Raw genomic sequence first — 190,988 nt, 5'->3', positions numbered from 1 at the left:
TTTGCATAGATTTTCTTTTGAATCTTTGTCTAACTTTTTGGGGTCAGTTCAAAGGGAAAACTTGCTCCGCCTTTTTAATTTGCGTATATCTAAGGAAATACGCTCATTTCTATCCACGTATCCGTGTGTTTCATTTTAAATATAATTTTTAAATCAAAGCAGCATAGAAACAGTATGCGTTTATGCAAATAAGTTATCCTTTAAAAAGTTATACAAGGTGACAGTTTATTTTGAAATATTATATCATGCAAAAGAATAAAAAGCAAATGCCCTGATTTCTTTTTCATTATTCAAAACACACAAAATCAAATAGAATTTCTGGAAAAATATATTGACATTGCACTTGAAGTGTGGTATGATATAAACAACGAAAGGGAACAGCGACAAGGAGCTGGCGAAAAGATCTAAGTTGAATGGTTCCCGAGCGATAAGTTTCCCAAGGTTTAAGGTTCATTCCTTTTGCGGAAACGATTTTACATCAAAAGGGAGGGCGAGATCCGATGGCAAGTGAAGAATCACAGTTGGATATGCTGTCAATGTCGGGTGAATCGCCGGTGATGCAGGATTAAGAACGTAGCGAGAAGTCAACTTCGATTGGCTGTGGGCACGTAAGAAATGATAAAAAAATCTGTAAGCTGGCTGCACCTGATGCATGACATTCGCAACTGTCTGCATGAAAAATCTGTTATTTGAATTGGCAGCATATATTTAATTTCGTGCGATGACGGCATGAAATCTCCGGCACATAGTTGCCTTTACATAGTATGCTGATCTCCCAAGTAACAATCTCAGGTGATTCCCATGAAGTAAAATGTTTTGATTTATCAGTCACTTCGAATGAAAAAGGTGATTCCCATGGAAAGAAAAGCTTTTCTTTGAAATAAAACAGAAAAGGTGAGTCCCATGGCTTGATATTGTACTTGCAAAGATCATAGGAAACGTGTTCTATCGGAAAGGACGTGTTTAATGTGTGGCTTTTAAAAAGACGATTTGTATGGTACGAAACAACGTGAGGAGTGAGTCCAATCGAAACTGATGCGAAAGAATGAAAGTTCTTTCATAAAATGAACCGAATAAAAATGTCCGGAATGGAGGTCTACCGTTCCGGATTTTTTGTACCCGCAAAAAGCCGGACGAAGATGCACATTCGTCCGGCTTTCTATGTTTGATAGTATTTTCCCTGCCAGTTATCTGTCTGCTTCAGATGACGAGCAATCGCGTTTCGCACTGCAAGTTTATCCCTGCTCCACAGCGGAGCCATCAATCTGTCAGAAGCACCGTCACCGGTCAGCCGTTCCACTACAGTTTCCGGCGGCAGCAGGCTTAACTGTGCCGCAGTAATCTGCACGTATTCCTGCATGGAAAGCGGCTGTAATTTTCCAGCTTTCCACAGTTGCTCCAAAGGTGTATCCCGAAGAATATGCAGCAAATGGATTTTAACAGCATCAGGGTGTAATCTGCCAATCCCACGGGCTGTTTCCAACATATCTGCATCTATTTCTAACGGCAGCCCGTTGATTAAATGCACACAGATTCGAATCTTTCTCTCCCGCAGTGCGGCAAACGCCTTTTGAAAAACCGCAAAAGAATACCCTCTGTGAAAAAAACGTGCCGTTTTTTCGTGAATAGTCTGCAATCCCAATTCAACAGTCAGATGCGTTTTGGCAGAAATATTTTCCAAAACAGAAAGGATCTCCTTAGATAGACAGTCCGGACGGGTACCAATTGCAATTCCGACTACATCAGACTGCTGCAATGCCTCTAAATAACAGCTTTCCAAGTAATGCAGATCCCCATATGTATTGGTGTGTGCCTGAAAATAAGCAATGATGCCTGCTTCAGGAATATGCTGCTGGATTCGCTGTCGTTCTTGTGCAAGTTGCTGTGTAACGGTGCCGCTATGGGTAAAATGCCCGCTGCCGCCGTCACAAAAGATACAGCCGCCGGTTCCGATAGTTCCGTCAATATTAGGGCAAGTGCAGCCAATGTCCAATACTGCTTTCTGTACTGGTCTGCCAAATGTCTGCTGATAATACGCCGATGCAGAAAAGTAGCGTTCTGCCATAAAATATACCTCCAAACAGAAGAAACCGGCAGGGAAAAGGAGAGGAGACCTGCCAGTTTCAGTTCAATTTATAGGAACGTACAGGAACGAAAATTTGTTTTGCAGGTGTATGCGTGCATCTGCTGCAAAACCAAACTTTGAAAATGAAGATGATGAAAAAGAGGTTACCCGTTTGAAACGGTGGAAAGGAGTGATAGATTCCTGTACGAGTATGGTTGGTCCGCTTCTTGCAAGAAACGGTAAGAATATCAGCGGAACTCTTGCACCGCACTTATGTACATGTGAAACAATTGCTTCAAATGACGATGGTAACAGTATACCAGTGGTTTGTGATTGCCTTGTGAAAAGTGGCTGGAAATTATCTGAAAATCCCCTTCTGCGATTTTCCTGAAATTTCGGAATGGAATTCCGAAGGGCAAATTCAGAAAAAGCCTTGCTTTTTGCAGAAAATTCGAAAAAAATTCTTGCAAAGAAAAGTGAGTTATGCTATAATAAAGTGTAATGACCTTTTTCAATGGAATACAGAAACGGAGATAGAGAATTATGGAATGTCGGGACAATCAGACAATGACAGCAGTGACAGAAGTCATGCGGCATCAGTTACAACCCTATCTATTTCAAGATCGGGACGTTGTGCGTGCACATGTGCATAGTTTTGGCTGTCAGCTGAATGTTTCAGACGGCGAACGAATTCGCGGCATGCTGATCGAACTGGGCTATACAATGACCGATTCCTATGAAGATGCAGATCTGATTCTGTTCAATACTTGTGCCGTGCGGGAGAGTGCGGAAGATCGGGTATACGGCATTCTCGGCAATGTAAAAAAGTACAAAAAGGCAAACCCGAATCTGATTCTGGTGCTTTGCGGCTGTATGGCATCGGAAGAACATACAGCAGAATTTGTCCGGACACATTACCCCTTTGTAGATATTGTTTTTGGCACTGCTTCTCTCAGCCGTTTTCCACAGTTGCTTCTGGAACATTTTCAGGGGAAAAAGTTTGCCTGTGATACCGGCGAATACGATGCCATGTATGAGGGAATCGTACCGTCACGGGAGCACCCGTTCAAAGCTTCTGTCCCCATTATGTTCGGCTGCAATAATTTTTGCACATACTGTATTGTACCGTATGTTCGCGGACGGGAACGCAGCCGTGATCCGGAACAGATTTTGAATGAAGTCAAACAACTGGTAGCAGACGGCTATAAAGAAATCATGCTGTTGGGACAGAATGTAAACTCCTACGGAAAAGATTTGGAGCAGCCGCTGACCTTTGCACAGCTACTTCGAAAAGTCAATGCAATTCCGGGAGAATTTGTAGTTCGGTTTATGTCGTCACACCCGAAAGATGCTACGCCGGAACTGCTGGACACAATTCTGGAATGTCCGAAGATCGGGCACCATTTGCATTTGCCGGTACAAAGCGGCAGCGATGATGTGCTCCGCCGCATGAATCGCCGCTACACCGTAGAAAAATATATGGAGAGTGTCAACTATCTTCGGCAAAGAGATCCGGATTTTTCCTTGACAACCGATTTGATCGTTGGATTTCCGGATGAATCCGAAGCAGACTTTCAAGGCACACTGGATTTGATCCGAAGTGTGCAGTATGATAACATCTATACATTTATTTATTCCAAACGCCGCGGCACCAAGGCTGCGGAAATGGAAGATCACACCACAGATGCTGAAAAGAAAAATCGTATGGAGCGTTTGCTTGCCTTGCAGCGGGACATCGCTTCTGAACACAACAAACGCTTCATTGGCAGAACACTGCGAGTACTGGTAGACGGGGAAAGCAAGCGGAAAGGCAGACTGGTCGGAAAGGACAGTGCGTTCATTATTGTGGAATTTTCCGGTGACCCCTCCCTGATCGGCACATTTCAGAATGTCAGAATTACAGAGGCCAGAAACTGGGCAGTACTTGGCGAACTGGTAGAGGAGGAACAGGCATGACAGAAGTAGAAGCTGCGGTAAGGCAATTGGGCAAAGCAATTCAGGCAGACCCGCGTTATCAGGCGTATTGGAAAGCCAAAACCGATAATGATGCAGATACAGAACTGCAGGAAAATATACAGGCATTTAATCTGAAAAAAATGTCCTATCAGCATGAAACTGAAAAGCTGGAGGAAAACCGGAATCCGGAAAAATTGGAAAAACTGGAACAGGAGATACAGGCACTTTATTTGCAGATCATGGAAAACCCGAACATGCAGGCTTTTGATACTGCCAAGCAGGCAATGAATATGATGATGCAGGAAGTGGATACCATTTTGTCCCTGTGTGCAAACGGAGAAGATCCGGATCGGTGTCACCCGGATCTGACCAATTGCACTGGCAACTGTTCTTCCTGCGGCGGCTGTCACTGAACACCTGTCGCGAAACAAGTTCTGAAATGATTATCGGAGGTGAATCCCATGAACTTAGCAGATGTCCCCAGAGAAAAACTTTCTCCTATGATGCAGCAGTATGCAGCGACCAAAGAAAAATACAGTGACTGTATCGTGTTTTTCCGATTGGGCGACTTTTATGAAATGTTTTTCGAAGATGCTATTCTGGTTTCCAGAGAGTTGGAACTGACACTGACCGGAAAAGAGTGCGGTCTGGAAGAACGGGCTCCCATGTGCGGCGTACCGTATCACAGTGTAGAACTCTATTTGAAACGTCTGGTGGATAAGGGATACAAGATCGCAATTTGCGAGCAGATGACAGATCCGGCATTGAGCAAAGGCTTGGTAGAACGTGATGTCATTCGTATTGTTACGCCGGGTACGTTGATCGAGAGCAGCATGCTGGAAGATGATTCCAATAACTATATCTGTACCCTGTATTACGGAAATGACGGTTCCTGTGCACTTTGCTTCGCAGACCTTTCCACCGGAGAAATGTCCCTGACAGTACCACAGGAAGCATTTGACCTCTCTGTCCGCATTATGGACGTGCTGTCCCGCTACATGCCGGCAGAACTGGTAATGAACAGTCAGGCACTCTCTTTGAAGTCCGTTATGGATTTTATCAAAGTTCGGCTGCAGTGTGCAGTTTCTCTGCGAGATGACATCTGCTTCAATCCGGTACAAAATCGGGAATTGGTATGCCAGCAATTCGGTGTTCCTTCCTTGGATTTGTTGGGCATGACAGAAGGCGGTGCTGATGTCAGTGCTGTCTGTGGTATGCTGGATTATATTCGGGAAACTCAGAAGCGAAACATCGCACGTTTTGTTTCCATTGAAGTTGCAGACAGTGCTTCAACAATGGGGCTGGACTTGAACGCCCGCCGCAATCTGGAGCTGACAGAAACCATTCGCAACAAGGAGCGAAAAGGTTCGCTGTTATGGCTGTTGGACGATGCCAGAACCGCTATGGGCAAACGGCTGTTGAAAACATGGTTGGAACAGCCGCTGGTTCAGCCCGTCAAGATCATGGCAAGACTGGACGCAGTAGATGCATTTGTCAAGAAAAGCCTTGTGCTAATGGAAGTCCGAGATCTGCTGGACAACGTCTATGATCTGGAACGTCTGATGACAAGAGTCATTTACCAGAAAGCCACTCCTCGGGATTTGAAGTCACTCTCCATGACTGCCCAGCAGCTGCCGGAACTGAAAGCACAGCTACGACAGCTGGCAGGGGATTCCCGCTTGCTGGCAACGCTGGAGCAACAAATTTCGCCGCTGGAACGAGTGTGTACATTAGTAGAAAATGCAATCGTAGATGATCCGCCAATCACTTTGAAAGACGGCGGCGTGATTCGGGACGGCTTCCATGAAGAACTGGATCGGCAACGCCACATTATGAACGGCGGCACACAGATTATCGATGAAATTCTTCAGCGGGAAAAAGAACGTACAGGCATCAAGGGTTTGAAAATTGGCTATAACCGTGTCTTTGGCTATTATCTGGAAGTTACTCGTTCTTATTATGATTTGATTCCCTCGGACTATATCCGAAAGCAAACACTGGCAAACAGCGAACGTTTCATCACAGAAGAACTGAAAAATGTAGAGAATGAAATTCTCGGAGCCAAAGACCGCGTACTGCGTCTGGAAGAAGGCATTTTCTCCGAAGTGCGGGATTGCCTGGCTGCCATGCTGAAAAAAGTTCAGGAAACAGCAGCGGCAGTTGCACAAGTTGACGTGCTGGCTTCATTTGCCAATGTGGCAATTGAGAACGACTACACAAAACCGGAAATCGCAGTAGACGGCAGCATTCAGATTACCGGCGGCAGACACCCTGTTGTGGAACGCATGCTGACAGAGGAAATGTTTGTGCCGAATGACACCTATCTGGATACCAAAGCACAGCGTATGCTGATGATCACCGGACCAAATATGGCAGGTAAATCTACATACATGCGTCAGGTGGCGTTGATTACGCTAATGGCTCAAATCGGTTCTTTCGTGCCGGCAGAGTATGCCAAAATTTCTGTCGTGGATAAGATCTTCACACGTATCGGAGCATCAGATGATCTGACAGCCGGACAGAGTACCTTTATGGTGGAAATGAAAGAGGTTTCAGACATTTTGAATTATGCCACCAAGAACAGTCTGGTAATTCTGGATGAAGTAGGCAGAGGCACTTCCACGTTGGACGGTGTCAGCATCGCACGTGCTGTAGCAGAGTACATCAGCAGCCGGAAAATCGGCTGTAAAACTTTGTTTGCCACCCATTACCATGAACTACTGGATTTGGAACAAGAAATCGACGGGGTAAAAAATTACAGCGTTGCTGTCAAGAAGCACGGCGATACCATTCGGTTTCTGCGAAAAATCGTTCCCGGCGGCGTTGATGACAGCTACGGCATTGCTGTTGCAAAACTCGCAGGGCTGCCGGATCAGGTCGTCAAACGTGCCAAGGAACTGCTGGCAGAAATGGAAGCACAGACAGCAATATCCGCCCCGAAGCAAACCGCACAGACTGGACAGATCAGTTTTGCAGCAATGCAGCAGGAACGGGCAATTGCCACCTTGCAAAAAACACATCTGGCAGAATTAAGCGATGCAGAATGCAGGGAACTACTGGCTGATCTCACATCGATGCTGTCCTAGTGTGTAAACACGCTTTAATAAAAGTGTTCACATGTCCGCGGTAAAATACCGCTTAGAAAGAAGGTGTTTGTCATGCCGCATATTACAGTTTTGCGGAAAGAAATTTCTGAATTGATTGCCGCCGGAGAAGTCATTGAGCGTCCGTCTTCTGTTATCAAAGAAGTGGTGGAAAATGCAATCGATGCCGGAGCAAAACACATCACAGTGGAAATTCAGCATGGCGGTACCACTTACATGCGAATCGTAGATGACGGCTGCGGCATGGCACCGGAGGAAGTACCTACTGCTTTTCTCCGTCACGCCACCAGTAAAATTGCAGAAAAAACCGATCTGGATCACATTTTCACATTAGGCTTTCGCGGTGAGGCTCTGGCTTCCATTGCAGCAGTGGCAAAAGTCACAGTATTGACGAAGCGAAAAGAGGATGATTTCGGCACCAGTTACAGCATTTCCGGCAGTACAGCAGGAGAATTGGAACAGACCGGTTGTCCGGACGGGACAACACTTTTGATCCGCGACCTGTTTTACAATGTTCCGGTTCGGAAAAAATTCATGAAACGAGATGTGACCGAAGCAAACGCAGTCAGCCAGATCGTTCAGAAAATCGCATTGTCACACCCAGAAATCGCATTTCGCATGATACGGGATAACCGAACGGAATTCCGTACCGACGGCAGCGGTGACTTGTACACTGCAATTTATGCCATTCTGGGAAAAGAGTTCGCTCATGACTTGATACCGGTTTCTTATGAGGACGGCATGAATCAGGTGACTGGTTTTGTGGGAAAGCCTTTGTACTCCCGTTCCAACCGAACGTTTCAGAATTTCTTTATCAACGGCAGATATGTTCGATCCAGACAGTGCAGCGTAGCTTTGGAAAACGCCTATCAGAATTTGATCATGGTCGGAAAGTTTCCCACCTGCGTGTTGATGCTGCAAGTTCCGCCGGAACAGGTAGATGTAAACATTCACCCTGCAAAAGCAGAAGTTCGTTTTTCCAATGAAAAAGCAGTCATGGACAGTTTATTCTTCGCAGTGAAAAATGCCCTGATGAAAAACGGCTTGATTTATGAGTTTCAAATGGATCATGTTCCACAGCGGGATTGGACTGCACAGCCAGAACCTCAACAGGAATTTGTGCAACCAGCATTGCCGCAGATCTCAGAGCCAGAACCAGAAGTGCTCCTTCCGCCGACAGAAAAGCCAGCAGCAGAACCGGCACCGAAAGAAACGACAAGGGAAACTGTTGCCCCACTGGTCAGCACCGCTTCAGCAACCATTGCAGTTCCGCCAATCGTTCTTCCGGAAACAAAATTTCATGATGAAGAACCGGAAGAAACAGCATATACAGAACAAACCGAAAGATCTCGACCTGTGGAGCCGGTTTCCATTCCAGAGTTGTCTGAAGGAAAGTATGAGTTTCTCAACAGTCGTTCCTTTGCAGAAAATCCTGTATCAGCAGCAAAAGAAACACTCCCAGCAGTGCCAGAACCCAAGGCTCAAGAGCATGTACAGATTCACGTGCTGGGAGAAATTTTTGAGAATTATATCATTGCAGAAGCTGCAGAAGAAGACAAACTGCTGATTTTTGATAAACATGCCGCACATGAGCGAGTGCTCTTTGAACAGCTTCGCTCCGGAGCATCAAAGCTGACCAGCCAGATGTTGCTTCGCCCCAGCGAAACTTTGCTTTCCATGGAAGAGTTTTCAGCGGTACAGGAAAATCTTCCAAAGTTAGCAGAAATGGGATTTGCCTTTGATTGCAGCAGTCCGCCGCAATTGCGGGCAACTGCCGTGCCGTCTTTCGTACTGCCACTGAATATTGATGAGGTCGTCACAGAGATCGCACATAACCTAGTACTAGGAAAACGCGATCCGCAGGTACACACTTTCAACGATACTCTGCACACCATTGCCTGCAAATCTGCCATTCGTTCCGGCGATCATTCCACCATACAAGAATTGCAGAAGCTGGCACAGCAAGTATGGGACGATGAAAATGTCCGGCACTGTCCGCACGGCAGACCGGTAATGTTTGTGATTCGAAAATACGATCTGGAAAAACAATTCCGGCGGAGGGTATAGGTCATGACAGATTCAGAAAAAATACCAGTACTTGCAGTGGTTGGTCCCACAGCGTCCGGAAAAACTTCACTTGGCGTGATGCTGGCAAAAGCGTATCATGGAGAAGTTGTTTCCGCAGATTCCATGCAGATCTATCAGGGACTGGATATTGCAACGGCAAAGCCCACACCGGAAGAGCAAGAGGGTGTGCCCCATCATCTGATCGGCTGTGTCCCTGTGAATGCCGCATTCAGCGTTGCAGACTATCTGGCGTTAGCAAAACCGACAATTGCAGAAATCTATCACCGAAAGCACCTGCCCGTCCTTGTCGGCGGAACTGGCCTTTACGTTTCATCATTGCTTTCCAACGTGCAGCTGGCTCCAACTACGCAGGACGCTGCACTGCGGCAAAAATTTCTGAAATACGCCAAAGAGCACGGCAACATTGCACTGCATGACCAGCTAAAAGCATTGGATCCGGAAGCCGCAGCAGAAATCCACCCTAATAATCTGGTGCGTGTGATACGTGCACTGGAGGTTTGTACGCTGACAGGAAAAACATTCACTGCGTGCAAAGCCGAAAGTCACCAGATCCCAAGTCCTTATCAATCCCTGATCATCGGCCTGACTTATGAACGGTCGGTGCTTTACGAACGAATCAATACACGGGTGGATCAAATGATAGAACAAGGCATGATCGAAGAAGCTTATCATGTGTATCAAAACGAAGCACTTCGGACTGCTTATCACGCAATTGGCTATAAGGAACTGATCCCATATTTTGAAAAAAAGATGCCATTGCAGGCGTGTATCGACAAAATCAAACAGGAAACTCGCAGATATGCCAAAAGGCAGTTGACATGGTTCCGCAAAAATGATCGAATTCAGTGGATTATTTTAGACAAATCTGACAAGAAACCAGAAATTATGGAAAAGTGTCAAAAAATTATAGCCAAGTCCGGAGAAATGTGCTATAATATAAATTGAGCATTTATATACAAAGAGAAAATGAATGCAAAACGCATTCGGTATTTTTCGCTCAAAGAAAAGGAGTCTAACAATGAACAACAAAAACATGAACCTTCAGGACGTATTCCTGAATCAAGCCCGAAAGGATCACATCGGCGTTACAATTTTTCTGACAAACGGTTTTCAATTTAAGGGCATTGTGAAAGGGTTTGACAGCTATATTGTCATTCTGGAATGTGACGGAAAACAAAACTTGGTATACAAACACGCCATTTCCACCATCATTCCCATACGTCCTGTTTCCATTTTAGAAAGTGATTCTGTAGAATGATGCAAAAGCATCTGGAAATCCGTTGGTTTTGTGAGGTGATCTGCATATGAATTCCAGCAATAAAATGAATAATGTGCTGTTAGTGCTTCTGTCGGCTTCTGTCATTGCTACATTTGGCACGATCATCTTTCACCTTGTGGACACTAGCTATGAAACAGAAACAGCCATGCGTGCCAAAGCAGATGAATCCAAATTCTTCGAGGGCGTCTATGTACGGGACGAAACAGTACTGACTTACAGCGACACTGGTGCAATCAGTTATCAAGTACCGGACGGAGGAAAAATTGCAGTCAATGATGTGATTGCCGAAATTTATCCGGACGAGAGCACCATTGAAAAAAAACAACAGGCAGAGGCATTACAGGAAAAGCTGAATGTTTTGGAACGTATCTCCAATCCCGGAACGCTGGAACAGGCACAGCCTGCGGATTTATCCCGCCAGATTTCTCAGTACTACGAAGAGATGATTCAGAATCGAAACGCTGGAAATCTCTCCGGCATGGCAGCCGCAGAACAACAGTTTATGGAATCCTGCAGCACATATCAGATCGTTGTCAGCAAGGGAACCGTTTCTTTTGCACAGCAAATTTCTGATTTGACTGCACAGATACAGACTTTGCAAAGCGAGGAAGCAACACCCATAGACACTATTACATCAGATAGTTCTGCCTATTTTGTTAGCCATGTGGATGGGTTGGAGTCTGTACTGACTGCGGAAAATCTGGCAAATATCACGCCGGAACAGATTCAGGATATTACTAAAAAAAGTAGCGAAAATAATCTCCAAACGAATCAAGATCAAAACACAGTGGGAAAATCCATTGCACAGTACGGCTGGTACATGCTTGGAATTATTGATAATCAGGATCAGAAATATCAGGTCGGTGATTCTGTCAAGATTCGTCTGATGACATCTTCCGCAACAGCAGATGCCACCATTCAGGAACTCCGAAATACCGGAGAAGACGGCAAGGTCATGGTGGTTTTATACAGCGATATGCTGACATCGGACTTTGTACAGAATCGAACTGAAAATGTCGAAATGATTCTTGGAGAATATGAGGGCATCAAGGTGCCGCGGAGTGCGATCCGTTTCAAAGACGTAGAAGAAACCGTCACCGATGAAGAAACCGGCGAAGAAAAAACACAGACCGTGAACAGCCGGGGCGTTTATGTGCAGGACGGTGAAAAAGTGGAATTCCGACGTCTGGATGTAGTTTACGAAGGCAAAGACTATGTGCTTTCTAAACTGAATGCAGGCGATGGTTATTTAATGCTTTATGATTCCATAATTGTAGAAGGGATTGATGCAAATGGAAACTAATTTTGCTTATATCGACGAAAACTACAAACGAATCGTCGATGCGATGGAGGAAGCAAAGGCAAAGTACCGTAAGCCGACAGACGAAATTACATTGATGGCGGTCACCAAAACGGTTGCCCCGGAAGCGGTAAATCATGCGATCAGCTGTGGTATCCACACCTTGGGTGAAAACCGCGTGCAGGAATATCTTTCTAAAAAAGATTTTTATGCAAAAGATGCAAAAGTTCATTTTATTGGACATTTACAAACCAATAAGGTAAAGTATATCATTGAGGACATGGAACTGATTCATTCGGTAGACAGCATCAAGCTGGCATCTGAAATTGACCGGCATGCAGCACGTGTCAATAAAGTGCAGGACATCTTGATTGAAGTTAATGTCGGCGGGGAGGAATCCAAAAGCGGCATTGCACCGGATCAATTAGAAGAATTGTTGTGGCAGGCAGGACAACTGTCCCACGTACATGTACGCGGGCTGATGACAATCCCGCCAGTAGAGGGTGATGAGAAATTTCTTTACAAAATGCAACAACTTTATCTTGACATTTCCTCCAAAAAAATGGATAATATAGATATGGAGATTTTGTCGATGGGAATGTCGGGGGATTTTGCCACCGCAATTCGCTATGGTTCGACACTTGTCCGGATCGGGACAGCCTTGTTCGGTGCAAGAAATTATCAGAAATAAAATGAAATCCGCTGATGCGGAGAATGGAGAGTATCATGAATTTTATAGACAATCTGAAAGACTTCTTTATGCCGGCTGATGATAATGAGCCGGAAACCCCGAGCATGACTCCGCCGGAACCAGAACAGGCTCCGCCGCAGAGCCACGCTGCACAGCCCTCTGGTTACAGCAATTCTAGTTACAGCAGAGGTGCGTCTTCTTACGAAGAACGAAAGGGCGGCAATGAACGCTATGCAACGATCAAGGCAACTGCACAGTTTCAGGTAGTGCTGGTACAGGCAACTTCCTATACTTCAGACTCCAAGAAGGTTGCAGATTATTTGATGCAGAATAAGACTGTTGTTCTGAATCTGGAAAAGATTGACGATGATGAAAAGCGTCGGATCATTGACTTTGTAGTTGGTGCAGCATATGCAACCCATGGTCGGATCAAGCCGGTAGCCAACCAGACTTTCCTGATTATTCCGCAGAATGTCGGTTTTGACGGCGACAGCCTCGTTGGCGAACTGCAGAGCAACGGTCTGGTAGGTTAACAAACAAAAATGGCAAGCCGAAACATGAAAATGACAGATGCGGTACAGCAACTAAAAGCACATTGGAACGATCTGGCAAACCGATGCGTGCGGGACAACCGTCCGTACTTTACGGATTTTTTACCGGCAGAAGATACCGCAATGGCAGAAGCGATTGCAAATACGGCAGGAGCAGTCTGTACAGCTTGGGGCGGAACAGAAAACACCACTCGTGTAATACTTTGTTTTGCTCCGGATTTCATTCCGGTTACACCGGAACAGTTCCCGATCCAGTGTCTGACGTTTTCTTATCGTGTTCCTAAGCCGCCAACGCATCGGGATTTTCTCGGAGCATGTATGGCATGCAATCTGGAACGAGATACGATCGGCGACATTTTGATCGATACGAAGATGGCACAAATGTTCGTCTGTGCCCATGTGGCTCCTGTGCTTTTACAGGAAGTTCATCAGATTGGACGAGTTGGTGTCAGCGTGACGGGAGATGATCCGGTCTGCCTGTCGGTGCAAATAGATTTCCTGCTGATACAAGGCACAATTGCATCTCTGCGGGCAGATGCAGTTGCCGCACTGGCAACGCGTCTAAGTCGAGAAAAGGCAGTGCAGTTGATTCGGCAAGGCCGGCTGACCTATCGTCATGCAACGATCGATACGCCTTCTGCTGCAATGCAGGTGGGTGATGTGTTTTCAATTCGTGGCTACGGAAAATTTCGTATTGCCGCGGTCGATGGCATCAGCCGAAAAGGAAGATACCATATCACAATTCAAAAATATCAGGGCTAATGTAGGATAGGCTGCATAGGCTCTTATGAGAGGAGATACCATAATGATTAGTGCAAGCGAAATCCATGAATTACGGTTTGAAAAAGCTGCTTTCGGCTATAAACAGGAAGACATTGATGAATTCCTGAATAAGCTGGAAGAAGAAGCTGCAATCGCCCAGCGAGAACTGGATGACAGCAACAACAAAATTCAGGTTCTGGCAGACAAGGTACGGGAATACATGCGTGATGAAGATGCATTGAAGGACGCACTCCTCGGTGCACAAAAGGAGGGTCACCGCATCATTTCCGAAGCCAACGCCAAGGCAGAAGAGATCATTGCACAGGCAAAAGAAAAAGCAGATGCAATGATGGACGAGGTAACTGTACAGCACGATGCCCTCATTGAAAAGAATGAGGCAGAGATCGAGGAGGAGCACAAGAAACTGGCAGCTGCAAAAAAGCAGGTCGCTGATTTCAAAAAAGCTCTCTTTGATATGTACAAGGAGCATCTGAACATGCTCTCTGCTATGCCGGAAGAAGATGACACTACCTTTGGTATGACAGAAGAAAATGCGACAGAACCGGCACAGCCGAAGCCGGCAGCAGCCGCTGCACCAGCTGCAAGCGATCCGTTTGATGCGGAACCGTTTTCTGCAAAAGCAATTCAGGGAGCATATGACTCCAGATTCGGCGACTTGCAGGATAAAGACTAATTTCAGGGAAAGGAGCGGCTTTTGCCACAGCAATACGCTGAAAAGGAGAAAAAGCCGGATCAAGCTATGTCACAGGATTACAATAAGACCTTAAATTTGCCTAAAACAGATTTTCCGATGCGTGGAAACCTGCCGAAGCGGGAACCTGACACTTTACAAAAGTGGGAAGACGAGGATCTGTATGAACAGATGATCGCCAAAAATGAAGGGAAGCCGAAGTACATTCTTCACGACGGCCCTCCGTATGCCAATGGTGAAATTCATCTGGGTACTGCTTTGAATAAGACACTGAAAGATTTCATTGTCAAGTATAAAAATATGAGTGGCTTCTGTGCACCGTATGTGCCGGGCTGGGATACACATGGTCTGCCGATCGAACTGAAAGCAATGAAGTCTATCGGCGTAGAAAATGGTGCCATTCCGCCGGTAGAACTGCGAAAGCACTGCAAAGACTTCGCCATGATGCATGTCAAGAATCAGATGGCACAGTTCAAGCGTCTGGGCAGTCTGGGACATTACTGTGATCCGTACCTGACACTGAAGCCGGAATATGAAGCACGTCAGGTCGAAGTATTCGGTGAAATGGCAAAACGCGGTTACATGTACAAGGGATTGAAGCCGGTTTACTGGTGCCCTGACTGCAACACTGCACTGGCAGAAGCTGAAATCGAATACGAAAACGATCCTTGTTATTCTATCTATGTGAAATTTCAGGTGACTGACGACAAGGGTCTGTTTACAAAGCTGGGAATTGCTAAGGAACAGGTTTACTTTGTTATCTGGACAACCACAACATGGACCATTCCGGGCAACCTTGCAATTTGTGTGGGACCGTCTTATGACTACACACTGGTCAAGGTTGGCGAGGAATACTACTGCATGGCTGCGGAACTGGTTTCTGCAACAATGAAAGCAGCTGGTATTACCGAATACGAAATGGTCGGCAGCTTCACTGGTGCAGAACTGGAACATATCAAAACTAAGCACCCGTTGTATGACCGTCTTTCTCCGGTAATTGTCGGTGATCATGTAACATTGGAAAGCGGTACTGGCTGTGTTCATACTGCACCGGGCTATGGTGTAGAAGACTTTGAAGTCTGCAAGAACTATGACGACATTGGTATTCTGGTCTGCGTAGACGACAAGGGACGCCAGACCAAGGAAGCCGGCGAGTTTGAAGGCATGGACACCGATGCGGCAAACCGTGCAATTGCTGCGAAGCTGACAGAAGTTGGTGCAATGCTGGCAACAGAAAAAATTGTCCACCAGTATCCGCACTGCTGGAGATGCCACAAGCCGATCATTTACCGTGCAACAGAACAGTGGTTCTGCTCTGTTAACGGCTTTAAGGACGAAGCAATCAAAGCAATTGAAAATGTCAAGTGGATTCCTGCATGGGGAGAAGAACGCATCAAAGGCATGGTTCGTGACCGCAGCGACTGGTGTATCTCCCGTCAGCGTACTTGGGGCGTGCCGATTCCGATCATCTATTGCAAGGACTGCAAAAAGCCGATTGTCAATGATACCACTATTCGCGACATTGCAGAATTGTTCCGCAAAGAGGGAGCAGATGCATGGTGGACAAAGGATCTTTCAGAGTTTCTTTCTCCGGAAGTACAGTGCGAATGCGGCTGTAAGGAATTCACCAAGGAATATGACATCATGGATGTATGGTTCGACAGTGGTGTTTCTCACAGTGCTGTCATGGAACAGTATGACTGCTTGCAGTGGCCGGCTGATCTGTATCTGGAAGGTGCAGACCAGTACCGTGGTTGGTTCCAGTCTTCTCTGCTGACTTCTGTCGTTTATAAGGGCAGTGCACCGTATAAGGCTGTCTGCACACACGGCTGGGTCGTTGACGGCGAAGGCAGAAAGATGTCGAAATCTTTGGGCAACGGCATTATGCCGGAAGAAATTGTCAAGAAATACGGTGCAGACATTCTTCGTCTGTGGGTAGCTTCTTCCGATTATCACTCTGACATTCGTATTTCAGAGGGCATTCTGGGACAGTTGTCCGATGCCTATAAGAAGATCCGGAACACTGCCCGTTACATTCTGGGTAACTTGGGCAATGGTGACGGATTCCATCCGGATCGCGACAGCGTATCCGACGATCAGTTGCTGGAACTGGATCGCTGGGCACTGATGCGTCTGGATAACGTAATCCAAAAAGCACATGAGGGCTATGAAGCATTTGATTTCCACATCGTATTCCACGCAATCCATAACTACTGCACCACTGATTTGTCCAATTTCTATCTGGACATCATCAAGGATCGTCTGTACTGCGAACCGGAAAATTCCGTGGCTCGTCGTGCAGCACAGACCACGATTTATCGGATTTTGAGTGCACTGACTCGTCTGATCGCACCAATTCTCTCCTTTACCGCAGAAGAAATCTGGTCTTATCTGCCGCATGCTGCAAGCGATGATGCCAAGAGTGTATTCCTGAACGAAATGCCCAAGGCAAGCGGATTGACAGAAGATGCAGACTTTATGGCAAAGTGGGATCTGATCTATCAGACTCGTATGGAAGCTAATAAGGTTCTGGAAGAAAAGAGAAATGAAAAGCTGATCGGTAAATCACTGGAAGCCAAGGTGACAATCGCTGTTGCAGATGATGCTCAGTATACAGTATTGTCAAAAGCTGCTGACATTCTGGCAAAGGTGCTGATCGTATCTGTTGTTTCTGTTGTAAAGGCAGAATCCGGAGAAACCATCTATACAGTAGAACGTGCCGCCGGTGAAAAGTGCGAACGCTGCTGGATGTATCTGGACAGTGTTGGCAAGAATGCTGCACACCCGACACTCTGTGCACGTTGTGCTTCTGTTGTAGATCAGCTGTAATCGGGAAAGGATATATTTGTGCTGATTGCAGCCTTAATCGGAATTATCTTGCTGACCGCAGCAGATCAACTGATCAAGTACTGGGTCGTTCAGGATTTGAAACCAGTCGGAAGTGTACCGTTTCTGCACATTGGCGATCATAAAATTCTAGATTTGACTTATCTGGAAAATAACGGAGCTGTTTTCAGTAGTTTTGCCGGCATGCGTTGGCTGCTAGTGGGAACAACGGTGATTCTGATGGCGTTTTGTGCTTACTGGCTGGTACGTCATGGAAAAAAATCCAAGCTGCTGACAGTCAGCTTGACCTTGATTCTAAGCGGCGGTCTGGGCAATTTAATTGACCGACTGTTTCGCGGTGGTCTGGTGGTAGACTATCTGGAAGTGAAGCTGTTTCACTTTGCCGTGTTTAATTTTGCAGATTGCTGCGTGGTAATTGGTGTTGTTTTGTTTGCAATTTACTTTTTGTTTGTGGAACCAAAACTCAATTCCAAAGCCAAGGCAACAGCTGAGGGAGAACAGAAAAATGCCTGAAACTTTGTCTTTTTGTGTGCCTGCGGAAGCGGACGGAGAACGTCTGGACAAATGGCTTTCCGGACAGGAGAGTCTTGCGATGACGCGTTCCGCCCTGCAAGTCCGTATGGAACACGGTGATGTGACAGTAAATGGCAAAAAAGTTCCGAAAAATTATCGGCAAAAAGCAGGGGATCAAGTTTTGGTGCAGCTTCCGGAACCAGAGCCGCTGGAATTGCAGCCGGAGAATATCCCGCTGGATATTGTCTATGAAGATGATGACTTACTTGTGGTGAACAAACCCAAGGGCATGGTTGTACATCCGGCTCCCGGACACGCGACAGGAACGCTGGTACATGCACTATTGTATCATTGCGGAGATCGGCTTTCCAGCATCAATGGTATAATTCGCCCCGGAATCGTGCACCGTATCGATCGTTTTACAAGCGGCTTGCTAATGGTGGCAAAAAATGATATGGCACATCAGTCGTTATCGGCACAAATTGCTGCCCATTCATTTACAAGAGAATATCAGGCGGTGGCAATGGGACATTTTCGCGAAGCAGAAGGGACGATTTCTGCTCCGATCGGACGACATCCGGTAGACCGCAAAAAAATGTGTGTCACAGAAAAAAATTCCAAACCTGCTACAACGCACTATACTGTGATTGCAGAATATCCCCGTGCCACGCATTTACGGTTGCGATTGGAAACCGGACGCACACACCAGATTCGAGTACATTTAGCGTATCTGGGTCACCCGATTCTGGGTGATGATGTCTATGGAAAAGCATTTCCCGGAATCGAAGGGCAGTGTCTTCATGCTGCCAAAATCGGATTTATTCATCCGTCTACAGGGCAGTATCTGGAGTTTGAAAGTCCTTTGCCGGAATATTTTGAAAAGGTACTTCGAAAACTGAAATCCTGAAAGGGTGATTTTGATGCAGTCTTTGGAAAATACCATGCTTATTACGGATCTGGACGGTACATTGCTGCCAGCCAGCAAAGAGATTTCTGTGGCAGATGCAGCAGCAATTTCCCAGTTCCGTGCAAAAGGCGGCAAATTCGCAATTGCAACTGGAAGAACGCTGCAGGCGGCTCAACGATATTTGAAAAAGCTGCAGCCCAATATTCCTGTGATATTGTTCAACGGAGCAGCCATTTATGATCCAGTAGCAGAAAAGTGGCTTTACACAGAAGAATTGCCGCCAGAAGCCGCAGCGATCACCCGACAAGTGTTAGAAGCATTTCCGGACGTTTCGGCGGAGATTCTCCGCACAGACGGCACCTATGTTTCCAGAATGACACCTTATGAAAAGGAGCATCTGGAGATCTGTCAGGTGGAACCCATTCTGGCAATGCCGGAGGAAATTCCGCATGGTTGGCTGAAAGTGCTGTTTGCAATTGCACCCGAACGAATGCCTGATTTGATTGCCTATTTTCAAGAACAAAACTGGACGTGTGCAGATTTTGTACAGTCTGAAGCACGTTTTTATGAAATGCTGCCGAAAGGCGTTACCAAAGGAAGTGCCCTTCGGCGGTATCGCACCATATGCGGTGCGGAAAGCTGGCATATTGTGGCGGCAGGGGATTTTGACAACGATCTGGATATGCTTCGCGTAGCAGACACCAGTGCCTGTCCGTCTAATGCACAGCCCTGCATTAAAGAAATTACCAATATACAGTTGATGCATTCCTGTGAAGAAAACGCGATTGCAGAATTGATTTATCGTCTTTCAAAATCATTGGAGGTTCATAACATGGATGAAATGACCAAGAAAAAATTGCAGGCAACTGCCTGCCGTATTCGTATGGGTGTTATTGAAGGCACCTATCACGCAAAGTCCGGTCACCCGGGCGGCTCTCTCTCGATTTGTGATACACTGACTTATCTGTACTTTGCAAAGATGCACGTTGACCCGAAGAATCCGGAAATGGCAGACCGTGATCGTCTGGTGCTTTCCAAAGGACACTGTGCACCGGCTTTATATTCTACACTGGCAGAGCGTGGATTTTTCCCGAAAGAAGAACTGCAATCTCTGCGTCATATCGGTGCACTTTTGCAGGGGCACCCGTGTATTCATATTCCGGGCGTAGATATGTCCAGCGGTTCTCTGGGACAGGGCATTTCCGCAGCCTGCGGCATGGCACTGGCAGGAAAAATGGACAATGCTGCCTATAAGGTTTACACCATTCTGGGTGATGGCGAAATCGAAGAAGGGCAGGTTTGGGAAGCTGCAATGTTCGCAAACCAATATCATCTGGACAATCTGGTAGCAATTGTAGACAACAACGGTTTGCAAATCGACGGCAAGCTTTCCGAAGTTTGCTCGCCGGAGCCGATTCCGGAAAAGTTTGAAGCGTTCGGCTGGCATGTCATTCGTATGGACGCACACAATTTCGATGCAATTGATGCTGCAATGCAGGAAGCTGAAACAATCGTAGGCAAGCCGGTTGCGATCATTCAGAAAAGTGTCAAGGGCAAGGGCGTGTCCTTTATGGAAAATCAAGTTGGCTGGCACGGCAAAGCACCGAATCAGGCAGAGTATGAACAGGCAATGGCTGAACTGACAGCCCAGCTGAAGGAACTGGAGGGTTAAACGATGGCAGAATTGCAAAAAAAAGCAACAAGAGAAAGCTATGGTGAGGCACTTCGTGATCTCGCTGACAAATATCCGGAACTGGTCGTACTGGACGCCGATCTGGCTGCTGCCACAAAAACAGGCATTTTTAAGAAAGCTTATCCGGAGCGTTTCTTCGACTGCGGTATTGCAGAAGCAAACATGATGGGCGTTGCTGCCGGACTTTCCACAGCAGGAAAGATCCCGTTTGCCAGCACATTTGCCATGTTTGCTGCCGGCAGAGCATTCGAAATCGTGCGGAACTCTATCGGTTATCCGCATCTGAACGTAAAAATCGGTGCAACTCATGCTGGTATTTCCGTTGGTGAAGACGGTGCCACACATCAGTGCAACGAAGATATTGCACTGATGCGAACCATTCCGGGTATGACAATTTTGAATCCGGCAGACGATGTAGAAGCAAAAGCTGCTGTAGAAGCTGCCATTCAGTATGATGGTCCGGTTTACTTGCGATTTGGCAGACTGGCAACTCCGATCTTCAACGATGCTGCAACTTATAAATTCAAAATTGGTAAAGGCATTACACTGCGGGAAGGCACAGATGTAACTTTGGTTGCTACCGGTCTGATGGTATGGGAATCCATGAAGGCAGCAGAACTGCTGGAAGCCGAAGGAATCCACGCTCGTGTACTGAATATTCACACCATTAAGCCGCTGGACACTGAACTGATCTGTAAGGCTGCTTCAGAAACTGGTCTGCTGGTAACTGTAGAGGAACACAGTATTATCGGTGGTCTGGGCGGTGCTGTTGCAGAAGCAGTTACTGCATGCTGTCCGGTTCCGGTTGTTCGCATTGGCGTGAACGATGAGTTCGGTCATTCTGGTCCGGCTGTAGAGCTGCTGAAGGAATTTGGTCTGTGTGCAGAAAACATTGCCGCAGTTGCCAAAAAGGCAGTTACCGAAAAGAAGTAGTTTTTTCATAAGTACACATAGGATACAAAAGCAGGCGTTTCTATTTTTGTGAAAACACCTGCTTTTTTATTAGACAGATGATGATTGAAGGGAGGACAGAAATGCAAAGTAAACTGCAGACAATTGAAAAATTGTTCCTCTATTTTCTCATGGCAGCAATTATTGGCTGGTGCTATGAAGTGTTTTTAGAAGTTGTTGTCTATCGTTGGGGATTTCAAAACCGAGGCGTACTGTTTGGTCCGTATTGTCCGGTATATGGAGTCGGCATGCTGGCATTTTTGCTCTGCTTTGGAAAATTTGCAAAAATGCAACTATCATGGCGTGTACGTTGGGCAAGACCGATTCTGATTTTTCTGGGTTGTGGGGCAGTTGCCACATTGATCGAATTGGCGGTCAGCTATCTGTTGGAATGGACAACTGGAAGCTGGCCATGGCAAACCTATGCAGACTATGCAATCAATTTTCAGGCAAGAGTTGCTCTTTCCCCGTCTGTTCGTTTTGGCATCGGCGGCGTTCTGTTTTTGTATTTGCTTCGCCCGCTGTTTGCCAAAATTACCGGACTGATGTCGGAAAAGGTATTGCACGTAGTGAGCATCACAGCAGCAGTTATAATGGGACTGGATTTGATTTGTACCGTCCTTTTCAAATTGTTTTTGTGAAAGAATTCGCAGAATCTTGCATATCCTGTTGCAGAGGTGATGCACTGTGGTGTGTACGCTGGAAGAACTGCGTTGCAAAGATGTCATTAATATTGTAAATGGTGAAAACCTTGGCCGTGTCGATGATCTCCAAATGGACGCGAATTCTGCAACTGTCACAGCATTGATTTTGTATGGCAGACCACGCTTTTTCGGAATTCTGGGGCCGCGTGACAATTGCATCATCGATTTTCGGCAAATCCGATTGGTTGGAAAAGATGCTATTTTGGTGGAGTTAGGGAATCCCAGCAATTGTACAACTTGTATAAATGCAGACTTAAATCAACAAAAATATTCTACATAGAAATACTTGACCAATTGGCTCGGTTTTTGGTATAATAATAAGGCAGTTCACACGTCTGCTTTGGTTTTCACGGGTGCTTTGCAGAAATGCAGAGTTGTGCAGCCGAAAAAGCAGGCGGAGGAAGCAAAACCATTTTATTTAGGAGGACTACACAATGGGCGTAGTATCTATGAAGCAGCTCTTGGAAGCTGGCGTACACTTTGGTCATCAGACCAGAAGATGGAACCCGAAAATGGCTCCGTACATTTTCACTGAACGTAACGGCATCTACATCATCGATTTGCAGAAGACCGTAAGAAAGCTGGATGAAGCTTACATGTTCATCCGCGATCTGTCTGCACAGGGCGAGTCTGTACTGTTCGTTGGTACCAAGAAGCAGGCTGGCGATTCCATTAAGGAAGAAGCTACCCGTGCTGGTGCTTACTATGTAAATGCACGTTGGCTGGGCGGTATGATGACAAACTTCTCTACCATTCAGAGAAGAATCAAGCGTCTGGAACAGCTTCACGAAATGGAAACAGACGGTACATTTGATCTGTTGCCGAAGAAGGAAGTTGGTAAGCTGCAGCTGGAAATTGAAAAGCTGGAGAAATTCCTGGGCGGTATCAAGGAAATGAAGAAGCTGCCGGGTGCACTGTTTATCGTTGACCCGCGTAAGGAACGCATTGCAGTTGCAGAAGCTAAGAAGCTGAACATTCCGATCGTAGCTATCGTTGATACCAACTGTGATCCGGACGAAATCGATTATGTTATCCCGGGTAACGACGATGCAATCCGTGCTGTAAAGCTGATTGCCGGCGTTATGGCTGATGCAATTATCGAAGGTCGTCAGGGTGCTGATGCTGCCGCTGCGGAAGCTGCTGAAGCAAAGGCTGCTGAAGAAGACGCTGAATAAGCAGAAGCGAAACTGAAATATCTGTTAGATCAAAAACCCGAATATGCTTGACATGAGCAGTCTATTCGGGTTTTTTGAGGAAATCGTTTGAAATAAGAATTAGGAGGAAGATCCAATGGCTAATTTTACTGCAAAAGATGTCAACGAACTGCGGAAGTCTACCGGTGTTGGTATGATGGACTGCAAGAAGGCTTTGACAGAAGCTGACGGTGATGTAGAAAAGGCAATTGAACTGCTGCGTGAAAAGGGACTGGCTACACAGGCAAAGAAGGCTGGTCGTGTTGCTGCAGAAGGTATGGTAGTTGCAAAGGTAAATGCAGACAATTCTGTAGGCTGTGTTGTTGAAGTAAACTCTGAAACTGACTTTGTTGCAAATACCGATGAATTCAAGGCATTTGTAAATCAGGTTGCTGATACCATTATTGAAAAGAATCCGGCTGACGTAGAAGCTCTGAAGGCAACTACTGTTTCCGGCGGCACAATGACTGTTGATGAAGCACTGCAGGAACTGTTCCTGAAGATTCGTGAAAATCTGCAGATTCGCCGCTTCGTTCGCATGGAAGGTATTCTGGTACCGTATATCCACGGCGGCGGCAAGATTGGCGTTATGGTTCGTGCAGAATCTCCGGCTGGTGCAATTCCGGAAATTCTGGCAGCTGCAAAGGACTGTGCACTGCAGGTTGCAGCAATGAATCCGCCGTATCTGAAGCGTGAAGATGTTCCGGCAGCTGTTCTGGACGAAGAAAAGAAGATCATTTTGGCTCAGATGGCAGAAGATCCGAAGATGGCAAATAAGCCGGAACAGGTAAAGGAAAAGATTGCAGCTGGTAAGGTTGGCAAGTACTACGGTGAAAACTGCCTGCTGGAACAGGCCTTCGTAAAGGAAAACAAGGAAACTGTTCAGAGCTATGTAGATGGCGTTGCAAAGGCTGCAGGCACTACAATCGCAATCACCGATTTCGTTCGTTTTGAACGCGGCGAGGGCATCGAAAAGAAGGCTGACAACTTTGCAGAAGAAATTGCCAGCATGATCAAGTAAGAATATTTTTTCACAAGGCGATTATGCCGAAAAAAGGGAGCATGGCAATTGTCATGCTCTTTTTTTATTTTTTTGCAGAAATCACTTTACTTTTCCCGAAAAATAGTGTAAAATAAACATATAGATTGTCCTCCAGAATGGAAGGCATTTTGTCGGATTCCAAATAAGGTCTGAAAATCGAGAAACAAACGAAAGGAATTTAGAAACATGGAACCTAAGTATCATCGAGTTCTTCTGAAATTAAGCGGTGAAGCTCTTGCTGGTCCGAAAAAAACCGGATTGGACACTGCAACGATGCTCCCAATTTGTAAGAGCATTCAAAAGTGCGTGAATGCTGGCGTGCAAATGGGGATCGTAGTCGGCGGCGGCAACTTCTGGCGTGGACGTTCCAGTGAAAATATGGATCGTACCAGAGCAGACCACATTGGTATGCTGGCAACTACTATGAATGCATTGGCAGTTGCAGATATGCTGGAATCGCTGGGATTGGAAGTTCGCGTGCAGACTGCAATCAGCATGCAGCAGATCGCAGAACCATATATTCGCAATCGTGCTATTTCGCACCTGAAAAAGGGCAGAGTTGTAATTTTCGGCTGCGGTACTGGAAGCCCGTTCTTCTCCACAGATACTGCTGCAACTCTGCGTGCGGTGGAAATTGAAGCAGATATTCTGCTGAAAGCAACAATGGTAGACGGCGTTTATGACAAGGATCCGCACAAGTACGATGATGCGGTACGCTACTCCCGTCTGACATTCAGCGATGTCCTTGGCAGTGCACTGCAGGTTATGGACAGCACCGCTGCATCTATGTGCCGTGATAACAAAATGCCGATGCTGGTATTTGATCTGAATCGACCGGAAAATATCTACGATGCAGTGATGGGCGAAGATATAGGTACCGTTGTGTCCGAAGTAGACCCGATTGCCACAGAAGTATAAAAACAATTTTGTTTGCATAAAATGAATTGAAAGGAGCCCCGTTAATCGGGGAAGTACTATGAAAGAATTGATGAAAGAAACCGAAGAAAAAATGAAAAAGTCTAATGCCAGACTGGCACATGAATTTACAACCATTCGTGCTGGTCGTGCAAATCCGGCTGTTCTGGATAAGGTACAGGTAGACTATTATGGTGTGCCGACTCCGATTCAGCAAATGGCTGCCGTATCTGTTTCCGAGGCTCGAATTCTGGTAATTCAGCCGTGGGACGTCACTTCTCTGAAGGCAATTGAAAAGGCTATTCTGTCTTCTGATGTAGGAATCACACCGACCAACGACGGCAAAGTTCTGCGTCTGGTATTTCCGCAGCTGACAGAAGACCGCCGTAAGGAACTGTGCAAAGACATTAAGAAATTGGGCGAAGAAACCAAGGTTGCTGTCCGGAATGTTCGTCGTGAAGCAATTGAAAAGCTGAAAGCAAAGAAAAAGGCTTCTGAACTGACAGAGGACGAGGTCAAGGACGGCGAAAAGCAGGTTCAGGATCTGACAGATAAGTATGTTGCAGAAATCGACAAAATGGTAACTGCAAAGGATCAGGAGATCATGAGCATCTGATTGCATTGACTCGAAAACCTGCAGCAGAATAGGAGATGAACGATATGGCTCTGCCATTTTTCAACAAAAAAAATGCACCAAAAGACGAAACAGGAACAATTGTTCTTCCGGAACAGCTGCCGCAGCATGTCGGCTTCATCATGGACGGAAACGGACGGTGGGCAACTAAACGTGGTATGCCACGAAAGTTTGGACATCGGGAAGGAGCAAAAAATTTCAAAGACCTGTCCCTGTATTGTCGGGATATTGGTCTGCGAAATGCATCTTTTTATGTTTTCTCAACAGAAAACTGGAAACGTCCACAAGATGAAGTAAATGCAATTATGGATTTGTTCTGGGATTATCTCTGTGAAGCAGATCAGTATCTGGAAAGACGCGTTCGTATGATTTTTGTCGGTGACCGAAGCCGTTTGCAGGATCGATTGCAAAAGCGTATGGAAGAACTGGAACATGATTCCAGAGATTTCGAAAAGATGAATCTGATTCTTGCAATCAATTACGGCGGACGAGATGAAATCAAACATGCTGCACAGGAGATTGCCAAAGAAGTACAGGCAGGAAAACTTGCACCGGAAGCAATCACAGAACAAACCATTTCTGAGCATCTGTATACCGCGGGGCTTCCGGATGTGGATCTGTTGATTCGCCCCAGCGGAGAACTGCGGTTGTCCAACTATCTCATCTGGCAATGTGCATATGCAGAATATTACTTTACAAATGTTTTGTGGCCGGACTTCAACCGCAACGAATTGAATAAGGCTTTAGCAGACTATGCACAGCGTGGCAGACGATTTGGAGGAATTTGACGATGAAAGTTCGGATTATCTCTGGCGTAGTTGGCGGCATTCTGGCAATCCTGATTTTGATTCTGCATAAGACGTTCGTATTTCCATTGGCAATTGCGGCTTTGATTTGCATTGCACTATTTGAACTGTTTCGTGCAGGGAAGTGCCTGCATTGCCGGATTTCTATCGGTGCCGGGTTTCTGTATGGTGCTGCACTGCCGTTCTTACAGTATTACGGAAACACTTCTGCGACAATCGCATTGACATTCCTTTGTATCGTTGCGATGTTTGCAGAAATGGTTTTGCTGCATAAGCATATCACATATCAGAATACCCTGTTTATTGTCGCAATTACACTTCTGGTTTCCCATTCTTTGAGCATGCTGAACACTTTGCTGCATATCAGCCAATTTGGTCTGGCAAGCGTTATTCTGGCACTGTCTTCTGCATGGATTGCCGATACTGGTGCCTATTTTGCCGGAACATTTTTAGGAAAGCATAAGCTTTGTCCGGAAATCAGCCCGAAGAAAACTGTAGAAGGCTTTTTCGGTGGGATTGTGACGGATGTCGTGGTAATGGTGATTTTTTCCTTGATTTACAGCTTGATCGCACACGCACATGTACACTATCTCTGGCTGATTTTTATTGGCATTGTTTGTGCTGTAATCAGCGTACTGGGAGATTTGAGTGCATCTGTACTGAAGCGTCAGCAGGGAATCAAAGACTTCGGAAATATCATGCCCGGACACGGCGGTGTCATGGATCGTTTTGACAGCGTTTTGTTTACAGTTCCGGCATTTTATGCACTGGAAATGATGTATCCGGTGTTCTTTGGATAATTGCATGGGTTCATGCACAAACCACACGATGTGAGGCCCTTTGCTTTGCATCGTGTTGTGTTTATGGGCACATGGATCAAAAAGGAGAATGATAAAATGAAAAAGGCAATCTCGATTCTCGGATCGACAGGTTCTATCGGAACACAGTCCTTGGAAGTTGCCAGATCCCACGGAATGCAGATTTATGCATTGGCTGCCAATCGAAATGTTGATGCATTGGAGCAGCAGGCACGAGAGTTTCTCCCGAAAAAGGTCTGCATCTTCGAAACTGAAAAATACGCAGAACTGAAACAGCGTCTGGAAGATTTGCCAGTACAGGTGCTCTGCGGTATGGAGGGGCTATGTGACATTGCGTCAGATAAAAATGCAGATATTCTCATCAATTCTGTGGTAGGCATGGTTGGGCTGCTGCCAACACTGACCGCGATTTCTGCCGGTTTGGACATTGCGTTGGCAAATAAGGAAACGCTGGTTGCCGGCGGCTCTCTGGTTATGGAACAGGCAGCAAAAAAAGGCGTTCGAATTTATCCGGTAGACAGCGAACATTCTGCCATTTTCCAATGTTTACAGGGCAATCGGCGGGAACAGCTGCACAAAATCATTCTGACGGCTTCCGGCGGACCGTTCTTCGGAAAAACTCGTCAGGAACTGGAGCATGTCACTGTAGCAGATGCCCTAAATCACCCGAACTGGAGCATGGGCAATAAAATTACCATTGACTCTGCAACACTGATGAACAAGGGATTAGAATTCATTGAAGCTAAGTGGCTCTTTGACCTGACACCGGAACAGATTGAAATTGTCGTACACCGGCAGAGTGTGGTGCATTCCGCAGTTGAATATCAGGATTGTTCAGTCATTGCACAAATGGGCGTGCCGGATATGAAAATTCCAATTCAGTATGCACTATTGTATCCGGAACGGCTGCCTTGTCCGACAAAACATCTGTCACTGACTGATTACGGAATATTGACTTTTGAAAAACCGGATATGGAAACATTCTCCTGTCTGAAAACGGCAATTGCAGCAATTACAACCGGTGGCACAGCACCTTGTATTGTAAACGGGGCAAATGAGGTAGCAGTTGCTGCATTCCTGTCCGGAAAGATTCGTTTTCTGGACATCGGTGCATTGGCACAAAAGGCAATGGAAATGATTCCGGCAACCAAGATAGAAACCTATGAGGATGTTATGCGGGCTGACACAAAGGCTCGGGAATTTGTACGAAATACTATCGCATAACGATTTACAATTATAGAACCGCTGCATAAAATTCAACTGTCGATTTTACACAAAATCTGTTGCAGTGGTTCCTTAGAAAGGACCTGCATATGCAGCATATTATCACGATCCTCATTGCAATTCTCATTTTCGGTTTAATCATCGGCATTCACGAATTTGGACATTTTATCGTTGCAAAGCTGAACCACATTCAAGTCAATCAATTTGCAATTGGCATGGGACCCAAACTGATTCATTTTCAAAAAGGCGAAACAGAATATTCTCTCCGGTTGTTTCCAATCGGTGGATTCTGTGCCATGGAAGGCGAGGATCAGTCCAGTGACAATCCTAACGCTTTTGAAAAAAAAGCAGTCTGGCGTAGAATGACGGTAGTACTTGCCGGTGCATTTATGAATCTGGTTCTGGGATTTCTGCTGATTGCAATTCTGCTGTGCACAGCACAGAAAGTGCCGTCTTTGACGATTGCAAAATTTGCGGAAACGACCAATTCTGCCGGAAATACTGTAACTGCATCGGAAAGTGAACGATCCGGCCTGCAAATCGGCGATAAAATTGTTGCAATCGACGGCAGCCATATTTTTTCCACAACCGATCTGATTTACAAACTGCAAACAACAGATACAGACACCTATGACATTACTGTAAAGCGTGACGGTTCCCGTGTTACCATTGAAAATGTAACGTTCCATAATGATAATACAGGTGGTCTGCTGGATTTCTCTGTCGAGGGAAAATCTAAAAATCCGGTAAACGTCATCACCTATGCCGCCAAAGACACAGTGGCAACTGCCAAGCTGATTTGGATGTCATTGATTGAACTGGTCAGCGGAAAATATAGTCTGCAAGACCTTTCTGGTCCTGTCGGAACTGTCAGTGTCATTGAACAGGCAGCATCTACCGGAGAAAATCTGCTGGAACGGGTGCAGTCTGTCATGAATTTGACAATTTTCATTACAGTAAATGTAGGTGCATTCAACCTTTTGCCGATTCCGGGACTGGATGGCAGCCGGTTTGTGTTTCTGTTGATTGAAGCGATTCGACGAAAACCAATTTCAAAAAATCGGGAAGCTATGGTACATTTTATCGGTATGGCAGCACTGTTTCTGCTGATGATTCTGGTAACAGTACAGGATATAGGGCGATTCTTCAAAAATTAGGGAGTGACAATCATGAGAGAAATAAAGCCGGTAAAAGTCGGCAATTGTATACTGGACGGAAAACACATCTACATTCAATCCATGCTGAACACTCGTTCCGATGATATTGCAGGCAGTGTTGCACAGGCAGTGGCATTGGAACAGGTAGGCTGTGAAATTGTACGGGCAGCGATTCCAAATCATGAAGCCATTGCATTGATTCCGGCAATCAAGGAAAAAATCTCGATTCCGTTGGTGGCGGATATTCATTTCGATTACCGACTGGCATTGGAAGCTGCTGAAGCAGGAATCGACAAGATTCGCATCAACCCCGGCAATATCGGCGGCATGAGCCGTGTTCAGGAAGTCGTCCACGCCTGTCAGGAACGACAGATCCCTATTCGCATTGGTGTAAACTCTGGCTCATTGGAAAAGGAAATCCTTGCAAAGTACGGTGCTCCGACAGCGGAAGCGTTGGTAGAAAGTGCAATGGGGCATGTACATATGCTAGAAGAATGTGGGTTTGATGATATTGTCATTTCCATGAAATCTTCCGATGTTAATACCATGATCGATGCTTATCGTCTATGTGCACAGCAGTGCAATTACCCGCTGCATCTGGGCGTTACAGAAGCTGGAACAGAGCGTATGGGCATGCTGAAATCTGCAATTGGCATTGGCTCGTTGATTCACGACGGCATTGGCGAAACCATTCGGGTATCCCTGACAGAAGACCCTGTTAAGGAAATTCGTGCGGCAAGAGATATTTTGAAATGTATTGGGAAGCGTGGCGGACCGCAAATCGTATCCTGTCCTACCTGTGGCCGGACACGAATTGATTTGGTAAAAACAGCAAAAGAAGTAGAAGCGGCTCTGGAATATGTAGAAAAAGACATTAAGGTAGCTGTCATGGGCTGCGTTGTAAATGGTCCCGGAGAAGCCAAAGAAGCAGACATCGGAATTGCCGGTGGTGACGGCTGTGCAATGCTGTTCCGCAAGGGAACAGTTTTACGAAAGGTCGCGGAACAGGACATTGTTCCGGAACTGATGGCTGAAATTGAGAAACTGTAGGAGTGGAACATATGGATTTGAATTTCGCAGAGTTTCTGGAAGAATATGTCCCGATTATGCCGGAATCCATCAAAGACGGTATTTTGAATCGGCTGACATATTCCGAAAACCTGACGAAAATTTCGTTTTATATCACATTTCCCCATCTGGTACCGGCACAGGATCTGGTCGCACTGGAACACGAACTGGAGATCCGCCTGGAAATCCATGCCGTCCGTCTGCATCCGCGGTATGCCCCAGAATTGTTTTCTATGGCATATTTTCCGGATCTGGTCATGTTTCTGAAACGGGAAATGACCGTTGTCAACGGTTTTGTTGACGGAGCAGACATTACACGGGAAGATAATACCATTCGAATCCAACTGCACAACGGCGGCTATGATATTTTAAAAAAGTATCACGTAGCAGATTTCTTTTCCGGTTTGCTGGAAAAAATGTTCTCTACGCCGTTTCATGTGGTATTTGAAGGGGAAACCAGTGTCAGTGAAGCTGCTTTCCATGAAATGATCTCCAAGGCAGAACAGGAATTACCCAAACATGAAGCTCAACTGCAAACTTCTACAGCACCTGCTCCGGCAGCAACTCACAGCGATAAGGAAAAGCCAATTGCACAAAGCGTTACTATGAACGAGGATATTCCGGGCATCGTTCCTGGAAGTGCTGTCCTGATCAAAGGCAGACCGATTCGGGATATTCCTATGCCGATTCGGGAAGCTGTAGAAGTACAGAATCAACGTGTGGTAATCATGGGTGATGTCTTTGCAATGGATTCCCGCGAAGTACGGGGAGAGCGAACCATTTTGACCTATCAGATCACAGACGGCACTTACTCGGTATTGGTCAAGATTTTCGATTCCACAGAAAAAATTGAGAAGCTGCCGTTTCATGAAATCAAAAAGGGAAGTACATTATTGATGATCGGACGGATCGGCTATGATGAATTTGCAAGAGAAGATGTCATGAAACCGGAATCTATTGTTGTGGTAAAACGACAGCGGAAAATGGACAATGCCCCCAAGAAACGTGTAGAATTGCATTGCCATACCAACATGTCCCAAATGGATGCAGTTACGCCCTGCGGCAAACTGGTAGAACGTGCCCATGAATGGGGACATCCTGCAATTGCAATCACAGACCATGGTATTGCACAGGCATTTCCGGATGCCATGAATGCGTGGCGTGGCTTTAAGGACAAGAATTTCAAAGTGATTTTCGGCTGCGAAGCCTATGTAGTCAATGACTTGAATCGTCTACTGGTAGTTGATAATCCAGAAGGCCGAACACTGCAGGACGAAATCATTGTTTTTGATGTGGAAACAACCGGCTTGAGTCCAGCCAATGACCGCCTGACAGAAATTGGTGCAGTTCGTATGCGTGGCATGCAGGTGGTGGAAACATTCAACACCATGGTAAATCCGGAACGACCGATTCCGGCAAAGATCGTGGAACTGACAGGTATTACGGATTCCATGGTAGAAGATGCTCCCAAAGAAGCAGAAGCAATGCGGAAGTTTATCGAATTCTGCGGTGAAAATCCGGTTTTGGCAGCACACAACGCCAATTTCGATACTTCTTTTGTCCGCAATGTCTGCAAGAGAAATCATATCACATTTGAGTTCGCAACACTGGATACACTGGTACTCTGCAAGAGCATGCTGCCTACTATGGCACGCCACAAGCTGGACGGTGTTGCAAAGGCTCTGAAATTGGGAAAGTTCGATCATCATCGGGCATCAGATGATGCACAGATGCTGGCAAAAATTTACAAAGAATTGGTCAGCCGTCTGATGCAGACAAAGGGTGCCACAATGCTTTCTGATCTGAACACCAAAACACAGGAAATCGATGTAAAAAAACTGAAATCGTTTCACCAGATCATTCTGGTACGAAATAATATCGGCTTAAAAAATTTGTACAAGTTGATTTCCTATGGGCATATCGAATGTTTTTACCGAAAGCCATTGATCCCCAAATCAGTGTTGATGCAGTATCGGGAGGGCTTGATTTTCGGCAGTGCCTGCGAAGCCGGCGAACTCTTCCGAGCATTCGTGGAAGAGAAACCGCATGAGGAAATTGTGAAACTGGCAAAGTTCTATGACTATCTGGAAATCCAGCCGGCAGGAAATAATGCTTTCATGATTCGAAACGGTACTGCTGCCAATATGGAACAATTGCAGGAATACAACCGCAAAATTGTTGCACTGGGTGATGAACTGGGAATTCCGGTTTGTGCAACCTGTGACGTGCACTTCATGGACAAGGAAGATGCCATTTACCGCGAGATCCTGCAAGCCGGACAAGGCTATGACGATGCAAAATTTCAGCCGCCGCTGTATCTGCGTACCACGGAAGAAATGCTGGAAGAATTCTCCTATCTTGGTGAAGAAAAGGCATACGAAATTGTTGTTACCAACACCAATGCCATTGCAGATCAAATTGAACACATTCAGCCGTTCCCGAACGGTACCTTTACGCCGACCATTGACGGTGCCGAGGAAGATTTGGTGCGAATCACCAATACTAAGGCAAAGGAAATCTATGGTGACCCATTGCCGGAACTGGTAGAAAAGCGACTGAACCGCGAACTCTCCTCTATCATCAAACATGGTTTTTCTGTGCTGTATATCATTGCACAGAAATTGGTTTGGGATAGCGTAGACCATGGGTATCAAGTTGGTTCCCGTGGTTCTGTTGGCTCCTCTTTTGTGGCATCTATGGCAGGAATTTCCGAAGTCAACCCGTTGGCACCACACTACGTCTGCCCCAAGTGTAAGCATAGCGAGTTTATCACAGACGGCAGCATTGGTTCCGGCTTTGATCTCCCTCCAAAAAACTGTCCGGAATGCGGTACGGAAATGAATCGGGACGGACATGATATTCCTTTCGAAACATTCTTGGGATTCGACGGCGACAAGGCTCCGGATATTGACTTGAACTTCTCCAGTGAATACCAATCATCCGCTCACCGCTACACGGAAGAACTTTTCGGACGAGATAACGTGTTCAAAGCAGGAACCATTTCCGCTGTTGCCGACAAAACAGCCTATGGTTACGTGAAAAAATATCTGGAAGAAAAGGGCTTGCAGTATAGTCCTACTGAGATCAACCGACTGTCGATCGGCTGTACGGGTATCAAACGAACAACTGGTCAGCACCCCGGCGGCATGGTTGTTGTCCCCAGCGATTATGATGTATATGACTTCACGCCGGTACAGCACCCTGCGGACGATGCCGAATCTGAAATTCTGACAACACACTTCGACTTCCATTCGCTCCACGATACCATTTTGAAACTGGACGAACTGGGGCATGTCGTACCGACCATGTATAAGCACTTGGAAGATGCCACTGGTATCTTGATTCACAATGTTCCCACAACAGATCCCAAGGTCATTCAAATGTGTACCGATGCTTCTGTTCTGGGCGTTACACCAGAAGAAATCTACTGCCAGACGGGAAGCCTTGGCATTCCGGAAATGGGAACCGGCTTCACCATTCAGATGTTGCTGGACTCCAAACCGAAAAAATTCAGCGACTTCCTGCAAGTCAGTGGACTTTCCCACGGTACTGACGTATGGCTTGGAAATGCCAAAGACTTGATCGATAACGGCACCTGTACCATTTCTGACGTAATCGGTACCCGTGACAGCATTATGACCTATCTGCTGCACAAAGGCGTTGAGCCGAAACAGGCATTCCAGATCATGGAGGACACCCGAAAGGGAAAAGCCCCCAAGACTTTTACACCGGAACGTGTACAAATGCTGAAAGATCACAATGTGCCGCAATGGTATATTGACAGCTGTCTGAAAATCAAGTACATGTTCCCGAAAGCCCATGCAGCAGCGTATGTTACTGCTGCCATTAAACTGGGTTGGTTCAAGCTGTATCACCCATTGGCGTATTATGCGGTGTATTTCAGTACTCGCGGTGATGATTTCGATGCAATTCTGGCGTTGCAGGGCAAGGAAGCTGTTCGGGCAAAAATCGAAGAACTCAAGGAAAAGGGAAATGACCGTTCCAAAAAAGAATCTGATTTGCTGGATACGCTGCTGATTGTCAATGAGATGCTTAGCCGCGGCTGCGAATTCCTGCCTATTGATCTCTACAAGTCTCATGCTACAAAGTATCTGGTAGAAGATCATAAAATCCGGATTCCGTTCAGTGCGATTCCGGGTATTGGTATTTCAGCTGCACAAAACTTGTATGAAACAGCACAAAAGCGGGATTTCATTTCTATTGAAGAGTTTCAGACACAAAGTGGTGCATCAAAAACAATAATTGAAACGTTGGAACGGTTGAATGCTATGGGCGATTTACCGAAATCCAGTCAGATGTCACTGTTTTAAGAAATTTGTCTTGACTTTATTCGTTTTATGTGATATTATGCTATTATAGTAGCATACTAAAGCATTAGGAGAGCTGTATGAGAAAATATGATTTGATTACCCCTGAGGGGACAAAAGATTTTTTATTTGAAGAATGTTATGTGCGTCGTGAAATCGAGCAGAATTTACATGACTTGTTTCACAGCAAAGGCTATTCGGAACTTACTACACCGGGATTGGAATTTTTCGATGTGTTCCAGTCAGAATCCGGTCACTATCCGCAGGAACGACTGTATAAGCTGACCGACAGCAAGGGACGCTTGCTGGTACTCCGTCCGGAATCTACCATGCCGATTGCACGCGTCACAGCAACCCGTCTGCGAGATGCATTATTACCGCTGCGACTGTGCTATACTCAGTCAGTGTATCGCTTTGAACCTGCACTCAAAGGCAGAAGCGATGAAATCACACAGGCAGGTATTGAACTGCTGGGTTCATCTTCCTATCTGGCAGATGTGGAAATGATTACCACAGCCATTGAGGCACTGGATTCGTTCAGCAGTGACCATGTGAGCTTCTCTTTGGAACTGGGTGATGCCGGTGTATTTAAGGAACTGATGCGGGAACTGCATGCCACACCGGAAGAACGGGAAAATATCCGTTATTTGATTGAAACAAAAAACTATCCGGCATTGAACGACGTGCTGGACACCATGGATGATGTGAAAGTTGCTGCTGCACTGAAGAAACTGCCGGCACTGTTTGGCGGTGAAGAAGTGTTTGAAAAGGCTTCACAGCTTTATTCCAATCAGCGAATCGATGAAATCCTTATGGATCTGAAGAAACTGTATAATGACATTTCCACCGCAATCGGAAAAGGTCGTCTGACTGTCGATCTGGGTATGGTCAATAATGCTGACTACTATACCGGTGTCATCATCAAGGGCTATCTGGAAGGCTACGGAGAAGAAGTACTCTCCGGCGGACGGTACAATAAACTGCTGTCTGATTTTGGTTATGACATTCCGGCAACCGGCTTTGCAGTCAATGTCGATGCTGTGGCAAATGTCCGCATGAAGGACCGCCCTGTTGTCCTGAAGCCGGCAGATGCTGTCATTTTTGCAGCAACTGGCTATGAAATGAAAGCCGCAAAGGTTTCACAGGAATTACGCAGCCGCGGACAGGTTGTTGAATTTGCATTCTTTGACAGTCTGGAACTGGTGCGGGAATATGCACGGGAAAATAAAATCGGAAAAGTCGTTGTTGTAGATGAAGAAATTACGGAGGTAGAATAAATGGCAAAGCCGCTTAGAATTGCATTGACAAAAGGCAGACTGGAAAAAGATACTGTCGGACTGCTGGAACGGTTGGGCTATGATTGTACCGCTGTACGAGAAAAAGGTCGCCGCCTGATCCTGCCGATTCCGGACGGCAACATGGAAGTCGTTCTGGCAAAGGCAAATGACGTCATCACCTATGTAGAACATGGCGTTTGCGATATGGGCGTTGTGGGAAAAGACACCATTATTGAAATGCAGGGCAAATTTTTCGAACTGGTTGATTTGGGATTTGGCAGATGTAAATTTGCTCTGGCATGCAAAAAAGGAACAGATTTTTACAGCGGCTTCGGCGTAAAGTGCATTGCGACCAAGTATCCAAATGTTGCACGCCGCTTTTTTGAAAGCAAAGGCATGGACGTTGATATTGTAAAAATTGAAGGTTCCGTGGAACTGGCACCGCTGCTGGGACTGGCAGACGGCATTGTAGACATTGTAGAAACCGGCGTTACCCTTCGAGAAAACGGCTTGGAAGTGGTAGAAGATGTCGTTCCGATCTCTGCACGTCTGATTGCCAATACCGTTAGTCTAAAGCTGCGGCAGACAGAAATTGAAGCTTTGATTCAGAAAATTGAGGAGGCTTTATCAAAATGATTACCATGAAAACCATTAACGCCAGCGATCTGGCACAGCGTGATGCATTTTTCACCAGCTTGGACAAGCGTACCGGTGAAACCAACCAGCGTGTTACGGAAACTGTCAGCGAAATTATCCGCACAGTCAAAGAGGGCGGCGATCAGGCAGTCAAAAATTACACCTTGAAATTCGACGGCAGTTTGCCGGAATATTACGAAGTGCCCCGCGATGTCATCAATGACGCAATGACAGAAGCTGATCCGGCATTTGTAGATGCCATGCTGAACGCTATTGAAAATGTTCGCGATTTCCACCAGCGTCAGGTACAGGAAGGCTTTATCCACGCACTGCCGAATGGTGTGATTCTGGGACAGCGTGTCCGCGGTCTGGAACGTGTTGGTCTGTACGTGCCGGGCGGTACGGCTGCTTATCCCTCCAGCGTTATCATGAACGCAGTGCCGGCAAAAATTGCTGGCGTTAAGGAAATCATCATGGTAACACCGCCCTGCAAAGACGGCACACCGAATCCGGATATTCTGGTAGCAGCCGGACTTTGTGGGGTGGATCGTGTATTCCTCTCCGGCGGTGCACAGGCAATTGCAGCACTGGCTTATGGTACAGAAGAAATCCCGAAGGTGGATAAAATTGTCGGACCAGGCAACATCTTTGTGGCAACTGCCAAGAAGCTGCTGTACGGTGTTGTAGATATTGATATGATCGCAGGTCCCAGTGAAGTTCTGGTTATGGCAGATGAAACCGCAGATCCGAAATTTGTTGCCGCAGACCTGATGTCACAGGCAGAGCACGACGTACTGGCCTCTGCAATTCTGGTGACTACCAGTGCAGAACTAGCAGAAAAGGTACAAGCAGAAATCAATCGTCAGGTACAGTATCTTTCCCGCAAGGAAATCATTGAGAAATCGATGAATGAATATGGTGCAGTTCTACTGTGCAATACCCGTGAAGAAGCCACTGTTCTGGCAAATATGGTTGCACCGGAACACTTGGAAGTACTTATGGAAAACCCCATGGAACTGCTGGGAGCACTGGACAATGCCGGTTCGGTATTTCTGGGAGCATATGCATCGGAACCGCTGGGCGATTACTACGCTGGTCCGAACCACGTTCTGCCCACCAGCGGAACGGCACGGTTCTTCTCTCCGCTGGGCGTACAGAGCTTTACCAAGCGTTCCAGCTACACCTACTATACCAAGGACGCTCTGCATGCAGCTAAGGACGATATTGTGCTGATTGCCAACAAGGAAGGTCTGACCGCACACGCCAATGCGATTACCGTTCGGTTTGAGGACGAAGAAAAGTAATGGCAATCCCAAAATACTATGAGTTTTTTCCTCCTATTATGGAAGTACTATCTGATGGAAAAATTCATCATTTTAAAGAAGTTCGAGATTACTGCGTAAAGTATTATTCATTGACAGACGAAGAACAACAAGAAATGCTTCCAAGCGGGAAAAAAAGTTATGTAAACGATAGAGTAAGTTGGGCAAAAACTTATTTGAAGAAAGCAGGGTTACTTAGCAGTCCAACTCGCTCCAATTATCAGATTACTGAATTAGGAAAAGATGCAGTGAAAAAAGGCGTGAAATCTATTACTGTTGATTTTCTAAAACAATTTAAGTCATTTCAACAATTTTATGGAAGAAAAGAAACGATGCCATTGTCAGAAAAATTAAATGATGATTCTGCTTCTCTGGAACAAAACCCACAAGAACAAATGGAATACTCCATGAGACAAATAAACGAGGCTCTTGCAGATGACTTGATGTTAGAGATTCTGAAAATGTCCCCATATGATTTTGAAAAACTGGTTGTTCAGCTGTTAAAAAATATGGGATATGGAGAACCCATTGCCACTAAAAAATCTGGTGATGAGGGCATTGACGGATTGGTGAAAGCAGATAAGTTTGGCTTCGACACCATTTATGTACAAGCAAAACAATGGAATCCGGATTCGACTGTAAGCAGACCAGAAATTCAAAAGTTTTTAGGTGCATTAGCCGGACAGGGTGCGTCCAAGGGATTGTTTATTACAACTGCAAAATATTCCAGTGAGGCAGTTCAATTTGCACAACGGCACTTGCAGCAAAAAATTATTCTCGTAGACGGGAAAATGCTGACACGATTAATGATTGAATACAACTTAGGCGTTTCAGTCGAAATGACTTATGAAGTAAAACGAATTGATTATGATTTCTTCAATGAAGAAGTTTAATCACCACAAGGAGGAATCCATATGCGGCAAGCACAACTTGCACGAAAGACCAAAGAAACAGACATACAGGTAGCCGTAAAACTAGACAACATAGGAACTGCCAATATCGATACCGGCATCGGCTTTTTTGACCATATGCTAACAGCACTGTCTGTTCACAGCGGCATCAGCATGGACATTGCCGTAAAGGGTGACCTCTATGTGGACGGACACCATACTGTAGAGGACACCGGTATTGTTCTGGGAAAAGCACTGGGCGAGGCACTGGGCGATAAGTCTGGTATTACTCGTTACGGCAGTGCATTTATTCCCATGGACGAAGCTCTGGCATTTTGCAGTCTGGACATCAGCAACCGTCCGTTTTTGGTATTTCAGGGGACATTCACCAATGCCATGATCGGACAGTATGATGCCTGCCTGACGGAAGAATTTTTCCGTGCCTTTGCATTCAACGCCGGCATTACGCTTCATGTGAATATGATGTATGGCTCTAACGATCACCACAAGTGTGAGGCAGCATTCAAAGCCGTTGCCCATGCCTTAAAAACCGCGGTAACCCCGCTGGAAGCAGGAAAAACCTTGTCCACGAAAGGAGTGCTGTAAACATGATTGCCATTATCGACTACGGTGCCGGCAATATTTTCAGTGTAAAAAATGCACTGGACTATCTGGGATTAACTGGCGAACTGACTTCTGATCCGGAAGCAATTCGCAAAGCAGATGCATTGATTTTGCCCGGCGTAGGGGCATTCCCCAGTGCCATGCAGATGCTGCACGACAGCGGATTGACCAACATCATTCAGGAAGAAGCTCACAAGAAACCTTTTCTGGGAATTTGTCTGGGTATGCAGCTGATTTTTGAAAAAGGATACGAATTTGAAGAATGCAACGGTTTGGGGCTGATCCCCGGCAAAGTAGAAAAAATCGTTGCTCCGGATATGGTGATCCCACATATGGGCTGGAACAAGCTGGAAATACAGCATGACTGTCCGATTCTCCGAAATATGCCGGAAGAATCCTATGTGTACTTTGTTCACTCCTATCAGGCGGTAGTGCCGGACGAATATCTGGCAGCCTATGTGGAATACGGACCGGCAAAAATTCCGGCAATGGTCTATGACGGAAAAACGGTTTACGGAGCCCAGTTCCATCCGGAAAAAAGCGGAGAGATCGGGCTGCAAATTCTGCGGAACTTTGGAGGGCTGATTCAATGATTATTTTACCAGCAATCGATATTAAAGACGGCAATTGTGTTCGCCTGTTCAAAGGTGATTTTTCCACAGTAGAAAAAGTAGCAGCGGATTACATGGAAACTGCCAAAGGATTTGAAGCGGCAGGAGCATCATGGATTCACATGGTAGATCTGGACGGTGCCAAAGAGGGCAGACCGGTAAACCAGCATATTTATGAAGATGTTGCAGCAAAGACCGGATTGAAAGTAGAAGTCGGCGGCGGTATCCGAAATCTGGAAACCATTGACACTTACCTAAAAAGCGGTGTAGAGCGTGTCATTCTGGGCTCCGCAGCATTGAAAAATCCAAAGCTGGTAAAAAATGCAGTACAGAAATTCGGCAGCCAACACATTGCAGTGGGAATCGATGCCAAGAATGGTATGGTTGCCACAGAGGGCTGGCTGGAAGAATCTGACACAGATTATATTACGCTGGCGAAAGAAATGATTGCAGTAGGCGTACAATATTTTATCGTAACCGATATTGCGAAAGACGGCACGCTTTCCGGTGTCAATCTGAAACAGCTGAAAGACTTGCGAGATGCAACCAACAGCAATTGCAACATCATTGCCAGCGGCGGTGTGCATACAATTGAAGACATTCGCGGTTGTAAGAAACTTGGACTGTATGGCACGATCTGCGGCAAGTCGATCTATAAAGGCACACTGGATCTGAAAGAAGCCATTGCTTTGGCGGAAGGGGTGTAACATATGCTGGCAAAACGAATTATTCCTTGTCTGGACGTGCGAAACGGAAAAGTGGTCAAAGGTGTAAACTTTGAGGGAATCAAAGATGTTGGCGATCCGGTAGAATGTGCCTACGCCTATAACCAACAGGGTGCAGATGAAATTGTCTTTTACGATATTACTGCGTCTTACGAGGGCAGAGGCGTGATGCTGGACGTGGTACGGGAAACAGCAAAAAAAGTTTTCGTTCCGCTAACCGTCGGCGGCGGCATTAAAACCGTCGATGACATTCGTGAAACGCTCCGTGCCGGTGCAGATAAAGTTTCTGTCAATTCACAGGCAGTGCAAAATCCTCAGCTTATCAAAGAAGGAGCAGATATTTTCGGCTGCCAGTGCATCTGCGTAGGAATTGATGCCAAGAAAGTCGGCGAAAATCAATGGACAGTTTTCATTAACGGTGGCCGTGTAGACATGCACTTGGATTTGATCGACTGGGTAAAACAGTGCGAACAGCTGGGTGCCGGAGAAATCTGCCTGAACTCCATTGACACAGACGGTGTTCGCGGCGGATTTGATTTACCAATGCTGAAGGCGGTTTGTGACGCTGTACAAATTCCAGTTATTGCCAGCGGCGGTGCCGGAAAGTTGTCCGACTTTGCAGAAGCATTTCTGAAAACTGGTTGTTCCGCAGCACTGGCAGCATCGTTGTTCCATTTCCGCGAACTGACTGTACAGGAAGTTAAGGCAGACTGCCGCGCAAAGGGAATTCCTATGCGATAACGATTTGAGGAGAACATTGCACTATGATTTTTCTCATTTTCTGCGTACTTTGTATTCCTATTATTCAACTGATAGGTGGCTGGTGCATGCGATACCACACACCAAAGAAAATCAATAGCTGGATTGGCTATCGCACCACAAATGCAATGAAAAATGCAGATACATGGAAACTTGCCAATCAGTATTGCGGCAAGCTTTGGCTGATGATCGGAACAGTTTCGCTGATTCTTTCTGCGATTATTGGTTTTAGCTGTCTGTTCTTTTCCAAAAAAATTGCCGCCATTTTGATACTGGGAATGATTAGCGTGCAGACACTTGTACTTCTGCTGACAATTCCTTTTGTAGAAGCCAAATTAAAAAGGGAGAACACTTCACATGATAAAAATTGACATCAACGATCTAGACAAATATTTCCAGAAAGGTGAACTGATTCCGGCAATCGCATTTGATGTGGATACTAAAACCGTGCTGATGCTGGCATACATGAATCGGGAAAGCTTACGGAAAACACTGGAAACCGGATACACATGGTACTGGAGCCGTTCCAGACAGGAACTTTGGAACAAGGGTGCCACCAGCGGGCACTTGCAGAAAGTCATTTCTATTTACAGCGACTGCGACAATGATACACTTTTACTGAATGTCAAGCAGACCGGTGTGGCATGCCATACCGGCTCATACAGCTGCTTTTTCAATGAAATGTACCAAAGCGAAGAAGACTGACATTTTAGAAAACGCTGCATATATAAGGGCAATACCGCACAAAGAGCGTCTGGCGACTTTACACACCATCTGCTTGCAAATCTGTCAGAACAGACTCTTTCTTAAGCCAAGTCGAAAAATGCCGTGCAGGACAAATCCTGTGCGGTTATTTTTTGGACGGATAGTCACAAATGAGAGAACTCCTGAATACACTGTAGAGAAGCATTTATCATGCTTGACAGTGATAAAAGGAGGTTTCGCTATGAACCAGCATCATTCTTTGCCGGAATCGTGTGCAAATACAGTTCCGATCAAAGTCAACCGCGTGTTTGACAGCTGCAGCGACAGAGATTGTTTCTCAAATATCCAGATTCTCATGGACGGGGGAGCACTGCCGGAGAATATTACAATGGTCAAAAGCCGGTGCGTTCGTGTGTCCGACATCTGCATGAATATTGAACCGGTACCGTTCAACCGCGGGTTCTATTCTATTGACTTGACCTATACGTTTCGGGTAGAATTCATGGCATATGAACGGGCATGCAGCAGTCCTGTGCTCCTGACCGGAACAGCCTATGCCAGCAAAAATGTGATCCTCTACGGCGGTGAAAGCAACACTCAGACATTTTTCAGCAGCGGAGAACAGCTGGGAGATACCAATGCCTGCTGTGAAACTGTAAATCTGCCCACAGCAGCTGTACAGGTCGTTGCTCCTATCGCATTGGAAGCCAGAATTGGTTCTGTTTGCGGCTCTGACGGCACAACACCAGTTCGCACAGTTATTATGACGCTGGGACTTTTCTCGGTTGTAGAAGTTTTTCGTCCCGTAACCATTCTGGTGCCCACGTATGAGTACACCATTCCCGCAAAGGAATGTCATACCGACACCGAATCTCCCTGTGCTGTTTTTGACAAGATTCGGTTTCCGGCAGAAGAATTTTCACCGTCGGCACTGGACACCATTCCCAAAGAGAAGTGCTGCGGCTGCAATGAACTAACAGAAAACGACGAAAATTCTACATTGGAATAAACAGACAACACCGCCCAGAGCTCGCCTAAGGGCTTTGCACAATTTTTATGTGGTGTTGCCTTTGATCTTATCCAACGCGTACAGGCAAACGGGCGGCAGTTTTGTCGCCCGTTCCTTATTTCAAAGGGGTTTCTCACATGCGAAAACAAGTTTACCGGAAACGCCGTACTCATATCCGTTCCCTGCTCCTTTTTGGAACGGCTATATGCTTACTGCTGGCATTTCTGCTTCGCATAGACCATGCGATCCGTCCCAATCTCTGTGCAGTTTGTGAAAGCGAAACCAAACAGTTTACCGCCGGACTAATGGCAGACAGCATTGCAGAAGTGTTGCAAGATCAACAGATGAAAAATGTCAGCTTTGCTGAACTGACATACGATGCCGCCGGCAATGTCACTACAATGGAAACCCGAACAGACCAGATCAATCGGCTGCAATCTGCAATCTACCGCAACGTACAGCAGCATTTGGAACAGTGCCGTGATGCAGAACTAGAGGTTTCTCTGGGAACTGCATCTGGAGTCTGGCTTTTTGCCGGACGGGGTCCGCATGTTTCTGTGCGGCTTCTGCCGGTAGGGCATGCTTCCGTGAAACTCATCAGTACAATAGAATCTGCCGGCATCAACCAAACTTGCCACACCATACGAGCAGAGGTAACTGCGGAAGTACAGACAGCCATTCCTTTCGCACAGACCACAACAAAAACCACCTATGCATGTCTTCTCTCGGAAACTTTAATTGTCGGAACCGTGCCGGATTCCTACATGGAATTTGAAAGCACGTCGGATTCTGGCGAAAAACAGGATTTCAGAGAATAAAACATGAAATATTTGTAAAAGGTCTAGCATATGACGCGTTTTTGTGGTATAATAAATTGTGTGCCAAAAAAAATGCAGAGCCGCTTTCTGTGGCTCTGCCACACAAGGAGTGTGACCGAATGGACGAAGCAACAGCAAAACAGCGTATGGCGGAATTACAGCAGCAACTGGAACGCTATAACGAAGAATATTATGTACAGGATGCCCCTTCTGTAACAGACTATGAATACGATATGCTTCTACGGGAACTGGAAACATTGGAGCAGCAGTATCCTCAGTTTGCCGCAGCTGATTCGCCAACCAAACACGTTGGCGGAGCAGCGTCCCGCACATTTGAAAAGGTGCCGCACACCGTACAGATGATGAGCTTGCAGGACGTATTTTCCTATGAAGAAATGAACGCTTTTGTACAAAAGTGTCAGGAGGAACTGGAGAATCCAGAGTTCAGCGTAGAGCCGAAAATCGACGGATTATCCGTATCGCTGGAATATACCAACGGCGTATTCACTCGTGGTTCCACCCGCGGGGACGGCTTCGTAGGGGAAGATGTAACAGCAAATCTCATGACGATTGCCAACATTCCCAAGAAGCTGGAACACGCTCCGGCATTTCTGGAAGTCCGCGGCGAAGTATATATGCCGCGAAAAAGTTTTGCTGCATTAGTGGAGCAACAGGAACTGAACGGAGAAACACCGGCAAAAAATCCCCGCAACGCAGCCGCTGGTTCACTGCGGCAGAAAAACGCCGTAGTCACTGCACAACGCAGTCTGGACATCTGGATTTTCAATATCCAGCAGATCGACGGAGAAATTCTTTCAGAACACATTGAATCGTTAGAGTATCTCCGGAAGTTAGGCTTCCCTACAGTTATTCCACACAGCAAACCTTTACGAACCGCAGAGGAAATTCGTGCGGAAATTGCTGCAATCGGTGAAGCCAAGCTGCATTACGCCTATGACACAGACGGCGTAGTTGTCAAAGTGAATTCCTTTGCACAGCGAGAAGAAATGGGAGCGACTTCAAAAGTCCCGAAGTGGGCAGCCGCTTTCAAGTTCCCGCCAGAAGAAAAAGAAACCACACTGCGGGAAATACAGTTGAGTGTAGGGAGAACCGGTGTGATTACACCAGTGGCAATTTTCGATCCGGTACAACTTGCCGGAACCGAAGTAGCACGTGCCACTCTGCACAATCAGGATTTTATCACCGAACGAGATATTCGTCTGGGTGATACCATTGTGGTTCGTAAGGCAGGGGAGATCATTCCGGAAGTACTTCGTGTCAAGTGTCATGCAGAAGGAGCTTTACCGTATCAGTTGCCCAATGCCTGTCCGGTATGTCATACGCCGGCAGTACGCGATCCGGAAGAAGCTGCCATTCGCTGCCCGAATCCAGATTGTCCGGCACAGTTGATGAAACGCATGATCCATTTCGTTTCCAAAGATGCCATGAACATCGACGGACTGGGACCGCAGAATCTGGCTGCCTTACAGGAAAATGGTCTGGTGCATTCTGTGGCAGACTTGTATTCACTAACAAAAAAGGAACTGACCGAACTGGAACGCTTTGCAGAAAAATCTGCGGAAAATCTGGTTCGTGCCATTGCCGCTTCTAAAGAAAATTCTTTGGATCGTCTGGTATTTGCACTGGGTATTCGCGGCATTGGTTCCCGTGCGGCAAAATTGCTCTGTGAACGATTCCCGACTATGGACGCTCTGCTGCACGCAACGGCAAAGGAAATACAGGAAATTGACGGTTTCGGAGAAACCATGGCAGAAAGTGTCGTAAAAGCACTGTCAGAGTCGCATATGCTTCAACTGATTACACACCTGCGGGAAGCAGGCTGTAATATGACCTACCACGGAACGGTGGTAGAAGATCATCGCTTTGCCGGTATGACCTTTGTACTGACCGGAACGCTTTCTACTATGAAACGCAGTGAAGCCAAAGAATTGGTGCTGCGTTACGGCGGAAAAGTCAGCGGCAGTGTTTCGAAAAAAACAACTTTTGTGGTGGCAGGAGAAGCCGCCGGCAGCAAGTTGGACAAGGCAAACGAACTGGGTATTCCGGTTCTTAGCGAAGAAGAATTTCGTCAGAAAATTTTGGAGAACGCAGAAACAAAATAGATTTTTGCGTACTCTGTGAAAGGAACGATAACCATGAAAATTGATATTGCACATATTGCAAAACTTTCCCGACTGCATATCGAGCCGGAGAAAATGGACAAGTTTGAAAAAGATATGGCTGCCATTGTAGATATGGTAGACCGTCTGCCGGACGTGGAAGACGAACTGACACTGGACGCAGAACACCCCATGAAATTGCGGGAAGATGTTGCAGTGGAACATAAATTCCGCCGTGAAGAAATGCTGGCAAATGCACCAGTGGTACAGTCTGGCTGTCTGGTTGTTCCGAAAACGGTAGAATAAGGAGGAGATACACGTGAAGCTATATGAGAAAAATGCCGCAGAACTGTCTGCAATGCTGCAAAAAAAAGAATGCAGTGCAGTTGAACTGACGCAGGACGTTCTGGAACGTATCGAAGAAAAAGAATCTGCTGTCGGCGCCTATGTAACACGTTGCGAAGATTGTCTGGATCAGGCAAAGGCAGTAGACGATGCACGTGCTGCCGGAAAAGAACTGCACCCGCTGGCTGGTATTCCAATTGGCATCAAAGACAACATTTCCACTAAGGGAATTCGTACTACCTGTTCTTCCAAAATGCTTGGAAACTATGTGCCGCCTTTTGATGCAACAGTAATGCAGCCGGTTCGTGAAGCTGGAATGGTGATCACCGGTAAGATGAACATGGACGAGTTCGCCATGGGTTCTTCCACGGAAACTTCCTATTTCCACACTACACACAATCCGCACAATCTGGAGTGCGTACCGGGCGGTTCGTCCGGCGGCAGTGCCGCAGCAGTAGCTGCCGGTGAAGCAATCCTCACACTGGGTTCAGATACCGGCGGATCGATTCGTCAGCCTGCTTCCCTCTGCGGTGTTGTAGGACTGAAGCCGACCTACGGCAGCGTTTCTCGTTATGGTCTGGTGGCATTTGCTTCCTCTCTGGATCAGATCGGTCCGTTTGGAAAGTCGGTCAAAGATGTTGCCCTGCTGCAAAGCCTGATTCAGGGACACGACAACATGGATGCCACTTCTGCATATCGGACATACACTAATCTGTATGACAATCTGAACGGCAACGTACAGGGTCTGCGTATCGGTGTTCCGAAAGAATATTTCGGTGAGGGTATCGATGCAGAAGTCAAGACTGCTGTGCATGCTGCGATCCAGCTGCTGGAGCAGAACGGTGCTACTGTAAAGGAAATTTCTCTCCCCAGCACAGAATATGCGATCAATACTTACTACATCATTGCTTCTGCTGAAGCTTCTTCCAATCTGGCAAGATTTGACGGTGTAAAGTATGGCTTCCGTGCAGAAAATTATGATGGTCTGACAGACATGTATGAAAAGACCAGAAGTGAAGGTTTTGGGGATGAAGTAAAGCGTCGGATTATGCTGGGCACATTCGTGTTAAGTTCCGGTTTCTATGATGCGTACTATAAAAAAGCAAAACTGGTACAGCGTCGCATCGGTCAGGAATTTGCAGTAGCATTTCAGGATTGTGATGTAATTCTGACACCAACTGCACCTTCTGCCGCATTCAAGATCGGTGAAAATATTGGTGATCCGTTGAAAATGTACTACAGCGATGTCTGCACAGTCACTGTCAACATTGCAGGTCTGCCGGCTGTCAGTGTTCCCTGCGGAAAGTCTGCTTCCGGTCTGCCGCTGGGTATGCAGCTGATCGGTAACAAGTTTGCAGAACAGACCATTCTGAACGCAGCATATGGCTATGAACAGCTGGTCGGCGGATTTCACGCCATTGCAGAAACCCTTTGAGCAGGAGGAAGAAATCAATGAAAGATTATGAAATTGTCGTTGGACTGGAAGTCCACGCAGAACTGAATACCAAATCTAAAATTTACTGCAACTGCCGTAACGCATTTGGTCTGGAAGTCAACACACAGGTTTGCCCTGTCTGCATGGGCATGCCGGGTACATTGCCGACACTGAATGAAAAAGTAGTAGAATATGCAATCAAAATGGGACATGCTATGCACTGCCAGATCAACGGTGTTTGCAAACAGGACAGAAAGAATTACTTCTATCCGGATCTGCCGAAGGCATACCAGATTTCTCAAGCAGAAGTACCGCTTTGCGGAAAGGGTTATCTGGACGTTATGGTAGACGGACAGATGAAGAGAATTGGCGTAACCCGTATCCATATCGAAGAAGATGCCGGAAAGCTGCTGCATGACGAGTCTTTCTCTGGTTCCCTGGTCGACCTGAACCGCTGCGGCGTGCCGCTGATCGAAATCGTATCCGAACCGGATATTCGCAGCAGTGCCGAAGCCAAGGCATATCTGGAAACCATCAAATCAATTTTGCAGTATCTGAACATTTCAGACTGCAAGATGCAGGAGGGTTCCATTCGCTGCGATGTCAATGTTTCTGTTCGTGAAAAAGGTGCAACCGAATTTGGTACCCGCTGTGAAATGAAAAATGTCAACAGTTTCAGTGCAGCTGTTCGCGGCATCGAATATGAGGCAAAACGCCAGATAGAAATTCTGGAAGCCGGCGGTGCCATTGCACAGGAAACCCGTCGTTGGGACGATGTCAAGGGTATGAGCATTGTTATGCGTTCAAAGGAAGATGCTCAGGATTACCGGTATTTCCCGGAGCCGGATCTGCTGACCATTGTAGTGCCGGAAGAAAAGATTCAGGCACTGAAGGAAAGTATTCCGGAATTGCCGAATGTAAAGCTACAGCGGTATGTTTTCGATTTCGGTCTTTCCCAGACAGATGCCACACTGATTGCAGAAGACATTTCTCGTTCTAAGATGTTCGATGCCTGCGTTGCACTGGGCACCTGTAAGCCCAAGAGCATCAGCAACTGGATTCTGGCAGATATTGCAAAGTATACCAACGAAACCGGAAAGTCTATTGAAGAAACAGCTCTGACACCAGAACATCTGACTTCTTTGATTGAGCAGGTGGAAAAAGGCGTTATCTCCAACGCTTCTGCAAAGAAAGTATTTGCTGTAATTGTAGAAGAAGACAAGGATCCGCTTGCCATTATCGAAGAAAAGGGCATGAAGCAGAATTCAGACACCGGCTTCTTGGAACAGCTGGCAAAGGACGTACTGGCTCAAAACGAAAAGTCTGTAACCGATTACAAAAACGGAAAAACCAATGCACTGGGCTATCTGGTCGGTCAGTGTATGAAGGCATCTAAGGGCAAGGCAAATCCGGGTATTGTCAAGGAAATTGTCACCAAAATGCTAAATGCATAATCACACATTCGAAAGCACATGATAGAATGCATTTTCTATTTCATGAGAATACATTCTAAAAAATCAAGGCAACAGCATACGATTTGTATACTGTTGCCTTGATTTGCAACTGGATTCAGTTTAAAGCTGTACTTTGGGAAATTCTTTTGTCATGAACGGCGGTGGCGGTGTCTGCACTGTCAATCCATTCAAATCGGCAAGGCAAGAATCCGCATCTGTTTCCAACTGTAATTGATATGCCCACAGCAACTGATGCTTACAGCGGCAGGCACGGTTTTCCCGCATGTTGCCATACTTGGTATCTCCCAGAATCGGCGTGTGAATATGTGCCAGATGTGCACGAATCTGATGCGTTCTGCCGGTAATCAAATCCACTGAAAGTAATGCATGACGTTCATTGGAAGCAAGTACCTCATAACCAGTGATGATTTCTTGAAATCCTTCTTCCGGTGTGTCACGAACCGTGACTGTATTATGGCTGGCTGACTTCTTATGCCATCCGTAAAGCGTCGCTTTCCGCTCCTTTGGTGTACCGACAGTGACACAGAGATATTTTTTGTGTACCTTGTTTTCACGAATCAAACGGTTCACTTCCCGCAGTGCCGCAGCAGTTTTGGCAGCAATGACAATGCCACCAGTATTTCGGTCTAAACGATTGCAGAGTGCCGGTGTAAAACTTTGTTCCTGCTCCGGCTGATATGCACCGTTTTCGTACAGATAGTGCAGTACGCGATTGATAAGAGTATCCGGAATCTGTCGGCTGTCACAATGCACCACCAGACCAACTGGCTTATTTACCAGCAAAATTTGCTCATCTTCGTAGAGGATTTCCAGTTGGTTCGGTGCCTGCAAAAACTCCGGAACACCACTGCGTTCTTCTTCTGTTTTGATAGCAAAATAAGAATCGCTGACAAACAGTGTCACCACATCGCCGGTCACCAACCGCTGATCTGGTGTACAGCGTTTTCGATTCACTTTAATGTGCTTGGTACGAATCCACTTGTAGCAAAGACTTTTTGGCAGTTCCGGCAACGTTTTTTGTAAAAAGCGATCCAAACGCTGGTCGCTGTCGTTTTCCTGTATGCAAAATTCTCTCATGGTTGTAAATTGCTGCGAAAGCAGCACTCCTTTTTCTGTTATTGATTCTATTATAGCATATTTCTGCTTAAAAGAAAAGGGCTATGAGCGTGCACACATGAATTTTTATGGCAACACCGTACAAAGCTTGTGTGTAAGATGCGTAGTCAGATTTTTCGGCAATATGACAGCTTTGTGTAGTGTTGCCTTATATTTTACCTGATGATAGGAGGCTTTATCATGGAACAGTCTAAAAAAGAAATCCAGAATCTGAAACAACCTGCGGACAAGCGGAACGTTTCGAATTCGGATACTGCTGTTTCCAAGAAAAAACACAGCCATGCCGGTCATCGGGAACGCATGCGGCTTCGTTTTCAAAAAAGCGGGTTAGAAAGTTTTCAGCCACACGAGATTCTGGAATTGTTGCTATTCTATGCTTTGCCGCGAGTAGACACAAATCCCATTGCACATGATTTGATTGCAGAGTTTCATTCACTTTCCGGTGTGCTGGACGCGGACATACAGGATTTAAAACGTATCAAAGGCATCAGCGAAAACGCAGCCATATTTCTGAAGTTGCTTCCGCAGCTTTGCCAGCAGTACCAGTTGGATAAACTGCGGGAACATGTTGCGTTAGACAGCACACAAAAATTGTGTGCCTATGTGCAAGCAAAACTTTCCGCGACAGTGGAAGAAAAGGTGCTTCTGCTCTGTCTGGACGAGCACTTGCATTTGCTGCACTGCGAAACAATCTCCACCGGCACTGCACAAAGAGCCGCACTGGATATACATCGCATTGTGGAATGTGCAATACGCATGCGGAGCAGCCGTGTAGTGCTGGCACATAATCACCCGCAGGGACAGGCAGCCTTTTCTGATGCTGATCTGTTTGCCACCCAACAGCTGCGGCGGATACTGGACAGTATGCAAATACAACTGTTGGATCATATTGTATTGGGAAAACAGGGAGATACAATTTCCATGCGGCAAGTCATGGGCTGGAGCGATTCATAAAATGCTTTGAAGGAGGGAACCAAATGGATCATTTTGATTTGCATGCACCATTTTCGCCTACCGGTGACCAACCGGAAGCGATTGCCAAACTGGTGCAGGGAATTCGGGACGGTGACCACGAGCAGACTTTACTGGGCGTTACCGGTTCCGGTAAAACGTACACCATTGCCAATGTCATCGCACAGGTGAACAAACCGACTCTGGTGTTGGCTCACAATAAAATTCTGGCAGCACAGCTTTGTTCAGAGTTTCGGGAATTTTTCCCGAATAATGCCGTAGAATATTTTGTGTCCTATTACGATTACTATCAACCGGAAGCCTATATTCCCAGCACGGACAGCTATATCGAAAAAGACTCCTCGATCAATGACGAGATCGACAAAATGCGGCACAGTGCCACAGCGGCACTGGCAGAGCGAAAAGATGTCATCATTGTCGCCAGCGTTTCCTGTATCTATTCCCTGGGCAGTCCGGAAGAATATCGTTCCATGATGGTTTCTATTCGTGTGGGAATGGAAAAGTCCAGAGATCAACTGATTGACCAACTAGTTGCAATTCAATATGAACGAAATGACATCAATTTTGTCCGCAATAAATTCCGCGTTCGCGGCGACGTAGTAGAAATCTTCCCGGCATCTTCCACTGACAAGGCAATTCGCGTAGAATATTTCGGAGATGAAATTGACCGCATCTGCGAGATCAATGTGGTTTCCGGAGAAGTTACAGCAACCATGCAGTATGCGGCAATTCTGCCGGCATCGCATTATGTTGTGGGAAGCGAAAAAGTGACCAAAGCTGTCAAAGAAATACGTCAGGAGATGCTGCAACGGGTGGCGTGGTTCTCCGCCAATCACAAACTGATCGAAGCACAGCGAATCCAACAGCGTACACAGTACGACATGGAAATGCTGGAGGAAATCGGTTTTTGCAGCGGCATCGAAAACTATTCTCGTGTATTAGCCGGCAGACCGGCAGGCAGTGTACCCTATACGTTGTTAGATCACTTTCCGGAAGATTTTCTATTGGTGGTCGATGAAAGTCATGTGACACTGCCGCAGGTTCGTGCCATGTACGCCGGCGACAGAGCCAGAAAGCAAACGCTGGTGGACTATGGATTCCGGCTGCCCAGTGCGTTCGACAACCGCCCGCTGAATTTCGAGGAATTCTACAGCCATGTGCATCAGGCAATCTATGTCAGTGCAACCCCCGGACCATTTGAAAAAGAGCATTCTGTACAGACCGTAGAACAGGTGATTCGCCCCACCGGTTTGCTGGATCCGGAAATCACTGTGCGTCCGGTAGACGGACAGATTGAAGATCTGTTTTCAGAAATCAATCTCCGTGCAGAAAAAAATGAGCGTGTACTTGTTACAACACTGACTAAAAAAATGGCAGAAGACCTGACGGCTTATTTGGAACGTATGGGCGTTCGGGTTCGGTATCTGCACCATGATATAGATACTGTAGAACGTATGGAAATTATCCGCGATCTGCGGCTGGGAGAATTTGATGTGCTGGTTGGCATCAACCTGCTCCGTGAAGGACTGGACATTCCGGAAGTTTCTCTGGTAGCCATTCTGGATGCGGATAAGGAGGGGTTCCTGCGAAGTGAAACCTCTATGATCCAGACAATCGGACGTGCCGCACGAAATGCACACGGACAAGTTATCATGTACGCCGACGAGATAACCGGTTCTATGGAACGGGCAATCACAGAAACAGAACGCCGTCGTGCCAAGCAACAAGCCTATAATGAAGCACACGGCATCATTCCGAAAACCATTCAAAAAGATGTGCGTGATGTCATTGAAATTACCACAAAAACAGAAGTGGAAAAGAAAACAACTGGCAAGAAGTTACGCGGCAAAGAAAAACGTGCATTGATCGAACAGCTGACTGTCCAGATGAAAGAAGCTGCAAAATTGTTGGAATTCGAACACGCCGCATATCTGCGGGATAAAATCAAAAAGCTGGAGGAGGAACAATAATTCATGTTGGATAAAATTGTTGTACGCGGTGCAAGAGCGAACAATCTGAAAAATATTGATGTGGAGATCCCACGAGATAAACTGGTAGTCATGACCGGACTTTCCGGCTCCGGAAAATCTTCTCTGGCATTTGACACCATCTTCGCAGATGGACAGCGTCGCTATATGGAAAGTCTCTCGTCTTATGCACGGCAGTTTCTGGGGCAAATGGAAAAACCTGATGTGGACAGCATCGAAGGCTTATCGCCGGCAATTTCCATCGATCAGAAAACCACTTCCAAAAACCCGCGTTCCACAGTGGGAACCGTAACTGAAATCTATGATTATCTCCGTCTGCTCTATGCCCGTATCGGCATTCCTCATTGTCCTGTCTGTGGCAGAGAAATTAAACAGCAGTCTGTTGATGAAATTGTAGACCGCATTCTGGCACTGGAGGCGGGAACACGAATTCAACTTCTGGCACCCATTGTCCGCGGGAAGAAGGGGCAGCATCTAAAAGCATTAGAAACGGCAAAGAAGTCTGGTTATGTTCGCGTTCGCATAGATGGAAATCAATACGATTTGTCTGAGCAAATCACGCTGGAAAAAAATAAAAAGCATACCATTGAAATCATTGTAGACCGACTTGTAGTAAAGCCGACAATCCGTCCGCGACTGACTGACAGTCTGGAAACAGTGCTCGCTTTGACAGGGGGATTAGCAGTTGTAGACGTGATTGGCGGAGAAGAAATGCTGTTCTCACAAAGTTATGCTTGTCCGGAACATGGCGTTTCCGTCGAAGAACTGACTCCTCGTATGTTCTCTTTCAACAATCCATTCGGAGCGTGTCCGCACTGTACCGGTTTGGGCGTATTTCAGGAAATTGATCCGAAGCTGGTGGTTCCGAATCGTGACTTGAGTATTCGTCAGGGTGCTATTAAGGCAGTGGGGTGGAATAGTCTGGACGACAATTCCATTGCTATGATGTATTATCAGGCAATCTCCGAAAAATACGGCATTTCTTTAGATGTTCCTGTAAAGGAACTCTCCAAGGAACAGCTGAACTTATTTTTGTACGGCACAAAAGAAGATCCACTGTTTCTGCATCGCACCACAGCCGGCGGCAGAACTGAGGGATTCCGTGCTCCGTTTGAAGGTGTAATTCCCAATCTGAAACGACGATTCGCAGACGGCGGGGAATGGGCAAAGGAAGAAATCAGCAGTGTGATGAGTGATGTAGCTTGTCCGGTGTGCCACGGCAAACGTTTGAAGCCGGAAGTACTGGCGGTTACAGTTGGTGACAAAAACATTATCGATCTGACTGAACTTTCCGTTACAAAAGCACTGGACTTCTTTGCTCAGCTGCAATTAACAGAACGGGAGCAATTTATTGCCGCACGAATCGTAAAGGAGATTCGGGAACGACTGGGATTCCTGAATAATGTGGGACTGGAATATCTGACACTTTCCCGCAATGCCGGTACGCTTTCCGGTGGCGAAAGCCAACGTATCCGCTTGGCAACACAAATCGGCTCCTATCTAATGGGCGTACTGTATATTCTGGACGAACCCAGTATTGGATTGCATCAACGGGATAACGATAAATTGATCGATACGCTGAAACGTCTGCGGGATTTGGGCAATACGCTGATCGTGGTAGAACATGACGATGACACCATTCTGGCAGCAGACTATGTGGTAGACATCGGTCCCGGTGCAGGAATTCACGGAGGAAATGTTGTCTATTCCGGTGATGTTCAGGGATTGCTTGCCTGCGAAAAATCGATTACCGGTCAATATCTCAGCGGGCAGCGAAAAATCCCGCTTCCCAAGGAACGCCGTACCGGAAACGGAAATATGCTAACCATTCATGGTGCAAGAGAGCATAACTTGAAAAACATTGATGTTTCCATTCCTCTTGGTGTATTTACCTGTGTAACTGGTGTTTCCGGCTCTGGAAAGTCCTCGCTGGTCAACGAGATTTTGTATAAATATCTGGCGGCAAGGCTGAACCGTGCAAGAACCCGCCACGGAGATTTTGACAGCATGGAGGGAACGGAGTTTCTGGACAAGGTCATTGACATTGACCAGTCGCCGATTGGACGGACACCTCGTTCCAATCCAGCAACCTATACCGGTGTATTTACCGACATTCGGGAACTGTTTGCCAAAACCAATGATGCCAAAGCCAAGGGCTATACCGCAGGACGTTTCTCTTTCAATGTCAAAGGAGGCAGATGCGAAGCATGTCAGGGCGACGGTATCCTGCGAATTGAAATGCACTTTCTGCCAGATGTTTACGTTCCCTGCGAAGTCTGCAAAGGAAAACGCTACAATCGAGAAACGCTGGCGGTAGAGTACAAGGGAAAGTCTATCTATGATGTACTGGAAATGACAGTAGATGAAGGCGTGGTATTCTTTGAAAATCACCCGAAAATTGCCCGAAAGTTGAAAACGCTGCAGGAAGTAGGACTGGGCTATCTGAAAATCGGTCAGCCGGCAACCACGCTCTCCGGCGGGGAAGCACAGCGTGTCAAACTTGCAACAGAACTTTCCAAACGTCCCACTGGAAGAACCATTTATATTCTGGACGAACCGACTACAGGCTTGCATACTGCCGATGTACACCGTCTGATCGAAGTACTTCAGCGTCTGACTGATACTGGGAATACTGTTGTAGTAATTGAACACAATCTAAATGTTATCAAGGTGGCAGACTGGATCGTAGATCTCGGACCAGAGGGTGGCGACCGCGGCGGCACCGTTGTTGTCAGCGGTACACCGGAACAGGTAGCAGCCTGTGCAGATTCTTACACAGGCAAGTACCTCAAGCCGTATCTGGAAAACTAAGGGAAACGTTGGAGAAAGTCAATCCACCTGCAAATTTTCCCGCAAAACTGGCGGATTTCCAAAAAAATCAGATTTTCCCACAATAGATTTTGGGCTTTTTAGAAAATCTCACGGAAAAGCTTGCAAATTTTTGTGAAATGGTGTATAATAAAACTGTATGAAATGCACCAACCGCATTTCAGAAAAATCGTTAAATTTCAGGCTGTATCGGATAATATATGAATTTCCCTTTCACGATGCAGTCTATCGCAGAAAGGATGTCAAACAAATGGCAGAGTTAAACAAGGTATCTGTAGACGATCTGAAAGTGACCGGCAAACGTGTTCTGGTTCGCGTGGACTTCAATGTTCCGATGAAGGACGGCGTTATCACAAATGATAACCGTATTCAGGCAGCACTGCCGACCATCAACAAGCTGGTTTCTGAAGGTGCAAAGGTAATTCTGTGCTCTCATCTGGGCAAGCCGAAGAATGGTCCGGAGGAAAAGTTCTCTCTGAAGGCTGCTGCTGCTCGTCTGGCTGAACTGGTTTCCGCAAAGGTTACTTTTGTTCCGTCTGATGTTGTTGTAGATGATACTGTAAGAACTGCTGTAGACAAAATGCAGAACGGTGAGATCGTTGTTCTGGAAAACACCCGTTTCCGCAAGGAAGAAACCAAGAACATCGAATCCTTCAGCAAGGATCTGGCTTCTATCGCTGATGCATTTGTTATGGACGCATTCGGCAGTGCACACAGAGCACACTGCTCCACTGTCGGCGTAACAGAATTCGTAAAGGAAACTGCTGTCGGCTATCTGATGCAGAAGGAGATCAAGTTCCTCGGCAATGCTGTTGAAAATCCGGTTCGCCCGTTCGTTGCAATTCTGGGCGGTGCAAAGGTTGCAGATAAGCTGAACGTTATCTCCAACCTGCTGGAAAAGTGCGACACCCTGATTATCGGCGGCGGTATGGCTTATACCTTCCTGAAGGCACAGGGCTATGAAGTTGGTACTTCTCTGGTAGATGACACCAAGATCGACTATTGCAAGGAAATGCTGGAAAAGGCAAAGGCAAACGGCAAGGCTCTGCTGCTGCCGGTAGACACCGTAACTGCTTCTGAATTCCCGAACCCGATCGATGCTGCAATCGAAGTTGTTACCTATGATTCCAACAAGATTCCGGCAGACAGAATGGGTCTGGATATTGGCGAAAAGACACAGGCTCTGTTTGCAGATGCAGTTAAGACTGCAAAGACTGTTGTATGGAACGGACCGATGGGCGTATTCGAAAACCCGATTTTGAACAAGGGTACTGTTGCTGTTGCACAGGCTCTGGCAGATACTGATGCTACCACCATCATCGGCGGCGGCGACTCCGCAGCAGCAGTAATGCAGCTGGGCTTCGCAGACAAGATGAGCCACATTTCCACTGGCGGCGGTGCATCTCTGGAATATCTGGAAGGCAAGGTTCTGCCGGGCGTTGCAGCAATCGCTGACAAGGACTAATCAAAATAAGAACGCAGCTGTTTTGTGCTGCTACAAACAGGAGGATTCTGTGAAAATGGAAACCTCCGTTTGTGCTGTCTTGGGAAAGGAATGATACCATGAAAAAATGGGAAGTGCAGGATTCTGTCAAAAATGCGTTTTTGAATCCGGCTGCTGCATTTGCACTGGGTGCATTTTGCGGTCTGGCAATCGGAATGCTCTGTATGCCTTTTTCCAAAGGCATCGTCATCGGCAGCTATAATGGAAGCAACAACAAGGAATCCCACGAAGAAGGGGATTATATTACAGATGCAGAAGCATCAGAATCATCAGAAAAGAGGAATTTGTCATGAACAAGGCACTGAGAAAGGCAATTATTGCCGGCAACTGGAAGATGAACAAGAACCGCAAGGAAGCAGCAGAACTGATCAACGCTCTGAAGCCGATCGCAGCTGACAAGACCTGTGGTGTTATCATTTGTGTACCGTTTACCAATCTGGAAACCGCACTGTCCCTGACTGAGGGCACAAATATCGAAGTTGGTGCAGAGAACGTACATTTCGAAAAGAGTGGTGCATTCACCGGCGAAATTTCCGCTGATATGCTGACCGAAATGGGCGTAAAGTATGTCATCGTTGGTCACTCTGAACGCAGACAGTACTTCGGCGAAACCGATGAAACTGTAAATAAGCGTACTACTGCTGCAATTGAAGCTGGCATGACTGTTATCCTGTGCGTTGGTGAAACACTGGCAGAACGGGAACTGGGCATCACAGAAGAAGTTGTTGCAAAGCAGGTAAAGGTTGCTCTGCACGGTCTGACTGCAGATCAGGTAAAGAATATCGTTATCGCTTATGAGCCGGTATGGGCAATTGGCACTGGTAAGACTGCTACTGCAGAACAGGCTGAAGAAGTTTGTGCATTTATCCGTGCAACTGTTGCTTCTCTGTACGATCAGGCAATTGCAAACGGTATGACTATTCAGTACGGCGGTTCTATGAACGAAAAGAACTGTGCAGAACTGCTGGCAAAGGAAAACATCGACGGTGGTCTGATCGGCGGTGCTTCTCTGGTTGCTGAAAAGTTCGGCGTACTGCTGGCAGAAGCTTCTAAGTAATCTAAAATTTTAGGCAATACCATATAATAAAACGGGTGTTACCTTTATCCAATACGCAATCAGGCAGTGCCGTACAGAGCCGTAAGGTGACTGCACGGTGCTGCCTTTTTGGAAGAAAAGGAGAAATACAACATGAGCAAAAAACCTGTTGCATTGATTATCATGGACGGCTTTGGTCATAATCCCAGTGATTACGGCAATGCAATCCACGCAGCAAAGAAGCCAAATCTGGACAAATATATGCAGGGCCCGAATACCCTGATCGGTGCCAGCGGGCTGGACGTTGGTCTTCCGGACGGTCAAATGGGCAACTCGGAAGTTGGTCACACTAACATCGGTGCCGGCAGAATCGTTTATCAGATGCTGGTAAAGATTACAAAGGATATTGAGGACGGCAAGTTCTTCGAAAATCCTGCAATTTCCGCAGCAATGGACGCTTGCAAAGAAAAGGGAACTGCTCTGCACCTGATGGGTCTGCTCTCTCCGGGCGGCGTGCACAGCCACATTTCTCACCTGTACGGACTACTGGAAATGGCAAAGCAAAAGGGTCTGTCCAAGGTATATGTACATGCATTTCTGGACGGCCGTGACGAACCGCCGGCATCTGCCGCTGGTTTCATGAAGGAAGCAGTTGCCAAGCTGAATGAAATCGGCGTTGGTAAAATTGCCACCATTTCTGGTCGTTATTATGCAATGGATCGTGACAATGCATGGGATCGTGTAGAAAAGGCATATGATGCAATGGTTCTGGGCGAGGGTGTACAGACCACTGCTGATCCGGTAAAGGCAATCGAGGACAGCTATGCTAACGATGTTACCGACGAATTTATGCTGCCGACCGTTTTGGAAAAGGACGGCACTGTTAAGGCAGGGGACAGCATGGTATTCTTCAACTTCCGTCCGGACCGTGCAAGACAGCTGACACGTTGCTTCGTAGATCCAGATTTCAACGGCTTCGAGAGAAAGAATGGTTATTTCCCGGTACAGTTCGTTTGCATGGCTCAGTATGATGCATCCATGCCGAACGTTTCCGTTGCATATCCGCCGGAAGATCTGCACATGACACTGGGTGAATACCTGAGTAAGTGCGGCAAGACACAGCTTCGTATTGCAGAAACACAGAAGTATGCACACGTTACATTCTTCTTCAACGGCGGCAGAGAACAGACCTTTGACGGAGAAGACCGCATTCTGGTCAAGAGCCCTGACGTTCCGACTTTCGATCTGAAACCGGAAATGAGTGCATACGAAGTAACAGATAAGGTTGTTGAAGCAATCGACAGCGATAAGTATGATGTCATCATTCTGAACTATGCAAACTGCGATATGGTTGGGCATACCGGTGTCTTTGATGCCGCAGTCAAGGCTGTAGAAGCAGTAGACACTTGTGTTGGTCGCATGGTTGATGCAATCATGAAAAAGGACGGTATCGCATTCATCACCGCTGATCACGGCAATGCTGACAAGATGCTGGAAGCAGACGGCACACCGTTCACTGCACACACTACCAATCCGGTACCGTTTATCGTAGTTGGCAAGGATTGCAAGCTTCGCGAAGGCGGCGTTTTGGCAGATATTGCTCCGACAATGCTGGAGGCAATGGAACTGCCGCAGCCGGAAGAAATGACTGGCAAGAGCCTGTTCGCGTAAATCATAACTTTAGTAAATTTCGCATAAAAAAGCACTTGTACAATATTCTGTACAAGTGCTTTTTGCATTTCATATAGATATATATCAATTAGAAATCAATTTCCGTGTCGTAGTAGCAAGCTTTCAGCAGCTTTTCCATTTCTTCTTGAGAGGGTTGACGCGGATTGGAACCAGTGCAGGCATCGGCGATAGCATTCTTTGCCACTTCCGGCAGCTTTTCCAAAAATTCCTTTTCATCAATGATAGAAGTATCTGCCTTTACGCCGCTCTTACCGTAATTCTTAATGCCCTGCGGAATATCCAACTGGTCATTCATGGAACGGAGTTCTGCAATCAACGAATCAACTTTTTCCTCTGTTGTTGCACCAGACAAACCAATAAAGGATGCGATTTCTGCGTACCGATTTGCAGCTTCTTCATTTTTCGAATTATACTTGATGACCTTTGGCAGATACATTGCATTGGCACAACCGTGAATGATGTGGTCGCCGGTATAAGCCGCACCAGTCTTGTGTGCCATAGAGTGTACGATACCCAACAGTGCATTTGAGAATGCCATACCAGCCAAGCACTGTGCATCATGCATTGCCGCACGAGCTTCCATATCTCCGTCGTAAGACTTCTTCAAGTTGTTATGAATCATCTTGATTGCATGCAGTGCCAACGGGTCAGTATAATTGCAGTGCAGGGTGGATACATATGCCTCGATCGCATGTGTCATAGCGTCCATACCAGTATGTGCAACCAGCTTTTTCGGCATAGTTTCTGCCAGTTCCGGATCTACAATGGCAACGTCCGGCGTGATATTAAAGTCAGCCAACGGATACTTAATGCCTTTGTGATAGTCCGTAATTACAGAAAATGCAGTTACTTCTGTCGCAGTACCCGATGTAGACGGAATTGCACAAAATTTTGCTTTTGTTCGCAATGTCGGAAAGCTAAACGGTGTAATGATTTCTTCAAATGTAGTATCCGGATACTCATAGAATACCCACATCGCCTTTGCAGCATCAATCGGAGAGCCACCACCCATGGCAACGATCCAATCCGGCTGGAATTTCCGCATTACTTCTGCACCCTTCATTACGGTTTCTACAGAAGGATCCGGTTCAACACCTTCAAACAACTCCACTTCCATGCCGGCTTCTTTCAAATAAGCCACCGCCTTGTCCAAAAAGCCAAACCGCTTCATGGAACCGCCGCCAACAACTACAATTGCTTTTTTGCCAGTCAGCGTTTTTAATGTTTCCAAAGAACCTGTGCCATGATACAAATCTCTTGGCAATGTAAATCTACCCATGATACAAATACCTCCAGTGTACACGAGTTTCCGGAGCATTTCCCAGCAAACTCTTTTGACAATATTCTTTCTGGAAATACATGTTGCTGCAATCGTGCACCGCTACATGATTTCCAATTTCAAACAGCACTGCACAAAGCTTGTACGTAAGATGCATTTGGTAAATTGCGTGCAAAATCGACAAATAAACCTTGTGCTGTACTGCCTTTATTATAATCCTTTTGGGTAAGAATGTAAATAGGTAGTATTGTAAACTATTTATGAATCCGTCAAGATACCGCTATCGAGCGATACTGCAATGGGGAATACCCTGTCTGCCTGCGAAACACCCGATTGAAATAGCTAACATTTTCATACCCACAAGAAAAAGCAATTTCTAAAACAGTTTCATCAGTTTCCAGTAACAATGCCTGTGCCTTTTCAATTCGGACAGCGTTTAAATATGCCGTAAAGTTTTGACCTGTAGCAATGCGAAAATAGCGGGAAAAATATTTTTCAGACATATGAAACTGCTCTGCCATAACTGTAATGGTCAAAGGAGCAGCATAATGCCTCTGAATAAAATGCAACATTTCTTTCAAGCGTTTGCTTTTTTCACTGGGGGAATGCTGCACCGAAACAATCTGATGTTGGCAGAGCATTTGTGCAATTATTTGCAAAAGCTGTGCCTTTACCATAAGTTCATACCCAACACTTTTTTGCTCCGCGGCAATTTGAATCTGATACAAGGTTTCACGCAGAAAATATTTTTCAGTTTCATTGGTAACTTGTACCGGAAACCGCAGTACCCCTTGTACAATTTGTTCCAAGTAAGTCTGAGCAGCATCGCTTTCTGAAAAAGTCAATGCCTGTAACGGAAAAATAACTGTACGATATACTAACTGATTATCCTCTGAAACAATTCGGTGCAGTTCCTCCTGATTGATACAGAAAATATCGCCCTCTACTGCGGAAAACGTTTCATTTCCAATTGTAATTACCGCTGTACCATGCAGCATTTGCATAATTTCTATATTTCTGTGCCAATGCAGCGGTACCAGAAAATGCTGATTTCCATCTGCACGTGTCACAAAACATTCCATAGGGAATCGTGGGGTACCATGTTTTCGCTTCTCATAAAATTTCTGTTTTTCCAATTCCGACACCTCTGTTTCTTTTTTTCTCTGCATTTTGACAATCAGAGAAAATTAGTGGAAAAAGTACAAGAATCCGAGGATATAGTACTAGATTTTACGGATTATTACAGATATAATATAACACAGAACAGGCAATCTGTCAACCATTGATCTATCAACTTTAGGAGGTTTATATATGAAATTTCAGGACAATTTTTTATGGGGAACTGCTTCCGCCGCATATCAGGTAGAAGGTGCATATCAAGACGATGGCAAAGGCTTAAACGTCTGGGATGCTTACACACAGGAAGACGGTCATGTGGCACACAGCGAAAACGGAAATATTGCATGCGACCACTATCATCACTTCAAAGATGATGTGAAAATGATGAAAAAAATGGGCATTCGCAATTACCGGTTTTCAATCAGCTGGACAAGAGTTTTGCCGGACGGTACTGGAAAAGTAAATCAGAAGGGATTGCAGTTCTATTCTGATTTGGTAGACGAACTGCTGGCAAACGGCATTGAGCCGTTAGTAACGCTGTTTCACTGGGACTATCCTCTGGCACTGCATCAAAAGGGTGGCTGGCTGAATCGTGATTCCTCAGACTGGTTTGCTGAATATGCCAAAGTCGTAGTCGATGCTCTGTCCGACCGTGTAAAGTATTGGATGACCATTAACGAACCGCAGGTATTCATCGGCTGCGGCTATGCCATTGGAAAATTTGCTCCTTTCGAGGTGCATCAGGCACACGACTTGACTCGCATGACACACAACGTTTTGCTGGCTCACGGAAAAGCAGTACAGGTGATCCGGAAGTATGCAAAGCAGAAGCCAACTGTTGGATTTGCCTTTGCAACACCCTGCTGCACACCGGAAAGCAATACACCGGAAGCCATTGCAGAAGCAAAACGTAAGAGTTTCGCTTTTACTAAGAATCGCTTCCCATTTGAACTTGCTTGGTGGGCAGATCCGATCTTCTTTGGCAAGTATCCGGAAGAAGCTTATCGGATTCTTGGAAACGACATGCCGGAAATTCTGGAAGGGGATATGGAAATCATCTCTCAGCCGGTCGATTTTTACGGTGTCAATATTTATGAGAGCAAGGCTACGGAAACAGAATTTGGCTATGCAGAAAACGCTTATATCGGCTGTGCAAGAACACAAATGGGTTGGCCGGTAACACCTGAGGTACTGTACTGGAGTCCGTTGTTCCTATATGAACGCTATCAGAAACCGATTCTGCTTAGTGAAAACGGTATGGCAAGCCATGACTGGGTACAGCTGGACGGTAAAGTTCATGATCCGCAGCGAATTGATTTCATGAAACGGTATCTGCGGGAACTGTATCGTTCGATGCAGGACGGAGCAAAGGTAATGGGTTACATGTACTGGTCTGTCATGGACAATTTCGAATGGGCTGACGGTTATGATAAGCGTTTCGGTTTGGTACACGTGGATTATCAGACACAAAAGCGTACCATAAAGGATTCTGGTTATTTCTACCGCGATGTAATTAACACTAACGGAGAAGCCATTTTCAGTGATACTTGGACGGAACAGTAATTCTGATTGTTCAGTAAATACATTCCATAACAAAAAATAGAAACGCTCTGGAAAGCTTTGTTTAATCCGCTTTCCAGAGCGTTTTTCACGTAAAAATAGAAATTACAATTTCAGGAACAGAGCAGAGAATAAAATCAACAGCATGCAAATCGGGCAGATAAATTTGATCATAACACGATACAAACCTTTCACACGAAAGCGTGCATTCTTCTCGATTTCATCTTCTACAAAAGTTGTTTTTACAACAAATCCAACCAACACACAAGTCATCAATGCGACAATCGGCATCATAATGTTATTGCTAATATAGTCGAAGAAGTCCAGGAACTGCATGTGGAAAATAGTGAAATCAGACCAAATGCTATATCCAAAGACAGAAAGTAAACCGATCAGAAACGATATGCCGGTAACAATCAGGCAACTGGGAATCCGTTTCCAGTGGAATCGTTCTTCCACAATGGAAACAACTGTTTCCATCAAAGAAATGGAAGATGTCATTGCAGCCAGTACCACCAACAAGAAAAATACTGCACCAACGATCTGTCCGCCCAACATTTCCTTGAAAACATTCGGGAGTGTGATAAACATCAGACTTGGACCAGCATTCAAAGCATTTTCATCACCACCGGAAAAGACAAAAACTGCCGGAACGATAATCAGTCCAGACAGAAAAGCTACCAAAGTGTCGAACACTTCAATCTGGCGAACAGAACTTTCAATGTTATCTTCTTTCCGCATGTAAGAACCATATGTAATCATAATACCCATTGCCAATGACATAGAATAGAACAACTGTCCTACTGCGGCAATTACTGTTTTTATAGAAAACTGGTTGAAATCCGGCTTGACATAGTAGATCAATCCATCAATTGCTCCCGGCAAAGTCAACGTATAGATACTAATTCCTACAATCAGAATCAACAATACCGGCATCATTAGCTTGCTGACTTTCTCTACCCCTTTTTGCACACCTAGCATAACAACTACTGTGGTAAGGAGAATGAAAATTGCAAAAAACAACATCGGTGATCCGGCATGACCGATAAAGTTAGAGAAATAAGAACCGTCACCGGCCGCACTTGCTCCAGAACCAGTTGTAAATATCACCAGATATTTCAGCACCCAACCTCCGATCACACAGTAGTAGGGAAGGATAATTACCGGAATCGCTCCTGCTAGCCAACCAAGCGGTTTGAAATGACAGTTCATATCTGAATATGCCTGTATGACACTTTTTCCGGTACGCCGTCCAATGGCAATCTCTGTGACCATCAGGGCAAAACCAAACGTAACCGCAAAGATCAAATAGACCAGAAGGAACATACCGCCGCCGTATTTCGCAGCAAGATAAGGGAAACGCCAAATATTTCCCAATCCAACAGCAGAGCCCGCAGCTGCTAAAATAAATCCCAGCTTGGATCCAAATCCGCTTTTGACTTGTGTAGTTTTTGATTGCATATGATAAAATACTCCTCTCTTTTCACTTGAAGCATGCTAATATGAAAATATCAACAAGTTCAATTTTCTGTACACCAGCACAAAAGTGCGTTCACAAAGATTTCTTTTATCACACCTGTGAGCACACTCTATTTAGTATACACGATTTCTGTAGAATTGTCAATGAATATTATGAAAAATCACAATGAAATCCTATGGATATATCATAAAACGCCGCCCTGTTTTGCAGAGCGACGCTGTACGAAAAAGATTGATTTTATTCTGTCATTTTGCTTAAGGCAATACCGCACAAAGAGCGTCTGGCGACTTTGCGCGCCATCTGCTTGCAAATTTCCCGTCATATTTCACAAAAATGCTCGTGAATACATCAAGTATTCACTCCGCTTTTTGTTTCATCTGACGAAAAATTTGACGACGCATCTGTCGCACAATCTTTGTGCGGTATTGCCTTAAACGATTTCAGCAAGAGGAATTGTCACAGTTTTTCTGTCACCGGTTTTATTGTAAGGATAAGAAACTTCCAATTCTTTTTCCCGAACGGTAATCTGCAAATTGCCAAAGGAGCACACATTATTTCCGGAATCGTCTTTTGTCCAGACTGCCTGAGAATCCGAGAACACGGAAAACGCTTCGTCCAGCGGCAGGGAAGCCAACCGATTAAAGTTGTGATATAGAACTATGCCAGACGGCGAGGTACTGTACAAAATCACTTCGCTGTAATTTCCAAAGCTATACTGATTGACAGCAAACCCTTCTCCCATGGTATCCGGAATTGTCGTAAATGCCCATGCTCCATTATTCAGCAAAAACTCATCATTATAATCCGCATAAGTAACTTCTGCATTTTCTGCAATATTCTTGGAAACTGCAAGCATACTGATCTGCATAACTCCGTCGCAGGATACAGGCTGTTTTTTTCGACAGGATACTGTGATTTTACGAGTGTTTTCATTTTGGGTAACCCGGAACACAGTTCGACTGGTGCCTGCAATATCATCATCCACAGATAAATAAAGTGCTTTTTTCTCAAAAAAGCTTTCCGGATATAATTGCAGCAATGTATCGGCTGTGATGTATTCATCTGTGATATTTGCACTTTGAAGCACCGTCCGCAATTCTTCCCTTGAAGAAATCCACTGTTTTTTCATGGAAGAAATGTTCAATACATCATAATATCGCAAGCTTGCAGAAATCTCGGTTTCTCCGACTTCTTTCCATGCTGGTTTTTTTCCGTTCCACTGCTCTATAGGAACTGCAACCCAAAGCAAGTCGATTCCAGTACCGGAGGTGCCGTCAATTTCTGTTCCACTGTAAAAAATCTCAATGTAGCCATTGTCCTGCTGCACAACTTTTTCGGGTGCATAGACTACAGAATTGCATTTTACAGTCGGACGTGCAAACAGCACATAGTCTGCAAAGAACGCATCGTTAAAATAGTCACGCAATTGCTGGGTAACTGCATTTTCATACAAAGGAGCGAGGCTATCCTCAAAGTCCTGTTCCGATGTCAGCACCATTTCCGGACGGCTGTTCAATGCACGATTCCAGCCGCTTTTGGTAACTGCTTGAATATTTTGTTCCACTGAAAGTTGACAGCTGCTTGTGTCCAATGTTTTAGAATTCCACACCGGTGCTTTTCCATTCCATTGGGACTTGGGCAAAGCAACCAAAAGCAGATCAATAGATTTTGAATGAAAACCGTTGCAAAGTTCCTGTTGATAAGTGATCTGCAGCGTTCCGGTTTTATCCTGTGAAACTTCACAAATTATATTTTCATAGTCGTTTCCGTCTGGTTTTGCAACGAGATCAACAAACAGCACATGGGAAGCAAAAAACTCCGAATCATAGTATTTTTTCAGATTTTCTGTTGCTTTTTCTCCCAACAGCGATGTAATTTGTTCCTCCAATTCTTCCGCAGTAGAAAAAACCAATGCAGAATCGGAACTCTTCGCTTTGTCCCAACCCTGTTCTGTTGCTGTGGTAATATTGAACAGCATATCATACGACGGGAAAATCCAATTGGTATCCCATACAACTTCTTCACCGTGATACTGTGTTTTCGGAATCGTCACCTGAAGCAGCATTCTGCTGTCGATACCAACACAATCCATGAGCATGCCAGAACGATTCGATGCCTTTATGTGCATTTTTCCGTCGGTACCATGAAAAACATCATCAATAGAAAAGAACTCCTGTGTTCCGGCAGGAACTACCGGTGAGATATTGACCAGCAACACATGACTTTGGAAAAATTCTTCTGTATATTGATTGCAGAACGGTTCGGTATTAAGCAGACTATTTTGGGAACCTAGTTCCACGGCAAACTGTTCCCCATATGCATTCCATTCGTCCATTGTGGAAATCACTGCCGGCATAGAGTCTATTTCAGATTCATTTTTGAAATAGACATTGTGAATTGCTGTGGTAGGCGTAAGTGTTCCCTTCTGCGATGTATCCTGTTCCGGCAGGGTAGTGGTGATATGCACCAAAAATCGCAGTAGGGAAGTGGTGTCCTGCATATCGATCGTTCCAGAGGAAGAATCCTGATAGCAATCCCCATTCCGCATCTGCTGTGTATTCAGTATAACGACACCAGCCACATATTTGTTCAGGAGGACAGCATCGTTAATGGCAATTCTTCCGTCCAAATCAATATCCCCATAGAGAGCATCAGCAGGAACTTCTTGTTTGGTGGAAGAACTGGTACTGGTTTCTGTAGAAGCAGAGGCAGTTGAGGTAGTGGTTATTGTGGTTGCGGTTTCGCTTTCCGTAGAAGTCCGCTGCTCCTGCGTTGTAGTTGCAGTAGAAACTGGTATAGATGTAGTGATTTCTGAAGTCGTTTGACTTGTGCCTTCAGTAGATTCTGTGGTTGTCTGGATTGTTGTAATTGCAGCAGTAGTTTCTGTGGAAATATTTGCTCGCAGATAGTGCATCTCCGCATAGAATTCCCGAAACGGCTGTTCCACATTTCCACCAGTAGGCACCTTTTTTGCAATCGCATTCCAGTCTGCCTGTGTTCCGTCATAATATATATCCCGCAATGCAGTATCAGAGAAAGCATCAGCTTCCAGAACCTGAATCGAATGCGGCAAGGTCAGATTAGTCAAGGATTGGTTGTAGAAAAATACACCCTGTGCAATCGTTTCCACGCCGTCCGGCACAGAATACGAACTTTTCAGTGTGTTTTCATTTTCTGCAAGAGCATTCGGATAAGCATACAGTATTTTTTCTTCCTTGTCATAGAGCACGCCGTCTACACTGGTATACGCCGGATTATGCTCATCAACTTCGATTCTCTGCAAATCTGTACACGCCTGAAAGGCAATTCCGCCGATCTGGGTGACACTCTCCGGAATATAAATAGAAGTTAACTGACTCGAAAAGAAGGCCCCTTCTTGAATCGTCGTTACCGGCAGACCGTCAATGGTATCCGGCAGCACAATGTCTGTTTCATCTGCACGAAATCCTGTAATTTCCACATAAGTATCATGTTTGTTGTATTTCAGTAACGCGGCATCTGTTGCTGTTACATCAGAAATAGCCGTTGTTTCTAATGCAGCGGCAGTCATGCTGCTGATGGGAGCAACCTGTACAAGCATTGCACCAAAAACCGCAAGTGCAATCCATTTTTGTTTCATCTTGCTTTCCTCCATTTCATGTAATTTTTCAGTTGAATTTGTGAATGGCATCTACCAGTTCGCTGCCCGTAAAAGTAAGCGGGTTATTGGCATCCGAATTAAAGTATACGCCGTTTTTCCAATAGAATTCCGAGTATCGAACATATGCTCCGTCAGGCACCGCATCTCCGCCATCATTCAAGAAATATAGGAGCGTTTCTCCGACTTTAGGAAGTGATATATCTCCATTGTTCTCAAACAGACTGGTTTCTGCTGCCTGCTCTGCCGTCATATTCCATTGTTCCGGTGTTTCTCCTATATAGGAAAGATATTCCGTCATTGGCATATAACCGCCCTTTATATAAATTGAAATGCAATCTCCGTAATGCAACTCTTTTGCCGAATCAAAAACCATTTCCAGTTTGACATCAACTTGAATCCACGGCTGTCCCTGAATACTGGTATAAGTTACAGCATTTGTTGTGCCGAGTACAATCGTATCCGATTTTGCAATCAGATCTGAAAGTGTGTCAAATGTTATACCTACTGAGGCAACTTCCCAAACGTGTTTTGCAACTGTATAACTGCATGGCGGCTGTACCGTATAATCTTTTGTTTGCATGGGTTCACAGGAATCAGCACGCGTTGTGACGGTCTGTATATCATTTTTGCCGTCCATATAGCGTGTTGTTGTCTGTGCAGCAGTCGTATGCTCTGATGCAACTGCTGTTGATGCAAGGGGAGTGGTCATATGCTTTGTGCCAGTCGTTGTTCTTTTCCGTGTGGTAGAATATGCAACAGAAGTCACAACTGCTTTTGCTGTTGTCGTATCAAATCTTCTTACAGTTGAAACCGCCATTGTAGTTTGCTTGGAATCCGAAGTCGATTTTTCCGGTACTTGGTGAGAGGTGGTATGTTTGGATACTGTACTGGTTGAACTTGACAGAGTATTTTCTGCGGTTGCTAAAACTGTTTCAGCAGAATTTTTTTCACCGGTAGTAACTGTTGTTCGTGTTGTTTCTGCCGTAGTCGTTGTTGCCGGCTCTGTCCAGGCTGTTGTTGTGGTTTCCTGCGGCGGAACAACCTCGAGTTGATCTCTGGAATCGAAAAACGCTTGATACGCACCATACCCGATGCCCAGTACCGCAGCTGCACAGAACACCATTGCAGACTGTCGAATCCACTTCGGATACCGCTGAAAAAAGAGGGGAGTGGCGGTATCTTGTGATTGTTCAGCCTGTATTTGCTGTAGAAACTGTGCTTTTCTTTGAGGAGCAGGCGGTTCAAAACAGTCTTGCAGTGCCTTTTTATATTTCCGTTTCATACCCGTCTGCCTCCTTTCCAAAATGTTTTCGCAGTTTTGCCAGTATAGCTTTCAATTTTCGATGCAGTGCAAAGCGGGATATTCCGTACAGCTGGCTCATCACCGCGACAGGCACTTCATTGACATAACGGAGCAGGATCAGTTCCCGTTCTTCCGCTGTCAATTCTGAAAGAGCATTTCGCAGTGCTACATGTGTGATAAAATCATCATCTTGTACAGAAACAACCGGCATATTTTCCTCACTGAGGGGTTCGGCAGAGGGCTTGCGGTATGTATCAATACAAAGATTTCTTGCAATTACATACAAATACTGCAATTCTTTTCCGGTACTTTGATACTGCGGATGCTGATAGTATCTCAAAAATGTTTCCTGCGTCAAATCTTCTGCAAGTTCCTGACATCTGGTATGAAAAAAACAATATCGATAGATCTTGTCATATTGCTGCGACAGATTCATAGGCACTGCATCTCACCCCTCTCATTGGCATTAACGTTTAAACTGGAAAAATGTGCGTTTAAATTTGTAAATATTTTTTGAACTATAAAATTCTATGACATATCAGAATGTATTTCAACGGTGCTATTCATTTTTATGTGAATATGCTCTATATCATAATCCCCAGTATACCATAATTTTAACAAGTTTGCAAATTTGCTGTTTTTCTGAAAATGTATTTTGAACAGCTGGACAATCCCCCAAAATTGTGCTATAATAAAAAAGGCGGGATTTGTCCTGCCGGATTTTATCGAAAAGGGAGTCTTACAAATGAGAAAAAATTTTGGAGCACAGACATGGATGTATCCGATGCCGGTTCTCATCGTCGGCACCTATGATGAAAACGGAAGGCCCGATGCCATGAATGCGGCTTGGGGCGGCATTTATGAAACCAATCAGATCATGCTTTGCTTGAGTGAAAGCCACAAGACGACAAAGAATATTCGAGCAAAGGGTTCTTTCACAGTCAGCTTTGCAACTGCGGATACGGCTGTTCCAGCTGATTATGTGGGTTTGGTTTCCGGAAATAACACACCGGATAAAATGGAAAAGTCCGGTCTGCACGCAGAAAAGAGTGCTACAGTTGATGCTCCGCTGTTTCAGGAATTCCCGATGGCATTGGAGTGCAAGCTGGTAAAGTTCAATGAAGACGGCATTGTTGTCGGCGAAATTGTCAATGTTTGTGCTGATGAGCGTGTGCTGGACGAAAATGGAAAGATTGATACTGACAAGGTAAATCCGATTGTTTTCGACAGCGTTGCTCACACCTATCGCAAACTGGGTGAAAAAGTTGGCACCGCATTTTCTGACGGCAACCAGCTGAAATAAAAACATATTCTAAGTCAAATCTAAAAAGCAAAAATCACGCAGTTTCAAAAAGCTGCGTGATTTCTATGCGATAGCGATACTATTGAATTTACCACATCAGAGAAGTGAGATCGTCCAGAATACAACCAGCAGCTTTGACTGCCTTACCGGCATTTTTTCGAATGTCATGCTTCTGCTTAGAGGTTGCCTTGGACATCATATAACAAACTGTTCCTACAGTTGCACCAACTGTAACCCCGCGAACTACAGATTTTACGGTCATTTTTGCATACTCCTTTCCGCATTTTCATTTTTCAGCGATTTCTGCTGCATGCTTATTATGCGAAAAGAAGACTGCATTTATCCCTGTATATCCATTCCACAACTGGAAAAGAGAGGGCTTTTATGAAATTATCACAATTGAACATCGTTTTAGTCGAACCGCAAATTCCGCAGAATACCGGAAATATTTCCAGAACCTGTGCCGTTACTGGAGCAAGGCTGCATTTAGTGGAACCTCTTGGATTTACGGTGACAGACAAGCACCTCAAGCGTGCGGGGTTGGACTATTGGGACAAGCTGGACTTGACATATTACACGAACTGGGAGGACTTTTGCGACAAAAATCCGGAAGGGGAGAGGTATTTCTTCACAACAAAGGGCAGACATATTCACAGTGATGTTTCTTATCCAACAGATAAACCTGTGTATCTGGTATTCGGCAGAGAAGACAAAGGACTGAACGAATCTCTGCTAGTACAACATCCGGACACCTGTGTTCGCATTCCTATGCGAAATACCCTTCGCAGTCTGAACCTTTCCAATTCTGTGGCAATTGCAGCATATGAAGTATTACGGCAATGGGAATATCCAGAGTTATCTGTAGAAGGCGAACTGACACAGTTTACATGGGAATAAAATACTTTGAAATTGATATAAAAACAACGGGCAAGTTACATGATTATTGTAACTTGCCCGTTGTTTTAGCAATACATATCAATGTTATGTATTAGTGATTCACTCTGGATTTGTAATATCTGTATTCTCTGATTTCGATTCATGATCTTCATTGTTTTCCTGCTCAGCTTGACTTTGACTGTTTCTTTCAAAGTGTGCCAGAGGCGAACTGTCTGTCGCATGTTTCAAAATCTGATTGGACAAATGGGTGTAGATCTCTGTTGTAGAGGTGCTTGCATGTCCCAATACTTCTTTTAGCGTCAATGCATCAACATTTCCGTACTGATACATCAGCGTTGCCGCAGTATGCCGCAGCTTGTGGGTAGAAAAGCCTTGTCCGCCAAGATCTGCCTGTGCCAACGCAGTTTCTACTACTTGCTGCACACGCCGTTTGCTGATCCGTGTATGCCGCTTGCTCAGGAAAACAGCAGTTTCCGCAGAGCCCTCAGGCAACTCACGAACTTGTAAGTACGCGTGAAGTGCGTCCATACAGGCTTCATTTAAGTACACCATGCGTTCCTTATTGCCTTTGCCCAGCACACGCATTTTGGCTTCCTTGAAGTTGATGTCTGAAAGATTCAAACCCACCAGTTCGCTAAGCCGTATTCCGCAATTCAAGAACAATGTCAATATGCAATAATCCCGTTCTGGATATGCAGAATTCAAAGATTGCAGCAATTGCTGGCTTTGTTCCAATGTCAAATATCGCGGCAAAGCTTTTTTCGGCGATGGCAGTTCCAATTGCTCAGTCGGGTCTTGCGAAATCAATTTCTGATGTTGGCAGAGATAGCGGAAAAAGCTACGCAGTGCAGAAACTTTTCGGCCGCGGGCACGATCATGATTTTCACGTTCTTCTGTAACATAATACAGATAGTTATATAAGTCCTGCAATGTCACAGATTGCAAAGCAGATATGGACATATCTTTGATCGGAATCTGCTGCAAGTCGTTGATGTCCTGAAACTGCGGCTCACGCATCATGCGAAGATACTTCAGAAACAAACGAATGTCCAGGTAGTATTCCTGTACCGTACGGCTAGACAATGATTTCGTTACAGTGATATATAAAATATAATCCAGAAAAAAATCAGGGCACTGTTTGCGATCAATTTCCAAAATAATTGCCCTCCCCTCGTAATTGGGCCCTCTTAATTGCACCAAATTTGTATTTGGTGCAATTGCATATTAGCATTTCCCTGTCATATTTCGGCTCATTGCAAATATGCCTGCAGCACCTGTTCTGCACAACGAATTCCGTCTACTGCCGCAGATGTGATTCCACCTGCGTATCCGGCTCCTTCGCCGCATGGATACAAACCAGCCAGCGACACTGACTCACAGTTTTCGTTCCGAACAATGCGTACAGGCGACGAACTGCGGCTTTCTACGCCAGTCAATACTGCATCTGTTGCTGCAAATCCATGAATCTTACGATCCATGGCTGGAATTCCAAGTCGCAAAGTTTCTGCAACAAATGCCGGTAAATATTCATCTGGTGAAATCCAATTGACACCCGGCTGATACGTTGGTTCAATTTTTCCGCAACCAGTCGCAGCGTGTTTTTGCAAAAAATCGCCAACACAGCAAACTGGTGCATAATAATTGCCGCCGCCAGCTTGAAATGCAGCTTCTTCCAGTTTCTGTTGAAACCGCATTCCGGCTAACGGATGTGAATCCTGCAACTCTACCGCGGAAACACCGACCAGTAATGCACTATTGGCATTTCTGCCATTTCTGGCATAATTACTCATACCGTTGACAACCAGTCGATGTTGTTCTGAAGATGCTGCAACGACTTCCCCACCCGGACACATGCAAAATGTGTACAAACTATGTTTATTTGGCAAGTGCACAGCCAGCTTATAATCTGCAACCGGCAGTTCCGGCGGAGAGGCTTCCCTGCCGTACATGGCATGATTTAACCAATCCTGCGAATGCTCGATTCGCATACCGACTGCGAAGTTTTTTTGCGTCATAGAAATGTTCGCATTGTACAGCATTTCAAACACATCTCGAGCACTATGCCCCACAGCAAGAATACAGTGAGAGGTAAGAATTTCTGTCGTTTTTCCGTCCTTTTGGTACTGTACAGCTGTCAGCTTGCCATTTTTCTGTACCAGCTTTTCCATGTGAGCCTGAAAGAGGATCTCTCCGCCGTATCGTTGAATTGTTTTCCGCATTTCTCGCACGACATGTACCAGCTTATCCGTTCCGATATGCGGTTTTGCCAGATAGAGAATTTCTTCCGGTGCACCGCACTCTACAAAGCTTTGCAGCACAAAACGAATTCGCGGATCCTTAATGCCAGTTGTCAGTTTGCCATCTGAAAATGTTCCTGCACCGCCTTCGCCAAACTGCACATTGCTGTCTGTACAGAGTACGCCGGTTTTTCGGAAATTTGTCACATCTTCTTGTCGCTGCTCCACGCATTTTCCACGTTCCAGTACAATTGGACGCAATCCCGCCTTTGCCAGAACTAATGCCGCAAACATGCCCGCCGGACCAAATCCCACAATTACAGGACGATTTGCTTGGCTTACGGGAACTGTACATTTTGGGATACGATAATAATAAGGTACATACGACTGAATGTCAGCATCTTTTACAGCACGCCGCAGAATTTTTTCCTCATTTAAAACGGCAACTGCAACGGTCAAAATCACAGTGATTTTCGGTTTTTTCCGTGCATCAACAGAGCGTTTCAAATATAACACTGACTGAATTTCTTGTGCTGAAATATGCAGCCGTTGTGCAATCTTCTGCCGCAAAATATCTTCCGTGAACCGCAAAGGCATAGAGAGATTCGTTAATTTAAGCATACAGTGTCACCTCTTTTCTGCAAAATTCTGCAAAATTTGTTTCGCCGCATTTTCTCCGGAAAATTGTCCGGATTGCCATGCCCAATTCAGGTTATAACCGCCGCAGTTTCCATGAAAATCCAAGATCTCACCTGCAAAAAACAAGCCATTTACCAAACGAGATTGCAAATCCGCATCAATTTCCTCTGCTGGAATGCCACCGGAAGTCACTTGAGCCTCTTGCCAACTACCCCTGGAGAAAACCGGAAATTTCCAAGTAAGAATAGTTTTCACAACTTGCTCCAATTGCTGCGGCGTAATTTCATAAACAGGCGTATCCATTGACATGGCAATACCGGCACTTCGCAAAAGCTGTATGCCTGCCTTTTTAGGCAGCAAGCCAGTCAACCAGTCCTCCAGTTTCCAATTTGTCCGAACGCCATATAATTGCCACAACAAAGGAAGTAGCCGTTGTTCTGGAATTTCTGGCAAAAGCCTTAGACAAATTGCAGCCGGTTCCTGTCCCACACAAGCAGCAGACAGATTCATCACGCATATTCCGGAGATAGTCCGTTCTGTAAATTGCACTTCTCCTGTATCTACCGCAAGAACAGTGCCATTTTCAGAAATTGCAGTCACTTCTGCCGAAAGACGGATACCTTTCAATAATCGCAGTAAGACTGGTTTTGTTAAAAAATGCACCAATGCCGGCTTTGGTGCATTGCAATGATGCCCCAAATTCAAAAGCCATGAGAATGCTGACCCGTCAGAGCCGGTTTTAGGAGCAGCAAATCCACCTGTTGTTACAATTGCCGCACTTGCAAGGAAATCTCCTTGTGTGGTCTTTGCCAAAATTCCCGATTCCGTCTGCTGTATATCGGAAACCAAACAATCGCAAACGTCAGAAATCCCCTCTTGTTCTATTGTCAAACGAAGTGCATCTAATACGCTCGCCGCCTGATTCGAACAGGGATACAGCCTGCCATCAGATTCACGACGGCAGTACAGTCCCATGCTTTGAAAAAATGCTTCTGCTGGCTGCGTCTGTTCTATAATTGTATTCCAGTACTTTTTACAGGAGCCGTAATAATATCGGGAATCTGTTGAAATGTTCCCAAGGTTGCAGCGACCGTTTCCGGTAGCCAGTATCTTTTTTCCAACTCTGGAATTACGCTCCAGAATTGTAACAGATAACTCCGGACAAAAACGTTTTGCTGCAACAGCGGCGGCGAGGCCTGAGGCTCCGCCGCCGATAATCATTATATCTGTTGTATACTGCTGCATGGTTCTCCCATTAGTTCTTGATGCTGTGCATCGGTGCTGGAATGCGACCGCCGCGTGCAATGAACTTTGCAGCGGACTTCCGCTTTACAGGCATAACCGGTGCACTGCCGAACAAACCGCCGAATTCCAACATATCGCCTTCCTTCAGACCAATTGCAGGAATCAAACGAACTGCGGTTGTTTTGTTGTTGACCATACCGATTGCCATTTCATCTGCAATAATTGCGGAAATGGTAGACGCTTCAATATCGCCGGGAACTGCGATCATATCCAGACCAACGGAGCAAACAGAAGTCATTGCTTCCAGCTTTGTCAGTGTCAATGTGCCGTCTACTGCTGCATCGATCATGCCGGCATCTTCCGAAACCGGAATAAACGCACCAGACAGACCACCAACATTGGAAGAAGCCATAACGCCGCCCTTCTTTACCGCATCATTCAGCAGAGCCAGAGCAGCTGTAGTACCATGTGTACCGCAGGTTTCCAGACCCATTGCTTCCAGAATATGTGCAACGCTGTCACCAACAGCCGGTGTGGGTGCCAGAGAAAGGTCTACAATGCCGAACGGAACGCCCAGCATCTGCGATGCCTTTGCACCTACCAGCTGACCCATTCTGGTGATCTTGAATGCGGTCTTTTTGATGATGTCTGCAATCTGATCGATCGAAGCGTCCGGATACTTGGATACGGTAGAACGTACAACGCCCGGTCCGGAAACACCAACATTGATAACGCAATCCGGCTCACCGACACCGTGGAACGCACCAGCCATAAACGGATTATCTTCCGGTGCATTACAGAAAATGACCAGCTTGGACGGTCCAACACACTGACGATCTGCTGTCAGCTTTGCAGATTCCAGAACAATGTCACCCATGATACGAACTGCATCCATGTTGATACCGCTTCTGGTGGAACCTACGTTGACAGAAGAACACAGACGAGTAGTTACATCCAGTGCTTCCGGAATGGAACGAATCAGTTCCAGATCTCCTGCACTGAATCCCTTGTGAACCAGTGCGGAATAACCGCCGACAAAGTTGACACCACAGGTTTCAGCTGCACGCTGCAAAGCCTTGGCGAACTTTACCGGATTTTCCTTCGGGCATGCAGCTGCCAGCATAGCAACCGGTGTTACGGCAATTCGCTTGTTGATGATCGGGATACCGTATTCCTTTTCAATCTTTTCACCGGTTTCTACCAGCTTTTCTGCCTTTCTTGTGATCTTGTCATAGACCTTATCACAAGCCTTATTGATGTCGGGGTCAATACAGTCCAGCAGAGAAATACCCATCGTGGTAGTACGAATGTCCAGACACTCATCCTGAATCATTCGGATCGTTTCCAGAATATCTCCTGCATTAAACATAGTGCTATTCATAATATAATCTTCTCCTGCGTTTTCTTAGATACGGTGCATTGCATTGAAAATATCTTCATGCATAGCGTGAATGGACAAGCCCAGTGTTTCACCCAAGCTGTTCAGTTCGTCACTCAGCTGTGTGAAATCTGTTGTCATTGCCGTGATGTCCACCATCATGATCATGGCGAACATATCCTGCAAAACGCTCTGAGTCACTTCCAGCACATTCGCCTGATACTTTGCACAAACGCCGCTTACCTGATGCAGAATACCTACATTGTCCTTACCAATTACTGTGATTACAGCACGCATAATAAATAATCCTCCGTTGTCATTTCTATCATAGCCGAAAACGGCTTTGACTTTTTTATATTATTTCAGGCAGCCAATTTTTTCAAGAAAGCAGCTTCTTCATGCGTTCCATTGCTTCCTTGGTTTTTTCTCTGTCGCCAAATGCAGTCAGACGGAACCAGCCCTCGCCGTTCTTGCCGAAGCCTTCGCCTGGTGTGCCGACAACTGCTGCTTCGTGGAGCAGGTAATCGAAAAATTCCCAGCTGTTCATACCCTTAGGGCACTTCAACCAAATATATGGAGAATTCTTCCCGCCGGTATATTCAATCCCCAGTTCTTCCATAGTCTTTGCAATAATTGCAGCATTTTCCTGATAGTATGCAATGTTCTTGCGAATCTGTTTCTGTCCTTCTTCCGTGAAAACAGCTGCTGCTGCACACTGTACCGGATAGGAAACGCCGTTGAACTTACTGCCCTGCCGTCTGCCCCAAATCTGTGCAATGCTGACATCGGTGCCGTCAGAAGCGATTACATGCAGTGCGGTCGGAATAACAGTATAGCCGCAACGCATACCAGTAAAGCCTGCTGTCTTGGAGAGAGAACACATTTCAATGGCACATTCCTTAGCACCGTCTACTTCGTAAATGCTGTGCGGAACGTCCGGATCCGTGATGAACGCTTCATACGCAGCATCAAAGATAATGATTGCTTTATTTGCCTTAGCGTAAGCAATCCATTCTTTCAGCTGTTCTCTGGTATATGCGGAACCGGTCGGGTTGTTTGGAGAGCAGAGGTAAATCAAATCTGCATGAACAGACGAATCTGGCATAGCTGCAAAACCGTTGGATTCATCAGAATCTGCATAAATTACCGTTCTGCCGTTCATTTTATTAGAATCTACATAAACCGGATATGCCGGATCCGTAATCAGTACAATATTGTCATCGCCAAAAATGTCTACAATATTGCCGCAGTCACTCTTGGCACCGTCATTGACACGAATTTCATCCAGTTCCAGAGAAACGCCAAACTTCTTGTAATATCCTGCAATTGCTTCTTTCAGGAAATCATAGCCGGAGCCGCTGTCCTCATAGCCACGGAAGGTTTCTTTTACGCCCATTTCATCGGCACCTTTTTTCATTGCCTCTACGCAAACCGGTGCAATCGGCAGTGTAACATCGCCGATGCCCATACGAATCAGCGGTGCGTCTGGATTTTCAGCCATGAACGCATTGACTTTTTTTGCAATATTGATGAACAAATAATTCTTTTCCAGCTTCAAAAAATTCTCATTGATCGTTGGCATTTGAAATACTCCTTTATGAAATTAAAATTATGATTTAGAGGGTGTTGACATTATCATTATAATGATATGTGAATTTTATGAGGTGATTTTTCTCCGTTCTAGGCAAAAATTCGCAGGTGTGCTTTCGCATGGCAAGGATTTTTAACGACGAACGGGGAAAATCAACCCAAAAGACATGTGTCAGGCTTCGTATCAACACACCCTACATTTGCTTTAGAGATTCGGATACTCCATCTTTCCTTCAAAAACATAGGTTGCAGGTCCGATCATAGTGACTGTATCATCTTCGTGATAAATAATACGCAGATCTCCACCGCGGAGATGTACCAGAATTTCTTCTTCCTTTTTGCAGAATCCATTGAGAACTGCTGCCACTACAGTGGCACAAGTGCCGGTACCGCAGGCAAAGGTTTCACCGCTTCCCCGTTCCCATACACGCATTTGCAGCGTATGGTCATCGATCACGCGGACAAATTCCGTATTCACCCGATCCGGAAACAGCTCATGATGTTCAAAAGACGGACCGATTTTCTCCAGATCCAGAGAATCCACTTCCGGCAAAAACACAACTGCATGCGGATTTCCCATAGAAACGCAGGTCATTGCGTATTCCTTACCGTCCACTGTTACTGGCTGTGCAATAAACCGTTCCAGATCCGAATTGACCGGAATTTCTCTCGGAACGAGGATTGCCTTTCCCATATCCACTTTGACGCTTTCAATCTTGTTGTTGGCATCAGGATACAGTGTCAGATACTTGATGCCGGAGTTTGTTTCCAGCGAAATTTCTGTTTTGTCAGTCATGCCCATGTCGTAAACATACTTGCCGATGCATCTGGTGGCATTGCCGCACATCATTGCTTCAGAGCCGTCTGCATTAAAAATCCGCATTCGGAAATCTGCAACTTCTGACGGAAGAATCAAAACCAGACCGTCAGAACCTACGCCAAACCGAACATCACTTAAAAAAACAGAAAGCTTTTCCGGATCCGTTACGGTTTCCTTGAAACAGTTGATGTAGATGTAGTCATTGCCAATGCCGTGCATTTTTGAAAAAGTCAGCATTATGAATCCTCCCTACCTTGGAAATCCCAAACTCTATGTTTTGACAGACACAAGGGTTTCCAAACAATATCACATTCTATTATACTGAAAAACCGGAAAAAAATCAAGCATATCCGGAAAAAATTTTCAAATTCTGTTTTTTTGTGCTTTCCCGTAAGAAAAGCCTTGCAAAATTCAAGGGATTATGTTATAATAAAACCTGTGTAAATTTGAGCAGATGTCTGCGGCTTTGCCGCGGAATAAATTTCTGCAATTTCAGAAATAGAAATGAGGGTCAAGATTGGATTTACAGATGATTGCCTATCTGGCAGAATTGGGAAAGCTTCATTTTACAAAAGAAGAAATGGAGCAAATGGCATCTGAAATGACAAGCATCATTGAAATTATGGATACCGTAAAGGAAATCGACATTCAGTATGATGCATATGCCGACAATAAAAATGTTTATCTGAACGACTTGCGGGAAGACATCAAGGAAGACAGTTTCCCTACAGAAAAGATTCTGCAAAACGCTGTAAACGACGAAAACTGTTTCGTTGTGCCAAAGGTTGTAGAATAATCGCGATAAGCCACACCCGTTGTGTACGTGCTTTTCGCCGGATAACAATCAGAAAAGGAGGCATTCGTCTGCGGACGAATGAGGAAAACATATGGATCTTACGCAACAAACCATTGGAAAACTGCGTCAGATGCTGGACAGCAAAGAAATTTCTGCACCGGAACTGACACAGGGCTATCTGGATCGCATTGCAAAATATGATGATACCATTCAGAGTTATATTACAGTAACAGCAGAGCGTGCTCTGGCAGATGCCGCTGCTGCACAGAAAAAAATTGATGTGGGAAATGCAGGCGTGCTTTGCGGCATTCCCATGGCAATCAAGGACAATATTTGCACAGATGGCATCAAGACCACTTGTGCTTCAAAAATGCTGGAAGATTTCATTCCGCCGTATAATGCAACTGTAATGGAAAAACTGGCTGCACAGGACATTGTTATGCTGGGAAAAGCAAGCATGGACGAATTTGCAATGGGTGGTTCCACACAGACTTCTGCTTTTGCAAAAACCCGCAATCCGTTTAACACTGAATGTGTGCCGGGTGGTTCTTCCGGCGGTTCCGCAGCAAGCGTATCTGCTTCTCTGGCTGCGGCTGCACTGGGTTCGGACACCGGCGGCTCCATTCGTCAGCCAGCAGCGTTCTGCGGCGTTACCGGACTGAAGCCGACCTACGGCAGAGTTTCCCGTTATGGTCTGGTGGCATTCGCTTCCTCTCTGGATCAGATCGGACCGATTGCCAAAAACGCACAGGACTGTGCATGGATTTTAAATGCCATTGCAGGATTTGACCCGCACGATGGTACATCTTCCAAACGCAATCCGGAAGACTATACCGCAAAACTGGGAAAAGACATCAAGGGACTGAAAATTGCAATCCCGAAGGAATTCTATGCAGATGGTATTGACGATGAAGTTCGAAATGCAGTGATGCAGGCTGCAAGAACTTATGAAAAAATGGGAGCAGAACTGGTGGAATGCAGCATGCCCAGTCTGAAATACGCTGTTGCAGCATATTATCTGATTGCTTCCGCAGAGGCTTCTTCCAACCTGTCCCGCTACGACGGCATCAAATATGGTCACCGCAGCAAGGTCGGCGACACATTCCAAGAACTGATCTGCAACTCCAGAAGCGAAGGCTTCGGCAGCGAAGTAAAACGCCGTATTTTGCTCGGAAACTATGCTCTGTCCAGCGGTTACTATGATGCATATTACGGAAAGGCTATGGCACTCAAGCAGCGAATCTCCGCAGAATATGCACACATTTTCGAAACCTGTGATGTAATTCTGACACCGACAACCCCGTCTGTTGCCTATGGCGTACATGAAAACATTTCTGATCCGGTAAAGATGTATCAGGCGGATATTTGTACGGTAACCGTAAATATTGCTTCCCTGCCGGCAATTTCTACCCCCTGCGGCTATAATGCAGCAGGCATGCCGATCGGTATGTCCATTGTGGGCAAGCAGTTCGATGAAGCAACCATTCTACAGGTTGCAGATGCCTTTGAACAGCAGTTTGAAACCGCTGTTCCGGTATTGAAGTAAGGAGGAGCAGTTTTATCATGTCATCATATATTCCTGTTATTGGTCTGGAAATCCATGCGGAGCTCCTGACCAAATCCAAAGTTTTTTGTACCTGTAGTGCAGAATTCGGTGGAAGCCAAAACTCCCGCTGCTGTCCGGTCTGCACCGGTATGCCGGGCACACTGCCGGTCATCAACCAGACTGCTGTAGAATATGCGGTAAAGGCTGGTATGGCACTGGGCTGCGACATCAGCAAGTTTTCTGTTTTTGACCGAAAGAACTACTTCTATCCGGACTTGCCGAAGGCATATCAGATTTCCCAGTTGTATTATCCGCTTTGTCTGGAAGGCAAAGTTGCTATTGACACCCCGAACGGACAGAAGTATATCCGAATCAACCATATCCACCTGGAAGAAGATGCCGGAAAACTGGTGCACGATGACTTCAACGCCGTTTCTCTGGCAGACTACAACCGTTGTGGTATTCCGCTGGTAGAAATCGTTACAGAGCCGGATATTTCTTCCGCAGAAGAAGCGAAGGCTTTCATTGAAAAGGTTATGCTCCTGTTGCAGTACGCTGGTGTCAGTGACTGTAAAATGGAAGAAGGTTCTCTCCGCTGCGACGTCAATGTTTCTATTATGCGTCCGGAGGATAAGGAACTGGGTACTCGTGCAGAGATCAAAAACATGAACTCTCTGAAATCGATTACCCGTGCCATCAATTATGAGATCAAGCGGCAGTCCAGACTGCTGGACGCCGGCAAAAAAGTTGTGCAGGAAACCCGTCGTTTCAACGAAAACAAGGGCGAAACTTCTTCCATGAGAAGCAAGGAAAACGCACATGACTATCGGTATTTCCCGGAACCAGATATTTTGCAGGTCAACTTTACAGATGAAATGCTGGATTCCATTCGAGATATGCTGCCGGAACTGCCGTATAAGCGTATGGAACGCTACATGAAAGACTATGGCCTGTCCAAGACAGATGCTCAAATTCTGATCAACCAAAAGAGCGTTTCCGATTTCTACGACAATGCCGTTGCAGTTTATAACGCACCTAAGAGCATTGCGAACTTTATCATTGTAGAACTGCTTCGCCGTGTAAATCTGGGCGAAGTTTCTATGGAAGCACTGCCCTTCCTCCCTGCTGAATTTGCAGAACTGGTAAAAATGGCAGATACCGAACAGGTATCCAAGAACGATGCCAAGAAGATTCTCCGTCAGATGATCGAAACCGGAAAAATGGCAAAGGTCATTGCAGAAGAATCCGGCATGCTGATTGTCAACGATACCAAAAAGGCAGAAGAGGTTATCAGCAAAATTCTGTCAGAGAATGCAGAAGCTGTTTCACAGTATCAGTCTGGTGAAAAGAAAGTATTCGGCTTCCTGATGGGACAATGCACCAAATCCCTTCGCGGTGTTTGCACCCCCAGTACAATCAAGGAACTACTGGAAACCAAACTGGCAGAAGCAAAACCGGCAGTCACTGCGGAAGAATCTGCTGACAAGGCAAATGCGGCAGAAGAAGTTAAATCAGTAGAATGCACTAAGTTCACTAATCCGAATCAGTATATTCCGGAGAAGAAAGACGGCATCACACAGATCAATACTGATCATCTGCTGCACGAATTTGATTTCTCTGATGCAGCAGATCATATAGGAGAAGAAATCTCTCTGCGTGCCTGCGTACATAAGATCCGCCAGATGAGTGGTTTTGCATTCCTGATTTTGCGTACCGGTCGTTACCTGATTCAGTCGCTGTACGTACCGGAACAGTGCAAGGATTCTATCACCGGACTTCGGGAAGGCAACTTTGTCTGGGTTCGCGGTAAGGTTACAAAGAATGAAAAGGCTGTCGGCGGCGTAGAGTTGCAGCTGTCTGCACTGGAAGTCATTGCAAACTGCAACGAGGAATACCCGTTGAAAGTTTCCAACAAAAAACTGGGCTGTGCACTGGACATCAATCTGGACAACCGTTCTGTTGCCCTGCGTAACATTTATGAACGTGCCATTTTCAAGATTCAGGAAGGCGTTGTCGGTGGATTCCGCGAATTCCTCATTGGACAGGGCTTCACAGAGATCCATACCCCGAAGATCGTTGCACAAGGTGCCGAGGGTGGTGCGAATATCTTCCATCTGGAATACTTTGACAAACCGGCATTCCTGAACCAGTCCCCGCAGTTCTACAAGCAGACTGCTGTGGCATTCTTTGACCGCGTATTTGAAATTGCACCGGTATACCGTGCAGAAAAGCACGCAACATCTCGTCATATCAACGAATACATTGGTCTGGACTTTGAAATGGGTTACATTGACAGCATGTATGACGTTATGGCAATGGAAACAGCATGCCTGCGATATGTCATGGAATATCTGAAAAAGCATTATGCATTTGAACTGGAACTGCTGGAAGCAGATGTACCGGTAATTCGGGATATTCCCAGCGTTACCCTGCTGGAAGCAAAGGAAATTCTGGGCAACAAGGGTTCTAAAAACAAGCTGGATCTGGAACCGGAAGACGAAGTGGCAATCTGCGAATACGCAAAGAAAACATTCGACAGCGACTTTATCTTTGTTACGCATTTCCCGTCCTCTAAGCCGCCGTTCTATGCAATGAACTCCAGAGAAGATCCGCGTCTGGCATACAAGTTCGACTTGTTGTTCCGCGGTCTGGAAATTACCAGCGGCGGTCAGCGTATCCACGATTATCAGGAACAGCTGGACAAGATGCACGCACAAGGTCTGGATCCGGAGGACTTCAAATACTATCTGGAAGCTCACAAGTATGGTTTGCCTCCGCACGGCGGTCTGGGTATTGGTCTGGAACGTCTGGTTATGAAGCTGCTGGGTCTGTCAAATGTTCGTCAGGCAAGCATGTTCCCGCGTGACATCAACCGTCTGCTCCCGTAATAGGCATTATCATTTGCAAATCGTATAGAGTAGCATTGTATGTACTCTGATTTTTCGTAAAACGCACACAAATGCACGGTCTTTGTGTGCGTTTTCTGTATAGGAGGGATCATCTATATGGACGACAAGGAATTTTATCTGGATGCCATTCGCGATGTGGTTCCGGAACACAAGGAAGAACAGATTCAAGATGTGTTTTATTCGTTTTTGGAATTGGAACATCTTTACGATTCTGCAATTGAACTGGTAAAGACACAGCTGAATATTTTTGACAACGAATTCAGTATGCGGTTTCAGCGAAATCCAATTCACAATATCGAAAGCCGTATTAAGACACCGCAGAGCATTGTGGGAAAGTTGCAGCGGAAAGGCATGCCGGTTACACCGGAAAGTGCCCGCAACAATTTAACAGATATTGCAGGGGTTCGGGTAATCTGCTGCTATATTGATGACATTTATGCAATTGCAGACCTCCTGACAGACCACAGTGCTTTTCAGCTGCGAAAAATCAAGGACTATATCAAAAATCCAAAACCGAATGGTTACCGGAGTTTTCACATGATTCTGGATGTACCGGTCTACATGTCCAACGGCAAAGAAATTGCTCCTGTAGAGATTCAGATTCGTACCATTGCCATGGACTTCTGGGCAAGTCTGGAGCATCAGCTGCATTACAAGTCTACTGGCGATCCTAAAATTGCCGCTTCCCTGACTGGCGAACTGAAAGAGTGTTCCGAAACTATTTCAGGAATCGATCAGAAGATGCAGGACATGTTCAAAAAAATCAATTTGCTTTAAGGCATTTTATGCATAACAAAAAAGCGTTTTGCAAGGCAGATTATATTCTGCCTGCAAAACGCTTTTTTGTTTATTGTGCTGATGCGAATTAGTTTTGATTCAGTGCATTCAGCATTGTTGAAACAATATCCGAAGTAGAGATTTCACCAGAAACACGGTCTTCAATTACTACGCAAAATGCAATCGGTAAATTGGGATCATCATTGAATCCAACCAACAAAGAATTTTCCGATGCCCCGTTCTGTACCTGTGCTGTACCGCTTTTTACACCAACGGGATAGCCAATAGAACTGTAGCGTTCCTGTCCATTTTGTCGCATGATCTGTTTTATCTGACTGGCTACTTCTGCGGAAAAGATGTTGTTCTCTCCATAGGTGGTTTTTGCTTCATATTTTGTGCTCCCAGTCACGTTAGTAGTATGGTCAATGAGATATGGCTCTGTTACTTTTCCGCTGGCATTGGCAATGGCACTCTCCCACAGCATCATTTGCAGTGGGCTTGCAAGTGCTTCGCTCTGTCCCATGCAACTCCACATGGTGTCGAAGTCGCTGGTATCTGTCAGCTTTGTAGAAGCACTGAAAGAAGACAATCCGTCAAATTGGATTTTCTGCATTTTTGTATCGTTTACTGCAATGCCCATACGTGTGTATGTTTGAATAATGTTATCCAACGGCATATCCTGTACCAGCTGTGCAAAAAACGGATTACAGCTGTTCTCAAACCCCTGCACAATGTTCTGTGTGCCATGTCCGTTAAGGTCATGACATTTGATCTGCTGATTGTATTTTGTGGTATAGATGCCGTTGCAAGTATATGTTTTGGACATCAGTCCATCATAACCGAATGTTTCCAGAGCCGCAGCAGTGGTTGCAATTTTTTGTGTGGAGCCGGGAGTGGTTTCATAAAACGCTTTGCAAATCAAACTGCCGTCCGGCAATTCGCTGATATTGCTGTAATTATCCAGAATATTGACACTGGGTTTGCTGACGCACACCAGAATCTCTCCTGTCTGATAGTTGTAAGCGATTGCCGTTCCGTTTTTGCTGCCAAAAGCATTGTATACCGTTTGGTTGGCTTTATGATCCAATGTGGAGTAAATTGCCGTTTTTCCGTGAGGCGTTGCACCAAAAATCAAACTATAGTTTTGCAGTTTTTCAATGTTTTCGGAAACCAGCGTATTTGTCATCTGACCGCTGTCATCGCCAATCACATTTCCCACATCTAAGAAGTAATTTTCGTCATAGGTTTCTGTAGAAGCATTTGGATCAAATAAAATCTGATTATTTCGGTCATAGACCATTCCCAGCGTCACATCATCAGAATGGGACATATAAAAGGAAGATTCTTTTACTACTTTCCAAACCAAAACACCCATGCCTAGGAAAAACACAATCAAAATCAGAATGGTCAGCCGTTCTCCGCGTCGGATACTTTGAATGCTTTTCATGCCGCAGCCACCGCCTTTCTTGCTCTGGCTTTTTTCTTTTTCGGTTCCGGTTTCTTAAATACCGGTGACTGTCCCGCTTTCAGCATACCGGCTAAGAATCCACTGGTAATCATGGAGCTACCACCCTGCGAAATAAACGGAATTGTAACACCAGTAAACGGGATCAGATTGCAGGAGCCGAAGATGTTCAAGCCCATTTGCACAATCAACACTGCCACGCAGCCAAGAATCATAGTTGTATGGAAATAGCTACGAGGTTTATTGATCATCGGAAGCAGCATCATTGCCATTAAGATCAATATCGACAGCAATGCCACCAAAAAGCCCCATTCTTCACAAATGGTAGAAAAAACAATATCGGTGTCCGAGGCAAACACTTTATACAAAGAGCCGCAGCCCGGTCCCTTTCCGAACAAACCGCCCTCTGCAATCGCAATCAAAGCTTTACACTGCTGGTATCCATCTCCCTCCATTTGATTCCAGATGTCAACCGAAAGACGGTTTTGTACATAACCCGGTGCAAATCGCAATGCCAATGCTACAAGAATCGCAGCAATAGCACTGATTCCGATAATTGTTTTCTTGGAAAATTTTGCTTTTGGATAACACAAGCGACATGCCAACGCACAACCGTACGCAGCGGCAAAAGTAGGCAGCGAACCTAAATCACGACACCACCACTGCAAACCTACAATGACAATAAATGCTCCTGTCAGGATCATCATTTCCTTGGAAACGTAGAAAAACAGAATCTTTTTCTTCTCATGCTGTTCCCGAATAGAGGTCGCACAAATCAAAACAAAGACTGGCTTCATAAATTCTGACGGCTGAATACTGATTGGTCCGATGTTGATCCACATGCTTCGACTGCCAGTCAGCAGCAAAATACTCAAAATCAGCACACCCAACAGAATATACAGCACAATTTTTTTAGATTGAATCCAAACATGATTTCGTGTCAAAAGGAAACCAACTTGACAAACTGCCAGTGCTACAATACAAGTAACATAGTGCTTTGCCGCAAATCCAACACCGCCAAAACAGGATTGAAACATGACACTGATGTTGATAAGCAGCAGCAATACAAAATCCAGCGTATAAGTCATTTGGCGGTACAGGAATCGCAGCACTATACTATACGTGAGATCTAACCCGATCACAGCAACTGCCAACGGCAAAATGTCTTGCGGCGTATCATATTTGCCGCGGAGCAGAATCGCAAGCAGCATAATAATGTGTGTCAGCAAGACAATTGTGGTGCATTTTCCATAAGTGAGTCCGTTTTTATACATTCTGTTTCCTCCTTCGCTGCCGGATTATCACCGATTTTGTTCCAAAGCGAATCTCGTCCATGTCTTTGAGTTTGACCTGCGAACGAATCCGCCTGCCGTTGACAAATGTTCCGGATTTGGAATCCAGATCCATGATGCTCCACACCCCGTTAGACACATAAAGCACTGCATGATAACGGGAAACACTCATGTCCGTAAAACGAATATCTGCGGCTCCGTGTCTGCCGATCAGGATTTCATCCGCTTCCAACGGAATGACAACACGGCGTGAAGTGTCGTACAATGCCATGTGAGCACTGACCTTTTCCCAACGAAGCTGTTCGATTTCTTTTTCCTGCCGTGCAGTTCCAAACATCACCAGAACACTAACAGCAATAAAAATGACAACAACAGCACTAATTAAAATAGAATATGCCGGTATCCCCTGCAATGAAGATAAAAGCTTGTCAAGCATGTTCCAAACCTCCTATCCAGATAATTTTTATAGATGAAACACTCTATGACTATGATAATCGATTTTTTGAAAAGTTGCAAGTCCAATCTCCTTGTTTTGTATAAATTGCCAATCACGAAGTGCTGTTTTGTCGAAATAATCAGCTATTTTCACGAAACCAGAGAATTGTTTTTGTATGTATTCCACAAAAAATAAAAAAGTACTTGCCACCAAACTAGAAATATGTTATAATATGAGAAACAAACAGTTCGAACGTAAAATGCTTCGGTATCTTGCAGCGAACTGTAGAAGGAGGAATTCATCATGAAAATTACAATCACAGCGAAAAAAATGCAGATCCCGCAAAACTTTACAGAGTATGCTGAAAAGCGTCTGAGTACAAAACTGGACAAATTTTTCGGCAGTGAAGCAGAAGCAAAAATCACAATGGCAACACACAAAAATCTGATCGTCATCGAATTGACGGTTACTTATAACAACCTGATTTATCGTGCAGAACAGTCTGCTGTAGATAAGGAAGATGCTTTGGATGCTTCCATCGATAAGATTATTCGCCAGATTCGCAAGAACAAAACTCGTGTCGAAAAGAAATTGAAAGAAGCTGCATTTACAGGCATGCTGGAAGAACCGGTTGTCGAAGCAGATCACGAAGTCATTCGCCACAAGAAGTTTGTAATGCACCCCATGGATCTGGACGAAGCAATTCTGCAAATGGATTTGCTGGGACACTCGTTCTTCATGTTCACCAATGCCAATACCGGTGAAGTCAATGTTGTCTACAAGCGTGCAGACGGCAAATATGCGGTTCTGGAGCCGATTTACGAATAAAGCTTTCTTCCCTGCTCCTTTGTTTTTTACAACTTGTTTCTGAACATACAGCGGATACTGTGTCATGCAGTATCCGCTTTCTTTTTATACAATGTTTCCTTAGATTCTCTGAGCCAGCCGTTCGCTGTATTCCTTGCGGAACTGTGCAAACTCCCCTGCGTCCAGTGCATCACGAATCCGTTCCAGCAGCGTATTATAGAAATAGAGATTGTGCATTACTGCCAGACGGCCAGCCAGCTGTTCCTTTGCCTTAAACAAATGCCGCACATAAGCACGTGTATGATTTCGGCATACCGGACAGTCACATTTCGGATCTAATGGCTGGGAATCCGTTTCATAAGCAGCATTGGTGATATGCAGAATACCGTCCCATGTAAAGATCGTTCCATGCCGTGCGTTTCGGCTGGGCATTACACAATCAAACATGTCTACGCCGCGTGCAACGCCCTCAATGATGTTTGAAGGCGTTCCTACACCCATAAGGTAACGCGGCTTATCAACAGGCATGTGTGGCTCCACCTGCTCAATGATGTGATACATGATCTCTGTAGGTTCTCCTACCGCCAGACCGCCAATGGCATAACCATCCAGCCCAAGCTGTGCAATTTCCTGCATATGCGATACACGAATCGCATCGTAAGTACCGCCCTGATTGATGCCAAACAGCATCTGATGCGGATTGATAGTCCCCTCCAGACTATTCAACCGCTGCATTTCCTTTTGGCAGCGAATCAGCCAACGGGTCGTTCTGGCACAGGAATTCTTCACGTAATCCAACGGTGCCGGATTCTCTACACACTCGTCAAATGCCATTGCAATGGTAGAGCCAAGATTCGACTGAATTTGCATGCTTTCTTCCGGACCCATGAAAATCGCCTTACCGTCGATATGGGACTGGAAGTAAACGCCTTCCTCTCGGATACGGCGAAGCTTTGCCAAAGAGAACACTTGAAATCCGCCGCTGTCTGTGAGAATTGGCTTGTGCCAGTTCATAAACTGGTGCAGTCCGCCCATTTGACGGACGATTTTATCTCCCGGACGCAAATGCAAGTGATAGGTATTACAAAGTTCTACCTGACATTTTAATTCATTCGCCAAGTCAATGGACGATATGCCGCCTTTGATGGCCGCAGCAGTTCCTACATTCATAAAGAAGGGTGTCTGAATGGTGCCATGTACGGTTTCAAAGATGCCTCTTCGGGCATGTCCTTCGGTTTTTAAAAGTGTAAACATTCGTGTAAATTCCTTTCTGCTTTATCATTGTCTTTATCATTGTATTGTTAGATGCATTCCGCATTCCGCATGCCGTATCGTACTGATACCAAAGAAGCACATCAGTTTGATTTCATTCGCTTTTCTCTGGCAAGATACACATGGCATCTCCAAAGCTAAAGAAACGATATTTTTCCTGTACAGCGATTTCGTAGGCATGCATAGTCTTTTCATATCCCAGAAATGCGGAAATCAGCATAATCAAAGTGCTTTCCGGCAAGTGGAAGTTTGTAATCAAACCGTCCAGTACCTTAAATGAATAACCGGGGTAAATAAAAATATCCGTATAGCCGTCTTCTGCCACCAGTTCCCCGTTGTGTGCCGTAGCAACTGCTTCCAGCGTCCGACAGGAAGTTGTGCCCACTGCAATGACACGACCGCCGTTTGCCTTGGTTTCCCGTATCATATCTACCGTTTCCTGAGGAAGATGATAGTGCTCACTGTGCATCTGATGCTGCAATACGTCATCTTCCTTTACCGGACGGAACGTTCCCAATCCTACATGCAGTGTCACATAGGCTTCATTTACGCCTTTCTCTTTCAGCTTTTTCAGCATGTCTTTTGTAAAGTGCAGTCCGGCTGTAGGAGCCGCCGCAGAGCCGAGTTCCTTGGAGTAAACTGTCTGATAGCGTTCTTTGTCTTTCAGCTTTTCGTGAATATACGGCGGAAGCGGCATCTGTCCCACTTCTTCCAGTGCAGTATAAAAGTTACCCTCACAGGTAAACTGCACAATTCGATTGCCGTCCGGTTTCACTTCAACGACTTCACCAATCAATCTGCCACCGCCAAATGAGAACTTTACACCGACTTTTGCTTTTTTTCCGGGACGGCAGATGATTTCCCAAAGCTTATCCCCTTTCTGTTCCAACAGCAGGAATTCAATAAAGGTGCCATTATCTACTTTCTCTCCGTACAGACGTGCCGGAAGAACGCGGGAATCATTCATTACCAGCAGATCACCCGGTTGCAGAATCTCTAACAGATCATAAAAATGCTTGTGTTGAATCTCACCGGTATTCCGGTCAATTTGCATCAATCTGGAGTGATCTCTTGGCTCAACAGGGGTCTGTGCAATCAATTCATCCGGCAAATCATAGTAAAAATCTGATTTTTTCATGAGCTTTTCCTCTTTTTCGCAAAAATGTTATTGACAAATTCCCATAGAAATGATATGATAGGAATAGGTAGAGGCGCACTTGCGATGAGTATGTTCCGACAGGTTACCATTCCGCGATGATCGGAGCAGAAAGGCGTTCGTGCCGAAGAAGCTGTACCGGTGACACAGCTTCTGGGCATATTTCCAAACAGGGATATGACTGTCATCGTTATGATGGAGTGCTATCGGCGATATACCATTCGGTGTACGTCATTCTATTCTATTATATCGCATGAGCCGCCGGTTTTCAACCGGTTTTTTCATATTTTTAAGATTTTTTTGGAGGAATGACAAAAATGAAACAGTACAAGGTCGGTATTATCGGTGCAACAGGTATGGTTGGACAGCGTTTTGCGACACTTTTGGAAAACCACCCGTGGTTCCATGTGGCCGCACTGGCGGCTTCTCCCCGTTCTGCCGGAAAGACTTATGAAGAAGCTGTCGGCAACCGCTGGGCAATGCAGAAGCCGATGCCGGAATCTATGAAGCAGATGATTCTGTTTGATGCAACTGCTGATGTTGACAAGATCGCAGGCATGGTAGACTTCGTATTTTGTGCCGTAGACATGAAGAAAGACGAGATCCGTGCACTGGAAGAACGCTACGCAAAGGCAGAATGCCCTGTCGTATCCAACAACTCTGCACACCGTTTCACACCGGATGTGCCGATGGTTGTACCGGAAGTGAATCCGGAACACATCGAGGTCATCGAGAGCCAGAGAAAACGTCTGGGCACGAAGCGTGGTTTTATCGCTGTAAAGTCGAACTGCTCGATTCAGAGCTACGTGCCGGCACTGTCCCCGCTGCGGAAGTATGGCATTCAGAATGTTCTGGCTTGCACCTATCAGGCAATTTCCGGTGCCGGAAAGACTTTTGAACGCTGGCCGGAAATTCTTGACAACATCGTTCCGTATATCGGCGGTGAAGAAGAAAAGTCCGAAAAGGAGCCGCTGAAGGTCTGGGGCAAAATCGAAAACGGACAGATCGTCAGTGCAGACAGCCCGCTGATCACCACACAGTGCCTGCGTGTGCCGGTTTCTGATGGTCATACTGCCGCTGTATTCGTATCCTTTGAGCAGAAGCCGTCCAAGGAAGAGATCCTGAAGATCTGGGAAGACTTCAAGGGCGTACCGCAGGAACTGGAACTGCCGTCTGCTCCGAAGCAGTTCATTCACTATTTCCAGGAAGATGACCGTCCGCAGGCAAAGCTGGATCGTAACATTGAAGGCGGTATGGCAGTGTCTGTAGGTCGTCTGCGAGAAGATACTATGTTTGATTATAAGTTCGTCTGCCTTTCTCACAACACTCTCCGCGGTGCAGCAGGCGGCGGCGTTCTGCTGGCAGAACTGCTGGCAGCAAAGGGCTATATGGACTAATGCATTTCTGTAAAGCACACATCTTATTGAGATTTTGATTACCATCAGGAGGTAATTTTTATGAAAAACACCATTTTTACCGGTGCTGGCGTAGCCATTATTACACCGATGCTGGAAGACGGTTCTGTAGATTATGCCGGTCTGGCAAAAAATATTGATTTTCAGATTGAAAACGGCACAGATGCCATTATCATCTGTGGTACAACCGGTGAATCCTCTACGCTGGACGATAAGGAGCATCGGGAATGCATCCGTTTTGCAGTAGAGCATACCCACAACCGGATTCCGGTCATTGCCGGAACCGGAAGCAATGACACCAAGTATGCCATTGAGCTCTCTCAAGAGGCTCAGGAACTGGGTGCAAACGGTCTGCTGATCGTTACCCCGTATTACAACAAGACCACACAGAGAGGTCTTGTGGCTCATTACAATGCCATTGCAGACAGCGTAGACCTGCCGATCATTCTTTACAATGTTCCCAGCCGTACCGGCGTAGGTTTTGATGTCAGCACCGTTGCAGCACTGGCAGAGCACAAGAACATTGCAGCAATCAAGGAAGCCAGCGGAAACATTGGCTATACCGCAAAGGTTGCTGCAAAGTGCGGCGATAAGATCGACATCTACAGCGGCAACGATGATATGATCGTTCCGATCATGTCCTTGGGCGGCAAGGGTGTTATTTCTGTACTGTCTAATGTACTGCCGAAGGAAACACATCAGATGACTCAGTATTGTCTGGAAAACAACTTCGCAGCTGCTTCCGAATTGCAGCTGAAGTATCTCCGTCTGATCAATGATCTGTTTATGGAAGTTAATCCGATTCCGGTCAAGGAAGCTATGAACCAGCTTGGCATGCCCTCTGGTCCCTGCAGAATGCCGCTGTTGGATATGAGCGATGAGCACAAGGCTGCAATGCAGGCAACTCTGCGTGCATACGGTATGCTCTCCTAAGGAAAGATATTCGGACGAGAAAAGAGGCAAGGATTATGACAAAGATTGTAATTTGCGGTGCAAACGGCAAAATGGGACACACCGTAGCTTCCTGTATTGACGGACGGGACGATTGCACAGTAATTGGCGGTGTGGATTCGTACACTGCAAAGTATGCGGATTTCCCCATTGTTGCAACTCCGGCAGAACTTCCGGAAGTACCGGACGTGATTATTGATTTCTCCAATCCGTCCACACTGGACGAATTGCTGGAATACGCACTGGTCAACAATGTTGCACTGGTGCTGGCAACCACTGGCTATGACGATGCACAGATCCAGAAAATCCAGAGTGCATCTCAACAGATTCCGGTATTCTTTACGTTCAACATGTCATTAGGCATTAACCTGCTGGTGGAACTAGCAAAGAAAGCTGCCACTGTTCTGGGCGGACAGTTTGACATTGAGATTGTAGAGAAGCATCACAATCAGAAGATCGATGCTCCCAGCGGCACAGCAATTATGATTGCCAATGCCATTAACGACACCCTGAACAATGAGTATCATTATGTATACGATCGTCACGCACGCCGCATGAAGCGTGACAGCAAAGAAATCGGTATGCATTCCATTCGTGGCGGCACAATTGTCGGCGAACATGACGTGATCTTTGCAGGACAGGACGAAGTGATTACCCTTTCCCACAGTGCAGCTTCAAAAACAGTCTTCGCTGTAGGTGCAGTAAACGCTGCGGTCTATCTCTGCGGCAAGCCGGCTGGCATGTACGACATGAAGCAACTGGTACAAGAATAAGTTTACAAATTTGAATTAAAAGAGCAGACACAATACGACGAGTACTCTCTCCTATTGTGCCTGCTTTTTCTGCTCTGGTTTATATCACATACAAAAAGGGAGAGTTGCAAAATACAACTCCCCCTTTTGTATTAGATTTTACTTTTCAAAGAAAAGATAGGATTACTTTACAGTTACCGGGAACGGATCAACGGTAATGCCAGCACCACTCTGTGCAATATGCAGCAGCAGATAGTAAATATCCATTGAATCCAAAGTATCATTTCCATCCAGATCTGCCAGCTTGGTCTTACGCTCATCGAAAGAAGAACCCATACCAGCACCCTTCTGTGCCACGTCCAATGCGAGTTCCAGCAAGTCGATAGTATCTACAATACCGTCTTCGTTAAGGTCACCATACGGCAGAGCAGCGTATACATTGGCAACGCTGAAAGTAACTTCAACGCTCTGAGCCACAGCAGTTTCCGCAGAAATATCGGTTACTTTTCGACCAGATGCATTCCACGTATTCAGGAGATATGCACGTGTTGTACCGGTATCATTAGCATAATATTTGTAGTCTACTGCATTATCAGACATCTTGTAATCGATCTCGTTGCCGTCTACCTTTACAGAGTCAATTGTGATTGCCAAATCCGGATAAGTATCCTTTGTAATGAAATGGTCATCGTTCGTATCAAACTCCAGCATCAGGAATTCAATAGATCCAGTGCCATCACCGGTGATCTCCCAAGATGCAGTATACTGCTTGTCTTCGTTTGTGATCTGCACCGGCTTATTTGTAAGATCTTCCGAATTTCCAGTATTGCCTTCGCCCCAGTAGCCATATGTTCCCATCTGGCCCTTCAGGGATGCAGTACCGATTACGGTAACGTCTTCTTCAGCAGATGCAGAAAATGCACCAGTAAATGCAACTGCGTTCAAAGCCATCGATGCAGCCAGAACAGCTGCGACTTTCTTCAAAGTCTTCATAAATCAAAACTCCTTTATTTGTAACATTGCACAATTTGTGATGCATGCCACAGTGTATTGTAGTTTTATTATAGCACACATTCTGCAAAAAGTCAACACTGATTTGAAAAATTGCAAAAAATACACAAAAAGCTGTGTTCCACAAAAAACGTGTCAGTATTCTTTCCGAAAGTTCTTGTTTCTGAAATTTCGTGTGACAAAAAGTTGTTCTTTTCAGTTTTTATGGAAATCACTTGCCTTTTCAATTTCTCTTTGGTATAATACAAGTAACTCATTTTTTGCAGTCAGTCAACAATCAAAACGATATTTTTCCGCATAGCATTTCCGAAAAATTTGAACCTTTTGAACTTTATATGTTACATGTAAGCGGCTTATTCCTTCCGGAAAATTCCAGCACGAAAAGCATGTGAACACGGCGGTCAAGATGTATGCTGCTATTTCGAAAGTGTTTCTTGAAAAATACTATATCTTGTGGTACACAAGCCGCGTCACCACAATTTGTTGTGTTTCGAGTGGAAAATACATAAAAAATTTTCTTGACAGATCGGAAGAATCGCGATATAATAATAGCTGTTCAACATCGTATTTTGAAACGGATTTTTATCAATGATTGGGAAGAAAGGCTGCTGTAACATGCAGCTTTCTGTTTGCCATGAAAAAGAAAATTGCAATAAAAGCAACACCGCACAAAATCAACAAACATGCTCTGTGCAATACTGCTCAAAGCATTTCCAAAAGAACTTACCTTTTTGAAGTACCTTTCTGTGTTCATAAAGCTGAGTTCTTTGATTATTATCTGGAATTGGAGGAATAATTGTGAAAATCATCAAACGAAGCGGCAAGGAAGATGTCTTCGACCGTGCGAAGATCATCGCAGCTGTTGGGAAAGCAAATATCACTGTCATTGAAGCGGAGCAGCTTTCCTCGGAAACCATTGCCAAAATTGCCAGTGACATTGAAACACGATGTGCCGGCATGAACCGTGCAGTGGACGTTGAAACCATTCAGGACTGGGTGGAAATTGAGATCATGAAGTACGGTGCATTCACCGTTGCAAAAAATTATATCACCTACCGCTATGAACGGGGACTGCTGCGGCAGTCCAACACAACTGACCAAAAGATTCTAAGTCTGCTGAATTTCGAAAATGAAGAAGTCAAGCAGGAAAATTCCAATAAGAATCCGATTGTCAACAGTGTACAGCGTGATTACATGGCGGGCGAAGTCAGCAAGGACATTACGACCCGCTTTTTGCTGCCCCATGATATTACAGATGCTCATCGGGAAGGTATTATTCATTTCCATGATGCAGACTATTTCGCACAGCACATGCACAATTGCTGTCTGGTCAATCTGGAGGATATGCTGCAGAACGGAACTGTTATCAGCGAAACCATGATCGAAAAGCCGCACAGTTTTTCTACCGCATGTAACATCTCCACACAGATCATTGCACAAATTGCAAGTTCTCAATACGGTGGTCAGAGTATTACCCTGTCCCATTTGGCACCATTTGTGCAGACCAGCCGTGAGAAGTTCCGCCGTGATGTTCGCCGCGAATTTGAACGTCTGGGAAAAGATACCGATGATGAAACGATCAACCAGATCGCTGAAATGCGTGTCCGGAACGAGATCATTCAGGGTGTACAGATGATTCAGTATCAGGTTATCACTTTGATGACGACCAACGGGCAGGCTCCGTTTGTCACGGTATTCATGTACCTGAATGAAGTACCGGAGGGACAGACCAGAGATGATCTGGCATTGATTATCGAGGAAATGCTCCGGCAGCGAATTCAAGGAGTGAAAAATGAAAAGGGTGTCTACATTACGCCGGCATTCCCGAAGCTGATCTACGTACTGGAAGAAAATAATATTCGCGAGGATTCCAAGTATTTTTATCTCACAAAGCTGGCTGCGGAGTGCACAGCGAAACGCATGGTTCCGGATTATATTTCCGAAAAAATTATGAAGTCCCTGAAAGAGGGTAACTGCTATACCTGCATGGGCTGCCGTTCTTTCCTGACCGTTTACAAAGACGAAGCCGGCAAGTACAAGTTCTATGGCCGCTTTAATCAGGGCGTTGTCACGCTGAATCTGGTGGACATCGCATGCTCCTCCGGCGGCGATGAAAAGCGTTTCTGGGAAATCTTCGACGAACGGTTACAGCTGTGCTATCGTGCCCTGATGTGCCGTCATGAACGCCTGAAAGGCACACCGTCTGATGTGGCCCCGATTCTGTGGCAGTATGGTGCGTTGGCTCGTCTGAAAAAAGGCGAAACCATTGACAAGCTTTTGTACGGCGGGTATTCTACCCTGTCGCTGGGCTATGCCGGACTGTGTGAATGCACACGGTATATGACCGGGAAATCACACACAGACCCCTCTGCAACGCCATTTGCACTAAAGGTCATGCGGCATCTGAACGATACCTGCAAGAAATGGGCAAAGGAAACCAATATCGATTTCAGTCTGTACGGCACGCCTTTGGAATCTACCACGTATAAGTTTGCCCGTTGCCTGCAGGAACGCTTTGGCGTGATTGAGGGCGTCACAGACAAAAACTACATCACCAACAGCTATCATGTGCATGTTACCGAACCGATCAATGCTTTTGACAAACTGTCTTTTGAAGCACAGTTCCAGGAACTCTCCCCCGGCGGTGCGATCAGCTATGTAGAAGTACCCAACATGCAAAACAACATTCCGGCTGTGATTGCGGTAATGCAGCATATTTACGAAAATATCATGTATGCAGAACTGAACACCAAGAGCGATTATTGTCAGGTTTGCGGCTATGACGGCGAAATCCAGATCGTAGAAGATGACGGCAAGCTGGTGTGGGAATGCCCCAACTGCGGCAACCGCGATCAGGATAAACTGAACGTTGCCCGCCGCACCTGCGGATACATCGGTACCCAGTTCTGGAATCAGGGTCGCACGCAGGAAATCCGCGACCGTGTAATGCACCTGTAAAAGAGGCGAATGCATATGTATTATGGTGCAATCAAGTCTTGCGACATTGCCAATGGCGAGGGCGTGCGGGTATCCTTATTCGTTTCCGGCTGTCGGCATGCCTGCAAGAACTGCTTCAATCCGGAAACGTGGTGCTTCGATTATGGCACACCGTACACTGAAGCAACGACAGAACAGCTTCTGCGGCTGCTGGAACCCAGTTATATCCGAGGGCTGACACTGATTGGCGGGGAGCCAATGGAGCCGGAGAACCAGCCTGTACTGCTGGAATTGGTACAGGCAGTGCGAAAAGCTTACGGTGCAGAAAAAGACATCTGGTGCTATACCGGCTGTGTTCTGGAAACAGACCTGCTGGCAGACAGCCCCTATCGGTGCGATGCCACTGATGCGTTGCTGCGGGAAATCGATGTGCTGGTAGACGGACCTTTTGTGGAGGGACAGAAGTCCTTGCAGCTGGCATTTCGCGGTTCTGCAAATCAACGGATTCTTCGCAAGAAAAACGGAGTATTTACCGAAGCAAATCAATAGCTAAGAAAACGGGATACGACTGGATTTACCGGTCGTATCCCGTTTTGTAATTTTTTTAGGGCAATACCGCACAAAGATTGTACGACAGATGCGTCGTCAAATTTTTCGTCAGATGAAACAAAAAGCGGAGTGAATACTGGATGTATTCACGAGCATTTTTGTGAAAGCAGTATTGCCTTAGCCTTTTTGCAAAGCCTGTCGCAGTGCTGTCAAGTCAGTTCCGTTTGTCAATGCATCTTTCGCATAGTCAGCCGCCTTTGCCTGCTGCTCTGTCAATGTCGTTTTTCCCAGCAGGTACTTTTGCAGCAAGATGATGTCTGCCAGATTTACTGCATTGTCCAGATTGACATCTCCCGCCAGTACAGCATCAGAATCGGCATCACTGCCGTCCAGCGGATATTTTTTCAGATCCGGCAGTTCGTCCAACGTGATACAGTACTCGCTGTTATAGATCTCTTTCAGATTCTCTGCGGGGTTGTTCTGCTCACTGGTAAGGTAGTTCATATACCACGGGCAGAAGTACAGCCACGAAGCCTTGTCTTTCAGCAGGTTTTCCAAAGAAGGAATGGTGTCGTTTTCTGCCATTGCTACCATTTTCTGTCCGTCTGTACTCTGCACCAGACTATAGAATGTGGAAGAAATCGAACTTAGGTTCGGCTTGCCGTCTACGGCATTATACTTATCGTATCCTACAATATCTACCACATCATCGCCCGGATACCAGTCCGGAGATGTGGAATAGGTGTAGCTGTTCCAGACCCAAATCAGATTGTCCAATCCATAAACGTTAGTCAGCTGGTCGTAGAGAAGGCGGTACAGCTTTTTGCAGGGCTCCGGTCCTTCGGCTCCCCACCAGAACCACGCTCCTTCAGCTTCATGCAGCGGTCGCCACAAAACCGGCACATCGGCATCTTTCAGCTTTTTCAGCTGCTTTGCAATTTCCGCAATGTCCGCCATCAGCACCTTATTTTCCCATGTGCCTTCTTCCAGTGCTCTGGAAATACTGAATGTGGTGTAGTTGGCACTGGCAGATTCCACATAGAAATTGCAGTCTGTACTCCCCTCCTCTGATGGCACGCTCCAGTGCCACACAAGGGCAGCAATGCCTTTGTATTCATTCACCCACTGAATGGTACGTTCGGCTGCGTTATCGTCCCATGTGGCATTGGAACGATAGTTCAAGAAGTCGATTCCGCGAATCGCACACATTTTGCCGGTCGTCTTTTCCAGATACTCGAATTCCTGTTCGTTATCCTTGATGAAATTGGTCGGATCTGCGTACAGGTTGTAGTTATGCGAGCCGCAGTACTCCTGCTGTCCGGAAATGATATGCTTTCCGTATTGGTCGCAGAGATACTGATACAGCCGCTTAGTGGAATCTGACGCATTGGGATTGGAAAGCGTTCTTGTTGGTGAAAGATTTGTCAGGCTTTTGTCTGCCGGCTGAATCGTCAGGTAATCAAAGAATGTATAGCCCCAATAGGCACTCAATTCAATGGTGTTCTCGCCGGCATTGAGCATCACTACACCACCAGAAGTTTCCTCGAATTTCAGATTGTGAGAAAAGCTGACTTCTCCCTGATTTACGCCATTGACATTCAGGTATTGCACCTTTTTGTTTTTGTCATAGGGTTCACAGTAGGAAATCTTCATCTCGTAAAGACCGGCTTCTTCGACGGTAACCTTTAGGCTGACAGTTGTCCCCTTTTGATCCAGATAGGAAAATCCGCCGGACGCATTGGTCAAGTCAAAGTCCTCGCCGCTGCCGTCCTCCTCGGTATTGCCTTTCCAACCCTCGTTGTAAATTTTTCCGCCGCTGGTGCTTCCGTTTTCAAATTCGTACTTCTGGACAGTGTCACTGCTCTTTGCAGCTGCCAGAACCGGCATTGCAGAAGATGCACCCATGGAAATTGTACATGCCGCCGCAACGCATACCGCGGCGACTGAATATCGTTTTCTTGTTTTCAACGTAGATCCTCCTTTTTTGTAGTTTCTGCCGAAACTGTAGATATTGTTATTATACCACAAGTTAGCCGAAGATGCAACAGATAATTTAGGAAACACTGAATAAAGCTTGTGCGTAAGATGCGTAGTCAGATTTTTCGGCAGATTGCACAGAAATTCCGCAGGCATACTTGATGTATGGCAAGGGATTTCTGGGCAATCTGACGGAAAATCTGCAAGCAGATTGTGTGCAAAGCCGTCAGGCGGGCTTTATGCAGTGTTTCCTTTATCATTTCACAAAAAAAGCGGACACATCGAAAATGCACCCGCTTCTTGGATAGATTTCAATAACTCTACTCAGTCGCCGAAAGAAATTCCCAGATTTCTTGCAGTCTGTACCAGCTGATCGTCCGGCGAAACAAACTTTGTCTTACCGGCAATGTCGTCCAGCTTATTGGCAGTGATCGTGCCACCAACCTTTGCTACAGACATACCGTAATGTTCCTCCCGAATCAGTTCTGCTGCGTATACGCCGAACTGTGTTGCCAGAACGCGGTCATACGCACTGGGGCTTCCGCCACGGAGCATGTGCCCCGGCACGCAAACACGGGCTTCCAGTCCGGTCTTTTGCTGAATCTGTGCTGCGATCCGGTTGGTCGCAGTGGTGATGCCAGCTTCCTGACGCAGTCTGGTGCGTTCTTTCTTCTTCATCTTGGCTTCTTCTTTGTCGAAACAGCCCTCTGCCACAGCGACGATAGAGAAGTTTTTGCCGCTTTCGCTACGCTTCTGCACGGACTTGCAAACCTTGTCAATGTCATACGGAATTTCCGGAATCAGAATGATGTCCGCACCGCCGGCAATGCCTGCACTCAAAGTCAGCCAGCCAGCCTTGTTGCCCATGATCTCGCAGAGCAGGATACGGGAATGGCTGTTTGCAGTGGTGTGCAGTCGATCCAGTGCATCTGTGGCAATGTCTACCGCAGTATGGAATCCGAAAGTCACATCTGTACCGAAGATGTCATTATCAATGGTTTTCGGCAGACCAATGACATTCAGTCCTTCGTCCGCCAGCAGCTTGGAGGTCTTATGTGTGCCGTTGCCGCCCAGTGTCAAAAGACAATCCAGCTTCTGATCCTGATAAGTCTTTTTCATGTTCTTGACCTTGTCCACATTGTCATCGCCGATGACTTTCATCATCTTGAACGGCTGACGTTTGGTACCCAGAATCGTACCGCCGCGTGTGAGAATGCCGGAGAAATCGTCCGGTGACATCTCCTTGCAGATGTTGTGGATCAAGCCATAATAGCCGTCTGAAATTCCAACGATCTCTACATTTTCCGTCCCCAGCATTTCGTAACATGCCTTTGCAACGCCGCGAATTGTGGCATTCAGTCCCGGGCAGTCGCCGCCGCTGGTTAAAATTCCGATTCTGCGTTTCATAAGTGATTCCTCCTATTTTTGATACTTCTTTCAGAAATGTCCTGATAAGATTCGTGCAATCTGCTATATATTATAGCGTTTTTCTGGCAAAACATCTACAATATTTTATGAACAAACAAGAGTAACTCTAATTCCACCATTGAAATATCACAATTTTTCCTGTAAAATCCTTTGCATAAAACTTTTTTTGAAATCGGTTGCTGGACATGTATGATTGTTTATTCATGAAGGAAAGTAAATTCCTGCTCCATAATTCCCTTCATATTCGTCTTTTTCAGAATCTTTAGACAGCCAAATCAAATATAGACCATTTTCATTCTCATCTTCTGAATTATACTTTTCAATAAAATATAAATTATAAGTTTCTAAATCAGTCAATATCGTATAATCTGCCCTGATTTTAAATGTTTTCTTTTTTCCATTCTGACTTTCATCGGTTGCAATCGTTCCATTAGATGATACCAAATTACCTTTATAATATTCTATTGCAGATAAAATAGCATCGTCTAATTCTTCAGCTTCGTTCCATGCCTGATTAGAAAACATGGATCTAATTGCAGCTTGATCTCCATTTTCTAATGCTGTAACAATTTCTGAAGCCCTATCATCTGCGATTTTATCGAAGCTTCTATCTTCCAGCCAGCTTTGATGGGGATAGGAAGAACAGCCCGTAAAAAACAAGAACACAACTGCGGATATTACAGCGTTCAATCGCTTCATCGTTTCATTCCTCTACAATGCTTACCATTTTACAAAAAACACCGTTCTGCTCACGGCAAAACGGTGCAATATATTGTCTGGATATTCTTTTTACAGTTCTGACTGCAAACCACCTTCAGAGAAGTAGTCAATTCGCATGGCATGGCGAACACCTTCCAGAGTCTTTTCCGCAGTTGCTCTCGCTGTAGCACTTCCCTGCTGCAAGATCTCGTAAACTTCCGGCAAACGCTGCTCCCACTGCTTGCGACGTTCCCGAATGGGACGGAGTTCTTCCTGCATTACATTGTTCAGGAACTTCTTGACCTTTACATCACCCAAACCGCCACGCTGATAGTGTGCCTTCACTTCGTCCAGGCAGCTGTAATCTTTCCAGAATTCCTCGAAATATTCCGGCTTGCAGAATGCATCCAGATAGATAAATACCGGATTACCCTCTACCTTACCGGGATCTTCTACCCGCAGGTGATTCGGATCGGTGAACATGGACATGATCTTTTTCTTGATCTCCTCCGGCTCATCAGACAGGTAGATACAGTTGCCCAGAGATTTACTCATCTTTGCCTTACCGTCAATACCCGGCAAACGTAAACATGCCTGATTGCTGGGGAGAATGATCTCCGGTTCGGTCAGAGTTTCGCCATATACCGAATTGAATTTGTGTACGATTTCCTTGCACTGTTCCAGCATCGGCAGCTGATCTTCTCCGACCGGAACGGCAGTTGCATGGAATGCGGTGATGTCTGCTGCCTGACTGATCGGGTAGCAGAAAAAGCCTACTGGGATACTTGCCTCAAAGTTCCGCTGCTGAATCTCTGCCTTAACGGTAGGGTTCCGCTGTACGCGGGAAACGGTAACCAGATTCATGTAATAGAACGTCAGTTCTGTCAGCTGCGGTACCATGGACTGAATGAAAATGGTGCTTTTTTCCGGATCCAGACCACATGCCAGATAGTCCAGAGCCACCTGTGTAATGTTCTGTCGTACTTTTTCCGGATGCTCTGCATTATCTGTCAGTGCCTGTGCATCGGCGATCATAATATAAATCTCGTCGAATTTTCCGGAGTTTTGCAGTTTTACCCGTTCTTTCAGGGAACCTACGTAATGTCCTACATGCAGCCGTCCGGTGGGACGATCTCCGGTCAAAATAATCTGTTTCATGTTTTTGCTCCTTATGATTCATGGACGCTGCGGCAATGCTGTATGCCATGTCCATGTAAATTTCTTTTTTTATTATAACACATTGAGGGTGTGGTGTCAATGTTTTCTGTCTAAATTCCGTAATAACCAAGCGGAAAAGTAAAAATGATACTGTAGGCAATACCGCACAAAGAGCGTCTGGCGACTTTGCACGCCATCTGCTTGCAAATTTCCCGTCATATTTCACAAAAATGCTCGTGAATACATCCAGTATTCACTCCGCTTTTTGTTTCATCTGACGAAAAATTTGACGACGCATCTGTCGCACAATCTTTGTGCGGTATTGCCTGTAAAAAAGCATATAAAAGCTTTTAGAAAAATGGGTTTGTATTCCGTTTACACCTTGCAATCTCCTATAAAATATGCTATAATAAAAGCACCCGAAAATTTCACGGGCAATATATCAGAAACAGAATTTCAAGGAGGAACATACCATGCCCCATATTACGATCAAAATGCTCAAAGGCAGAACAGACGATCAGAAAAAGCTTGCTGCAGACAAGGTTGCCGCTGCACTGGTAGATGCGATCGGCTGCAATCCGGAACACATTTCTGTTGCAGTAGAAGATTTCACACCGGTAGAATGGCAGGACGAATTCCGCAAGGAAGTCACCGAGAGTGAACACATCTACAAAGAACCGCATTACGACCCGAAGGACGTGCTGTAATGGGGCTGATTCTAGCTTCTGCATCACCGCGGCGGCAGGAACTCCTGCGGCTGATCACGGAAGACTTTACGGTTTTTCCGGCAGCCGTAGACGAGTCCCTGCCGCCCGTGTTGTCTGTACAGAAAGCGGCACAGTATCTGGCACGAAAAAAGGCTCTTGCCGTCGCCAACGAATATCCGAATGACATTGTTCTTGGTTCTGATACCACGGTGGTGCTGGAAAATGCCATTTTCGGCAAACCGAAAACGCCGGAACATGCGGCAGAGATGCTTCGTCAACTCTCCGGAAAGACACATACTGTCATCACTGGTGTAGCTTTGGCACAAGGAGAACGCGTATCCTCATTCCAGACAGAAACAGCGGTAACATTTTATCCGCTGACTGAAGAACAGATACAGGCGTATCTTGCGACCGGCGAACCTATGGACAAAGCCGGCAGTTACGGCATTCAGGGATACGGTGCACTGCTGGTGCAGAACATCAACGGCGATTTTTACAGCGTAATGGGCTTGCCGGTGGCAGAAACTGCACGGGCATTGCAACGCTTTTGCAAAGGAAACGATGTGCTGTAAAATCGTACAGGCAGATTGCACGCTAAACAGCGAAACAATTTTTACGCAGCGTTTCCATAGATAACAGAAAGGGATTTCCATGAATAAAAAAGAACTCTCCGAAATTCGAAAAAATTTTTCAGATACCAGTGATTTATTTGTACTGAATCAGGTGGCAACCGCTTTTGTGGACAGCGAAAAAAATATCCGCTGTCAGACCAGCCGTGCCTATCACAACATTGCTTCCGAAGAAAGCGACTGCCTTATGGCAACGCTGAAACGTGTTCTTGCGGGCACACTGGGAAAAGGACTGCTGGAATACGAATTTCCCAAAGAAGCCTATGAAGAAGGCGGCAGTCAGGCGATTCTCTACGAGGCGTTACAGTCCAAACTGGAAGATGAAACTGCCGTTACAACGCTGATGGAACAGATCGTCCGCAACATGGACTATGTTTCCACCTATGCGATTTTGGTCGGACATTGTACTTATACCGTTTTTCAAAAGTCCAAGAGTGACGAATTAGACCCGTATCAGAGCCACGATTACCGTTTTCTGGTGGCAGCAATTTGTCCGGTAGAAATTCGCGTAGACGGGCTGATCTACAACGAAGATGACAACGCCATTGAAAAGAAAAATGTTTATGACAGAATCGTGGCAGAGATCCCCACAGACGGGTTTGTCTATCCAACTTTCACGGGGAGAGGTCCGGACGTAAACCATGTGCTGTACTCCGCCCACAAGCCCAAAGATGTCAATATCAGCATCATAGAAAATGTACTGGGCTGCCCGTTTAACCGGACGGCTCAGGAGCAGAAGGAAACATTCCAGAGCATGATGCAGGAAATCGTTTCCGATGAACTGAGTTACTCTGTCATCACCGGCGTAAATGAAAAGCTGCGGGATATTGCAGCAGAATACGCCAATGAACCGGATCTGCCCATTGTGGACGATATTCACGTGCGGGACATTTTGCTGGACTCCGGCGTTAGTCAGGAACGTGCAGAAGAAATGCAGATGGCATATCGGAAGGCAACACAGGACAAGCCGATTACTGTCAACAACCTGATCGACAACAAAACAACGATCAGCGTAGACGGCATCACTGTTTCGATTGGGAAAGATGCCACAGACAAGGTGCGGACACAGTGCGTAGACGGCAGACGGTATCTGCTGATCGATCTGGACGATCCGGCTGTGGAAATCAACGGGTTGACGGCTCGCATTGCAGAATTACAGCCGGAGCCGACAGAACCGGAATCGGATCTCACAGACTTGCCGGAAGCAGAGCCGGAAAGCGATGAAACAGCCGTATGACATTACAGCAATTGAAATATGCCGTTGTCACTGCGGAAAAAGGAACAGTCAGTGAAGCAGCTGCTTCACTGTATATTGCCCAGCCCAGCCTGACAAAAGCACTCAAGGAACTGGAAAAGGAAATGGGCATCTCCATTTTCAACCGCACCAATAAAGGCGTTTTTGTTTCCAAAGAGGGGGAAGTGTTTCTGGGCTATGCCAGACAAGTTCTGGAGCAGGCTGCTCTGATCACGGAAAAGTATACCCACCAGTCCGGTGGAAAACAGGAATTCTGCGTTTCGACACAGCATTATTCCTTTGCGGTAAATGCATTTGTAGACTTGATTCAGGTGTATGGCAGTGACAATTATGATTTCAGTCTGCGGGAAACCCAGACCTATGAGATCATTGATGACGTTTCCCGTCTGAAAAGTGAAATCGGAATTCTCTATCTCAACGAGTTCAACGAAACCGTTTTGCGAAAGATTTTGAAATCCAACGATTTGCAGTTTACGGAATTGTTTGAAGCGAAGCCGCATATTTTTATCAGCGACAAAAATCCTCTTGCACAAAAAGCAGAAGTCACCATGGCAGACTTGCAGCCCTATCCGTACCTGTCTTTTGAACAGGGCGAACACAACTCGTTTTACTACTCTGAAGAAATTTTCAGCACAGAAATTCGCTCGAAAAATATTCGGGTACGGGATAGGGCAACGCTGTTCAATCTGCTGATCGGACTAAATGGGTATACCATTTGCAGCGGTGTCATTGACGAAGAACTAAACGGAGAAAACATTGTGGCAATTCCTCTTGCGGAAAACGGAAGCATGCATATCGGTTACATTACCAAAAAGCATGCAGTGCCCAGCCGATTGGGCAGCATTTATTTAGATGCATTAAAGCGTTATGCGAAAAACTCCTAAGGCAACACCGCACAAAGCCGTCAGGCGGGCTTTGTGCGGTGTTGTCCTAAAATACTGAATAGGCTCTGATGCAGCACAGACCTCAAATACCGGTTTGCTATATAATAAAGCTATAGCAAACCGGTATTTTTATATATTTTACATATCCGGTGGAATCCTGTATAATGGAATTACAATCAGAAACAAAAAGGAATACGCTGGGCAACATTGTTTCAGGGCAATACCGCACAAAGATTGTGCGACAGATGCGTCGTCAAATTTTTCGTCAGATGCTCTTTGTGCGGTATTGCCTCAGTTTACATGGTTGCCCAAGCATGTGTTTCCCCAGAAACGGAGTTATCTTATGAAAACAACTATTATCGGATTCCCCAGAGTGGGCAGTCTGCGGGAACTGAAATTTGCCAGCGAAAAGTATTTTCGCGGAGAGATTTCCGCAGAAGAATTGCAGAACACCGCAAAAAAACTGCGGAGCACCCATTGGCAGCTACAACAGGAAAATGGAATCTCTCTGATTCCTGTCAACGACTTTTCTTTCTATGACAACATTCTGGACACCGCCGTTCTGCTGAATGCGGTTCCGAAACGCTATCGTGCTCTTTCTCTGTCGCCGCTGGATACCTATTTTGCAATGGCACGTGGCTATCAGGGTGAACACGGTGACGTAAAAGCATTCGCAATGAAAAAGTGGTTCAACACCAACTACCACTATATGGTGCCGGAAATTGAGGACACCACAGAAATTCGCCTTGCCGGCGAAAAGCCTTTTGCAGAATATGCAGAAGCAAAGGCACTGGGCGTTCCGGCAAAGCTGGTGCTGATCGGACCGTTTACATTCCTGAAGCTGGCACGATTCACCGGTGAAAAAACACTCTCTGACTTTGTAGAAGATACAGTCAAGGCATACTGTAATTATCTGGAAAAGCTGAATGAACTGGGTGCTGCATGGGCTGAACTGGACGAACCGTATCTGGTAAAAGATCTGTCCGCAGAGGATATTGCTCTGTTTACCCAGATTTACAAGACTGTCTTGGCTGCAAAGGGCAATGTCAAGGTGTTGCTGCAAACATACTTCGGCGATGTGCGGGACTGCTATTCTGAGATCACAGCACTGGACTTTGACGGCATCGGTCTGGACTTCACAGAGGGAAAACAGACGATGGCACTGGTACAGAAAAATGGATTCCCCAAGGAAAAAATTCTGTTTGCCGGTGTAGTAAACGGAAAAAATATCTGGCGGAATTCCTATGAGAAAACTCTGAAAATTCTGGAACAGCTGCGTCCGGTTTGCGGTGATATCGTACTGAACACCTCTTGCTCTCTGCTGCACGTTCCGTACACGCTGCGAAACGAAACCAAGCTGGCGGAGAGCTATCAGAAGCACTTCGCTTTTGCAGAAGAAAAGCTGGAAGAACTGGCAGAACTGTCACAGATCTGTGCTTCTGCACAGCCGCAGGCGACAGAGGCATATCAGAAAAATCAGCAGTTGTTCTGCGAGGACAGACATTGCAGCAATGCAGAAGTACAACGAAAAGTTGCAGCCTTGACAGAAGCTGATTTCGTTCGAAAGCCGGCTTTTGCAGAACGGGAAAAGATTCAGCAGGAAACATTCCAGCTGCCGCTGCTGCCTACCACAACTATCGGTTCATTCCCGCAGACAAAGGAAGTCCGTGCCAATCGTGCTGCATTCCGAAAGGGCGAGATCTCCGAGGAACAATATGTAGATTTCAACAAGAAGCAGATCGCAGACTGCGTGGCATTGCAGGAAAAAATCGGTCTGGACGTGCTGGTACACGGGGAATTCGAACGAAACGACATGGTAGAATATTTCGGAGAGTGTCTGGAAGGCTACCTGTTCACTGAAAAGGCTTGGGTACAGTCCTACGGCACACGCTGTGTAAAGCCGCCGATCGTCTGGGGTGATGTCAGCCGTGCAAAGCCGATGACTGTAAAATGGTCTGTCTATGCCCAGAGCCTGACAAAAAAGCCGATGAAGGGCATGCTAACCGGACCGGTCACTATTCTGAACTGGTCATTCCCGCGGGAGGACATTTCCTTGCAGGATTGTGCGTATCAGATTGGACTTGCCATTCGGGAAGAAGTACTGGATCTGGAGAAAAACGGTATCCGCATTATTCAGGTAGACGAAGCTGCTCTGCGGGAAAAGCTGCCTTTGCGGAAGTCTGACTGGAAAACAGAATACCTGAACTGGGCAATTCCGGCATTCCGACTGGTGCACAGCGGTGTAAAACCGGAAACACAGGTGCATACCCATATGTGCTACAGCGAATTCGCTGACATCATTCAGGACATCGATGATATGGACGCAGATGTCATCACGTTCGAAGCCAGCCGTTCTGACCTGACGATTCTGGACGTATTACAGGAGAACCACTTCCGCACCGAAGTTGGCCCCGGCGTGTATGACATTCACTCCCCCAGAATCCCTACCACTGCGGAAATCAAAACGGCAATTTCCAAAATGCTCTCCCGTATTCCGAAAGAAAAGCTTTGGGTCAATCCGGACTGCGGTCTAAAAACCAGAGGTATTGCTGAAACAGTACCCAGCTTGGAAAACATGGTAGAAGCTGCAAAAGCTTGCCGATAAGCTATTTCCCATTCTGAAAAGTGCTCTTTATAGTGTAACCAAATTGCAAAACAGCGGCAATCCGTTTTCTTCGGATCGCCGCTGTTTTGTTTGCTGTTATTTTATGGCAATACCGTGCAAAGTCGCCAGAAGCTCTTTGTGCGGTATTGCCTTATGTTAACGTTTGATTGTCTTAGATGTCGTTCCGCAGAACGTCGTCCAGAGATTCCCGCTTCACTGCCAGTCTGTCTTCGCCGCCCTTTACAAAAACGACTGCCGGCTTCTGGAGTCGGTTATAGTTCGATGCCATGGAATAATTATAGGCACCAGTTGCACAAACCGCAATAATATCGCCTACTTCGCAAGGCTGAATCTCCATATTTTCGCCGATCAGGTCGCCGCTTTCGCAGCACTTTCCGGCAATAGTTACCTTTTCAGTTTTCGGCTGTCCTGCCTTATTGGCAACCAGTGCATCATATGCAGATTGATACAGAATATAACGCGGGTTGTCGCACATGCCGCCATCGACAGAAACATAGGTACGGATATTCGGAATCTCTTTGATGCCGCCTACGGTGTACAGGGTAATGCCTGCCGGAGCTGCAATGGAACGGCCGGGTTCGATCAGGATAAACGGACGCTTTACATCGTGCGATGCACAGAAACCGTTGATGACCTTTGCTACCGCTTCCATATATGCATCATACGGCAGCGGGTCGTCTGCTTCAGTATAGCGGATACCGAAACCGCCGCCCAGATTCAGATCTTCTGCTTCGTAGCCCAGTTCTTTCTTCAGCTTTTCAATGAATTCCATCATGACTTCTGCTGCTGCCGTAAAGCCCTGTGTATCCAGAATCTGCGAGCCGATATGACAGTGCAGACCGCGAAGCTTCAGATTCGGGTAAGAAATCGCTTTCTTGACTGCTTCGTATGCTTCGCCGGTTTCCAGTGCAAAGCCGAACTTGCTGTCAATCTGTCCGGTACGGATAAAGTTATGGGTGTGTGCATCTACGCCCGGCTTGATGCGGAGCAGGATCGGGGCAGTCAGATGCTTTTCCGCTGCCAGCTGGTTCAGGTGCTCCATTTCATAGATGTTGTCCACAACAATTCTGCCAACGCCGTAATCCAGTGCCATGTTCAGTTCTTCTGTGGTCTTGTTGTTTCCGTGGAAGCAAGCCTTTGTCACGTCGAAGCCTGCCTGCACTGCGGTGTACAGTTCTCCGCCGGAAACCACATCGATGCCCATATTTTCGGACTGCATCACGCGATAGATCTCCTTGCAGGAAAATGCCTTGCTGGCATAGCAGACCAGACCCTGTCCGTCATAGTATGTGTCGATGCTTTTCTGGAATGTTTTGCAGTCCCGACGAATCATGTCCTCGTCCATGACATACAGCGGTGTACCATACTTCTTTGCCAGTGCAACGGTGTCTACGCCGCCAATGGTCAGATTTCCGGACGCATTTACCCCCAGATTATCAGATACAAACATGTTTATACTTCCTTTCTGCATTGCTTTTATGAACGCGGTATCGCGGTGAAAATACTCCCGTTCACCCCGCAGATCATTCTTCGGTTTCGGAGGCGATTTCTTCCAGAACGCCCTGTACTTCTGCAACGCCTTCCCGCGTCACTGCGGAAAAAGGGATCACATGAATCTGTGAGAAGTACGGAATTTCTGTTTCAAATGCCTGCATGCGTTTGGTACGTTCTGTCTTGTTCAGTTTGTCTGCTTTGGTCAGCACAATCAAAAACGGCAGTTCCGATTCTACCAAGAAATCGATCATCTGCAAATCGTCTTTAGAGGGTGCGTGACGCATATCGATCAGTAACAGGATCAGACGCAAGTCCCGATCTGCACCGAGATAGCCCGAGATCAGTCCGGACCACCGTTCCTTTTCCGACTTGGCAACCTTAGCATAGCCATAGCCGGGAAGGTCAACGATCGTCAAAGGATCCAGACGGTAAAAGTTGATTGTCGCTGTTTTCCCCGGAACAGCACTGACTCTCGCCAGCGATTTCCGCTGAAAAATTTTATTGATCAACGTAGATTTTCCCACGTTCGACCGTCCTGCAAAGGCAATCTCCATGGAATTGCAGGGCGGTATCTGTGAGAATGTCCCGTAGGACGCTACGAATTCTGCTTTTTGAAACTGCATGGATTCTTCTCCTTTTTATACATGGCACAGTTCCACAGCGGCTGTCTGTGCTTCTGCGGCTGGTTCTGCCGGTACCAGTGCCGTATTCAGCACAGTGTCCAGCGTTTTTGCCGGCACAAATGTGACATGTTCCCGCACGGTTTCGTCTACTTCCTCCAGATCCGGCAAGTTTTCTTCCGGAATAATCACCGTGTGAATGCCGGCTTTATAAGCTGCCATGGATTTTTCCCGCAGTCCGCCGATGGGCAGCACCTTGCCGTGCAGGGTAATCTCCCCCGTCATTGCGATGTCCCCCCGCACCGGTCTGCCGGAAAGAGCGGAAATGATCGCGGTTGCCATGGTAACGCCTGCCGAGGGACCGTCCTTGGGAACAGCTCCCTCCGGTGCATGAATATGCAGGTCACACTTGGTGTGGAAATCTTCCGGAATGCCGTACTGCTTTGCCACGCTGCGTGCATAGCTGACCGCAATTTTGGCACTTTCCTGCATTACGTTGCCCAGTGAACCAGTGTACTCAACTGTTCCCTTGCCGGACATCACCAGCACTTCCATGGGCATCAGCACGCCGCCGACAGAAGTCCATGCCAGACCGTTGACTACACCGACAGTATCTTCATGGCTCTGTTTGTCCGGTCGGAATTTCGGGATTCCCAGATATTCTTTCAGGTTGACTTCTGTAAAGGAAACCTTTTTGCAGATGCCCTCCACAATTTCTTTGGCAGCCTTTCGGCAAAGCGTACCGATCGTGCGTTCCAGTTCCCGCACGCCGGCTTCTCTGGTATAGCCATCAATGATCGCATACAGCACCTCGTCCGGAATCCGGCACTGGGTGCCTTTCAGTCCGTGTTTTTTCAGCTGCTTTTTCAGCAGATGCTCTTTGGCAATGTGGAATTTTTCCTCACGGGTATAGCTGCCCAGTTCGATAATTTCCATACGATCCAGCAGCGGTGCCGGAATCGGATCCAGAGAGTTTGCTGTTGCCACAAAAAGCACCTTGCTCAAGTCAAAAGGCACTTCAATATAGTGGTCACGGAACGCCTTGTTCTGTTCGCTGTCCAGTACTTCCAGCAGTGCCGCAGAGGGATCGCCCCGAAAGTCGTTGCTCATCTTGTCCACTTCGTCCAGCAGGATCATGGGGTTGTTGGTGCCGGCACGGGTCATGGCATCCATGATGCGTCCGGGCATTGCCCCTACGTAAGTTTTCCGGTGTCCGCGAATGTCCGATTCGTCCCGCACACCGCCGAGAGAAACACGTTCATAGTGCCGTCCCAGTGCCTTGGCAATCGATCTGCCGATAGAAGTTTTGCCCACGCCGGGAGGTCCGACAAAACACAGAATTTGTCCGGAGGCTTCCGGCAGCAGTGTCCGAACGGCAATGCTTTCCAGAATTCGTTCTTTCACCTTTTTCAAACCATAATGATCTTTTTCCAGTACAGACTGTGCCCGCTTCAGATTGGGCTTGGTATGGCTGGATTTATTCCACGGCAGTGCCAGAACTGTGTCCAGATAGCTGCGAATGACAAAGGCTTCCTGTGAAGCTGCCGGCAGACGGGACAGACGTTCTGCTTCCTTTTCCAGCTTTTTGCGGCTGGCTTCGTCCAGCGGAAGCGTGTCGATGATGTCGGTATACTGTTCCATTTCCGCAGCCGGATCTTCGGATTCTCCCAGCTGTTCGGCAATCAGGTGCATCTGTTCCCGCAGGTAGTATTCCCGCTGCGAGCGATCCAGATTTTCTTGTGTTTCCTCCTGTAGCTTTCGCTCCAGCCGGAGAATGTCCATTTCGTCCTCCAGAATCCGGTACAGCTTTTCCAGCCGCTGCAGCAGGCTGCTTTCCTCCAGAAGCATCTGCTTTGCATCATAGTCCAGCGAAATGTTGAACACGATCTCGTTAAACATCTTGGCAGCGTCCTGTTCGCAGATCACAGTTGCCATCAATTCTTTCGGCATGCGAGGCATCAGTTCTGCATATTCCTGAAAAATGTCCTTTATGCAGCGGACAGAAGCGGTCAGTTCCTTTTCACGGTCTTCCTCTGCCGAAACTTCCGGCAGCAGTTCCACTTCTGCCTGCGGGTAAAAGTTCTTTTCTTTTTCTGTGTTTTCCAGAAAAGCTGCGGTAATGGCTGCCCGTTCTTTTCCCTCGACCAGTACCCGTGTCACGCCGTCCGGCGAACGGAGCACCTGCCGCACTTCTGCGATCACACCCACTGTATACAGATCGTCTTGTTTGGGTTCTTCCACCAAGGGGTCTTTCTGAGTCACCAGAAACACGCGGCGATCCGATTTGGCACCGGCTCTCAATGCCTTGACAAACGGTTCCCGAGCCAGATCGAAGTGCATGATCATGTTCGGAAACAATACAATTCCACGCATTGCAAGCAGCGGCAGTTTTTGTACGGTTGGTGCGGTGATTTCTTCCATATAGTTTTCTGTATTTTCAATGGTTTCAGTCATGATTTCTGTCTTCCTTTCTGCATCAGCATTTCGTGCAGCGGCAAGTTCTCCCCATGCCTCTGCGAATCCGGAAATCTCACAATCCATTGGCTTGGCTGTGCGTTTTCCATGCGGCAGTACTGCACAAGCTTGTACAGAATTGCCTTGAAACGTATCGCAGTAACTCCTATTTTCTGCTCCCCCTGCCATGCGGCATTTCGTCACTGTTTCATTCGATTTGTTCTATTATACTATACTTCGTGATATTTTGCAAGTGGTAAGTCCTGAAAATTCAAAAATTGGAAAAAGAGAAACTATAATTGGAATCTTCTCCGGCGGGGAAATGTTGTTTCTCCCCGTCGTTTTCGAAAAAAGTTTTGTAAATCCCATTGCATTTTTTTGCAAACTGTGGTACAATGGTTTTTGATTGTAAGAACGTGAACTGCGGTGTTGCAATCTTTTACCGCAGACAGGAGCAGGACTGCTGCTCCCATACTTCTACTTTTCGATTTTTAGAGGGCATCTGTCTGCGGGCAGATGCTTTCAGAAAGGCTGTGATGGTAGGGTTGGAGAAAAAGCTGACCTTATATGGATTTAACAATCTCACTAAGACGTTGAGCTTTAATATTTTTGATGTATGTTATGCAAAGTCCGAACGGGAAAAACAGGACTATATCCGCTACATCGACGAACAGTATAATTCCGAACGTCTGACGAATATTCTCTGTGATGTCACCGAAATGATCGGTGCGGCGGTGCTGAATATTTCCAGACAGGATTACGAACCGCAGGGAGCTTCGGTCAACGTACTGATCGCTGAAGGCAGTGTAGCACCGGAAAGCATCGATCCGTCCTGCAATCAGGGGGACGGATTTCTCCAACGTCGGGATATTCACGCACATCTGGACAAGAGCCATGTCACAGTGCACACCTTTCCGGAAAGTCATCCGGACAATGAAGTCACCACATTTCGGGTCGATATTGATGTTTCCACCTGTGGGGAAATCTCTCCGCTGAACACGCTGGACTATCTGATCCGGAGTTTCGATTCGGATATTATCACCATTGATTATCGTGTCCGCGGCTTTACCAGAGATGTTTCCGGCAAAAAGTGCTTTATGGATCAGGAAATGGCTTCGATCCAGGATTTTATCAGCGAAGAAATTCTCCTGCGGTATGATGCACAGGATGTAAACGTATATCAATCCAATATTTTTCACACCCGCATGCTGATCAAGGAACTGGAACTGCAAAATTATCTGTTCAAAACCGATGCATATGAACTGGACCCGCGGGTGCGGCTGGATATTACCAATCGTCTGCGGCGGGAAATGATCGAAATTTTCAGCGGCAGAAACATCTATTGAGGAGGCAGAGCGATATGAACTGGACACAGCAGGACGCTCCTCTGATGGACGCTCTGAAAGAGCATCTGATGAACCGTGTGGTACGGTTTGACGTTCCCGGACACAAGGGCGGACGGGGCAACCATGAACTGGCGGATTTTCTCGGACAGCGGTGCGTACAGATCGACGTGAATTCTATGAAAAATCTGGACAATCTCTGTCATCCGGTTTCAGTGCTCCGCGATGCACAGCAGCTTGCCGCGGAAGCGTTCGGGGCTGCCAATGCCTTTTTTATCATCAACGGTGCTACCGGTGCTTCGCAGGCTATGATTATGTCGGTCTGCAAAGCCGGTGAAAAGCTGATCATGCCCCGCAATGTGCACCGCAGTGCGATCAATGCACTGGTTGTCAACGGGGCTATTCCCGTTTATGTGGATCCGGACGAAAACAAGGATCTGGGAATTCCGCTGGGCATGTCAGTAGAAGCGGTGGAACGTGCCATTCTTGCCAATCCGGACGCAAAAGCTGTATTGGTAAACAATCCGACTTACTACGGTGTCTGTCCGGATATTCGCCGTATCGCCAAGCTTGCCCATGAACACGGCATGCTGCTGCTGGCAGACGAAGCACATGGCACACATTTCTATTTCGGGGAGAATCTCCCCTGTTCCGCTATGGCTGCCGGTGCAGATATGGCATCGGTCAGCATTCACAAGACCGGCGGCAGTCTGACACAGAGTGCCATGTTGCTCTGTGCGGAGGGCATCAATGCGGACTATGTACGGCAGGTCATCAACCTGACACAGACCACGAGTGCGTCTTATCTGCTCATGGTATCGCTGGATATTGCTCGGCGAAATCTGGCGATGAACGGACGGGAAATGTACCGGAAAGCAGTGGAGTATGTGGACTATGCACGGGAGGAAATCAACCGCATCGGCGGGTATTATGTCTACGGGGACGAACTTTGCAACGGCGATTCGTTCTATGCGTTTGACCGGACAAAATTGTCCATTCACACCCGAAACACCGGTCTGGCAGGCATTGAGGTGTACGACTTGCTCCGGGACGAATACGGGATTCAGATTGAATTCGGTGACATCGGCAATATCCTTGCCATTGTCACTGCCGGAGATCGGGCGTTGGAGATCGAACGGCTGATCTCGGCGTTATCGGAGATCAAGCGGCTGTACGGCGGCGACCCTACGGGCATGCTGCAAAGCGAGTATCTGGCTCCGGACGTGGCACTCCCCCCACAGCAGGCGTTTTATGCGGACAAAAAAGCTGTGCCGCTGGAACAGAGCGTGGGTGAAATTTGCAGTGAGTTTGTCATGTGTTATCCGCCGGGAATCCCGATTCTCGCCCCCGGCGAACGCATTACAGCAGATATTGTGAATTATATCCAGTACGCCAAGGAAAAGGGTTGTTCTCTGACCGGGCCGCAGGATATGGAGATTGCAAGATTGAATGTGGTGAAGAAGTAGGGGTTACTGTTTGCTTGGCAAATCGGAAGTTGTGAACTTAGAATTAGAGATGTTGAAAATGAAAATAATAATTATATTTATTGATTTACTGATGGCAACTGTTCTCTTTTTTGTTGGAAGATTTTTTATCAAATCAAGGAATACAGAAAGAAGTGTGCTGTTTTTATCAGGAGATTATACTGGATTAAATACAGAGAAAATATGCAGAGTTACTGGAAAACGGATTAAGACATGGGCAATGCTCTTTTGTCTTGGCGGTATAATTGATTTTATCAAGCTGGGCGCAGGAATAATAATAGCCTCCGTTTTTTTTATTATCTTACTTGTATTTCATTTGGTTGATATGACTATAAATCGAGACAAGTACCGGGTATAAATTCAAGTTTATAAAGGAGAATCAACATGACAAAAGAACAGGCACTGCCGGGAATCCCGATTCTCGCCCCCGGCGAACGCATTACGGCGGATATTGTGAATTATATCCAGTACGCCAAGGAAAAGGGCTGTTCTCTGACCGGACCGCAGGATATGGAGATCGCGAGATTGAATGTGGTGAAGAAGTAGGGGTTACTGTTTGCTTGGCAAATCGGAATTTGTAAATCTGATTGATTTTATAATACAAAACATTGGAGGGAAATAATATATGTTAGATTTAAAAATCAAATACAACGAACTAACGGCAGAGCAATTTATTGAATTATGGGAAACAGTATGGGGAGATGGACCATCTCTTGAGCAAACAAGATTAGCAATGAAACATACCCTATTTAGAGTTTCTATATGGGACGGAGATTGCATTGTTGCTATGGCAAGAATGAATGGTGATATGGGACTTAATTATTATATTAAAGATGTTGTTGTCAGACCTGAATATCAGGGAAAAGGTATTGGAAGAATGTTAATAGATGAATTAAGAAGGTTTATAAGTAACAATGGAGTAAAAGGAACAGATATTTTTGTGGAGCTATGTGCGGTTCCGGATAAGATACCTTTTTATGAAAAATTTGGATTCGAAGCAAATGAGGCACAAAGATTAAAAAAATTTCATCATGTCGAGTAATATTAAATTCCAGTTTATAAAGGAGAATCAACATGACAAAAGAACAGGCACTGCAATACACGAAGTATGCTGCGAAAAAAGCACTTGACGAATTGGAAAAGCAACGTTCTGTCCGCTTCACATTAAAAGACGACATTCCGTCTGTGTTTGAAAGTAAAATTGGCGGTGTACCCTATTTCCCGTCCGATGCTGAAATACCCGTTGACAGTAATGGGAATCCACTAAGATTTTTAATGCAGATCAAGTGCAGTGATATTCAAGGGTTAGACTGTTTTCCCAAACAGGGAATGATTCAATTTTGGATTTGTGCTGATGATTGCTGGGGAATGTGCGATAAAAAAAGGATTCAGAGTCATCTATTATGATGCGATTTCTGACAGCACAACTACTCCACAAATGTCTGCTTTTAATGACATGGAAAAAGAGTTTTTCCCCTTAAAGGGCGAATATGGCGTTGCATTTCTTCCCACAGTAGAAGATGCACCTAAAAACTCAACGGAATATGAAGAAGCTTTCTGCAAATATTTCAACGAAATTTCTGGTGAAGCCATAAAAAGCCCTTATGACTTAAAATTCAAATTAAATTTACCTTTTGATATATTAGATGAGGCAGTTTATAACGACAATTCAGCCCATGGTCATAAGGTCGGCGGTTCTTCAGATTTTTGCCAGTATGATCCCCGTGAAACAATAGAACAACAGAAAAAATATGATTTTCAGTTACTACAGATGTGCAGTGACTTTAGAAGCGATTCCACAAAGATCATGTGGGGCGATGCAGGAATTTGCCACTTCTTTATCAACAGCGAAAAATTGAAGAACTGCGATTTTCGTGATGTTTTATATTATTGTGATTGTTGTTAAGGCAATCTAGAAACAGCGAAATTTCAATTCCACGAACTGTAAGGAGAGAAATATGTATAAAGCTTTTGAAAAATGGCTGAACGGCGTATTAGATGAAAATGTGCCGCTATCAGGAGTGGCTATAAATTTTAATCTTTACGAAGAAACAGATTCACATTGGTCTATACAGCTGATTTGTGCTTCATATTTTGATGAAGAAGACGAAGATTGGTGTTGTGAAGAAGAATTTAGTTCCGGAGAAAATGTATTCTCTTGGGAAGAAGATGCAGAATGGGAAGAAATCCTTGATATTTCTTGTCAAATGATAAAGCAGTACATTTCAGGTGGAAAATACGCAGAAGAATTCAGAAAATATGAGGCAATCGCAGCTGGATTTGTAGATGGAGATTTGGAAATTCTTTATAGAAGGTAACAGGTTTGGGCTTCATCTTATTTAAAGAGAAAATTCGAATTGTTCAGCAACAGCAAATCAGAAATTACGGAGATCAGAAATGGATAAAAAGGTCATATTTTTCCTTAACTATATTTGGACAGCCGTTATCGCATTTTCCTTTCCGATTTGTTTCGAGCTGATTTTCCTGCATATTACTGGAAACACTAAAGGATATGGTTATGCCTTAGGTTCTGAAAAAATGGTATCCGTAATATTGGGGTGTATCCAGTTCCGGATATGGCTGGCATTATCTTTTCCTTCATACTTCTATGTTTTTCGAAAAACGGCTAAAAAGAAGATTTACTTGCTGATTTCCATTGCCTTATACATTGTACTTATTGGAATCGGTATCAGCAGGATTGGCGGTTTGTCAGTTTACTTGAAAGACGTTTTCAATGTGCGTATATAGATTTCCATTTTTCAAAAAAATGATTTGTAAAAAAGGAGGCATAAAAATGTTTCGACCAATGCGAAGATGGAAACAGCAGCTTTCTGACGAGGACTGCATTGCAATTCTGAAAAGCGAGCTGAGAGGCATCTTATCTGTACTGGGCGACGACGGATATCCTTACGGCATTCCCATGAACCACTGGTACTGCGAAGCAGACGGCAAGCTGTATTTCCACGGAGCGAAAACAGGTCACAAGATCGATGCCATTTCCCAATGTGACAAGGTTTCCTACTGTGTCCATGACGAGGGCTATCGGGAGGACGGACAGTGGCCGCTGCATATCAAAAGTGTTGTGGTATTTGGCAGGATTCAGCCGGTGACAGATGCAGAAAAGGAATTGGAGATCTGCACGCACCTCTGCCAGAAATTTACTGATGATAAGGCGTATCTGGAACGTGAATTGCAGCATTCCCGTCCGAATGTGCTATGCCTTGCACTGACACCGGAGCATATGACAGGAAAACTGGTCAAGGAATCCTAATGGAAAAGGCAAAGTGAAAGGAGTTTTGATATGGACATCTGGTATACCGAAAATCACACGGATAACGTCCGGCTCTCCATTCGCATTGACAGGCAGCTTGCCAGTGTGCAGAGTGAATTCCAACGAATCGACGTGTTTGATTCCGTGGAGTTCGGACGCATTATGACGCTGGACGGTCTGCTGATGGTGACCGAAAAAGATGAGTATATCTACCACGAAATGATTACCCATATTCCCATGGCGACCAACCCGAACATCAAAAAGGTTCTGGTGATCGGTGCCGGCGACGGCGGTACGGTACGGGAACTCTGCCGCTACCCCTCCATTGAACAGATCGACATGGTGGAGATCGATGAACTGGTAGTGCATCTGGCAAAGGAGTATCTGCCGTTTACAGCATGCAGTCTGGACGATCCGCGGGTACATATTTACTATCAGGACGGCCTGCGGTTTGTCCGCAAGGTGGAAAATGAATACGACCTGATTATTGTGGATTCTACTGATCCGTTCGGCGTGGGTGAAGGTCTGTTTACCAAGGAATTCTATGGCAACTGCTATAAGGCGTTGACCGAGGACGGCATACTGGTCAACCAACACGAGAGCACATTCTACACGTCCTATTCCAATGCCATGAAACGGGCACACAGCCGCATCAAAGGGTTCTTCCCTATCGCACTGGTGTATCAGGCTCATATCCCCACTTATCCCTCTGGACATTGGCTCTTTGGATTTGCTTCGAAAAAGTATGACCCTGTACGGGATTTGCAGGCGGACTGGTGGAATGGGCTGGGTATCAAAACCAGATATTACAATACGATTCTGCATCGGGGCTGTTTCGCCATTCCGAACAACGTTCGCGATGCTCTGCGGGAATCTGAGCGTGACAGAAGATAAGGAGCAAAGATGGGACTATTGGATATATTTAAACAAAAAAACAGTGTACCGGAGAAAGTCAAAACATGTGAAAAAACGGATTCTGGTGCGAATATGGTGAAAGAAATCCGTGAGGAGATTTTGAAAAAAACTGCTATCCCCTATATGAAATTGCAGCTGACAGATACCAAGCCCAGTCTGTTTGACAGCAAGGTTGGCGGTATTGGATATGTTCCCCGTGATGCGAAAATTCCGGAGGACAGTGAGGGCACACAACTGCGGCTGCTGGCACAGATCGACTGTGCAGAGATCACGCTGGAAGATTTCCCCCATCAGGGACTGCTGCAATTCTGGATTCTGAACGACGATGTCAGCGGACTGAATTTCGATGACAACACCTTGCAGGACACATTTCGTGTGCTATATTTCAAAGAGCCGGATCAGACGGTCACAGAGAAAGAAGTCTGCGAAAAAATGGCGGCATCTTCTGACGAAGAGGATCTCTTTCCGGTGAGAGGCTGTTATGGACTGGCATTCTCGGAAGATGTGGACACAATTTCTTACAGTGATTATCGGTTTGAAAGCTGTATTCGAAAACTGGTACAACAGGATTATCCAGAGGAGGCTGAAAACCTGCTAGAAAATATGGATGACTTTTTCGACGGGGGCAGCGGTCATAAGATCGGCGGTTACCCCGGCTTTGCACAATGGGACCCCAGAAGCAGTGAAGACACGCATGATGTATTGCTGTTTCAGTTGGACAGTGACATGGGAACCGACTGGAAAATTTTATGGGGTGATTGCGGCATCGGCAACTTCTTCATCAATTGGGAAAAGTTAAAAAACTGCGATTTCAGTGATGTGCTTTATACCTGGGATTGCTGCTAATCAATATTGTTATTTTTGAATTTTTGGAGGTATATGAACATGGGAAAAGCGTTAATTATCGGAGCCGGCGGCGTGGCAGGCGTTGTCATTCACAAGTGCTGCCAGAACAGTGAAGTGTTTACAGAGATCTGCATTGCCAGCCGTACCAAGTCCAAGTGTGACAAGTTCAAGGAAGAATTGCAGGACAAGACGGCTACCAAGATCACCACTGCACAGGTGGATGCCAATGATGTAGACCAGCTGATCGCTCTGATCGAGCAGGAGAAGCCGGACATTGTCATCAATGTGGCACTTCCCTATCAGGATCTGACCATTATGGACGCTTGCCTTGCAACCAAGACGGACTATGTGGACACCGCAAACTATGAACCGGAAGATACGGCAAAGTTTGAGTACAAGTGGCAGTGGGCTTATCGGGAACGCTTCGAAAAAGCTGGCATCACAGCTCTGCTGGGCAGCGGCTTTGACCCCGGCGTAACTGGCGTATTTTGTGCTTATGCCCAGAAGCACTACTTTGACGAAATCAATTATATCGACATTCTGGACTGCAACGGCGGTGACCACGGCTATCCTTTCGCTACCAACTTCAATCCGGAAATCAATATTCGGGAAGTTTCTGCAAAGGGCAGCTACATCGAAAACGGCGAATGGGTGGAAACCGAACCTATGGAAATCAAGCGAGAATACAACTTCGATCAGGTTGGCGAAAAGGATATGTACCTGCTGCACCACGAAGAACTGGAATCTCTGGCACTGAATATCAAGGGTATCAAGAGAATCCGCTTTTTTATGACATTCGGTCAGAGTTATCTGACGCATCTGAAGTGTCTGGAAAATGTGGGTATGACTTCCATTGAACCAATCATGTTCGAGGGCAAGGAAATCGTTCCCCTGCAGTTCCTCAAGGCAGTTCTGCCGGATCCGGCTTCTCTCGGTCCCCGCACCGTGGGCAAGACCAACATCGGCTGCATTTGTCAGGGTGTCAAGGACGGTAAGCCGGTGAACTACTACGTCTACAATGTCTGCGATCATCAGGAATGCTACAAGGAAGTTGGCTCTCAGGCAGTTTCTTACACCACAGGTGTTCCGGCAATGATCGGTGCAATGCTGGTAATGACCGGCAAGTGGAAAAAACCGGGCGTTTATAATGTAGAAGAATTCGATCCGGATCCGTTTATGGACGCACTGAACAAGTGGGGGCTGCCGTGGACTGAGAATTTTGATCCGGTGCTGGTAGATTAAGGAGATACAACAATGTACCATGTAAAACTACTTCTGAAATACACTGTAAAGGAACAGATTTTCTACGAGGAATCTATCTTGCAAGTAGATGCCGGCTCTTTTGATGAAGCTTATCAAAAGGCGGAAATCTATGTAAAGCAAACAATGGACAACAAGCGTAGAAATATGTACGGCGACACTGTACATTGCACTGTTGTAGACTATCTGGACTGTTTTCAGTCTGATGACGTGGAAAGTGATGTACAGGAAGTGTATTCCAGAATCTTTCAGAATCATTCGGAGTTTTCCGAAACGAAATTGGTAGAACTTCTTAGCAATTCCTGTACACGGGAAGAAATGCTGCCTCTGCGGTATTTCCCCGATCCAAAATAAAGGAAACACTGAATAAAGCCTAATTTAAGACGTGTATTTCATTTTTATGTGAACATACTCTGACATGAATCCCTCGAATTAGAAGAAGCGTTCCGCATCAAGCAGAACGCTTCTTTTTCAAGAAAGGAATTTTGAAAATGGACTTTGAATCTTTATTTGACATTCCCATTGATGAGCTGCATACGCCTTGCTATCTCACTGATGCACGGCTGCTGCAAAAGAACACCGCGTTGCTGAAACAAATCCAGCAGCGAACCGGCTGTAAGATCCTGCTGGCACAAAAGGCGTTCTCAATGTTCTCCGCCTACCCGCTGATTCGGGACGATCTCGCCGGAACGACTGCCAGCGGATTATTCGAGGCAAAACTGGGACGAGAGCACTTCGGGAAAGAAGTGCATGTGTTCTCCCCTGCCTACACGCAGGAAGATTTCACACAGCTGCTGGAACTCTGCGACCATATTGTATTCAACTCGTTTGGACAATGGAAAAAATACCGGCAGCAGGTGCAAGATGCAACTCGGAATATTTCCTGCGGCATTCGCATCAATCCCGGCTATGCAGAAGTTGAAACTGATCTATACAACCCCTGCATTTCCGGTTCCCGCATGGGTGTACCGCTGGAACAAATGGAAGACGACGACTTTGCAGGCTTGGACGGGATTCACTTTCACACCATGTGCGAGCAGAACTCTGACGTTCTGGAGCGTACCCTCGACCACATGCTGCCGCAGTTTGACAAGTGGCTGAAACGATGCAAGTGGGTAAACTTCGGCGGCGGACACCACATCACCCGTCCGGACTATGACGTGGAACGGCTGGTATGCTGCATTGAACGGGTACGGGACACCTACGGCGTACAAGTATATCTGGAGCCGGGAGAAGCAGTTGCTCTGAATGCCGGTTATCTGGTGGCAACTGTGCTGGACGTGGTACACAACGGCATGGACATTGCCATTCTGGACGCTTCTGCCGCCTGCCATATGCCGGACGTTCTGGAAATGCCCTATCGCCCGCACATTCTGTACAGCGGGACAGCCGGCGAAAAAACTTATACCTACCGACTTGCCGGAAACACCTGCCTTGCCGGTGATGTGATCGGAGATTACTCTTTCGACCATCAGCTGCAAGCAGGCGAAAAGCTGGTATTCTGCGACATGGCAATTTACTCCATGGTGAAAAACAACACATTCAATGGCGTTCCCTTGCCGGATATTGCCCTCTATCAGAATGGACATATCGATTTGGTAAAGCGGTTTGGCTATGCCGATTTTGAGGGACGGCTGTCATGAGTTTTGACGCGGCACACTGCACCCTCTGCCCCAGACGATGCGGTGCTGATCGGGAAAAAGGCGTGGGGCTTTGTCACTGCGGCACGGAAATTCGAATCGCCAGAGCAGCCCTGCACCCATGGGAGGAGCCTTGCATTTCCGGCAGACATGGTTCCGGAACTGTGTTCTTTTCCGGCTGTGCTCTGGGCTGTGTATTTTGCCAGAACCGGAAAATCAGCCGGCAGGCTGTTGGAAAAGCAGTCACAGTGACACAGCTTGCAGAGATTTTTCTGAAATTGCAGGATCATCGGGCACACAATATCAATCTGGTCACAGGAAGCCATTATACACCATGGATCGTGCAGGCTCTGGAACTGGCAAAACCCAAGCTGCACATTCCGGTGGTGTGGAACTGCGGCGGCTATGAATCGCCGGAAATCCTGCACATGCTGGAGGGACTGGTGGACATCTACCTCCCTGATTTAAAATTTTACACGCCGGAAACCGCAGGAGCATATGCCAACTGTCCGGACTATTTTTCAGTTGCAGCAAAGGCGATTCCGGAAATGTTCCGACAGGTGGGAAAGCCGGTATGGAACGGCGATTTGCTGGAACGCGGTCTGGTGGTACGGCATCTGGTTCTGCCGGCACATCGAAAAGAATCGATGCAGCTGCTGGACTGGCTGGCGGCGGCTCTGCCTACAGATGCGTTTTTGCTAAGTCTGATGGGACAGTACACCCCGCCGGAAATGCCGCTGTCGGACAAGCACCTGAACCGGCGAATTGCCACGTTTGAATATGAGTCCGTTCGGAAACATGCTGTGCAGCTGGGACTGAACGGTTATGGACAGGAACGCTCGTCTGCTTCGGCAGGGTATACGCCGGATTTTCAGACGGAATCCTTATAAAGGCAATGCCGTTTTAAAGCCTTCCCAATTTGGCGGAAGATGATAAGGGCAACACCGCACAAAACTTGTGCGGTGTTGCCCTTAATCGTATCCCCCAGCAAAGCTAGGAGATGCTTGTTCTTCTCTATTGGTTATATCGCCCGTTTATTCCGGCTGAATCGCATCATAGCCGGTTTCCTTGGTGCGGATTCGCATTGCCTCCCGCACATCATAGCTAAAGATCTTGCCGTCGCCGATATTACCGGTATAGGCTGCCTTCTGAATGGCATCAATGGTTTTCTTCTCCCATTCTTCTGACGAAACCAGTACTTCGATCTTGATCTTCGGGAGCATCTGAATCTCTACCTGCTGGTGTCCGCGGACGTAGGCATACTCCTTAAAGCCACGCTGGGTACCGCAGCCCATGACCTGATAACAAGTCATGCCGTGCACGTCCAATGCTGCCAGAGCGTCCAGAACGTCCTCCAGCTTTTCTTCCCGAATCATTGCTTCTACTTTAATAATCATTGCTGTCACTCCTTTGTTTAGTCTAAGCCGTTAAACGACGGATATGCAGATTCGCCGTGCTGCGAGCGATCCAGACCGACACGCTCTTCCCGTTCGGTAACGCGAATCTTTCCGGTTACCAGACGTGTGATACCATAGCAAATCAGTGTGCCGGCTACAGACACTACAATGGTAATACCGATACTTGCCAGCTGTACCAAGAACAGATGAATGTCCCCGAAAAACAGACCATTGCCCTGCCCGATATCGTTGATAGACACCTTGCAGAACAGACCGGTACAGATACCGCCCCAGATTCCGCCGACACCATGGCAGCCAAATGCGTCCAGTGCATCGTCATAGCCGAACTTTTCCTTGACCCAAGAGATCATGAAGAAGCAGATCGGCGAAGTGGTCAGACCAATAATCAAGGCCGCCCAGACCGGTACAAAACCGGCTCCCGGTGTAATGCCTACCAGACCGGCAACCATACCAGTGCAGGCTCCGACAAATGTCGGCTTTTTATTGACAACGACATCACAGAACATCCACGACAGCATTGCGGCTGCGGAAGAAACTGCGGTGGTTACAAATGCATGTGCAGCCAGACCATCTGCTGCCAGTGCAGAACCGGCATTGAATCCGAACCAGCCGAACAGCAGGATAAATGCTCCCAGTGCCACCATCGGGGTGTTGTGAATCTTATAGTTTGCACGTTTATAGTCATACCGTTTTCCAAGGAGAATGCAGAGTGTCAGTGCCGTGATACCGGAACTGATGTGTACTACGTTGCCGCCGGCAAAGTCTACAGAACCGATCTTTGCCAAGAAACCGCCGTCGCCCCAGACCATATGTGCCATGGGATAATATACCACGAAACTCCACAGCACCAAAAACGTAAACAGCGACTTGAATTTCATTCTGCCCGCTACAGAACCGGTAATCAGTGCCGGTGTGATGACTGCAAACATCATCTGAAACAGGCAGAATACCATGTTCGGAATGCCCTGTCCCTCTATGTATGGCTCTGTCAGGGAAACACCCTCCAGACCAAACCAGCTGAAATCACCGATCACACCGCCGTGATCCGGTCCGAACGAAAGCGAGTAGCCGAACAGCATCCACATCACGATTCCCGTTGCAATCGTGACAACCGCTGTGAACATCGTGTTCACAGCGTTTTTCCGCCGCACCAGACCGCCGTAAAAACACGACAAACCAGGAGTCATAAAAAATACAAGTGCAGCACAAATCATAACAAAGCCGATATTCCCAGAATCCATAATTCAAATGTCCTCCATATCCAATCAATTCGTAGATGTTACATCACCAAGGGAAAAAACCGATGCCAATTCTGGCGGCAACCCCATTGTTCCACCTTCAAAGCGATTGCAGAGGGTATAAAAAACGCCCTCGCACAGCAACCGACTGTACGGGACGCCATTGTCCGTATTCGAAGTGAATCATTTCATCGGAACGATTCCTCATGTGTTTAGTATACAGGAAACTTTGTTTAATTGCAATAGATATTTTATGAACGATATATAAAATATGAAACATCATTTCTTTTGGTAATATTGCACAAATGCCTGACGAAAGCTGATTTTCTGCCGGCAACTATTTTTTTAATGCAGAAAATTGCAAAAAGCAGAAAACGACACGCAGATACAAGCTTTTTCTCTGCTGAAGCAAAAAAACAGCGTTTCAATTCCATTTCCGATTTTTTACCGAGATTTTATGTGGTTTTCCATAAAAAACGTGCGAAAAAAGGGCGAAATTCCGTGCAAATGTCATTTTTCCGTGATGTTCTTGACAAATGAAAAAAAATAGTATATAATTCGTAGTAGATTATGATTTTGGAGGAACATTTGACATGACAAAAACTGATTTGATTGAAAAGCTGTACGAGGAAAACTACTGCACCAAGAAAGATGCCGAGGCTCTGGTGAACGCTGTATTTGATGCAATCCGCGACGCAATGGTTGCAGGCGATAAGGTTACCATTTCTAAGTTTGGTACCTTCGAAGTGCGGGAACGCAGTGCAAAGGAATGCAAGAATCCCCGTACCGGTGAACCGGTTCAGGTTCCGGCTTCCAAGGCTCCGGTCTTCAAGGCAAGCAAGAACCTGAAGGAATCTGTAAACGCATAAGAAGACATCAGGAGGAATGAGCAATGGCTAGATCGAAAAAAACTGATACCGCCAAGACAACGGCTGCTGCAGCAACAGCAGAAGCAAAAACAACCAAGACTGCTTCTGCTGCTCCGAAGACCACACGTGTCCGCAAAACTGTCAGCATCAGCTTGCAGTACGGCGGCATGGAATGGACAACAGATGTTCTGACAGAACGTGCAGTTGTGGCGTGGGCCGCAGAGCACGGACAGAAAAAGACTGCCGCAAAGGATATTAAACTGTATGTAAAGCCGGAAGAAAACATGGTGTATTATGTAATCAACGGAGATTCCGGCTCATTCACACTCTAATTTGAAATAGCAAGTTTCCCTGCGGGTTTCGCAAATCAAAACAAATGCAGGAAATTTTTCTATTCGGATTCACACAAACAAAGAAAAAGCAGAAACGCCAAAAACGTTTCTGCTTTTTTTGTACAGATAATAGATACAGCGTTCGTTAAATTACGACACTGCCATTTTGATGTAGTCCTTGCAGTCACTGCCTACAGAAGCATTGACAACCTCCAGTGCATTCGCATCATATTTGAAGCGGAAGATCAGTGCAACGATACCCGGGTTGTCGGACATATCAAAGCGAACTGTTACTTCGTCGCCCGGATTGCCCTTTGCAGTTCCGGCTGCAATGGTAAATGTACCGGATTCTGCGGAGCCAGCAGACTGTTCAGCTGCGGAACCAACTGCAACATCACCGTCTACAAATGCTACCGGTACGCTTTCTGCATCCCAGTTTGCAAAGTCATTTTCGCCGGCTGTCAGAGCATAGTTGCCGTCCGGAGCATCATCCTTGATCTTGAAGGTAACGTCCAGGAAATCGCCGTTGCAGACAACGTTATCCCCGTTGGACATATCCAGCCAGTACGCCTGAAATGTCTTCATGTCTGCCTGATAGCTGCTGCCACTGTTGCTATTACCATTATTGCCGTTAGAGCTACTGGAATTGCCACCGGCAGCTGTAGAGCTTTCATTGCCGGAACCGGAATTGTTTCCACCCTTTACGACTTCTGTTACAACATTTCCGCTGTCGTCCTTCACAGCCTGACCGGAATCGTCAGTCACCACCACATAGGAATCTTCGCCGGAAGATCCGCCGTTCTGTGAAGTAACACCCTTATTGACAGGAACATCTGCGTTGCCGGAGCTTTCGTCATCAGCATCGATGGCATACGAGAATGTCATATCCTGTTTCTGCATTTTTGCCAAGTCTTCCGAAGCAATGGTTCCCTCGCTGGATTCTTCTCCCGCAGCAACGGAATCGCTTGCATTCTTCGAAGAACTGTCTTTTTTGTCCTTGCCGCATGCGGTCAGCGACACCCCAATCGCACAAGCCAACAAACAGGCAATCCATCTTGCTCGATTTGTTTTCATAGAACAAGTTCCTTTCTACCTGAAGTGATACTCACCGGCAGCGTGCCGCCATACACGGCTTCTTACCAGATGATACGTTTTATTATACACGCATTCTGTGAAAAAGTCAAGCCCTTTTGTAAAAATGTCATAAATAGGCTCCCAAAAAATCTTGGGCAATACCACAAAAAAATTTACCTGTTTGCAGATTTCTCGTCAAACTGCACAGAAGTGCCTTTCCATACGCAAAAATACCGGCGAAATTTCTATGCAATCTGCTGAAAAATCTGACAATCTATCTTCTGTACAAGCTTTCTGTAGCATTACCCTTGATTTTTTTACAAAATCGCGGTATACTATTTCTTAAGCAATATCGCTTTTATAGGGATTTCTGTGAAAGGAGTATTTCACATGAAAAATAAAACTTCCAAAAAAACATCTGACAAAAAAATTTCCCGAAAAACCATTTTTAGTCTGATCGCTGTGGTTGTGGTCTTTGCTGTGGTCAGCGTTGCCATGCTGCCGCTGATCCATTTGCTGTCCAGCGAGCACGGGCAGCAGGTCATCATCGACAAAATGCAGAGTTTCGGCATCTTCGCTCCCCTGCTGTTTGTGCTGCTGCAAGTATTACAGGTGGTCATTGCCGTGATCCCCGGAGGTCCGGTGCCCATTATCGGTGGAATCCTGTTCGGACAGTGGGGCGGTCTGTTCCTGTCCCTTGCCGGATTTTTTCTGGGAACGGTTCTGGTGTACTATCTGGTGCAGTGGATCGGCAGACCGCTGGTAGACCGTTTTGTTTCGGAAAGTCATTTCAAAAAATTTGATTTTCTGCTGGACGGCAAACGAACAGAACTGCTGATCTTTCTGGTGTTTCTACTGCCGGGGCTGCCGAAAGATGCCCTTACCTATCTGGTTTCATTCAATCCAAAAATCAAGCCGATGTATCTGTTTTTCCTGACAACACTGGGACGGACACCAGCAACAGTCCTGACTGTTTTTATGGGAAAAAGTTTATGGGAGGGCAACTATGTCCTGACCATCGTGCTGGCAGGCGTGATCGTTCTGCTGGCGGCAGCAGGAATCTTTATCAAGCGAAAAGTGGACAAGCGTGCTGCACAAAAGCATCAGCATTCCGATGAAACCGCAGACAGCAAATACGGAAAGGAATAATCATTATGCCACACAATCATCTACAGGACGCACTGGCGTACTTGCATACGCTGTACGCTACATATGAAGCACAGGGCATCACGATCACCGGCAGCCGCATGCCGCTGACACAATACGCCAACTTTGCCGCAATGAAATATCTGCTGTTTCTGGCAAATCAGGACCGTGTCATTACCGATGCAGAAACCAATTTTATCAACAACTGTCTGCAACAGTCTGCCACGACACAGACAATGGAACGCTTTTTGCAGCAGTTCTCCATTTCCTTTTCCGGTGCGGCAGATTCTTTACTGGCACTGCTGGCGGCACTGGTGCGTGTCGATTTGCAGGGCAGCGGCGTAGAGGGCAGCATTTCCCTGCTCTGGCTGGAAACCATTGCACAAATGGGAACGCAATTTTCGCTGAATACTGCCGGAAAAGTAGAACCACAGCAACAGATCGTGCAGAACTCCATGATGCAGCAGCTTTCCCGTTATCGAGATGCCGCCATGCGTGGCTGTCGTCGTCCGGAACTGGAAAAGGCGGTTGTCATTCCGGCGGATTTCAATGCCGAAAAGCCGCCGATTCCGGCTGAAAAAGAAGCGGTTGTCGATGATGCTGAAATTACAGAAGCTCCTACGGAAACGCTGGACGAACTGCTGGCACAGCTGCACCAGCTGGTAGGGCTGCAAAACGTCAAAGACGAGTTGGAAAGTCTGATTCACCTGCTCAGGATTCGAACGATCCGGCAGGAGCGAGGGCTGCCCCTGCCGCAGACTTCCCTGCACATGGTCTTTTCCGGCAATCCCGGAACCGGCAAAACCACAGTTGCACGGCTGCTGTCTAAAATCTATGCCCGACTGGGTGTCCTGAAAAAAGGGCATCTGATAGAAGCTGATCGTGCGACGCTGGTCAGCGGCTATGTGGGGCAGACAGCAATCAAAACCAAGAAGGTCGTGGAAAAAGCAATGGGCGGCGTGCTGTTCATTGACGAGGCGTACACGCTGACCAGTTCCGGCGGCAGCAACGACTTCGGCACAGAGGCAGTCAACACTCTGCTCAAGGAAATGGAAGATCATCGGGACGATTTGATCGTTATCGTTGCCGGCTATCCGAAGGAAATGGAACAGTTTCTGGACACCAATCCGGGGCTGCGTTCCCGCTTCCGGCAGGTGATCTTTTTCGATGACTATAAGCCGGAAGAACTGATGCTCATCTTCTCTAACCTATGCGACAGCTACTGTCTGAAAATGCCGACAGACACCTATGCCTATGTACAGGAATATTTCCGGAAACGCTGTGCAGAAGCGGGAAAAGGGTTTGCCAATGCCAGAGATGTCCGGAACTTTTTCGAATTTGCCCTGACCAATCAGGCAGACCGGCTGGCAAAACTGCCGGAGCCGCTTTCAGACGAAGAACTGCTGACACTGCTGCCGGAAGATGTACAGAGCATTCCGGTTGCTTAACAAAATTTCAACAAAGCAAAAAAGCGCCACGCCGCACAGACGTAACATGATCTGTGCGGCGTGGCGTTTTATTTTGGAGGTTTGCAATTGTCTATTGTTTTACTGACAGATCATCTTCTGACCGTCATAGTCGATACGAATTACAGTACCCGGTGCCGGATCGTCGGCAATGATCTTTCTTGCCACAAGAGTTTCTACCTTGGACTGGATCAGTCGTTTCAGCGGACGTGCACCATAGTTGACATCATAGCCCTGTGCCACAATGCACTCCTTGGCAGCATCAGTAACTTCCAGTTCCAGCTGCTTGTCTTCCAGACGTTTCCGCAGCTTCTCCAGCAGCAGATCTACAATACGGAAGATCTCGGTCTTGCTCAACGGCTTGTAGAAGACGATCTCGTCCAGACGGTTCAGGAATTCCGGACGGAACTTCTGCTTCAGGAGCGTATCGACTTCCTTTCTGGCTTCTTCCGAGATGTTGCCGTTTTCGTCCATGCCTTCCAGAATCATCGGCGAACCTAAGTTCGAGGTCAGAATGATAATGGTGTTCTTAAAGTCCACCGTTCTGCCCTGCGAGTCGGTGATTCTGCCGTCGTCCAGCACTTGCAGCAGGATATTAAACACGTCCGGATGTGCCTTTTCCACTTCGTCCAGCAGAACAACAGAATACGGCTTCCGGCGAACAGCTTCTGTCAGCTGACCGCCTTCTTCATAACCCACGTATCCCGGAGGAGCTCCGATCAGACGGCTCACGCTGAATTTCTCCATATATTCGCTCATATCGATACGAACAATGTTGTTCTCATCATCGAACAAAGCTTCTGCCAGTGCCTTTGCCAATTCGGTTTTGCCGACACCAGTCGGTCCAAGGAACAGGAACGAGCCCAACGGACGGTTCGGATCCTGAATGCCTGCACGAGAACGCAGAATGGCTTCGCTGACCTTTTCCACAGCTTCGTCCTGACCAATTACACGGCGGTGCAGTACTTCGTCCATGTGCAGGAGTTTTTCCCGTTCACCCTCCATCAACTTCGTTACCGGAATGCCAGTCCATCTGCCGACAATGCGGGCGATTTCTTCTTCGGTCACCTTGTCCCGCAGCAGAGAGTTCTTGCTCTCTTTCTGCTTTTCTGCAATGGCTTCTTCGTCTTCCAGCTGTTTTTTCAGCTGCGGCAGACGACCATATTTCAGTTCGGCAGCCTTGTTCAGATCGTAGTCCCGTTCAGCACGTTCGATCTCGGCGTTGACCTGCTCCAGTTCTTCCCGCAGTTTCTGCACTTTGGAAATGGCATCTTTTTCGTTTTCCCATTTTGCCTTCATGGCATTGAACTGGTCACGCATCTGAGAGAGTTCTTGCTGTACTTCTTGCAGATGTGCCTGCGACAGTTTGTCGTCCTCTTTCTTGAGGGCAGCTTCTTCGATCTCATGCTGCATGATCTTCCGGCGAATTTCGTCCAGCTCTGTAGGCATGGAGTCCATTTCCGTCCGAATCATTGCACAAGCTTCGTCTACCAAGTCGATTGCCTTATCCGGCAGGAACCGATCTGTGATATATCGGTTGGACAGTGTAGCCGCTGCAATCAGAGCCTGATCCTGAATCTTAACGCCATGAAATACTTCATAGCGTTCTTTCAGACCACGCAGAATGGAGATCGTGTCTTCTACAGTAGGCTCGTCTACCAAAACCGGCTGGAAACGACGTTCCAGAGCAGCATCTTTTTCAATATACTGCCGGTACTCGTTCAGCGTTGTAGCACCAATGCAGTGCAGTTCACCCCGTGCCAGCATCGGCTTCAGCAGGTTGCCTGCGTCCATAGCACCGTCCGATTTACCAGCACCAACAATGGTATGCAGTTCATCGATAAACAGGATAATGCCGCCTTCGCTTTTCTTGACTTCATTCAGAACGGCTTTCAGTCGTTCCTCGAATTCACCGCGGTACTTGGCACCTGCGATCAGTGCACCCAGATCCAGCGAAAAGATTTTCCGGTCTTTCAAATTTGCCGGCACATCGCCGCGAACGATTCGCAGTGCCAGACCCTCGGCAATTGCCGTTTTACCGACACCCGGTTCACCGATCAGCACCGGATTGTTTTTCGTCTTTCTGGAAAGGATTCGAATGACGTTTCGAATTTCGTTATCTCTGCCAATGACCGGATCCAGTTTTCCGGCACGGGCACGTTCTACCAGATCCTGCCCGTATTTTGCCAGCACATCGTAAGTTTCTTCCGGATTCTGATCGGTAACACGCTGGTTGCCGCGAACTTTCATCAATGCCGCAAGGAATGCGTCCTTCGTCACGGAGAAAGGTTTCAACACGTTTTGCAGTTCTTTGCCCATGGCATCGAACAAGCCCAGTACCAGATGTTCTACCGATACGAAATCATCTTTCATGCGGGCAGCTTCTTTTTCTGCCTCCCGCAATGCACGGTCTACGTCCTGAGATACATAGACCTCGTCTGCCTTCCGACCGCTTCCGGTTACTGCCGGCAGATTATCAATGGCGTTTTTCAGCTGAATCTGTACGTTATCGACAGACACGCCCATTTTCTCAAACAGCTGCGGAATCAGACCGCCCTCTTGCTCCAGCAAAGCACTCAACAGGTGTACCTGTTCGATCTGCTGGTTCTGGTTCTCCACTGCAAGACCATTTGCAGCCTGAATCGCTTCCAAAGACTTTTGTGTCAATTTCTGTGTGTTCATGAGAACTCCCTCCTATTTCTTGCATTCTGTTTTTGTTGCTCTTTTTTGTCTTATGGCAACACCGTACAAAGCCGTCAGGCGGGCTTTATGCGGTGCTGCCTCATGTTTTCCTAAAGCTGGCTGACCAGCTGCTCATGCAGTGCGGCATATTGCTGTTCCAATGCATGCTGCAAAACTGCCGCCGGAAGTCCCTGCTGCAAGCCCTGAAAATAGGATTGCAGCACCGTGTGGAACATCTGGATATACTTTCCGGTTGCTGTTCCCAGTACCTCATTGGACGTAATGCCATGCCGCAGAAGCACCCGTGTCAGGCGGTTCGGTTCGATCTGGTACAAACCCAGTGCACAGGCACCCTCCGGTTCATACTCCTGTTCCAGCTGTACCCAGAACAGGAAGAACTGCTGTATTGCTTCCAGCAGTGTCCGGCTCTGAGTCCGGCAGGAAATTTTCAGCAGCCCGACTTTTTCACTGTGCAGTTCCCGATGCAGTTCCACGCTATAGCGAATGGTAGGGCGGTACTTGTACTGTACCGAACCCAGAATCGAAAGCATGGCATCGGAACCCTGCTCCTGTACGCGGAACGCCGAGTTCATCGCCTGTGTCAGACAGGTAAACACTTGCCGCATTTGCTGCTCCGGTGTGGTACAGCAGACATGCTCCGCCAAAATCTGATTGATCAGATTGGAACGGCTGGTGCCCTGCTGTGCCGCAAGGCGATCCACTGCCGCAACCACATCGTCCATCAAAATCAGGCTGTATGCACTTCGTTTCATCTGCTCACCTCCGGTTTCTTTTTACAATCTTATTATAGCACAAAAAAATAATTTGTCAAGTGAATTATATAGTTTAGTATGCAAGTTTTTGAAAAGAAAAGAAAACCGCGGATAAATCCACGATTTTAAAGGAATGTATGAAAAAAATTTATTCCAAGATGTCGTTTTTCTATTTTGAAAAAAAGGTTTTATCTGTCATAAACCTGATCTTCGTAACAGTACAGGGAAAGAATTACTGTCAGATTGCCGTTCCGCTTCCGAATCTCGTCCATGAATTTTTTCTGGTCTACGTCGTTTTTCAGCTGAATGCTGTAGATCAGTTCAAACAGCGAGCCAAAGTTGGTGGTCTTGACACGCTTCAGGTGCCAGCTGGTCGTGTTTTCTGCGAGAATGTCATCAAACAGTCCAATATAGTTGAGGTTTTCCGGAATGGTCACTTTCAGTGTCATACTGCTGGTTTTGCAGATGCCGTACCGCAGCACCTCTATCAGAATCAGCACTGCCGCGATCACTGCGAAGAACACAAAGACAAACCACACATGTCCGCCGCCGTTGATGCCGCAGATCACACCGGTTGCCATTGCAAAAAAGACATAGGTAATATCTTTCGGGTCACCGGGAACAGTACGATACCGACAGAGAGTAAAGACGCCCGCAAGGCTCAGGGCACTTGCCATTGAGTTGATCATCACCAGCACAATTGCCACGATCGGCGGCAGCATCAGCAGTGTCATAACATAGCTCTGGGTATAGCCGGATTTCTTGTGGGTGAAGATGTAGACCAGACTGATCAGAAAGCCCATGACAACGCCCAGAATCAGGGCAAACAACATATCCCCTACAGAAGCGGTGCTTGTGGTCGCTGTTACATTCGACAGCAGGGAAGACAATTCGGAACTGGTCGCCGTCAAGGCATTGGTAATGGTGTTAAGCATAATCGTAACGTCTCCTTTTTTCTATGGTAAGCTGGGGACGAGTCCATTCCAGCTGATTTTGTACGTACATCTGATATGCCTTTCCGTATTTGGAAAAGCTGGTTTTATACACTTGCAGTTTTGCCAATTCTTCTGCCAGCCACATGGGCATGGAGTCTGAGATCTTGACTTCCATCAGACGCATCTGTTCCGGAATCAGCAGGTCACCATAACTCTGCTGGCAAAGCGAGAGGTCGCTGCGTCGTCCGGTCAGTGCCCGATCAAAAGTCAGCCGGAAATCGGTATCTTCCTTGCCGAAATACGCCGCACGCTGATAACTGATGTACTGCTTTGGGAATATCTCATACCGCTGGCGGAAAAAGTCGATCTCGTCCATGACCTGCTCCTGCAAGTATGAACCGCCTAAGTCAGGGTGAATCTTTTCCTGCAAATAGGCCTCCGCCTGTGCCAGTGTCATGGTAACGCGGCGTTTGTTGACAATGCCGCAGATCTTCTTTTTGATTTCCAGAAACACAGTGTCCTCCGGTTGTGCCGGTGAGAGATAGCTGCGTAACCGGATCTTTTCCTTGTAATCCGGTTTTTCAAGGGATTCCCGAATCAGAAAATCGTCCGATGTATCATAATAGACGTTATAGATGCCATACTCTTTTCCCCCGACGCAAAATTTGTCGGGGTTCATGTAGTGTTCCAGAAGCGGCAGAAAATCCTGATACTGCTGTTCTGTCAGTAAAAACTTGATTTCCTTTCGTGCGAATGTCTGAATTGCACCCATATATATCCTGCTGCCGGAATCAGGTTTTCCGGTACAGGTTCCCTCCCTTCTGTGCGAAATGGCTGCTTTCGCTTGATGTTGTTGTCATTATAACGTATGTTGCTTGAAATAAGCTTAATGTTTTTAGTGAAAGTGCCAATTTCCAAAAAAGCCGGCGGCGGGGTGTTGCATTTTCGGAACGCATCTTGTATAATAGGTATTCGAGATGCAGCGTGTGCGTGTAGGCACGTGCACGCTTCAGGCAACACCTGCATCAAAACTTTTCAAGGAGTGTTTTTATTATGGCAGAACTGAAATATGAAATCGTAGAGAATCTGGGTTCTCTAGGTGAGAACGCAAGAGGCTGGAGCAAGGAAGTCAACCTGATCAGCTGGAACGAAAAGGAACCGAAGTACGATATTCGTGACTGGGCTCCGGATCACAGTAGAATGGGAAAAGGCGTGACACTGACCGCCGACGAACTGGCTGCACTGAAAGACCTGCTGGCTGGCATCGATCTGGATTCCTTTGAATAATCCCGAAACAGAGCGTGTTTCCGGAAAGCCTGAAAATGCCGTTTGGTGTTTTCGGGCTTTTTACTTTTGTGAAAATGTACAAGAAACTTTGCCGGAGATATGCAAATTCACCAAAAGTCGAAAAAAGCCTTGTGATTTTTTCGAAAATGTATTACAATAGAAAAGGCTGCACTACTTATTTATTTTATTCATTGTAAAGATAGTGCCGCTTTGAACGACCTGTCTTTTTCTCAAAAGGCGGGTTTCTTGTCTGCTTTACAGCCTGTATGGCAGAAATCATTCGAAAGAAGGGAAAATCTGTTGAAGAATTCAAAAATCATGCTTGGCAATGCCGCCATTGCACAGGGAGCCTATGAAGCTGGTGTCAAGGTTTCTGCTGCCTATCCGGGTACGCCTAGCACTGAAATAAGCGAATGTATCGCAAAATATCCGGAAGTCTATGCAGAATGGTCACCCAATGAAAAGGTGGCTATGGAAGTGGCAATCGGTGCCTCTATCGCCGGTGCACGGGCAATGGCTTCTATGAAACTGGTCGGCGTCAATGTAGCTTCCGACCCGCTGTATTCTATTTCCTATGCCGGCGTAAACGGCGGTCTGGTACTGGTTGCTGCGGACGACCCCGGCATTTACAGTTCCCAGAACGAGCAGGACACCCGCATGGTTGCACGTGCGGCAATGGTTCCGGTACTGGAGCCTTCCGACAGCGAAGAAGCCCGCATTTTCACCAAGCTTGCGTTTACATACAGTGAAAAATATGACACGCCGGTCATTGTCCGCACTACCACTCGTCTGTCCCATTCACAGGGTGTGGTACATCCGGAGGAACGGGAAAACGTACCGGACAAGCCCTATGAAAAGAACATTGAAAAAAATGTACTGATGCCGGCGAATGCGAAGAAACGGCATGTGATCGTGGAACAGCGGTTGAAGCAGATGGCGGAAGATGCTTCTCACTTTGACATCAACCGTGTGGAATACCGCGACAAGAAAATCGGTATCATCACCAGCGGTATCCCCTATCAGTATGTACGGGAAGCCCTGCCGGACGCATCTGTGCTGAAGCTTGGTCTGGTACACCCGCTGCCGAAAAAGCTGATCGAAGAATTTGCTGCCAATGTGGAAACACTGTACATTGTAGAAGAACTGGAACCGGTCATCGAAGAACAAGTTCGTTCTTGGGGTATTCCGGTAATCGGCAAGGAGATCTTTACAGTACAGGGTGAGTACAGTGCCAATATGCTGCGGAAAGCCATTCTGCATGAGGATGTCCAGCTGACACCGCCGGCACAGGCTCCGAACCGTCCGCCGATCCTCTGCCCCGGATGTCCGCACCGCAGTGTCTTTTCTGTAATGAAAAAGCTGAAACTGCACGGTGCCGGCGACATCGGCTGCTATACACTGGGAGCCGTTCCGCCGCTGGGAGTTATGGACTTTAACGTGTGCATGGGTGCAAGCATTTCCACTCTCCACGGAATTGAAAAAGCCAAGGGCAAGGACTATGTGAAAAACTGGGTGGCACTGATCGGCGACTCTACGTTCCTGCACACTGGCGTCAACTCTTTGATGAACATGGTGTACAACAAAGCAACCGGAACGGTCATCATTCTGGACAACTCCACCACTGGTATGACGGGACATCAGGATCACGCCGCTACCGGCAAGACCTTGCAGGGTGAACTGACCTATGCGATCAACATCTATCACCTCTGCAAGGCAATGGGCATTGAACACGTCTATGAAATCGATGCGTTCGACATTGAAGGGCTGGAAAAACTGCTGAAACAGGAAACCCAGCGGGACGCTTTGTCTGTTATCATCACCAAGTCCCCCTGTGCCCTGCTGAAAGAATTTGTTCCGAAGGGCAAGTGCATTCTCCATGAAGATGCCTGCAAGAAGTGCGGACAGTGTCTGGTCCCGGGCTGTCCTGCAATGGTCAAACAGGCAAACGGCATTCCGAAAATCGATGCGGCGATGTGCAACGGCTGTGAACTCTGTGCAAAACGGTGCAAGTTCCACGCAATCGAACTGATCCCGCGGGAAAAAGGAGGCAAGGCATGATGCAGACTATCAATATTATGATCGTAGGTGTCGGCGGACAGGGCACCCTGCTGACCAGCCGCGTGCTGGGAAAGATTGCACTAACTGGCGGCTATGATGTAAAGCTTTCGGAAGTGCATGGCATGGCACAGCGTGGCGGCAGCGTAGTAACATTTGTCCGCTACGGCGAATCTGTGGCAGAACCGATCGTAGAAGAAGGACAGGCAGACATTCTGATCGCTTTTGAACGGCTGGAAGCACTGCGGTATGCACACTTCCTGAAAAAGGGCGGTGCCATTATCGTAAACGATACCCGCATTGATCCGATGCCGGTGGTGATCGGTGCCGCAGAGTATCCGGAACACATTCTGGAGGAGCTGAGCAAAAAATACAATGTGCTGGCAGTAGATGCTACCGCCGAGGCTCTGAAGCTGGGCAATGCACGGGTATTCAACACGATCATTCTGGGCGTAGCTGCACAGCACATGCACTTCTCCAAAGAAGAATGGTTACAGGTCATTGCAGATACTGTGCCGCCGAAAACCATTGACATCAACCAGAAGGCATTTCTCACTGGCTATGCATATAACGGAAACCATACAGAACAAGGACAGGAGTAACGAATATGCCGATCACAGAATTATTGGAAGAAAACGCCAGAAAGTACGGCAATGATGTGGCACTGGTAGAAGTAAATCCGCAGGTACAGGAAACACGACGGGTGCTCTGGAAGGACTACGACCTGATTCAGCCTACCTCGTCTTTCTGGTATCGTCGGGAAATCACATGGCATGTCTTTGACGAAAAGGCAAACCGTTTTGCACAGCTGCTCATGAGCCGCGGCGTGAAAAAGGGCGACAAGGTGGCAATTCTGCTGATGAACTGTCTGGAGTGGCTGCCCATTTATTTCGGCACGCTGAAAACCGGTGCTCTGGCAGTGCCCATGAATTTCCGGTACAGTGCGGAAGAAATTGAATATTGTCTGGACCTTGCAGAAGCCGATGTACTGGTGTTTGGTCCGGAATTTATCGGACGAATTGAAACCATTGCAGAATCGATCAGCAAGAAGCGAATCCTCTTTTATGTCGGCGGCGACTGCCCCTCGTTTGCAGAGGACTATGACAAGCTGACCTCCAACTGTGCCAGCATCTCCCCCGGCGTACCGCTGACAGATGAGGACGACGCTGCCATTTATTTCTCCTCCGGTACGACCGGTTTCCCGAAAGCAATTCTTCACAACCACGAAAGCCTGATGCACGCCTGCAAGGTAGAGCAGAATCATCATCACCAGACCAAGGACGATGTCTTTCTGTGTATTCCGCCGCTGTATCACACCGGTGCCAAGATGCACTGGTTCGGCAGCCTGCTCACCGGCGGACGGGCAGTGCTTCTGAAAGGAGTCAATCCGGAAACCATTCTGGAAACTATTTCCCGTGAAAAGTGTACCATTGTCTGGCTGCTGGTGCCGTGGGCACTGGACATTCTGGAAGCATTGGACAACGGCTCTGTCCGTCTGGAAAACTATGAACTCTCCCAGTGGCGGCTGATGCATATCGGTGCACAGCCTGTCCCCCAGAGTCTGATCAAACGCTGGAAAGAATATTTCCCGAATCATATGTACGACACCAACTATGGTCTGAGCGAATCCATTGGTCCGGGCTGCGTGCATCTGGGACTGGAAAATATTCATAAGGTAGGAGCAATTGGCATTCCGGGCTATGGCTGGGAAGTCCGGATCATTGACGAAAACGGAGAACCGGTGGCACAGGGCGAAGTCGGCGAATTGGCAGTCAAGGGGCCCGGCGTTATGAAGTGCTACTACAACAATCCCGAAGCGACCGCGGAAGTTCTGCACGACGGCTGGCTCTGGACCGGTGACATGGCACGGCAGGACGAGGACGGATTCTACTTCCTTGTAGACCGGAAAAAAGACGTGGTCATCAGCGGCGGCGAAAATATTTATCCGGTAGAGATCGAAAACTTTATGAGCAAGTTTGACAAGATCAAGGACGTGGCTGTGATCGGACTGCCGGACAAGCGGCTGGGCGAAATTGCTGCGGCAATTGTGGAACTGAAGCAGGGCGTGGAATGCACCGAGGCGGAAGTCAACGAATTCTGCATGGGCATGCCCCGCTATAAACGACCGCGGAAAATCATTTTCGCACCGGTTCCCCGCAACGCGACCGGCAAAATCGAGAAGCCGAAGCTGCGGAAGATGTACTGCGGCGATTATCTGATCGAAAAGGAAAATCAAAGCTGATTATGCGTTGTAAGACCTACGAGATAAATGCTCTGAAAAATTACAAGTATGTGGTCATCCTTTCCGAGAGCCATGGAAAAATGATTTTGAGCCGGCACAAGGAACGAACCACATGGGAAACGCAGGGCGGTCATATTGAAGCCGGAGAAACACCGCTGGAAGCAGCAAAACGAGAGCTGTTTGAGGAGTCTGGTGCCGTAGATTTTGACATCGAACCAATTTGCGATTATCGTGCCTGGGACGAAAATACTCTGCATGGTGCCAACGGCGTTGTATTCCATGCGGTGATTCGGCAATTTTCCGACATTCCCGAAAGTGAAATGGCAGAACGAAAGGCGTTCTCCTCGCTGCCTGACAATCTGACCTATCCTGCCATTACGCCTGTGCTGTTTCAATTCTTGTTTGATCGTGAACTGTAGCAGCTGCCAACAGGAACATATTCAAAAAGAACATTCCGCAAAAGCACCGGACGGAGCGATTTCGTCCGGTGCTTTTGTCAATATTCGCTAAGGCAATACCGCACAAAGAGCGTCTGGCGACTTTGCACGCCATCTGCTTGCAAATTTCCCGTCATATTTCACAAAAATGCTCGTGAATACATCCAGTATTCACTCCGCTTTTTGTTTCATCTGACGAAAAATTTGACGACGCATCTGTCGCACAATCTTTGTGCGGTATTGCCCTAAGAATGCTACTGCAAATTTGTACAGAAAAAATTGTGAAAGTGAATCAAAATCTATTGACTTTTCCATTCCTTCATGATATAATAAAAGAAAATATGCCGTTTTTCCGGCATTTCGTTTGATGAAAAATGATGTGTGCAAAGAGCACGTTCCAAGGAGGAAAACTATGCAATTTCAGTTTCGCAAGTTATTTGCCGCCGGTACTGCCGCAGTCATGCTGCTTTCCGGCATGACATTTTTCCAGACAACCGCTTCCGCTGAGGGAACCATGACCGCCGATGATATTACGGAAAACATGACGATCGGCTGGAACATTGGCAACTCTCTGGATTCCACCGGATACAGCGGTGAAACCAGCTGGGGCAATCCCAGAGTTACGCAGGAACTGATCGACACCGTCAAGGCAAAGGGATTCAACACCATTCGTGTTCCCACCACATGGTATCAGAATGTCACAACGACTACTGACGAAAACGGCAAGCCTGTTTACACGATCAGCGAGCAGTGGTTGCAGCGTGTCAAGGAAGTAGTGGACTACGCCTATAATCAGGATATGTATGTCATTCTGAATCTGCACCACGAGGAGTGGATCAATCGTTCTGACTTCCCCACTGCTTATGAGGAAATGTCCGAACGACTAAAGCAGATGTGGGTACAGATCGCCACCTACTTCAAGGACTACGACCAGCATCTGATCTTCGAGGGTATGAACGAACCGCGACAGACCGGAGCTTCCTACGAATGGCAGGGCAACGCGGAATGCTATGAAGTAGTCAACAAGCTGGACAACGATTTCGTGGAAACGGTACGTTCCATTGATTCTCCTTATCAGAACACCCGTCTGCTGATGATCCCGTCTTATGCTGCTTCGGCATACGCAAGTTCCTACTCTGCCCTGGACGTGCCGGACGATGACTATGTGGCAGTTTCGCTCCATGCGTACACCCCTTATGCATTTGCCATGGGCGATGGTGACCACACCACTTTCTCCGGCAACTATCAGAGTGATCTGGATACGCTGTTCTCTGACATCCGGTACTATTTCACAGACAAGGATATTCCGGTGGTACTGGGCGAATTCAGTGCTTCCAACTTTAACAATACTGCCGCAAGATGCGACTGGGCAACCTATTATCTGACATGGACAAAAAAGCTGGGAATCCCCTGCGTGCTTTGGGACAACAATGCTATCACCAATCCCACATCCGCTTCAGAGGCTCACGGCTATGTAGACCGCAGCAACAACACTTGGTATGAGGCTTCTGAACCGGTTGTTGATGCTATGATGACTGTGATGCAGGACAACAGCATTGTCTGGGGCAGCGAAAGCCACCTGCCTACATGGAAACATGCAGACATCAACAGCGGCGACAACATTTATGAGAATGCCAGCGGTCTGGTTCTGGACGCTTCGGACGGCAATGGCGGTAACTGCACACCGGGACTGAATATCACGGCAGAGCAGATTTCCGAGAACCGCGAAATTGCCATTCGCTACACCGGCGGTGCGGCTCCGATTCTGGCACTGTGCAACGACAGCTGGGGTAACTGGACAGAAATCAACGCGTATGACATTGACGAGGAAGCTGGTATCGCTTACTATTCTCACGAAGCGATCACAAAGGCTTGGGGCAGCGATCTGAGCACAGCTGCACATCTGTTTGCCCGTGCCGGTGTGAATATGACTATTTATCAGATCTCTTCAATCGCAGCTGCTGAACTGGTAACTGACCCCGACGTTCCGGAAAAGCCAGATCAGCATCTGCCGGGTGATGTCAATCTGGATAATGAAGTCACTGTTGTAGACGTTGTTCTGCTGCAAAAGTACCTGCTGGGTGAAGTCACTCTGACAAAAGAGGCTTACGATTGTGCAGATGTAAACACGGACGAAGCAGTAAACGGTCTGGATCTGTCCCGTCTGCGTCAGATGTCTCTGGAAAACGCATAAAAGTTTTATTTTAGGCAAAAAGGCACTGTGCAGAAGCATAGTGCCTTTTGTGTTGCCTTGACAAAGGCAATTGCCACGTGCTATAATGCCTTTATCAGGAGGAATGTGTTATGAGAGAAATCTACCCGTCCCATTATGCGGCGTTTCACTGCATTGCCGGAGCCTGTCCGGACAGCTGCTGCAAGGAATGGGAAATCGTTGTGGACACGGCATCTGCGGAGAGATACCGTTCTGTTTCCGGCACGCTGGGAGAACGGCTGCGGCAGGCAATGATTACCGATGCAGACGGCGACATCGTTTTTCAGGAACACAACAGTCGCTGTCCTTTTTGGAATGCACAGCAGCTTTGCGATATTCATGGGGAATTGGGAGAAGATGCCCTGTGCGAAACTTGCCGGCTGTTCCCCCGCATCACGCAGGACTACGGGGATTTTATCGAGTATGACATCTCCCCCGCCTGTCCGGAAGCGGCAAGGCTGCTGTTTTCGATGACACCGAAGCAGTGGCAACTGACAGAACGCAGTTCTCCGGCAATAACAGAGGAACCGCCGGAATACGCAGCGGCGAACATGCGGCGGCTGCAAGAACAACGACAAGCATTATTTTTTCGGTTACAGGACGATTCTGCTTCTGCCTGTGCACAGCTGTCCGCCTGTCTGACACTTGCGGAACAATGGGCAGGTGTTTCGCAGGAACCGGTGGCTATTCCCTGCATGGAAGAATCTGTTTTGTCCTTTTTGCGATCCTGTGAAGTGCTGACTTCGGACTGGAAGCAGATGCTGGAACAGGCTGCAAATGCACCGGAACCGGAAAATCTTTTGGCATACACGCCTGCACTGGATCAAGAAATTCGGCTGTTTACAATGGATATGCTGTACCGGTATTATCTCCGTGCGGCATATGCCGAAACTCCAGAAGCAGAAATTTTACCGTTGCAAATGGCGGCGTTTTCTGTGTGCGTGGTGCTCTTATACAGCAGACGGCTGGGATTTCATACCGCAGAACAGCGGCTGCGAATCTGGCAGCTTTTCGTTAAGGAAATCGAATATGACGAGAACAATCTGGAAGAACTGGAATGGCAGCTGGAAACCAACGCTGCTTTTTCTCCGGCGGCGTTCCGTGCATATTTCGCTTCGCCGGGAGGTGTCCAATGATCTCTCTGTTTTCCCACGCCATTTCTGCACTGTTGTCGAAGCTGTTTGACAAATGGACAAACAAATATATCGACAGAGAAAACGAAGAAAATTCTTATCGGAAATGCGTGAGAGTTTCTAAAGCTTTCAGTATTGCCGGAGGCATCTGGTTTATCTGTTTTGCGGCGTTTGGCGTTCTCAGCATTGTTATTTGGGCTGACGGCATGACGGATTGGGATTCTTTCACTTGCGGTGTCCTGTTTCTGCTCATCAGCCTTTCGGGTATTTTCTGCATGCTGTTCAGACGCAATTACCGCATCTTTTACACAGATACATTTGTGGAAAAGCACGGCATTTTCGGGAAAAAGCAGGTCTACCGCTGGGCAGAACTGATTTCGGTTCAACAAAAAGGTGCTGTCTACACATTGACTTTTCCCAGCGGAAAACTCCGCATCGTTTCCGGCAAAGAGTATGTTGGCAGTGATAAGCTTGTCGATTTTTTGGAAAAAGAAATATTTTTTGAAAAAAAGGCTTGACAAGTCTTTCGTTCTATGATATAATAAGAAACTGTGGCGGCTATGCCGCAAAAAATCAGAGATTCACAGGACTACTGTCGGCACAATGGCCGATGGGCTGCTGTTGATACAAACAACAGATACAGGAGGTGAAACCCCATGAGAGAAGGCATTCATCCGAATTTTGAAAAGACCACCATCACCTGCCACTGCGGCAACGTAATGGAAACCATGTCCACCAAGAAGGACATCAAGGTCGAAATCTGCTCGAAGTGCCACCCGTTCTTCACCGGCAAGCAGAAGCTGGTTGACACAGGCGGACGCGTAGATCGTTTCAAGAAGCGTTTCAATCTGGACTAATTCAGATTACATTTTTCGAACACGACAATGGAAAAGGGACGGTATTTTGTTTACCGTCCTTTTTTGTCTACGTGGAGGTAGATACAAGAATGGAATATCGTACCATTGCCGCACCGGTATCGGCTTCGTTTGTGGAGAAAAAATCGGAATTTATTGCCCAGCTTTTTCCGGTACGCACGCAGGAAGATGCTGTGGAAGCCATTGAAAATGTCCGCAAACAGCACCGCAGAGCGAGGCACAATGTCTACGCTTATCTGCTGCGGGAAGGCAACGCTTCCCGCTATTCTGACGACGGCGAACCGCAGGGCACTGCCGGCATGCCGATTCTGGACGTGCTGCAAAAAAACGGACTGACGGATATTTGCTGTGTGGTCACCCGATATTTCGGCGGCGTGCTGCTGGGAGCGAACGGGTTGGTGCGGGCATACTCTCACAGCACTGCCCTCGCCATTGAAAATGCACAGGTCAAAGTCATGCTCCCCTGCTATCCGGTTTCCATTCAGACGGACTATGCCCTGTACGGGAAAATCGCGTACCACCTGCCGCAGGAAGATATTCTCCAGCTGGACACGATCTTTGAAGATCAGGTAGAACTGAAACTGCTGGTGCGGGATACCCTGTGGGAACCCCTGAAAAAGGAACTGATCGAACTGACCAGCGGACAGGTGGAGATCGTTTCCGGCGGGCTGCAATACGCAGACTTTTCCAAGGCGAAAAAATAATTTTCGAAAAAAGAGGAGTTTTGCAATTTCCTGCGTATATATAAAGGAAGCATTGAGGCGGCACGGCACTGGCTTGCCTGTTTCGCCTTGAATAACCCCTGCCCTTTTCGGAGGTGATGTGCCATGACCATTCGTGAACAACTGGAACAACAGGAACTGGAATACCTTTCACCGGACGCATGCCCGAACATCGGACACGCCCGCCGGCTTCGTCCGGAACCGCCCTGTCCCTATCGGACGGAGTTCCAACGGGACCGCGACCGTATCCTGCACTGTAACTCGTTCCGGCGGCTCAAGCGGAAAACACAGGTTTTCCTTTCCCCTGCCGGAGATCACTACCGCACTCGTCTTACCCATACGCTGGAAGTCGCACAAGTTGCCCGTACCATTTCCCGTGCTCTGCGGCTCAACGAGGATTTGACCGAAGCCATTGCACTGGGGCACGATCTGGGACATTCGCCTTTCGGGCACAGCGGAGAATCTATTCTCAACAGCATCTGCCCCCACGGGTACCGGCACTATGAGCAGAGCCTTCGTGTAGTAGACCTGATCGAGAAGCACGGGCAGGGACTGAATCTGACGGCAGAAGTCCGCAACGGCATTCTCTGCCATACCAATCGGGTGGCAGATACCAAAGAGGGCAACGTTGTCCGTGTGGCAGACCGCATTGCCTACATGAACCACGACATTGAGGACGCGATTCGTGCCGGCATTCTGCAAAAAGAAGAACTTCCCAAAGATGTATTGGAAGTATTGGGTGACACCAAGACCAAACGCATCACCTGTCTGGTGGGAGCCGTGGTGGAGCACGGTTCGGAAACCATTGGCATGGCTCCGGAGATTCAGGCAATGCACGACAAGCTGCATGCATTCCTGTTTGAACGGGTATACTATAATCCCATCGCCAAGCAGGAGGAAAACAAGGCAAAGCTGCTGCTGGAAACGCTGTATACCTACTTTATTTCCCACGCTTCCCTGATGCCGCCGGAATATCTGGCAATTGCAGAAAAGGAAGATGTGCACCGTGCGGTATGCGACTATATTTCCGGCATGAGCGATGGCTATGCCGTGGATCTGTATCAGGAATTATTCATTCCGAAAAGTTGGAAATCATGATCTTGTTCCAAAAAGGCGGTGACAAACAATGACATACAGCAATGACTTTTTGGAACAGATTCGGGCAGCATGCCCCATGGAAACAATTGCCGGCAACTACGTCAATCTGATCCGGCGGGGCAGACACTATGTTTGCAACTGTCCGTTTCACTCTGAAAAATCACCGTCCTGTACCATTTTTCCGGAAACCCAGAGCTTCTACTGCTTCGGCTGCGGGGCTGGCGGCGATGTCATTACGTGGGTTCGCCGCATGGACAATCTGGAATTTACCGATGCAGTCAAGCAGCTGGCGGAACGATGCGGTCTGCAAGTGCCTACTGATCGGGAGGCAGACCGCCGTGCGTATCTCCGCACCCGCGTGTTCGCAGTCAATCGGGAAACTGCAAATTTCTATTTCCGGAATCTCATTTCCGGCAGCGACAAACGCGGGCTGCAATATTTCATTTCCCGCCAGCTGAAACCGGAAACGATAAAAAAATACGGACTGGGCTACGCTTCAGACAGCTGGAATGCCCTGACCGACTACCTGCTGCAAAAGGGGTTCACGGAGGAAGAACTGCTTCTGGCAAATGTGGCACACCGTTCTAACAAAGGAAATCTGTATGATGCCTTTCGCGGACGTGTGATGTTCCCCATTGTGGATACGCGGGGAGCTGTGATCGGCTTCGGCGGCAGAGTGCTGGACGACAGCCAGCCAAAGTATCTGAACACGGCAAAAACACCGGTGTTCGACAAGGGCAGCAATCTGTTCTCCCTCAATTTCGCCAAGGACAGTTCTTCCACGATCATGATTCTGGCGGAAGGATATATGGACGTGATCGCGATCAACCAAGCCGGCTTTTCCAATGTGGTGGCGACGCTGGGAACGGCGATCACGCCGGAACACGCCCGAAAGCTCTCCAGATTTGCCAAGGAAGTGGTCATCGCCTACGACAGCGACGGCCCCGGACAGCAGGCAACCCAGAAGGCAATCAACCGGCTCAGTGAGGTGGGAATTGCCACCCGCATTCTCCACATGACCGGTGCAAAAGATCCGGACGAATACATCAAAAAATACGGCTCAGAGCGTTTCCGGCTGCTGCTGGAAAACGCTGGTGATGCCATTAACTTCCGGCTGGACCGGTGCAAAGAAGGATTAGACCCCGACACGGAAGCCGGAAAAGTACAGCTTCTGAAACGGGTGGTATCTGTACTGGCGGAAATTCAGAACCCGCTGGAACGGGAGGTATACCTCTCCCGCACGGCGAATAAGTGGGAGATCTCCGCAGAAGTTCTGCATCAGCAGGTGGAACGCACCATACGCAGCAAAAAGAAGTTGGCTTCTACGCAGGCGTGGAAAGATATTATTGAACACACCGTCCGACCGGAACCGCAGCAGCCGCAGTCTGCAATTCCGCTGCGGGAGTACAAGGCGGAGGAACGCATTCTCTGCTACGTGCTGAACCGACCGGACGAGTCGGCATGGGTCATAGAACAGATCCAGCCGGACGCGTTCCCTACACCGCTGTACCGGCAGGTGCTTGAGGCATTTGCTGACAGCGTAAAGCGGCAAACCGGCTTTTCCCTTTCAGCAATGGGCGATGTGCTCTCCGACAGTGAAATGGGAAAGCTCAGCGGCATTTCTGCCCGCAATCAGGAAATCCCTGTGACAGCAGAAGAAGTCAAGGACTGCATTCGTACTCTGAAAAACGATATGCCGTCTGCAATCGAAACTGATGAAGACTTATTAAAACTGATTCAGAAAAAGCAGCACCCTGACGGGTAAACAGGAGGAACAATACTATGGAACAGAAAAAGATGACTATTGATGCACTGATGGAACAGGGCAAAGCAACCGGAAAACTGACCACCAAGGAAATCACCGATGTATTGGACGAACTGGACTTCGACACCGATCAGCTCGCCTCCATTATCAGCAGCTGTGAACAGCTGAATATTGAGATTGTAGACGACTCTGTTGCTGATGACGTGTTGAACGACAATGATCTCAACATGTCCGACGATCTGGAGATGACCCTTTCTACAGAGGGCATCGCCATTGACGACCCTGTTAAAATTTATCTGAAAGAAATCGGCCGTGTGCCGCTGCTCTCTCCGGACGAAGAAACCGAGTTGGCAAAGCGTATGGCAGAGGGCGACAGCTATGCGAAAAAGCGGCTGTCCGAAGCAAACCTGCGTCTGGTTGTCAGCATCGCCAAGAAGTATGTGGGCAGAGGTATGCAGTTTCTGGATCTGATTCAGGAGGGCAATCTGGGTCTGCTGAAGGCGGTAGAAAAGTTCGACTACACCAAGGGCTTTAAGTTCTCCACCTATGCGACATGGTGGATCCGGCAGGCGATCACCCGTGCCATTGCCGATCAGGCAAGAACCATTCGTATTCCGGTACACATGGTGGAAACTATTACCAAGGTCAAAAAGGTTTCCAGCCAGCTGCTGCACGAAACCGGTCACGATCCGTCTGCGGAAGAAATCGCAGACAAGCTGGAAATGCCGGCAGAACGTGTACGGGAGATCATGCGAATTGCACAGGATCCGGTTTCTCTGGAAACCCCGATCGGCGAGGAAGAAGACAGCCATCTGGGCGACTTTATTCCGGACGACGACGCTCCTGCTCCGGCAGATGCCGCTTCTCTGATGCTGCTGAAAGAGCAGCTGAATGAAGTGCTCTCCACGCTGACAGACCGTGAGGCAAAAGTTCTGCGGCTGCGTTTTGGTCTGGAGGACGGTCGTTCCCGCACACTGGAAGAAGTGGGCAAGGAATTCGATGTCACCCGCGAGCGTATTCGCCAGATCGAAGCAAAGGCTCTGCGAAAGCTGCGTCACCCCAGCCGCAGCAAGAAGGTCAAGGATTTCTTGGATTAAAGGAAACACTGCATAAAGCCCGCCTGACGGCTTTACGCAGTGCTCACTTAAGGCAATACCGCACAAAGATTGTGCGGTATTGCCTTAATGTAAGTATAATTCCTGCTGCACACCGATCTCGCCTTGCAGCGTATAAGTTACCGTATATGTAACGCCGTCCTCGGTTTCGAGGACGGTTGTTTTTTTCTCCAGGATTTCCGTCTGTGCAAGAAAATTGTCCTCATATCGCTGAATCTGCTCCTCCACATTTTGTGCGGCTTCTGCCGGTGTCAAGGTCAGCAGACGGGTGCGGTATTCGTGAAAACTCTCCTGATAGATTCCCAGCGGCAATTCCCTGCCGAACAGAGAAAACCAGTGATAGCCGGAAGTCCGGATACTGTCTGCATAGGGCGAATCTGTACTGCCCAGCGGCAGGTGCCATGTAAACAAGTCCAGATACTTCCGCGTAGTCACCGCACCGGTGGGACGGCGGAGTTCTTGGGTGTAGGGACAGGAGAATTGCTCCGTCTGTTCATACTGCCCGATAATGCTGCCCATGGCATGACGAATTCCCACGTGTCCGGTTTCGTCTGTGTACAGCCCACTGACCAGCAAGTCCCCTTTCCGCACCGGTTCCCCTACCAGCTTCATCAGCTGTCCCCGATAAATCGACACCGAAACAATATGCCCGTCCTGTGCGGCAATGATGTTGGACGGCTTGCGGGTCATCTGCATTTCCGGTTCCGGTGTCCGTTCCAGAATTTCCACTACCAGCCGATTTCCTGTGTGCCGCATGCCCACCCATGCCGCTTCCTCTACGGAAGTACAGATCCTGTTTTCACAGTGCCCGAAATCGATCGACGGAATCCAGCTGCCCCGCTGTACGCCGCATTCTTCCAGAATCGCTGTGACCTCCGATGTGGAAATGGTGTCGTCGGCAATCACCTCGATCTGCATGACGATGTTGGAACCGTAGAACAGCAGCCCCGCTGCAAGCAGAATTCCCAGCGGCACCCCGAACCGGAAACGGTTTCGGTACAGAAAGCTTTGCAGAGTGCGACAGGGTGTCAGTTCCAGCTGCACCCCGTTTGCCTGTGCCAGTTCCTGTACAGTTTTGCAATGCTTTGCGTAAAAGCGAAACTGATATGTGTTTCCCTGACAATGCTGTTTCCGGCAGCACACCCCCGCTTTCTGCATGGCGTTGATAAATGCATACAATTTTCCGCCGGCTGCCGCCGCCTTATACTCTCCCCGCAGATGCTGTTCCATTGCGTGCCCCCTTTGGTGTCAGTGTGATTGACTGGATCTTTCCGTGAATCCGCAGGCTTTCCGGTGAACGGCTGTCCGTCTGCAATTCGCTCCCCCAGATCTCCAGCACCAGATCTGTGGTTTGCAGGACAATTCGAATGTCATTGTATTCCAGTATCCTGCGGCAATTCTCAATGAAAATTTCCCGATCGCTGTGCATTTCCAGATGTGTTTCCAGCTGCAACACACGTCGTCCTGCCTGAATCAGACGGTTCTCCATGAACATCACCTCAACAAAGTCTATGCGAATCCATAACATATTATGTGTGCCGCTACACATACCATGGAACAGGAGGGATCGTTTATGACTGCACATCTTTTTCGCCTGCGGTGGTATACCGTTTTTTTCTTATTGGGACTGTTGGTGCTCTGCACCTGTTTCGCCGGACAGATACAGGCAGAACTGCAAACTGCGGTGAACCGCTGTCTGACAGTCATTATCCCGTCGTTGTATGCCATGATGATTCTGTCCCAGCTGTTTCTGGAAAGCGGTGCCTGGCAGGCGTTGGCACGGCCGCTTCGCCGGTTCAGCACTGCCTTGTTCGGGCTGCCGGAATCTTATTTTGCCCTGTTCCTGCTCAGCCAGTTCGCCGGTTATCCGGTGGGAGCAAGCATGCTCTGTACACTGACAAAACAGGGTGTCCTATCCAAGGAAGATGCGTCCAGACTGCTCTGTGTCTGCTACGGCGGCGGACCGGCGTTTTTGTTGGGACTGCTGGGAACGGTTTCCTGCCGGAGAACCTGCTTTCTGCTGATATTTTCTGCCAGTCTGTTTGCCAATCTCCTGCTCTGCTTTCTGTTGTTTCACCGGAAGCCGATTTCGCCGCCGGTGAATGGGAACAATGCAATAGCCCCGTTTTCCGCACAAATGCTGACGTTTGCCGTCACTTCCGCCGGACGGACACTGTTAAAACTCTGCGGCATGATCCTGTGCTTTGCGGCACTGACTGGCATATTCCAAGCGGCAGGACTGTTCCGTTGCTGCACTGCCCTGATGCAGCAACTGGGAGTGTCATTTCCGCTGGCAGATCTGGTGCGGAGCGTGCTGGAGATCTCCAACTGCGTGGAACTGCCGCTGCCGGTTTCCCTGCGGATTCCGGTGCTGGCAGGACTGCTGTCGTTTGGCGGTGTCTGCGTGCTGCTGCAAATTTGTGCCGTCACAGGGAAAACCATTTCCGTCGGAAAGCTGGTCTGGGCACGGGGCTTTACCGGACTGCTCTCCGGCGGCATCTGTGCTGCTGTACTGCATTTTTTCCCGATTGCTGTATCGGAGCAGGTGCTGACAACATCAGCAGTCCCGCAAACGGCTGCTCACCCAGTTTTTCCGATTCTGATGCTGCTGTGCATGATGCTGCTGGTCTTTCGGGAGGAGCAGAAGCTGCAGCGATCTCCGTGCAGAAAAAAGAATGCCGCATAAATATGCGGTGTTGCCCAAAGAAACACTGCATAAAAATTTTCTAGAAATCACTTGACTTTTTGGACAGAACATACTATAATAAAAGAGTATGAATGTGCTTGCTTTCAAAGCATTGCACAAAATTTCTGCACAGTTACAGAAAGGGGATATTGATCCATGAAACTCAAAAAGAAACTTGCTGCAGCTGCCGTTTCCGGCATGATGCTGGCAACGTGTCTGTCTTCCGCTGCTCCGGTGGTACAGACAAGCCTGTCCGCTGCTGCCGCAGATGATAATAACGACGACTGGCTGCACGCAGAGGGCAGCAAGCTTTACGATGCAAACGGCAATCAGGTCTGGCTGACTGGTGCAAACTGGTTCGGCTTCAACTGCACGGAAAACTGTGCACACGGTCTGTACGCAACTGACATTGATGCATTTCTGAAAACCGTCGGCGACCACGGTATCAACCTGATTCGTATGCCGATCTCCACGGAACTTCTGGTTTCGTGGATGCGTGGCACACCGGATCCTGTCAGCTCCGTTAATGCCGGCTATGAGCCGCCGACCGATCAGGTGGGCGAGGACGGCACTGTCACCAAGGCTGGTACTTATGTCAACACCAACAAGGACTTTGTCAAGGAAGACGGCAAGACGCTGAAAAACAGTATGGAGATCTTCGACGTCATCATGCAGAAGATGAAGGACTACGGTCTGAAAGTCATGATTGACGTGCACAGCCCCGCAGAGCACAACTCCGGTCACAACTACAACCTGTGGTATTATACTTCTGCCGCTTCTGACGGTGACACCATGGCTATTGGTGCGGCTTCCGGTGAAAAGATCACATGGGATATGTGGAAGGATTCTGTCACATGGCTGGCTGAAAAGTACAGCAATGACGATACCATCATCGGCTACGACCTGAAAAATGAACCGCACGGCAAACGCGGCTACAGCGGAAACAAGTGCCCTGAAGATATTGCCAAGTGGGACAATTCTACCGACCAGAACAACTGGGCATATTCTGCGACAGAATGCGGCAACTCTATTCTGGATGTGAACCCCAACGCTTTGATCTTTATTGAGGGTGTGGAACAGTATCCGAAAACAGAAAAGGGCTACACCTATGATACTGCAGACATCTGGCAGGCTCCGGCAGACCAGTCCCCGTGGTATGGTGCATGGTGGGGCGGCAACCTCCGCGGTGTCAAGGATTATCCGATCGACTTCGGCTCCAGTTCCAGAAACAGCCAGATCGTATATTCTCCCCACGACTACGGTCCGTCGGTTTATAACCAGACATGGTTTGACAAGGACTTCACCACGCAGACCCTGCTGGACGACTACTGGTATGACACATGGGCATACATCAACGATCAGAACATCGCTCCCCTGCTGATCGGCGAATGGGGCGGTCACATGGACGGCGGCAAAAACCAGAAGTGGATGGAACTGCTCCGTGATTACATGATCAACAACCACATCAACCACACTTTCTGGTGCCTGAACCCGAACTCCGGCGACACCGGCGGTCTGCTGGGCTATGACTTCTCCACATGGGACGATGACAAGTATAGTCTGTTTGAACCGTCCCTCTGGCAGACACAGGAAAGCGGCAAGTACATCAGTCTTGACCACAAGCGTGCACTGGGTACCGGATCCACCAGTATTTCCCTGAGTGATTACTACAGCTCTTACGATGCTTCGGAGGGCAGCAATATTGACGGCGGCAGCAAGGGCAGCCACGGCGATACCAAGCCGATACAGTCGGGCACGACCAGTGCCGGCACAACAACCACTACAACTACCACACCGGAAACGGTTGTCGGCGATATTACGCTGGACGGTACAGTGAACGTCAAGGACATGATCCTGCTGATCCAGTATCTGTCCGGCGAAAAGGTAGACAGCAAGGGCAAGGACTTCAAGGCTGGCGATGTGAACGGCGACGGCACACTGAACGGTCTGGATCTGGCTCTGTACCGGCAGGTACTGTCAAAGGCAATCAGCGGATTCCCGAGCTAAGGCGGTGGACTGATGAAACGTGACGATTATTTGTCGTGGGACGAATATTTCATGGGCATTGCCCTGCTCTCGGCACAGCGAAGCAAAGACAGCAACACACAGGTAGGTGCCTGCATTGTCAATCAGGAACACAAAATCGTTTCTGTGGGCTACAACGGCATGCCTACCGGCTGCAACGATGACGACATGCCGTGGGAACGGGAGGGTGATTTCCTCAACACGAAATATCCCTTTGTCTGCCATGCGGAACTGAACGCCATTCTGAACCGCAGTGCCGGCAGCCTACAGGGGTGCAGTTTGTATGTTACCCTGTTCCCCTGCAATGAATGTGCCAAGGCGATCATTCAAAGCGGCATTCGGGAAATCATCTACTACGACAACAAGTATGCGGATTCTGATGCCACGAAAGCCTCCCAGAGAATGTTTCTGCTGACTGGTGTGACCTGCCGACCGTATCACCACACGGAACGACAGATGACATTGGTACTCTAAGGCAATACCGCACAAAGATTGTGCGGTATTGCCCTAAGGAAACGCTACATAAAACAAAAAACAAAGATTTCCAGACACCCTCTCCTTCCGGTATTTCTGAAGTGAGAGGGTGTCTTTTTCTGTCCATGTGCAGCAACATTTTTTCTTGCAAAAGCAGGTTCTTAACAATATTTTTTGTGAAATATGCCTAATTTCAAAATTTTCTGGTTTTTTTCAATTTTCCTTTGTGTTTTGTCGGAAAATATGCTATAATAAAATAGATCATAAACTTAGGAAAACACTGCATAAAGCCCGCCTGACGGCTTTGCATGCAATCTGCTTGCAGATTTTCCCTAGAAACCGAAAGGATTGACACTTTTTCATGCGAATTCGCTGTAAACCTTGGGCAAAGCCGGAACTGGAAGCATGCCCGTTTTATATCTCTGATCCCAAAGCCTGCAAAGGACAATGGCAGGCACAATTTCCAAAGGCACAGCCGCTGCGGCTGGAACTGGGCTGCGGCAAGGGCGGCTTTATTGCACAGGAGGCTCCTGCCAATCCGGAATACAATTACATCGCCATTGACATCAAAAATGAAATGCTGGTACTGGCAAAGCGAAAGCTGGAAGCCGCCTATGCCGAACAGCAGCTGCCGCTGGACAATGTCCGCGTTATGATCGATAATATTATGTACCTGCGGGAATGTTTTGCTGAAACAGACCGGCTGGATCGAATCTACATCAATTTCTGCAATCCGTGGCCGCGGGGCAAGCACAAGAAACGCCGGCTGACACACCCGCGGCAGCTGGTGCAGTACCGCATGCTGCTGGACGGGGAAATCTGGTTCAAAACTGACGATGACGAATTATTTGAGGAGTCGCTGGAATATTTTCCGGAAGCGGGATTCCGCATTACGACAATGACCCGTGATCTCCATAGCGAACCGACTTTGCGGTACTTCGAAACCGAACACGAACACATGTTCGACGAAATGGGAAAAAAGATCAAGTTTCTCATTGCAGAACCGGATCCCAGTGTTTCGGAAGAATCTCTGCGGGAACTGCTGCAATACAGTGAAAAATATAGCGAAAGGAAACGATGACAATGGACTTTTCCATGAAAAACAACAAGATTGTCAACCATTTTTCAAACTTCAAAGAACGCTCAACCATTACACCGATGGAAGTCCTTGCAGACGGCACACAGGCAAATGAAAACCCTGCCGCTTGTTATCGTGGACTGGGCTGTGTCAGCGGCAACAATTCCTCCCGCCTGCTGCTGGACTATAAAGTAGAACACCCTCATGCCTATGAGGAGATCATGCGGCTGCTGTTTCAGAAGGATTATGGTGCCGGTCTGACACACATCAAGCTGGAACTGGGAGCAGATGTCAATTCCTCCTCCGGCACAGAGCCCTGCACCAAGCGTTCCCTGAATGAACCGGCAGACGTGACACGCGGTGCCGGATTCCAGTTTGCCGCAGATGCCAAGGCAATCAATCCGGATATTACCATCGACATGCTCCGCTGGGGCGAGCCGAAGTGGGTCACAGATGCGTTTGTCATCAGTCAGGAACACGGACTGCGTGCCAGATACCGCTGGTACAAGGAAACACTGGACGCAGCTTATGCGGTGTACGGGCTGAAATTCGACTATATCAGTGCAGACCAGAACGAAACGGATACACCGGACGAGGCGTGGATCCTCTACCTGCGGCACATGCTGGACAACGAAAAAAATGCCCCCTATGACTACAGCAAAATCAAGCTGATCGCCTCTGACGAGGTCGGCACGCGGAACATCGCGGAACAAATGGTGGACAACAGCGTTCTGCGAAATGCAGTCGATGTCATCGGCTTGCACTACACCACATTCGGGGATTCTTATACCAATCTGCTGAACGAAGCATACGGCAAGGAGATCTGGTACAGCGAGGGTATTGCCCCCTGCAATGTACCGGAACTGACAGTACAGGCAGACGAGTCCGGACTGGTGGGCAAAAATGGCCCTATCGATGTGGCAAACCGTATCATCAACAGCTATTACAACGGCAAAATGGTCATGTACGAGTTCCAGCCGGCAGTTGCCGCTTACTATGACGGTGCCTGCTATGCCCCGAAGCAGCTGATTCGGGCCTGGGAGCCGTGGTCCGGACACTTTGTTCTGGATATTGGTTTCTGGCTGGCAATGCATTTCAGCCGTTTTGCCAGAAAGGGCTGGATGTATGTCAACGGTGCCTGCTACGGGGACGGCGAAGAAAATCATGCCATTGCCAACACCACTCACAATTTCATGACGCTGACGGCACCGGACCGCAGCGAAATGTCCATGTTCTTCACCAACGAAAGCGAGGACGTTCGCATTTATACGGTGCAGGTCAAGGATATGGCATTTGAGCCTACCGTATTTTCCAGTGTTATCACCAAAGGTCCTTCCGGCAGACAGGCGTATGATGCCAACTGGTTCCGTATCGGCAAGAAAATTCGACCGATCCGGAATCATCGGGACACATTTACCATTAAGGTGCCGCCACGTTCCATTATGACAGTGACGACTATGGACGTGAGCTGGGTGGACGGCGTGAACACATTTCCGGCAGTACAGCCGCATCTGTCCTCCCGCCTGACACTTCCCTACACGGAAAATTTACAGTACACCAAAGAAGAAATAGCTGTCCGCGGCTGTGCTCCCAGATACATGACCGATCAGGGCGGTGCGTTCGAGTTGGTAGAAACAGAGGACGGCTTTGCGATCTGCCAGAAGATCACGCCGCAGATCATGCCCACCAACTGGCGGTTCCGCGGGACACCGCTGCCGCTGACCTGCTTCGGCGACGACAAGTGGAGAAGCTACAGCATGGAGGCAGAAGTGAAGCTTGCCAATCTGGAGGAACACAACTTCGCCGGAATCGGTATCCGCTATAATTCTACTGTCACCTGTGAGTTCACTTCCATGTGCGGCTACAGCGGCAGACTTTACGGCGACGGCAGCTGGAAACTAATGGATATGGAAAGCGTCGCGGCAGAGGGCATCACGCAGCACATTGACCCCAAACAGTGGAACAAGCTGAAACTGGTGGTACTGGGCAACGCGATCTTTTTCTTCATCAACGGCAATTTCCTGGCAAAGTATACGCCGCAGTGTATGATCAACAGCGGTCGTGCCAGCCTTTGCAGTGAATACGCATGGAATATGTTCCGGAACATTCACCTGGAGCCGGCTTCGGTACAGCCGCCGTATGTCCGCCGTGTGGACTGCTTCGGAAACGGCATCTTGTACAACGAAAACTGGGAAGTACATGCCATGGAAAGCTACCACTTCTACAACCGCACCTCTATGGAAGCGAAAACCGGTGCGGAATTCTCCTGTACCTTTGAGGGCAGCGGCATTGCTATTGTTGGTACTGCGGAGAATGCAGAATTTACGGTATTGATCGACGGACACACCATGTACGAAAATTGCTTTGTTCCCAGCTGTCTGCCCCGTCAGGCTTGTCTGGTCATTGACCAGCTGCCGGAAGGCACACACAGCATGCGTGTCTTTATCACCGGCGGCAAGTTCAAGCTGGACGTACTGGAAATTCCGGAGATGTATCCCCGCATGACAGATACGCTTACCGTTCCGGCAAATATTCGTTCTACGGTTGCGGCTGAACTGCGGCAAAAACGTGCGGCACAGGCTGTACAGAAAGACAGTGCGGACTTCATGGACGCAGACGAAATGCTCTGGCACCTGAAACACCCATTCACAGAGCCGCCGAAGCAGCCGGAACCGACAGAAACACCGGAACAGCCGGAAGAAACCGCAGAAACTCCGGAAACTGAAATTCCGGAAAATACAGATGTACCGGCAGCAGATGATGCAGATTTCACAGAGGCTGCTCCGGAAGCATCTGCGGCAGCAACGGAAACAGAAGATACTGTTGCAGAACCGCAGGCAGAAGAACCGGCTGCTCCGGAACAAAATCCGACAGAACAGCCGGCTACAGAAGATGCTGCAAGTGAACTGTCGGCGGAGGACATCTTCCACGTGCTGTCCGGCACGTCGCCTCATTCGTCGGAATATGATGCACTCACCAATCAGTCTATAGAAGAAATTTCGGAGATCTTTGACGCTTCGGAGGAACAGGCGAAAGCTGCCAAGGCTTCTGATGTGGAAATGGAATGGTCTGCCGACAAGATGCAGCAGTTCCTGAACGGCGAAGGAATCGACCAAGATGCTGACCATTCTGCTGAATCCCAGCAATCCTGAACCACTGTACCAGCAGATCTGCACAGCCATTCGGGAGGATATTGCACAGGGCGTTCTGCACCCTGACGAGAAACTCCCTTCCCGCCGTGCTCTTTCCGCACACTTGCAAACCAGCATAGTGACGGTACAGACTGCCTATGAACAGCTGGCGGCAGAGGGGTATCTGTATTCCCGTCCACGTGCCGGTTACTTTGTGGATCCGGATGCACCACTGCTGGCACATATGCCAAAAGAAACGGCTTTTCCCTCATCACAGCCGACAAAGACTGACCCGGACGACCGAATTGTTTTTTCCACCAGCGGTGTCGATCTGGAGCAGTTTCCCTTTGCCACATGGGCAAAGCTTTCCAGACAGGTGCTTTCCTCCAAACAGGAAAAGCTGCTGCAATCGCCGCCGGCAATGGGCTTGTACGAACTGCGGGTGGCAATTGCGGCTCATCTGCGGGCGTTTCGGGATATTCATGCGACACCGGAGCAAATTCTGGTGGGTGCCGGTACGGAATATCTGCTGGGGATTCTGGTGCAGCTGTTGGGTGCGTCTCGCCGCTATGCCGTGGAAGAACCCGGCTATTCCAAGGGCAAACGCATTCTACGCAGCAACGGTGCCTCGGTGATCGATGTGCCGATGGATCAAAACGGGCTGCAACTGGCAGCCCTACAGCAATCCGGTGCTTCCGTGGCACATGTGACACCGTCCCACCAGTTTCCCACCGGTATGATCATGCCGGTACGCAGACGGGCAGAGTTGCTGGCATGGGCAAGTGCTCAGACAGACCGCTACCTCATCGAGGACGACTATGACAGCGAACTGCGGTTTCTGGGGAAGCCGCTGCCGTCGCTGTACAGCATGGACACTAGTGGGCACGTTATTTACATGAACACATTCGCCCGTACCCTTGCACCATCGCTGCGAATCGGTTATGTTGTGCTGCCGCCGCCTTTGGCAAAACAGTTCGAACAGGACTTCTCTTTCTATTCGTCCAGTGTCCCCTGTTTTGAACAGTATACGCTGGTACATTTTTTGCAGGAAGGCTATTTTGAACGCCACCTTAACCGCATGAAAAAGACCTACCGCCAACGGCAAAAGCGGCTGACAGAACTGCTTCGCTCTCACCCGCTGGGAGCGTATCTGCACATCTGCGGAGAAGCTGCCGGACTGCACTTGTTGCTGGAAGTGCAGCTGCCCTGCACGGAACAGGAACTGGTACAGGCTGCCGCGAAAGCACACGTTGTTGTCTATGGGCTTTCCGACTACTATGAAACGCCGCAGGCAGTGCCGCCTACGCCGCAGATCGTACTGGGCTACGCCTGTCTTTCGCCGGAGGAACTGGAACAAGGTACGATGCGGCTGCTGGACAGCTGGCTGCCGTTCTTAAGGAAACACTGAATAAAGTCCGCCTGACGGCTTTGCACGCAATCTGCTTGCAGTGTTTCCTTAAGGCAATACCGCACAAAGAGCGTCTGGCAACTTTGCACGCCATCTGCTTGCAAATTTCCCGTCATATTTCACAAAAATGCCCATGAATACATCAAGTATTCACTCCGCTTTTTGTTTCATCTGACGAAAAATTTGACGACGCATCTGTCGCACAATCTTTGTGCGGTATTGCCTTAAAATAACAAAAAACAGGTGCAGGGACTTCCCCACACCTGTTTTTTTATCAGCAGATCATTTCAGCGTGTCTGCAATTAGCAGCCACAGCCGCAGCCACCATTGTTGCAGCCGCCACCGCAGCCATTGCCGCAGCAGCAGAACAGAATCACGAGCAGAATGATAATCCAGCAGCATCCACCATTATTTTCGAAACACATAATACACGACTCCTTTGTGTCAGTTTTATTTGAAACAAACTGTTTTTTGTCTGTTTCATAGTACATCATATGCCCGTGGAGAAAAAGTGTGACTGCTTCGACAAATCTTGCAGAAAAAATATGCTATACTTGTCCCGTTCAAAAGAAATAAAGTGTGAACACACGGCAGAAAGGAACGGCAATATGCGATATACAGAAGGTTTTACCGGCAAGGCGATCCTTGCCATGAAAGAAGCGATACACGCCGCGGAGGAGTTCGGGCACACGTATATTGGAAGTGAGCACCTGCTTCTGGGGCTGATGGAGGAGGGCGGCAATGCGGCTGCCAGTGCATTGGCAGCACAGCAGCTGAACACGGAACGGCTGCGAAACGGCATTGTCGATCTGGTGGGACGCGGGATTCCTGCACAGGTACAGGAGGATTGTCTGACCCCTTCGCTGGTGGCAATTCTGGAAGATGCCAAGGAACGTGCCAGAGATGCGGGGTGCTGTCTGGCGGGAACGGAACATTTGCTGCTGGCAATTATCCACGCCCCCTGTTCCAGTGCAGTCACCATTCTGAAGAAGTTGGGTGTCAGTCTGAACCAACTCTGCACGCTTTGCAGCAGCGACACTGCCTATGGGGTGCGAATGGAACGAAACCGTATGGATACCCTTTCCCGCAAAAATTGTCCGGCACTGTTTCAGTACGGAAAGCTGATGACAGATCCGTCAAATCCTTACCGCTATGATCCGCTGATCGGACGGGAAAAAGAATTGCAGCAGATGATCCGCATTCTCTCCAGACGCACCAAAAACAACCCCTGTCTGATCGGAGAAGCAGGCGTTGGAAAAACTGCAATCGTGGAGGGCATCGCCAGAAAAATTTTACAGGGTGACGTGCCGGAGTCCTTACAGCAAATGCAGCTGTTTGCACTGGATCTGCCGGCATTGCTGTCCGGTGCAAAGTATCGGGGCGACTTTGAAGAACGGCTCAAGAACTGTCTGGCAGAGGCTTCAGAGCACGGCAATGTCATTTTGTTTATTGATGAGCTGCACACCATTGTGGGAGCCGGTGCCGCAGAAGGTGCAATTGATGCAGCAAACATGCTGAAACCGCAGCTGGCACGGGGTGAAATTCGGCTGATCGGTGCCACCACACCAGAGGAATTCCGAGCGACCATTGGAAAGGACGGTGCCTTGGAACGGCGGTTTCAGCCGGTTACAGTCCACGAACCCTCTGCGGAACAATGCTACGCCATGCTGCAGGGATTGCGGGAAACCTATGCGGAATTTCATCGGGTGCACATTTCAGACACCGTTCTCCGCACGGCAATTCACTATGCAGACCGCTATCTGCACGACCGGTTTCTTCCCGACAAGGCAATCGACTTGTTGGACGAAGCATGCTCCCGTGCCCGAATCCGATGGGAGGCGGAAAAGGACACCACGGAAATCGCTGATGTGGAGGAGGACGATGTTGCCGCCATTGTGTCTGTGCGAACAGGAATTCCCACGGAAAAAATCACGGAGGCACAACGGCAAAAGCTGCTGACACTGGGCAGCGTACTAAAACAACAGGTGGTCGGGCATGATGATGCAGTGGACACACTGTCGGCGGCTCTCTGCCGTGCAAGCACCGGCTTACAGGACAAGTCCCGTCCCATCGGGGCATTTCTTTTTGCAGGTCCCACCGGCGTGGGAAAAACGGCTCTGGCAAGTGCTCTGGCAGCACACCTCTTTGATGACAAGGAAAGCCTGATTCGTATTGACATGTCGGAATTCATGGAAAAGCATGCCGTTTCCAAGCTGATCGGTGCTCCTCCCGGATATGTGGGATTTGAGGACGGCGGCATGCTCTGCGAACGGGTTCGCCGGCGACCTTATTGCGTAGTGCTGTTCGACGAGATCGAAAAGACTCACCCGGATGTGTGCAATCTGCTGCTGCAAATTATGGAGGACGGCATTCTGACGGACTCCTGCGGCAGGACGACCAGCTTTCGCCATGCATTGCTGATCATGACCTCCAATCTGGGCGGCGAAGCGTTGCGTACTGGTGAACAGCTGGGATTTCTCCCCGATTCCGGCAAGGGCGGAAATGCTGCTGCCACTGATGCACTCAAGCGGCATTTCTCGCCGGAATTTCTGGGACGGCTGGACGGTGTACTGTGGTTTCAGAAGCTGTCGGAGGAAAGCTTGTCCCAGATCGCAGAACGCATGTTACAGGAATTGCAGCAGCGGCTCTCTCATATGGAAATCGCCATGGAGTATACACCGGACGCAGTGCGGCTTCTGGCAAACGCACCGAAAATCCGCCAGTACGGTGCACGCCCCATGAAGCAGTATCTGGCAACCATGGTGGAGAATCCCATTGCCGACAAGATGCTGCACAATGCGTTACAGGCAGGAGATGAAATTTGTCTGACTGCCAAGGAACAGCAGTTTGTGGTGCTGGACAAGGTGCTGCGGGCATAAAAATACCGGATACTGTATTCGATCGATACGGTATCCGGTATTTTTTATAGTCCTTAGGCAATACCGCACAAAGATTGTGCGACAGATGCGTCGTCAAATTTTTCGTCAGATGAAACAAAAATGCTCGTGAATACTTGATGTATTCACGAGCATTTTTGTGAAATATGACGGGAAATTTGCAAGCAGATGGCGTGCAAAGTCGCCAGACGCTCTTTGTGCGGTATTGCCCTTAGTTTTCCAAAGCAAACAATTCGTTCAGGTAGTGGATCCCCGTTTCTGTCCGGAAGATCTTATCCCGAAACGACTTGATATTCCGTTTCGGCAAACCGTCCTCATAGGCGTTTACCATGAAATCTGCTTCGATCAGAATCTGGAGATCCACCTCGTCGATCTTGTCATAAGAATGATGATGTGCCACCATATCGCAGACACGGTTAATGAGTGCCGGCGAAAAATCCAGTGCCATCAGCATTGCCCGTGCAATGGGTGGTCCTTCGATTTCCTGATATTCTCCCGCGGCAGAACGATATTTTTTTTCTGCCGCGTGAATGCCGATGTCATGCACCAGTGCCGCAGCTTCTACGATCTCCCGCTGTTTGGCTCCCAGCTGTTCTTCTTCGGCAATCATTTTTGCAAAGGCATACACCTTCATAAAATGCTGTATCCGTTTGGGATCCCCGCTATACAATGTGACCATTGCCATTGTCAACTGACTCATTGATGCCATATGACCTCGCTCCTTTCACTTTTCGAGCTGGTTTCCACATTTTTGGAACACGCTCTCATGCAGGAAACAAAGTACAACGCCTGGTACTTTGTCACCTTAAAGCTGATCTGCAATATCGTAAATCAGGCGTTCGGACTTTTCCCAGCCCAGACAAGGATCCGTGATTGACCGACCATAAACACCCTCGCCAATCTTCTGTGCTCCGTCTTCGATATAGCTTTCGATCATGAAACCCTTTACCAGAGAAGCGATTTCCTTGCTGTGGCGGCAGCTGTGCAGTACTTCGTTGCAGATGCGGATCTGTTCCAGATACTTCTTGCCGGAATTGGCATGGTTTGCATCTACGATCACAGCCGGATTCTGGTAATTCTTCTTCTGATACAGTTCGTACAGTGTGATCAGATCTTCATAGTGATAGTTGGGAATCGTTCTGCCCAGCGGATCTACTGCACCGCGGAGAATTGCGTGTGCCAGCGGATTTCCAGCAGACTTGACTTCCCAGCCGCGATACAGGAACACGTGAGAGGCCTGTGCCGCAGTCAGGGAATTCATCATAACAGACAGGTCGCCGCCGGTGGGGTTCTTCATACCCACCGGAATATCCAGACCACTGGCAGTCAGGCGGTGCTGCTGGTTCTCTACCGAACGTGCACCAATTGCAACATAGGACAGCAGATCAGACAGATACCGGTGGTTTTCCGGATAGAGCATTTCGTCTGCACAAGTCAGACCTGTCTGCTCAATGGCACGGGTGTGCAGTTCGCGAATGGCGATCAGTCCCTGCAGCATATCTTCCTTTTTCTCCGGATCCGGCTGGTGCACCATGCCCTTGTAGCCTTCACCAGTGGTGCGGGGCTTATTGGTGTAGATCCGCGGGATCAGAAGCAGCTTATCCTGTACCTTTTCCTGTACCTTTGCCAGACGGCTGACATAATCCAGAACAGCGTCTTCCCGATCCGCAGAGCACGGTCCGATAATCAGCAGCTTCTTGTCGGATTCACCGGTAAACACCTTTTTGATCTCCGCATCACGCTTCGCCTTGACATTCACCAGCTTTTCCGACAGAGAGAACTGGGCTTTCAGTTCCTTCGGAATCGGCAGCTTTCTGATAAATTCCATATTCATGTATTCGTCCTTCTTTCTCATTGCATTCGATCCTGCCGGCGTATTCGGCATTTTGCCGCAGCCTGTCCGTTCCGCACAACAATGTCATTTATAAGTATACTATATTTACCGGAAAATTGCAAGGGGGCAACACCGCAAATAGCTTGTGCGGTATTGCCTTAACTTACAGGTGTTGCGACCGGAACAGTTTCGCCGGTGGTTTCTTCTTCCACATGCTCGGTAGAATCCGGCTCCTTGTTTTTCATATCCGGTTCCAACAACTCCAGTGACAAATTGCCCTGAGCCGTGTATGCAGACAAAAGCACTTCCTCTTCCGGCAGCATCATGACACGTTCCAGCTTCGAAAAGTCTACGTGGGCATCGCTCCACCGATAGAGCAGTTCCGGCAGGGCATTCTTTGCCGACATGCGGAACAGACCGGAGGCGTTCCAGATGCCGTACACAAAGTCATCATTTTCCGACTCCGCCAGCATTGTATCTGCGGTCATGCGTTCCGGAACAGCCGTCTGTGTTTTCCAGAGTGCCCCATCTGTTACAACAACATGGGACAGGTGCTGTACATCTTCGGCATCGCATTCCAACAGCAGCATTCCGTCTGAACTGCACCGAATCCACTGATAATCTGATTCCAGCGAAAGCATATTCTTGTGATTGCCCTGTACCGGACAGAGATTACCATTGCCGTCCAATGCCATCAGGCAGTCAGATTCATCGATCGTTGCCGTCAGGTAAATGTGGTCGGAAGCGTCACTGCGGACACCGGTAAATGCCATCGTCTGTCTGGAGGTTTCATCCAGATCCAGCAGTGTGGAAAGTCCCAGCTTTTTGCAGATGACACCATTTTTGTCATACCATACCAGCTGATACTGAGTAGCATAGTTTTCGTAATAAGATTCCCAGTCGAAATCGTCGGGGTTGAATGTCGGATCCTCATAGGGCACTGCATCTGCGTTTTCACAGAGCAGCCCGCAGATCGTGCCGTCAGAGAGCACGTCGAAATCTGTCAGTCCCACAAAATCAGAAGCATTGCTGTTTGGGTACAGCGGCGTAAAGACTGGTTCTGCACTTTCCGCATCTTCTGATACACAATAGAGTACACTTTCCGACTGCTGTGCCGCATTCTGCCGGACACCCAGCAGGTAGACTGTGTTCTGGTATACCCGTACTGCTTGCAGACTGCCCAGTTCCTCCGGCAGTTCCCACGCGGTCACCTTTGCCTGATAAACCGGTTCCGGCAATTCCGCTTCTTCGGTCACCAGTGTGGTTTCTGTGGAAATTTCCGCCGTTGTATCTTCTGTGGAGATCTCTGTTACCAACGGCGGCAGATCTGTCATTTTTTTCGGCTTTTCTGCCGCGGAGTCCTGCTCTGTTGCAGTGCAGCCAGCAGTACAGAACAGCATTCCCAGCAGCAAAAAGCACACAGAATGTTTTCTATGAAACTCCATTGCACTGCCTCCCATCGTCAAAATCTCTGTCTATTATAATACGAATCGCCCAAAATGTCAAGCGGAACATTTTGCAGCGATTGCCGCAGACAGCCGTTCCGGAATTTTTTCGTCACAAATGCCAAGATTGTTGGAAATTCCAGTGCCCAGTGCAATATCCGGTTTGATGACTGGTCCGTGATAGTCAGAGCCGCAGGTGTACAGCAAATCGTACTTTTCCGCCAGATGCAGATAAAACTGTGTCTGCGACGGCGTGTGGCGGCTGTAATAGGCTTCGATGCCCTGCAAGCCTGCTGCTTTCAGCCGTACCACCATTGCTTCCAATGCATTGTTTTCCAGCTTCAGCTGGTGCGGGTGAGCCAGCACCGCCACGCCTCCGGCATTCTGAATCACACCGATTCCCTCCTCCGGCGTAGGCTTCGGACGTTCTACTTTGGCATAGAATTCCGGTGTGGTCAGATATTTTTCAAAAGCGTCCTGCACCGAGGAGGCGTAGCCCAGTTCCACCAATGTCCGTGCAAAATGCGGTCTGCCGGAAGTCTTTCCGTCATTACAGCGACGGACATCGTCCAGCGTGATCTGCACGCCATGCCGGTGCAGATATTCCAGCATTTTTCCGCAGCGTTCCTTGCGGTCGGCAGCATGCCTTTTGCAAAATGCCTGCAATGCCGCATTCTCTGGCTGGATCCCATATCCCAGAATATGCAGTTCCTTTTCTCCCTGTACACTGATTTCGATACCGGAGAAAAAGGTCATGCCGTACTGCTCCGCCGCTGCCCTTGCCCGCGAAATTCCCGATGCGGTATCGTGATCCGTAACGGCGGCAACTGTCACGCCGGCTTCGTGTGCCATACGCATGGTTTCTTCCGGCGAAAACTGTCCGTCGGAACAAGTGGTGTGCATGTGCAAATCAATCATGTGTTCTTTCCCTCCCGAAAAGCAGATGCTGTCTTGGTGTCTGCAAAAGTGTCTGCATCGCAGAGAATCAGCACCTGTGTGTAATCTGATACATCTGCCAGTTCTGACAGACCATGTTCCATTTGGGTGACCTCCAGTATACAGATCTCACTGTAATGCTGTAACAAAAACGGCACCATACAGTCTGCGTAATCGTCCTTGAACAGCAGCAGTTTTTTCTGATTGTTCAGGTTTGTCCGGATCACCAGTTTCTCACAGGGTTCTCCCAGATAAAAGGTGTTCAGATCTGCTGTGCCGTCAGGCTGCGTTTGGTACAGTTCCCGCTGTTCCGGTTCGCCGTTTGCCGGATATGCAGTCATATCTGTTACCTTGCTGCCGTCCTCATCGCTGTAAACATCGATCATATCCGGCGTTACGCGGTCGTACAAGCAACTGTCATACAAGTTTCCCCGAAATGTGCCGGCGTGCGTAATCACATACTGGTCATAGGAGATCGGAGCGAATCCCATTCGCTGAATGGCGTTGCGGTAGACGCAGTAGGCACCGTAGCAGCTCCACTTCTCATCTGTCCGGTAATAGATATAGTCCTCTGTGGCGGTAAACAGTACATGGTACACGTCGATTTTTCGAATGGGCGAATCGATCGCCTGATAGAAGCTTTCGATTGCCGGCATCCGCGACGGGTAGGACATACCGTCCAGCAGGTCGCTCGCGTAGAACTCCCCTGCCGGCGGTACGGCAATCACAGTCGTGGGAATCTGGTACCTCTGATAGAACTGGTCAATGGCATCTGCGGAAGCCGTCATTGCCGCCGTGTCCAGCGACTGCGGGCATTCCAGAAGCCGGTCATTTGTCAGATACACGTCCCCGATACGATTGCCGCCGGTGGCAACAACACCGTTGCTCAACGTTTTCAGAAACAGTTCCCGCACCGGCAGAGCCGCAGTCAGCCTGGCATCTGCCTTTTCCAGAAAAGAAGCAGAAGTGTTCCGGCTGCTGGTTTGCGGGGACATGCCGAGAGAAACTAGCCCGCCGATACCACCCAGCAGCAAAACCGCCCAGAGCAGTCTGCCGGAAAATCGCCGTGCAATGCCTGCCTGCTCCGCCACAGTCTGTTTTTTCCAGCGGCGGACTTGTTTGATTTTCAAGAGCATGCACCTCCCTTAGAGCAACAGCTGCATGGACACTGCACCGCCGGTCTGTATCAGAAAGGCGGTGTTTGCTGCCAGAAGCAGCAACGCAGCAAGCAGCGTCAGCGGTGTCCGCAGCAGGCGGAACCAGGACTGTTCCTCTGCCCGCCGCAGCAGGTACCGCCAATTTCCGGACACGCTGTAGACTGCAGCCAGAAAAATTAGTCCATACGCACGCAGCACGTCTGCATCAGCTTCAGTGGGTGCCAGACTGCCAGTCCCTACCATGATGCGGACATACGACCAGACGGACTGCAAGTCCGGCAGCGACAGCAGCACAGCTCCCAGCGAGAGCAGCACCGCTGTGAGGATATAGCGAATTACAGAGTGATACGAGTTTCTCCAGAGAAGATGCTCCAGCCAGAGTGCCCCGCCGATCAGCAGTCCGAACAGCAGCGACGGCAGCCGGAAGCCATACCAAAGACCGATACAGCCCCATGTTGCCAGCATGGCGAAAAGGTAGAGAAAATGGTTTTTCCCGCGGAAGTGCGTTCCCACATAGTGGGAGAACCACTGCACTACGGTGCGGTTCCACTGGTCAGCAAATGCCACCATGGACGGATAGAACAGCGACTTTCCGAAGCTTTCCGGTAGTCGGACACCATAGCAGAGCCCCAAGCCGATCGCCATATCTGCATAGCCGGACAGTTCCAGATACAAGGTCATCAGCTGGGCAAATGCTCCCAGCCAGACCAGCATCAGAGAATAGGTGCCGGTGTCTGCCTGACAGAGCGTCTGAAACAGCATGCCCAGCCAGTTCGCCAGAATCAGCTTTTTTCCCAGCCCTACCAGAAACCGCAGCAGGCCCTGTCCCACACGTGCAATGTCAAACACCGGCGTACACAGGGACTTCACCGCAACGCTGTAGGACACGACCGGTCCCATAATCAGGCGAGGATAAAACAGCAGATACAGTCCCAGCTGCCGCCAGTTTTTTTCACCGTGTATCTTACCGCGGAACACGTCAATGCAATACCCTACGCTTTGCAGGGTGAAAAATGCCAGTCCCAGCGGGAACAGCGACTTTCCGGAAAACCACCCTGCCTTGAGTGAAAACAGCCAGTCACTTCGCAACAGCAGCAGTGCCCCGAAGTGCAGCAGGATACTGCCGGTCAGAACCAGTCTGGAAAAGTGTTTTCGCTGCCGCAGATGTTCCAGCAGCAAGCCTGCTCCATAGGTCAGAGCTGTCAGCAAAATTTCCACCGCCGCCGCCAGCCAGCCGCCGCTGCACAAAAACAACAGACTGATGCCCAGCATGACTTCCCGTTTCCAGCGGTTTGGTGTCAGGTAAAAGAGCAGCATGGTAATGGGCAAAAACAGAAATATCAATGTAAATGATGCAAATTGCATAGACCTCTCCCCTGCTTATGCCAGCATTTTCAGCAGTTCTTCCCGTGTCATCATGGTATTCAGCACTTCCAGCAGAGATGCCGCAGAAAGCAGTTCCGGCAGTCCCAGCTTTTTTTGCAGGGCTTTGCGGCGGTTCTTGCTGTCTGCTCCGCCGGAAAGTCCCAGTTCGTACAAATCCAGCTTGGTGATCGGGTCTGTCTTTTCCGGTGCTTCCTCTGCCAGAATGCCCGCTTTCCCGAACGCTTCCAGCAGCCGCTTTTTGTCGATGCCCTCTACGCCCAGCTTTCCCTCAGCTGACGGTTTATCTTTCCGCCGTTCTTTTCCGTAAATGTCCGGAATGTACACATGGTACAGCTTTCCCTCATGCACTGCCCCTTTGAGGTAGTGACGGATCTTGAAACCGGCGGTGTCGGAATCCGTCAGGATAATCACCCCTGTAGTCTTGGCATAGTACCGTATCAGGGACATTTTCTCTGCATCGTGAAAAATGTGAAACCCGTTTGTCACCAGAATCACAGCATCTAAGATTGAGGAAAGCTTGATCTTGTCGTACTTTCCCTCAACGATAATTGCCTGTGCGATATGAATCATATGTACCTCCTGCAATGGCAAGCATTTTCACAATTGCCGCTTCCAGCATGACGCGTTCTTCTCCGGAAGTGGAATTCAAGTCCAGTTCCAGTTCCCGCAGCACCCGAATGCAGGCACGAAGCCGTTCCGGCGGCAGACGGCGGCAGTCCCGAAACGCGTTCTGCACCATAAAATCAAAAGCATATCCGAAATCGGCTTTCATGTCTGCCGCCTGTTTTCCGGCTCGGAGTGCCGCAGCTGCACGATACAAATCCAGAAAGGAAGATGCAATCGCATGCACAATGAATGTGCGGTTGATTCGCATGGCGTACAGCTTATCCAGTTCCGCCATTGCCGCTTTCGGTTTCTGGGAAACCACGGCTTTTGCCAGCTGAAACGTGGTGGATTCCAACTGGGGTGAGGTCATCTCCCGCACCATTGCCGTGGTGATCGTGCCGCCCTTATCGGCATAGGCACAGAGTTTTTCCAGTTCGTTGCGGAGAATCAGCGTATTGCCCATACAGAGCCGCACCAGTTCTTCCGCACTCTCTCTGGGAAATATACAGCCACGCTTTTCTGCAAGTTCTGACAGTTCCTTTGCCAGCACCTGCGGGGTACGCTGCACTGCCTCGCAGACAACACCGTGTTTGGCGATGCCGTCTATCAGCTTTTTGTTTTTCCCCTGCGGCGTTTTTTTGCCGTTTTTCGGGTCAAATCCGGTGACATCAAACACCAGCACTGTGGCACCGCCCACATCAGAAAGCAGTTCCAGCAGTTGTTTCAGCTGATCTTCCCGCAGGGTGTTGGCATCAAGGTTATGCACCTGAATGCAGTTATAGGCGGAAAACATGGAAAACTGGCGGGCGGCATCTTCCAATGCCTTGAGTTCCAGCTTCTGCCCGTCAAATCGGGTCAGTGCCATGTCCGGATTGCCGCCGGTGGCTTTCTTCAGCAAGCTGGCAGTCAGCTGTTTCACCTGCACCAGATCGGCACCGTAAATATAGTAAAGATTTTGCAGTTCGCCCTTTCGAATCTGGGCGGAAAGCTGTTTCGGTTCACAAATCGGCATGGACTGCCTCCTTTCTCTGTGATTCAGTATTTCCCCTAAGGAAACACTGCATAAAGCCCGCCTGACGGCTTTGCACGCAATCTGCTTGCAGATTTTCCGCCATATTTCCCAGAAATTCCTTGCCAGACAACTGCGTTCGAGGCAGGATTCTGCTCGAGGACAAAGGCGTGTCGCACTAAGATTGATTGCGACCATACAGTCTGCCTGCGGAATTTCTGTGCAATCTGCCGAAAAATCTGACTACGCATCTTACGCACAAGCTTTATTCAGTGTTTCCCTAATGTATTCACATTCCAGCTGCCGTCAGGATATACCCGTATCTGCACCGCGTCCTCCTTGGCGTAGGTTTCCTCCGGCATTGCATCTGGTTCACCATTCCACCGGGTACAGATCACCGCATCTGCGGTATCGGGCAGTTCCTGTATGGTCGTGCCCACGCAGAAATGCAGATTCCCGAATGTGATCCAGACGATACCGTCAGATTCTGTCAGAGTGTACTGGGTATCCTCCACTGTAAACTTGTCCGTTTGCAGCGGCTTTGTTCCCATAAAATCTGCATCAGCGGGAATCCAGCAGTCTGCCGGCACCGCGGTTTCTGCCACCGGCATTTCCCACAGGGTGTCCGGATAGGCGATTCGCATCTGGTCTGCGTATTTCGTCAGGCACAGCGTATTCAAGCGGGTAATGCCCTGTTCGGCACAGTATGCCTCCACATATTTCGGGTTCCGGTGGTCGCCGGTCAGGTCGATCACATCGGTTTTTCCGGCATAGGTGACGACTACCACTTCCTCCTGCTTCTGCCCCAGAACTGTGACCAGAAAGCAACGCTGTTCGCTTGCCCGATAGACTGCCTGCCCTGCCAGCAGGATTCCAAAGGAAATGACAATCGCCAGCGACACGGCTTTCCGGCTCCGTTTGGTGTAGAAAATCAGCAACACGAACAACAGCAGAATGCCGCACAGCATGGGAAGCAGCTTCCAGCCGGTGGGAAACAAAAACGGAATGAAATCCCGCAGTCCGTACGCCATGAGTTTTAAGAGGTCATACAGCAGCTTCAGCAGAAAGCAAACTGGTTTCGCCACAAATCCCACACCGCCGGTGAGAAAAATCAACAGCGACAATGCCAGCATCGCGGAACAAATGGGTACCAAAAACAGGTTCGCAATGGGCGATGCCACAGACACTTCCCGAAAATAGAGGAGCGTCACCGGAAACACGCAGACGGAAACGCTGGTCACTGTGGCAAGCTGCCGGAGCACGCTCCATTCCAGCCCTTTTTTCCGCAGGCGTTTGGTCAGCCACGGAGCAAACACGCCAATGCCAAAGGTTCCGACAAAGGACAGCAGAAAAGATGCATCCTGTATCAGATATGGGTTCCCGATCGTCATCAGCACGCCGGCAATACACAGCGAATTACAGGTATCGCCCCGCCGGAAAAACAGCGGTGCACTCTGCATCAGCAGATACATGAAACCGGCTCGCAAAATGGAGATCGGCGTTCCCACCATGAGGGCATAAAGCACGGTCCAAACTGTGGTTGTGCCGAACACTGCCCAGCGGTGCATGTGGAACCGCCTGCAAAACCAGCCCCAAATGGACAAGATCAGTACCAGATGCAGACCGGAAACAGATACCACGTGGCGGATTCCGTGATGTGTCAGCAAGTCGTTCGTTTCATCGGCAAGGGTGTCTTTTGTTCCCAGCAACATAGCACTGACCATGCCGCCGGCTTCCGTTCCGGCAAGGGTACAGATCCGCACAGAAATGCGGTCGCGGTATTGCTGCAATGCCCGCACCAGCTTTCCGTTTTCCGTCGGCGTACAGGACACGAACGCGTCATTGTTCGCCTGTAGGAAAATCCCCTTGGCTCGGTAGTAACTCTCCCCGTTCCAGAGGTAGCTGTTCTCCAGTGCGGAGAATCCGCCGGCAACGTCCAGCATGTCCCCGTATCGTGCACCAACATCGTCGGTATATACCAGAATTTTCGCCCGCCTGCCGTCCGCAAACGTGCCTTTTACCTGATAGGACGCACGATCGTTATCGTAGACTTTTGCCGCGAAAACTCTACCGGAAAATGTAGTTATGGTTCCGGCAGATCGCAGAAGCGGCTGGTACACGGCAGTGGTATACAGCAGCACCGCTCCTACGGCTGCCGCCGCGGAAAGTCCCACACAGAGCAGCTGCCCCGTGGTGATACGCCGATATAGACGGAATGCCTCCAGCAGCAGAAATGCCGCCAGAAGCAGACTCACCGTCACGGAAGTCTGGCAGGTCGTGGCAAGGAATAACCCCGCCAGCCATGGAATCCCAAACCATACCATTTTCCGTTTCATCTCAACCTTGTCCTCAATCCTTGAAGAACAACGGCAATTGTTCCAGATAAATCAAATCCTTGCGTTCCGCAGCATCACCCTCTGCGAGAGGTGCTGCGTTGCCCACGATCTCTCCGCCGGCGGACTTTACCAGCTGCTGGAGAGCACGGAGGGAATCGCCGGTACTGATGACATCATCGACGATCAGCACACGCTTGCCCTTCATCCATGCCGCCTTTTCACCGTCCAGATACAGGGTCTGCACGGCTGCGGTGGTAATGGATTTCACCTGTACCGACAGCACGTCAGTCATGTAGCCCTTGACAGACTTTCGTGCCACGATATACGGCACTTTCAGCTGACGGGACATTTCGTATGCCAGCGGAATGCCTTTGGATTCCGCCGTCAGAATGTAGTCACATTCCGGCACACGCTTTGCCAGTTCCCTGGCACACGCTTCTGTCAGTTCCACATCGGAAAACAGAATAAATGCCGCAATATCCAGCTTTTCACTGATCGGGCAGATCTTCAGTTCCCGTGTCAGACCGGCAATGTGCAATGTATAATACGCTGCCACAGACAGCACCTCCTCATTCTTCTACCGGCTGTACTGCATCAGCACCCCAGCCCATTTTCACACCGGCAAGCATATGGAAATGCAGGTGGAACACGGTCTGACCAGCATTTTCGCCGCAGTTGGTCACAATGCGGTAGCCGTCTGTGATGCCCTCTTTTTCCGCGATCTTGGCAGCCACTTCATAGATGTGCCCTACGACTGCGGAATTTTCCGGCGTGATCTTTGCAGCACAGCAGATGTGCTGCTTCGGGATCAGCAAATAGTGAATAGGAGTGATCGGGTTAATATCTTTGAACACATACACAGTGTCATCTTCATAGACCTTTGTGCTAGGGATCTCTCCCGCAATGATCTTACAAAACAGGCAATCTTCCATGATTAGTCCTCCTTCAGAAATTCCGCAGCAATGCCGTCCAGTGCCAGCAATGCTTCGTCTACCATATAGGTCTTGCCGATACCAGCCATTGCACTGTCCGGCTTACCGCCGCCCTTGCCGCCGGTAACTGCTGCAACACGCTGTACGATCTTGCCGGCGTGAGCACCCTTATCACGGGCAGCAGCAGAGCATGCACAAACCAGATTACCCTTTTCGCCATTGACGCTTGCGAGAACTGCAACGACCGGTTCCTTCATATCCTTAATGGTGTCGCCCATCTTCCGCAGTACCTGCGGTGTAGTGCCGTTGAGCATTGCGGAAACTACCTTGACACCATTGACAGCCTTGGCATTGTCGAAAATAGCAGCCATCTGTGCGTCGGAGATCTTCTGGTTCAGGGATTCGATCTGACGATCCTTCTCCTTATTGTCTGCCACCAGTGCTGCACAGTGTTCTGCCAGTCCGGTGGTGTTGCTCAGCTTCATTGCCTTTGCAGCAGAAGCCATGGTCTGCTCATAGGAATCCAGCAGTTCCAGTACGCCGGTGCCGGTAACTGCTTCGATACGGCGGACACCAGAGGCAACGGAACTCTCGGACAGAATGCGGAACAGACCCAGCTTTGCAGTATTATCCACATGCGTACCGCCGCAGAATTCTACAGAATAATCGCCTACGGTAACAACGCGAACAACATCGCCGTACTTTTCGCCGAACAGAGCCATTGCTCCCAGCTTTCTGGCTTCAGCAATGGGCAGTTCCTGTGTCACGACCGGAATTGCTTCCAGAATCTTTTCGTTGACCAGAGCCTCTGCCTGCTTGATCTCCTCATGTGTCATTGCTGCAAAGTGCGAGAAGTCAAAACGGCAACGGCTGTCAGTTACCAGCTGACCAGCCTGATGTACATGGTCGCCCAGAACGCTCCGCAGAGCAGCTTGCAGCAAGTGTGCCGCAGTGTGATTCCGCATGGTTCTGCTACGTTTGTCTGCATCGATCTTTGCAGAAACGGTATCACCTACATGGAGTGCACCCTCTGTCATAGCACCCAGATGCAGGTAATGACCGTTTTCTGTCTTGCTGGTAGTTTCTACGGTGAAAGTGCTGTCCGGTGTGGTAACAAAACCGGAATCGCCGATCTGTCCGCCGCTTTCTGCGTAGAACGGTGTCTTATCCAGAACAACTACAGCCGGTTCACCCTCCGCAGCAGTGTCTACCGATTCGCCGTCACGGAAAATGGCAACGACCTTGGCATCTTCTTCAGCGGTGTGGCTATAACCGGTGAAAACCGTTGCCGGAGCATCCATTTGCAGACCGCCTTCTGCCCAAGAAGAACCTGCCTTATTGTGGTAGTCCTCTCTTGCACGGTTCCGCTGTTCTTCTACCAGTGCGGTAAAGCGTTCACGGTCTACCGATACGCCCTGCTCCGCAGCGATTTCTTCCGTCAGGTCAATGGGGAAGCCGTAGGTATCCGACAGCTTGAATGCATCTTCGCCGGAAACGGTATCCTTGCCCTCTGCTTTCAGCTGTGTCAGAATGCCGGACAGCATATCGAAGCCCTTGTCCACAGTCTTGGCGAAAGTCTTTTCTTCTTCCTCCACGATCTTGCGGATATAAGCTTTCTTTTCTTCCAGCTCCGGATATGCGGAAGCATTTTCGTGAATAACAGTTTCTACCACTTCATACAGGAACGGCTTCTTGATGCCGATCAGTCTGCCGTATCTTGCGGCACGGCGGAGCAGGCGGCGAAGCACGTAGCCACGGCCTGCGTTGGACGGCATTACACCGTCACCGATCATGAATGTGGTGCTGCGGATATGGTCGGTGATTACGCGGAGAGCCACATCGGTCTTTTCGTCTGCGTTATAGGTAACACCGGCGATGCGGCAGACGTGCTTCATGATATTCTGCACAGTATCTACTTCGAACAGGTTGTCTACGCCCTGCATGACACATGCCAGACGTTCCAGACCCATACCGGTATCGATGTTCTTGTGTTCCATTTCGGTATAGTGACCGTTGCCGTCACTGTCGAACTGGCTGAATACCAGATTCCATACTTCTACATAGCGGTCGCAGTCGCAGCCAACGTGGCAGTCCGGCTTGCCGCAGCCCTTTTCCGGTCCACGGTCAAAGTAGATCTCCGAACACGGACCGCAGGGACCGGAACCGTGTTCCCAGAAGTTGTCTTCTCTGCCCAGACGAACCATGTGGTCTTCTGCCACGCCGATCTGCTTGGTCCACATGTCATAGGCTTCGTCGTCATTTTCGAAAACGGAAACATACAGCTTATCTGCCGGCATTTCCAGCACCTTGGTGAAAAATTCCCATGCCCATGTGATTGCTTCGATCTTGAAGTAATCGCCGAAAGAGAAGTTGCCCAGCATCTCGAAATAGGTGCCGTGACGTGCGGTCTGACCGACACGTTCAATATCCGGTGTACGGATACACTTCTGACAGGTCGTCACACGGGTATTCGGCGGAACTGCCTGTCCCAGAAAATATTTTTTCAGCGGTGCCATACCGGAATTGATCAGCAGCAGGCTCTTATCCCCCTGCGGTACCAGCGAAAAGCTGGGCAGACGGGTATGTCCCTTGCTCTCAAAAAACGACAAATACTTTTCACGTAATTCGTTTACACCTTGCCACTTCATTGGTTTTCAGACTCCTTTTTCCTTGAAAAATACGGTGTTGTCGCATCTCTCCGCAGTCGCAGAGAGCACAAAAAAAGACCGTCGCCGCCAAATGGGACGAAGGCCTTCGTGTTACCACCCAAGTTCGGAAATTTGCATTTCCCTCTTTTCCTCTAACGCAGGAAATACGTTCCGGTTTTCCGGAAAGGCTCGCGGGTAGCACCTGTCCACATGCCGGAGCAGTTTCACCAGACCTGCTCTCTCTGTCACGGCTGTTCTGACAGTTATTCCGTTCCTCGCCCATTTTATATCAACATCATTATTAGTATAGCAAATCTCGTGCTGTTTGTCAACTGTTTTTTTCGCAAACAGACAGAAAAAAACTGCCACACCGGCAAAAACGGCACAGCAGTTTTTCCAGGGCAACACCGCACAAAGCTTGTGCGTAAGGTGCGTAGTCAGATTTTTCGGCAGATTGCCTAGAAATTCCGCAGGCATACTGCCGTATGGCAAGGGATTTCTGGGCAATATGACGGAAAATCTGCACGCAGATTGCGTGCAAAGCCGTCAGGCGGGCTTTGTGCGGTGTTGCCCTAGGAGCATGTTCTCCTGTATTTATCAAAACTTATGGCAAAGTCGTCAGGCGAGCTTTGTGCGGAGTTGCCTTATGCGTTTTCCTTGTTTCTGCGTTCCAGCAGTGCCTTGATCTTTGCGTTCGGGTCAATGACATTGCCGATGGAAACATCGTGGTTCAGAGATGCGATGAAGTAGGAAATGTATTTGGAGCAGTCTACTTCGTGGAACCACTCACGGGACAGCAGAGCATCGGTGCGGTAAGTCAGGTTGGTGGAGAATACAGCATCGATATAGCCGTCTTCGTTTGCCTTATCGAACTTTTCCAGACCGTTGACAAACAGACCGTAAGTTGCATAGCAGAACACGCGGCGAGCCTTGCGTTCCTTCAGAGCGTAAGCAATATCCAGCATAGATTCGCCGGAGGAAATAATATCGTCGGCAATAAATACGTCCTTGCCTTCTACGGAGTTGCCCAGATATTCGTGTGCTACGATCGGGTTATGTCCGTTGATGATCTTGGCATAGTCACGACGCTTGTAGAACATACCCATCGGTACGCCCAGCATAGAAGCGTAGTACATGTTCCGGTTCAGAGCACCCTCGTCCGGACTGATGACCATAAACTCGTCCGGTGTTGTCTTGAGATGCGGAATCGTCTTGAACATTGCCTTCAGCACCTGATAGGACGGCATCATGTTGTCAAAGCCCATCAGCGGAATGGCATTGTGTACGCGGGGGTCGTGTGCATCTACAGTCAGAATGTTGGACACGCCCATCTGATACAGTTCCTGCAGTGCACAGGCACAGTCCAGAGATTCGCGGTAGTTCCGGCGGTGCTGACGGCCGCCGTACAGAATCGGCATGATCACGTTGATACGGTGTGCCTTACCGCTGGCTGCCTGAATCAGACGCTTCAGATCCTGATAGTGGTCGTCCGGCGACATTGCGTTCATCTGATCGTACATCTGATATTTCACGTTGTAGTTGCCTACGTCCACAATGATGAACAGATCCTTACCGCGGACAGTGGACTTGATCAGTCCCTTGCCGTCACCGGAAGAAAAACGCGGGCATTCCGATTCGATCAGGAATGTGTCTACATCATAACCACCCTTGTGAGCCCAGTTCACCAAGTAGTCATTCAGCTTATTGCCCAGTTCCTCTGCACCTTTCATTGCAATCAGTCCGAGCGGTGCAACGCTGGTTCCATGATTGAACAAAATGTCTGATGCTGATACCATAACTCAAATACCTCTTTCTATATTTAGGCACACCTAACCGCCGATCTGGACGGAGAAACGCACCATTGATTACTTTTCCCCGTGCCGGTCAAGCCTTACAAAACTTGTCGATATAGTGGTCGATGTCTGCCGCAATGATCTCCTTTGCAGCGTAAACGTCTTCCACTTCGTCCACCGCGGTCGTCTTATGTTCCAGCTCTTTGTACACCTGAAAGAAGTGCACGATCTCCTCAAAAATATGACGGGGCAGATCGTCGATGTTGTGATAGCTGTTATATGTCGGGTCATTACACGGAATCGCGACAATCTTGTCGTCCCGCTGCCCGTTATCGATCATATGGATCACGCCAATGGGATAGCTCCGCACCAGTGTCATAGGGTGCAGCGTCTGAGAGCAGAGCACCAGCACGTCCAGCGGGTCACCGTCATCTGCATAGGTGCGGGGAATAAAGCCATAATTTGCCGGATAATGGGTGGAAGTGTACAGGATCCGGTCCATTTCCAGAATGCCGGTGTCCTTGTTCAGTTCGTATTTGACCTTGCTGTTCTTCGGGATCTCCACCACAGCCACAAACTCGTCCACTGTAATCCGCTTGGGATTTATATCATGCCAGATATTCATCAATCCATGTTTCCTTTCCTCAAGAAATTTTCCGGCGAAGCCGCCGCCAAAAACACGTTCTTTCCGGAGCACGGCAGAAAATTGACAGACAAGCTTTCTGCCATGCCGCTCTTATTCTAGTATAACATTTTTTGTGGTTTTGTCAATATCCTCCCGCTGCTTTTTTTCCGCATTTTTGTTTTTTCGCCGTTTTTACCGAAAGCAAACAAAAAAACACGCGGGGATTTTGCGGAAAAGACAGACAGAACGCTTGCAAAAACCCCAAAAAAATGATATAATAAATCATATATCATGAAAAAGATGTGAAGCCGGCGGCACATACTCGCCGGAACAGGAGAAAATTATGCCAGTTACCACAACCCGTACACTCCCCGCCGCGATCCTGCGGGAGGTGCAAAAAGCTGTTATCGGAAAAGACCTCGTTTTGACGAAAGTACTGCTTGCATTTCTGGCAGGCGGACACGTGCTGATGGAGGACATGCCCGGTGTCGGGAAAACCACCCTTGCCATGGCGTTTTCCAAGGCTCTGGGGCTGAACTGCCGTCGGGTACAGTTTACGCCGGACGTGTTGCCCTCCGACCTGACAGGCTTTTCGGTCTATGAAAAAAATACCGGAACATTCGTGTTCCAGCCGGGAGCACTTTTCTGTCACCTGCTCCTCGCGGACGAGATCAACCGCACCTCCAGCAAGACACAGGCAGCTCTGCTGGAGGCAATGGAAGAGAGCAACGTCACTGTAGAGGGCAAGACCTATGCCCTGCCCCGCCCGCATCTGGTCATTGCCACCCAGAACCCGCTGGGCTGTGTGGGCACGCAGTCCCTGCCGGAATCTCAGCTGGACCGCTTTCTGATGCGGCTGCACATGGGGTATCCGGAGATTCAGGATGAGGTGGCAATTTTAAAAGGACATGCCGCCCGCAATCCGCTGGAAGATGTCCAGCCGGTGTGCACACCGGAGCAGCTGGAGGCATTACAGCAGCAGGCTGCGGCAGTCTATGTGGACGACCGCCTGTATTACTACGCGGCTTCGGTTTCCAAAGCCACACGGGAACACCCGCAGGCTGTCCTCGGTGTCAGCCCCAGAGGAACGCTGGCACTGATCCAGTCGGCAAAAGCAATGGCAATGCTCCGCGGACGGGATTATCTGCTGCCGGACGACATCATGCCTCTGTGTCAGGACGTACTGGCACACCGAATCCTGACCAAAGGCGGCGTGGCAGCGGAGCAGGTGCTGGACGAGGTGCTGCATCAGGTACCGGCTCCCATGCCGGACAGACGGTGAACGCGATGCGGACACTGAAAATTCTCTATCTGCTGCTTGCCGGCGTTTGTTATTTGTTTTTTTGTCTGTATCTGCCCCAGTTCTCGGCGTATTTGCTGCTGTGTATCCTGCTTTTGCCGGCGTTGCTTTTCTTTGCGGCACATTACAGCGGGGCAAAGTTACAGGCAGAACTGGTGCCGCCGAAGCCGCATGCACATATCGGCGAGCCGTTTTCCTGCTGTGTGCGGCTGAAAAATCCCACGATATTTCCTATCAGCACTGTGATTTTCCGCATACATCTGGAAAATGAAACGCTGACAGAACTGGACGATGTTGAATTTCACGAAGCAGTTCCGCCGCGGCAGACTGTCTGTATCCATGTGCCGGTCACGCCGGAGCATGCCGGTGCAGTTCACGTTACCCTGCAATCGGTTCAGGTGCTGGACACCCTGCTGCTGTTCTCTCACCGCAAGCGGTTTTCCGCCGCCTTTTCTGTGACTGCCCTGCCGGAAGTGCCACAGCCGCCGGCAAGTACATCTCCGCTGCAAGCCGGCGAAGATGCAGTGATGCAGCCCACCACGGAGCCGGAGGAATTTCTGGGTGTGCGGGAATACCGCAGCGGCGACCGCATGCGTGCCATTCACTGGAAACTGAGCAGCCGCTTTCCGGAACCGGTGGTGCGGGAGTACGGCATTCCTGCACGCACGCCGGTGACGGTGGCATTTCTCTATGCTGTGCAGGCAGATAACCCGCAGGAACGCGGGCAGGAACTGGATGCTATGCTGGAAGCGTTGCAGGCGTGTGCTGCCTTTTTCTGTGCCAACCAAGATAGTGTGACGGTGGTGTTCTGCCGCTCTGACTGGCACCGGAGCGAAACCATTACAGAGGAACAGTCCCTGCTGCCGCTGTTGGAAAATCTGCTGGAAACACCGCCGGAAGCCGATGCTGCCGCCTGCCTTTCCCACTGGAAGAGCCTTGGAGAAACGGCGGCGTTCTGTGTGACAGATACGATTCTGGAAAATCCGCCGTTTCAGAAAGTGTTTACTGCGAAAGCTACCGGCTCGGACAAACACGTTTCCATTGCCGGCAACGGGTCAGAAATCGTCTATCGGACACTGACAGATTCCGAGGGAGGTGCAGCATGAAAAAGACACACGTCCCCTGTTCTCTGAAAATCGAGGAAGAAGCGGTACGATATGATCTGGACAACCCGACCAAGCGGAACACGGCGAAGCTGCTGCAATTGTTCCTGACAGCACTGGGGTATTTCGGCTCTGTGCTGGTCATCTGCGACCTCTACGGGACAAACATTCGAAAAGGAATCTTTCTGCCGCTGGCAGTCGGCGGTTTCCTGCTGGCTTCCCTGCTCCAGTTTTTGCCGAAGCACAGCGGAAAGCTGACACTGGGTTTTGTTCTGGTGCTTCTGGGCATGTCTGCCCTGTTTTCCAAACAGGTCGTGCTGGGTTTTCATGCCATTTTCAATGTGGTCTACCAGACGGCTCACAATACAAATATCGCATATTTTCAGATTGCCAAAGGGGCAAACATCACTTTTGCGGCAACGCTGACCGGCACACTTGTGGCGGAACTGCTGGCATTTCTCTTTGCCTTCTTCACCATTCGAAAGCCGCATTTCACACTGCCTACCGCAGTTTCTTTCCTGCTTGCAGAGCCGGGGCTGTATCTGGGAATCCCTGTCAGCGTTCCGGCAATGGGACTGCTTCTGGCATACTGGGGCGGCATGCTGGCACTGCGGTTTCCGGCACTGTGGGGACGGGAGAAGATCCGCTGCACACAGCGTACCTCCGCAATCGGCGGTTCTCTCACAGCATTGCTGATTCTGCTGGTATACGGAGCAGTTTCCCTGACCGGCACATGGCAGGGGTACAGCCGTCCGGAATCGGACAAGCTGCGGCGGCAGGAGATCAGTGAAAGTCTGGCGGATTTCGACATTCAGAATCTGCCCCAGAGCATTCGCAAGATCGCTGCGGCAATCGGCATGGGCAACAACCAGACTGTCACCCTCGGAAACACTGCCAAGCAGCGGATATACGACCGGACAGATCTGAAGCTGACGCTGGACGATCTGCCGGAAAGCACCATGTATCTGAAAAGCTATACCGGCAGCACCTATGGGAAAAACTGCTGGGACACACTGGCTTCAGATACAGAGGCGGTCAACAGCGATATGGTCTTTCCGATACTGGAAAGCTACGACTGCAACCCGCAGAATTTTCCGTTTTTGTTTCAGCAGACCAGTGAGCCGGATTCCGGTACGTATCACTGCACCATTACCCCGCAGCGGCGGGACGGCAGATATTATCAGCCCTATGCAGCATTTTCGTCTGATGTTTCCTATCTGGAAGATGTCGATTTTCGTCCGAAAAACCGCGACAGCTACGACTGGACAGCGGCACAGCTTCCGCCGGAAATCTTGTCGGTGCTCTCACAGCAGGAACCGACTTCGATTTCGTTTAATTCCTCGTGGAGCAATGATGCGGTACGGTCTTTCATGGATATTCTGCATGTGCCCAGCAACGGCTCTGATGTGACGATCTCCACGCGGTTTTCGGCAAATCAAATTGCAACGGCTCCTGACGGTGTGCGGGGAAAAGTAATTCCGGCGGCGTTTCTGGAATCTGTCGCCTACCGTGATTTTGCCGCAGATGTGTATACAAGGCTGCCGGAAAGCGAAGCCCTAGATGCGGTATATGCCGCTATGCCGGAATCGCTGCAAAACGCTCACCCGCAGACCACCCAGGAACGCTATGCGGCACTATGTGAGATTCGGGCGTGGCTCTCGGAGCAGGCGGAGTACGACCTTACTCCCGGAAAAACGCCGCGAAACCGCGACTATGTCAACTTCTTCCTGCTGGAAAATCACAAGGGCTACTGCATGCACTTCGCCACCGCCGGCACCATTCTGGCACGGCACCTGGGAATTCCCGCACGCTATTGCGAAGGGTATCTGGTGGACAGCGAAGTCCTGAACAGTGCTTCTATCCGTGACGGGCGTTATGTCGTCAACGTCCCCAACAAAAAGGCTCACGCATGGTGTGAGTTTTACATTGACGGCTACGGTTGGCTGCCCTTTGAAATGACTCCCGGCTACACCGCAGAGCTACAGCCGGACAGCGACACAGAGGAAGTACCGTCGGAACCCTCCACGGAAACCACTGTCGATACTACGCCGGAAAACAACACCTCTGCAACGCCGGAGGAGATGACCAGTGCCGCACTGACCTCTACCGAAATTTCCGGCAGCATGGCGGCTCCGAAAGACAACACCATTGCCGGCAGCAAACCCGCCGACGGTTCGATACCCGGCTTCGCTGCGGTTGCAGTGCGGCTGCTGATCTGGGCGATCTGCATCGGGCTTTTCATTGGGGCAGCGGTTTTGCTGCGGCTGCTCCATGTCCGATACCGGCAGAATGTCTTTCTGGATACCCGTCACCCACGGCAGGCAGTTCATGCCATGTACCGCTATCTGTTCCGGCTTCTACGTTGGACAGGACTGCGGTTCCGGCAGGAGCCGCTGCTGGAATTCTGCGAAAAGGCAGTGCAGCATCTCCGGCAGCAGAAACTGCCTGCAACGGCTCCGGAACAGATCATTCCCATGATTCTGGCAATGGAATTCGGGAAACAGGATCCGGAAATGGCAGAACAGCGACAAGCTGCCGCAGAGGCTTCTGCTCTGGCAGATGCCATTTTCAAACGATGCAATCCGCTGAAGCGGTTTTGTATGAAATATTTACTGCATCTGATCTGAGGCAATACCGCACAAAGATTGTGCGACAGATGCGTCGTCAAATTTTTCGTCAGATGAAACAAAAAGCGGAGTGAATACTTGATGTATTCACGAGCATTTTTGTGAAATATGACGAGAAATTTGCAAGCAGATGGCGTGCAAAGTCGCCAGACGCTCTTTGTGCGGTATTGCCCTGAGGAAACACTGCATAAAGCCCGCCTGACGGCTTTGTACGCAAGCTTTATTCAGTGT

Annotated in this window: 163 protein-coding genes, 1 pseudogene and 1 riboswitch; of the genes and pseudogenes, 112 read left to right on the top strand and 52 right to left on the bottom strand. The window is 47.8% G+C overall.

Annotated elements, in window-relative coordinates; genetic code table 11:
- Positions 1–1,159 precede the first annotated feature (1,159 nt).
- The gene (locus DXB92_RS03680; RefSeq protein WP_117732475.1) at positions 1,160–2,065 is read right to left on the bottom strand and encodes a TIGR01212 family radical SAM protein; all 906 of its coding nucleotides are present in this window, start codon (positions 2,063–2,065) and stop codon (positions 1,160–1,162) included.
- 543 nt (positions 2,066–2,608) lie between these two features.
- Here DXB92_RS03680 and miaB point away from each other — a divergent pair.
- The 44 genes and pseudogenes from miaB (at position 2,609) to gatB (DXB92_RS03460) (ending at position 50,038) form a co-directional block, all read left to right on the top strand.
- Complete coding sequence (gene miaB, locus DXB92_RS03675; RefSeq protein ID WP_242986595.1) at positions 2,609–4,021, top strand: tRNA (N6-isopentenyl adenosine(37)-C2)-methylthiotransferase MiaB; 1,413 nt, start codon at positions 2,609–2,611, stop codon at positions 4,019–4,021.
- Entirely contained in the window at positions 4,018–4,434 is a 417-nt protein-coding gene (locus tag DXB92_RS03670) for a YlbF family regulator (RefSeq protein WP_117732473.1), read from the top strand. Before miaB ends, DXB92_RS03670 begins: the two co-directional genes overlap by 4 nt.
- Positions 4,435–4,482: 48 nt before the next feature.
- Entirely contained in the window at positions 4,483–7,107 is a 2,625-nt protein-coding gene (gene mutS, locus DXB92_RS03665) for a DNA mismatch repair protein MutS (RefSeq protein WP_117732471.1), read from the top strand.
- Between the two features lie 72 nt (positions 7,108–7,179).
- Complete coding sequence (gene mutL / locus DXB92_RS03660) at positions 7,180–9,192, top strand: DNA mismatch repair endonuclease MutL (protein WP_117732469.1); 2,013 nt, start codon at positions 7,180–7,182, stop codon at positions 9,190–9,192.
- A 3-nt stretch (positions 9,193–9,195) separates the two neighbouring features.
- Complete coding sequence (miaA, locus tag DXB92_RS03655) at positions 9,196–10,158, top strand: tRNA (adenosine(37)-N6)-dimethylallyltransferase MiaA (protein ID WP_117732467.1); 963 nt, start codon at positions 9,196–9,198, stop codon at positions 10,156–10,158.
- Between the two features lie 73 nt (positions 10,159–10,231).
- The gene (hfq, locus tag DXB92_RS03650) at positions 10,232–10,471 is read left to right on the top strand and encodes an RNA chaperone Hfq (protein WP_040647553.1); all 240 of its coding nucleotides are present in this window, start codon (positions 10,232–10,234) and stop codon (positions 10,469–10,471) included.
- 46 nt (positions 10,472–10,517) lie between these two features.
- Positions 10,518–11,795, top strand: a complete 1,278-nt coding sequence (locus DXB92_RS03645; protein WP_021682206.1) for an HlyD family efflux transporter periplasmic adaptor subunit — start codon at positions 10,518–10,520, stop codon at positions 11,793–11,795.
- The gene (locus tag DXB92_RS03640; RefSeq protein WP_040647555.1) at positions 11,785–12,483 is read left to right on the top strand and encodes a YggS family pyridoxal phosphate-dependent enzyme; all 699 of its coding nucleotides are present in this window, start codon (positions 11,785–11,787) and stop codon (positions 12,481–12,483) included. The genes DXB92_RS03645 and DXB92_RS03640 overlap by 11 nt, the downstream gene beginning before the upstream one ends.
- 35 nt (positions 12,484–12,518) lie before the next feature.
- On the top strand, positions 12,519–13,016 hold the full coding sequence (locus DXB92_RS03635) for a cell division protein SepF (RefSeq protein WP_117732465.1): 498 nt from the start codon (positions 12,519–12,521) through the stop codon (positions 13,014–13,016).
- A gap of 24 nt (positions 13,017–13,040) precedes the next feature.
- Complete coding sequence (locus DXB92_RS03630; protein WP_117732463.1) at positions 13,041–13,796, top strand: YlmH/Sll1252 family protein; 756 nt, start codon at positions 13,041–13,043, stop codon at positions 13,794–13,796.
- A gap of 43 nt (positions 13,797–13,839) precedes the next feature.
- Positions 13,840–14,490: a DivIVA domain-containing protein gene (locus tag DXB92_RS03625; protein ID WP_117732461.1), complete on the top strand. Its 651-nt coding sequence runs from the start codon at positions 13,840–13,842 to the stop codon at positions 14,488–14,490.
- A 66-nt stretch (positions 14,491–14,556) separates the two neighbouring features.
- On the top strand, positions 14,557–17,337 hold the full coding sequence (gene ileS / locus DXB92_RS03620; RefSeq protein ID WP_117732521.1) for an isoleucine--tRNA ligase: 2,781 nt from the start codon (positions 14,557–14,559) through the stop codon (positions 17,335–17,337).
- A gap of 48 nt (positions 17,338–17,385) precedes the next feature.
- Positions 17,386–17,868, top strand: a complete 483-nt coding sequence (gene lspA / locus DXB92_RS03615) for a signal peptidase II (protein ID WP_242986594.1) — start codon at positions 17,386–17,388, stop codon at positions 17,866–17,868.
- Positions 17,861–18,775, top strand: coding sequence for an RluA family pseudouridine synthase (locus DXB92_RS03610; RefSeq protein WP_021682213.1), 915 nt, complete (start codon positions 17,861–17,863; stop codon positions 18,773–18,775). Before lspA ends, DXB92_RS03610 begins: the two co-directional genes overlap by 8 nt.
- Positions 18,776–18,788: 13 nt before the next feature.
- Positions 18,789–19,562: pseudogene (locus DXB92_RS14080) on the top strand (HAD-IIB family hydrolase); the annotation flags it as partial.
- Positions 19,563–19,607: 45 nt separating this feature from the next.
- The gene (locus DXB92_RS14075; protein ID WP_242986597.1) at positions 19,608–20,447 is read left to right on the top strand and encodes a transketolase; all 840 of its coding nucleotides are present in this window, start codon (positions 19,608–19,610) and stop codon (positions 20,445–20,447) included.
- A 3-nt stretch (positions 20,448–20,450) separates the two neighbouring features.
- Entirely contained in the window at positions 20,451–21,401 is a 951-nt protein-coding gene (locus DXB92_RS03600) for a transketolase family protein (RefSeq protein WP_181976882.1), read from the top strand.
- A 101-nt stretch (positions 21,402–21,502) separates the two neighbouring features.
- Positions 21,503–22,060 (top strand): putative ABC transporter permease, encoded by a 558-nt coding sequence (locus tag DXB92_RS03595; protein WP_117732457.1) that lies wholly within the window; start codon positions 21,503–21,505, stop codon positions 22,058–22,060.
- A 497-nt stretch (positions 22,061–22,557) separates the two neighbouring features.
- Positions 22,558–23,298, top strand: a complete 741-nt coding sequence (rpsB, locus tag DXB92_RS03585) for a 30S ribosomal protein S2 (RefSeq protein ID WP_021682218.1) — start codon at positions 22,558–22,560, stop codon at positions 23,296–23,298.
- A gap of 115 nt (positions 23,299–23,413) precedes the next feature.
- Positions 23,414–24,337: a translation elongation factor Ts gene (gene tsf / locus DXB92_RS03580; protein ID WP_117732453.1), complete on the top strand. Its 924-nt coding sequence runs from the start codon at positions 23,414–23,416 to the stop codon at positions 24,335–24,337.
- Between the two features lie 207 nt (positions 24,338–24,544).
- Positions 24,545–25,276 carry a UMP kinase gene (gene pyrH / locus DXB92_RS03575; protein ID WP_021682220.1) on the top strand — a complete coding sequence of 244 codons (732 nt, stop codon included), beginning with the start codon at positions 24,545–24,547 and terminating at the stop codon, positions 25,274–25,276.
- Between the two features lie 58 nt (positions 25,277–25,334).
- Entirely contained in the window at positions 25,335–25,889 is a 555-nt protein-coding gene (gene frr, locus DXB92_RS03570; RefSeq protein WP_021682221.1) for a ribosome recycling factor, read from the top strand.
- A 44-nt stretch (positions 25,890–25,933) separates the two neighbouring features.
- Positions 25,934–26,695: a polyprenyl diphosphate synthase gene (gene uppS / locus DXB92_RS03565; RefSeq protein ID WP_117732451.1), complete on the top strand. Its 762-nt coding sequence runs from the start codon at positions 25,934–25,936 to the stop codon at positions 26,693–26,695.
- Positions 26,696–26,697: 2 nt separating this feature from the next.
- Entirely contained in the window at positions 26,698–27,513 is an 816-nt protein-coding gene (locus tag DXB92_RS03560) for a phosphatidate cytidylyltransferase (protein ID WP_117732449.1), read from the top strand.
- Positions 27,514–27,609: 96 nt separating this feature from the next.
- Positions 27,610–28,755: a 1-deoxy-D-xylulose-5-phosphate reductoisomerase gene (locus DXB92_RS03555; protein ID WP_117732447.1), complete on the top strand. Its 1,146-nt coding sequence runs from the start codon at positions 27,610–27,612 to the stop codon at positions 28,753–28,755.
- An 89-nt stretch (positions 28,756–28,844) separates the two neighbouring features.
- On the top strand, positions 28,845–29,912 hold the full coding sequence (locus tag DXB92_RS03550; RefSeq protein WP_242986593.1) for a site-2 protease family protein: 1,068 nt from the start codon (positions 28,845–28,847) through the stop codon (positions 29,910–29,912).
- 12 nt (positions 29,913–29,924) lie between these two features.
- Complete coding sequence (ispG, locus tag DXB92_RS03545) at positions 29,925–30,962, top strand: flavodoxin-dependent (E)-4-hydroxy-3-methylbut-2-enyl-diphosphate synthase (RefSeq protein ID WP_117732445.1); 1,038 nt, start codon at positions 29,925–29,927, stop codon at positions 30,960–30,962.
- Positions 30,963–30,973: 11 nt separating this feature from the next.
- Complete coding sequence (locus tag DXB92_RS03540) at positions 30,974–35,311, top strand: PolC-type DNA polymerase III (protein WP_117732443.1); 4,338 nt, start codon at positions 30,974–30,976, stop codon at positions 35,309–35,311.
- Positions 35,312–35,388: 77 nt separating this feature from the next.
- Positions 35,389–36,585 carry an ATP phosphoribosyltransferase regulatory subunit gene (gene hisZ / locus DXB92_RS03535; RefSeq protein ID WP_117732441.1) on the top strand — a complete coding sequence of 399 codons (1,197 nt, stop codon included), beginning with the start codon at positions 35,389–35,391 and terminating at the stop codon, positions 36,583–36,585.
- Entirely contained in the window at positions 36,586–37,221 is a 636-nt protein-coding gene (hisG, locus tag DXB92_RS03530) for an ATP phosphoribosyltransferase (protein ID WP_021682229.1), read from the top strand.
- 5 nt (positions 37,222–37,226) lie between these two features.
- Positions 37,227–38,525: a histidinol dehydrogenase gene (hisD, locus tag DXB92_RS03525; protein WP_117732515.1), complete on the top strand. Its 1,299-nt coding sequence runs from the start codon at positions 37,227–37,229 to the stop codon at positions 38,523–38,525.
- On the top strand, positions 38,525–39,436 hold the full coding sequence (locus DXB92_RS03520; RefSeq protein WP_117732439.1) for a restriction endonuclease: 912 nt from the start codon (positions 38,525–38,527) through the stop codon (positions 39,434–39,436). Before hisD ends, DXB92_RS03520 begins: the two co-directional genes overlap by 1 nt.
- A 21-nt stretch (positions 39,437–39,457) precedes the next feature.
- The gene (gene hisB, locus DXB92_RS03515) at positions 39,458–40,039 is read left to right on the top strand and encodes an imidazoleglycerol-phosphate dehydratase HisB (protein WP_021682232.1); all 582 of its coding nucleotides are present in this window, start codon (positions 39,458–39,460) and stop codon (positions 40,037–40,039) included.
- 2 nt (positions 40,040–40,041) lie between these two features.
- Positions 40,042–40,650, top strand: coding sequence for an imidazole glycerol phosphate synthase subunit HisH (gene hisH / locus DXB92_RS03510; protein WP_117732437.1), 609 nt, complete (start codon positions 40,042–40,044; stop codon positions 40,648–40,650).
- Entirely contained in the window at positions 40,647–41,375 is a 729-nt protein-coding gene (hisA, locus tag DXB92_RS03505) for a 1-(5-phosphoribosyl)-5-[(5-phosphoribosylamino)methylideneamino]imidazole-4-carboxamide isomerase (RefSeq protein ID WP_117732435.1), read from the top strand. The genes hisH and hisA overlap by 4 nt, the downstream gene beginning before the upstream one ends.
- 3 nt (positions 41,376–41,378) lie before the next feature.
- Entirely contained in the window at positions 41,379–42,134 is a 756-nt protein-coding gene (hisF, locus tag DXB92_RS03500) for an imidazole glycerol phosphate synthase subunit HisF (protein ID WP_117732433.1), read from the top strand.
- 23 nt (positions 42,135–42,157) lie between these two features.
- Positions 42,158–42,523, top strand: a complete 366-nt coding sequence (locus DXB92_RS03495; protein ID WP_117732431.1) for an SdpI family protein — start codon at positions 42,158–42,160, stop codon at positions 42,521–42,523.
- Complete coding sequence (hisI, locus tag DXB92_RS03490) at positions 42,510–42,857, top strand: phosphoribosyl-AMP cyclohydrolase (protein ID WP_021682237.1); 348 nt, start codon at positions 42,510–42,512, stop codon at positions 42,855–42,857. Before DXB92_RS03495 ends, hisI begins: the two co-directional genes overlap by 14 nt.
- Before the next feature lie 241 nt (positions 42,858–43,098).
- Complete coding sequence (locus tag DXB92_RS03485) at positions 43,099–43,866, top strand: hypothetical protein (RefSeq protein WP_117732429.1); 768 nt, start codon at positions 43,099–43,101, stop codon at positions 43,864–43,866.
- Positions 43,867–44,003: 137 nt separating this feature from the next.
- Positions 44,004–44,684, top strand: a complete 681-nt coding sequence (gene yunB, locus DXB92_RS03480; RefSeq protein WP_117732427.1) for a sporulation protein YunB — start codon at positions 44,004–44,006, stop codon at positions 44,682–44,684.
- Positions 44,685–44,803: 119 nt separating this feature from the next.
- Entirely contained in the window at positions 44,804–46,807 is a 2,004-nt protein-coding gene (gene ligA, locus DXB92_RS03475; RefSeq protein ID WP_117732425.1) for an NAD-dependent DNA ligase LigA, read from the top strand.
- 33 nt (positions 46,808–46,840) lie between these two features.
- Entirely contained in the window at positions 46,841–47,110 is a 270-nt protein-coding gene (gatC, locus tag DXB92_RS03470) for an Asp-tRNA(Asn)/Glu-tRNA(Gln) amidotransferase subunit GatC (protein ID WP_021682241.1), read from the top strand.
- Positions 47,111–47,123: 13 nt separating this feature from the next.
- Positions 47,124–48,584 carry an Asp-tRNA(Asn)/Glu-tRNA(Gln) amidotransferase subunit GatA gene (gatA, locus tag DXB92_RS03465; protein ID WP_117732423.1) on the top strand — a complete coding sequence of 487 codons (1,461 nt, stop codon included), beginning with the start codon at positions 47,124–47,126 and terminating at the stop codon, positions 48,582–48,584.
- Positions 48,585–48,601: 17 nt separating this feature from the next.
- A complete protein-coding gene (gene gatB / locus DXB92_RS03460; protein ID WP_117732421.1) occupies positions 48,602–50,038 on the top strand; it encodes an Asp-tRNA(Asn)/Glu-tRNA(Gln) amidotransferase subunit GatB in 1,437 nt (478 codons plus the stop codon).
- Positions 50,039–50,158: 120 nt separating this feature from the next.
- Here gatB (DXB92_RS03460) and DXB92_RS03455 read toward each other — a convergent pair whose 3' ends face one another.
- Positions 50,159–51,136 carry an RluA family pseudouridine synthase gene (locus tag DXB92_RS03455; protein WP_117732419.1) on the bottom strand — a complete coding sequence of 326 codons (978 nt, stop codon included), beginning with the start codon at positions 51,134–51,136 and terminating at the stop codon, positions 50,159–50,161.
- Between the two features lie 219 nt (positions 51,137–51,355).
- Between DXB92_RS03455 and DXB92_RS03450 the strand changes: the two genes are divergently transcribed.
- From DXB92_RS03450 to gpmI, 7 genes are all read left to right on the top strand, one after another.
- Positions 51,356–52,129 (top strand): JAB domain-containing protein, encoded by a 774-nt coding sequence (locus tag DXB92_RS03450; RefSeq protein WP_181976881.1) that lies wholly within the window; start codon positions 51,356–51,358, stop codon positions 52,127–52,129.
- Between the two features lie 23 nt (positions 52,130–52,152).
- On the top strand, positions 52,153–54,117 hold the full coding sequence (gene uvrB / locus DXB92_RS03445) for an excinuclease ABC subunit UvrB (RefSeq protein ID WP_117732416.1): 1,965 nt from the start codon (positions 52,153–52,155) through the stop codon (positions 54,115–54,117).
- Between the two features lie 3 nt (positions 54,118–54,120).
- Positions 54,121–56,946 (top strand): excinuclease ABC subunit UvrA, encoded by a 2,826-nt coding sequence (uvrA, locus tag DXB92_RS03440; RefSeq protein WP_117732414.1) that lies wholly within the window; start codon positions 54,121–54,123, stop codon positions 56,944–56,946.
- Between the two features lie 268 nt (positions 56,947–57,214).
- Positions 57,215–58,429, top strand: coding sequence for a phosphoglycerate kinase (locus DXB92_RS03435; RefSeq protein WP_040647570.1), 1,215 nt, complete (start codon positions 57,215–57,217; stop codon positions 58,427–58,429).
- Positions 58,430–58,527: 98 nt separating this feature from the next.
- Positions 58,528–58,761, top strand: a complete 234-nt coding sequence (locus DXB92_RS03430; RefSeq protein ID WP_021682250.1) for a hypothetical protein — start codon at positions 58,528–58,530, stop codon at positions 58,759–58,761.
- Positions 58,758–59,525, top strand: a complete 768-nt coding sequence (gene tpiA / locus DXB92_RS03425; RefSeq protein ID WP_021682251.1) for a triose-phosphate isomerase — start codon at positions 58,758–58,760, stop codon at positions 59,523–59,525. The genes DXB92_RS03430 and tpiA overlap by 4 nt, the downstream gene beginning before the upstream one ends.
- A 132-nt stretch (positions 59,526–59,657) precedes the next feature.
- Entirely contained in the window at positions 59,658–61,175 is a 1,518-nt protein-coding gene (gpmI, locus tag DXB92_RS03420) for a 2,3-bisphosphoglycerate-independent phosphoglycerate mutase (RefSeq protein ID WP_117732412.1), read from the top strand.
- A gap of 88 nt (positions 61,176–61,263) precedes the next feature.
- Here the strand turns inward: gpmI and DXB92_RS03415 are convergent, their stop codons facing one another.
- Positions 61,264–62,475: an iron-containing alcohol dehydrogenase gene (locus DXB92_RS03415; protein ID WP_117732410.1), complete on the bottom strand. Its 1,212-nt coding sequence runs from the start codon at positions 62,473–62,475 to the stop codon at positions 61,264–61,266.
- A 269-nt stretch (positions 62,476–62,744) separates the two neighbouring features.
- Positions 62,745–63,611, bottom strand: a complete 867-nt coding sequence (locus tag DXB92_RS03410; protein ID WP_169726001.1) for an AraC family transcriptional regulator — start codon at positions 63,609–63,611, stop codon at positions 62,745–62,747.
- A gap of 175 nt (positions 63,612–63,786) precedes the next feature.
- Between DXB92_RS03410 and DXB92_RS03405 the strand changes: the two genes are divergently transcribed.
- Positions 63,787–65,157 (top strand): GH1 family beta-glucosidase, encoded by a 1,371-nt coding sequence (locus tag DXB92_RS03405; protein ID WP_021682256.1) that lies wholly within the window; start codon positions 63,787–63,789, stop codon positions 65,155–65,157.
- 102 nt (positions 65,158–65,259) lie between these two features.
- Here DXB92_RS03405 and DXB92_RS03400 read toward each other — a convergent pair whose 3' ends face one another.
- The 4 genes from DXB92_RS03400 to DXB92_RS03385 form a co-directional block, all read right to left on the bottom strand.
- The gene (locus tag DXB92_RS03400) at positions 65,260–66,615 is read right to left on the bottom strand and encodes a sodium-dependent transporter (RefSeq protein ID WP_117732408.1); all 1,356 of its coding nucleotides are present in this window, start codon (positions 66,613–66,615) and stop codon (positions 65,260–65,262) included.
- Between the two features lie 449 nt (positions 66,616–67,064).
- Positions 67,065–70,253 carry a leucine-rich repeat protein gene (locus tag DXB92_RS03395; protein ID WP_181976880.1) on the bottom strand — a complete coding sequence of 1,063 codons (3,189 nt, stop codon included), beginning with the start codon at positions 70,251–70,253 and terminating at the stop codon, positions 67,065–67,067.
- A 28-nt stretch (positions 70,254–70,281) separates the two neighbouring features.
- Positions 70,282–71,556: a hypothetical protein gene (locus tag DXB92_RS03390; protein ID WP_117732404.1), complete on the bottom strand. Its 1,275-nt coding sequence runs from the start codon at positions 71,554–71,556 to the stop codon at positions 70,282–70,284.
- Positions 71,540–72,013 (bottom strand): sigma-70 family RNA polymerase sigma factor, encoded by a 474-nt coding sequence (locus DXB92_RS03385; RefSeq protein WP_117732402.1) that lies wholly within the window; start codon positions 72,011–72,013, stop codon positions 71,540–71,542. The genes DXB92_RS03390 and DXB92_RS03385 overlap by 17 nt, the downstream gene beginning before the upstream one ends.
- Before the next feature lie 309 nt (positions 72,014–72,322).
- On the opposite strand from DXB92_RS03385, the gene DXB92_RS03380 reads away from it, so the two are divergent.
- A complete protein-coding gene (locus tag DXB92_RS03380; RefSeq protein ID WP_117732400.1) occupies positions 72,323–72,880 on the top strand; it encodes a flavin reductase family protein in 558 nt (185 codons plus the stop codon).
- Positions 72,881–72,968: 88 nt separating this feature from the next.
- Here the strand turns inward: DXB92_RS03380 and DXB92_RS13485 are convergent, their stop codons facing one another.
- Complete coding sequence (locus tag DXB92_RS13485) at positions 72,969–73,142, bottom strand: hypothetical protein (protein ID WP_156902500.1); 174 nt, start codon at positions 73,140–73,142, stop codon at positions 72,969–72,971.
- Between the two features lie 122 nt (positions 73,143–73,264).
- Here DXB92_RS13485 and DXB92_RS03375 point away from each other — a divergent pair, with 122 nt between their 5' ends.
- Positions 73,265–73,777 carry a tRNA (cytidine(34)-2'-O)-methyltransferase gene (locus DXB92_RS03375; RefSeq protein ID WP_021682263.1) on the top strand — a complete coding sequence of 171 codons (513 nt, stop codon included), beginning with the start codon at positions 73,265–73,267 and terminating at the stop codon, positions 73,775–73,777.
- A 99-nt stretch (positions 73,778–73,876) separates the two neighbouring features.
- Here the strand turns inward: DXB92_RS03375 and DXB92_RS03370 are convergent, their stop codons facing one another.
- The 7 genes from DXB92_RS03370 to dapF form a co-directional block, all read right to left on the bottom strand.
- A complete protein-coding gene (locus DXB92_RS03370) occupies positions 73,877–74,932 on the bottom strand; it encodes a tyrosine-type recombinase/integrase (RefSeq protein ID WP_117732398.1) in 1,056 nt (351 codons plus the stop codon).
- A gap of 95 nt (positions 74,933–75,027) precedes the next feature.
- Complete coding sequence (locus tag DXB92_RS03365; protein ID WP_117732396.1) at positions 75,028–76,635, bottom strand: FAD-dependent protein; 1,608 nt, start codon at positions 76,633–76,635, stop codon at positions 75,028–75,030.
- Positions 76,636–76,641: 6 nt separating this feature from the next.
- The gene (locus DXB92_RS03360; RefSeq protein WP_117732395.1) at positions 76,642–77,898 is read right to left on the bottom strand and encodes an aminoacetone oxidase family FAD-binding enzyme; all 1,257 of its coding nucleotides are present in this window, start codon (positions 77,896–77,898) and stop codon (positions 76,642–76,644) included.
- Positions 77,899–77,908: 10 nt separating this feature from the next.
- Positions 77,909–79,267 carry a PFL family protein gene (locus tag DXB92_RS03355; RefSeq protein ID WP_117732513.1) on the bottom strand — a complete coding sequence of 453 codons (1,359 nt, stop codon included), beginning with the start codon at positions 79,265–79,267 and terminating at the stop codon, positions 77,909–77,911.
- A gap of 36 nt (positions 79,268–79,303) precedes the next feature.
- A complete protein-coding gene (locus DXB92_RS03350) occupies positions 79,304–79,573 on the bottom strand; it encodes an ACT domain-containing protein (protein ID WP_021682268.1) in 270 nt (89 codons plus the stop codon).
- Positions 79,574–79,655: 82 nt separating this feature from the next.
- Positions 79,656–80,858, bottom strand: a complete 1,203-nt coding sequence (locus tag DXB92_RS03345; RefSeq protein WP_117732393.1) for an LL-diaminopimelate aminotransferase — start codon at positions 80,856–80,858, stop codon at positions 79,656–79,658.
- A gap of 213 nt (positions 80,859–81,071) precedes the next feature.
- Positions 81,072–81,920 (bottom strand): diaminopimelate epimerase, encoded by an 849-nt coding sequence (dapF, locus tag DXB92_RS03340; protein WP_117732511.1) that lies wholly within the window; start codon positions 81,918–81,920, stop codon positions 81,072–81,074.
- A gap of 283 nt (positions 81,921–82,203) precedes the next feature.
- On the opposite strand from dapF, the gene gatC (DXB92_RS03335) reads away from it, so the two are divergent.
- The 4 genes from gatC (DXB92_RS03335) to DXB92_RS03320 all read left to right on the top strand — a co-directional run bounded on the left by gatC (DXB92_RS03335) (position 82,204) and on the right by DXB92_RS03320 (position 87,714).
- On the top strand, positions 82,204–82,482 hold the full coding sequence (gene gatC / locus DXB92_RS03335) for an Asp-tRNA(Asn)/Glu-tRNA(Gln) amidotransferase subunit GatC (RefSeq protein ID WP_040647582.1): 279 nt from the start codon (positions 82,204–82,206) through the stop codon (positions 82,480–82,482).
- A gap of 91 nt (positions 82,483–82,573) precedes the next feature.
- The gene (gene gatA / locus DXB92_RS03330; protein WP_117732391.1) at positions 82,574–84,028 is read left to right on the top strand and encodes an Asp-tRNA(Asn)/Glu-tRNA(Gln) amidotransferase subunit GatA; all 1,455 of its coding nucleotides are present in this window, start codon (positions 82,574–82,576) and stop codon (positions 84,026–84,028) included.
- A gap of 17 nt (positions 84,029–84,045) precedes the next feature.
- Positions 84,046–86,916, top strand: a complete 2,871-nt coding sequence (gene gatB, locus DXB92_RS14320) for an Asp-tRNA(Asn)/Glu-tRNA(Gln) amidotransferase subunit GatB (protein ID WP_338095171.1) — start codon at positions 84,046–84,048, stop codon at positions 86,914–86,916.
- A gap of 117 nt (positions 86,917–87,033) precedes the next feature.
- Complete coding sequence (locus DXB92_RS03320) at positions 87,034–87,714, top strand: GTP pyrophosphokinase family protein (protein ID WP_021682274.1); 681 nt, start codon at positions 87,034–87,036, stop codon at positions 87,712–87,714.
- A gap of 88 nt (positions 87,715–87,802) precedes the next feature.
- Here the strand turns inward: DXB92_RS03320 and DXB92_RS03315 are convergent, their stop codons facing one another.
- The 3 genes from DXB92_RS03315 to DXB92_RS03305 are packed head-to-tail and all read right to left on the bottom strand — an operon-like array spanning position 87,803 to position 90,907.
- On the bottom strand, positions 87,803–89,161 hold the full coding sequence (locus DXB92_RS03315; protein ID WP_021682275.1) for a penicillin-binding transpeptidase domain-containing protein: 1,359 nt from the start codon (positions 89,159–89,161) through the stop codon (positions 87,803–87,805).
- Positions 89,158–90,453 carry an FtsW/RodA/SpoVE family cell cycle protein gene (locus tag DXB92_RS03310; RefSeq protein ID WP_117732389.1) on the bottom strand — a complete coding sequence of 432 codons (1,296 nt, stop codon included), beginning with the start codon at positions 90,451–90,453 and terminating at the stop codon, positions 89,158–89,160. Before DXB92_RS03310 ends, DXB92_RS03315 begins: the two co-directional genes overlap by 4 nt.
- Positions 90,446–90,907: an FHA domain-containing protein gene (locus DXB92_RS03305; RefSeq protein ID WP_021682277.1), complete on the bottom strand. Its 462-nt coding sequence runs from the start codon at positions 90,905–90,907 to the stop codon at positions 90,446–90,448. The genes DXB92_RS03310 and DXB92_RS03305 overlap by 8 nt, the downstream gene beginning before the upstream one ends.
- A gap of 303 nt (positions 90,908–91,210) precedes the next feature.
- Between DXB92_RS03305 and raiA the strand changes: the two genes are divergently transcribed.
- Positions 91,211–91,735 carry a ribosome-associated translation inhibitor RaiA gene (raiA, locus tag DXB92_RS03300; protein ID WP_021682279.1) on the top strand — a complete coding sequence of 175 codons (525 nt, stop codon included), beginning with the start codon at positions 91,211–91,213 and terminating at the stop codon, positions 91,733–91,735.
- A 99-nt stretch (positions 91,736–91,834) separates the two neighbouring features.
- Here the strand turns inward: raiA and tgt are convergent, their stop codons facing one another.
- Both tgt and queA read right to left on the bottom strand, forming a co-directional pair.
- Positions 91,835–92,968 (bottom strand): tRNA guanosine(34) transglycosylase Tgt, encoded by a 1,134-nt coding sequence (gene tgt / locus DXB92_RS03295; protein ID WP_021682280.1) that lies wholly within the window; start codon positions 92,966–92,968, stop codon positions 91,835–91,837.
- 112 nt (positions 92,969–93,080) lie between these two features.
- The gene (queA, locus tag DXB92_RS03290; RefSeq protein WP_021682281.1) at positions 93,081–94,124 is read right to left on the bottom strand and encodes a tRNA preQ1(34) S-adenosylmethionine ribosyltransferase-isomerase QueA; all 1,044 of its coding nucleotides are present in this window, start codon (positions 94,122–94,124) and stop codon (positions 93,081–93,083) included.
- A gap of 60 nt (positions 94,125–94,184) precedes the next feature.
- Positions 94,185–94,356, top strand: a riboswitch (Lysine riboswitch).
- A 103-nt stretch (positions 94,357–94,459) separates the two neighbouring features.
- Here queA and asd point away from each other — a divergent pair.
- From asd to dapB, 3 genes are read left to right on the top strand one after another with little or no spacing between them, the layout of a single operon-like run.
- Positions 94,460–95,539, top strand: coding sequence for an aspartate-semialdehyde dehydrogenase (gene asd, locus DXB92_RS03285; protein ID WP_040647583.1), 1,080 nt, complete (start codon positions 94,460–94,462; stop codon positions 95,537–95,539).
- Positions 95,540–95,599: 60 nt separating this feature from the next.
- A complete protein-coding gene (dapA, locus tag DXB92_RS03280; protein ID WP_021682284.1) occupies positions 95,600–96,490 on the top strand; it encodes a 4-hydroxy-tetrahydrodipicolinate synthase in 891 nt (296 codons plus the stop codon).
- Positions 96,491–96,525: 35 nt separating this feature from the next.
- The gene (gene dapB / locus DXB92_RS03275; protein ID WP_021682285.1) at positions 96,526–97,281 is read left to right on the top strand and encodes a 4-hydroxy-tetrahydrodipicolinate reductase; all 756 of its coding nucleotides are present in this window, start codon (positions 96,526–96,528) and stop codon (positions 97,279–97,281) included.
- Between the two features lie 162 nt (positions 97,282–97,443).
- Here dapB and DXB92_RS03270 read toward each other — a convergent pair whose 3' ends face one another.
- Positions 97,444–98,253, bottom strand: coding sequence for a hypothetical protein (locus DXB92_RS03270; protein ID WP_117732387.1), 810 nt, complete (start codon positions 98,251–98,253; stop codon positions 97,444–97,446).
- 816 nt (positions 98,254–99,069) lie between these two features.
- Between DXB92_RS03270 and nrdD the strand changes: the two genes are divergently transcribed.
- A complete protein-coding gene (gene nrdD, locus DXB92_RS03265) occupies positions 99,070–101,229 on the top strand; it encodes an anaerobic ribonucleoside-triphosphate reductase (protein ID WP_021682290.1) in 2,160 nt (719 codons plus the stop codon).
- Positions 101,230–101,244: 15 nt separating this feature from the next.
- Complete coding sequence (gene nrdG / locus DXB92_RS03260) at positions 101,245–101,757, top strand: anaerobic ribonucleoside-triphosphate reductase activating protein (RefSeq protein WP_117732385.1); 513 nt, start codon at positions 101,245–101,247, stop codon at positions 101,755–101,757.
- Between the two features lie 177 nt (positions 101,758–101,934).
- Here the strand turns inward: nrdG and DXB92_RS03255 are convergent, their stop codons facing one another.
- From DXB92_RS03255 to trpS, 4 genes are all read right to left on the bottom strand, one after another.
- Entirely contained in the window at positions 101,935–103,725 is a 1,791-nt protein-coding gene (locus DXB92_RS03255) for a glycosyl hydrolase (protein WP_242986592.1), read from the bottom strand.
- Positions 103,726–104,058: 333 nt separating this feature from the next.
- Positions 104,059–105,141 (bottom strand): ATP-dependent 6-phosphofructokinase, encoded by a 1,083-nt coding sequence (locus tag DXB92_RS03250; RefSeq protein ID WP_021682293.1) that lies wholly within the window; start codon positions 105,139–105,141, stop codon positions 104,059–104,061.
- Between the two features lie 222 nt (positions 105,142–105,363).
- Positions 105,364–105,861 (bottom strand): DUF5104 domain-containing protein, encoded by a 498-nt coding sequence (locus tag DXB92_RS03245; protein WP_117732382.1) that lies wholly within the window; start codon positions 105,859–105,861, stop codon positions 105,364–105,366.
- Positions 105,862–105,951: 90 nt separating this feature from the next.
- Positions 105,952–107,019 (bottom strand): tryptophan--tRNA ligase, encoded by a 1,068-nt coding sequence (trpS, locus tag DXB92_RS03240; protein ID WP_021682296.1) that lies wholly within the window; start codon positions 107,017–107,019, stop codon positions 105,952–105,954.
- A gap of 473 nt (positions 107,020–107,492) precedes the next feature.
- Between trpS and DXB92_RS03235 the strand changes: the two genes are divergently transcribed.
- The 5 genes from DXB92_RS03235 (at position 107,493) to metE (ending at position 113,099) form a co-directional block, all read left to right on the top strand.
- Positions 107,493–107,726 carry a tautomerase family protein gene (locus DXB92_RS03235; RefSeq protein WP_021682297.1) on the top strand — a complete coding sequence of 78 codons (234 nt, stop codon included), beginning with the start codon at positions 107,493–107,495 and terminating at the stop codon, positions 107,724–107,726.
- Entirely contained in the window at positions 107,726–108,298 is a 573-nt protein-coding gene (locus DXB92_RS03230) for a Maf family protein (RefSeq protein ID WP_117732381.1), read from the top strand. Before DXB92_RS03235 ends, DXB92_RS03230 begins: the two co-directional genes overlap by 1 nt.
- Before the next feature lie 79 nt (positions 108,299–108,377).
- Positions 108,378–109,592 carry a DUF4317 domain-containing protein gene (locus DXB92_RS03225; protein WP_117732378.1) on the top strand — a complete coding sequence of 405 codons (1,215 nt, stop codon included), beginning with the start codon at positions 108,378–108,380 and terminating at the stop codon, positions 109,590–109,592.
- Entirely contained in the window at positions 109,589–110,494 is a 906-nt protein-coding gene (locus tag DXB92_RS03220; RefSeq protein WP_117732376.1) for a LysR family transcriptional regulator, read from the top strand. The genes DXB92_RS03225 and DXB92_RS03220 overlap by 4 nt, the downstream gene beginning before the upstream one ends.
- Positions 110,495–110,837: 343 nt before the next feature.
- Positions 110,838–113,099 carry a 5-methyltetrahydropteroyltriglutamate--homocysteine S-methyltransferase gene (gene metE, locus DXB92_RS03215; RefSeq protein WP_117732374.1) on the top strand — a complete coding sequence of 754 codons (2,262 nt, stop codon included), beginning with the start codon at positions 110,838–110,840 and terminating at the stop codon, positions 113,097–113,099.
- Between the two features lie 172 nt (positions 113,100–113,271).
- Here the strand turns inward: metE and lysA are convergent, their stop codons facing one another.
- From lysA to lon, 3 genes are all read right to left on the bottom strand, one after another.
- Complete coding sequence (lysA, locus tag DXB92_RS03210) at positions 113,272–114,570, bottom strand: diaminopimelate decarboxylase (protein WP_117732372.1); 1,299 nt, start codon at positions 114,568–114,570, stop codon at positions 113,272–113,274.
- A gap of 73 nt (positions 114,571–114,643) precedes the next feature.
- Positions 114,644–115,237: a ribosome biogenesis GTP-binding protein YihA/YsxC gene (gene yihA / locus DXB92_RS03205; protein WP_021682304.1), complete on the bottom strand. Its 594-nt coding sequence runs from the start codon at positions 115,235–115,237 to the stop codon at positions 114,644–114,646.
- Between the two features lie 15 nt (positions 115,238–115,252).
- Positions 115,253–117,688 (bottom strand): endopeptidase La, encoded by a 2,436-nt coding sequence (gene lon / locus DXB92_RS03200; RefSeq protein ID WP_117732505.1) that lies wholly within the window; start codon positions 117,686–117,688, stop codon positions 115,253–115,255.
- A gap of 533 nt (positions 117,689–118,221) precedes the next feature.
- Between lon and speD the strand changes: the two genes are divergently transcribed.
- The 16 genes from speD to DXB92_RS03125 all read left to right on the top strand — a co-directional run bounded on the left by speD (position 118,222) and on the right by DXB92_RS03125 (position 129,337).
- A complete protein-coding gene (gene speD / locus DXB92_RS03195; protein ID WP_181976884.1) occupies positions 118,222–119,034 on the top strand; it encodes an adenosylmethionine decarboxylase in 813 nt (270 codons plus the stop codon).
- Between the two features lie 14 nt (positions 119,035–119,048).
- Positions 119,049–120,497 (top strand): aminotransferase class I/II-fold pyridoxal phosphate-dependent enzyme, encoded by a 1,449-nt coding sequence (locus DXB92_RS03190; RefSeq protein WP_117732370.1) that lies wholly within the window; start codon positions 119,049–119,051, stop codon positions 120,495–120,497.
- Between the two features lie 10 nt (positions 120,498–120,507).
- The gene (locus tag DXB92_RS03185) at positions 120,508–120,873 is read left to right on the top strand and encodes a hypothetical protein (protein WP_242986591.1); all 366 of its coding nucleotides are present in this window, start codon (positions 120,508–120,510) and stop codon (positions 120,871–120,873) included.
- Positions 120,874–120,899: 26 nt separating this feature from the next.
- Complete coding sequence (locus DXB92_RS13480; protein ID WP_021682310.1) at positions 120,900–121,061, top strand: hypothetical protein; 162 nt, start codon at positions 120,900–120,902, stop codon at positions 121,059–121,061.
- Positions 121,062–121,140: 79 nt separating this feature from the next.
- The gene (locus DXB92_RS03180; protein ID WP_117732368.1) at positions 121,141–121,557 is read left to right on the top strand and encodes a GNAT family N-acetyltransferase; all 417 of its coding nucleotides are present in this window, start codon (positions 121,141–121,143) and stop codon (positions 121,555–121,557) included.
- Positions 121,558–121,589: 32 nt separating this feature from the next.
- Positions 121,590–121,922, top strand: coding sequence for a YwqG family protein (locus DXB92_RS03175; protein WP_117732366.1), 333 nt, complete (start codon positions 121,590–121,592; stop codon positions 121,920–121,922).
- Positions 121,870–122,421, top strand: coding sequence for a DUF1963 domain-containing protein (locus tag DXB92_RS03170; RefSeq protein ID WP_117732364.1), 552 nt, complete (start codon positions 121,870–121,872; stop codon positions 122,419–122,421). The genes DXB92_RS03175 and DXB92_RS03170 overlap by 53 nt, the downstream gene beginning before the upstream one ends.
- A 52-nt stretch (positions 122,422–122,473) precedes the next feature.
- On the top strand, positions 122,474–122,833 hold the full coding sequence (locus DXB92_RS03165; RefSeq protein ID WP_117732362.1) for a hypothetical protein: 360 nt from the start codon (positions 122,474–122,476) through the stop codon (positions 122,831–122,833).
- Positions 122,834–122,912: 79 nt separating this feature from the next.
- On the top strand, positions 122,913–123,263 hold the full coding sequence (locus DXB92_RS03160) for a hypothetical protein (RefSeq protein ID WP_117732360.1): 351 nt from the start codon (positions 122,913–122,915) through the stop codon (positions 123,261–123,263).
- Between the two features lie 46 nt (positions 123,264–123,309).
- The gene (locus DXB92_RS03155) at positions 123,310–123,786 is read left to right on the top strand and encodes a pyridoxamine 5'-phosphate oxidase family protein (RefSeq protein ID WP_117732358.1); all 477 of its coding nucleotides are present in this window, start codon (positions 123,310–123,312) and stop codon (positions 123,784–123,786) included.
- A gap of 30 nt (positions 123,787–123,816) precedes the next feature.
- Positions 123,817–124,680 (top strand): polyamine aminopropyltransferase, encoded by an 864-nt coding sequence (speE, locus tag DXB92_RS03150; protein ID WP_117732356.1) that lies wholly within the window; start codon positions 123,817–123,819, stop codon positions 124,678–124,680.
- Positions 124,681–124,773: 93 nt separating this feature from the next.
- The gene (locus DXB92_RS03145; protein WP_242986590.1) at positions 124,774–125,547 is read left to right on the top strand and encodes a YwqG family protein; all 774 of its coding nucleotides are present in this window, start codon (positions 124,774–124,776) and stop codon (positions 125,545–125,547) included.
- A gap of 39 nt (positions 125,548–125,586) precedes the next feature.
- The gene (locus tag DXB92_RS03140; RefSeq protein WP_040647597.1) at positions 125,587–126,789 is read left to right on the top strand and encodes a saccharopine dehydrogenase family protein; all 1,203 of its coding nucleotides are present in this window, start codon (positions 125,587–125,589) and stop codon (positions 126,787–126,789) included.
- 12 nt (positions 126,790–126,801) lie between these two features.
- On the top strand, positions 126,802–127,161 hold the full coding sequence (locus DXB92_RS03135; protein WP_117732354.1) for a DUF4288 domain-containing protein: 360 nt from the start codon (positions 126,802–126,804) through the stop codon (positions 127,159–127,161).
- A gap of 137 nt (positions 127,162–127,298) precedes the next feature.
- Positions 127,299–128,450, top strand: coding sequence for a carboxynorspermidine decarboxylase (gene nspC, locus DXB92_RS03130; protein WP_117732352.1), 1,152 nt, complete (start codon positions 127,299–127,301; stop codon positions 128,448–128,450).
- Positions 128,447–129,337, top strand: a complete 891-nt coding sequence (locus tag DXB92_RS03125) for a radical SAM protein (RefSeq protein ID WP_117732350.1) — start codon at positions 128,447–128,449, stop codon at positions 129,335–129,337. The genes nspC and DXB92_RS03125 overlap by 4 nt, the downstream gene beginning before the upstream one ends.
- 144 nt (positions 129,338–129,481) lie before the next feature.
- Here the strand turns inward: DXB92_RS03125 and DXB92_RS03120 are convergent, their stop codons facing one another.
- Positions 129,482–129,844 (bottom strand): P-II family nitrogen regulator, encoded by a 363-nt coding sequence (locus DXB92_RS03120; RefSeq protein ID WP_021682320.1) that lies wholly within the window; start codon positions 129,842–129,844, stop codon positions 129,482–129,484.
- Positions 129,845–129,861: 17 nt separating this feature from the next.
- Positions 129,862–131,106: an ammonium transporter gene (locus DXB92_RS03115; protein WP_181976879.1), complete on the bottom strand. Its 1,245-nt coding sequence runs from the start codon at positions 131,104–131,106 to the stop codon at positions 129,862–129,864.
- A gap of 590 nt (positions 131,107–131,696) precedes the next feature.
- On the opposite strand from DXB92_RS03115, the gene DXB92_RS03105 reads away from it, so the two are divergent.
- Both DXB92_RS03105 and DXB92_RS03100 read left to right on the top strand, forming a co-directional pair.
- Entirely contained in the window at positions 131,697–131,972 is a 276-nt protein-coding gene (locus DXB92_RS03105) for an HU family DNA-binding protein (RefSeq protein ID WP_021682324.1), read from the top strand.
- Between the two features lie 23 nt (positions 131,973–131,995).
- A complete protein-coding gene (locus DXB92_RS03100; protein WP_021682325.1) occupies positions 131,996–132,304 on the top strand; it encodes a DUF6465 family protein in 309 nt (102 codons plus the stop codon).
- Between the two features lie 150 nt (positions 132,305–132,454).
- Here the strand turns inward: DXB92_RS03100 and DXB92_RS03095 are convergent, their stop codons facing one another.
- The gene (locus DXB92_RS03095; protein ID WP_021682326.1) at positions 132,455–133,378 is read right to left on the bottom strand and encodes a cohesin domain-containing protein; all 924 of its coding nucleotides are present in this window, start codon (positions 133,376–133,378) and stop codon (positions 132,455–132,457) included.
- Positions 133,379–133,768: 390 nt separating this feature from the next.
- Here DXB92_RS03095 and DXB92_RS03090 point away from each other — a divergent pair, with 390 nt between their 5' ends.
- Positions 133,769–134,527 carry a VTT domain-containing protein gene (locus DXB92_RS03090; protein ID WP_117732345.1) on the top strand — a complete coding sequence of 253 codons (759 nt, stop codon included), beginning with the start codon at positions 133,769–133,771 and terminating at the stop codon, positions 134,525–134,527.
- Between the two features lie 5 nt (positions 134,528–134,532).
- Entirely contained in the window at positions 134,533–135,972 is a 1,440-nt protein-coding gene (locus DXB92_RS03085) for an AAA family ATPase (RefSeq protein WP_117732343.1), read from the top strand.
- Between the two features lie 99 nt (positions 135,973–136,071).
- On the opposite strand, the gene clpB is transcribed toward DXB92_RS03085, so the two are convergent.
- The 4 genes from clpB to DXB92_RS03065 form a co-directional block, all read right to left on the bottom strand.
- Positions 136,072–138,672, bottom strand: a complete 2,601-nt coding sequence (gene clpB / locus DXB92_RS03080; protein WP_117732341.1) for an ATP-dependent chaperone ClpB — start codon at positions 138,670–138,672, stop codon at positions 136,072–136,074.
- A gap of 110 nt (positions 138,673–138,782) precedes the next feature.
- Complete coding sequence (locus tag DXB92_RS03075) at positions 138,783–139,445, bottom strand: CopG family transcriptional regulator (RefSeq protein WP_117732339.1); 663 nt, start codon at positions 139,443–139,445, stop codon at positions 138,783–138,785.
- 188 nt (positions 139,446–139,633) lie between these two features.
- Positions 139,634–140,380 carry a DUF4956 domain-containing protein gene (locus DXB92_RS03070; protein ID WP_117732337.1) on the bottom strand — a complete coding sequence of 249 codons (747 nt, stop codon included), beginning with the start codon at positions 140,378–140,380 and terminating at the stop codon, positions 139,634–139,636.
- Positions 140,373–141,152, bottom strand: a complete 780-nt coding sequence (locus DXB92_RS03065) for a polyphosphate polymerase domain-containing protein (RefSeq protein ID WP_117732335.1) — start codon at positions 141,150–141,152, stop codon at positions 140,373–140,375. Before DXB92_RS03065 ends, DXB92_RS03070 begins: the two co-directional genes overlap by 8 nt.
- Positions 141,153–141,433: 281 nt before the next feature.
- Here DXB92_RS03065 and DXB92_RS03060 point away from each other — a divergent pair, with 281 nt between their 5' ends.
- From DXB92_RS03060 to rpoD, 13 genes are all read left to right on the top strand, one after another.
- Positions 141,434–141,667 (top strand): PC4/YdbC family ssDNA-binding protein, encoded by a 234-nt coding sequence (locus DXB92_RS03060; protein ID WP_117732333.1) that lies wholly within the window; start codon positions 141,434–141,436, stop codon positions 141,665–141,667.
- 318 nt (positions 141,668–141,985) lie between these two features.
- The gene (iorA, locus tag DXB92_RS03055) at positions 141,986–143,725 is read left to right on the top strand and encodes an indolepyruvate ferredoxin oxidoreductase subunit alpha (protein ID WP_117732499.1); all 1,740 of its coding nucleotides are present in this window, start codon (positions 141,986–141,988) and stop codon (positions 143,723–143,725) included.
- The gene (locus DXB92_RS03050; RefSeq protein WP_051343803.1) at positions 143,725–144,324 is read left to right on the top strand and encodes an indolepyruvate oxidoreductase subunit beta; all 600 of its coding nucleotides are present in this window, start codon (positions 143,725–143,727) and stop codon (positions 144,322–144,324) included. Before iorA ends, DXB92_RS03050 begins: the two co-directional genes overlap by 1 nt.
- A gap of 5 nt (positions 144,325–144,329) precedes the next feature.
- Positions 144,330–145,964, top strand: coding sequence for a class I adenylate-forming enzyme family protein (locus DXB92_RS03045; RefSeq protein WP_021682716.1), 1,635 nt, complete (start codon positions 144,330–144,332; stop codon positions 145,962–145,964).
- 2 nt (positions 145,965–145,966) lie between these two features.
- The gene (locus DXB92_RS03040; RefSeq protein WP_021682715.1) at positions 145,967–146,383 is read left to right on the top strand and encodes an NUDIX domain-containing protein; all 417 of its coding nucleotides are present in this window, start codon (positions 145,967–145,969) and stop codon (positions 146,381–146,383) included.
- A 430-nt stretch (positions 146,384–146,813) separates the two neighbouring features.
- Positions 146,814–148,595, top strand: a complete 1,782-nt coding sequence (locus DXB92_RS03035) for a cellulase family glycosylhydrolase (protein WP_117732331.1) — start codon at positions 146,814–146,816, stop codon at positions 148,593–148,595.
- Positions 148,596–148,705: 110 nt separating this feature from the next.
- Entirely contained in the window at positions 148,706–149,749 is a 1,044-nt protein-coding gene (gene fliB, locus DXB92_RS03030; protein ID WP_117732329.1) for a flagellin lysine-N-methylase, read from the top strand.
- The gene (locus tag DXB92_RS03025) at positions 149,746–150,264 is read left to right on the top strand and encodes a hypothetical protein (protein WP_117732327.1); all 519 of its coding nucleotides are present in this window, start codon (positions 149,746–149,748) and stop codon (positions 150,262–150,264) included. The genes fliB and DXB92_RS03025 overlap by 4 nt, the downstream gene beginning before the upstream one ends.
- 138 nt (positions 150,265–150,402) lie before the next feature.
- Positions 150,403–150,603 (top strand): 50S ribosomal protein L31, encoded by a 201-nt coding sequence (rpmE, locus tag DXB92_RS03020; protein WP_021681102.1) that lies wholly within the window; start codon positions 150,403–150,405, stop codon positions 150,601–150,603.
- Between the two features lie 89 nt (positions 150,604–150,692).
- Complete coding sequence (locus DXB92_RS03015) at positions 150,693–151,325, top strand: YigZ family protein (RefSeq protein WP_117732325.1); 633 nt, start codon at positions 150,693–150,695, stop codon at positions 151,323–151,325.
- Between the two features lie 123 nt (positions 151,326–151,448).
- Complete coding sequence (locus DXB92_RS03010; RefSeq protein ID WP_040646776.1) at positions 151,449–152,441, top strand: deoxyguanosinetriphosphate triphosphohydrolase; 993 nt, start codon at positions 151,449–151,451, stop codon at positions 152,439–152,441.
- A gap of 28 nt (positions 152,442–152,469) precedes the next feature.
- Positions 152,470–154,206, top strand: a complete 1,737-nt coding sequence (gene dnaG, locus DXB92_RS03005) for a DNA primase (protein ID WP_117732323.1) — start codon at positions 152,470–152,472, stop codon at positions 154,204–154,206.
- Between the two features lie 17 nt (positions 154,207–154,223).
- Positions 154,224–155,303 carry an RNA polymerase sigma factor RpoD gene (gene rpoD, locus DXB92_RS03000; protein ID WP_021681097.1) on the top strand — a complete coding sequence of 360 codons (1,080 nt, stop codon included), beginning with the start codon at positions 154,224–154,226 and terminating at the stop codon, positions 155,301–155,303.
- Between the two features lie 84 nt (positions 155,304–155,387).
- Here the strand turns inward: rpoD and DXB92_RS02995 are convergent, their stop codons facing one another.
- On the bottom strand, positions 155,388–156,551 hold the full coding sequence (locus tag DXB92_RS02995) for a sporulation protein YqfD (protein ID WP_117732321.1): 1,164 nt from the start codon (positions 156,549–156,551) through the stop codon (positions 155,388–155,390).
- Complete coding sequence (locus DXB92_RS02990; protein WP_021681095.1) at positions 156,523–156,849, bottom strand: YabP/YqfC family sporulation protein; 327 nt, start codon at positions 156,847–156,849, stop codon at positions 156,523–156,525. Before DXB92_RS02990 ends, DXB92_RS02995 begins: the two co-directional genes overlap by 29 nt.
- Before the next feature lie 45 nt (positions 156,850–156,894).
- Here DXB92_RS02990 and DXB92_RS02985 point away from each other — a divergent pair, with 45 nt between their 5' ends.
- The 7 genes from DXB92_RS02985 (at position 156,895) to DXB92_RS02950 (ending at position 169,002) form a co-directional block, all read left to right on the top strand.
- Positions 156,895–158,007, top strand: coding sequence for a hypothetical protein (locus DXB92_RS02985; protein ID WP_147330008.1), 1,113 nt, complete (start codon positions 156,895–156,897; stop codon positions 158,005–158,007).
- A 156-nt stretch (positions 158,008–158,163) separates the two neighbouring features.
- Positions 158,164–160,014, top strand: a complete 1,851-nt coding sequence (locus DXB92_RS02980; RefSeq protein ID WP_117732316.1) for a cellulase family glycosylhydrolase — start codon at positions 158,164–158,166, stop codon at positions 160,012–160,014.
- Positions 160,015–160,026: 12 nt separating this feature from the next.
- Positions 160,027–160,506 (top strand): dCMP deaminase family protein, encoded by a 480-nt coding sequence (locus tag DXB92_RS02975; RefSeq protein WP_021681091.1) that lies wholly within the window; start codon positions 160,027–160,029, stop codon positions 160,504–160,506.
- Between the two features lie 361 nt (positions 160,507–160,867).
- Positions 160,868–161,587, top strand: coding sequence for a tRNA (guanosine(46)-N7)-methyltransferase TrmB (gene trmB / locus DXB92_RS02970; RefSeq protein WP_117732314.1), 720 nt, complete (start codon positions 160,868–160,870; stop codon positions 161,585–161,587).
- Positions 161,588–161,589: 2 nt separating this feature from the next.
- Positions 161,590–164,736, top strand: coding sequence for a glycosyl hydrolase family 59 (locus tag DXB92_RS02965; RefSeq protein WP_181976877.1), 3,147 nt, complete (start codon positions 161,590–161,592; stop codon positions 164,734–164,736).
- Positions 164,702–166,123, top strand: a complete 1,422-nt coding sequence (locus tag DXB92_RS02960; protein WP_117732310.1) for a PLP-dependent aminotransferase family protein — start codon at positions 164,702–164,704, stop codon at positions 166,121–166,123. Before DXB92_RS02965 ends, DXB92_RS02960 begins: the two co-directional genes overlap by 35 nt.
- Positions 166,124–166,731: 608 nt before the next feature.
- Positions 166,732–169,002, top strand: a complete 2,271-nt coding sequence (locus DXB92_RS02950) for an ATP-dependent Clp protease ATP-binding subunit (protein WP_181976876.1) — start codon at positions 166,732–166,734, stop codon at positions 169,000–169,002.
- A gap of 229 nt (positions 169,003–169,231) precedes the next feature.
- On the opposite strand, the gene DXB92_RS02945 is transcribed toward DXB92_RS02950, so the two are convergent.
- The 14 genes from DXB92_RS02945 to DXB92_RS02875 all read right to left on the bottom strand — a co-directional run bounded on the left by DXB92_RS02945 (position 169,232) and on the right by DXB92_RS02875 (position 185,727).
- On the bottom strand, positions 169,232–169,729 hold the full coding sequence (locus tag DXB92_RS02945) for an HD domain-containing protein (RefSeq protein WP_021681085.1): 498 nt from the start codon (positions 169,727–169,729) through the stop codon (positions 169,232–169,234).
- A 96-nt stretch (positions 169,730–169,825) separates the two neighbouring features.
- Complete coding sequence (locus tag DXB92_RS02940) at positions 169,826–170,854, bottom strand: 3-deoxy-7-phosphoheptulonate synthase (protein ID WP_181976875.1); 1,029 nt, start codon at positions 170,852–170,854, stop codon at positions 169,826–169,828.
- A gap of 158 nt (positions 170,855–171,012) precedes the next feature.
- A complete protein-coding gene (locus DXB92_RS02935) occupies positions 171,013–172,299 on the bottom strand; it encodes a hypothetical protein (RefSeq protein WP_117732304.1) in 1,287 nt (428 codons plus the stop codon).
- Positions 172,300–172,356: 57 nt separating this feature from the next.
- The gene (locus DXB92_RS02930; protein ID WP_117732302.1) at positions 172,357–173,217 is read right to left on the bottom strand and encodes a PHP domain-containing protein; all 861 of its coding nucleotides are present in this window, start codon (positions 173,215–173,217) and stop codon (positions 172,357–172,359) included.
- Positions 173,214–174,365, bottom strand: coding sequence for a DHHW family protein (locus DXB92_RS02925; RefSeq protein WP_181976874.1), 1,152 nt, complete (start codon positions 174,363–174,365; stop codon positions 173,214–173,216). Before DXB92_RS02925 ends, DXB92_RS02930 begins: the two co-directional genes overlap by 4 nt.
- Before the next feature lie 15 nt (positions 174,366–174,380).
- On the bottom strand, positions 174,381–175,757 hold the full coding sequence (locus tag DXB92_RS02920; protein ID WP_117732298.1) for an MBOAT family O-acyltransferase: 1,377 nt from the start codon (positions 175,755–175,757) through the stop codon (positions 174,381–174,383).
- Between the two features lie 15 nt (positions 175,758–175,772).
- Entirely contained in the window at positions 175,773–176,348 is a 576-nt protein-coding gene (locus DXB92_RS02915) for a DUF4093 domain-containing protein (RefSeq protein WP_021681078.1), read from the bottom strand.
- A complete protein-coding gene (gene holA, locus DXB92_RS02910) occupies positions 176,317–177,396 on the bottom strand; it encodes a DNA polymerase III subunit delta (RefSeq protein WP_181976873.1) in 1,080 nt (359 codons plus the stop codon). The genes DXB92_RS02915 and holA overlap by 32 nt, the downstream gene beginning before the upstream one ends.
- A gap of 266 nt (positions 177,397–177,662) precedes the next feature.
- Positions 177,663–179,729, bottom strand: coding sequence for a ComEC/Rec2 family competence protein (locus tag DXB92_RS02905; RefSeq protein WP_117732294.1), 2,067 nt, complete (start codon positions 179,727–179,729; stop codon positions 177,663–177,665).
- A 13-nt stretch (positions 179,730–179,742) separates the two neighbouring features.
- A complete protein-coding gene (locus DXB92_RS02900; protein WP_021681074.1) occupies positions 179,743–180,285 on the bottom strand; it encodes a phosphoribosyltransferase family protein in 543 nt (180 codons plus the stop codon).
- Between the two features lie 13 nt (positions 180,286–180,298).
- Complete coding sequence (locus tag DXB92_RS02895) at positions 180,299–180,661, bottom strand: histidine triad nucleotide-binding protein (protein WP_021681073.1); 363 nt, start codon at positions 180,659–180,661, stop codon at positions 180,299–180,301.
- Positions 180,662–180,663: 2 nt separating this feature from the next.
- Positions 180,664–183,309 carry an alanine--tRNA ligase gene (gene alaS, locus DXB92_RS02890; protein WP_117732292.1) on the bottom strand — a complete coding sequence of 882 codons (2,646 nt, stop codon included), beginning with the start codon at positions 183,307–183,309 and terminating at the stop codon, positions 180,664–180,666.
- Between the two features lie 644 nt (positions 183,310–183,953).
- Positions 183,954–185,105, bottom strand: a complete 1,152-nt coding sequence (locus DXB92_RS02880) for a ribose-phosphate pyrophosphokinase (RefSeq protein WP_021681069.1) — start codon at positions 185,103–185,105, stop codon at positions 183,954–183,956.
- Positions 185,106–185,193: 88 nt separating this feature from the next.
- Complete coding sequence (locus DXB92_RS02875; protein WP_040646760.1) at positions 185,194–185,727, bottom strand: inorganic diphosphatase; 534 nt, start codon at positions 185,725–185,727, stop codon at positions 185,194–185,196.
- Positions 185,728–186,070: 343 nt separating this feature from the next.
- On the opposite strand from DXB92_RS02875, the gene DXB92_RS02870 reads away from it, so the two are divergent.
- From DXB92_RS02870 to DXB92_RS02860, 3 genes are read left to right on the top strand one after another with little or no spacing between them, the layout of a single operon-like run.
- Complete coding sequence (locus DXB92_RS02870) at positions 186,071–187,009, top strand: MoxR family ATPase (protein WP_117732288.1); 939 nt, start codon at positions 186,071–186,073, stop codon at positions 187,007–187,009.
- 5 nt (positions 187,010–187,014) lie between these two features.
- The gene (locus tag DXB92_RS02865; protein ID WP_117732286.1) at positions 187,015–188,133 is read left to right on the top strand and encodes a DUF58 domain-containing protein; all 1,119 of its coding nucleotides are present in this window, start codon (positions 187,015–187,017) and stop codon (positions 188,131–188,133) included.
- Complete coding sequence (locus tag DXB92_RS02860; RefSeq protein ID WP_117732284.1) at positions 188,130–190,757, top strand: transglutaminase domain-containing protein; 2,628 nt, start codon at positions 188,130–188,132, stop codon at positions 190,755–190,757. Before DXB92_RS02865 ends, DXB92_RS02860 begins: the two co-directional genes overlap by 4 nt.
- Positions 190,758–190,988 lie beyond the last annotated feature (231 nt).

The organism is Ruminococcus sp. OM06-36AC (assembly GCF_003438725.1).
Classification (GTDB): domain Bacteria; phylum Bacillota; class Clostridia; order Oscillospirales; family Ruminococcaceae; genus Ruminococcus_C; species Ruminococcus_C callidus.
The sequence above is the reverse complement of the archived record's forward strand: the minus strand, read 5'-3'. Positions and strand labels throughout refer to the sequence as shown.

What these genes read in the sequence shown, in the direction of transcription:
- DXB92_RS02980 (WP_117732316.1), top strand. Translation starts at nt 158,164, where the DNA reads ATGAAACTCAAAAAGAAACTTGCTGCAGCTGCCGTTTCCGGCATGATG.
- DXB92_RS02870 (WP_117732288.1), top strand. Translation starts at nt 186,071, where the DNA reads ATGCCAGTTACCACAACCCGTACACTCCCCGCCGCGATCCTGCGGGAG.
- DXB92_RS03600 (WP_181976882.1), top strand. Translation starts at nt 20,451, where the DNA reads ATGGCAGAATTGCAAAAAAAAGCAACAAGAGAAAGCTATGGTGAGGCA.
- DXB92_RS03375 (WP_021682263.1), top strand. Translation starts at nt 73,265, where the DNA reads ATGAAATTATCACAATTGAACATCGTTTTAGTCGAACCGCAAATTCCG.
- DXB92_RS03085 (WP_117732343.1), top strand. Translation starts at nt 134,533, where the DNA reads ATGCCACACAATCATCTACAGGACGCACTGGCGTACTTGCATACGCTG.
- DXB92_RS03220 (WP_117732376.1), top strand. Translation starts at nt 109,589, where the DNA reads ATGACATTACAGCAATTGAAATATGCCGTTGTCACTGCGGAAAAAGGA.
- gatB (WP_338095171.1), top strand. Translation starts at nt 84,046, where the DNA reads ATGTCATCATATATTCCTGTTATTGGTCTGGAAATCCATGCGGAGCTC.
- DXB92_RS03345 (WP_117732393.1), bottom strand. Translation starts at nt 80,858, where the DNA reads ATGCCAACGATCAATGAGAATTTTTTGAAGCTGGAAAAGAATTATTTG.
- ileS (WP_117732521.1), top strand. Translation starts at nt 14,557, where the DNA reads ATGTCACAGGATTACAATAAGACCTTAAATTTGCCTAAAACAGATTTT.
- DXB92_RS02995 (WP_117732321.1), bottom strand. Translation starts at nt 156,551, where the DNA reads ATGGAACAGCATCTGCGGGGAGAGTATAAGGCGGCGGCAGCCGGCGGA.
- DXB92_RS02920 (WP_117732298.1), bottom strand. Translation starts at nt 175,757, where the DNA reads ATGCAATTTGCATCATTTACATTGATATTTCTGTTTTTGCCCATTACC.
- tpiA (WP_021682251.1), top strand. Translation starts at nt 58,758, where the DNA reads ATGAACAAGGCACTGAGAAAGGCAATTATTGCCGGCAACTGGAAGATG.
- DXB92_RS03380 (WP_117732400.1), top strand. Translation starts at nt 72,323, where the DNA reads ATGAGAAAAAATTTTGGAGCACAGACATGGATGTATCCGATGCCGGTT.
- DXB92_RS03670 (WP_117732473.1), top strand. Translation starts at nt 4,018, where the DNA reads ATGACAGAAGTAGAAGCTGCGGTAAGGCAATTGGGCAAAGCAATTCAG.
- DXB92_RS03405 (WP_021682256.1), top strand. Translation starts at nt 63,787, where the DNA reads ATGAAATTTCAGGACAATTTTTTATGGGGAACTGCTTCCGCCGCATAT.
- DXB92_RS03245 (WP_117732382.1), bottom strand. Translation starts at nt 105,861, where the DNA reads ATGAAGCGATTGAACGCTGTAATATCCGCAGTTGTGTTCTTGTTTTTT.
- DXB92_RS03090 (WP_117732345.1), top strand. Translation starts at nt 133,769, where the DNA reads ATGAAAAATAAAACTTCCAAAAAAACATCTGACAAAAAAATTTCCCGA.
- rpsB (WP_021682218.1), top strand. Translation starts at nt 22,558, where the DNA reads ATGGGCGTAGTATCTATGAAGCAGCTCTTGGAAGCTGGCGTACACTTT.
- DXB92_RS03640 (WP_040647555.1), top strand. Translation starts at nt 11,785, where the DNA reads ATGGAAACTAATTTTGCTTATATCGACGAAAACTACAAACGAATCGTC.
- DXB92_RS03520 (WP_117732439.1), top strand. Translation starts at nt 38,525, where the DNA reads ATGGCAATCCCAAAATACTATGAGTTTTTTCCTCCTATTATGGAAGTA.
- DXB92_RS02960 (WP_117732310.1), top strand. Translation starts at nt 164,702, where the DNA reads ATGCTGACCATTCTGCTGAATCCCAGCAATCCTGAACCACTGTACCAG.
- uvrB (WP_117732416.1), top strand. Translation starts at nt 52,153, where the DNA reads ATGGATCATTTTGATTTGCATGCACCATTTTCGCCTACCGGTGACCAA.
- DXB92_RS02985 (WP_147330008.1), top strand. Translation starts at nt 156,895, where the DNA reads ATGACTGCACATCTTTTTCGCCTGCGGTGGTATACCGTTTTTTTCTTA.
- DXB92_RS03310 (WP_117732389.1), bottom strand. Translation starts at nt 90,453, where the DNA reads ATGTATAAAAACGGACTCACTTATGGAAAATGCACCACAATTGTCTTG.
- mutL (WP_117732469.1), top strand. Translation starts at nt 7,180, where the DNA reads ATGCCGCATATTACAGTTTTGCGGAAAGAAATTTCTGAATTGATTGCC.
- DXB92_RS03455 (WP_117732419.1), bottom strand. Translation starts at nt 51,136, where the DNA reads ATGAGAGAATTTTGCATACAGGAAAACGACAGCGACCAGCGTTTGGAT.
- DXB92_RS03010 (WP_040646776.1), top strand. Translation starts at nt 151,449, where the DNA reads ATGACCATTCGTGAACAACTGGAACAACAGGAACTGGAATACCTTTCA.
- DXB92_RS03025 (WP_117732327.1), top strand. Translation starts at nt 149,746, where the DNA reads ATGATCTCTCTGTTTTCCCACGCCATTTCTGCACTGTTGTCGAAGCTG.
- DXB92_RS03145 (WP_242986590.1), top strand. Translation starts at nt 124,774, where the DNA reads ATGGTGAAAGAAATCCGTGAGGAGATTTTGAAAAAAACTGCTATCCCC.
- tsf (WP_117732453.1), top strand. Translation starts at nt 23,414, where the DNA reads ATGGCTAATTTTACTGCAAAAGATGTCAACGAACTGCGGAAGTCTACC.
- DXB92_RS03365 (WP_117732396.1), bottom strand. Translation starts at nt 76,635, where the DNA reads ATGCTTAAATTAACGAATCTCTCTATGCCTTTGCGGTTCACGGAAGAT.
- trpS (WP_021682296.1), bottom strand. Translation starts at nt 107,019, where the DNA reads ATGAAACAGATTATTTTGACCGGAGATCGTCCCACCGGACGGCTGCAT.
- yunB (WP_117732427.1), top strand. Translation starts at nt 44,004, where the DNA reads ATGCGAAAACAAGTTTACCGGAAACGCCGTACTCATATCCGTTCCCTG.
- yihA (WP_021682304.1), bottom strand. Translation starts at nt 115,237, where the DNA reads ATGCAGTTTCAAAAAGCAGAATTCGTAGCGTCCTACGGGACATTCTCA.
- DXB92_RS03395 (WP_181976880.1), bottom strand. Translation starts at nt 70,253, where the DNA reads ATGAAACAAAAATGGATTGCACTTGCGGTTTTTGGTGCAATGCTTGTA.
- lon (WP_117732505.1), bottom strand. Translation starts at nt 117,688, where the DNA reads ATGACTGAAACCATTGAAAATACAGAAAACTATATGGAAGAAATCACC.
- miaB (WP_242986595.1), top strand. Translation starts at nt 2,609, where the DNA reads ATGGAATGTCGGGACAATCAGACAATGACAGCAGTGACAGAAGTCATG.
- DXB92_RS03625 (WP_117732461.1), top strand. Translation starts at nt 13,840, where the DNA reads ATGATTAGTGCAAGCGAAATCCATGAATTACGGTTTGAAAAAGCTGCT.
- DXB92_RS02945 (WP_021681085.1), bottom strand. Translation starts at nt 169,729, where the DNA reads ATGGCATCAATGAGTCAGTTGACAATGGCAATGGTCACATTGTATAGC.
- trmB (WP_117732314.1), top strand. Translation starts at nt 160,868, where the DNA reads ATGCGAATTCGCTGTAAACCTTGGGCAAAGCCGGAACTGGAAGCATGC.
- DXB92_RS03560 (WP_117732449.1), top strand. Translation starts at nt 26,698, where the DNA reads ATGAAAGTTCGGATTATCTCTGGCGTAGTTGGCGGCATTCTGGCAATC.
- DXB92_RS02950 (WP_181976876.1), top strand. Translation starts at nt 166,732, where the DNA reads ATGCGATATACAGAAGGTTTTACCGGCAAGGCGATCCTTGCCATGAAA.
- nspC (WP_117732352.1), top strand. Translation starts at nt 127,299, where the DNA reads ATGGACTTTGAATCTTTATTTGACATTCCCATTGATGAGCTGCATACG.
- DXB92_RS03390 (WP_117732404.1), bottom strand. Translation starts at nt 71,556, where the DNA reads ATGAAACGGAAATATAAAAAGGCACTGCAAGACTGTTTTGAACCGCCT.
- ligA (WP_117732425.1), top strand. Translation starts at nt 44,804, where the DNA reads ATGGACGAAGCAACAGCAAAACAGCGTATGGCGGAATTACAGCAGCAA.
- DXB92_RS03015 (WP_117732325.1), top strand. Translation starts at nt 150,693, where the DNA reads ATGGAATATCGTACCATTGCCGCACCGGTATCGGCTTCGTTTGTGGAG.
- DXB92_RS03555 (WP_117732447.1), top strand. Translation starts at nt 27,610, where the DNA reads ATGAAAAAGGCAATCTCGATTCTCGGATCGACAGGTTCTATCGGAACA.
- DXB92_RS03495 (WP_117732431.1), top strand. Translation starts at nt 42,158, where the DNA reads ATGATTTTTCTCATTTTCTGCGTACTTTGTATTCCTATTATTCAACTG.
- mutS (WP_117732471.1), top strand. Translation starts at nt 4,483, where the DNA reads ATGAACTTAGCAGATGTCCCCAGAGAAAAACTTTCTCCTATGATGCAG.
- iorA (WP_117732499.1), top strand. Translation starts at nt 141,986, where the DNA reads ATGCTTGGCAATGCCGCCATTGCACAGGGAGCCTATGAAGCTGGTGTC.
- DXB92_RS02965 (WP_181976877.1), top strand. Translation starts at nt 161,590, where the DNA reads ATGGACTTTTCCATGAAAAACAACAAGATTGTCAACCATTTTTCAAAC.
- hisG (WP_021682229.1), top strand. Translation starts at nt 36,586, where the DNA reads ATGGCAAAGCCGCTTAGAATTGCATTGACAAAAGGCAGACTGGAAAAA.
- rpmE (WP_021681102.1), top strand. Translation starts at nt 150,403, where the DNA reads ATGAGAGAAGGCATTCATCCGAATTTTGAAAAGACCACCATCACCTGC.
- DXB92_RS03550 (WP_242986593.1), top strand. Translation starts at nt 28,845, where the DNA reads ATGCAGCATATTATCACGATCCTCATTGCAATTCTCATTTTCGGTTTA.
- DXB92_RS03645 (WP_021682206.1), top strand. Translation starts at nt 10,518, where the DNA reads ATGAATTCCAGCAATAAAATGAATAATGTGCTGTTAGTGCTTCTGTCG.
- DXB92_RS03190 (WP_117732370.1), top strand. Translation starts at nt 119,049, where the DNA reads ATGAACTGGACACAGCAGGACGCTCCTCTGATGGACGCTCTGAAAGAG.
- DXB92_RS03170 (WP_117732364.1), top strand. Translation starts at nt 121,870, where the DNA reads ATGATTGCTGGGGAATGTGCGATAAAAAAAGGATTCAGAGTCATCTAT.
- DXB92_RS02860 (WP_117732284.1), top strand. Translation starts at nt 188,130, where the DNA reads ATGAAAAAGACACACGTCCCCTGTTCTCTGAAAATCGAGGAAGAAGCG.
- raiA (WP_021682279.1), top strand. Translation starts at nt 91,211, where the DNA reads ATGAAAATTACAATCACAGCGAAAAAAATGCAGATCCCGCAAAACTTT.
- queA (WP_021682281.1), bottom strand. Translation starts at nt 94,124, where the DNA reads ATGAAAAAATCAGATTTTTACTATGATTTGCCGGATGAATTGATTGCA.
- rpoD (WP_021681097.1), top strand. Translation starts at nt 154,224, where the DNA reads ATGGAACAGAAAAAGATGACTATTGATGCACTGATGGAACAGGGCAAA.
- DXB92_RS03135 (WP_117732354.1), top strand. Translation starts at nt 126,802, where the DNA reads ATGTACCATGTAAAACTACTTCTGAAATACACTGTAAAGGAACAGATT.
- gatA (WP_117732391.1), top strand. Translation starts at nt 82,574, where the DNA reads ATGGATCTTACGCAACAAACCATTGGAAAACTGCGTCAGATGCTGGAC.
- fliB (WP_117732329.1), top strand. Translation starts at nt 148,706, where the DNA reads ATGAGAGAAATCTACCCGTCCCATTATGCGGCGTTTCACTGCATTGCC.
- DXB92_RS03355 (WP_117732513.1), bottom strand. Translation starts at nt 79,267, where the DNA reads ATGTTTAATGCAGGAGATATTCTGGAAACGATCCGAATGATTCAGGAT.
- dapA (WP_021682284.1), top strand. Translation starts at nt 95,600, where the DNA reads ATGAAAAACACCATTTTTACCGGTGCTGGCGTAGCCATTATTACACCG.
- DXB92_RS02930 (WP_117732302.1), bottom strand. Translation starts at nt 173,217, where the DNA reads ATGATTGATTTGCACATGCACACCACTTGTTCCGACGGACAGTTTTCG.
- DXB92_RS14075 (WP_242986597.1), top strand. Translation starts at nt 19,608, where the DNA reads ATGGATGAAATGACCAAGAAAAAATTGCAGGCAACTGCCTGCCGTATT.
- pyrH (WP_021682220.1), top strand. Translation starts at nt 24,545, where the DNA reads ATGGAACCTAAGTATCATCGAGTTCTTCTGAAATTAAGCGGTGAAGCT.
- DXB92_RS03385 (WP_117732402.1), bottom strand. Translation starts at nt 72,013, where the DNA reads ATGAATCTGTCGCAGCAATATGACAAGATCTATCGATATTGTTTTTTT.
- holA (WP_181976873.1), bottom strand. Translation starts at nt 177,396, where the DNA reads ATGCCGATTTGTGAACCGAAACAGCTTTCCGCCCAGATTCGAAAGGGC.
- DXB92_RS03485 (WP_117732429.1), top strand. Translation starts at nt 43,099, where the DNA reads ATGAACCAGCATCATTCTTTGCCGGAATCGTGTGCAAATACAGTTCCG.
- hisI (WP_021682237.1), top strand. Translation starts at nt 42,510, where the DNA reads ATGATAAAAATTGACATCAACGATCTAGACAAATATTTCCAGAAAGGT.
- uppS (WP_117732451.1), top strand. Translation starts at nt 25,934, where the DNA reads ATGGCTCTGCCATTTTTCAACAAAAAAAATGCACCAAAAGACGAAACA.
- DXB92_RS02865 (WP_117732286.1), top strand. Translation starts at nt 187,015, where the DNA reads ATGCGGACACTGAAAATTCTCTATCTGCTGCTTGCCGGCGTTTGTTAT.
- DXB92_RS03050 (WP_051343803.1), top strand. Translation starts at nt 143,725, where the DNA reads ATGCAGACTATCAATATTATGATCGTAGGTGTCGGCGGACAGGGCACC.
- lysA (WP_117732372.1), bottom strand. Translation starts at nt 114,570, where the DNA reads ATGTTTGTATCTGATAATCTGGGGGTAAATGCGTCCGGAAATCTGACC.
- DXB92_RS03630 (WP_117732463.1), top strand. Translation starts at nt 13,041, where the DNA reads ATGAAAATGACAGATGCGGTACAGCAACTAAAAGCACATTGGAACGAT.
- DXB92_RS03160 (WP_117732360.1), top strand. Translation starts at nt 122,913, where the DNA reads ATGGATAAAAAGGTCATATTTTTCCTTAACTATATTTGGACAGCCGTT.
- gpmI (WP_117732412.1), top strand. Translation starts at nt 59,658, where the DNA reads ATGAGCAAAAAACCTGTTGCATTGATTATCATGGACGGCTTTGGTCAT.
- DXB92_RS03230 (WP_117732381.1), top strand. Translation starts at nt 107,726, where the DNA reads ATGGGGCTGATTCTAGCTTCTGCATCACCGCGGCGGCAGGAACTCCTG.
- DXB92_RS03225 (WP_117732378.1), top strand. Translation starts at nt 108,378, where the DNA reads ATGAATAAAAAAGAACTCTCCGAAATTCGAAAAAATTTTTCAGATACC.
- DXB92_RS03680 (WP_117732475.1), bottom strand. Translation starts at nt 2,065, where the DNA reads ATGGCAGAACGCTACTTTTCTGCATCGGCGTATTATCAGCAGACATTT.
- DXB92_RS03105 (WP_021682324.1), top strand. Translation starts at nt 131,697, where the DNA reads ATGACAAAAACTGATTTGATTGAAAAGCTGTACGAGGAAAACTACTGC.
- DXB92_RS13480 (WP_021682310.1), top strand. Translation starts at nt 120,900, where the DNA reads ATGACAAAAGAACAGGCACTGCCGGGAATCCCGATTCTCGCCCCCGGC.
- DXB92_RS03115 (WP_181976879.1), bottom strand. Translation starts at nt 131,106, where the DNA reads ATGGATTCTGGGAATATCGGCTTTGTTATGATTTGTGCTGCACTTGTA.
- DXB92_RS03040 (WP_021682715.1), top strand. Translation starts at nt 145,967, where the DNA reads ATGCGTTGTAAGACCTACGAGATAAATGCTCTGAAAAATTACAAGTAT.
- DXB92_RS03305 (WP_021682277.1), bottom strand. Translation starts at nt 90,907, where the DNA reads ATGCTTGACAAGCTTTTATCTTCATTGCAGGGGATACCGGCATATTCT.
- hisB (WP_021682232.1), top strand. Translation starts at nt 39,458, where the DNA reads ATGCGGCAAGCACAACTTGCACGAAAGACCAAAGAAACAGACATACAG.
- DXB92_RS03360 (WP_117732395.1), bottom strand. Translation starts at nt 77,898, where the DNA reads ATGCAGCAGTATACAACAGATATAATGATTATCGGCGGCGGAGCCTCA.
- hisD (WP_117732515.1), top strand. Translation starts at nt 37,227, where the DNA reads ATGAAAACCATTAACGCCAGCGATCTGGCACAGCGTGATGCATTTTTC.
- gatC (WP_021682241.1), top strand. Translation starts at nt 46,841, where the DNA reads ATGAAAATTGATATTGCACATATTGCAAAACTTTCCCGACTGCATATC.
- DXB92_RS03070 (WP_117732337.1), bottom strand. Translation starts at nt 140,380, where the DNA reads ATGCTTAACACCATTACCAATGCCTTGACGGCGACCAGTTCCGAATTG.
- asd (WP_040647583.1), top strand. Translation starts at nt 94,460, where the DNA reads ATGAAACAGTACAAGGTCGGTATTATCGGTGCAACAGGTATGGTTGGA.
- hfq (WP_040647553.1), top strand. Translation starts at nt 10,232, where the DNA reads ATGAACAACAAAAACATGAACCTTCAGGACGTATTCCTGAATCAAGCC.
- hisZ (WP_117732441.1), top strand. Translation starts at nt 35,389, where the DNA reads ATGAGAAAATATGATTTGATTACCCCTGAGGGGACAAAAGATTTTTTA.
- DXB92_RS02935 (WP_117732304.1), bottom strand. Translation starts at nt 172,299, where the DNA reads ATGGAGTTTCATAGAAAACATTCTGTGTGCTTTTTGCTGCTGGGAATG.
- DXB92_RS03435 (WP_040647570.1), top strand. Translation starts at nt 57,215, where the DNA reads ATGGCAGAGTTAAACAAGGTATCTGTAGACGATCTGAAAGTGACCGGC.
- tgt (WP_021682280.1), bottom strand. Translation starts at nt 92,968, where the DNA reads ATGTTTACACTTTTAAAAACCGAAGGACATGCCCGAAGAGGCATCTTT.
- DXB92_RS03045 (WP_021682716.1), top strand. Translation starts at nt 144,330, where the DNA reads ATGCCGATCACAGAATTATTGGAAGAAAACGCCAGAAAGTACGGCAAT.
- DXB92_RS03320 (WP_021682274.1), top strand. Translation starts at nt 87,034, where the DNA reads ATGGACGACAAGGAATTTTATCTGGATGCCATTCGCGATGTGGTTCCG.
- DXB92_RS03075 (WP_117732339.1), bottom strand. Translation starts at nt 139,445, where the DNA reads ATGAAACGAAGTGCATACAGCCTGATTTTGATGGACGATGTGGTTGCG.
- dapB (WP_021682285.1), top strand. Translation starts at nt 96,526, where the DNA reads ATGACAAAGATTGTAATTTGCGGTGCAAACGGCAAAATGGGACACACC.
- DXB92_RS03400 (WP_117732408.1), bottom strand. Translation starts at nt 66,615, where the DNA reads ATGCAATCAAAAACTACACAAGTCAAAAGCGGATTTGGATCCAAGCTG.
- metE (WP_117732374.1), top strand. Translation starts at nt 110,838, where the DNA reads ATGAAAACAACTATTATCGGATTCCCCAGAGTGGGCAGTCTGCGGGAA.
- speE (WP_117732356.1), top strand. Translation starts at nt 123,817, where the DNA reads ATGGACATCTGGTATACCGAAAATCACACGGATAACGTCCGGCTCTCC.
- DXB92_RS03155 (WP_117732358.1), top strand. Translation starts at nt 123,310, where the DNA reads ATGTTTCGACCAATGCGAAGATGGAAACAGCAGCTTTCTGACGAGGAC.
- DXB92_RS03175 (WP_117732366.1), top strand. Translation starts at nt 121,590, where the DNA reads ATGACAAAAGAACAGGCACTGCAATACACGAAGTATGCTGCGAAAAAA.
- frr (WP_021682221.1), top strand. Translation starts at nt 25,335, where the DNA reads ATGAAAGAATTGATGAAAGAAACCGAAGAAAAAATGAAAAAGTCTAAT.
- ispG (WP_117732445.1), top strand. Translation starts at nt 29,925, where the DNA reads ATGAGAGAAATAAAGCCGGTAAAAGTCGGCAATTGTATACTGGACGGA.
- DXB92_RS03635 (WP_117732465.1), top strand. Translation starts at nt 12,519, where the DNA reads ATGAATTTTATAGACAATCTGAAAGACTTCTTTATGCCGGCTGATGAT.
- DXB92_RS03125 (WP_117732350.1), top strand. Translation starts at nt 128,447, where the DNA reads ATGAGTTTTGACGCGGCACACTGCACCCTCTGCCCCAGACGATGCGGT.
- DXB92_RS03120 (WP_021682320.1), bottom strand. Translation starts at nt 129,844, where the DNA reads ATGATTATTAAAGTAGAAGCAATGATTCGGGAAGAAAAGCTGGAGGAC.
- DXB92_RS03595 (WP_117732457.1), top strand. Translation starts at nt 21,503, where the DNA reads ATGCAAAGTAAACTGCAGACAATTGAAAAATTGTTCCTCTATTTTCTC.
- DXB92_RS03095 (WP_021682326.1), bottom strand. Translation starts at nt 133,378, where the DNA reads ATGAAAACAAATCGAGCAAGATGGATTGCCTGTTTGTTGGCTTGTGCG.
- hisF (WP_117732433.1), top strand. Translation starts at nt 41,379, where the DNA reads ATGCTGGCAAAACGAATTATTCCTTGTCTGGACGTGCGAAACGGAAAA.
- gatB (WP_117732421.1), top strand. Translation starts at nt 48,602, where the DNA reads ATGAAAGATTATGAAATTGTCGTTGGACTGGAAGTCCACGCAGAACTG.
- DXB92_RS02975 (WP_021681091.1), top strand. Translation starts at nt 160,027, where the DNA reads ATGAAACGTGACGATTATTTGTCGTGGGACGAATATTTCATGGGCATT.
- DXB92_RS03540 (WP_117732443.1), top strand. Translation starts at nt 30,974, where the DNA reads ATGGATTTGAATTTCGCAGAGTTTCTGGAAGAATATGTCCCGATTATG.
- DXB92_RS03270 (WP_117732387.1), bottom strand. Translation starts at nt 98,253, where the DNA reads ATGAAGACTTTGAAGAAAGTCGCAGCTGTTCTGGCTGCATCGATGGCT.
- uvrA (WP_117732414.1), top strand. Translation starts at nt 54,121, where the DNA reads ATGTTGGATAAAATTGTTGTACGCGGTGCAAGAGCGAACAATCTGAAA.
- alaS (WP_117732292.1), bottom strand. Translation starts at nt 183,309, where the DNA reads ATGAAGTGGCAAGGTGTAAACGAATTACGTGAAAAGTATTTGTCGTTT.
- DXB92_RS03140 (WP_040647597.1), top strand. Translation starts at nt 125,587, where the DNA reads ATGGGAAAAGCGTTAATTATCGGAGCCGGCGGCGTGGCAGGCGTTGTC.
- DXB92_RS03610 (WP_021682213.1), top strand. Translation starts at nt 17,861, where the DNA reads ATGCCTGAAACTTTGTCTTTTTGTGTGCCTGCGGAAGCGGACGGAGAA.
- dnaG (WP_117732323.1), top strand. Translation starts at nt 152,470, where the DNA reads ATGACATACAGCAATGACTTTTTGGAACAGATTCGGGCAGCATGCCCC.
- hisA (WP_117732435.1), top strand. Translation starts at nt 40,647, where the DNA reads ATGATTATTTTACCAGCAATCGATATTAAAGACGGCAATTGTGTTCGC.
- DXB92_RS03350 (WP_021682268.1), bottom strand. Translation starts at nt 79,573, where the DNA reads ATGCGTGCTGTAATCACAGTAATTGGTAAGGACAATGTAGGTATTCTG.
- DXB92_RS02940 (WP_181976875.1), bottom strand. Translation starts at nt 170,854, where the DNA reads ATGAATATGGAATTTATCAGAAAGCTGCCGATTCCGAAGGAACTGAAA.
- DXB92_RS03180 (WP_117732368.1), top strand. Translation starts at nt 121,141, where the DNA reads ATGTTAGATTTAAAAATCAAATACAACGAACTAACGGCAGAGCAATTT.
- DXB92_RS03065 (WP_117732335.1), bottom strand. Translation starts at nt 141,152, where the DNA reads ATGGGTGCAATTCAGACATTCGCACGAAAGGAAATCAAGTTTTTACTG.
- hisH (WP_117732437.1), top strand. Translation starts at nt 40,042, where the DNA reads ATGATTGCCATTATCGACTACGGTGCCGGCAATATTTTCAGTGTAAAA.
- DXB92_RS03060 (WP_117732333.1), top strand. Translation starts at nt 141,434, where the DNA reads ATGGCAGAACTGAAATATGAAATCGTAGAGAATCTGGGTTCTCTAGGT.
- DXB92_RS02895 (WP_021681073.1), bottom strand. Translation starts at nt 180,661, where the DNA reads ATGGAAGATTGCCTGTTTTGTAAGATCATTGCGGGAGAGATCCCTAGC.
- DXB92_RS02915 (WP_021681078.1), bottom strand. Translation starts at nt 176,348, where the DNA reads ATGATTCATATCGCACAGGCAATTATCGTTGAGGGAAAGTACGACAAG.
- DXB92_RS02990 (WP_021681095.1), bottom strand. Translation starts at nt 156,849, where the DNA reads ATGTTATGGATTCGCATAGACTTTGTTGAGGTGATGTTCATGGAGAAC.
- DXB92_RS03450 (WP_181976881.1), top strand. Translation starts at nt 51,356, where the DNA reads ATGGAACAGTCTAAAAAAGAAATCCAGAATCTGAAACAACCTGCGGAC.
- clpB (WP_117732341.1), bottom strand. Translation starts at nt 138,672, where the DNA reads ATGAACACACAGAAATTGACACAAAAGTCTTTGGAAGCGATTCAGGCT.
- DXB92_RS03430 (WP_021682250.1), top strand. Translation starts at nt 58,528, where the DNA reads ATGAAAAAATGGGAAGTGCAGGATTCTGTCAAAAATGCGTTTTTGAAT.
- DXB92_RS03250 (WP_021682293.1), bottom strand. Translation starts at nt 105,141, where the DNA reads ATGAAACGCAGAATCGGAATTTTAACCAGCGGCGGCGACTGCCCGGGA.
- DXB92_RS03315 (WP_021682275.1), bottom strand. Translation starts at nt 89,161, where the DNA reads ATGAAAAGCATTCAAAGTATCCGACGCGGAGAACGGCTGACCATTCTG.
- DXB92_RS03165 (WP_117732362.1), top strand. Translation starts at nt 122,474, where the DNA reads ATGTATAAAGCTTTTGAAAAATGGCTGAACGGCGTATTAGATGAAAAT.
- DXB92_RS02875 (WP_040646760.1), bottom strand. Translation starts at nt 185,727, where the DNA reads ATGAATATCTGGCATGATATAAATCCCAAGCGGATTACAGTGGACGAG.
- DXB92_RS03235 (WP_021682297.1), top strand. Translation starts at nt 107,493, where the DNA reads ATGCCCCATATTACGATCAAAATGCTCAAAGGCAGAACAGACGATCAG.
- DXB92_RS03415 (WP_117732410.1), bottom strand. Translation starts at nt 62,475, where the DNA reads ATGGGTAGATTTACATTGCCAAGAGATTTGTATCATGGCACAGGTTCT.
- miaA (WP_117732467.1), top strand. Translation starts at nt 9,196, where the DNA reads ATGACAGATTCAGAAAAAATACCAGTACTTGCAGTGGTTGGTCCCACA.
- DXB92_RS03035 (WP_117732331.1), top strand. Translation starts at nt 146,814, where the DNA reads ATGCAATTTCAGTTTCGCAAGTTATTTGCCGCCGGTACTGCCGCAGTC.
- nrdG (WP_117732385.1), top strand. Translation starts at nt 101,245, where the DNA reads ATGTATTATGGTGCAATCAAGTCTTGCGACATTGCCAATGGCGAGGGC.
- DXB92_RS13485 (WP_156902500.1), bottom strand. Translation starts at nt 73,142, where the DNA reads ATGACCGTAAAATCTGTAGTTCGCGGGGTTACAGTTGGTGCAACTGTA.
- DXB92_RS02905 (WP_117732294.1), bottom strand. Translation starts at nt 179,729, where the DNA reads ATGAAACGGAAAATGGTATGGTTTGGGATTCCATGGCTGGCGGGGTTA.
- DXB92_RS02880 (WP_021681069.1), bottom strand. Translation starts at nt 185,105, where the DNA reads ATGGTATCAGCATCAGACATTTTGTTCAATCATGGAACCAGCGTTGCA.
- DXB92_RS03100 (WP_021682325.1), top strand. Translation starts at nt 131,996, where the DNA reads ATGGCTAGATCGAAAAAAACTGATACCGCCAAGACAACGGCTGCTGCA.